This is a genomic window from Aquitalea aquatilis, from assembly GCF_005155025.1.
GTDB lineage: Bacteria > Pseudomonadota > Gammaproteobacteria > Burkholderiales > Chromobacteriaceae > Aquitalea > Aquitalea aquatilis.
In genome coordinates, this window is record NZ_CP039731.1 from 57,672 (window position 1) to 285,980 (window position 228,309).

Annotated in this window: 216 protein-coding genes and 2 pseudogenes (2 of these 218 running past the window's edge); 91 read left to right on the forward strand and 127 right to left on the reverse strand. The window is 61.3% G+C overall.

The window, feature by feature from the left end; genetic code table 11:
- The 5 genes from FAZ30_RS00280 to FAZ30_RS00300 all read left to right on the forward strand — a co-directional run.
- Positions 1–146, forward strand: partial view of a phosphatase PAP2 family protein gene (locus FAZ30_RS00280; protein ID WP_233578597.1) — the 3' end only. It extends 538 nt beyond the left edge of the window; 146 of the gene's 684 nt are visible here — the last part of the coding sequence; the start codon falls outside the window, past its left edge; the stop codon is at positions 144–146.
- A gap of 76 nt (positions 147–222) precedes the next feature.
- The gene (locus FAZ30_RS00285; protein WP_246043387.1) at positions 223–1,227 is read left to right on the forward strand and encodes a chorismate transformation FkbO/Hyg5 family protein; all 1,005 of its coding nucleotides are present in this window, start codon (positions 223–225) and stop codon (positions 1,225–1,227) included.
- Between the two features lie 236 nt (positions 1,228–1,463).
- Positions 1,464–2,522 (forward strand): cobalt transporter CbiM, encoded by a 1,059-nt coding sequence (gene cbiM, locus FAZ30_RS00290; protein ID WP_137008258.1) that lies wholly within the window; start codon positions 1,464–1,466, stop codon positions 2,520–2,522.
- Between the two features lie 28 nt (positions 2,523–2,550).
- Positions 2,551–3,402 carry a cobalt ECF transporter T component CbiQ gene (gene cbiQ / locus FAZ30_RS00295; RefSeq protein ID WP_137008260.1) on the forward strand — a complete coding sequence of 284 codons (852 nt, stop codon included), beginning with the start codon at positions 2,551–2,553 and terminating at the stop codon, positions 3,400–3,402.
- Positions 3,399–4,262 (forward strand): energy-coupling factor ABC transporter ATP-binding protein, encoded by an 864-nt coding sequence (locus tag FAZ30_RS00300; RefSeq protein WP_124644858.1) that lies wholly within the window; start codon positions 3,399–3,401, stop codon positions 4,260–4,262. Before cbiQ ends, FAZ30_RS00300 begins: the two co-directional genes overlap by 4 nt.
- A gap of 4 nt (positions 4,263–4,266) precedes the next feature.
- Here FAZ30_RS00300 and nikR read toward each other — a convergent pair whose 3' ends face one another.
- Complete coding sequence (gene nikR, locus FAZ30_RS00305; RefSeq protein WP_124644857.1) at positions 4,267–4,713, reverse strand: nickel-responsive transcriptional regulator NikR; 447 nt, start codon at positions 4,711–4,713, stop codon at positions 4,267–4,269.
- Between the two features lie 270 nt (positions 4,714–4,983).
- Between nikR and FAZ30_RS00310 the strand changes: the two genes are divergently transcribed.
- Genes FAZ30_RS00310 through FAZ30_RS00320 form a run of 3 tightly spaced genes read left to right on the forward strand, consistent with a single transcriptional unit; the run spans position 4,984 to position 9,715 of the window.
- Positions 4,984–6,141: an FIST signal transduction protein gene (locus FAZ30_RS00310; protein WP_124644856.1), complete on the forward strand. Its 1,158-nt coding sequence runs from the start codon at positions 4,984–4,986 to the stop codon at positions 6,139–6,141.
- A gap of 31 nt (positions 6,142–6,172) precedes the next feature.
- Entirely contained in the window at positions 6,173–9,271 is a 3,099-nt protein-coding gene (locus FAZ30_RS00315) for a response regulator (RefSeq protein ID WP_137008262.1), read from the forward strand.
- 21 nt (positions 9,272–9,292) lie between these two features.
- A complete protein-coding gene (locus FAZ30_RS00320; protein WP_168190794.1) occupies positions 9,293–9,715 on the forward strand; it encodes a BLUF domain-containing protein in 423 nt (140 codons plus the stop codon).
- Between the two features lie 14 nt (positions 9,716–9,729).
- Here FAZ30_RS00320 and FAZ30_RS00325 read toward each other — a convergent pair whose 3' ends face one another.
- The 14 genes and pseudogenes from FAZ30_RS00325 to FAZ30_RS00380 form a co-directional block, all read right to left on the reverse strand.
- Positions 9,730–10,527: a phosphate/phosphite/phosphonate ABC transporter substrate-binding protein gene (locus tag FAZ30_RS00325; protein WP_168190795.1), complete on the reverse strand. Its 798-nt coding sequence runs from the start codon at positions 10,525–10,527 to the stop codon at positions 9,730–9,732.
- Between the two features lie 4 nt (positions 10,528–10,531).
- Positions 10,532–11,278, reverse strand: coding sequence for an ABC transporter permease (locus tag FAZ30_RS00330; protein WP_137008268.1), 747 nt, complete (start codon positions 11,276–11,278; stop codon positions 10,532–10,534).
- Positions 11,275–12,213: an ABC transporter ATP-binding protein gene (locus tag FAZ30_RS00335; RefSeq protein ID WP_281279257.1), complete on the reverse strand. Its 939-nt coding sequence runs from the start codon at positions 12,211–12,213 to the stop codon at positions 11,275–11,277. Before FAZ30_RS00335 ends, FAZ30_RS00330 begins: the two co-directional genes overlap by 4 nt.
- Positions 12,200–13,360, reverse strand: a complete 1,161-nt coding sequence (locus FAZ30_RS00340; protein WP_137008272.1) for an ABC transporter permease — start codon at positions 13,358–13,360, stop codon at positions 12,200–12,202. The genes FAZ30_RS00335 and FAZ30_RS00340 overlap by 14 nt, the downstream gene beginning before the upstream one ends.
- A gap of 30 nt (positions 13,361–13,390) precedes the next feature.
- Positions 13,391–14,317, reverse strand: a complete 927-nt coding sequence (gene osmF / locus FAZ30_RS00345; protein ID WP_124644849.1) for a glycine betaine ABC transporter substrate-binding protein OsmF — start codon at positions 14,315–14,317, stop codon at positions 13,391–13,393.
- A 32-nt stretch (positions 14,318–14,349) separates the two neighbouring features.
- The gene (locus tag FAZ30_RS20535; protein WP_205676630.1) at positions 14,350–14,826 is read right to left on the reverse strand and encodes a fatty acid desaturase; all 477 of its coding nucleotides are present in this window, start codon (positions 14,824–14,826) and stop codon (positions 14,350–14,352) included.
- On the reverse strand, positions 14,771–15,298 hold the full coding sequence (locus tag FAZ30_RS20540; protein ID WP_205676631.1) for a fatty acid desaturase: 528 nt from the start codon (positions 15,296–15,298) through the stop codon (positions 14,771–14,773). The genes FAZ30_RS20535 and FAZ30_RS20540 overlap by 56 nt, the downstream gene beginning before the upstream one ends.
- A gap of 313 nt (positions 15,299–15,611) precedes the next feature.
- Positions 15,612–16,550 (reverse strand): ABC transporter substrate-binding protein, encoded by a 939-nt coding sequence (locus FAZ30_RS00355; protein ID WP_124644847.1) that lies wholly within the window; start codon positions 16,548–16,550, stop codon positions 15,612–15,614.
- Positions 16,551–16,606: 56 nt separating this feature from the next.
- Positions 16,607–17,356 carry an amino acid ABC transporter ATP-binding protein gene (locus FAZ30_RS20545; protein ID WP_233578609.1) on the reverse strand — a complete coding sequence of 250 codons (750 nt, stop codon included), beginning with the start codon at positions 17,354–17,356 and terminating at the stop codon, positions 16,607–16,609.
- Between the two features lie 150 nt (positions 17,357–17,506).
- A pseudogene (locus tag FAZ30_RS20675) lies at positions 17,507–18,409 on the reverse strand (amino acid ABC transporter permease); the annotation flags it as partial.
- A gap of 58 nt (positions 18,410–18,467) precedes the next feature.
- Complete coding sequence (locus tag FAZ30_RS00365) at positions 18,468–19,010, reverse strand: GNAT family N-acetyltransferase (protein ID WP_137008274.1); 543 nt, start codon at positions 19,008–19,010, stop codon at positions 18,468–18,470.
- On the reverse strand, positions 19,003–20,262 hold the full coding sequence (locus FAZ30_RS00370) for a M20 aminoacylase family protein (RefSeq protein ID WP_137008276.1): 1,260 nt from the start codon (positions 20,260–20,262) through the stop codon (positions 19,003–19,005). Before FAZ30_RS00370 ends, FAZ30_RS00365 begins: the two co-directional genes overlap by 8 nt.
- Positions 20,262–21,599, reverse strand: a complete 1,338-nt coding sequence (locus tag FAZ30_RS00375) for an LLM class flavin-dependent oxidoreductase (protein WP_137008278.1) — start codon at positions 21,597–21,599, stop codon at positions 20,262–20,264. Before FAZ30_RS00375 ends, FAZ30_RS00370 begins: the two co-directional genes overlap by 1 nt.
- A 30-nt stretch (positions 21,600–21,629) precedes the next feature.
- Positions 21,630–22,631 (reverse strand): LLM class flavin-dependent oxidoreductase, encoded by a 1,002-nt coding sequence (locus FAZ30_RS00380; protein WP_137008280.1) that lies wholly within the window; start codon positions 22,629–22,631, stop codon positions 21,630–21,632.
- Between the two features lie 413 nt (positions 22,632–23,044).
- Here FAZ30_RS00380 and FAZ30_RS00385 point away from each other — a divergent pair, with 413 nt between their 5' ends.
- The 3 genes from FAZ30_RS00385 to FAZ30_RS00395 are packed head-to-tail and all read left to right on the forward strand — an operon-like array spanning position 23,045 to position 25,103.
- Positions 23,045–24,169, forward strand: coding sequence for a porin (locus tag FAZ30_RS00385; RefSeq protein ID WP_124644841.1), 1,125 nt, complete (start codon positions 23,045–23,047; stop codon positions 24,167–24,169).
- A 55-nt stretch (positions 24,170–24,224) separates the two neighbouring features.
- Entirely contained in the window at positions 24,225–24,569 is a 345-nt protein-coding gene (locus FAZ30_RS00390; RefSeq protein WP_124644840.1) for a DUF3088 domain-containing protein, read from the forward strand.
- A gap of 27 nt (positions 24,570–24,596) precedes the next feature.
- Entirely contained in the window at positions 24,597–25,103 is a 507-nt protein-coding gene (locus FAZ30_RS00395) for a VOC family protein (RefSeq protein ID WP_124644839.1), read from the forward strand.
- Positions 25,104–25,166: 63 nt separating this feature from the next.
- Here the strand turns inward: FAZ30_RS00395 and FAZ30_RS00400 are convergent, their stop codons facing one another.
- Genes FAZ30_RS00400 through FAZ30_RS00410 form a run of 3 tightly spaced genes read right to left on the reverse strand, consistent with a single transcriptional unit; the run spans position 25,167 to position 28,496 of the window.
- Positions 25,167–26,648, reverse strand: coding sequence for an aldehyde dehydrogenase family protein (locus FAZ30_RS00400; RefSeq protein WP_124644838.1), 1,482 nt, complete (start codon positions 26,646–26,648; stop codon positions 25,167–25,169).
- Between the two features lie 50 nt (positions 26,649–26,698).
- Positions 26,699–27,052: a cupin domain-containing protein gene (locus tag FAZ30_RS00405; RefSeq protein WP_137008282.1), complete on the reverse strand. Its 354-nt coding sequence runs from the start codon at positions 27,050–27,052 to the stop codon at positions 26,699–26,701.
- A gap of 40 nt (positions 27,053–27,092) precedes the next feature.
- The gene (locus FAZ30_RS00410) at positions 27,093–28,496 is read right to left on the reverse strand and encodes an NAD(P)/FAD-dependent oxidoreductase (protein WP_137008284.1); all 1,404 of its coding nucleotides are present in this window, start codon (positions 28,494–28,496) and stop codon (positions 27,093–27,095) included.
- Between the two features lie 315 nt (positions 28,497–28,811).
- Here FAZ30_RS00410 and FAZ30_RS00415 point away from each other — a divergent pair, with 315 nt between their 5' ends.
- Positions 28,812–29,732: a LysR family transcriptional regulator gene (locus FAZ30_RS00415; protein ID WP_137008287.1), complete on the forward strand. Its 921-nt coding sequence runs from the start codon at positions 28,812–28,814 to the stop codon at positions 29,730–29,732.
- 90 nt (positions 29,733–29,822) lie between these two features.
- Here FAZ30_RS00415 and FAZ30_RS00420 read toward each other — a convergent pair whose 3' ends face one another.
- The 11 genes from FAZ30_RS00420 to FAZ30_RS00470 form a co-directional block, all read right to left on the reverse strand.
- Positions 29,823–30,488, reverse strand: a complete 666-nt coding sequence (locus FAZ30_RS00420; RefSeq protein WP_124644834.1) for a YiaD family glycine zipper/OmpA-like lipoprotein — start codon at positions 30,486–30,488, stop codon at positions 29,823–29,825.
- Positions 30,489–30,883: 395 nt separating this feature from the next.
- Positions 30,884–32,284, reverse strand: coding sequence for a GABA permease (gene gabP, locus FAZ30_RS00425; RefSeq protein WP_124644833.1), 1,401 nt, complete (start codon positions 32,282–32,284; stop codon positions 30,884–30,886).
- An 88-nt stretch (positions 32,285–32,372) separates the two neighbouring features.
- Positions 32,373–32,750, reverse strand: a complete 378-nt coding sequence (locus FAZ30_RS00430; protein WP_137008289.1) for a hypothetical protein — start codon at positions 32,748–32,750, stop codon at positions 32,373–32,375.
- Positions 32,751–32,846: 96 nt separating this feature from the next.
- Positions 32,847–33,794, reverse strand: a complete 948-nt coding sequence (locus FAZ30_RS00435) for an ABC transporter substrate-binding protein (RefSeq protein WP_137008291.1) — start codon at positions 33,792–33,794, stop codon at positions 32,847–32,849.
- Positions 33,791–35,806 carry a Fe(3+)-hydroxamate ABC transporter permease FhuB gene (gene fhuB / locus FAZ30_RS00440; protein ID WP_137008293.1) on the reverse strand — a complete coding sequence of 672 codons (2,016 nt, stop codon included), beginning with the start codon at positions 35,804–35,806 and terminating at the stop codon, positions 33,791–33,793. The genes FAZ30_RS00435 and fhuB overlap by 4 nt, the downstream gene beginning before the upstream one ends.
- Before the next feature lie 13 nt (positions 35,807–35,819).
- Entirely contained in the window at positions 35,820–36,587 is a 768-nt protein-coding gene (locus FAZ30_RS00445; protein WP_137008295.1) for an ABC transporter ATP-binding protein, read from the reverse strand.
- Positions 36,571–37,353 carry a siderophore ferric iron reductase gene (locus tag FAZ30_RS00450; protein WP_137008297.1) on the reverse strand — a complete coding sequence of 261 codons (783 nt, stop codon included), beginning with the start codon at positions 37,351–37,353 and terminating at the stop codon, positions 36,571–36,573. The genes FAZ30_RS00445 and FAZ30_RS00450 overlap by 17 nt, the downstream gene beginning before the upstream one ends.
- A complete protein-coding gene (locus FAZ30_RS00455; protein ID WP_137008299.1) occupies positions 37,343–39,151 on the reverse strand; it encodes an IucA/IucC family protein in 1,809 nt (602 codons plus the stop codon). Before FAZ30_RS00455 ends, FAZ30_RS00450 begins: the two co-directional genes overlap by 11 nt.
- Positions 39,152–39,210: 59 nt before the next feature.
- Positions 39,211–39,807 carry a GNAT family N-acetyltransferase gene (locus tag FAZ30_RS00460; protein WP_137008301.1) on the reverse strand — a complete coding sequence of 199 codons (597 nt, stop codon included), beginning with the start codon at positions 39,805–39,807 and terminating at the stop codon, positions 39,211–39,213.
- Positions 39,804–40,982: an MFS transporter gene (locus tag FAZ30_RS00465; protein ID WP_137008303.1), complete on the reverse strand. Its 1,179-nt coding sequence runs from the start codon at positions 40,980–40,982 to the stop codon at positions 39,804–39,806. The genes FAZ30_RS00460 and FAZ30_RS00465 overlap by 4 nt, the downstream gene beginning before the upstream one ends.
- On the reverse strand, positions 40,979–42,298 hold the full coding sequence (locus FAZ30_RS00470) for a lysine N(6)-hydroxylase/L-ornithine N(5)-oxygenase family protein (RefSeq protein WP_137008305.1): 1,320 nt from the start codon (positions 42,296–42,298) through the stop codon (positions 40,979–40,981). Before FAZ30_RS00470 ends, FAZ30_RS00465 begins: the two co-directional genes overlap by 4 nt.
- Positions 42,299–42,706: 408 nt before the next feature.
- Here FAZ30_RS00470 and FAZ30_RS00475 point away from each other — a divergent pair, with 408 nt between their 5' ends.
- A complete protein-coding gene (locus FAZ30_RS00475) occupies positions 42,707–44,860 on the forward strand; it encodes a TonB-dependent siderophore receptor (protein ID WP_137008307.1) in 2,154 nt (717 codons plus the stop codon).
- A gap of 75 nt (positions 44,861–44,935) precedes the next feature.
- Here the strand turns inward: FAZ30_RS00475 and FAZ30_RS00480 are convergent, their stop codons facing one another.
- Positions 44,936–48,238 carry an EAL domain-containing protein gene (locus tag FAZ30_RS00480; protein WP_246043388.1) on the reverse strand — a complete coding sequence of 1,101 codons (3,303 nt, stop codon included), beginning with the start codon at positions 48,236–48,238 and terminating at the stop codon, positions 44,936–44,938.
- 291 nt (positions 48,239–48,529) lie between these two features.
- Between FAZ30_RS00480 and yiaY the strand changes: the two genes are divergently transcribed.
- On the forward strand, positions 48,530–49,681 hold the full coding sequence (gene yiaY / locus FAZ30_RS00485) for an L-threonine dehydrogenase (RefSeq protein WP_137008311.1): 1,152 nt from the start codon (positions 48,530–48,532) through the stop codon (positions 49,679–49,681).
- Between the two features lie 222 nt (positions 49,682–49,903).
- On the opposite strand, the gene FAZ30_RS00490 is transcribed toward yiaY, so the two are convergent.
- On the reverse strand, positions 49,904–50,533 hold the full coding sequence (locus tag FAZ30_RS00490) for a TetR/AcrR family transcriptional regulator (protein ID WP_137008313.1): 630 nt from the start codon (positions 50,531–50,533) through the stop codon (positions 49,904–49,906).
- A 120-nt stretch (positions 50,534–50,653) separates the two neighbouring features.
- On the opposite strand from FAZ30_RS00490, the gene FAZ30_RS00495 reads away from it, so the two are divergent.
- The 10 genes from FAZ30_RS00495 to FAZ30_RS00540 all read left to right on the forward strand — a co-directional run bounded on the left by FAZ30_RS00495 (position 50,654) and on the right by FAZ30_RS00540 (position 59,513).
- Positions 50,654–51,940, forward strand: coding sequence for an NAD(P)/FAD-dependent oxidoreductase (locus FAZ30_RS00495; RefSeq protein WP_137008315.1), 1,287 nt, complete (start codon positions 50,654–50,656; stop codon positions 51,938–51,940).
- The gene (locus FAZ30_RS00500) at positions 51,937–52,731 is read left to right on the forward strand and encodes a DUF1365 domain-containing protein (protein WP_124644819.1); all 795 of its coding nucleotides are present in this window, start codon (positions 51,937–51,939) and stop codon (positions 52,729–52,731) included. The genes FAZ30_RS00495 and FAZ30_RS00500 overlap by 4 nt, the downstream gene beginning before the upstream one ends.
- The gene (locus FAZ30_RS00505; protein WP_137008317.1) at positions 52,728–53,936 is read left to right on the forward strand and encodes an SAM-dependent methyltransferase; all 1,209 of its coding nucleotides are present in this window, start codon (positions 52,728–52,730) and stop codon (positions 53,934–53,936) included. Before FAZ30_RS00500 ends, FAZ30_RS00505 begins: the two co-directional genes overlap by 4 nt.
- A 77-nt stretch (positions 53,937–54,013) precedes the next feature.
- Complete coding sequence (locus FAZ30_RS00510; protein ID WP_246043389.1) at positions 54,014–54,799, forward strand: SDR family NAD(P)-dependent oxidoreductase; 786 nt, start codon at positions 54,014–54,016, stop codon at positions 54,797–54,799.
- On the forward strand, positions 54,727–55,233 hold the full coding sequence (locus FAZ30_RS00515) for a nuclear transport factor 2 family protein (RefSeq protein WP_137008319.1): 507 nt from the start codon (positions 54,727–54,729) through the stop codon (positions 55,231–55,233). The genes FAZ30_RS00510 and FAZ30_RS00515 overlap by 73 nt, the downstream gene beginning before the upstream one ends.
- Complete coding sequence (locus FAZ30_RS00520; RefSeq protein WP_137008321.1) at positions 55,230–55,376, forward strand: DUF2256 domain-containing protein; 147 nt, start codon at positions 55,230–55,232, stop codon at positions 55,374–55,376. Before FAZ30_RS00515 ends, FAZ30_RS00520 begins: the two co-directional genes overlap by 4 nt.
- Before the next feature lie 88 nt (positions 55,377–55,464).
- A complete protein-coding gene (locus tag FAZ30_RS00525; RefSeq protein ID WP_137008323.1) occupies positions 55,465–56,994 on the forward strand; it encodes a cryptochrome/photolyase family protein in 1,530 nt (509 codons plus the stop codon).
- 26 nt (positions 56,995–57,020) lie between these two features.
- Positions 57,021–57,563 carry a lipocalin family protein gene (locus FAZ30_RS00530; RefSeq protein WP_137008325.1) on the forward strand — a complete coding sequence of 181 codons (543 nt, stop codon included), beginning with the start codon at positions 57,021–57,023 and terminating at the stop codon, positions 57,561–57,563.
- Positions 57,564–57,700: 137 nt separating this feature from the next.
- Positions 57,701–57,925: a TIGR02450 family Trp-rich protein gene (locus tag FAZ30_RS00535; protein WP_124644813.1), complete on the forward strand. Its 225-nt coding sequence runs from the start codon at positions 57,701–57,703 to the stop codon at positions 57,923–57,925.
- Positions 57,926–57,965: 40 nt separating this feature from the next.
- Positions 57,966–59,513, forward strand: coding sequence for an FAD-binding domain-containing protein (locus FAZ30_RS00540; RefSeq protein WP_137008327.1), 1,548 nt, complete (start codon positions 57,966–57,968; stop codon positions 59,511–59,513).
- A gap of 14 nt (positions 59,514–59,527) precedes the next feature.
- Here FAZ30_RS00540 and FAZ30_RS00545 read toward each other — a convergent pair whose 3' ends face one another.
- Positions 59,528–60,481 (reverse strand): LysR substrate-binding domain-containing protein, encoded by a 954-nt coding sequence (locus FAZ30_RS00545; RefSeq protein WP_137008330.1) that lies wholly within the window; start codon positions 60,479–60,481, stop codon positions 59,528–59,530.
- Positions 60,482–60,688: 207 nt separating this feature from the next.
- Here FAZ30_RS00545 and FAZ30_RS00550 point away from each other — a divergent pair, with 207 nt between their 5' ends.
- Complete coding sequence (locus FAZ30_RS00550; RefSeq protein ID WP_137008331.1) at positions 60,689–62,980, forward strand: NADP-dependent malic enzyme; 2,292 nt, start codon at positions 60,689–60,691, stop codon at positions 62,978–62,980.
- A 229-nt stretch (positions 62,981–63,209) separates the two neighbouring features.
- A complete protein-coding gene (locus FAZ30_RS00555) occupies positions 63,210–63,395 on the forward strand; it encodes an OsmC family protein (protein ID WP_137008333.1) in 186 nt (61 codons plus the stop codon).
- 49 nt (positions 63,396–63,444) lie between these two features.
- Here the strand turns inward: FAZ30_RS00555 and FAZ30_RS00560 are convergent, their stop codons facing one another.
- Positions 63,445–64,362, reverse strand: coding sequence for a LysO family transporter (locus FAZ30_RS00560; protein ID WP_137008335.1), 918 nt, complete (start codon positions 64,360–64,362; stop codon positions 63,445–63,447).
- A gap of 211 nt (positions 64,363–64,573) precedes the next feature.
- Between FAZ30_RS00560 and FAZ30_RS00565 the strand changes: the two genes are divergently transcribed.
- The 5 genes from FAZ30_RS00565 to FAZ30_RS00585 all read left to right on the forward strand — a co-directional run bounded on the left by FAZ30_RS00565 (position 64,574) and on the right by FAZ30_RS00585 (position 68,933).
- Positions 64,574–65,491 (forward strand): LysR family transcriptional regulator, encoded by a 918-nt coding sequence (locus FAZ30_RS00565; RefSeq protein WP_233578589.1) that lies wholly within the window; start codon positions 64,574–64,576, stop codon positions 65,489–65,491.
- Positions 65,492–65,596: 105 nt separating this feature from the next.
- Positions 65,597–66,220 (forward strand): TetR/AcrR family transcriptional regulator, encoded by a 624-nt coding sequence (locus FAZ30_RS00570; RefSeq protein ID WP_124644807.1) that lies wholly within the window; start codon positions 65,597–65,599, stop codon positions 66,218–66,220.
- Positions 66,221–66,315: 95 nt separating this feature from the next.
- Positions 66,316–67,056, forward strand: coding sequence for an NADPH-dependent oxidoreductase (locus FAZ30_RS00575; RefSeq protein ID WP_124644806.1), 741 nt, complete (start codon positions 66,316–66,318; stop codon positions 67,054–67,056).
- Between the two features lie 31 nt (positions 67,057–67,087).
- Positions 67,088–68,188, forward strand: a complete 1,101-nt coding sequence (nemA, locus tag FAZ30_RS00580) for an N-ethylmaleimide reductase (RefSeq protein ID WP_124644805.1) — start codon at positions 67,088–67,090, stop codon at positions 68,186–68,188.
- A gap of 67 nt (positions 68,189–68,255) precedes the next feature.
- Positions 68,256–68,933: a type 1 glutamine amidotransferase domain-containing protein gene (locus tag FAZ30_RS00585; protein ID WP_137008337.1), complete on the forward strand. Its 678-nt coding sequence runs from the start codon at positions 68,256–68,258 to the stop codon at positions 68,931–68,933.
- A 128-nt stretch (positions 68,934–69,061) separates the two neighbouring features.
- On the opposite strand, the gene FAZ30_RS00590 is transcribed toward FAZ30_RS00585, so the two are convergent.
- Complete coding sequence (locus FAZ30_RS00590) at positions 69,062–70,000, reverse strand: diacylglycerol/lipid kinase family protein (protein WP_137008340.1); 939 nt, start codon at positions 69,998–70,000, stop codon at positions 69,062–69,064.
- A 295-nt stretch (positions 70,001–70,295) separates the two neighbouring features.
- Here FAZ30_RS00590 and queC point away from each other — a divergent pair, with 295 nt between their 5' ends.
- The 11 genes from queC (at position 70,296) to FAZ30_RS00645 (ending at position 78,283) form a co-directional block, all read left to right on the forward strand.
- Complete coding sequence (gene queC / locus FAZ30_RS00595; protein ID WP_124644802.1) at positions 70,296–71,000, forward strand: 7-cyano-7-deazaguanine synthase QueC; 705 nt, start codon at positions 70,296–70,298, stop codon at positions 70,998–71,000.
- A gap of 1 nt (position 71,001) precedes the next feature.
- Positions 71,002–72,033, forward strand: coding sequence for a 6-carboxytetrahydropterin synthase (locus FAZ30_RS20970; protein WP_137008342.1), 1,032 nt, complete (start codon positions 71,002–71,004; stop codon positions 72,031–72,033).
- A gap of 2 nt (positions 72,034–72,035) precedes the next feature.
- The gene (queE, locus tag FAZ30_RS00605; RefSeq protein ID WP_137008344.1) at positions 72,036–72,665 is read left to right on the forward strand and encodes a 7-carboxy-7-deazaguanine synthase; all 630 of its coding nucleotides are present in this window, start codon (positions 72,036–72,038) and stop codon (positions 72,663–72,665) included.
- 264 nt (positions 72,666–72,929) lie between these two features.
- Positions 72,930–73,196, forward strand: a complete 267-nt coding sequence (locus tag FAZ30_RS00610) for a BufA1 family periplasmic bufferin-type metallophore (protein ID WP_124644799.1) — start codon at positions 72,930–72,932, stop codon at positions 73,194–73,196.
- 99 nt (positions 73,197–73,295) lie between these two features.
- The gene (locus tag FAZ30_RS00615; protein ID WP_124644798.1) at positions 73,296–73,550 is read left to right on the forward strand and encodes a BufA1 family periplasmic bufferin-type metallophore; all 255 of its coding nucleotides are present in this window, start codon (positions 73,296–73,298) and stop codon (positions 73,548–73,550) included.
- Between the two features lie 69 nt (positions 73,551–73,619).
- Entirely contained in the window at positions 73,620–74,450 is an 831-nt protein-coding gene (gene bufB, locus FAZ30_RS00620) for an MNIO family bufferin maturase (protein ID WP_137008346.1), read from the forward strand.
- Complete coding sequence (locus FAZ30_RS00625; RefSeq protein ID WP_168190796.1) at positions 74,440–75,189, forward strand: HvfC/BufC N-terminal domain-containing protein; 750 nt, start codon at positions 74,440–74,442, stop codon at positions 75,187–75,189. Before bufB ends, FAZ30_RS00625 begins: the two co-directional genes overlap by 11 nt.
- A gap of 70 nt (positions 75,190–75,259) precedes the next feature.
- Positions 75,260–75,727, forward strand: coding sequence for a DoxX family protein (locus tag FAZ30_RS00630; protein WP_124644795.1), 468 nt, complete (start codon positions 75,260–75,262; stop codon positions 75,725–75,727).
- A gap of 138 nt (positions 75,728–75,865) precedes the next feature.
- Complete coding sequence (gene serB, locus FAZ30_RS00635) at positions 75,866–76,708, forward strand: phosphoserine phosphatase SerB (RefSeq protein ID WP_137008350.1); 843 nt, start codon at positions 75,866–75,868, stop codon at positions 76,706–76,708.
- 23 nt (positions 76,709–76,731) lie between these two features.
- Positions 76,732–77,244, forward strand: coding sequence for a hypothetical protein (locus FAZ30_RS00640; RefSeq protein ID WP_124644793.1), 513 nt, complete (start codon positions 76,732–76,734; stop codon positions 77,242–77,244).
- Between the two features lie 103 nt (positions 77,245–77,347).
- Entirely contained in the window at positions 77,348–78,283 is a 936-nt protein-coding gene (locus FAZ30_RS00645; RefSeq protein WP_137008352.1) for a GGDEF domain-containing protein, read from the forward strand.
- Positions 78,284–78,289: 6 nt separating this feature from the next.
- On the opposite strand, the gene FAZ30_RS00650 is transcribed toward FAZ30_RS00645, so the two are convergent.
- Together FAZ30_RS00650 and mpl are read right to left on the reverse strand one after the other, a co-directional pair.
- On the reverse strand, positions 78,290–78,922 hold the full coding sequence (locus FAZ30_RS00650) for a LysE family translocator (RefSeq protein WP_137008354.1): 633 nt from the start codon (positions 78,920–78,922) through the stop codon (positions 78,290–78,292).
- Positions 78,923–78,949: 27 nt separating this feature from the next.
- Complete coding sequence (gene mpl, locus FAZ30_RS00655) at positions 78,950–80,335, reverse strand: UDP-N-acetylmuramate:L-alanyl-gamma-D-glutamyl-meso-diaminopimelate ligase (protein ID WP_137008356.1); 1,386 nt, start codon at positions 80,333–80,335, stop codon at positions 78,950–78,952.
- 145 nt (positions 80,336–80,480) lie between these two features.
- Between mpl and ypfH the strand changes: the two genes are divergently transcribed.
- Entirely contained in the window at positions 80,481–81,167 is a 687-nt protein-coding gene (gene ypfH / locus FAZ30_RS00660; protein ID WP_137008358.1) for an esterase, read from the forward strand.
- 66 nt (positions 81,168–81,233) lie between these two features.
- On the opposite strand, the gene FAZ30_RS00665 is transcribed toward ypfH, so the two are convergent.
- From FAZ30_RS00665 to FAZ30_RS00725, 13 genes are all read right to left on the reverse strand, one after another.
- The gene (locus tag FAZ30_RS00665) at positions 81,234–82,637 is read right to left on the reverse strand and encodes a sodium:proton antiporter (RefSeq protein WP_246043390.1); all 1,404 of its coding nucleotides are present in this window, start codon (positions 82,635–82,637) and stop codon (positions 81,234–81,236) included.
- A gap of 121 nt (positions 82,638–82,758) precedes the next feature.
- On the reverse strand, positions 82,759–83,148 hold the full coding sequence (gene gloA / locus FAZ30_RS00670) for a lactoylglutathione lyase (protein ID WP_124644788.1): 390 nt from the start codon (positions 83,146–83,148) through the stop codon (positions 82,759–82,761).
- Between the two features lie 52 nt (positions 83,149–83,200).
- Positions 83,201–83,911: a M48 family metallopeptidase gene (locus FAZ30_RS00675; RefSeq protein ID WP_137008360.1), complete on the reverse strand. Its 711-nt coding sequence runs from the start codon at positions 83,909–83,911 to the stop codon at positions 83,201–83,203.
- Entirely contained in the window at positions 83,871–84,641 is a 771-nt protein-coding gene (locus tag FAZ30_RS00680) for a lysophospholipid acyltransferase family protein (RefSeq protein ID WP_124644786.1), read from the reverse strand. Before FAZ30_RS00680 ends, FAZ30_RS00675 begins: the two co-directional genes overlap by 41 nt.
- A gap of 29 nt (positions 84,642–84,670) precedes the next feature.
- Positions 84,671–85,207, reverse strand: a complete 537-nt coding sequence (gene gmhB, locus FAZ30_RS00685; protein ID WP_124644785.1) for a D-glycero-beta-D-manno-heptose 1,7-bisphosphate 7-phosphatase — start codon at positions 85,205–85,207, stop codon at positions 84,671–84,673.
- Positions 85,208–85,314: 107 nt separating this feature from the next.
- Entirely contained in the window at positions 85,315–87,375 is a 2,061-nt protein-coding gene (gene glyS, locus FAZ30_RS00690; RefSeq protein WP_137008362.1) for a glycine--tRNA ligase subunit beta, read from the reverse strand.
- A 3-nt stretch (positions 87,376–87,378) separates the two neighbouring features.
- On the reverse strand, positions 87,379–87,813 hold the full coding sequence (locus tag FAZ30_RS00695; protein WP_137008364.1) for a surface-adhesin E family protein: 435 nt from the start codon (positions 87,811–87,813) through the stop codon (positions 87,379–87,381).
- Between the two features lie 6 nt (positions 87,814–87,819).
- Complete coding sequence (gene glyQ, locus FAZ30_RS00700) at positions 87,820–88,710, reverse strand: glycine--tRNA ligase subunit alpha (protein WP_124644782.1); 891 nt, start codon at positions 88,708–88,710, stop codon at positions 87,820–87,822.
- Positions 88,711–88,836: 126 nt separating this feature from the next.
- Positions 88,837–90,153, reverse strand: a complete 1,317-nt coding sequence (gene hemG / locus FAZ30_RS00705) for a protoporphyrinogen oxidase (RefSeq protein WP_137008366.1) — start codon at positions 90,151–90,153, stop codon at positions 88,837–88,839.
- Positions 90,154–90,337: 184 nt separating this feature from the next.
- A complete protein-coding gene (tdh, locus tag FAZ30_RS00710) occupies positions 90,338–91,363 on the reverse strand; it encodes an L-threonine 3-dehydrogenase (protein WP_103523333.1) in 1,026 nt (341 codons plus the stop codon).
- 69 nt (positions 91,364–91,432) lie between these two features.
- Positions 91,433–92,632 carry a glycine C-acetyltransferase gene (locus FAZ30_RS00715; RefSeq protein ID WP_137008368.1) on the reverse strand — a complete coding sequence of 400 codons (1,200 nt, stop codon included), beginning with the start codon at positions 92,630–92,632 and terminating at the stop codon, positions 91,433–91,435.
- Between the two features lie 159 nt (positions 92,633–92,791).
- Positions 92,792–93,025 (reverse strand): LysR substrate-binding domain-containing protein, encoded by a 234-nt coding sequence (locus FAZ30_RS20975; RefSeq protein ID WP_425456382.1) that lies wholly within the window; start codon positions 93,023–93,025, stop codon positions 92,792–92,794.
- Entirely contained in the window at positions 92,919–93,731 is an 813-nt protein-coding gene (locus tag FAZ30_RS00725) for a LysR family transcriptional regulator (RefSeq protein ID WP_137008372.1), read from the reverse strand. The genes FAZ30_RS20975 and FAZ30_RS00725 overlap by 107 nt, the downstream gene beginning before the upstream one ends.
- Before the next feature lie 129 nt (positions 93,732–93,860).
- On the opposite strand from FAZ30_RS00725, the gene xapA reads away from it, so the two are divergent.
- Both xapA and tsgA read left to right on the forward strand, forming a co-directional pair.
- The gene (gene xapA, locus FAZ30_RS00730; protein ID WP_137008374.1) at positions 93,861–94,706 is read left to right on the forward strand and encodes a xanthosine phosphorylase; all 846 of its coding nucleotides are present in this window, start codon (positions 93,861–93,863) and stop codon (positions 94,704–94,706) included.
- 25 nt (positions 94,707–94,731) lie between these two features.
- Positions 94,732–95,961, forward strand: a complete 1,230-nt coding sequence (gene tsgA, locus FAZ30_RS00735; RefSeq protein ID WP_137008376.1) for an MFS transporter TsgA — start codon at positions 94,732–94,734, stop codon at positions 95,959–95,961.
- A 43-nt stretch (positions 95,962–96,004) separates the two neighbouring features.
- Here tsgA and FAZ30_RS00740 read toward each other — a convergent pair whose 3' ends face one another.
- The 6 genes from FAZ30_RS00740 to FAZ30_RS00765 form a co-directional block, all read right to left on the reverse strand.
- The gene (locus FAZ30_RS00740) at positions 96,005–96,970 is read right to left on the reverse strand and encodes a PDR/VanB family oxidoreductase (protein WP_124644776.1); all 966 of its coding nucleotides are present in this window, start codon (positions 96,968–96,970) and stop codon (positions 96,005–96,007) included.
- Positions 96,971–97,014: 44 nt separating this feature from the next.
- Positions 97,015–98,463 (reverse strand): NAD-dependent succinate-semialdehyde dehydrogenase, encoded by a 1,449-nt coding sequence (locus FAZ30_RS00745; protein ID WP_124644775.1) that lies wholly within the window; start codon positions 98,461–98,463, stop codon positions 97,015–97,017.
- 54 nt (positions 98,464–98,517) lie between these two features.
- Entirely contained in the window at positions 98,518–99,636 is a 1,119-nt protein-coding gene (locus tag FAZ30_RS00750) for an aromatic ring-hydroxylating oxygenase subunit alpha (protein ID WP_137008378.1), read from the reverse strand.
- Positions 99,637–99,775: 139 nt separating this feature from the next.
- Positions 99,776–100,729 (reverse strand): alpha/beta hydrolase, encoded by a 954-nt coding sequence (locus tag FAZ30_RS00755; protein ID WP_199731063.1) that lies wholly within the window; start codon positions 100,727–100,729, stop codon positions 99,776–99,778.
- An 8-nt stretch (positions 100,730–100,737) separates the two neighbouring features.
- Entirely contained in the window at positions 100,738–102,312 is a 1,575-nt protein-coding gene (locus FAZ30_RS00760; protein ID WP_137008380.1) for a BCCT family transporter, read from the reverse strand.
- A gap of 94 nt (positions 102,313–102,406) precedes the next feature.
- Positions 102,407–103,510, reverse strand: coding sequence for a tartrate dehydrogenase (locus FAZ30_RS00765; protein ID WP_124644772.1), 1,104 nt, complete (start codon positions 103,508–103,510; stop codon positions 102,407–102,409).
- 110 nt (positions 103,511–103,620) lie between these two features.
- On the opposite strand from FAZ30_RS00765, the gene FAZ30_RS00770 reads away from it, so the two are divergent.
- Positions 103,621–104,526 carry a LysR family transcriptional regulator gene (locus tag FAZ30_RS00770; RefSeq protein ID WP_124644771.1) on the forward strand — a complete coding sequence of 302 codons (906 nt, stop codon included), beginning with the start codon at positions 103,621–103,623 and terminating at the stop codon, positions 104,524–104,526.
- A gap of 37 nt (positions 104,527–104,563) precedes the next feature.
- Here FAZ30_RS00770 and FAZ30_RS00775 read toward each other — a convergent pair whose 3' ends face one another.
- Positions 104,564–104,779, reverse strand: a complete 216-nt coding sequence (locus FAZ30_RS00775; protein WP_124644770.1) for a hypothetical protein — start codon at positions 104,777–104,779, stop codon at positions 104,564–104,566.
- A 62-nt stretch (positions 104,780–104,841) separates the two neighbouring features.
- Complete coding sequence (gene hemB / locus FAZ30_RS00780; protein ID WP_137008382.1) at positions 104,842–105,846, reverse strand: porphobilinogen synthase; 1,005 nt, start codon at positions 105,844–105,846, stop codon at positions 104,842–104,844.
- Between the two features lie 600 nt (positions 105,847–106,446).
- On the opposite strand from hemB, the gene FAZ30_RS00785 reads away from it, so the two are divergent.
- Positions 106,447–107,553, forward strand: a complete 1,107-nt coding sequence (locus FAZ30_RS00785) for a porin (protein ID WP_158613626.1) — start codon at positions 106,447–106,449, stop codon at positions 107,551–107,553.
- A gap of 161 nt (positions 107,554–107,714) precedes the next feature.
- Here FAZ30_RS00785 and dnaJ read toward each other — a convergent pair whose 3' ends face one another.
- From dnaJ to grpE, 3 genes are all read right to left on the reverse strand, one after another.
- Complete coding sequence (dnaJ, locus tag FAZ30_RS00790) at positions 107,715–108,845, reverse strand: molecular chaperone DnaJ (RefSeq protein ID WP_124644767.1); 1,131 nt, start codon at positions 108,843–108,845, stop codon at positions 107,715–107,717.
- Positions 108,846–108,974: 129 nt separating this feature from the next.
- Entirely contained in the window at positions 108,975–110,894 is a 1,920-nt protein-coding gene (dnaK, locus tag FAZ30_RS00795; RefSeq protein WP_124644766.1) for a molecular chaperone DnaK, read from the reverse strand.
- 132 nt (positions 110,895–111,026) lie between these two features.
- A complete protein-coding gene (gene grpE / locus FAZ30_RS00800) occupies positions 111,027–111,572 on the reverse strand; it encodes a nucleotide exchange factor GrpE (protein ID WP_124644765.1) in 546 nt (181 codons plus the stop codon).
- A gap of 453 nt (positions 111,573–112,025) precedes the next feature.
- Here grpE and aceA point away from each other — a divergent pair, with 453 nt between their 5' ends.
- Positions 112,026–113,324 (forward strand): isocitrate lyase, encoded by a 1,299-nt coding sequence (gene aceA, locus FAZ30_RS00805; RefSeq protein WP_124644764.1) that lies wholly within the window; start codon positions 112,026–112,028, stop codon positions 113,322–113,324.
- Between the two features lie 225 nt (positions 113,325–113,549).
- Positions 113,550–114,104 carry a flavodoxin family protein gene (locus tag FAZ30_RS00810; RefSeq protein WP_137008384.1) on the forward strand — a complete coding sequence of 185 codons (555 nt, stop codon included), beginning with the start codon at positions 113,550–113,552 and terminating at the stop codon, positions 114,102–114,104.
- A 64-nt stretch (positions 114,105–114,168) separates the two neighbouring features.
- Here FAZ30_RS00810 and bcaP read toward each other — a convergent pair whose 3' ends face one another.
- Together bcaP and FAZ30_RS00820 are read right to left on the reverse strand one after the other, a co-directional pair.
- Positions 114,169–115,566: a branched-chain amino acid transporter BcaP gene (gene bcaP, locus FAZ30_RS00815; RefSeq protein ID WP_124644762.1), complete on the reverse strand. Its 1,398-nt coding sequence runs from the start codon at positions 115,564–115,566 to the stop codon at positions 114,169–114,171.
- Positions 115,567–116,092: 526 nt separating this feature from the next.
- Positions 116,093–116,989, reverse strand: a complete 897-nt coding sequence (locus FAZ30_RS00820; protein ID WP_124644761.1) for a LysR family transcriptional regulator — start codon at positions 116,987–116,989, stop codon at positions 116,093–116,095.
- Positions 116,990–117,138: 149 nt separating this feature from the next.
- Here FAZ30_RS00820 and aceB point away from each other — a divergent pair, with 149 nt between their 5' ends.
- From aceB to FAZ30_RS00850, 6 genes are all read left to right on the forward strand, one after another.
- Positions 117,139–118,734 carry a malate synthase A gene (aceB, locus tag FAZ30_RS00825; protein ID WP_124644760.1) on the forward strand — a complete coding sequence of 532 codons (1,596 nt, stop codon included), beginning with the start codon at positions 117,139–117,141 and terminating at the stop codon, positions 118,732–118,734.
- A gap of 225 nt (positions 118,735–118,959) precedes the next feature.
- Positions 118,960–119,919 (forward strand): ABC transporter substrate-binding protein, encoded by a 960-nt coding sequence (locus FAZ30_RS00830; RefSeq protein WP_137008386.1) that lies wholly within the window; start codon positions 118,960–118,962, stop codon positions 119,917–119,919.
- Positions 119,920–120,051: 132 nt separating this feature from the next.
- Positions 120,052–120,954: an ABC transporter permease gene (locus FAZ30_RS00835; RefSeq protein WP_103523356.1), complete on the forward strand. Its 903-nt coding sequence runs from the start codon at positions 120,052–120,054 to the stop codon at positions 120,952–120,954.
- Entirely contained in the window at positions 120,951–121,745 is a 795-nt protein-coding gene (locus FAZ30_RS00840; RefSeq protein ID WP_137008388.1) for an ABC transporter ATP-binding protein, read from the forward strand. Before FAZ30_RS00835 ends, FAZ30_RS00840 begins: the two co-directional genes overlap by 4 nt.
- Positions 121,746–122,026: 281 nt before the next feature.
- Positions 122,027–122,722, forward strand: a complete 696-nt coding sequence (locus FAZ30_RS00845; protein ID WP_124644757.1) for an SIMPL domain-containing protein — start codon at positions 122,027–122,029, stop codon at positions 122,720–122,722.
- A gap of 93 nt (positions 122,723–122,815) precedes the next feature.
- Positions 122,816–123,427 carry a glutathione S-transferase gene (locus tag FAZ30_RS00850; RefSeq protein ID WP_137008390.1) on the forward strand — a complete coding sequence of 204 codons (612 nt, stop codon included), beginning with the start codon at positions 122,816–122,818 and terminating at the stop codon, positions 123,425–123,427.
- A gap of 58 nt (positions 123,428–123,485) precedes the next feature.
- Here FAZ30_RS00850 and FAZ30_RS00855 read toward each other — a convergent pair whose 3' ends face one another.
- Both FAZ30_RS00855 and FAZ30_RS00860 read right to left on the reverse strand, forming a co-directional pair.
- Positions 123,486–123,818: a YnfA family protein gene (locus FAZ30_RS00855; RefSeq protein ID WP_137008393.1), complete on the reverse strand. Its 333-nt coding sequence runs from the start codon at positions 123,816–123,818 to the stop codon at positions 123,486–123,488.
- 44 nt (positions 123,819–123,862) lie between these two features.
- Positions 123,863–124,762, reverse strand: a complete 900-nt coding sequence (locus FAZ30_RS00860; protein ID WP_137008395.1) for a LysR substrate-binding domain-containing protein — start codon at positions 124,760–124,762, stop codon at positions 123,863–123,865.
- A gap of 94 nt (positions 124,763–124,856) precedes the next feature.
- Here FAZ30_RS00860 and FAZ30_RS00865 point away from each other — a divergent pair, with 94 nt between their 5' ends.
- Together FAZ30_RS00865 and FAZ30_RS00870 are read left to right on the forward strand one after the other, a co-directional pair.
- Positions 124,857–125,126, forward strand: coding sequence for a DUF2917 domain-containing protein (locus FAZ30_RS00865; RefSeq protein WP_158613625.1), 270 nt, complete (start codon positions 124,857–124,859; stop codon positions 125,124–125,126).
- 16 nt (positions 125,127–125,142) lie between these two features.
- Positions 125,143–125,748: a glutathione S-transferase family protein gene (locus FAZ30_RS00870; protein WP_137008397.1), complete on the forward strand. Its 606-nt coding sequence runs from the start codon at positions 125,143–125,145 to the stop codon at positions 125,746–125,748.
- 1 nt (position 125,749) lies between these two features.
- Here FAZ30_RS00870 and FAZ30_RS00875 read toward each other — a convergent pair whose 3' ends face one another.
- The 10 genes from FAZ30_RS00875 to FAZ30_RS00920 form a co-directional block, all read right to left on the reverse strand.
- Positions 125,750–125,971 carry a TfoX/Sxy family DNA transformation protein gene (locus FAZ30_RS00875; protein WP_137008399.1) on the reverse strand — a complete coding sequence of 74 codons (222 nt, stop codon included), beginning with the start codon at positions 125,969–125,971 and terminating at the stop codon, positions 125,750–125,752.
- Between the two features lie 110 nt (positions 125,972–126,081).
- Positions 126,082–127,983 (reverse strand): molecular chaperone HtpG, encoded by a 1,902-nt coding sequence (htpG, locus tag FAZ30_RS00880; RefSeq protein WP_137008401.1) that lies wholly within the window; start codon positions 127,981–127,983, stop codon positions 126,082–126,084.
- Between the two features lie 72 nt (positions 127,984–128,055).
- Positions 128,056–129,018 (reverse strand): xanthine dehydrogenase accessory protein XdhC, encoded by a 963-nt coding sequence (gene xdhC, locus FAZ30_RS00885; RefSeq protein ID WP_137008403.1) that lies wholly within the window; start codon positions 129,016–129,018, stop codon positions 128,056–128,058.
- A gap of 83 nt (positions 129,019–129,101) precedes the next feature.
- Positions 129,102–130,457, reverse strand: a complete 1,356-nt coding sequence (locus tag FAZ30_RS00890; protein WP_137008405.1) for a nucleobase:cation symporter-2 family protein — start codon at positions 130,455–130,457, stop codon at positions 129,102–129,104.
- Positions 130,458–130,596: 139 nt separating this feature from the next.
- A complete protein-coding gene (locus FAZ30_RS00895) occupies positions 130,597–131,100 on the reverse strand; it encodes an ureidoglycolate lyase (protein ID WP_137008407.1) in 504 nt (167 codons plus the stop codon).
- Positions 131,101–131,139: 39 nt separating this feature from the next.
- Positions 131,140–132,180, reverse strand: a complete 1,041-nt coding sequence (gene alc, locus FAZ30_RS00900; RefSeq protein ID WP_137008409.1) for an allantoicase — start codon at positions 132,178–132,180, stop codon at positions 131,140–131,142.
- A 57-nt stretch (positions 132,181–132,237) separates the two neighbouring features.
- Complete coding sequence (locus tag FAZ30_RS00905) at positions 132,238–132,861, reverse strand: LysE family translocator (protein WP_124644745.1); 624 nt, start codon at positions 132,859–132,861, stop codon at positions 132,238–132,240.
- On the reverse strand, positions 132,858–133,388 hold the full coding sequence (gene uraD, locus FAZ30_RS00910) for a 2-oxo-4-hydroxy-4-carboxy-5-ureidoimidazoline decarboxylase (RefSeq protein ID WP_124644744.1): 531 nt from the start codon (positions 133,386–133,388) through the stop codon (positions 132,858–132,860). The genes FAZ30_RS00905 and uraD overlap by 4 nt, the downstream gene beginning before the upstream one ends.
- A complete protein-coding gene (gene puuE, locus FAZ30_RS00915; protein WP_124644743.1) occupies positions 133,385–134,323 on the reverse strand; it encodes an allantoinase PuuE in 939 nt (312 codons plus the stop codon). The genes uraD and puuE overlap by 4 nt, the downstream gene beginning before the upstream one ends.
- A 26-nt stretch (positions 134,324–134,349) precedes the next feature.
- Positions 134,350–135,105 carry a GntR family transcriptional regulator gene (locus FAZ30_RS00920; protein ID WP_124644742.1) on the reverse strand — a complete coding sequence of 252 codons (756 nt, stop codon included), beginning with the start codon at positions 135,103–135,105 and terminating at the stop codon, positions 134,350–134,352.
- A gap of 159 nt (positions 135,106–135,264) precedes the next feature.
- Here FAZ30_RS00920 and uraH point away from each other — a divergent pair, with 159 nt between their 5' ends.
- On the forward strand, positions 135,265–135,618 hold the full coding sequence (uraH, locus tag FAZ30_RS00925) for a hydroxyisourate hydrolase (protein ID WP_124644934.1): 354 nt from the start codon (positions 135,265–135,267) through the stop codon (positions 135,616–135,618).
- A gap of 28 nt (positions 135,619–135,646) precedes the next feature.
- Positions 135,647–136,912 carry a urate hydroxylase PuuD gene (locus tag FAZ30_RS00930; RefSeq protein WP_124644741.1) on the forward strand — a complete coding sequence of 422 codons (1,266 nt, stop codon included), beginning with the start codon at positions 135,647–135,649 and terminating at the stop codon, positions 136,910–136,912.
- 152 nt (positions 136,913–137,064) lie between these two features.
- Here FAZ30_RS00930 and FAZ30_RS00935 read toward each other — a convergent pair whose 3' ends face one another.
- The 3 genes from FAZ30_RS00935 to gcl are packed head-to-tail and all read right to left on the reverse strand — an operon-like array spanning position 137,065 to position 140,525.
- A complete protein-coding gene (locus tag FAZ30_RS00935; RefSeq protein WP_124644740.1) occupies positions 137,065–137,949 on the reverse strand; it encodes a 2-hydroxy-3-oxopropionate reductase in 885 nt (294 codons plus the stop codon).
- 20 nt (positions 137,950–137,969) lie between these two features.
- A complete protein-coding gene (hyi, locus tag FAZ30_RS00940; RefSeq protein WP_124644739.1) occupies positions 137,970–138,749 on the reverse strand; it encodes a hydroxypyruvate isomerase in 780 nt (259 codons plus the stop codon).
- 30 nt (positions 138,750–138,779) lie between these two features.
- Positions 138,780–140,525, reverse strand: coding sequence for a glyoxylate carboligase (gene gcl, locus FAZ30_RS00945; protein WP_124644738.1), 1,746 nt, complete (start codon positions 140,523–140,525; stop codon positions 138,780–138,782).
- Positions 140,526–140,812: 287 nt separating this feature from the next.
- On the opposite strand from gcl, the gene iclR reads away from it, so the two are divergent.
- Complete coding sequence (iclR, locus tag FAZ30_RS00950) at positions 140,813–141,655, forward strand: glyoxylate bypass operon transcriptional repressor IclR (RefSeq protein ID WP_124644737.1); 843 nt, start codon at positions 140,813–140,815, stop codon at positions 141,653–141,655.
- Between the two features lie 71 nt (positions 141,656–141,726).
- On the opposite strand, the gene ispH is transcribed toward iclR, so the two are convergent.
- The 8 genes from ispH to FAZ30_RS00990 form a co-directional block, all read right to left on the reverse strand.
- Positions 141,727–142,659, reverse strand: a complete 933-nt coding sequence (ispH, locus tag FAZ30_RS00955) for a 4-hydroxy-3-methylbut-2-enyl diphosphate reductase (RefSeq protein WP_124644736.1) — start codon at positions 142,657–142,659, stop codon at positions 141,727–141,729.
- A gap of 53 nt (positions 142,660–142,712) precedes the next feature.
- Complete coding sequence (lspA, locus tag FAZ30_RS00960) at positions 142,713–143,204, reverse strand: signal peptidase II (RefSeq protein ID WP_233578583.1); 492 nt, start codon at positions 143,202–143,204, stop codon at positions 142,713–142,715.
- 76 nt (positions 143,205–143,280) lie between these two features.
- Positions 143,281–146,067 carry an isoleucine--tRNA ligase gene (ileS, locus tag FAZ30_RS00965; protein ID WP_124644734.1) on the reverse strand — a complete coding sequence of 929 codons (2,787 nt, stop codon included), beginning with the start codon at positions 146,065–146,067 and terminating at the stop codon, positions 143,281–143,283.
- Positions 146,064–146,999: a bifunctional riboflavin kinase/FAD synthetase gene (locus tag FAZ30_RS00970; protein WP_124644733.1), complete on the reverse strand. Its 936-nt coding sequence runs from the start codon at positions 146,997–146,999 to the stop codon at positions 146,064–146,066. The genes ileS and FAZ30_RS00970 overlap by 4 nt, the downstream gene beginning before the upstream one ends.
- Before the next feature lie 127 nt (positions 147,000–147,126).
- Complete coding sequence (locus FAZ30_RS00975) at positions 147,127–147,804, reverse strand: OmpA family protein (protein WP_124644732.1); 678 nt, start codon at positions 147,802–147,804, stop codon at positions 147,127–147,129.
- 238 nt (positions 147,805–148,042) lie between these two features.
- A complete protein-coding gene (locus tag FAZ30_RS00980) occupies positions 148,043–148,555 on the reverse strand; it encodes a DUF934 domain-containing protein (RefSeq protein WP_124644731.1) in 513 nt (170 codons plus the stop codon).
- Entirely contained in the window at positions 148,539–150,197 is a 1,659-nt protein-coding gene (locus FAZ30_RS00985; RefSeq protein ID WP_124644730.1) for a nitrite/sulfite reductase, read from the reverse strand. Before FAZ30_RS00985 ends, FAZ30_RS00980 begins: the two co-directional genes overlap by 17 nt.
- A 46-nt stretch (positions 150,198–150,243) precedes the next feature.
- A complete protein-coding gene (locus tag FAZ30_RS00990) occupies positions 150,244–150,948 on the reverse strand; it encodes a phosphoadenylyl-sulfate reductase (protein ID WP_137008411.1) in 705 nt (234 codons plus the stop codon).
- Between the two features lie 120 nt (positions 150,949–151,068).
- Here FAZ30_RS00990 and cysB point away from each other — a divergent pair, with 120 nt between their 5' ends.
- Positions 151,069–152,013, forward strand: a complete 945-nt coding sequence (gene cysB, locus FAZ30_RS00995; RefSeq protein ID WP_124644728.1) for an HTH-type transcriptional regulator CysB — start codon at positions 151,069–151,071, stop codon at positions 152,011–152,013.
- Between the two features lie 65 nt (positions 152,014–152,078).
- Here cysB and fabG read toward each other — a convergent pair whose 3' ends face one another.
- Both fabG and FAZ30_RS01005 read right to left on the reverse strand, forming a co-directional pair.
- Complete coding sequence (fabG, locus tag FAZ30_RS01000) at positions 152,079–152,819, reverse strand: 3-oxoacyl-ACP reductase FabG (RefSeq protein WP_103523387.1); 741 nt, start codon at positions 152,817–152,819, stop codon at positions 152,079–152,081.
- A 272-nt stretch (positions 152,820–153,091) separates the two neighbouring features.
- A complete protein-coding gene (locus FAZ30_RS01005; protein WP_124644727.1) occupies positions 153,092–154,723 on the reverse strand; it encodes an ABC-F family ATPase in 1,632 nt (543 codons plus the stop codon).
- A gap of 174 nt (positions 154,724–154,897) precedes the next feature.
- On the opposite strand from FAZ30_RS01005, the gene dapA reads away from it, so the two are divergent.
- From dapA to FAZ30_RS20550, 3 genes are all read left to right on the forward strand, one after another.
- On the forward strand, positions 154,898–155,773 hold the full coding sequence (gene dapA, locus FAZ30_RS01010; protein WP_124644726.1) for a 4-hydroxy-tetrahydrodipicolinate synthase: 876 nt from the start codon (positions 154,898–154,900) through the stop codon (positions 155,771–155,773).
- A gap of 24 nt (positions 155,774–155,797) precedes the next feature.
- Complete coding sequence (bamC, locus tag FAZ30_RS01015; RefSeq protein WP_124644725.1) at positions 155,798–156,958, forward strand: outer membrane protein assembly factor BamC; 1,161 nt, start codon at positions 155,798–155,800, stop codon at positions 156,956–156,958.
- 83 nt (positions 156,959–157,041) lie between these two features.
- Positions 157,042–157,503: a hypothetical protein gene (locus FAZ30_RS20550; RefSeq protein WP_158613624.1), complete on the forward strand. Its 462-nt coding sequence runs from the start codon at positions 157,042–157,044 to the stop codon at positions 157,501–157,503.
- A 66-nt stretch (positions 157,504–157,569) separates the two neighbouring features.
- Here the strand turns inward: FAZ30_RS20550 and FAZ30_RS01025 are convergent, their stop codons facing one another.
- On the reverse strand, positions 157,570–158,703 hold the full coding sequence (locus tag FAZ30_RS01025; protein WP_124644724.1) for a ribosomal protein uL16 3-hydroxylase: 1,134 nt from the start codon (positions 158,701–158,703) through the stop codon (positions 157,570–157,572).
- Positions 158,704–158,843: 140 nt separating this feature from the next.
- Between FAZ30_RS01025 and FAZ30_RS01030 the strand changes: the two genes are divergently transcribed.
- A complete protein-coding gene (locus tag FAZ30_RS01030) occupies positions 158,844–159,323 on the forward strand; it encodes an FKBP-type peptidyl-prolyl cis-trans isomerase (RefSeq protein ID WP_059287093.1) in 480 nt (159 codons plus the stop codon).
- Positions 159,324–159,485: 162 nt separating this feature from the next.
- Here FAZ30_RS01030 and FAZ30_RS01035 read toward each other — a convergent pair whose 3' ends face one another.
- The 6 genes from FAZ30_RS01035 to FAZ30_RS01060 form a co-directional block, all read right to left on the reverse strand.
- On the reverse strand, positions 159,486–159,692 hold the full coding sequence (locus tag FAZ30_RS01035) for a hypothetical protein (RefSeq protein WP_137008413.1): 207 nt from the start codon (positions 159,690–159,692) through the stop codon (positions 159,486–159,488).
- 37 nt (positions 159,693–159,729) lie between these two features.
- Positions 159,730–160,551, reverse strand: coding sequence for a peptide chain release factor N(5)-glutamine methyltransferase (gene prmC / locus FAZ30_RS01040; RefSeq protein ID WP_199731060.1), 822 nt, complete (start codon positions 160,549–160,551; stop codon positions 159,730–159,732).
- 2 nt (positions 160,552–160,553) lie between these two features.
- Positions 160,554–161,954 (reverse strand): magnesium transporter, encoded by a 1,401-nt coding sequence (gene mgtE, locus FAZ30_RS01045; RefSeq protein ID WP_124644723.1) that lies wholly within the window; start codon positions 161,952–161,954, stop codon positions 160,554–160,556.
- A gap of 216 nt (positions 161,955–162,170) precedes the next feature.
- Positions 162,171–162,854 (reverse strand): monofunctional biosynthetic peptidoglycan transglycosylase, encoded by a 684-nt coding sequence (gene mtgA, locus FAZ30_RS01050; protein ID WP_124644722.1) that lies wholly within the window; start codon positions 162,852–162,854, stop codon positions 162,171–162,173.
- 4 nt (positions 162,855–162,858) lie between these two features.
- Positions 162,859–163,680, reverse strand: a complete 822-nt coding sequence (gene aroE, locus FAZ30_RS01055; protein WP_124644721.1) for a shikimate dehydrogenase — start codon at positions 163,678–163,680, stop codon at positions 162,859–162,861.
- A gap of 126 nt (positions 163,681–163,806) precedes the next feature.
- Complete coding sequence (locus tag FAZ30_RS01060; protein ID WP_124644720.1) at positions 163,807–164,259, reverse strand: rhodanese-like domain-containing protein; 453 nt, start codon at positions 164,257–164,259, stop codon at positions 163,807–163,809.
- Between the two features lie 266 nt (positions 164,260–164,525).
- Between FAZ30_RS01060 and glnA the strand changes: the two genes are divergently transcribed.
- The 4 genes from glnA to ntrC all read left to right on the forward strand — a co-directional run bounded on the left by glnA (position 164,526) and on the right by ntrC (position 169,336).
- Positions 164,526–165,944 carry a type I glutamate--ammonia ligase gene (glnA, locus tag FAZ30_RS01065; RefSeq protein WP_124644719.1) on the forward strand — a complete coding sequence of 473 codons (1,419 nt, stop codon included), beginning with the start codon at positions 164,526–164,528 and terminating at the stop codon, positions 165,942–165,944.
- Between the two features lie 274 nt (positions 165,945–166,218).
- Positions 166,219–166,704 carry a DUF4124 domain-containing protein gene (locus FAZ30_RS01070; RefSeq protein ID WP_124644718.1) on the forward strand — a complete coding sequence of 162 codons (486 nt, stop codon included), beginning with the start codon at positions 166,219–166,221 and terminating at the stop codon, positions 166,702–166,704.
- A gap of 100 nt (positions 166,705–166,804) precedes the next feature.
- The gene (glnL, locus tag FAZ30_RS01075; RefSeq protein WP_124644717.1) at positions 166,805–167,860 is read left to right on the forward strand and encodes a nitrogen regulation protein NR(II); all 1,056 of its coding nucleotides are present in this window, start codon (positions 166,805–166,807) and stop codon (positions 167,858–167,860) included.
- Between the two features lie 27 nt (positions 167,861–167,887).
- On the forward strand, positions 167,888–169,336 hold the full coding sequence (gene ntrC, locus FAZ30_RS01080) for a nitrogen regulation protein NR(I) (protein WP_124644716.1): 1,449 nt from the start codon (positions 167,888–167,890) through the stop codon (positions 169,334–169,336).
- A 16-nt stretch (positions 169,337–169,352) separates the two neighbouring features.
- On the opposite strand, the gene FAZ30_RS01085 is transcribed toward ntrC, so the two are convergent.
- On the reverse strand, positions 169,353–170,270 hold the full coding sequence (locus tag FAZ30_RS01085) for a LysR family transcriptional regulator (protein ID WP_124644715.1): 918 nt from the start codon (positions 170,268–170,270) through the stop codon (positions 169,353–169,355).
- Between the two features lie 115 nt (positions 170,271–170,385).
- On the opposite strand from FAZ30_RS01085, the gene metE reads away from it, so the two are divergent.
- Positions 170,386–172,671, forward strand: a complete 2,286-nt coding sequence (gene metE / locus FAZ30_RS01090; protein ID WP_124644714.1) for a 5-methyltetrahydropteroyltriglutamate--homocysteine S-methyltransferase — start codon at positions 170,386–170,388, stop codon at positions 172,669–172,671.
- A gap of 419 nt (positions 172,672–173,090) precedes the next feature.
- On the opposite strand, the gene FAZ30_RS01095 is transcribed toward metE, so the two are convergent.
- From FAZ30_RS01095 to FAZ30_RS01105, 3 genes are all read right to left on the reverse strand, one after another.
- Positions 173,091–173,549: a SixA phosphatase family protein gene (locus tag FAZ30_RS01095; RefSeq protein ID WP_124644713.1), complete on the reverse strand. Its 459-nt coding sequence runs from the start codon at positions 173,547–173,549 to the stop codon at positions 173,091–173,093.
- Between the two features lie 214 nt (positions 173,550–173,763).
- Entirely contained in the window at positions 173,764–174,477 is a 714-nt protein-coding gene (locus FAZ30_RS01100) for an LrgB family protein (RefSeq protein ID WP_124644712.1), read from the reverse strand.
- Positions 174,474–174,830, reverse strand: a complete 357-nt coding sequence (locus tag FAZ30_RS01105) for a CidA/LrgA family protein (RefSeq protein ID WP_124644711.1) — start codon at positions 174,828–174,830, stop codon at positions 174,474–174,476. Before FAZ30_RS01105 ends, FAZ30_RS01100 begins: the two co-directional genes overlap by 4 nt.
- Positions 174,831–174,991: 161 nt before the next feature.
- Between FAZ30_RS01105 and FAZ30_RS01110 the strand changes: the two genes are divergently transcribed.
- On the forward strand, positions 174,992–175,522 hold the full coding sequence (locus FAZ30_RS01110) for a chorismate--pyruvate lyase family protein (RefSeq protein WP_124644710.1): 531 nt from the start codon (positions 174,992–174,994) through the stop codon (positions 175,520–175,522).
- Positions 175,519–176,391 (forward strand): 4-hydroxybenzoate octaprenyltransferase, encoded by an 873-nt coding sequence (ubiA, locus tag FAZ30_RS01115; protein ID WP_124644709.1) that lies wholly within the window; start codon positions 175,519–175,521, stop codon positions 176,389–176,391. The genes FAZ30_RS01110 and ubiA overlap by 4 nt, the downstream gene beginning before the upstream one ends.
- Before the next feature lie 573 nt (positions 176,392–176,964).
- On the opposite strand, the pseudogene FAZ30_RS01120 reads toward ubiA, so the two are convergent.
- The 7 genes and pseudogenes from FAZ30_RS01120 to hda form a co-directional block, all read right to left on the reverse strand.
- Positions 176,965–178,034 (reverse strand): annotated as a pseudogene (locus tag FAZ30_RS01120) (IS30 family transposase).
- Positions 178,035–178,637: 603 nt separating this feature from the next.
- Entirely contained in the window at positions 178,638–179,072 is a 435-nt protein-coding gene (locus tag FAZ30_RS01125) for a hypothetical protein (protein WP_124644708.1), read from the reverse strand.
- Positions 179,063–180,010 (reverse strand): Nudix family hydrolase, encoded by a 948-nt coding sequence (locus tag FAZ30_RS01130; RefSeq protein ID WP_124644707.1) that lies wholly within the window; start codon positions 180,008–180,010, stop codon positions 179,063–179,065. The genes FAZ30_RS01125 and FAZ30_RS01130 overlap by 10 nt, the downstream gene beginning before the upstream one ends.
- A gap of 34 nt (positions 180,011–180,044) precedes the next feature.
- Positions 180,045–180,923, reverse strand: a complete 879-nt coding sequence (locus FAZ30_RS01135) for a DMT family transporter (RefSeq protein ID WP_124644706.1) — start codon at positions 180,921–180,923, stop codon at positions 180,045–180,047.
- The gene (locus FAZ30_RS01140; RefSeq protein WP_137008415.1) at positions 180,920–181,798 is read right to left on the reverse strand and encodes an ATP-binding protein; all 879 of its coding nucleotides are present in this window, start codon (positions 181,796–181,798) and stop codon (positions 180,920–180,922) included. Before FAZ30_RS01140 ends, FAZ30_RS01135 begins: the two co-directional genes overlap by 4 nt.
- A 67-nt stretch (positions 181,799–181,865) precedes the next feature.
- Positions 181,866–182,552, reverse strand: coding sequence for a histidinol-phosphatase (locus FAZ30_RS01145; RefSeq protein WP_137008417.1), 687 nt, complete (start codon positions 182,550–182,552; stop codon positions 181,866–181,868).
- A complete protein-coding gene (hda, locus tag FAZ30_RS01150) occupies positions 182,549–183,226 on the reverse strand; it encodes a DnaA regulatory inactivator Hda (RefSeq protein WP_103524711.1) in 678 nt (225 codons plus the stop codon). Before hda ends, FAZ30_RS01145 begins: the two co-directional genes overlap by 4 nt.
- 303 nt (positions 183,227–183,529) lie before the next feature.
- Between hda and purM the strand changes: the two genes are divergently transcribed.
- The 10 genes from purM to FAZ30_RS01200 all read left to right on the forward strand — a co-directional run bounded on the left by purM (position 183,530) and on the right by FAZ30_RS01200 (position 193,567).
- A complete protein-coding gene (purM, locus tag FAZ30_RS01155; RefSeq protein WP_124644703.1) occupies positions 183,530–184,567 on the forward strand; it encodes a phosphoribosylformylglycinamidine cyclo-ligase in 1,038 nt (345 codons plus the stop codon).
- 88 nt (positions 184,568–184,655) lie between these two features.
- Positions 184,656–185,285 carry a phosphoribosylglycinamide formyltransferase gene (purN, locus tag FAZ30_RS01160; protein ID WP_137008419.1) on the forward strand — a complete coding sequence of 210 codons (630 nt, stop codon included), beginning with the start codon at positions 184,656–184,658 and terminating at the stop codon, positions 185,283–185,285.
- Positions 185,286–185,300: 15 nt separating this feature from the next.
- Entirely contained in the window at positions 185,301–186,467 is a 1,167-nt protein-coding gene (locus tag FAZ30_RS01165) for a DUF3108 domain-containing protein (protein ID WP_137008421.1), read from the forward strand.
- Positions 186,468–186,472: 5 nt separating this feature from the next.
- Positions 186,473–187,726 carry an RsmB/NOP family class I SAM-dependent RNA methyltransferase gene (locus FAZ30_RS01170; RefSeq protein ID WP_205676660.1) on the forward strand — a complete coding sequence of 418 codons (1,254 nt, stop codon included), beginning with the start codon at positions 186,473–186,475 and terminating at the stop codon, positions 187,724–187,726.
- Positions 187,727–187,832: 106 nt separating this feature from the next.
- Positions 187,833–189,191 (forward strand): chloride channel protein, encoded by a 1,359-nt coding sequence (locus tag FAZ30_RS01175; protein ID WP_124644699.1) that lies wholly within the window; start codon positions 187,833–187,835, stop codon positions 189,189–189,191.
- A 93-nt stretch (positions 189,192–189,284) separates the two neighbouring features.
- Positions 189,285–189,596 carry a Grx4 family monothiol glutaredoxin gene (gene grxD, locus FAZ30_RS01180; RefSeq protein WP_103524717.1) on the forward strand — a complete coding sequence of 104 codons (312 nt, stop codon included), beginning with the start codon at positions 189,285–189,287 and terminating at the stop codon, positions 189,594–189,596.
- Between the two features lie 355 nt (positions 189,597–189,951).
- The gene (locus FAZ30_RS01185; protein WP_124644698.1) at positions 189,952–190,782 is read left to right on the forward strand and encodes an EAL domain-containing protein; all 831 of its coding nucleotides are present in this window, start codon (positions 189,952–189,954) and stop codon (positions 190,780–190,782) included.
- A 129-nt stretch (positions 190,783–190,911) separates the two neighbouring features.
- Complete coding sequence (upp, locus tag FAZ30_RS01190; protein ID WP_124644697.1) at positions 190,912–191,544, forward strand: uracil phosphoribosyltransferase; 633 nt, start codon at positions 190,912–190,914, stop codon at positions 191,542–191,544.
- 90 nt (positions 191,545–191,634) lie between these two features.
- On the forward strand, positions 191,635–192,273 hold the full coding sequence (locus tag FAZ30_RS01195; RefSeq protein ID WP_124644696.1) for a hypothetical protein: 639 nt from the start codon (positions 191,635–191,637) through the stop codon (positions 192,271–192,273).
- A gap of 49 nt (positions 192,274–192,322) precedes the next feature.
- Entirely contained in the window at positions 192,323–193,567 is a 1,245-nt protein-coding gene (locus tag FAZ30_RS01200; RefSeq protein WP_124644695.1) for a uracil-xanthine permease family protein, read from the forward strand.
- 291 nt (positions 193,568–193,858) lie between these two features.
- On the opposite strand, the gene FAZ30_RS01205 is transcribed toward FAZ30_RS01200, so the two are convergent.
- The 3 genes from FAZ30_RS01205 to FAZ30_RS01215 all read right to left on the reverse strand — a co-directional run bounded on the left by FAZ30_RS01205 (position 193,859) and on the right by FAZ30_RS01215 (position 197,862).
- Positions 193,859–194,377 carry a GNAT family N-acetyltransferase gene (locus FAZ30_RS01205; protein WP_137008427.1) on the reverse strand — a complete coding sequence of 173 codons (519 nt, stop codon included), beginning with the start codon at positions 194,375–194,377 and terminating at the stop codon, positions 193,859–193,861.
- Positions 194,374–194,886 (reverse strand): GNAT family N-acetyltransferase, encoded by a 513-nt coding sequence (locus FAZ30_RS01210; protein WP_124644693.1) that lies wholly within the window; start codon positions 194,884–194,886, stop codon positions 194,374–194,376. Before FAZ30_RS01210 ends, FAZ30_RS01205 begins: the two co-directional genes overlap by 4 nt.
- A 147-nt stretch (positions 194,887–195,033) precedes the next feature.
- Positions 195,034–197,862: an FAD-binding and (Fe-S)-binding domain-containing protein gene (locus FAZ30_RS01215; RefSeq protein WP_124644692.1), complete on the reverse strand. Its 2,829-nt coding sequence runs from the start codon at positions 197,860–197,862 to the stop codon at positions 195,034–195,036.
- 319 nt (positions 197,863–198,181) lie between these two features.
- On the opposite strand from FAZ30_RS01215, the gene FAZ30_RS01220 reads away from it, so the two are divergent.
- A complete protein-coding gene (locus FAZ30_RS01220; RefSeq protein WP_124644691.1) occupies positions 198,182–198,736 on the forward strand; it encodes a hydrolase in 555 nt (184 codons plus the stop codon).
- Positions 198,737–199,137: 401 nt separating this feature from the next.
- Positions 199,138–199,470, forward strand: a complete 333-nt coding sequence (locus FAZ30_RS01225; RefSeq protein ID WP_124644690.1) for a DUF2322 family protein — start codon at positions 199,138–199,140, stop codon at positions 199,468–199,470.
- Between the two features lie 53 nt (positions 199,471–199,523).
- Here the strand turns inward: FAZ30_RS01225 and FAZ30_RS01230 are convergent, their stop codons facing one another.
- The 12 genes from FAZ30_RS01230 to FAZ30_RS01285 form a co-directional block, all read right to left on the reverse strand.
- On the reverse strand, positions 199,524–200,771 hold the full coding sequence (locus tag FAZ30_RS01230; protein ID WP_137008429.1) for an aromatic amino acid transport family protein: 1,248 nt from the start codon (positions 200,769–200,771) through the stop codon (positions 199,524–199,526).
- A 72-nt stretch (positions 200,772–200,843) separates the two neighbouring features.
- Positions 200,844–201,215: a nuclear transport factor 2 family protein gene (locus tag FAZ30_RS01235; RefSeq protein WP_137008431.1), complete on the reverse strand. Its 372-nt coding sequence runs from the start codon at positions 201,213–201,215 to the stop codon at positions 200,844–200,846.
- A gap of 19 nt (positions 201,216–201,234) precedes the next feature.
- Positions 201,235–202,674 (reverse strand): FAD-dependent oxidoreductase, encoded by a 1,440-nt coding sequence (locus tag FAZ30_RS01240; RefSeq protein ID WP_137008433.1) that lies wholly within the window; start codon positions 202,672–202,674, stop codon positions 201,235–201,237.
- A gap of 307 nt (positions 202,675–202,981) precedes the next feature.
- Positions 202,982–203,431: a 50S ribosomal protein L9 gene (gene rplI, locus FAZ30_RS01245; RefSeq protein ID WP_089085558.1), complete on the reverse strand. Its 450-nt coding sequence runs from the start codon at positions 203,429–203,431 to the stop codon at positions 202,982–202,984.
- A gap of 18 nt (positions 203,432–203,449) precedes the next feature.
- Positions 203,450–203,677, reverse strand: a complete 228-nt coding sequence (gene rpsR / locus FAZ30_RS01250; RefSeq protein WP_028535202.1) for a 30S ribosomal protein S18 — start codon at positions 203,675–203,677, stop codon at positions 203,450–203,452.
- Between the two features lie 5 nt (positions 203,678–203,682).
- Entirely contained in the window at positions 203,683–203,982 is a 300-nt protein-coding gene (priB, locus tag FAZ30_RS01255) for a primosomal replication protein N (protein ID WP_059287688.1), read from the reverse strand.
- Positions 203,983–204,000: 18 nt separating this feature from the next.
- Positions 204,001–204,378, reverse strand: coding sequence for a 30S ribosomal protein S6 (gene rpsF / locus FAZ30_RS01260; RefSeq protein WP_124644686.1), 378 nt, complete (start codon positions 204,376–204,378; stop codon positions 204,001–204,003).
- Between the two features lie 192 nt (positions 204,379–204,570).
- Positions 204,571–204,846 carry a hypothetical protein gene (locus FAZ30_RS01265; RefSeq protein WP_137008435.1) on the reverse strand — a complete coding sequence of 92 codons (276 nt, stop codon included), beginning with the start codon at positions 204,844–204,846 and terminating at the stop codon, positions 204,571–204,573.
- An 82-nt stretch (positions 204,847–204,928) separates the two neighbouring features.
- On the reverse strand, positions 204,929–205,255 hold the full coding sequence (locus FAZ30_RS01270; RefSeq protein ID WP_137008438.1) for a metal-sensitive transcriptional regulator: 327 nt from the start codon (positions 205,253–205,255) through the stop codon (positions 204,929–204,931).
- Positions 205,256–205,331: 76 nt separating this feature from the next.
- Complete coding sequence (locus FAZ30_RS01275) at positions 205,332–206,834, reverse strand: multicopper oxidase family protein (protein ID WP_137008441.1); 1,503 nt, start codon at positions 206,832–206,834, stop codon at positions 205,332–205,334.
- Between the two features lie 214 nt (positions 206,835–207,048).
- Positions 207,049–207,804, reverse strand: coding sequence for a 23S rRNA (guanosine(2251)-2'-O)-methyltransferase RlmB (rlmB, locus tag FAZ30_RS01280; protein WP_137008443.1), 756 nt, complete (start codon positions 207,802–207,804; stop codon positions 207,049–207,051).
- Between the two features lie 84 nt (positions 207,805–207,888).
- On the reverse strand, positions 207,889–211,155 hold the full coding sequence (locus tag FAZ30_RS01285; protein ID WP_124644681.1) for a sensor domain-containing protein: 3,267 nt from the start codon (positions 211,153–211,155) through the stop codon (positions 207,889–207,891).
- Between the two features lie 204 nt (positions 211,156–211,359).
- Between FAZ30_RS01285 and mfd the strand changes: the two genes are divergently transcribed.
- The 5 genes from mfd to FAZ30_RS01310 all read left to right on the forward strand — a co-directional run bounded on the left by mfd (position 211,360) and on the right by FAZ30_RS01310 (position 218,012).
- Entirely contained in the window at positions 211,360–214,764 is a 3,405-nt protein-coding gene (gene mfd, locus FAZ30_RS01290) for a transcription-repair coupling factor (protein WP_124644680.1), read from the forward strand.
- Positions 214,765–214,958: 194 nt separating this feature from the next.
- A complete protein-coding gene (locus FAZ30_RS01295; RefSeq protein WP_124644679.1) occupies positions 214,959–215,675 on the forward strand; it encodes a Clp protease ClpP in 717 nt (238 codons plus the stop codon).
- 74 nt (positions 215,676–215,749) lie between these two features.
- Positions 215,750–216,001 (forward strand): hypothetical protein, encoded by a 252-nt coding sequence (locus FAZ30_RS01300; protein ID WP_124644678.1) that lies wholly within the window; start codon positions 215,750–215,752, stop codon positions 215,999–216,001.
- 115 nt (positions 216,002–216,116) lie between these two features.
- Positions 216,117–216,608 carry a hypothetical protein gene (locus FAZ30_RS01305; RefSeq protein ID WP_124644677.1) on the forward strand — a complete coding sequence of 164 codons (492 nt, stop codon included), beginning with the start codon at positions 216,117–216,119 and terminating at the stop codon, positions 216,606–216,608.
- Between the two features lie 9 nt (positions 216,609–216,617).
- Positions 216,618–218,012: an alkaline phosphatase family protein gene (locus tag FAZ30_RS01310; protein WP_205676633.1), complete on the forward strand. Its 1,395-nt coding sequence runs from the start codon at positions 216,618–216,620 to the stop codon at positions 218,010–218,012.
- Positions 218,013–218,021: 9 nt separating this feature from the next.
- Here FAZ30_RS01310 and FAZ30_RS01315 read toward each other — a convergent pair whose 3' ends face one another.
- The 7 genes from FAZ30_RS01315 to FAZ30_RS01345 form a co-directional block, all read right to left on the reverse strand.
- Entirely contained in the window at positions 218,022–218,351 is a 330-nt protein-coding gene (locus tag FAZ30_RS01315) for a DHCW motif cupin fold protein (RefSeq protein WP_137008445.1), read from the reverse strand.
- A gap of 97 nt (positions 218,352–218,448) precedes the next feature.
- Positions 218,449–219,369: a DMT family transporter gene (locus FAZ30_RS01320; RefSeq protein WP_137008447.1), complete on the reverse strand. Its 921-nt coding sequence runs from the start codon at positions 219,367–219,369 to the stop codon at positions 218,449–218,451.
- Positions 219,370–219,614: 245 nt separating this feature from the next.
- Positions 219,615–220,418, reverse strand: coding sequence for an AraC family transcriptional regulator (locus FAZ30_RS01325; protein ID WP_137008450.1), 804 nt, complete (start codon positions 220,416–220,418; stop codon positions 219,615–219,617).
- A 338-nt stretch (positions 220,419–220,756) separates the two neighbouring features.
- Complete coding sequence (adhE, locus tag FAZ30_RS01330) at positions 220,757–223,432, reverse strand: bifunctional acetaldehyde-CoA/alcohol dehydrogenase (RefSeq protein ID WP_137008452.1); 2,676 nt, start codon at positions 223,430–223,432, stop codon at positions 220,757–220,759.
- Between the two features lie 426 nt (positions 223,433–223,858).
- The gene (locus FAZ30_RS01335; protein WP_246043391.1) at positions 223,859–224,938 is read right to left on the reverse strand and encodes a carbonic anhydrase; all 1,080 of its coding nucleotides are present in this window, start codon (positions 224,936–224,938) and stop codon (positions 223,859–223,861) included.
- Positions 224,939–225,108: 170 nt separating this feature from the next.
- Positions 225,109–225,987: a DMT family transporter gene (locus FAZ30_RS01340; RefSeq protein ID WP_137008454.1), complete on the reverse strand. Its 879-nt coding sequence runs from the start codon at positions 225,985–225,987 to the stop codon at positions 225,109–225,111.
- Between the two features lie 70 nt (positions 225,988–226,057).
- Positions 226,058–226,669, reverse strand: a complete 612-nt coding sequence (locus FAZ30_RS01345; protein WP_168190797.1) for a short chain dehydrogenase — start codon at positions 226,667–226,669, stop codon at positions 226,058–226,060.
- Between the two features lie 258 nt (positions 226,670–226,927).
- Between FAZ30_RS01345 and FAZ30_RS01350 the strand changes: the two genes are divergently transcribed.
- Together FAZ30_RS01350 and FAZ30_RS01355 are read left to right on the forward strand one after the other, a co-directional pair.
- Entirely contained in the window at positions 226,928–227,866 is a 939-nt protein-coding gene (locus FAZ30_RS01350) for a LysR family transcriptional regulator (RefSeq protein ID WP_124644670.1), read from the forward strand.
- Between the two features lie 123 nt (positions 227,867–227,989).
- Positions 227,990–228,309, forward strand: partial view of an FAD-dependent monooxygenase gene (locus FAZ30_RS01355; RefSeq protein ID WP_137008459.1) — the beginning only. 862 nt of this gene lie beyond the right edge of the window; 320 of the gene's 1,182 nt are visible here — the first part of the coding sequence; the start codon lies at positions 227,990–227,992; the stop codon falls past the right edge of the window.

Genomic DNA, 228,309 nt, shown 5'->3' on the forward strand with positions numbered 1-228,309 from the left:
GCCTGGCCATTGCCTACTCCACCATGGCGGTCAAACAACATGTCGCGCTCGACGTGCTGGGCGGCACTCTGCTGGGCCTGATCTCGGCCTGGGCCTGCGGGCTGCGCGCGCATGCCAGCCGCCACTGGCCGGCCGACAAAACATAACACGGCAATGGCACCGCCCGATGCGCGGCCTGCTTGCCCTTCCATCATTCCGCCCTTACCGCGACAAGCTTGCACCATGCGCCCAGAAACCCGCCTGCAGTTTTACTCTTCCGACTCGTCCTCCCCGTCGCCAGCTGCCGCCCATGTGCTGGGCGTCAGCCTGCTTGGCCAGCGCGGCAGCCACACCCAGCCCTGGCCGGCGCTGCAGGTATTGATGCCACTGCTGGCCAACCCGGCCCAACAGCTGCAGGAATACTGGCATAGCAGCCAAGCGGTACGCCACGGGCAGTTTCACGATGTCCGCTTTGGCAGCGATGGTCACTTGCTGTATGGGGCGATCAGCCTGGATGAAGCACTATTTGCCGACAATCGCGGCAGTGCCCTGCAGCATGCGGCGGAACAGGCTTACCGGCAGTTGTTCTCCCTGCTGGAGGCAGAGGACTGTCGCCACCTGTGGCGGGTCTGGAACTATATTCCGCGCATCAATGCCGTGGAGCATGGCATGGAACGCTATCGGCAATTCAATATCGGCCGCCACCAGGCTTTTGCCGACTTTGACCGCCCGGTGGACAGCAGCCCGGCCGCCTGCGCCCTGGGCGTGGCCGACGGCCCCTTGAGCATTGCCTTTCTGGCGGCACGGCAAGCGACGCAACGCATCGAAAACCCGCGCCAGGTCAGCGCCTTTGCCTACCCGCAGCAGTACGGCCCGCGCAGCCCCACCTTCAGCCGCGCGGCACTGGCGGACAATGGCGACAACATCATCCTGTTCATTTCCGGCACGGCCAGCATTGTCGGCCACCGCACCGTACACCCTGGGGATGCGGCAGCCCAAACCCGCGAGACCATTGCCAATATCGCAGTGCTGCTTGAGCAGGCCAATCGCCAGCATCAGGGGCAACCCTATACCCTGGCGACACTGGATTATCGCGTTTACATCCGCCACGCCACCGACTACCCCGCTGTGCAGCAGACACTGCAACAACTGATCGGCCCAGCCATGCGCGTGGTGTTCATGCAGGCGGACATCTGCCGCGACGACCTGCTGGTGGAAATAGAAGCCCAGGCTTTCGCCGCCCGCTAGCACACCACCGGATCAGCGCAGCTGCACATGCGCTATCCACTTGCGCAGACCACCTGTACAGCACATTGCCACCCCTTATCGTCATGCTGGCGGCCACATGGCCAGCCCGGCCACGCAGCAAGCATCCATGACAAGTGGCACGCATCTTGCTAAAATTTCATACATTTTAAAAAATATTCATACATCACAAACCGGCAGGGCGGTGTGGTCCGGCTGGTTTTGGGAAGGATAACTGCATGCATATTCCCGACGGCTATCTCAGCCCCGCGACCTGCGCACTGGCCTATGCGGTGGCGCTACCGTTCTGGCTGCTGGCCTACCGCCATGCCAAGCGCCTGCTGCATACCCGCATGGTGCCGCTGTTTGCGGTGTTTTCTGCCTTCAGCTTCGTCATCATGATGTTCAACCTGCCGCTGCCCGGCGGCACCAGCGGCCACGCAGTGGGCATGGGCATCATCAGCATCGTCTTGGGGCCGTGGGCGTCCATTGTGGCCATTTCGGTGGCCCTGCTGATTCAGGCGCTGTTCTTTGGCGACGGCGGCATTACCAGCTTCGGGGCCAATAGCCTGAACATGGCCATCGTCGGCTCGCTGGTGGCCTGGGCCAGCTATCAGCTGCTGGCGGCCGGTGCCGCGCTGCAATCGCGCCGCCGCGTGCTGGCCGCTGCCGTGGCCGGCTATCTGGCCATCAATGCCGCAGCCTTGCTGGCCGCCATCGAATTCGGCCTGCAACCGTTGTTGTTCCATGATGCCGCCGGCACGCCGCTGTACGCGCCCTATCCGCTATCGGTGGCGGTTCCCGCCATGATGCTCGGCCATCTGAGCTTTGCCGGGCTGGCCGAGCTGCTGATCACCGGCGGGCTGGTGGCTTATCTGCAGCGCGCACATCCCGAGCTGCTGTCGCTGCAAGCAAGCCGGATCAGTGTACCGACCGCAGCGCTGCGTACCACGCGCAAGCTGTGGTACGGCCTGGCGGCGCTGATGATTCTGTCGCCGCTGGGTTTGCTGGCCGCCGGCACGGCCTGGGGCGAATGGGGCGTGGAAGATTTCGCCAATGCCGACAGCCGCCAGCAGATGGCGCTGGCATCCGGCCAGATGGCACCGCCGGTGGCTGCGCCGGAGGGCCTGGCACGGCTGGCCAGCCTGTGGTCAGCCCCCTTCCCCGACTATGCGCCGGCCTTCGTGCATAGCCCCAACTTTGGCTATGTCTTGTCCGCGCTGTTTGGTGCCGGGCTGATTCTGCTGGCCCTGCTGCTGTTGTCGCGGCTAGGCGGCAAGCCAGGCCAGCCGGAATGAGGCGGCCACCGCAGCGGCCGGGTGCGGCATGAGCGAGCAATCCTTCATCGCCGGCGGCCATCGCCATGGCGGCCATTTTGCCGAGCGGCTAGTCCATGGCTTGCAGCAGGCGCTGGAACACTCGCTGGATGCCGAAGCCATCAGCAAGCAGCGCGGCCTGCTGCAGGGGCTGGACCCGCGCATCAAGCTGCTGGCGCTGCTCAGCCTGATGATCAGCGGCATCCTGGCCGGCCAGCTCAGCACCCTGCTGCTGCTGTTTTGCCTGGCGGTGGTGCTGGCCTTGTTGTCGCAAGTGTCCTTGCGGCGGCTGTACCGCCAGGCCTGGCTCAGCGTCTTGCTGTTCAGCGGGGCGATTGCCCTGCCAGCCCTCTTCCTGGTGCCCGGCGACATCCTGTTTCGGCTGCCGCTGCTGCACTGGGGCATCAGCCTGCAAGGCTTGCGCAGCGCGGCCTTTTTGCTGGGGCGGGCGGAAACCTCAGCCAGCTTCGCCTTGCTGCTGATGCTGACCACGCCGTGGATGCATGTGCTCAAGGCCATGCGCAGCCTGGGGGTGCCGGTGCTGCTGGTGGCCCTGCTGGGCATGACCCATCGTTATATCTTCGTGCTACTGCAAACCGCCAGCCAGATGTTCGAAGCCCGCCGCAGCCGCATGCTGGCACCGCCCAGCGGCTGGCTGGCGCGCCAGGTGGTGGCAGCCAGTAGCGGCGTGCTGCTCAGCAAGGCTTTTCAGTTGAGCAGCGAAGTGCACCTGGCCATGGTGTCGCGCGGCTACCGTGGCGACATCTACCTGCTGCACAGCTTTCATACCCGCCCACGCGACTGGTGCGCCCTGCTGCCGGCGCTGTGCGTGCCGCTGCTGATCTTATGGAAACACGCATGACACCGCCGGTATTCGAGCTGCACAACCTCAGCTATCACTATCAGCAGCAACAGGCGCTGGACAGCCTGTCGCTGCGTATCGAAGCCGGCTGCCGGGTGGCCTTGCTCGGGGCCAATGGCTCGGGCAAATCCACCTTGCTGCGCTTGCTGAACGGCCTGTACTTTGCCCAGCAGGGCAGGCTGCTGGCCTTTGGCGAGGAACTGAGCGAGGCGGCACTGGCCGAGGATGAGCGCCACTATGCCTTTCGCCGCCGCGTCGGACTGGTGTTCCAGAATCCCGATGTGCAGCTGTTCAACCCCACGGTGTTCGACGAACTGGCTTTCGGTCCGCTGCAACTGGGCTGGCCACCGGCCACCATCCGCAGCGCCATTGCCGACATGCTGCAACGCTTCGGCATCAGCCAGCTGCAGGACCGCGCCCCGCATCGCCTGTCCGGTGGCGAGCGCAAACGGGTGGCGCTGGCCTCGGTACTGATCATGCAGCCGGAAGTATTGCTGCTGGACGAACCCACCGCCGCACTGGACCCGCACAGCCAGGGCGAGGTCATCCGCTTTTTGCTGGACAGCAAGGACAGTGGCCGCACCATCATCACCGCCACGCATGATCTGGACAGCGTGGCCGATATTGCCGACCACGTATTCGTGCTGGCGGCAGGGCAGCTGGTGGCCAGCGGCAGCCCGGCAGAAATCCTGGCCGATCACGCGCTGCTGGAGCGCACCCATCTGCTACACGCCCATCCACACCGCCATGCCGACGGCGTGGTGCACAGCCACCCGCACCAGCATGGCCACGGCCATCAGCATGCCGGCCCGGTCAATGGCTATCGCTATTACCCGGTGCGGCGCAAGCCATCTGGCTGATGCTTCAGCGCTTGGCCGGCCGGCGGTAGGCCAAGCCAGCCCCGCTGGCTGCCGCCGTGGGAATCAGCTGCACCTGACCGTGGCGCACGCCGGTTTCGGCAATGACCGAGCGGGCAAAACTTTCCACCTCGGCGCTGTCGCCACGCAGAATCACCGTTTCGATGCAGTCATCGTGGTTGATATGGGCATGCATGGTGGCGATGGCCATGTCGTGGTGATCGTGCTGCAGGCCGGTGAGGCGCGAGGACAGCTGGCGCTCGTGGTGATCGAACACATAGCTGAGCACCGCCACACAGGGGCCGCCCGCACCGCGCCCCAGATCTTCCTCGCCCAGTTCGCGCCGCAACATGTCGCGCACCGCCTCCGAACGGCTGCTGTAGCCACGCCGCGCCATCAGTTCGTCAAAAGCCTGTGCCAGCTCGTCGCTGAGCGAAATCGTCACTCTTTGCATGTCTGCCTCCTGAAAACAGAGGCCGAGCATAGCAGAGCGCCGCCGCCGCTGGCGCATTTGCCCCGGTGCATTTGCCCCGGCTCAGCCCGGCATGCGGCGGGCAAAGCACCGCGGGCATGACTGATGTCATATTGTGGTGCAGGGAAAAATGCGATATTGCGCCAGCAACGGCACAATGCAGCATTCTGCTGCCCGTACGGCGCGCCGATTAACTAAGATGACAAGGTTCACCTGCCAGTTTCATGGCGGTAACCACCAGGGACACCACTCATGCGCATCCGCCAGCTCTGCCTGCCTGACAGCCGCCCCGATGCAGAAGGCTTGCAGCCGCTGCGCGCCATCGATCCCCAGTTGCTGCTGGTATTTGCCACGCTGGATTTTTTTGCCGACGGGCAGGCGCTGGCCACGCTGCAGGCGGCGTTTCCCGACAGCCTGCTGCTGGGCTGCTCCACCGCAGGCGAAATTTCCAGTCATGGTGTGGATGACCACTCCACGGTGCTGACCGCCATCCATTTTTCCCATACCCGCGTCCAGCCTGCCGTCACGCCCCTGCATGACATGGCCGACTCTGCTGCGGCCGGTGCCCGGCTGGCACGGCAGCTGGCAGCGGACGATCTGCAAATGGTGCTGGTGCTGGGCCAGGGCGTGGCCATCAATGGCAGTGCCCTGTTGCAAGGCATCAGCAGCGTGCTGGGAACACGGCTGCCGGTGGTGGGCGGTCTGGCTGGCGACAACGCAGCCTTCAGCCGCACCTTTACCCTGAACGAACACGGCAGCTCGGATCACCAGCTGGTGGCGGTCGGCCTGTATGGCCGGCAGTTGCGCCTGGGCCATGGCAGCTATGGCGGCTGGACCACCTTCGGCCCGGCACGCCAGGTGACACGCTGTCAGCAAAACGTGCTGTACGAGCTGGATGGTGCACCGGCGCTGGAAGTGTACAAGCGCTATCTGGGCGAATATGCGGCCGACCTGCCCGGCTCCGGCCTGCTGTTTCCCTTCTCCATGCTGGGAGAGAACCAGCAGGATGCCGGGGTGATCCGCACCATTCTGGCCGTGGATGAAGCCACAGGCAGCCTGACCCTGGCCGGCGAAGTGCACACCGGCTGTTATCTCAAGCTGATGCACGCCAGCACCGACAATCTGGTGCATGGTGCGGAACAGGCCGCCAGCGCGGCCCGCCTGGCGCAGCCGGTGGACGGCGACAGCCTGGCCCTGCTGGTGTCCTGCGTTGGCCGCAAGCTGGTGATGGGCGACCGGGTCGATGAAGAAATCGAAGCGGTAGCCGACGAACTGGGCAGCCATACCGTGCTGGCCGGCTTCTATTCCAATGGCGAAATCAGCCCCTTCGCCCCAGGCCAGCCCTGCCGCCTGCACAACCAGACCATGACCATTACCACGCTTGCCGAAACGGCAAGCACCCACGACTGATGCGAGCGCAGCAGACGCCAGCGGGGACTTCATGCAAAACATTCTGATGCGCCAGTTGCGGCGCATGATGGGCATCGCCGATGACGAGCAGCTGCAACAGGTGCTGGCCGAGCTGGCCGGCCTGGCAGACAGCGCCGCCGTCTCGCCACAGGCCGCCAGTGCGCTGCAGGGGCTGGGCGGACTGCTGGAGCGGGTCAATGGCACGTATGCCCAGCAAGAGCGTGACATCAGCCTGCGCACCCGCAGCCTGGAGCTGAGTTCCGACGAGTTGAGCAGCGCCAACCAGCGCCTGCAACAGGAACTGGCCGGCCGCGAACACGCCATCAGCCGCCTGCGCGAAACCGTGCGCCTGTTGCAGAACGAAGCCGGCATGGCCGACAACGCCGCCCAGGCTGGCGACCTGGAAGCCCTGATCAGCGTGGTGGCCGAGCTGGTGCAATACCGCCAGCGCGGGCAGCAGGCCATTCGCCAGGCACAGCTGGCGCTGGAAAACCAGAAATTCGCCCTCGACCAGCATGCCATCGTCAGCATTACCGACCGGCACGGCATCATTACCTATGCCAACGACAAATTCTGCCAGATCAGCGGCTACACCTTCGACGAGTTGCAAGGGCAGCGCCACAACCTGGTCAATTCCGGCCTGCATCCCGCCGGCTTTTTTGCCGAGATGTGGCACTGCATCAGTTCCGGCAAGGTGTGGACCGGCGAAATCCGCAACCGCGCCAAGGACGGCAGCCTGTACTGGGTGGCCGCCACCATCGTGCCGTTTCTGGATGACGACGGCCGCCCCTACCAGTACGTGGCCATCCGCACCGACATCACCGCGCGCCACCAGGCCAGCGACCGCCTGCAGGAACAATTGCACTTCGTCGAAGAGCTGGTCGAAGCCATGCCGCTGCCGGTGTATGTGAAGGACCCCGAACGCAAATACCGGCTGATGAACCGGGCATTCGAAGAATACTTCGCCATTTCGCGGCAGGAATTCATCGGCAAGACCTCGTTCGAGCTGATGAACAGCGAACTGGCCAGCTACCACCAGCAGCGCGACAACGAACTGCTGCAGGAAGTATCGCGCCACAGCTACGAATCCCGCGTGCAGCGACCCGACGGCGAAGTACGCGACGGCATTTTCCACAAGGCCACGCTGACGCGGCCGGATGGCTCCATCGCCGGCCTGATCGGCACCATTTCCGACATTACCGAACTGAAAATCCTCGAACGCGAATCGCGCCACGCCCGCGAAGTAGCCGAAGCGGCCAACCGCGCCAAGAGCGAATTCCTGGCCAATATGAGCCACGAAATCCGCACGCCGATGAACGGCATCCTCGGCATGACCGAACTGACGCTGGACACCGCACTGAACCGCGAACAGCGCGAATACATGACGGTGGTGAAATCCTCCACCGAAGCCCTGCTCACCGTCATCAACGACATCCTCGACTTCTCCAAGCTGGAAGCCGGCAAGATGACCATAGAAGAAACCGCCTTCGAACTGGAGGCGGTGCTGGGCAGCACCATGAAGAACATGGCGATGCGGGCGGAGGGCAAGGGGCTGGAACTGGCCTGCCGCATCGCCCCGGACATCCCGCCGGTGCTGCTGGGCGACCCCGGCCGCCTGCGGCAAATCCTGCTCAACCTGCTGTCCAATGCCATCAAGTTCACCAGCATGGGCGAGGTGCTGATCCGCGCCTCGCTGCTGGAGCAGGATGGCCGCGAAGTGCTGGTGAAATTCTCGGTTTGCGATACCGGCATCGGCATTGCCCGCGACAAGCAGGAAAGCATTTTCGAAGCCTTCGTGCAGGAAGACAGCTCCACCACGCGCAAATACGGCGGTACCGGGCTGGGACTGTCCATCTGCAAGCGCCTGGTATCGATGATGCATGGCCAGATGTGGCTGGAAAGCCGGCCAGGCCAGGGCAGCACCTTCCACTTCACCGTGCGTTTCGCCAGTGTCGACCCGGCCAGCCTGCCACGCCCGCTCAGCCCGGACGGCCTGCATGGCCGCCGTGCGCTGATCATCGACGACAACCGCATCAACCGCGACATCCTGCAGGAAACCCTGGGCAACTGGGGCGTGCAGGCCGAACAGGCCGACAGCGGTGCCGCCGGCCTGGCCATGCTGACCAGCGCCTCGCCCGCCTACTCCTTCGTACTGCTGGACGGCATGATGCCGGAGATGGACGGCTTCGAAACCGCCAGCCGCATCCACGCGCTGCAACTGCCCGCGCCGCCGGTGCTGATCATGCTGTCTTCCGCCGGCAGCCAGTCCGCCGAGCTGTATCGCGCCAGCGGCATCACCTGCCACGTAGCCAAGCCGGTGTTGCAATCGGAATTGCACCAGGCCATTTTGCAGGCGCTGGGTAGCGCACCGCATCAGCCACCGCCCAGCGGCAGTCAGCCCGGCCTGCCGGCAGCGCACGGCAGCCTGCGCATACTGGTGGTGGAAGACAATCAGGTGAACCAGCAACTGGCCATCAGCCTGCTCAGCCGCTGGGGCCACCAGGCGACGCTGGCCGAAGATGGCCAGCAGGCACTGGACGCGCTGGCGCGCCAGTCCTACGACGTGGTGTTGATGGACGTGCAGATGCCGGTGATGGGCGGGCTGGAAGCCACCCGCCACTACCGCCGGCTGGAGGCCGCCGGCCAGCATCTGCCCATCATTGCCATGACCGCCAATGCCCTGCCGGGCGACCGCGAACACTGTCTGGCCGCCGGCATGGACGACTATCTGTGCAAACCGGTACGCGCTGCCGACCTGCAGCAGCTATTGCAACGCTACGCGCCTGCCGGCAGCCCGGCTTTCGACTACCACGCCAGCCTGCGCCAGCAAGACCCTGAAGTCATCGACATCGTCACGGCCAGTTTTCTTGCGTCCTTCCCGCAGGAATTGGCCCAGCTGCAGCAGGCACTGCAGCAGCCCGACCCGGTGGCAGTGAAGCGGCTGGCGCATACCATCAAGGGTAATGCCGCGCTGTTTGGTGCCACGCCGATGGTGACAGCCGCCGCACAACTGGAGAAAATCGCCAGTCAGGCCGAGCTGCCCGCCCAGCAGCAACTGCTCAGCACGCTGGAACAGCAATTCGGCCTGCTGCGCGCCGCCCTGCTCGCCTGGCCACCCGCGCAGGACTGATCATTAACAGGAATGAACACCATGCTGATCCAGCTGATTTACTCCAGTACCGCCAGCGCCGATTTCAGCCCGGCAGAGCTGACCGCCATCCTGGAGCAATCCGTCGCCAACAACCAGGCGAATGAGGTCACCGGCCTGCTGCTGTACACCAAGGGCAGCTTTCTGCAATTACTGGAAGGCAGCCCGGCCGCCGTGGATGCCACCTATGCCCGCATCGCACGCGACCCGCGTCATCACTCTATCGAACCGCATCTGCGCACCCCCATCCACCAGCGCGAATTCAGCCAGTGGCATATGGGCATGCGCCAGCTGGATGCGGCCACGGCCAGCGCCCTGCCCCAGTTTGCCCCGGTGTTCGAACAGGGTTTCGACCCGCAGCGGCTGACCGCCGCCCCGGACGAGGGGCTGGCCATCCTGCGCGCCATCGCCGGGCTGGACAGCTAAACCGGCCAACGGCCTTACCACTCCGCCATCCCCGCGCCGCGCCAGTATTCAGCGCTGCTGGCGATGCCGGCGTAATCCGCCAGATCCAGTGGGCTGAAACCACCAATCGCCGTCGCCTGCAAAAAGGGCTGCAAGTCGGCCGCGCGCAGGCTGTCGCGAATGGCCTGACGTAGCCGCGCCACCGTCGCCGCAGGCGTGGACGCTGCGGTAATCAGCGGCAGGCCGGGCTGCAGCCGGGTATGGCCGATGCAGGCCAGCTGCTCGAACAGTTGCGGCTGTTGCCGTGCCAGCAGCGCATGGCTGACACAATCGAGGGCGGCAATATCCGCCTCGCCCGCCGCCAGCATGCCGGCCGAGGCCCGATGCGAACCGGAAAACCTGACCTGGGCAAAAAAGGGCTGCACCCCGGCCAGCGCCGCCACCTCGGCGCGCAAGGCGTGATAGCCCGACTGCGAATGCCGCTCGTTGCACACGGCGCGCTGTCCACGAAAGTCTGCCAGCGTGCTGCCGGCATCGCTCTTGCGCACCAGCAGCGCACTGCTGTAACGCCAGTCGGCGCAGCCGGGCAGTTGATAATGAAAGGCCCCCAGCACCTGTACCTGTGCCTGCAATAGCGTGGAGACCGGATAGCCACAGCTCTGGCTGAGCAGCATGCCTGGCTCACGCCAGTGCGCCAGATAATCCTCTGGCCAGCTCAGGCTGGCGGGCAGCTGTGGCTCGCCCAGCTGCTGCAGATGCTGGCGCAGCCACTGCCAGTAGTGTTCGGTCAGCGGCTGCGGCCACGGGTACATGGGCAGGCTGGCCCAGGCCATGGCCTCAGTGCTCCACACCGACATGCGGCGACAGGCGATGGGCCAGCCAGTCGAAGCACTGGTCGGCCACGATGGCCAGCAAGGCCACCAGCAACGCCCCTTGCAGCACATAGGCGGTATTGAAGCCGCTCAGCCCGACGATGATGGGCAGGCCCAGCGTGCGCGCCCCCACGGTAGAGGCGATGGCCGCCGTGCCGATATTGATCACCACCGAAGTACGCACCCCGGCCAGCAACACCGGGGCGGCCAGCGGCAGTTCCACCTGCCACAGGATGCGCCAGCGCCCCATGCCCAGGCCACGCGCCACTTCCAGCACGCTGTCCGGCACCGAGGCCAGCCCGGCCAGCGTGCCTTGCGTCACCGGCAACAGGCCGTACAACACCAGTGCAATCAGCGCCGGCCATTCGCCAAAGCCGATCAGTGGCGCGGCAATCGCCAACACCGCCACCGGCGGCAGCGCCTGGCTGATGGCCAGCACGCTGTCCAGCAAGGGGCGGAATTCACGCCCGGCCGGCCGGCTGGCCAACAGGCCGGCAGCCACCCCGCCCAGCACGGCAATCAGGCTGGAAGCCAGCACCAGCAGCAGATGCGCCAGCACCAGGCTGGCAAAGCTGTCCTGGGTATAGAGCGGGCGTTCCACTTCGGGAAACAGCCAAGCAAACAAGCCGGCACTGTGCGGCAACAGATACCACAAGGCCAGCAACAGGCCAGTGCTGAGCCACAAGGCGGCAGGCAGGCGGGCCGGCTTCATGCGGCCACCGGCAGCAGGTCGGCAAAATGCAGCACGCCAGCCGGCTGACCCTGTGCATCGATCACCGGCAGGCTGCTGACCCGGCGTGCGACAAAGGCCGACAGCGCCTCGCGCAGCGTGGCCGAGGCGGCAATCGGCTCGCCGCCGACTTGCTGCAGCGGCCGCATGCGGCTGGCCACCGTGTCCAGCCCCAGCAGGCGCACGCCGACATCGCTCTGGCCAACGAAGTCGCGCACGAAATCACTGGCTGGATGCAGCAGGAAATCCTGGGCACTGCCCTGCTGCACCACCCGTCCCTTGTCCATCAGCACGATACGCTGGCCCAGCAGCAGGGCTTCGTCGATATCGTGCGTTACCAGCACGATGGTCTTGCCGGACAGCGCCTGGATGCGCAGCAGCTCCTGCTGCAGCGTGCCACGGGTGACCGGGTCCAGCGCGCCGAAAGGCTCGTCCATCAGCAACACTTCCGGGTCGGCCGCCAAGGCGCGCGCCACACCGACCCGCTGCTGCTGGCCACCCGACAACTGGTGCGGGTAGCGCGCCAAAAACTGCGCAGCAGGCAGGTGCAACAACTCCAGCAGCTCGACCACCCGCTCGCGGATACGGGCTTTTGGCCATTTGAGCAGGGACGGTACGGCGGCGATGTTCTGTTCCACCGTCCAATGTGGAAACAGACCCACCGACTGGATGGCATAGCCGATACGGCGGCGCAGCACCTCGGGTGGCTGGCTGCGGATATCCTCGCCGGCCAGCCGTATGCTGCCGCCATCCGGCTCGATCAGCCGGTTGATCATCTTCAGCGTGGTGGACTTGCCCGAGCCGGAAGTACCGATCAGCACCGCCAGCTCGCCGGCGGCCACCTGCAAGTCGACATCGGCCACGGCCTGCCAGCCATTGAAAAACTTGTTTACTGCCTTGAGTTCAAGCATGGTCATCAGCCCCTTTCAGCCGGGAAATCAGCAGGCGAAACGCCACGTCCACCAGCAAGGCCAGCAGCAGCACCGGCAACACCCCCAGCAATACCTGGTCGAGCGCACTGGCCGACAGCCCCTGGAACATGATGGCGCCAAAGCCACCCGCCCCGATCAGCGCCGCCACCGCCGCCAGCCCCACCGCCTGCACGGTGGTGATGCGCAAGCCGCTGAGAAACACCGGCAGCGCCAGCGGGGTTTCCACCTGCAGCATGATCTGCCACGGCGTCATGCCCATGCCGCGAGCCGCCTCGCGCACGGTGGGTGGCACCTGCTGCAGCCCGGCCAGCGTGCCACGCACCACCGGCAACAGCGCGTACAGGCTGAGCGCCAGCAGCGCCGGTGCCAGCCCCACGCCGGCAATGCCAAGCCCCGGCAACTGCCGGCCCAGCCAGGCCAGCGGGCCGATCAACAAGCCGAACAGCGCAATCGACGGAATGGTCTGCAATACATTGAGCACGGGAAACAGCAGCCGGGCAAAGCGGGCCGAGCGATAGGCCGCCACCCCCAGCGCGCCGCCCAGCAGCAATGCCGGCAGCACGGAAAACAGCACCAGCTGCACGTGACGCAGCAGGGCATCATCAAACGCATCCTGGTTATTGTGGTATTCACGCAGCAGGGACAGGCTGTCCAGCCTGCCGCTCAGCAACAGCAATAACAGCGGCAGCTGGGCCAGCGCCAACAGCAACACGCGGCGCGGCAGACCGGCAGCCAATACTTGCAGCGCCTCGGCCAGCTGCAGCAACAACAACAGCTGCAACAGCCAGAAGCCGCCGCCAAACGACACCCGCGCCAGCGCATCCTCGTCACCAGCGCGCAGCATGGCCTCGCTGCCGGCCAGCCACCACAGGGCAGCCCCCAGCCACAGCGCCGCCAGATACACCGCCCGCTCCCGCAACACACCCGGCCGCCACCACGGGGCCAGCAACAAGGGCAAGGCCGGCAGCAGCACCAACCAGCGCAGGCCGGAGCCCGCTTGCAGCCAGGCGAGCAGAGCGATGCCCTGCCCGGTCAACAGGCGGTTGGGCGCATAGGTGAGCAGCGGCAGGCCCAGCGCCGCCGCCAGCGACAGCAACACCAGCAGCAGGCGCACCCGGCTATACAGACGCATGCGTCACCCCGGCAGGCAGCAGCAACCTGATCACTTGATAAAGCCCTTTTTCTTCAGGTAATCCTGCGCCACCTTGCGCGCATCGCGGCCTTCGATGGCGATGCTGGCGTTGAGTTTTTGCAGCGTGGGGCCAGTGAGCGACAGGAACACCGGCTTCAGCACCGCGGCGATTTTGGGCTGTTTGGCCAGCACCTCGCTGCGGATAATCGGTGCTGGCGCGTATATCGGCTGCACGCCCTTCACATCATCCAGCGTCACCAGCCCCAGCGCCGCCACCGGGCCATCGGTGCCATAGGCCATGGCGGCATTGACGCCGGAAGTCTGCTCGGCTGCCGCCTTGATGGTGACCGAGGTATCGCCGCCAGCCAGGGTCAGCAGCTGGTCCTGCTTCAGCTTGAAGCCATAGGCGTTCTGGAAGGCCGGTAGTGCGTCGGCGCGTTCGATGAACTCGGCCGATGCCGCCAGCTTGAAGCGCCCGCCCTTGTTGATCCAGTTGCCCAGGTCAGTCAGCGTTTTCAGCTTGTTGGCCGCCGCCACATCCTTGCGGATGGCAATGGCCCAGGTATTGTTGGCCGGCGATGGCGTCAGCCAGCTGATGCGGTTTTTTTCCTGGTCCAGTTTTTTCACCAGCTGATAGCCCGCCTCGGCATTCTTCCAGGCCGGATTGCTTTCATCGGCAAAGAAAAACGCACCATTGCCGGTGTATTCCGGGTAGATGTCGATTTCGCCGGCGGTAATGGCACCACGCACCACCTTGGTATTGCCCAGCGACACCTTGCTGACGGTCTTGATGCCATTGGCTTCCAGTACCTGCTGGATGATATTGCCCAGCAAGGCGCCTTCGGTATCGATCTTGGAGCCCACCCGTACCGCATCAGCCGCCACGGCCTGCCAGGACAAGGTGCTCAACGCCAGTGCCGCCAACAGCCGACGACGGGAAAATTTTGCTTGGGTCATGGTATTCCTCTTGATGGATGAACAGCGTGCCTTCAGGCAAAGGGGTGCAGCGTATCGATCACCGGCCGGCGACGATGCCGCCACAGCAGCGGCAGATAACCCTGCTCGACAAAACCGCCGCTGAGTTGCTGGTAATGCTGGCGTTCGGCCAGATAGGCCTGACGCAGACGATACCAGGGCAGGCCCGGATGCAGGTGATGCACCAGATGGTAATTCAGGTTGAGAAACAACAGCCGCCACGGCCAGGCGGCTTCGTTCAGCACCGAGCGGGCTGCCGCATCCGGCACCGCCCGGTGCTCGTAAAAGGAACGTACCATGGCCAGCGCCAGTGCGGGATAGGCAATGCACAACAGGTAATACCCCGGCGCGATACCGTGCTGGCGCAGCCACAGCAGCAACAGGCCCAGCAAGAGCAGATGGCTGCTCCACACCAGCAGCTGTTGCCGCTGGCCGCTACGTACCGCAGCGCGCAGCGTGGCCAGCCAGCCCAGGGCCGGCCCCAGCAGCAAGCGCCCCCGCCGGCAAGGTGGCGTGGTAGTAGGTTTCCGGGTCCACCCCCGGCAGAGTCAGGCTTTCATCATGGTGATGGGCCAGATGGCTGTCACGATAGACCGCATAGGGATACCACACTGCCAGCGGCAGCAGGCCGAACCAGGCATTGAGCCAGCCATGGCGGGTGGGATGACCGTGAATCAGCTCGTGCTGCAGCGACATATACCAACTGGTAAAGACAATCAGCAGCGGCGTGGCCAGCCATGGCCCCAGCTGTCGCCACAGCGCCGCCGTGCCGAACCAGCCGCCATAGATGACGGCGATGAGCAGCCAGGTGGGCAGCTCCAGCCGCGCCAGCCAGGCCCGCGCCCCGGACTGCCCGGCAGGTACAGACGGCGCAGTGTCCCCATCCCGCAGGTCGGGAATGGCAGAACCTTCGCGATAGAGGCGGCCGGAATGCAAACCGGCATGTTGCAATGAGCAATACATGAGGCGGCTCCTTGAATGAGCCGACCACTATAGTGTTGCGCCCGCCGCCGCCAAACCAAGAAAAAATGACAAGCATTGCAGAAAAACGCCAGCAGTCAGCGGGGCGGGGATGGCGGGCTGACCCGCCCACGCGACTGCTGCGCGGAAGGGGCAGCCGCCTACCGCCGCCGCAGAGCTTGTTCACGATTTAGCGAACGAAGGGTCAGACAAGGCGAAAGGGCGTGAAAAAGCACAATGGACAGGGAGTCCATGCGCATCTTGAACGACATTTCAATGCAGGATCACCCGAGTATCGCAGATCGTGAACCCGCTCTCAGCTCTTGGGCAGGCCGGGCGGATTGGTGCGCGAGGTACTGATGGCCTCGGCCCCCAGGCCCCAGCGGTTGAGCACCTTGGCGTAATTGCCGTTGGCGATCTGGGCATTGATGATCTGGGTAATCACCGGTGCCAGCCCGGAGCCCTTGCGGGTGGTGACGGCGATATCGGCAGTCAGCGGCCAGCCGCCGGAAAAGGTGCCGGACAGCTTGACCTTGCCATCGCGGGCAGCCTCAAAGGCATAGAAGGCATTCGGCCCCAGATAGGCATCGGCCCGTCCGGACTGGATGGCCAGCCGCTCCACCGCGTCATCGTCGTAATACTGCACATCCACCGGCTTGAGGCCGGCCGCCACGTTCTGCTTGTTCCATTGCAGCAGGATCTGTTCCTGGTTGGTGCTGGCACCGACCACCACTCTCAGCCCGGCCACGTCCTTGGGTTCACGGATTTTCAAGGGGCTGCCGGCCTTGACGTAGATGCCGAGCAAATCCTTGCGATAGGTGGAGAAATCAAATTTCTCCTTGCGCGCCTCGGTGACCGTGACATTGGAAATCACCGCATCGTATTTGCCGGACTGCAAACCCAGCGGCCAGTCGGCCCAGGCGACATTGACGATTTCCAGCTTGCGCCCCAGGCCGTCGGCCACCAGCTGGGCGATATCCGGGTCGGCACCGATCAGGGTTTTGGTGTCGTTGGCAAAGCCGCCCAGCGGCAGGCGGGCGCTGGCCAGCGCCACCACGAAGGTTTTCTCCTTGGCAAAGCGGGCATCCTTGGGCAGTTGCTGGATGGCCGCCGGCAGCGGTTTGGCACGCGGCCGCGCCTTTTGCTCGGCGCTCAGGTCAACCTGCACGGCGGCTTGGGCCAGCCACGGGGCCAGCAAGACCAGGCCCAGGCCGGTCAACAGGGTGCGGCGTGTCCAGTAAGGGGAATGGCTCATGATGATTTCCTCAGGGTGGTGATGGTGTGTGGGTATAAGGGTTTGCGTTGGCCGGGCTACAGCACCCGGGCCAGAAATTCACGGGTGCGCTGCTGGCGCGGCTGGCGCAGCAGCTGCTCGGGATGGCCGCTCTCCACGATGCGACCCTGCTCCATGAACACCACGGTGTCGGCCACTTCGCGGGCAAAGCCGATTTCATGGGTGACGATGATCAGCGTGGTGCCGGAACGGGCCAGCTCCTTGATCACGTCCAGCACTTCCTGCACCAGCTCCGGGTCCAGGGCCGAGGTCGGCTCGTCAAACAACAGCACCTTGGGCCGCAGCGCCAGCGCACGGGCAATGGCCACCCGCTGCTGCTGGCCACCGGACAGCTGGCGCGGCCAGGCATCGGCCTTGTCGGCCAGACCGACACGCTGCAACAGCTGGCGCGCCTGCTGTTCGGCCTGCGCCCGGCTCAGGCCGCGCACGGCCAGCGGTGCTTCGATCAGGTTTTGCAAGACGGTGAGATGGGGAAACAGATTGAAGTTCTGGAACACCATGCCCACCTCGATGCGGCGTTGCAGGATGTCCTTTTCCTTCAGTTCATGCAGGGTGCTGCCCTGCTGGCGATAGCCAATCAGCTCGCCGTCGATGGCGATGAAACCGCTGTCCACGCGCTCCAGATGGTTGATGCTGCGCAGCAGGGTGGACTTGCCGGAGCCGGAAGGCCCGATGATGACCGTGACGCTGCCGGCGGCAACATCCAGCGATACCTCGTCCAGCACGGTCAGGCTGCCAAAGCGCTTGCTCACGCCATGGATGGCCACCGCACCACCGGCTGCCGCGGCCAGACTGGCACCATCTGCACTCGCCGCGACGGCAGCAGGGACGGTGGCCGCAGCCGGCGGCTGGCCACGCCAGCGCTGCCACAGCGACTGCGGCTGCTGACGCAGCGCACCACGGGCATAGCGTCGCTCCACCTGCACCTGCACCACCGACAGCACGGTGAGGATGATCAGGTACCACACGGTAGCCACCATCAACAGCGGAATCACTTCCAGATTGCGGTGGTAGATTACCTGGATGGTGTAGAACAATTCCGGCAGCGCCAGGATGTAGACATTGGCCGTGCCCTTGGCCAGACCGATGATGTCGTTGAAAGCGGTAGGCAGGATGGTACGCATGGCTTGCGGCAGCACGATGCCGAAAATCTGCCGCCGGCGCGGCAGGCCCAGTGCGGCGGCCGCCTCCAGCTGCCCCTGGTCCACCGACAGGATGCCGCCGCGAATGATTTCCGCCGAAAACGCCGCCTGGTTCAGGCTCAGGCCCAGCACGGCCGCCGTGAAGGGGCTGATCAGTTCGGTGGTGGCATAGCTGAACCAGTTGATGCCGGTGTAGGGCACACCGATATTGATGGTTTCGTACAGATAACCCAGGTTGTTGAGGATCAGCAGCAGCACGATCAGCGGTATCGAGCGGAACAGCCAGATATAGCTCCACGACAGGCTGGACAGCAGCGGCGAGCGCGATACCCGCGCCAGCGCCAGCACCGTGCCCAGCAGCGAACCCAGCACGGTGCCAACCGCCGTCAGCCACAAGGTGCGTCCCAGCCCTTCCAGTACCGGCGCAGCCAGAAACCATTCGGCGAACACGCCCCAGCCCCAGCGCGGATTGCTTGCCACCGAGCCGATGATGGCAGCCAGCAGCAGCAAGGCGACGATGCTGCCGGCCATGCGGGCCGGATAGCGGGCCGGCACGATGCGCAGCCCGGCATAGCGGTTGCTGCCGCTCGCCTCCGCTGCGGCATGGTCGCTGGCCTGCCGTGGCAGCGGGTGGGGGTGACTGAAGGCGATGTCGCCGACTTCGGTGATTTCACTCATGATGTCTTATCCTGTGCAATAGCCGTGGTGGGTGGTCGGCAAGCCAGTTAAACGGGGTTCAGACGGCGATGCCGGCCAGTTGCGTCCAATGCGCGGCGGGTACTGCCGCACTGGCCAGCCGTGGCAAAGCCTTGGTAAACGGCAAGGTGCGCAGGGCTTCCAGATCGCCATCCTGGTCAAACTGCGCCTGATAGCCATGGCGCAGATACAGCCCCACCGCCTCCGGCTGACGGCAGCCGGTGGTGAGGTAGATGTGGCGATAGCCCTGACGCTGGCTTTGCGCTTCCAGCTCCTGCAACACCAGCCCGGCCAGCCCCTGCCGGCGGTACTGGCTGTGGGTCCAGATGCGCTTGAACTCGGCGGTGTGCTCATCCAGCCGCTTGAAGGCCCCGCCGGCAATTGCCTGGCCCTGGCGCAGCAGCAGCAAGAAGTTGCCATGCGGCGGGGCAAAGGTTGCCGGCGGGTAGCGCCGCATTTCCGCCGCTGCACCGCCCGGATCAAACAGGTCGCCGTAGCGCGCGTCGTATTCCTGCGTCAGCTCGGCCAGCATCACGCTGGCACGTGGATCGGTGGTGGTGGTGTAAACAAAGTAGTCACGCATGCTGTGCATCCCGGTCATGCGGTGCGGCAAGGGCAGGCGCGTAGCCTGGTGCGGACAACACCGGCAGGTAGTGCTCGGCCAGCCCGGCCCAGTAGGCGGCCGCCACGGGCAGGATTTCGTCATTGAAGTCGTAACGCGGGCTGTGCAGCGAGGCCGTGTCGCCATTGCCGAAAAACAGGAAGCTGCCCGGCCGTGCCTGCAACATGAAGGCAAAATCCTCGCTGGCGGTGCGCGGGCGAAAGTCTGCCGCCACCCGCTGGCTGCCCAGCGTGGCATGGGCCACCGCGCTGGCGAAGGCGGTTTCGCGGGCGTGGTTGCATACCGGTGGGAAACCCAGCCGGTAATCCACCTCGGCCACGGCACCAAAGCTGGCGGCCTGCGCCTGCACCAGTGCCGGCACCCGCTGCTGCAGCAGGCTGCGCACTTCCGGGCGGAAGGTGCGGGCCGTCAGCTTCAGCTCCACGCTGTCCGGTATCACATTGGAGGCATGGCCGCCGTGGATGCTGCCCACGGTGAGCACGCCCATGTCCAGCGGGTCGACATTGCGCGCCACGATGCTTTGCAAGGCGGTGATGACATGGGCGCTCACCAGCACCGGGTCTACCGTGGTATGCGGCTCGGCCCCATGCCCACCCTTGCCATGCACCGTGATATGCGCCTGATCGACCGAGGCCATGGCCGGGCCTTCGATGCAGCCGATATGGCCGCAACTGACACCGGGCCAGTTGTGCAGGCCAAACACGGCATCGCAGGGAAAGCGCTCGAACAGCCCCTCCTCTATCATGCGGCGTGCGCCGGAGCCGGTTTCTTCCGCCGGCTGGAAAATCAGCTGCAAGGTGCCGTCAAACTGCCCTTCCAGCGCCAGAAAGCGGGCAGCGGCCAGCAGGATGGCGGTGTGGCCATCGTGCCCGCAGGCATGCATCACCCCGGCGTTCTGGCTGGCATAGGGCAAGCCGGTGGCCTCCTGGATGGGCAGCGCATCCATGTCGGCACGCAGCCCCAGCGACTTGCCCCCGGTGCCGCGCCGCAGCGTGCCCACCACCCCGGTGCCGGCAATGCCGGTGCTCACCTGATAGCCCCATGCGCGCAGCAGGTCCGCCACCTTGCCGGCGGTGCGGAATTCGGCAAAAGCCAGTTCCGGGTGCTGGTGCAGCTCGTGACGCAGCGCCACGAACTGCGGGTTGGCCAGGGCGATGGCGGCGTGAATCTGTTCGCTGCGCGCCGTCAGCTGCGATGACAAGGAACTGGACATCAGGCGACCTGCTGTTCGGTCTGGCCTGCCACTGGCTGGTAGCGGCTGGGCTTGCGTGGCAAGCCCAGGTGATCGCGCAGGGTGTGGCCCTGCAGCTCGCGCTGGAAGCGCCCGCTGGCTTCCAGCACCGGCAGTACATGGGTGATGAAGTCGTCCAGCCCCTCGGCCACCACCGGGAAGCCCAGGATGAAACCGTCGGCCGCGCCTTCGTCCACCCAGCGGATGATTTCCGCTGCCACTTTTTCGCCACTGCCGACAAAATTGCTGCGCGGCGTGGCCACTTCCAGCGCGACCTGGCGCAGGGTCAGGCCATGCTCGCGGGCGCGCGCCTTGATCTGGTCGGTGGTGGAACGGAAGCTGTTGCGGCCAATGTCACCCAGCTCCGGGAAGGCCTCGTCCAGCGGGTACTGGCTAAAGTCGTGGTGGTCGAAGAAGCGGCCCAGATAAGCCAGCGCATCGTCGATGGTGAGCAGTTGCTGGATGAGGCGGAACTTGGCTTCAGCCTCGGCATCGGTGGCGGCCACGACCGGCGCGATGCCGGGGAAGATCTTCACCGCCTCGGCCGGACGGGCATGCAACACGGCGCTGGTTTTCACCTTGCGCAGGAAATCGCGGGTTTCTTCGATGGACGGCGCATGGGTGAACACCGCGTCGGCATACTTGCCGGCCAGGCCGATGCCGGCATCAGACGAGCCGGCCTGGAAAATCACCGGCTGGCCTTGCGGCGAGCGGCTGATATTCAGCGGCCCGGCCACCTGGAAGAAACGACCCTTGTGGTTGAGGGTGTGCAGCTTGTCCTTGGAGAAGAACTGGCCGGTTGCACGGTTACGCGGCAGCGCGTCGTCGTCCCAGCTATCCCACAAGCCCTGGGTCACTTGCAGGTATTCGTCGGCGATTTCATAGCGCAGCGCATGTTCCGGATGCGGGCGGCTGTAATTGAGCGCCGTACCCTCCAGCGGCGTGGTCACCACATTCCAGCCGGCGCGGCCGCCGCTGATCAGGTCGAGCGAGGCAAACTGGCGCGCCACAGTAAACGGGTCGCTGTACGAGGTGGACACGGTGCCGGCCAGGCCGATCTTGCGGGTCACGCTGGCCAGCGCCGACAGAATGGAGATCGGCTCGAAACGGTTGAGAAAATGCGGAATCGACTGCTCGTTGATGTAGAGGCCGTCGGCGACAAAGGCAAAGGCGATGCCGTTATGTTCGGCCTTCTGCACGGTATCGATATAGAACTGCAGGTTGACGCTGGCATCTGCCGGGCCACTGGGGTGTTTCCAGGCGTGCATGTGGCCGCCCGCACCGTGCAGCATGATGCCAAATGTAATGGGTTTGCTCATGTTCAACTCCAACAATGTCGGTAAGGAAGATCAGGCCGCCAGCGGCTCGCGCGCCTCGGCCAGCAGGGAGATCGAAGCGCGGCGCAGGGCAAACTGCGCCACCGGGATGTCGATGATGAATTCGCGGATGCCGTAGCTCTGGTGCAGCGAGTCCAGCTCGGCGCGCACATCGCCGGCGGTACCGGCAATCACGTGCGGCTGTTTTTCTTCCAGCCGGTACTGGCTGACGCCAGCCTGCCGGGCATATTCCTCGGCGGCTTCGCGACTGGGCACATTGACGCTGCGGCCATCTTCCAGTGTCAGCTTGAACAGCTTCAGCTCGCCCACCAGGGCCTGCGCCTGTTCGCGGGTTTCCGCCACAAAGGCATACAGCGCCAGGGCCGGCACCTTGCCGGTCCACTGCCGGTATACGGCAATGGATTGCTGGATATTGAGCGGGTCGCCATTGAAATGACCGGCATAGGCAAACTCCCAGCCCAGCCGGGCTGCCAGCCGGGCACTGTCCGGGCTGCCGCCCAGCAGGAAGCGGCCGGCGGCGACCGGGGCTTGCGGCGTGGCCTGTGCGCCGGCCAGCGGGTGGCCGACAGGCTGGCCACCGCTCAGGAAGGCGTCCAGCTCGGCCAGTTGCGTGGAGAAATCCGGTTTGCGGGCGGCATCGTGATAGTGCTGCAGGGCGAGCGTGCTGTAAGGCAGGCCACCAGGGGCCTTGCCCACGCCCAGATCCACCCGGCCCGGTGCCAGCGCCGCCAGCAGATTGAAGGTTTCCGCCACCTTGTAGGGGCTGTAGTGCTGCAGCATCACGCCGCCACTGCCCACGCGGATGCGGCTGGTATGCGCCAGGATGTGGGAGATCAGCACTTCCGGTGCCGAGCTGGCCAGCAGCGGCGTGCTGTGGTGTTCGGCTACCCAGAAGCGGTGGTAGCCCAATTGTTCGGCCAGTTTGGCCAGCGCCACGGTATGGGCCAGCGCTTCGGCCGCACTAGCGCCGGGGGGAATGGGGCTTTTATCCAGAATCGACAGTGAATAAGACATTTGTGTGCACCACTTGATTGACGCCACAAAATCTATTCCCGCCGCCATTTAATATCAATAGCAAAGCCATAAGTTAAAAAGATAAGCTTATTAATCGACCCCGTATATTTATCTTAATAAAAAAACCAGCTACTGCATGCTGAAAAAATGCTTATACCGATAATAGCAAGAACCAGCATAAATATTGCTAAGCCCTGAAACACAAAGCCGCACCATCACCACCAACCCGTCGCATTTATTACCCAGACAATATCCTTCACTCGCTGGCAATTACACAGCAGCTGATTAACTAATAATATTTTCTTGATTAATAAAACGGGAACATTGCGGAACAATAGCCATCAGCCACCGACAACGCATCCTGCACCGGCGGCCTGTGATGTTCTCTTTTCCAACTTAATCGCGACTTGATCATGAAAATAAAACTGCTCGCCCTGACCATGGCCGCACTGCCGCTGCTGGCCCATGCCGATGATGGCGTCACCGTATACGGCAAAATCGCTGGCAACCTGTCCAATGTGAAAAGCTATTCAGCCACCACCAATAACGGCCAGCCCTTCAGCAGCTGGCGGGTAGATGACAACACCTCGCGCATCGGTTTCAAGGGCAGCGAGAATCTGGGCAATGGCGTCACCGCCATCTGGCAAGTGGAAAACCGCATTCACGTCGATGGCAGCGGTACGGATACCTTCGCCAGCCGCGACTCCTTCGTCGGCCTGCAAAGCGAGCTGGGCAAGATTCGCCTGGGTCGCCTGTCCGACTACGCCAACCTGGACATGGAGTACATCGATCCGGGCTCCTACAGCAGCGTGGCCGGCCAGATTTACTCCACCCGGCTGGACGGACGCATCAATAACGCCATCCGCTACGACAGCCCCAATCTGGCCGGTTTCAGCTTTACCACCACCTGGGGTGCCGATGAAAAACGCGCCAGCGACAGCAGCGGCAACCCGACCAACAACCAGGTATTCAACCTGGGCCTGAGCTACGAGCAGGCCGGTTACTTCGCCAAGTTCAGCTATGAGAACAAGGGTGATGCCAAGCAGGTGAACAGCGCGGCGCAGACCGGTGCCGTGAAAAACTGGTGGCGGGTGGAAGCTGGCTATATCAGCGACCCCATTTATCTGGCGCTGGGCTTCCAGACCGTGAATGGCTACCTGGGGGTGAGCAGCGGCAAGTTCGTCGACAGCCCGGGGGTGGTTTACAACGTCAATGTGCTGAATGCCCGTCTGGCGGCCAGCGGCCTGAGCGCCAGCGCGGCGGCCTCCAGCCAGCAAGTGAAGGCGCGTGAAGCGGTGCTCACCTTCGGCTACAACATCGGCCCGTGGCTGCCCTATGTCTCGCTGACCAAGGGCTATGACCTGAGCGTGGGCGGCAGTGACATCGACAAGACCGGCTACACCCAGTATGTGGTCGGCACCACCTATGCCCTGTCCAAGCAGACCAAGGCCTATGCCTCGTATGGCCGTGCCAACTGGGGCGGCAACGGTGTGGCCAGTGAAAGCGCCATCAGCCTGAGCCTAGCCAAGTTCTTCTAAGCAGCACGGCCCCGCCGCCTGGCGGGGCTATCCAACCGCCACCGAAAGCCATTGCATGAGCCGCGACCTGTTATTGCTGCTGGAACCCGGTTTTACCCGCCCGGACCACCCTGCCGAACAACGCTTTGTCTGCCCGCACAGCACGCTGCTGGAAGGCCTGCTGGCCACCCAGCCGGCGCTGGCCAGCCGCATCGAGGTGCGCCGTCTGCCCTTTCCCCGTCCACGCCAGGCGGTGATCGAGCTGGTGGGCGAAGACAATCAGGGCCTGCCACTGCTGCTACTGGCCGCCGACAGCCCGGTTCCGCCGCAGGCGGCACAGCATCAGGGCCGCTATTTCCTGCAGGACGCCCGGCAGATCGCCGCCTATCTGGCCGAGCAGCATGCGGCCTATCATCTCTGAACCGTTCACCCTTAGCGAAAGCGCATCATGGGAATCAAACGCCTGAACCACGCCGTGCTCTATGTCAGTGATGTGCCGCGCAGCACACGCTTTTACCAGGATGTTCTGGGTTTCCGTCCCAAGCCGGGCAGCCAGCCGGACCGGGCGGTGTTTACCCAGGCCGCCGATTCTGACAACGATCATGATCTGGCACTGTTTGCCCGCAATCTGGGGCAGCAGCGCGCCGGGGTATTCAGCCCGCGCGGCGAGGTGCCGGCCGCCAGCGAGCCGCCAGCCGGGCTGTATCACCTGGCCTGGGAAGTCGACAGCCTGGCCGAGCTCAAGCGCATCCGCGACCAGTTGCAGGCACTGGGCCGCCTGGGGCTGGAAGAGGATCACGGCGTGCACAAGAGCGTGTACGGCCATGACCCGGATGGCCTGCTGTTTGAAGTCACCTGGTTTGTCCCGCAGGAGGCCTTGCAGGATGCAGACCGCCAGAGCCGCAGCGACCCCTTGCTGTGGGAGCGCGAACTGGCGCGTTTCGCCAAGCTGTAAAACACCACGGGGGTGGTCGAGCCATGCTCGCCACCCCCTTAGTCTATCCATCCCGGCCTGTGGTTAATGCTGATACCAGCCCACCGGCCCTGGCTGCAGATTGATGTTCACCTGCTTCACCTGCTGGTATTCCAGCAGACCGTTCACCCCCAGGTCACGGCCATAGCCGCTCATCTTGTAGCCGCCCCACGGCGCTTCATTGAAGGTGGGGTTGTAACAGTTGATCCAGGTGACGCCAGCGCGGATTTCCTTCACCACCCGCAGCGCACGCGCGCCATCGGTGGTGAACACGCCACCAGCCAGCCCATAAGGGGTGTCATTGGCCATGGCGATGGCCTCGGCTTCACTGGTGAAGGTCTGGATCGCCACCACCGGGCCGAATACCTCTTCACGTACGATGTCCATGTCGCGGGTGCAATTGTCGAAGATGGTGGGCTGCACAAAATAGCCCTTGGCACATTCGCCCTCGGTATGGCGCACACCGCCGCACACCAGCGTGGCACCCTGCTGTTTGGCGCGTTCGATATGGCCCAGCACCTTTTCCAGCTGGGCGGCCGACACGATGGCACCCATGTCCGGGTCTTTCATGCCGGGGCCAATGCTCATGGCGCGGGCGCGTTCGGCCAGGCGGGCGACAAAGCGGTCCTTGATGCTCGCTTCAATCAGGATGCGCGAACCGGCCGAACAGACTTCGCCCTGGTTGAAGAACACGCCGATCATCGCCCACTCCACCGCACCTTCCAGATCGGCATCGGCAAAAATCACATTGGGCGACTTGCCACCCAGCTCCAGCCCCACTTTTTTCAGGTTGCCCACCGCAGCGGTGGCAATGGTCTGACCAGTACGGGTGCTGCCGGTAAAAGTGATCATGTCCACATCATGGCTGGCGGCCAGCTCCTGACCAGCGGCCGGGCCGGTTCCCAACACCAGGTTGGCGGTGCCGGCCGGCAGGCCCACCTGATGGAAAATCTCAAACAGCGCCACGGCCGACAGCGGGGTGACCTCGCTGGGCTTGAACACCACGCAATTACCCGCCGCCAGTGCCGGGGCCAGCTTCCACGCCGCCATCAGCAGCGGGTAGTTCCACGGCGTGATCAGCGCACACACGCCGATCGGTTCGTGCATGGAATAGGCATGCATGGGGCCGAAGCCATCGCTCACCTCGTACACCCCGCCCTGCGGCTTGGTGATCAGGCCGGCGTAGTAACGGAAACAGGCGGCGGCATCATCCACATCACAGCGCGCTTCGCGTAGCGGCTTGCCATTGTCCAGCGTGTCCATCACCGCCAGTTCGTCGGCCCGGGCGGCGATGGCATCGGCAATGCGCAGCAGCAGGTCGGCGCGCTTGGGGCCGGCCATGCGCCGCCATGCGCCGCTCTGGTAAAACGCGGCCTTGGCGGCGGCAATGGCCTGCTTGCTGTCTTCAGCCACGCTGTCGGTGACCAGGGCAATCACTTCGCCATTGCCCGGATTGATGATCTCGCGCGTGCCACCGCTGACCGAAGCCTGCCATTGGCCATTGATATAGTTGTTGCGGATATCCATATTTCCCTCCTCCTGCTTGTTATGGTCGCTCTGTCTCCTTGGCGGAGTGCTCAGGCGATATAGATCTTGCGCAGCGTTTCGCTCACCGTCCAGGTGGTGGCCGTACCCGCTGCCAGGTGGCCGACGCTACCTGCCCTGAGCTGCAAGGACGGGCTGCCATCGGCAAAGCTCACCGTGGCGGCACCTGCCAGCACCACGAAAAATTCGTCCACCTCAACATCGGTGGTAACACTGGGCGACATTTCCCACACGCCTATGCTGCAGCCATGCAGGCTACCCAGTTCGGCCGTGCCGACACGGGCCGGGCCGGAAATAAGCTGATCGGCCGCTACATCGCGATATTCCAGTTCAACACGCGTAGCGTCCACGCAGTGATTGGCCAGCAGGGCAAAGGGATTGGACATGGTCGCTTCCTTGGATTCTCAAAAAAAGTGGCAAACAGATTCAGGAGTCGAACCCCAGACCCAGGGCATCCATGGTGCGCAGCATCAGGTTGCGCTTGCCGTGGTTGTGGTCGGCCCGGTTCAGTGACCAGCGCGTGGCCTGGACTGCCACATAAGCCAGCGGCTCCGGCGGGAAAGGCGGCGGAATCTCGCGCACCATGCGCAGCCGGGTGCGTTCGCTATCCAGCCCGTCCAGCTTGTCCAGCAGCACATTGCCGGCAAAGCGGGTGGCCCCTACGCCCAGGCCGGTGAAGCCGGCGGCATAAGCCACCTTGCCACCGCGTGCCAGCGCGAAAAAGGCACAAAAACGGGTGGAGGTGTCGATGGCACCGCCCCAGCGATGGCTGAAACGCAGCCCGGCCAGTTGCGGGAAAGTGGTGAAGAAATGGCTGGCCAGCCGCGCAAATGATTCCGGGCGGTCGTCATGCTGGTCGCTCACCTTGCCGCCGAAGTTGTACACCGCGTCGTAGCCGCCAAACAGGATGCGGTTGTCGCGGGTAATGCGGTAGTAGTGAAACTGGTTGGCCATGTCGGCAATGCCCTGGCGGTGCTGCCAGCCGATGGACGCCAGTTGCTCCGGTGTCAGCGGCTCGGTCATCAGCACGTAGTCGTACACCGGAATGGTGTGCCAGCGGTAGCGCTTGAGCAGCGAGGGAAAGGCATTGGTGGCCAGCACCACGCGCGCGGCGCTCAACTGGCCCTGCGCCGTATGCAAGGTCACTCTGGCCCCGGCGGATTGCAGCTTGAGCACTGCGGACTGTTCGAAAATCTGCACCCCCAGTTCGCTGGCCACCCGTGCCAGCTCCAGCGCCAGCTTGCCGGGGTGGATCATCGCCGTGCTGTCCTTTTCCCAGAAGCCGGACAGGAAGGTGGGCGAATTCAGTTCGGCGCGGATTGCCGCCGCGCTCATATAGCCTTCGCCGCGCAGTTGCTCGTCCTGGTAGGGCTCCACCGCCACCACCAGCACGCCGGTGCGCTCGAAATCGCAGTCGATGCCATAGCGCTGGATGGTGGCTTCGATCTCGTCCAGATTGCGCAGGCCCTGCGCCTCCAGCTCGGCCATTTCCTCTGGCCAGCGCTTGTGGCCGTTTTCTTCGCCATGCGTAAGGCTGGCTTCGCAAAAGCCGCCGTTGCGGCCGGATGCCGCCCAGCCTACACGCTGCGCTTCCAGCAAGACCACGCTGCGCGCCGGATCGCGCTCCTTGGCCAGAATGGCAGTCCATAGTCCGAGAAAACCACCGCCGACAATGGCCAGCGCGGTATCGGCGCTGCCCTGAAACTGGGGAAAGGCACGGCGGCGAGCGGCCACGTCGTCGCCCCAGAACGGGCGGTTGACGCTGTCGGCCAGTGCGCTGTGGATCAGCGCGGTTGCGGGAGCCTGACGTTCGAAAACGATTTGCGGCATAAACCTGTCATTCCTTGTGCGAATTGCACGCTGTTTGAGATTGGGCACGACGACCGGCGGCGGACACTCGGCAGCTTGCCCGCGCTGGCGAAGGTTTGCTGGCCTTGCCGGCGCGGTGCCAGACCAGACCAGACCAGACCAGACCAGACCAGACCAGTGTAGCCTGCATGCTGCGCCGCTGCCGTGCGACTGGCGTGGCCAGCCCGGATGATGGCCCGGACTGTGGCCAGTTTGCGGCTTGGCATAGCTTGTATCAGGTGATATGTTGAGATAAATCCATAATTTCTTAACTTCAGTTTTAATTTTACTCACCTGATGAGCAAAAAAACCTCCCTAAGCCAGGTCAGCGATTTTGATATCCGCCTGCTGCGCCTGTTCAAGACCGTAGTGGAATGTGGCAGTTTTTCCGCCGCCGAGAGCGTGCTGGGCATCAGCCGCTCGGCCATCAGCCTGCATATGGGGGACCTGGAAAAGCGGCTGGGCGTTTGCCTGTGCCAACGCGGCCGCGCCGGTTTCGCGCTCACCGACGAGGGGCGCGCAGTGCTGCACGCCAGCCAGACCATGCTGGCGGCCATCGAGGAATTCCGCACCGAGGTCAACCAGCTGCATCATCAGCTACGCGGCGAGCTGAACATCGGCATCATTAATAATCTGGTCACCCAGTCGCACATGCACCTGACGCGGGCGCTGAAATCGCTGAGCGCACGCGGGCCGGGAGTGCGCATCAATATCTCCATGACCACCCCCAGCGAAATCGAACTCGGGGTGCAGGACGGCCATCTGCATGTTGGCGTGGTGCCGCTGATCAACCCGCTGTCCGGGCTGGATTACATCCAGCTGTATGAAGAACATTCGCTGCTGTACTGCAGCCGCGAACACCCCTTCTTTACCCGTGCCGACGCCGACATCAGTAAAGACGAACTATGCCGTGCCGAGGCGGTGGCACCCAATTACCGCCTGACCGCCGAGGCCATGGAGCGCCATCACGCGCTCAATTGCAGTGCCACCGCATCCGACCGCGAAGGCATTGCCTTCCTCATCCTCACCGGCGGCTATATCGGCTTTCTGCCCGACCACTTTGCCGCCGGCTGGGTCGCGCAAGGGGTGATGCGGCCCTTGCATCCGGCCCGCTTCTGCTACGACATCCCGCTCAATGTGGCCATGCGCAAGGGGCGACGCCCCAACCGGGTACTGGAATGTTTTCTGCAGGCACTGGAAGACAGCCGCAAGGCCTGAATCCCCCTGCCCGAGGGGATGTATTCGGTAAAACGTAAAAAAGCACCCTTGCGGGTGCTTTTGGCTGGCGTGGGCAACAAGCCAGGTGGCTTATTTGCCGGCCTCACCGACAAAGATTTCCACGCGGCGGTTGGTGGCACGGCCGGCCACCGTGCTGTTGTCAGCCACCGGCTGGCGCGAACCCATGCCGTCAATGGCGATGCGGCTGCCTGATACACCACGGTTGACCAGGTAGTCACGGGTAGCCTTGGCACGGTTGACTGACAGCGGATTATTGATGGCATCGCTGCCGGTGTTGTCGGTATGACCGACGATGCGGACAGTCGTCACCGGATTCTGCTGCAAGGTGGTGGCAAAGCGATCCAGTACCGGGCGCAGATTGGGCTTGATGTCGTAGCGGCCGGAATCAAAAGACACGTCGCTGGGGATATTCAGCTTGAGCTGGTTGTCGGCAGTCTGGCTCACGCTGACGCCAGTACCTTGCGAGGCCTGCTCCATCGCCTCTTTCTGTTTCTGCATGTGCTGCGACCACAGGTAACCACCACCCGCGCCCAGCGCCGCGCCTACTGCCGCACCGGTAGCGGCGCTGCGACCGGTATGGCCGCCGGCAGTCAGTGCGCCCAGCACGGCACCCACGCCAGCGCCAACAGCAGCCCCGGTGCCGGTGGTGCGCTGGGTATCATTCATGTTGGCGCAGCCGCTCAGGCTGGCCACTGCCATGGTAAGGACCAACAGCGAAGTGACTTGTTTTTTCATCGTAGACTCCTCGTTACGGGATGCATGCTGCATGCCCGATACAGATACCGTCCGTGCCAACCGCAAGCGGTGCACGAGGGCGGCCTTCATGGTTAGGCAGCGCCGCAGGCCGGACTGGCCCTCAGAATAAGGCGCTACAAGCACTGCATATGGCAGGGACAAGCGGCTCAAGTTCACTCGCCAGGCTTGCGCGGCAGCCATTATTTTAAATAACAACAAGCAACTGTTTACATTTTAGTCTGCCTGTCAGCCACCGTGTGTAAGCAATCGTGTGTCTTGTGTAAGGAAAAGTACAGCCAGCCCCGGCCCGCCGCAGACAAAAAAAAAGCCCCCTTGCGGGGGGCTCAAGTGATGCTAAGGGTCGTCAGGAAAAGAAAAACCGGGCCAGCAAGCGCTCAGGACTGCGTGGCCACCTTGGCTGGGCGTGACTCCATCCACGGCGTGCCGTACAGGCGGGAGCGAATCCAGCCTACCGCCAGCAATACCACGGCCAGCGCGCCGGTGCTGATCACTTCGATCTGGTGCTCGGGACGGATGGCCATCAGCACCACCACGGCGCAGATGAACACGATGACGATCCAGGTCAGTGTCGGGAACATCCACATGCGGAAGGCCGGGGTTTCGCCATTGGCTTCCATGCGCTGACGCATGCGCAACTGGGAAATGGCAATCACCAGGTACACCAGCAGCGCGATGGTGCCGGAAGTAGCCAGCAGGATGTCGAACACTTCCTTGGGCATCAGGTAGTTGGCAATCACGGTGATGAAACCCACCACCATGGAACCCAGTACCGCTTTTTGCGGCGTGCCATTGGGGGCGATATCGCCAAACATCTTGATGGCGTCGCCACGGCTGGACAGCGAGTACAGCATGCGCGAGGCGGTATACAGCGCCGAGTTCAGACAGCTGGCTACCGATACCAGTACCACCACGTCAACGATGGCCTTGGCATTGGGGATGCCAATCAGCTGCAGGGTACGCTGGTAGGAACCCAGGGCAGCCAGTTGCGGATCGTTCCAGGCCACCAGCGCGGTCACCACAAAAATGGAACCCAGGTAGAACAGGCTGATCCGCCATACCACCGAATTGGTGGCCTTGGTGATCTGCTGCTGCGGGTTGTCCGATTCGGCCGCCGCGATGGTGACGATCTCGGTGCCCAGGAAGGTGAACATGGTGGTCAGCATGGCCCCCAGCACCGCGCCGAAGCCATTGGGCATGAAGCCGCCATGGTCGAACAGGCGGGCAGTGCCACTGACCTGGCTGCCCGGAATCAGGCCCAGCATGGCCGCACCGGCCACGGCCAGGAAGGCGACAATGGCCACCACCTTGACCAGGGCAAACCAGAATTCGAACTCACCATAGTTTTTGACGCTGAACAGATTGGTCATGGTCAGCAGCATGGTGATGCCCAGGGCAAAGGCCCACATCGGCACGCCAGCAAACCAGGCATGCAGGATGGTGGCGGCGGCATTGGCCTCCAGCGGAATCACCAATACCCAGAACCACCAGTACAGCCAGCCGATGATATAGCCGGCCCAGTGGCCAATGGCACGGTCGGCATAGGTGGAAAACGAACCGGTATCCGGCGCGGCCACCGCCATTTCGCCCAGCATGCGCATGACCAGCACCACCAGCAGGCCGGCCATGGCATAGGCGATCAGCACGGCAGGGCCGGCTTCGGCAATGGCGTGACCAGAGCCGACGAACAGGCCGGCACCGATGACACCGGCAATGGACAGCATGGTGACGTGACGCTGCTTGAGCCCGTGGCTCAAACCTTGAGATGAAGCACTCATGAAAGAATCTCCCAAACCGGTGGCCCGCGTGGGCAGGTCCTCCGGCTCATTACATTTTTTGTTTTTGTAGCGGTGAAAGTGACCCACATTACTGCTTGCCTGCTGCCTGCCAGAGCATGGCCAGCCTTGGCATCGGGCGCAGCCCATGCGGGCCGGTGCCGGATGCTGCGGCAGGTCTCTGCATGACAGCTGTTGATGCTGCCACTTCGTAAAAAAATGGCATTTTTTTAAACAGCAAGCCATTGACTACAATATTCAAAGTAGTCAAATCCTTGTATAGAATGAACTTTCCAAGACTTGCAGGCGCAACAATTCTAATCACGCGTTTAAAAAAACACCACAATGAATAATATTTTAAACAGCAAATTACCCCGCCAAATGGCTGAAAAGCTGCAGACAAGTCTTTGAAAGAAATGGCTTTGCCAGGAAAAATGCACAGCGGGTGAAAAACAGGAAAAAACGCCATATCAGACAGAAAAATGCACTGGATGCCACACTTTCCAACTTATTCAAGTGCCAGCTGGCAGCCACGGCAGGCGGCGGCAAACACCGCCATGCCGCGCTAGCGCAAAGACGGCCTGCTGGCCGCCGTCGCGATGGGCAAGTGCAGCAGGGCGTCAGTCATGCCCTGTGCCAGATAAAACAGCGAGGCCGCACCACCGTAGCTCCAGGCTGGGGCCACCGCGGCAAAGCGCTGCTGCCGCACAAAGGGCAGGCCCTGCCACAAGGGGCTGGCAAACAGCTGCGGTGCGGCAGCAAAGGGCTGCTGATACAGCACGATGTCCTGCTGCAATGCCACCAGCTGGCCCACCCGCTGCTGACTGACGCCCCATACCGAGGGCGCTGGCTGCGCCGTGGTGCGCAGGCCCAGCCGGCGCAAGGCCAGTACCGGCATGGCATTGCTGCCGTAGACATAAACCATGGACGGATTGGCAAAGCGAATGACCTGCACCGTGGGCCAAGTAGCGGCACCACGCGCCTGCAATTGACGGCGCAGGCCGGCAAAGCCCTGCTCCAGCTGCTGCAGCCGCTGCTGCGCCTGCCGCTCCCGCCCCAACACCCGCCCCAGCTGCAGCAGGATGCGCTCGGCCGCCTGCGCATGGTCCTGCCCTGGCTGGTAGGCGTCGATATTCAATACCGGCGCAATGCGCTGCAGGCTGGCGCGCATGGACAGCAAGCTGGGGCTGATGATGATCAGCTGCGGTTTGAGGCTGGCCAGCAGCTCCAGATTGGGCTCCAGCCGGCTACCGGCCGACGGCACCTGCGCCGGCAGGCGTGGGCGCACCACCCATTGCCGGTAGTCGTCGGCATCGGCCACTGCCAACGGGGTCATGCCCAGCTCCAGCAGGTTCTCTGCGGCCTCCCAGCTCAGGGCGACAATGCGCTGTGGCGGCGGCCGCGATGGCTGGCGGCTGGCCTGTTCCAGTTCATCCATGCCGCCCGCCATGACCGGCAGCACGCTGCCGGCCAGCCAGACAGCAACACAACAAAGCAGTATACGCACGCTCATCGTCCACCCCCACGGCGCAGCCGTTGCCAGCACAGCAGCAAGATGAAATAGGCCCCGCACAGCACCGAGGCCAGCATGCCCAGCGGCAGCTGCCGTGGATAGATCAGCACTCGCCCCAGCCAGTCGGCCAGCAACAGCAGCGCTGCTCCCAGCAAGGCCGCCAGCAGCAATTGCGCCAGCGGCCGGCGTGCCCCCAGTAGCGCAGCAATATGCGGGGCCAGCAAGCCCAGAAAGGCCACCGGCCCCAGCACCGCTGTCACCACCGCCGTCAGCAAGGCCACCAGCAGCAGCAAGCCCAGCCGCACTCGTTCCAGCACCAGCCCGCGTCCCTGTGCCACGCCATCGCCGGTGGACAGCAAGGCCAGCACCCGTTGCGCCGCCAGCGTCAGCATGCCCAGCACCAGCACGGCCAGGCTCAGCCACAGCGCCTGTGTGCCACTGACCCGGTAACTGGACCCGGCCAGCCAGCCCAGCACGGCAAAGCTGTCCGCCGTCCCCTTGGCCAGCACTGCCTGCACCAGTGCATCCAGCAAGGCCGCCAGTGCAATGCCGCTCAGCGCCATCATGCCGGGGGCGTAACCCTGTTTGCGCCCCAGCCACAACAGCAGCCCCAGTACCAGCAAGGTGCCGGCCAGCGCCAGCAGCGGCCCACCCTGCAACAAGGGCTGCCCCAGCCAGCTGGCCGCCAGCAACAGCGCCAGGCTGCCACCGGCCGACAAGCCAAGCAGATCGGGGCTGGCCAGAGGATTGCGCAATAACCGTTGCAACAGCACCCCGGCTATGGCCAGCCCGGCCCCGGCGCTCAGCGCCACCAGGCTGCGCGGCCAGCGCAAGGACCAGAGCAGCGCTTCCGGCCAGCCCAGCACCCAGCGCAGTTGCCCGCCAGCGGGCATCGGGGCCAGACAAACACTCAGCAGGGTCAACAGCAGTAACAGCGCCACCGCCAGCAGCCAGCCTCCCCTGCCCCAGCGCCGCTGGCCCGCCACCACACTGGGCGGTGCAGCCGCCTGCTGCGCCGGACGCAGATTGCGCCGGGCCAGCCACAACAAGGCCGGCGCGCCCAACAAGGCAGTAACGGCACCGCTGGGCAGGCTGTCGCCCGCCCACTGACTGAAGGCCAGCGCCAGACAATCGCTACCCAGCAGGCACAGCGCCCCCAGCAAGGCGCTGGCAGCCAGCTGCACCCGAGGCTGACGTGCGCCCAGCAGGCTGGCCAGATTGGGTGCGACCAGGCCGATGAAGCCGATCAGCCCCACCGCCGCCACCGACACCGCACTCAGCCACAATGCCGCCAGCAGCAAGAGCAAAATGGTGCTGACGACCACGCCACGGCCACGCGCAGCAGCCAGCCCCAGCACCAGCAGGGACAGCGGGCGCGGAGCCAGCCACAGCAACAGCAGGGCCGGGCTCAGCCGTGGCAGCAGCCATAGCGTCCACTGCCAGTCGATCTGTGCCAGATCGCCAGCCCCCCAGACAAACAGATTGCGCGCGTACTGGTCGTGCAACAGCACCAGCGCCGTGGCCAACGCGCCCAGCAGCAGGTTGACCGCCATGCCGCCCAGCACCAGTGGCAAGCCATTCAGCCCTTGCGGCCCGGCCAGCAGCAAGACCAGCCCCAGTGCAAGCATGGCTCCGCCCAGCGCCGGCCAGGCCGGATGCAGTGCCAGCATGCCGGGCAGACAGATGCTGGCCAGCACCACGCCCAGCCATGCCCCGGCGGACAGGCCCAGCGTCATGGGAGATACCAGCCGGTTGCCGGTCAGCTGCTGCAGCACACTGCCGGACAAGCCCAGCGCCGCCCCCACCAGCAGGGCCATTGCCGCACGCGGCAAGGCCGCATAGTGAAATTGCAGGCCGCTGAAATCGACCGGCTCCTGCCACAACTGCACCCACTGCGCAGCCGGGTTCAGCCCGCCATCCAGCCACAGATGTAAGGACAACAAGCCCAGCAGGCCGCACAGCGCCAGCGGATAGCGCCAGCCACGCCCGGCGGCAGGTAATAACAAGGTCATGACTGCTTGCATCTCAGGCCACCACCGCTACCGGACAGGGCTGGCCGGCTTGCGGCAGCAACTGGATATCCACCCCGTACAGCCCGGACAGGCGCGGCGAGTGCAGCAGCTCCAGCGGTGAGCCATCGAAATACAGCCGTCCTTGCTGCAAGGCCACGATGCGGTCGGCATGGCGTGCCGCCAGATTGATGTCGTGCAGCACCACCACCACGCCACGACCGCTGTCGCGGTTAAGCTGCCGCAGCAGGCCCATCAGCTGGTATTGGTGCGCCAGGTCCAGCGCCGAAGTCGGTTCGTCCAGCAGCAACAGCGGCGACTGCTGCGCCAGCAGCATGGCGATCCAGGCGCGCTGGCGTTCGCCGCCGGACAATAGCTCGGCCTCATGTGCGGCATGCTGCGTCACGTCGGCAGCGCGCATGGCCTCGGCCACGATGGCACTGTCTGCTGCGCTCCAGCGGCCAAAAGCGCCCTGCCAGGGATAGCGCCCCAGCCCCACCAGCTCGGCCACGGTCAGGCCAGCCACCTCTGGCAGGCGCTGCGGCAAATAAGCCACGGCACGGGCAAACTGCCGCGCCGACAGCCGGTTCAGCGGCTGGCCGTCCAGTTGCAACTGTCCCTGGTCCGGCTGCAACTGGCGCGCCAGCAGATTCATCAAGGTGGATTTGCCCGAGCCGTTATGCCCCAGGATGACGGTGAAAGCCTGGCCATCCAGCTGCAAGGCCGGCAGTTGCAATACGGTACGGCCTTGCCGCTCCACACGGATATCACGCAGGGTCAGCATGCTGCGCCCACTCCTTTCTCAGCAGCGCCACACGCGCTGCTGCTTGCAATTTCGGGCAGCTGCTGCACAGCGCACCATCGCAGCGGCGGAAATGCTGGCAGCAGGCACGCCGCGCCAGTGCCAGCCGCTCGCCGCCGTTTTCCAGTGTTACCGGCCACACACCGCTAGCCTGTGGCAAATCCAGTGCGGCCAGCCATTGCCCGGTCAATTGTTTGATGGCCGCGTTGTCGCGCGCCGGTTGCAGCCGCTGCACCAGCAGCAAGGCCGCCACCACGCAATCGGCCAGCAGGCGGCCAGCCAGCTTGGCATGCAAGGGCTGTTGCGCAGCCAGCTGTGGCAGCACGCTAGCGGCGATGACGCTCAGTTGCGCGGCCGCCGGCTGGCGCAAACTGGCGGCCGAGCCATGGCGCAGCGGCTGCGCCGGCAGGGAAAAACCGGCCACCATGCCGGGCAGCAGGCCTTGCTGCATGGCCGTCCAGTCCGGCAGGGCTGCCGCCAGTTCCACCCCCAGCACCGTGGCATAGGTGGGCTGCCACAACAGCAGGCTCCAGCTACGGCAACCCCAGTAATGCGGGCCGGCTTCCGGATGCCGGCTGCGCAAATGCTGCAGCAGCTGGCCAATCGCCGGGCCGGCCGCCGCTAGGGCAAACTCGTCGGCAGCGGCCTCGCCTATGCGGCCATCCAGACCGGGCAGCGCCTGGGCCAGCTGCGCTAGCAGCTGCTCCAGCGCACTGCCCTCGCCTGCGGCGGTAGCATCAAACGGCATGGCCGGCCAGTGGATTGCGCAGGGTGCCGGCAAACTTCAGATTGCCAGCCGGATTGGCCAGATCCAGCATCTGCTGGTTATTGCCCAGCTGCAGGCGATTCAGGCATGAGCGGGCAAACTCCGGCACGAACAGGTCGTAGCGGGCAAAGCGCTCGGCCAATTGCGGGAATTGCTGTTGATAGCCCTGTATGCACCCGGCCACCTCCTGCCAGAACGCCTGCTCCGGCAAGCCGCAGTGTTCGTCCAGAATGGCCGCCAGATAGCGGAAGAAGCCATCGAACACATCGGTAAACAGCGCCAGCAGCTTCATCTCTTCCGGCACCTTCACCGCCAGCCGCGCCACGGCGGGTGGCAGCGCGGCATCCGGGTTCAGGATGGCGGCTTCCTCGGCGATGTCCTTCATGATGGCGCGCTGCGGGATATTGTTTTCCAGCTGCAGAATGAGGTTTTCCCCATGCGGCATGAACACCAGTTCGTGGGCATAGAAGCAGTGCAGCAGCGGGGCCAGATAGGCTTGCAGATAGCGGGCCACCCAGCTGCGCGCATCCAGGCCGGAGCTGTGGATCAACGCCGCCAGCAAGGATTCTCCGGCGGCATCGATGTGCAGCAGCGAGGCCATGGTCATCAGCCGCTTGCCCGGCCCCAGCAGCGAGGCCGGGCTTTCGCGCCACAGCGCCGACAACATCTTCTTGTACGGCGAATCCTTGCTGATGCCGCCATCGAAATAGGGATTGCGAAAACCGATGGAAGCCACTTCGCGCAGGATGGCAAAGCCCCGCTGTTGCAGGTAGGCGTCGCTGTCCACCAGTTGGCGGATCCAGTCGTTGATCGCCGGGGTAGCCAGCATGTAATAAGGCGACAGCCCGCGCATGAAGCCCATATTGAGAATGGACAGCGCGGTTTTCACATAGCGGCGCTCCGGGCGGCTGATGTTGTAGAAAGTGCGGATGGACTGCTGCGCCAGATAGGCATCCTCGCCATAGCCCAGGCACACGATGTGGCGCTCTGCCACTTCCGGCGCAAAAGACATGGCCAGCTTGTTAAACCACTGCCAGGGGTGGGCCGGCATCAGCAGGTAGTCATCCATATCCAGTTGCTGTGCGGCCAGCTGCCGGGTAAAGCCGGCCAGTGCTTCGCTGCCCAGCTCTTCTTGCAACAGGCGCTGGTAGTCCAGGTCGGCCGCGCACGAGAAGGTGGCGCGCGACTTGTGCACCGCCAGCCAGATCAGCCGCTGTGGCGCGGCCGCTTCCGGCGCATGGCGCGGATAGTCCACCGCATCAAAACCGATGCGGCCATTATTGGCGACAAAGCCGGGGTGGCCCTCCATCATGCTGGTTTCCACCGACTGGAAATCGGCGCGGGTCAGCTCGTCGGCCGTCAGCCCGCCAGCGGCATGCTTGTAGGCACTGCCATACAGGGTGCTGCTGATCTCTTCCAGATACACCGGCATCATGTCGTCGCCAATGCCCAGCGGAACTTTGAATTCGATGATGAAGGCCAGCGCATCCAGCGCGGCCGGCGCACCGTGCAGGCTGCGATTGAGCGAGTCGGCATCGATCAGCCAGTGCTCCAGTGCCAGCAGCCGGGCGCGGAAGCGGTACTCGCCGCTGCCATCCGGGATGGGCAGGCGGTATTCGCCCCAGTCGCCCTGCTGCTGTTGCAACTGGGGTGCCAGCAACAGCTCGTGGGAGAACTCGGCAATGGCCTTGCGCAGCAGCAGGCGGTTGACCTTGGCCCAGATGGCCGGCTGCAGATGTTGAACCAGTTGTTGCGGGTGTTGATGGCTAGGCGTTTGCATGGTGTTCCTTGCGTGACGGCCGCGCAGCCCGCAGGCGCGGCGGCCGGAATAATGGGCGATCAGACGGCACAAGCGGGCTGGGCGGCCGCGCAGGCCGCCGCAAACTGCGCCCGGCTGCAAAAAGCCAGCGCAGCGCGCTTGTGCGGCAGCTGGATCTCGCCCTGATAGATAAAGCCGGCATGGCGGTTGAGGCGGTGGATCTTGTCATTGCGCACATCCGGCTCCACCACCACCCGCGCCACGACCGGATCGGCAAACAGCGCAGCCAGCACGGTGTGCATCACCGCCCGGCTGAAACCGCTGCGCGGCTGCAAAGGTGGCGCCAGCAGCAGATGCATGCCGATATCGCCGGGCTGCACCGGGTAGTGCTGGCCCAGCACGTCGTGCGCCGGGTCGTAACGCTCCATCAGGAAGGCCGGCACACCGTCCAGCTGGCCCAGCAATGCTTGGGCATGGCCGCTGGCCTGCAACTGGGCATAGGCGGCACTCACCGCAGCCAGATCGCACTGCTGCATGCCCCAGTAACGGGCGTAATCACGGCGCACCCAGTCGTGCAGCAGGGCCATGTCCTGCGGCACCCGCAGCGGATAAAGGCTGAACTCACCCATGCCGGCAAGCTGATGGGAAAACAGCGGAGCAAGGTCAAGCGTGCTCATGAGCAAACTCCTTGGGAAAGTGGTGGCCGTACGCCGGGCAATAACAGCGGATAGGCCAGCAGGCAGAGCAGCAGCCCCAGCGCCGCCGCCACAAAGGGCGCGGCCAGGCCATAGCTGGCCACCAGCGCGCCGGCAGCACTGGACGACAGCAGCACGCCCAGGTTCTGGCACAGATTGATGCGGCTGTAGTCACGGGCGTAATGCGCCGGGGTGCTCAGGCGGAACAGCTGCAAATCCAGCCGCACCGTCAGCTGGAACAAAGCCCAACCGAACAGGCAGCGCCCCAGCAACAGCAGCGGCAGCTGTGGCAGCGCTTGCAGCAGCAAGCCGCCCACCCCCAACAGCAGCAGGCTGCTGGTACTGCCAGCCGGTGGCTGGGCGCGCCGCTGCCGGCGCTGGTTGTGCCACAGGCCCAGCAAGGCCAGCAGCGCCGGCAAGGCAAACACCGCCGCTGCCAGCGTGCTGTTGTCCAGCCCGCTCTGCTGCTGCCAGTACAGGGCAAAGAAGCCGCGCACCAGATAGGCGCTGCAATAAAACAGCAGCATCAGCACACCCAGCCGCCACAGACCGCCAGCCGCCACGGGCTGGTGCTCGCCCGCGCTGCTGGCTGGCGCAGCAGCCGGTGGCAAGGCGGGTAGCGGTGTGCGCAACAGCCACAGGCACAAACCCATCTGCGCCAGATCAGCCAGCGCCATCAGCAAGAAGGCATGGCGGGCCGGCAACAGGCCGAGCAAGACGCCGCCCAGCAAGGCACCGGCGATGCCGCCAAAATGCACGATCACCGACAGCAGGCCGATCAGCCCGGCATGCTCCTGCGGCGCGGCCTGGCTCATCAGCCGCGGGTAGATCAGCAGATAGCTGGATTTGCAGCCCACCATGGCCAGCGAAGCCAGCCAGAACAGCAGCATGCTGTCGGCGGCATAGCAGGCTACACACAGCAGCGCCGCCGCCAGCTGGGTAAACGGCAGCAGCCGCAGCAACTCCACCCGCCGCGCCAGCCGCGCCCACAGCGGCAGCGCCAGCATCACCACCAGGCACAGCGCGGCCAGATAGTTGCCCACCAGCCGCGCATCCTCCACGCCAAAGCGGCTGGCGAAGTACTGCGGGTAGAACGGCAGCAATACCGCATCCCCCACCACCGCCAGCGTGCTGAGCGTCAGCAAGGCCCGCCTCATGCGCTGAGTCTTGCCGGATCAGGCAGGCTGTCCGGCGCGGTGAATTGCTGGAAGGCGATGCGCTGCTCCACCGGGTAATGCTCCACCCCGCTGATGCTGCGGATCAGCCGCGCATTGCGATAGCAAGCCATGCCCAGATCCGGTGACGACAGGCCGTGGGTGTGCAGCTCGGCGTTTTGCACGAACAGGCGATGCTCGGCATCGATGCTGTAATCGCGCGCTACCGCAAAGCGGCCACGTTCGTCACGGCGGATACGCCCGGCAATGGGCGCGAGGAAAGACGGCTGGCGGTAGCCATAGCCGGTCGCCAACACCAGCCCGGCCGTTTGCAGACTGAAGCTCTTTTGCTGCTCCAGCTGCTGCAGCTCCAGCTGGAAATGCCCTTGTACCTTGTCGTAGCGGCAGTCGGTGAGTGCGGTATTGGCCAGCAGCAGGGTGGACGGTGCGCCGTTCAGGTGCTTGCGGTACAGCAACTCGTGGATGTCGTTGATCAGGCTGGCATTGATGCCCTTGAACAGGCCTTTTTGCTGCTGCAACAAGGTATCGCGCTGCGGCAGCGGCAACTGGTGGAAATAGTCCACGTACTCGGGCGAAGTCAGCTCCAGCGTCAGCCGGGTGTACTCCAGCGGGAAGAAACGCGGCGAGCGGGTCAGCCAGTTCAGCTGGTAGCCGTAGCGGTCGATGTCCTGCAGCAGGTCGTAGTAAATCTCTGCCGCGCTCTGGCCGCTGCCGATGATGGTGATGGACGACTGGCGCTGCAGTGCCGCCTTGTCGGCCAGATAGCTGGCCGAGTGGCTGGCTTGCCGCGCTACCGACTGGCAGCACTCCGGCCACAAGGGCAGGCTGCCGGTACCCAGCACCAGGTGGCGGGCGCGATACAGCTCCAGCTCGCCACTGGCCAGGTTCTGGCAATACACCTGGTAGAGGCTGTTGATCTCGTCGTACTCCACCCGCTCTACCTGGCGCTGCCAGCGCAGGCTGTCCAGCTGGGCACACACCCACTGGCAGTACTGGTTGTACTCCTGACGCAGCATGAAGAAATCTTCGCGAATGTAAAAAGCGTAAATCCGCCCGCTGCTTTTCAGGTAGTTGAGAAAACTGAAACGGCTGGTGGGATCGGCCAGTGTCACCAGATCTGCCAGAAACGGCGTTTGCAGGGTGGCGTTTTCCAGCAACATGCCCGGATGCCAGTCAAAACCGGTCGCCTGGTCGAGAAACACACCGTCCAGCCCATCCAGCGGCTGGGTCAGGCAGGCCAGGCCCAGATTGAAGGGGCCGATGCCGATGGCCACGAAGTCATGGATCTTGCCGTTCATCGGTCCATCCTCCGCCGCGTGGCGTTACTTGCTGCTTGCAGGACAAAAGTAAGGTTCATTCGGGTCGCTCTCCGTTTGCTGGTCATGCCAGCGGGTGGGAGGCCGGCCACGGCCGCACTGCATGGAGGCCGCTTGCCGGTCAGGGCTGGCGCAGCGGGCAACACAGGCCCGTGACGCCGCTACAGGACAGACCACGCCCGTCACGGCTGACGACTCGCTGGTGCTTGCTCATGAATCCCACTCCCGAATCAGAATTTTCACAATCATATTGCGAATGATAACGATTATCAATAGCATTATTGCATCAGCCTGCCATCCTGCCCAAGCACGAGGCATGGCCGATGCCGCCATGACACAAGCCCGGCAGGGGCCGGGCGCGGCAAGCAAGAAAATCAAGGACGATGCGTGATGACAAGCAGCAACAGACGCCAGCAAGCAGGCCGCCAGCTGGGGAGAACCCTGTGTGTGGCCACACTGGCACTGGCCGTACAGCAGGCTTATGCCGCCGATAGCAGCACACTGGAAACGGTAACGGTCAGCGCAGAACAGCGCGCCGATGCACTGGCCCCCACCCAGGGCTACCAGGTGGGCAGCAGCAAGAGCGCCAGCAAGACCGACACCCCGCTGGCACAGATTCCGCAAGCTGTATCGGTCATCACCCGCCAGCAGATCGAAGACCAGAAACCGCGCACCATCAGCGAGGCGCTCAACTACACGCCAGGGGTGTTCAGCGGCGCAGTGGGCTCCACCACCCGCTACGACTACATCGTGCTGCGCGGCTTCAGCGACCATCCCACGGCCAATGAATTCCTCGACGGCTTGCGGCTGTTTGGCGACCCGGATGGCTACAACACCCTGCAGATCGATCCCTATGCGGTGGAAAGGCTGGATGCGGTACGCGGGCCGGCCTCGGCCAGCTATGGCCAGGCCTCGCCCGGCGGCGTGGTGGCCATCACCAGCAAGCGACCCTTGCAAGAGGACTACCACGAGCTGTCGCTGACCGTGGGCAACCGTCAGCAACGCAGTCTGGGGCTGGATTTTGGCGGGGCCGTGGCCGGCCGCGACGACCTGTCCTACCGCCTGGTGGCCAAGGGCAGCGCCGCCGACCAGCAACAAAACGGTGCCAGTACCGAGCGCTATGTGCTGGCGCCCTCGCTCAACTGGAAAATCAGCGACAGCACCAATCTGCTGCTGCAGGCCTATTTGCAGAAAGACCCCAGCACCGGCTACCACGGCACCCTGCCCTATTACGGCACTGTGGTACCGCATAACGGCAAGACCATCTCCCCCAGCTTCAACGAAGGCTCCAGTGGCGACGGCATGAGCCGCGAGCAGCAATACTATGGCTATCAGCTGGAGCACCGTTTCAACGACGCGCTGACCTTCCGCCAGCAATACCGCCTGCAACTGAGCAAGACCGATCTGAGCCAGTATTCCGATGTCGGCTGGGTATCTGATACCTCGGACCTGCTCAACCGCACTTATGCCCGCTCCAGCGAGCGCTCCACCGCCCACATCATCGACAACAGCCTGGAAGCCCGCTTCAATGCACTGGGGATGAAGCACACCGTGCTGGCCGGGCTGGACTACCAGACCAGCCGCAACAAGGGCGACAACTCCTATACCTATACCGGCACCACCATCAATCCCTTCAACACCGTGTACGACGACAGCAGCCACCCGCTGTCCTACAAAAACTTCGACCGCAAGCGCGACCAGACCGGTGTCTACCTGCAGGAGCAGATGGCACTGGGTGGCTGGAAACTGACCGCCGGCCTGCGCCGCGATCAGGCCAAGGTATCGGAAACCAATACCGGCACCGGCAGCCGCACCAGCTGGGAAGGCGGCAAAACCACCGGCCGACTGGGTCTGGTGTATGAGGCAGAAAACGGCCTGGCTCCCTACCTGAGCTATAGCGAAGGCTTCGATCCCAGCCAGGCTTACGCCACCGATAGCAGCGGCAATGTGCTCAAGCCGATGCAGAGCAAGCAGAGCGAGGCCGGCTTACGCTACCAGCCCAATAGCGACATCCAACTGTCCGCCGCGGTGTATGAGCTGCAGCAAAGCAATGTCGCCCAGTACAACGCCACCACCTTCAGCTACGACCCCATCGGCAAGGTGCGCTCACGCGGCGTGGAGCTGGAAGCCAATGCCAAACTAAGCAAACAGCTGTCCTTGCTGGCTGGCTACACCTATACCGACATGCAGGTCACCGAGGGTAGCAACCAGGGCAAGACGCCCTACCTGGCCCCGGCGCACAAGGCCACCGCCTGGCTGGATTACGCCTTTGATGGCGGCATCAATCTGGGCGGCGGGGTACGCCGTACCTCATGGATGTGGGCCGACAGCGCCAACACCCTGACCATTCCGGGTGTCACCCTGTACGACCTGCGCCTGCGTCTGCAACTGGGGCAGTTCAGCCCGTCGCTGAAAGGCAGCACACTGCAGATCAACGCCAACAACCTCAGCAACAAGACTTACATTGCCTCGTGCTACAGCAGCTATGCCTGCTACTACGGCGAGAAGCGCAATATCAGCGCCACCCTCAGCTACAAGTGGTAAACAGCTGTCAGCCAATGCAAAACGCCTGCGCAATGCAGGCGTTTTTGTCACTGGGCACACAAGCAGCGCAGAGCTTCACTCCCGCGCCAGCTGCGTCACGGCAAAGCCGGCCACCCACGGCATAAAGCTGGCCGCCGGCATCGGCCGGGCAATGTAGTAGCCCTGGGCCACATCACAACCCAGAGCGAGCAGCTGTTCCCAGTCGGCGCGGGTCTCCACCCCTTCGGCCACGGTTTTGCGGCCCAGATCGTGCACCAGGTCAATGGTGGAGCGCACGATGGCGGCCGAGTCCTTGCTGCTGGACAGATTGCAGATGAAAGACTGGTCTATCTTGATGTACTCCACCGGCAGGCGCTGCAGGTAGCTGAGCGAGGAATAGCCGGTGCCAAAGTCATCGATATACAGCGGGATGCCGTCGTCGCGCCATTGTTGCAAGGTGTGCAGGCAGCTGGCGGCATCGTCCATCAAGGTACTTTCGGTGATTTCCAGTTCCAGCAGCCCGGCTTGCAGCTGGCGTTGCTGCTGCCAGCAGCGAATCTTGTCACCCAGCGCTTCGTCACGCAGATTATGTGCCGACAGATTGACGGCAACCGGCAGCGCACAGCCCTGCTGTTGCCAGTCCTGCAACAGGTCGAGCACGCTGTTGATCATCCACTCGGTCAGCGGTTTGATCAGCCCGGTGCGTTCGGCCAAACCAATAAACAAGGCCGGAGACAGCAGCCCCTGCCCGGCATGCTGCCAGCGCACCAGTGCCTCAGCGCCACACACCCGGCCGCTGGCCATTTCCACCTTGGGTTGCAGATAGACCCGCAGCTCGCCCTCCTCGATAGCCCGGCGCAGCTCGCCCGCCATGTTCAGTTGTGGCGACTGGTCGCTGTATTCCTGTGGATTGAACAGCCAGTGGCTAACCCCCTTGCGGCGGGCTGCATGCACGGCGATATCGGTCTGGCGCAATAGCTCGTGCACCGTGCCGGCGTAATCGGGAAACAAGGAGATACCGGTTTTGGCGCTGACATCCAGCCGGATGTCAGCCACCAGGAAAGGCTGGGCCAGACACTGCTCCAGCTGCTGGGCCACGGTCTGGGCGGCGGCGGCGGCATGCTCCGGCAGCAGCACGGCGAATTCGTCGCCGCGCAAGCGCGCCACGACGGCGCTGGCAGGGGCACACAGCACCAGCCGCCTGCCGAATTCACGCAGGATATGGTCGCCATGGCTGAAGCCCAGGGCATCGTTGATTTCACTCAGTCTTTCGATATTCAGCTGCAACAGCGCCAGTGGCGTTTGCTGGCCAGCCGCCATCATGACGGCCAGTGTCTCCACCAGCTGGGTTTCGTTGGCCAGGCCGGTGAGCGCGTCATGGTGGGTGAGGTAGTGCATGGCGGCCTGCGCGCGCGTCTGCTCGGCCCGCCCGCGCAACATGCCGATGCCGAAAGCCAGATCGTCGGCAAACTCGCTGAGCAAGGCGATTTCGTCGCTGTCAAAACAAGCGGTGCCCCCGGTGTGGATGAGCAGCGCGCCGATGATGCGGCCATCAACCCACAATGGACAGGACAAGCCCTGTACCGCGTCAGCGCTGGCAATAGCCAGGTCGAGTGGTACTTGCAGCAAGCTGGGCCGCTCGCTGAAAGTGATGGCCGACAGCATGCTGCCCGCCATGTCGGCCAGGCGCTCCAGCCCGCCCGGAAAACCGTGCTGCGCCGCCGGGAACAAGCGCTCGCCATCGGCGGCATTCAGCCACACCACGGCGCTGGCATAGCCGGCCACGCTGACGATAAGCTGGCACATCGCCTGCAGCAGGCCGGGCTCATCGCTGGCGCGCAGCATGGCGTGATTGCCGGCACTAAGCGTACGCAAGGCGCGGCTGACGCCCTCCAGCTCGGCCACGCGTCCGGCCAGTTCCAGATTGAGCGCCTGTATTCTTTCTTCGTCGTGCTTGCGCCCGGTAATGTCATTGCCCAGCACGTAATAGCCCTCTATCACACCGCTGCTATCGCGCTTGGGCACATAACGGATGGCCTGCCAGACTCCGGCAAATGGCTGCCAGTCGTATTCCTGCAGCTCGCCCTGCAACACCTTGTCTATCATCGGTGCGACCCGCTGATAGCGTTCCGGCCCCAGGATGTCGCTCACCAGGCAAGCCGTGATGTCTGCATGGTCGGGAGCAAAGCGCTGACGGTATTGTTCGTTGACATAGACATAGCGCTGCTCGCTGCTGACAAAGGCGATATAGGCCGGCAGCGCGCTGATGATGCCTTGCAGATGGGCCATGCTGTCCGCCCACTGCCGGGTTCGCTCGTCCACCCGCAGTTCCAGCTGGGCATTCTGCTGCAGGATGGCGCGCTCGATACTGCGTTCGTGGCTGACATCGCGAAACACCAGCACCACGCCACGGATCTGCCCGCTGCCATCGGTAATGGGGGCGGCACTGTCGGCAATCGGGTATTCGCGGCCATCGCGGGCCAGCAGGCAGGTGTGATTGGCCAGCGCCTGCACCTTGCCGGTAGCCAGTACGCTGTCCACCGGTATCAGCGCTGGCGCGCGGCTCTGCTCATGGATGATGTGAAATACCTCGGCCACCGGCTTGCCGGCTGCCTCGGCCAGCGTCCAGCCGGTGAGTTGCTCGGCCAGTGGGTTCATGCGGGTAATGCGGCCGGCCGCATCGGTAGCCAGTACCGCGTCCCCGATGGAGTGCAGGGTAATGGACAGACTTTCCTCGCTGTCGGCCAGTTGCTGCCGGCTGGCTTCCACTACACGCAGCTGGCTGCGGATCAGCCGATAGGTAGCCGCCAGCAAGAGCAGCAACAATACGGCGGTGACGCTGCCCAGCTGCAGCAAGCGCTGCCTGGTTGCCTGATACTCCGCCTGATGCAGTTCCAGGCTACCGCGCTCCAGCGCATCCATTTCATCCAGCAGGCGGTACACCTCCACCCGGGTCTGCAACAAGGGCGACTGGCTGGCAAAGCGGGTGGCCGCGGCGGCGCCCTGGGTCTTGCGTACCTGCTCCACCTGGCGGGCGATACGCAGCCGCTGGTCGAGCACCCGGCGCAGGCTGTGCCAGCGCTGTTGCAGATCGGTGCTGGCTGCGGTCAGGCGGCGGATCTGCCCCAGCAGCAATTCGCGGTTGGCAATGCCCTGATCCCGCTCCTGCAATTTGCTCACATCGCCAGTCAGGCGGAAATTCTGGCTGCTCAGCTCGATTTGCAGGGTATCGCCGCGTATCCGCGCCAGTCCATTGAGCACCTCGTGCGAATGGGCCACGTTTTCACCGGCACGACTTGCCTCATCAACCACCGACCAGGTCATCGCCGTCAGCACGACAACAGCGATCGCTGCGCTGACAAAAGCGGTAATGACTCGTGAATCAAAGCTGAAGCGCATGGCAACATCGTCCCCGGCGGTGCAGGCAGGTGGAGTGCAGATTTGCACAAAACAACAGATCACCATGGCGCCTACCAATCATGACTTTAGCATTAGCCACGTCCCGCTGCCCCCCAATCCGCCACAAATCGCCGCCCCGGCCATTGCATGGCACTAAAGTCGAATGGGACAACATCACCACAGACCTTAGGCTGTTGCCATGACGCTTGGTCATTCAGGCAGTACCGCAACAGCATGCCGTCCAGGCCGGCCTTCCAGGCAGACCGGCCACCCACATAAGGAGATAACACCGTGACTACAACGACTTTCTTCATTCCGCCAGTCAATGTAATGGGCGCTGGTTGCCTCAAGGAGGCAGTCAATGCCATCCAGGCCTATGGCTTCAGACATGCGCTGATCGTGACTGACAAGGTGCTGGCAGAAATTGGCGTGGCCGCCAATGTGCAGGCCCTGCTGGCCGAGCGCGACATCCAGGCCAGCATTTTCGCCGGTGCCAAGCCCAACCCCACCATAGGCAATGTGGAAGCCGGCTTGCAGGTGTTGCAGGAGAAAAAGTGTGATTTCGTGATTTCGCTGGGTGGCGGTTCGCCGCATGACTGTGCCAAGGGCATTGCGCTGGTGGCGACCAATGGCGGGCAGATCGCCGACTACGAAGGGGTGGACCGCTCGAAAAAACCGCAGCTGCCGCTGGTGGCCATCAATACCACCGCTGGCACGGCCAGCGAGATGACCCGTTTTTGCATCATTACCGATGAAGCGCGCCATATCAAAATGGCCATCGTCGATCGCAATGTCACGCCCATCCTGTCGGTCAACGACCCCGACCTGATGCTGGCCAAACCCAAGGGCCTGACCGCGGCCACCGGCATGGATGCGCTGACTCACGCCATTGAAGCCTATGTGTCGACGGCAGCCACGCCGATTACCGATGCCTGCGCGCTCAAGGCGGTGGAGCTGATTTCCCGCCACCTGCGCACGGCGGTGGACAACGGCAAGAATCTGGAAGCACGCGAACAGATGGCCTATGCCGAATTCCTGGCTGGCATGGCCTTCAACAATGCCTCGCTAGGCTATGTGCACGCCATGGCACACCAGCTGGGCGGGGTCTACGACCTGCCGCACGGCGTGTGCAATGCCTTGCTGCTGCCGCATGTGGAAGCCTTCAATGCCCAGACCTCGGCCGCACGCTTGGCGGACGTGGCCGCCGCCATGGGCGTGGACACCAAAGGGCTGACCGCCGAGGCCGGTGCCAAGGCCTGCCTGGTCGCCATCCGCAAGCTGGCGGCCGATATCGGCATCCCCGCCAGCCTGGCCGAGCTGGGCGTCAAGCATGAGGACATTCCCCTGCTGGCCAGCAACGCGCTGAAAGACGCCTGCGGCCTGACCAACCCGCGCCAGGCCACGCAGCAAGAGATCGAGCAGATCTTCGCCGGCGCCATGTAAGCAGCCAGGGGCCGGTGCCACAGGCCGGCCCTATTCAGACCCGCTCATCCTCTCCCCACACCTGCTCCACGCCTCCTTGCCGTACTACATATTCGGTTCCGCCAATTCAGGCAGTCAGCAAAGTTTTGTCAGCCGCGTTCTTGGCCTAGTGGCGAGGCTGGGTAGCGACAATCACCAACGCTGACCGGGAAACACGGGGCCAGCCAGGGCCGGGCAGCCCTGTCAGTTATTGTCGGTGCTGCCGGAACCGGCCATGCCGTCGAAAACCATGGCCAGCATGTGCGCCACGATCTCGTCCGTACTGTAACGCCCATACAGCTGCATGTAGTCTACCGCCGGGTCACAGGTGCGTGAGTAATAGGCATACAGCAGCACATCTGTCGGCAGATCAGCCCGCAGCTCACCCGCCAGCTTGGCCGCATCGACAATGCCGGCCAGCAGCTTGTGCAATTTGTACACCCGGCTGACGTAGCGCAGGCTTTTGGTCAGCATTTCCCTCACCTGCGGGCTGGACGAAGGCAGGAAGGGCAGCCCTCCCTCCAGCCTCACCCGCAAGGCCCATTCCAGCAATCCCGCCAGCCTTGACCTGGCGCTCAGCGCGCCATCCTGCTCTTCCAGAAATGCCAGCGCACCATCCAGCAGCCGGATCATCACCTCGGTGGCCAACTCTTCCTTGGACTTGAAATGCTTGTACAGGCTGGGCTTGGAGATGCCCGCCTCGCCGGCGACATCGTCCATGGTCATCAGGTCGAAACCCTTGCTGGCCAGCAACTTGGTGGTTGCGTCCAGCACCGCCTGTTCGCGCAGCTTGAAGGCTTGATCCTTGAAGCTGAGCTTGCTGAAAATACTCATGAGTACGACCTTTTACTAATTGGTAGCTTTTTTTCCAAAGCAGTTATATTCTGAATATAAGCACTACGGCACGGCGTGCCAAGCAGTTTTCTTTATTCCGAATTGTCGACGGGAGACCCGGTGAACCAACCCAGCCCCAAGCGCCAGCGCATCGCCATCATCGGTGCCGGCATCTCCGGCCTTGCCAGCGCATGGCTGACCGCAGGCCACCATGAGGTGACGCTGTTCGAAGCGGGTGATTACGCCGGCGGTCACACCAATACCGTGGACATCGAGCTGGAAGGCCAGCGCTGTGCAGTGGATACCGGCTTCCTGGTATTCAACGAAGCCACCTATCCCAATCTAATTGCGCTGTTCCAGCAGCTGGAGCTGCCTTGCAGCAGCAGCGACATGTCGTTCAGTGTCTCGGTAGACCAGGGGCGGGATGAGTGGGCCGGCAGCAGCCTGTCCAGTGTATTTGCCCAGCGCAGCAAGCTGCTGTCCCCGTCGTTTTACGGCATGTTGAGCGATATCCTGCGCTTCAACGCGGCGGCCCAGTCCAATCTGCAGCTGGCGGCCGAGTTGGGGCTGACACTGGGCGACTTGCTGGAACAGGGCAGCTACGGCAACCGCTTTCGCGATCACTACCTGGTGCCAATGGCTGCGGCCATCTGGTCCAGCCCGGCCAGCCAGATTCTGGCCTTCCCGGCCGAAACCTTTCTGCGCTTTTGCATGAATCACGGCTTGCTGCAGATTCGCCACCGGCCGCGCTGGTTTACCGTGCCGGGTGGCGCACGCCAGTATGTACAGAAAATGCTGGCCAGCCTGGACGATGTGCGCCTGTCCAGCCCGGTCAGCCGGGTTGAACGTCGCGAACGCGGTGTGATGGTAAGCAGCCGCCACGGCGAGGAGCACTTTGACAGTGTGATTTTCGCCACCCATGCACCGCAAACCCTGCGCCTGCTGGCGGATGCCACGGCAGAAGAGCGTGCCGTGCTGGGCGCGGTGCAGTACCAGAGCAATATCGCCGTACTGCATACCGATACCAGCTTGCTGCCACGGCGGCGCAAGGTCTGGTCGGCCTGGAATTTCCTGTCGGAAAGCAACAGCGGCGGCCAGCGCGCAGTCTGTGTCAGCTATCTGCTGAACAAATTGCAGCCGCTGCCCATCAGCACGCCGCTGATGGTGACGCTCAATCCGCTGCAACAACCAGAACCATCGCTGGAACTGGCGCGCTTCCTGTACGAGCACCCGCTGCTGGATGCGGCGGCCATCGAGGCCCAGCGCCGGCTGCCCGCCATCCAGGGCCGCCGTCATTGCTGGTTTGCCGGTGCCTGGACTGGTTACGGCTTTCATGAAGACGGGCTGAAATCCGCACTGCGCGTGGCTGCCGATTTCGCCCCGCTACCCCACTGGGCCAAGCTGTGAGCGGGCCAGCTGGCTATCTGCTGAGCGGCAGCGTCATCCACCAGCGGCTGCGCCCGGTCCACCACCGCTTCCGCTACCCGGTATTCGCCCTGCGGCTAAGGCTGTCCGCGCTGGAGCACATCGGCAAGGGCTGGCTGGGCGTCTGGCTGGGAGTGGATCGCTGGCGGCCGCTCACGCTATACCGCCGCGACCACGGCCCCGGCGATGGCAGCCCGCTGCTGCCGTGGATACGCCAGCACCTGGCGGCAGCCGGCCTGCCCTGCGATGGCGAGGTATGGCTGCAATGCTTCCCGCGCCTGTTCGGCTATGCCTTCAACCCGGTCAGCTTCTGGTATTGCCATAACAGCGCAGGCGAACTGATCGCCGTGCTGGCCGAGGTGAACAACACCTTTGGCGAGCGCCATTGCTATCTGCTGGCCAAGCGGGATGGCAGCCCCATCCGCAACGGCAGCACCCTGCTCTGCCGCAAGCACTTGCATGTGTCGCCGTTCTGCCAGGTGGCCGGACATTACCGCTTCCGGCTGGCGGAACTGCCCGAACGCATGCTGATGCGCATCGACTACCACGATGATGCCGGCGAACTGATCAACACCAGTATTTCCGGCCAACTGCAGGTGCTGACACCGCTGGTGGTGGCCAAATCCCTGCTGCGCCAGCCCTTGCTGACCTTCGGCGTCATCTGGCGCATTCACTGGCAGGCTCTGCAGCTGTGGCGGAAAAAACTGCCCCTCTACCGCAAACCGCTCGCCCCCGCGCAAGCACTCAGCCATGGACAGGAGCCGCAAGCATGAGCCTCAGCCATACCCTGGACAAACTGCCGCCCTCCCTGCCACTCAGCGCCCGCCTGCTGTTGTCGCGACTGCAACAGTTGCAGAGCGGGGGCTTGCACCTGCGGACCCCGACAGGCCACGCGCTGTGGTTCGGCCAGCCGCAGCACAATGCCAATGCCGAACTGCATATCCACGACTGGGCCGGCTGCCGCAAGCTGCTGACAGCCGGCGACATCGGCTTTGCCGAAGCCTATCGCGATGGTCTGCTGGACAGCCCGGAGCTGACCGCGCTGCTGCGGCTGGCCCTGCGCAACGAACACGCCGTCCCGCCGGCGCTGTCCGGCAGTCTGCCAGCCCGCTGGTGGTATCGGCTGAAACACCTGCTGCGGCGCAATAGCCGGCGCGGCAGCCGGCGCAACATCCACGCCCACTATGATTTGGGCAACGATTTTTACCGCCTGTGGCTGGACCCGTCCTGGACCTACTCCAGCGCCTGGTTCAACGGCGACTACACACAGTCGCTGCAACAGGCACAACACGCCAAGTACCAGCGCATCTGCGACACGCTGGGTTTGCAGCCGGGCATGCGGGTACTGGAGATAGGCTGCGGCTGGGGTGGTTTTGCCGAACACGCCAGCCGCGTCGGCATCGCGGTGCATGGCGTCACCATTTCACCAGCCCAACTGGAACTGGCACGCCAGCGCCTGGCCGGCCAGCCGCTGGCCCAGCTGGAGTTGCGTGACTACCGCGACCTGGACGGCCAGTACGACGCCGTAGTGTCCATCGAGATGTTCGAGGCGGTGGGCGAAGCCTACTGGCCGGAGTATTTCCGCACGGTGCGCCGGCTGCTGCGCCCGGGCGGGCGGGCGCTGATCCAGAGCATCACCATCGCCGATGCATATTTCGAACGCTACCGCGCCAAGAGCGACTTCATCCAGCAGTTCATTTTTCCTGGCGGCATGCTGCCCAGCCCCGCCCGCTTCAGCCAGAGCGCCAGTGCCGCCGACCTGCACACCAGCCAGCGGCTAGACTTTGGCCCGGACTATGCCGAAACCCTGCGCCGCTGGCGTCACGCCTTCGAGGCTGCGCTGGACAGCGTGCGCCAGCAAGGCTTTGACGAAGCCTTCATCCGCCTGTGGCGCTTGTACCTGTGTTATTGCGAGGCTGGTTTCGACGAGGGACGCATCGGGGTCAGCCAGTTTCTGCTGCAAGACAAGCCGGCATGAACCAACAGGCCAGCACCGACCAGCACGCCACCCTGCCACCGGCAGCCGGTGCCACGCGCTGTCATCAGGAGTAAGCCATGATGCTGCTGCCTCCACCCAACCCTCCCATCGCCAGCTGGCAGCAGCGGCGGGTGTGGATTATTGGCGCGTCCAGCGGCATTGGTGCGGCGGTAGCCAGCCAGCTGCTGCAGCAGGGTGCACAGGTCATCCTGTCGGCGCGCAACCTGGCGGCCCTGCAGGAAGTTGCCGCCGCCCATGCTTCAGCCATCGTCCTGCCGCTGGATGTCAGCCAGCCGGCAGCCTGGCAACAGGCCTGGGCCGAGCTGGAAGCCCGCCAGGCTCTGCCTGATCTGGTGGTGTTCTGCGCGGCGGACTATCGCCCGGAGCATAGCTGGGACATCCATGCCGCTACGGTCAGCCATACCCTGGCTACCAATCTGGCAGGAGTTTACTTCGGGCTGGAAACCATTCTGCCGGCGCTGATGGCCCGCCACGGTGGCGGCATCGCACTGGTGGCTAGCGTGGCCGGCTATGTCGGTTTGCCCGGTGCCTGTGTCTATGGACCGGGCAAGGCGGCGCTGATCAATCTGGCCGAACTGTTACACGCGGAACTGCGCCAGCATGGCATTGCCGTTTACCTGATCAACCCCGGCTTTGTCGCCACCCGGCTGACGGCCCGCAACGACTTCGCCATGCCGGCCTTGCTGAACACCAGCCAGGCGGCCGCGCATATCGTGCGCGGGCTGGAACGCGGCTGCTTTGAGATCCACTTTCCTTTCAGGTTCACCACATGGATAAAACTGCTCAGACTGCTGCCTTACCGCCTGAGGCTGCCGCTGTTGCGCCGGCTGGCACGGCGCTGAGAGCGCGCCTGTCCTCACTGGTGGTGTGGTATAGCCAGCTCACCCCGCACAGCCTGGAACAGCTGCCGCTGTATTACGCCGCCACGGTCAGCTTCAAGGACCCCTTCAATACGGTGCACAGCCGCGAGGGGGTCAGGCTGATCTTCGCCCATATGTTCCGCAAGCTGGAGCAGCCGCGCTTCGTGGTGCTGGAGCAATTGCTGGATGGCCAGCAGGCTTTTCTCAGCTGGGACTTTCATTTCCGCCTGCGCGGCAAGGATTACTGCCTGCACGGCGGCAGCCATCTGCGTTTCAATGAAGATGGCCTGCTGATTCTGCACCGCGATTACTGGGATTCGGCCGAAGAACTGCTGCACAAGCTGCCCTTGATCGGCGCACCGCTGCGGCTGCTGCGCCGGCTGCTGTCGGTACGCGACGAGGACCGTACAACATGAATACCGGCTTCAAGGGCAACAAGCAGGCACTGCCCTCCAAGCCCTGCCGTGGCTGTGGCAGGGCGATGAGCTGGCGGCGCAAATGGGCGCGCTGCTGGGAACAAGTGCAATTCTGCTCCGAACGCTGCCGCCGGCAGCATTGAACAAGCGCCAGCCACACCATGCCGCCATGTCACTCACTCTTGCTTACATTCCCCGACACCCAGTGCAGCCAGCCCGGCGGAGCCGCCGATGACTGAGCTGCGACTGATCCTGGGCGACCAGCTCAACCCCCGGCACAGCTGGTTTTCCCGCGTGGATGACCATGTGGTCTACCTGCTGCTGGAGCTGCGCCAGGAAACCGACTACGTGCGCCATCATGCGCAAAAGCTGCTGGCGGTGCTGGCCGCCATGCGCGACTTCGCCGCCCGTCTGAAAGCCGCCGGCCACCGCGTGCGCTATGTCACGCTCGACCACCCGTCCAATCGCGGCACGCTGGAAGCCAATCTGGATGCCCTGGTACAGCACTACGCCGCCAGCCATTTCAGCTGGCAGTTGCCGGATGAGTGGCGGCTGGACCAGCAACTGCAAGCCTGGGCGGCCCGTCAGCCTCTGATTTGCCAGGCGGTGGACAGCGAGCACTTCCTGGCCGCACGCCAGGCCGCCAGCCAGCTGTTTGCCGGCAAGGCCAGCTGGCGCATGGAAACCTTCTACCGCCACATGCGCAAGCAATATGGCGTGCTGCTGGATGAGCGTGGCGGCCCGGCCGGCGGCAAATGGAATTTCGACCAGGACAACCGCAAACCATGGCGCGGCACACCCGCGCCGCTGGCCGATGCACGCCCCAGCCACGATCACAGCGCACTGTGGCAGATGCTGCAGGACGCCGGCGTGGCCGCACTGGGCCAGCCCAGTGCCGCGCAGCTGCGCTGGCCGCTGCACCGCGAGGAAGCACTGGCCTTGCTGCAGCATTTTATCCAGCATGGCCTGCCCTGCTTCGGCGACTACCAGGACGCCATGCACAGCGCGCAGCCCCGGCTGTTTCATTCGCTGCTGTCCTTTGCTCTCAACACCAAGATGCTGTCGCCGCTGGAAGTGGTCCACGCCGCCGCAGCCGCCTGGCAAGACGGCAAGGTGCCGCTGGCGGCGGCGGAAGGCTTCATCCGCCAGATTCTGGGCTGGCGTGAATATGTGCGGGGCGTGTACTGGGCGTGCATGCCGGGCTACGCCCACAGCAATCACTTCGGCCACCAGCAGCCGCTGCCGCACTGGTTCTGGAGCGGGGACACCGGCATGCACTGTCTGGCCCAGGCCATCGGCCAGTCGCTGCGCGATGCCTACGCCCACCACATCCAGCGGCTGATGGTCATCGGCAACTTCTCCCTGCTGGCCGGGCTGTCACCACAGGCCCTGCATGAATGGTATCTGGGCATTTACATCGATGCCTTCGAGTGGGTGGAACTGCCCAACACCCTGGGCATGAGCCAGTTTGCCGATGGCGGCCTGCTGGCCAGCAAGCCTTATGTCTCCGGCAGTGCCTATATACAGCGCATGAGCAATTATTGCGGCGACTGCCGCTACCGGCGCGAACAGCGTCACGGCGATGACGCCTGCCCCTTCAACGCCCTGTACTGGGATTTTTTCCAGCGCAATGCCGCCACCCTGGGTAGCAATCCCAGGCTGGCGCTGGTCTACCGCCAGTTGCAGCAGATGGACGCGGCGGAAAGTACCGCCATTGCCGACACCGCCCACGCCATCCGCCAGCGGCTGGAAACCCTGTAAACCCGATAGCAAAAGGAAGCCACACCATGAAGCGACACGCCATCTCCCTACTCTTGCTGCTGACCAGCACCCTGCTACTGAGCGCCTGCTCCACCCTGCCGCCAGCGGGCATCCAGCCGGTAAGCGGCTTCGAGCTGGCCCGCTACAGCGGCCAGTGGCATGAAATTGCCCGGCTGGACAACCGCTTCGAGCGCGGCTTGAGCGAGGTCAGCGCCAATTACGCCCTCAATGACGATGGCAGCATCAAGGTCATCAATCGCGGCTACGACCCGGCCACCACCCGCTGGAAACAGGCCCAAGGACGGGCTCTGTTCAATGGCGACCAGCATGTGGCGTCCTTGAAAGTGTCCTTCTTCGGCCCCTTCTACGGCGGCTACCATGTGGTGGCGCTGGACCCGGACTATCAATGGGCCATGGTAGCGGGCAATGACCGCGACTATCTGTGGATACTGGCGCGCGACAAGCAGCTGCCACAGGCTGTCACCCAGCCCCTGCTGCGTCAGGCTGCCAGCCTGGGCTTCGATACCGGCAAGCTGATCTGGGTGAAGCAAAGCGCAGCCGGCCAGTAAGACCCGATAACAAAACCCCCGCTCCAGCGTTACGCCGCCTTGCCGTACGCCATGTACTGTCTGCGGCGGCGCGCCTTGGCCCGGGTTCTCTGCGAGGTTTTGTTAACGGTTCTAAGGACAATCAAGGTAAACAGCTCATGACGGTACGACTGAACCCGCGCAAGCTGCTGCTCAGCAAATGGACGGCACTGCAGCCGCGCAACAAGGAAAAACACTTCATCGTGGTGCGGCTGATCGAGCCGGAAGACCCGGCCCAAGGCATCAGCGAGGTGGAGCTGGAGGCGGTATACAGCCGGCACAGCCGCATCATCCACTGGAAAACGCTGACCGATGTCACCGTCTGGCGGCAGGGCTGGCATTGAGCCGCTTGCGTCAGCCCACGGCGAGCCGGGACGCCCTGCCATGAGTTACGGTGTGGTCTGGTTCAAGCGCGACCTGCGCCTGCACGACCATGCCGCCCTGTGTGCTGCCAGCGCACAGGGTCCGCTGCTGTGCCTGTACATCATCGAGCCGCAGCTGTGGCAGCAAGCCGACCTGTCCAGCCAGCATTACCGCTTTTTGCTGGAGTGCCTGCACGACCTGCGCCAATCGCTGCAGCAGCGCGGCATGACGTTGCTGGTGAAAGTGGGCGAGGCCTGCACCGTGCTGGAACAGCTGTATCAGGCCAGCCCCTTCCGGGCGCTGTATGCGCATGAGGAAACCGGCAACCACTTCACCTTTCAGCGCGATCTGGCGGTAGCCCGCTGGTGCCGGACACACGGCCTGCCCTGGCAGGAATACCGGCAAAGCGGTGTCATCCGTCGTCTCGCTTCGCGCGACGGCTGGGCGGCACGCTGGGAGCAGTTGGTCAGCGCCCCCTGCCTGCCGGTGCCGCCGATGCAAGCCTGGCCGGCTCCGCTAGCCAGCGATACCACGCCATCGCCCGAGCAACTGGGCATCTACCCTTTCGACCCGCCACAACGCCAGCGTGGCGGTCGCCGCCGCGCCATAGCCGTGCTGCAGGATTTTCTCGCCACGCGCAGCGCCCATTACCGAGGCGGCATCTCCTCGCCGCTGTCTGCGCCCAGCGCCTGCTCGCGGCTGTCGCCCTATCTGGCCATGGGCTGCCTCAGCCTGCGTGAAATCGTGCAAAGCACGCGCCGCCGGCTGACGCAATTACCGGCAGAAAACACGCGCCAGCGCAAAGGGCTGCAAGCCTTCATCAGCCGCCTGCACTGGCACTGCCATTTCATGCAGAAGCTGGAATCGGAACCCGCCATCGAATGGCGCAATCTGCACCCGGGCTACGATGGACTGCGCGAGGAAGAAATCGACGCCGCACGCCTGCAGGCACTGATGGACGGCCGCACCGGCTGGCCGCTGGTGGATGCCTGCGTGGCCATGCTCCAGCACACCGGCTGGCTGAATTTCCGCATGCGCGCCATGCTGGTTTCGGTGGCGGCCTACCCGCTCTGGCTGCACTGGCGGCCAGTGGGGCTATGGCTGGCACGCTGTTTTCTCGATTACGAGCCGGGCATTCACTGGAGCCAGCTGCAAATGCAGGCCGGCACCACCGGCATCAATACCACCCGCGTCTACAACCCGGTAAAGCAGGCCATGGACCACGACCCGCAAGGGCGCTTTGTGCGGCAATGGCTGCCCGCCATGCGCCGGGTGCCGGACAGCTGGCTGTTCCAGCCGTGGAAAATGCCGGATGATCTGTGCCGGCAGCACGGGCTGGAAGGCGAATACGCGCTGGTGCAACCGCTGGTGGAGCTGGAAAGCGCGACCCGGCTGGCCCGCCAGCGCCTGCATGCCCGCCGCAATGAACAGGGGGTACGGGCCGGCAAGCAGGCCATCCTGCACAAGCATGGCTCACGCAAGCAACTACCTCGTGCCGGCGGTACGGCCAAAGCAGTGACTACGGTGCAACTGGCGCTGCCGCTGGAGGCGGAGCCCGCGCCGGACTGAGCGGCGTTCTAGGCTCAACCCTCCTGACACAAGCCGCGCAAGGCTGCACAGAACAGCGCCACGGTATGCCGCGCACCACCGGCGCGGGTAAACATGGCAATCGGCGGCAGCGTCCAGTCGAATGAGTAGGGCACGATAGACAGGCCGGCCGTGCGCACCAGCTCTTCGGCAATATCCGCCGGCACAATGGACACCGCCCGCTCGCTGGCGACAATCATCTCGCCGATCAGCTTGGACGAATAACTCTCCACAATGGGCACTGGCGGGGCGACGCCGGCTGCCAGGAAGATATCCGTCACCTGCTCGCGCATCGGCGTATGCGGTGCCCCCAGAATCCAGTCCAGCTCCACCAGCCCACCCCAGTCCAGCCGCACCCGTCCCAGCTGTGCCGCCAGCCGGCGACTGGCAATCAGCCGTGGCTGTTGCCGGTACAGCACTTCGAACTCTACTTGTTGCAGATCCACCGCCGACGAGGCACGACCAATGACGATGTCCAGGCTGTGATCCTGCAGGCGCGGCAACAGCTGGTCGCTGGTGCCTTCGTGCAAGGTCACCGTCATGCCGCCCTGGCCTTCCGGCAAGGTGCGGGCGATGGCGGCCGACAGCAGCCGTCCCGGAATGAAGGGAATGACGCCAACGTGCAGATGGGCGCTATAACCGGCAGCCGCGGTGGCCATGTCGCGCACCAGGTGGTCCAGATCATGCAGCATGGCCTGGGCGCGGGCCAGCACCAGCTTGCCCAGCGCGGTGGGGGCCATGCCGCGTGTCGAGCGGTCAAACAAGCTGCCACCAAACATGCCCTCCAGCTCGGACAGAGCATTGGTGATGGCGGGCTGGCTGCTGGCCATCTGCTCGGCCACCCGGGTCAGCGAGCCATGCTGCTGGATGTTCAGCAACAGAATCAGGTGACGCATTTTCAGCCTGGCAGACAGGCGGCGCAGGATCTCATCGGCATTGATTTCGGCCATGGCGGCTCAGATCATCAGGTAAATAGTATGGCTTGATAGTAAATCAAAATATTTACCTTATGTTATTTCGCTAGACTTGCCGCTAATCCAGTCATCAGCCCCCTTGCAGGTGGCCTGACTGGAGACAAAGCGGCTGCCCTGCCCGGCAGCCGAACGGCATAGCGATGGCCTTGGCACTGCGACCAAGCCCACATCAGGAGCGACACCATGGATACGACCGACCGTCAGGCAGCACTGGACTACCACGAATTTCCCACCCCGGGCAAAATCGCCGTCAATGCCAGCAAGCCGCTGGTGACCCAGCGCGATCTGGCACTGGCCTACACGCCGGGCGTGGCCGCTGCCTGTGAAGAAATCGTGGCCGATCCGCTCAATGCCAGCCGCTTTACCGCCCGCTCCAATCTGGTGGGCGTCATCACCAATGGCACCGCCGTACTGGGCCTGGGCAATATCGGCGCACTGGCCTCCAAGCCGGTGATGGAAGGCAAGGCCGTGCTGTTCAAGAAATTTGCCGGTGTCGATGTGTTTGACATCGAAATCAACGAAACCGACCCGGACAAGCTGGTGGACATCATCGCCAGCCTGGAAGCCACTTTTGGCGGCATCAATCTGGAAGACATCAAGGCCCCGGAATGCTTCGAGGTGGAGCGCAAGCTGCGCGAGCGGATGAAGATTCCGGTCTTCCATGACGACCAGCACGGTACGGCCATCACCGTGGCTGCGGCCTTCATCAACGGCCTCAAGGTCGTTGGCAAGGACATCACCCAGGTTAAGGTGGTGACTTCTGGCGCTGGCGCTGCCGCCCTCACCTGCCTGGACCTGATGGTGCATCTGGGCCTGCCGCTGGAAAATATCTGGGTTACTGATATCGAAGGCGTGGTCTACCAAGGCCGCACCACTCTGATGGACCCGGCCAAGGCGCGCTTTGCCCAGCCTACCGACGCCCGCACCCTGCGCGAAGTGATTGACGGTGCCGACGTGTTCCTCGGCCTGTCCGCCGGCGGCGTGCTCAAGGGCGAAATGGTGGCGCAGATGGCCACCCGCCCGCTGATTCTGGCGCTGGCCAACCCGGCCCCGGAAATCCTGCCGGAAGTCGCCCACGCGGTGCGCGACGACGTGGTGATGGCCACCGGTCGTTCCGACTACCCCAACCAGGTCAACAACGTCCTGTGCTTCCCCTACATCTTCCGTGGCGCGCTGGATGTGGGTGCCACCACCATTACCCGTGAAATGGAAGTGGCGGCGGTGTACGCCATTGCCGGCCTGGCCGAAGAAGAACAGAACGAAGTGGTGGCCGCCGCCTATGGCAGCTACGACCTGTCCTTCGGCCCGCAATACCTGATTCCCAAGCCCTTCGACCCGCGCCTGATCGTGCGCATCGCCCCGGCCGTGGCCAAGGCGGCGATGGACAGCGGCGTAGCCACCCGGCCGATTGCCAACCTCGACGCCTACACCGAGCAGCTGCAACAGTTTGTCTACCACTCCGGCAGCTTCATGAAGCCCTTGTTTGCCGCCGCCAAGAAACAGGTACGCGAAGGCGGCAAGACCCGCATCGTGTTTACCGAAGGTGAAGACGAGCGCGTGCTGCGCGCGGTACAGGTGATCGTGGATGAAAAACTGGCCCGTCCCATCCTGGTGGGCCGCCCGGAAGTGCTGCTGGCGCGCATCGAAAAATTCGGCCTGCGCCTGCGCCTGGGCGAGGACGTGGAAGTCACCAACCCGGAATACGACGAACGCTTCCACCAGTACTGGACCAGCTACTGGGAACTGATGTGCCGTGATGGCGTGACCAAGGAAATGGCCCGCGTGGAAATGCGCCGCCGCCTGACCTTGATCGGCGCGATGATGGTACGCCTGGGCGACGCCGACGGCATGATCTGCGGCACGGTGGGCAGCTATCACGACCACCTGCGCTATATCGACCAGGTGATCGGCAAGAAAGCCGGCTCGGATACCTACGCCGCCATGAACATCCTGCTGCTGGAGAAACAAACGGTGGCGCTGGTGGATACCCACGTCAACGACGACCCCACCGCCGAGCAGATTGCCGAATTCACCATCGCCGCCGCCGAGGAAATGGCCCTGCTGCACATGAAGCCCAAGGCTGCACTGCTGTCGCGCTCCAACTTCGGTTCCGGCAGCTCGGCCTCCGGCAGCAAGATGCGCCGCGTGCTGCAGTTGGTACGCGAGCAAGCGCCGGAGCTGGAAATCGATGGCGAAATGCACGGCGACTGCGCGCTGGACGAAGCCTTGCGCATGGACATCCTGCCGATGTCGCAGCTGAAGGGCGCGGCCAATCTGCTGGTCTGCCCCAATGTTGACGCTGGCAACATTGCCTACAACCTGCTGAAGACCGCTGCTGGCAGCAATGTCGCCGTCGGCCCCTTCCTGCTGGGCGTCAATGCGCCGGTGAACATCCTGACATCCAGCTCCACGGTACGCCGCATCATCAATATGGCGGCGCTGACGGTGATGGAAGCGAACCGCCAGCAGCACTAAGACCCGATAACAAAACCCCCGCTCCAGCGTTGCACCGCCTCGCCGTACTCTATGTACTGTCTGCGGCGGCGCGCCTTGGCCCGGGTTCTCTACGAGGTTTTGTTAGCGGTTCTAAACAGTACCCGCTCCAAGCTCCATCCACGCCCCGGCCCGCCGGGGCGTTTTGTTGTGTGGCTGGCAGCGACAGATTTGCGTCAATCAATACTATTGATCAAATTTTCAGGATTTCATGCGACAAAAAGTACCAAAACAAGGCGCGATTGCCAGCGGTTTTAGCATTGAAGTCGAACTGCAGATCAGCCTGCCGGGCCTGCCGCGTGAACAGGCGCAAGCACTGGTAGAGCAAGCCCACATCGTCTGCCCCTATTCCAATGCCACCCGCAACAATATCGACGTGACACTGACCCTGATCTGAAGCAGCAGCAAGCGCCGCCGCCCGGTAAACGGCAGCGGCGCGGCCCTGTTCAGCCAGTGGCAGACAGGCAAACCATGATCAGCAGCGGGCTGAGCAGGGTCAGCACAAACCCGCTGATCAGCGCCAGCGAAACATGCTGGCTGCCACACTGCTGCCGAATCAGCGGCAAGGTGGCATCCAGTGCGGTGGCACCACAGATGCCAATGGCCTCGCAGCTGAAGCGCGCCCCCACCAGATACAGCATGGCAATGGCAATCAGCTCGCGAAACAGGTCAACCAGCAAGGCGATGGCGCCATAGACACTGCCCAGCTTGCTGCCCACCAGAATGCTGGACAGGGTGACCCAGCCAAAACCGCTGGACAGGGCCAGGCCAGTCCATAGCGCCTGCCCGGTAAACAGCGCCGCCAGCAAACCACCAGCCAGTGAACCCGCCACCACCAGCAAGGGCAGCGCCATCACCGCCGGGGCACGCCAGGCGCCACCGAGTTTTACCCCCACCAGATCGATACCCACCAGCACGATCAGCACATAAAGCAATTGCGTGGTGGTGACACCCGCCAGCCAGGGCAGCGGGTAGCGACTTGCCAGCACACCAGCCGCCACCATGCCCAGGGCCAGCAGGCAATCCCGCAGCGCCTGCCATAGCTGCTGCATGGACGCGCCGCTGCCCTGCACCGCCACCTTGCTCCGGCGCGGCTGTGGCAGACAGTACAGGATCAGCCCCCACGGCAGCAGCGTCGTCAGCAGGGCAAACACCAGCGCCGTGCCCAAGGTCTGGCCCAGCCCGGCTGCCGCAGTCAGCACATGGCCGAATTCCTTGCCGCAAAAGAACAGCAGCAGCCAGATCAGCGGGGTCAGCAGCCGGCTGGCGTGGCGGGTGTGCTGGCGCGGCAAGGCCCGCCCCACGCCATAGCCGGCCAGCAAGGCCAGCAGAATGGGAATGATGGCCGCCAGAATCAGCTGCATGGCCGACCTGCCCTGCTGCTGCCACCGGCGGCATCCCGCCGCACCAGCGGCCTTGTTGTGTGGTACTGCATGAAATTCTCCTGTGGCAGCGACGGCAGCCGCTGTTCAAGCCGCCAGTATTCAGCAGGCGGGCAATCACAGGAATGAACAAGATTTGCTTTCAGAATTCCACAATACGGAATAATCTGCCGACAGACCGACACAGGAGCCCATGATGCTGAACCGGCTGGAAATGCTGCGCATCTTCTGTTGCGCCGCCGAAGCGCGCAATTTCAAGGAAGCGGCCCAGCAGTTGGGCATCTCGCCGCAGGCGGTTACCCGCGCCATCCAGCAACTGGAAAGCCAGCTGGGCGAATTGCTGTTTCACCGCAATACCCGGCAGTGCCGGGTCACCCGCAGCGGCGAGCGTCTGGCTGCGCAGGCCAGGCTGGGCGTGGAGGGCATAGACAGCCTGTTCCGCCAGGCCGAAGACAGCGCAAGCCAGCCGGTGGAAGGCCATGTACGGCTGACTGCGCCAGAAGCCATCGGTCAGGCCAGCCTGGTAGACAGCCTGGCGCGCTTGCGCCAACAGCACCCTGGCCTGCGCTTCGAACTGCATCTGGAAGACGATGAAACCAATGTGGTGGACGAGCAGATCGACATCGGCATCCGCCACGGCCTGATCCGCGACAGCCGCTTTGTCGCCCGGCAGGTGGCAGAAGTGCGCTTCTTCATGGTGGCCTCCCCCGCCCTGCTGCAACAGACGGGCAGCCCACAGACACTGGCCGAGCTGCAAGCCCTGCCGGTGGTCAGCACCATAGACCAGCGCACCGGCCGTCCCTGGCCCTGGCTGTTCCGGCAGGACGCGCAATGGATCCCGCGTGAACCGGCCTTGCTCAGCAACAGCACCCAAGCCGAATGCGCCGCCGCCCTGGCTGGCCTGGGTTTTGCCCAGCTACCCGGTTTCATTGCCATCCCGCATCTGCGCCAGGGCACGCTGCGCGAGGTGCTGCCAGCCCTCGCCCCCATGCCGTGGGCGCTGAGTGTGTACCGGCCGCAGCGCAGCCCGGTGCCGCCACGCATCCGCGCTGTGTACGACTGGCTGGTCAACGATTTTTCCAATCCCGACTTCTTCCCGGCCAGCCCCTGAGCCCGTGGGCTAGCGATACGCCGGCAGCCCATCCGGCAGGGCCGAATCCACCATTTTGATAAAATATCTTGCAAACTAGACGACTGGTCTAGTACTATTCAGCCCATGTCACGTCCCAGCCAGTTTTCCGATACCCGCGAACACCTGCTTGCCACCGGAGAGTCCATCATCCTCGGCAAGGGGTTTTCTGCTGTTGGCCTGGCCGAAATTCTCGGCTGCGCCGGCGTGCCCAAGGGCTCGTTCTACCATTACTTCCGCTCCAAGGAAGGCTTTGGCGTGGAGATGCTGCAGCGTTACTTCGAACATTACGATGCGCGCCTGCTGGAAGCACTGGATGAGAGTCAGGGCAATGCCCGCGACTGTCTGCTGGGCTATTTTTCCGGCTGGCTGGACCGTCACCAGCAATGCGAAGAAGGCAATCAGAGCTGTCTGGCCATCAAGCTGGCGGCCGAGGTGTCCGATCTGTCCGAGCCGATGCGCGAAGCGCTGGCCGAAGGCATGGGCCGGGTGATCGTCCGCCTGGCAGACTGCATCCGCCGTGGCCAGCAGGAAGGCAGCCTGTGTACCCGGCTGTCGGCCACCGACACCGCTGGCAGCCTGTATAGCTTGTGGGTGGGTTCCGCCCTGCTGTTCAAGGTGCAGCACACCCAGCAGCCCATGCTGCAGGCGCTGGCGCTGACCACTACCCTGCTGAAGCAGGACGACTGTACGCTGCCAGCCAGTTCCTGAAGCCTGGCATGGCTTGAAGTCCCCGCCCGTGTGGCGGGTATTTTTGACACAACGACTAGACGACCGGTCTATTTACAGCTTTAAAGGAAAACGCCTTGAACAGCACGCTGGAATTGATGCAACAACATCGCAGTGTCCGCAGCTATCAGGACAAGCCCATCCCTGCTGCAGTGCTGGATGCGGTACTGGATGCCGCCTGGAAAGGCCCCACCTCCATCAACGGCCAGCAGGTGTCGCTGGTGGTGGTGCAGGACGCCACACGCCGCCAGCAGATTGCCGAGATTGCCGGTGGCCAGCCGTGGATTGCCCAGGCCCCGGTATTTGTCACCCTGGTGGTGGATTTCCACAAAACCCGGCTGGGCGTGGAAGCCGCCGGTGCCGAGCAGGTGATTCAGGACAGTGTGGAAGGCTTTGCCGTGGGTGCGGTGGATGCCGGCATTGCCCTGGGCAACCTGATGACCGCCGCCCACGCCGCCGGCCTTGGCGTGGTACCGATTGGCGGCATCCGCCGCAATCCGCAAGCCATGATCGATCTGCTGCAATTGCCGGAATACACCTTCCCCATTGCCGGCGTGGTCATCGGCTATACCGATCAGGACAGCAGCATCAAGCCGCGCCTGCCGCGTGCCAGCTTTGTCCATCACGAGCACTACCAGGCTGCGCAGCTGCCGGAACAGATCCGCCAGTACGACCAGACGCTGGCCAGCTACTGGCAGCAAATCGGCCGTGCCGACGGCCTGCCGTGGAGCGCCAATACCGCCCAGTACTACCAGAATGTCTATTTCCCTGAAGTCGCCCCGGTTGCCCGCAAGCAGGGCTTTGGTTTTGATCGTTAATCATTTCATCTGCACAGGAAAGGTCTGATTCATGAGCCTGGATAAACTGTTTACCCCGCTGCAAGTTGGCACCGTTACCCTGAACAACCGCGTGGCCATGGCCCCGCTCACCCGCCTGCGCAATACCGAGCCGGGCGACGTCCCCACCGAGCTGTCGGTGCAGTACTACACCCAGCGCGCCAGCGCCGGCCTGATCATTGCCGAAGGCACCCATATCTCGCGCACCGCCAAGGGCTATGCCGGTGCACCGGGCATCTATAGCGAAGAACAGGTGGCCGCCTGGGGCAAGGTGAATGCCTCGGTACACGCCGCTGGCGGCAAGACCGCGCTGCAGCTGTGGCATACCGGCCGTATCTCGCACCGCTCCTTGCAGCCGGATGGCGAGGCCCCGGTAGCCCCGTCGGCCATTCGCGCCGACAGCAATACTAATATCCGCCAGCCGGATGGCAGCCTGGCCCGCGTACCGTGCGACGAGCCGCGTGCACTGGAAGTGTCCGAGCTGGCCGACATTCTGGAAGACTACCGCCGCGCCACCGACAACGCCCGCCGCGCCGGCTTTGACCTGGTGGAAATCCACGGCGCGCATGGCTATCTGCTGGACCAGTTCCTGTCACCCGAGGCCAATGTGCGTACCGATGCCTACGGCGGCAGCGTGGAAAACCGCGCCCGCTTCCTGCTGGAAGTGGTAGATGCCGTGGTCGCCGAATGGGATGCCGCCCACGTGGGCATCCGCATTTCGCCGCTGGGCATTTTCAATGGCGTATCCAATGTCGAGCAGCAAGACATCGCCCTCTACGTGATCGAAGAGCTGGCCAAGCGCAAACTGGCTTTCCTGCATATTTCCGAACCGGACTGGGCCGGCGGCCCGGCGCTGAGCGAAGCCTTCCGTCAGGAAATCCGCAAGCGCTACCCGGGGGTGATCATCGCCGCCGGTGGCTATAGCGCGGAAAAAGCCGAAAAGCTGATTGGCGAAGGCTATATCGATGCCGTGGCCTTTGGCCGCAGCTATATCGCCAACCCGGATCTGGTGGAACGCCTGCAAGCCGGTGCCGCACTGAATACACCGGATGGCGCTACCTTCTACGGTGGCGGCGCAGCCGGCTATACCGACTACCCGACGCTGCAGCACTAAGCCAAGCAATAAACACTAAAGTCCGGGCCGGCAATACGGCCCGGCACACACCACACGAGAGCACACCATGAAAAAAGTCCTGTTTGTCCTGACCAGCCATGATGAGTTGGGCAACACCGGCCACAAAACCGGTTTCTGGATCGAAGAATTCGCCGCGCCCTACTACGCGCTGGCTGACAAAGGGGTAGCCATCACCCTGGCCTCGCCCAAGGGCGGCCAGCCGCCCATCGACCCCAAGAGCGCCGACCCATCCTTCAGCACCCCGGCCACCGAACGTTTTAACCAGGACGCCGCCCTGCAAGCCGTGCTGGCCAATACCGTGGCGCTGGACAGCGTTGAGGCCAGTGACTTTGACGCAGTGTTCTACCCCGGCGGCCACGGCCCGCTGTGGGATCTGGTCGACAACGCCGCCTCCATTGCACTGATTGAAGCTTTTATTGCCGCCAGCAAGCCGGTAGCGGCCGTGTGCCATGCCTCTGCAGTGCTGGTGAATGCACGTGATACCGCAGGCCAGCCGCTGGTAGCCGGGCGCAAGGTCACCGGTTTTTCCAATAGCGAAGAAGATGCGGTGCAACTGACTGACATCGTGCCGCTGCTGGTGGAAGACGCCCTGCAAGCCAAGGGTGGCCTCTACGAAAAAGGCCCGGATTGGGGCGTATTTGCCGTAGAAGACGGCTTGCTGATTACCGGCCAGAACCCGGCCTCGTCAGAACGGGTGGCAGAAAAGCTGCTGGCACGGCTGTAATACCCCGCCTGCGCAGCGTGCAAGGGCTTGGAGCGGCTAACAAAACAGCAGCGCGTCCCTGATACAAGGCGCGCCGACGCAAACAGTACGAGGTGACGACGCAGCAGCAGGTTTTTTGTTAGCTGCTGTTAATGCTCCACACTCTGTGGCCCCAGGGCAGACAGACAGCGCAGGGCCTGCGGCACCACTTCGATACGGGCTGGCGCATGGCCGGCCAGTTCGCCATCCACCTCCAGCGGACAGGCCTGGCCCTCTATGCTCAGGCTGCGCACGCTCAGATAGCGCACCCGCTCATCCAGCACCGGCTGCGCCTTGCGCAAGGTCGGCAGGAAACGGACAAAATCCCAGCTGCCGGCATTGGCGATCATCACCACCTCCAGCAGACCGTCATCCAGCCGTGCCATCGGCGCAATGCCCAGGCCGCTGCCGAAATAGCGACCGTTGGCCACGCACAGGCTGATGAAATCACCACTGATCACCTCGCCGTTTTCCAGCAGCAGCCGCATGCGGCGTGGCCGGTAGCGCAACAGGGTCAGCAGGATGGACCAGTAAAAAGCCACACTGGCCGGCAGCCAGCGCGGCAGGCGCTTCACCTGCTCCACGATGGCCGAACTGATGCCCAGCGAAGCGATATTGCCAAACCACACCACCCGCTCGCCCTCCTGCCCGACCGCTAGCGTCAGCCGGCCCAGATCGATACGGCGTACCTGGCCGGCACGGATCAGCCCGTCCAGCTGCTCTACCGAATCACTCACCCCCAGCGAACGGACAAAATCATTGCCCGTGCCAAAGGGCAGCGCGCCCACCGCCACCCGCTCACGCGCGGCGGCCGGGGCACGCATCACGCCATTGATCACTTCGTGGATGGTGCCATCGCCACCCACGGCTATCAGGAAATCACAGCCCTGGCACACCGCCGCCAGGGCCATTTCCTCGGCACTGACGGCCGAGGTGGTAATGTGAATGTCCACCTGGAAGCGTTGGCCAAACTTTTCCAGCAGACGGTTGGGCAGTGAGCGCGGGCAACGCTGGCCGTGCAGGATGAAAACCAGTCGGGTCTGATCCATAACATAAAGAGACTTAAGCTGAAGCGCTGGATTATCAGACAGATGTCATGCTTTTGAAACATTCAGCCGACTCCGACCGGCAAGGCCGACTGGATAGGGACAAAACAGCAAAATCAAGGGCATAAACCCGGCGCAAACTGGCCGGGCAAGCAGTTTTCTGGTAGATTTGGCGGTTTTGCTGCGCCGTTTAAAGGCTGCCGCCGCCTGCCGGGTGAGACCGATCCCGTGTGTGCGACGCGACAGCACCGGCCACAGCCAGCAAGGCCACCTCGACTGTTTATCGATGGATCACACTATGAACCCCCATTCCACACCGACTGCGGAAAAAGCCCTGGTGGTGCTTTCCGGCGGTCAGGACTCCACCACCTGCCTGTATTGGGCGCTGCAAAAATTCGGCGCCGGCAATGTGGAAGCCGTCACCTTTGATTATGGCCAGCGCCACCGCGTGGAGCTGGACTGCGCCCGCAAGATCGCCGCCATGGCAGGGGTACGCCAGACCGTGCTGCCCATCGACACCTTTGCCGCCATCGGTGGCAATGCACTGACCGACGACAGCATCCAGCCGGAAGAAGGCAGCCGCGACGACGACGCCCTGCCCAATACCTTCGTGCCGGGCCGCAACCTGATTTTCCTGACCTTTGCCGCCGCTTTTGGCTACACCCGTGGCGCACGGCATATCGTTACCGGCGTGGCACAGACCGACTACTCCGGCTACCCGGACTGCCGCGAAAACACCCTGCAGGCGCTGCAACTGGCGGTGCGACTGGGCATGGACAGCCGGGTGGAACTGCACACCCCGCTGATGTATTTGAGCAAGGCCGAAACCGTCACCCTGGCGCAGCAAGTGGGCGCGATGGAAGCGCTGGCCTGGAGCCACACCTGCTATAACGGCGCGGTGCCGCCCTGCGGCCATTGCGCCTCGTGCGAGCTGCGCGCCAAGGGCTTTGCCGAAGCCGGCGTGGCCGACCCGCTGGTCGAACGCTGCGCCAAGGAGGCCTGACATGCATGCATCCTGCCTGCTGGCCGGTGGCCGTTTCGAAGCAGCCCGCCGCGTCCCCGGAGATGAAGATCGCCTGAACGGCCTGCACGGCCACAGCTTTCGCGCCCTGGCCCGTGCCGATGTCACCCACATCGAACAAAACGAACTCCACGCCGCACTGCACCGGGTACTGGCACCGCTCGACTATGCCGACCTCAACCAGCAACTGGCACAGTGCGACGACCTGAGCCTGGCGCAGCACATCAAGGACGCCCTGCCCTGCCCGGCAGCGCTGCTGCTGCAAAGCACGCCGCAGCGCGGGGTGATGCTGGAAAACGGCACCGCCCTGTACTGGATTGCGGCCCGTTTCGAAGCAGCCCACCATCTGCCGCATGTTCCGGCCGGCCACAAATGCGGCCGCCTGCACGGCCACGGCTTTGGCGTACGCATCGTGGCCAATGCGCAGCACTGCAGCCAGCGCCAGCTGGAAGCCGCCTGGGCACCGCTGTTTTTGCGGCTGCACCAACGCTATCTGAACGATATTCCGGGGTTGGAAAACCCCACCAGCGAGGTGATTGCCGCCTGGCTGTATGGCGAACTGCAAGCCGCCGGCCTGCAAGGACTGGCCTGGGTGGAAGTGCGCGAAACCTATACCGCCGGCAGCCAGTTTGACGGCAAGCGCTTCCGCATCTGGAAGGAACAGCGTTTTGAAAGCGCCGTGCCATTCGACAGCGATGGCAACTACAGCGGCCACAGCTATCTGGTGCGGCTGATGCTCACCGGCAGCCTGGACCGCACCATGGGCTGGCTACTGGACTTTGGCGACGTCAAGGACCGCTTCAAACCGCTGTATCGCCAGCTGGACCACAATCCGCTGGACAAGCTGGCCGGCGTGCGCGACGGCCACAGCCAGTCGGTAGCCGAGTGGATTCACGCCCATCTGTCGCCCCTGGTGCCGGAGCTGGCGCGCATCGACCTGATGGACGATGAGCACAGCGGTGTGTCGCTGCTGTTCCATGACGATATGCGCTGGCCGCTGCTGCAGGGGGAATGAGCATGTATACGGTAAAGGAAATCTTCTACACCCTGCAGGGCGAAGGCCGTCAGGCCGGCCGCGCCGCCGTGTTTTGCCGCTTTAGCGGCTGCAATCTGTGGTCTGGCCGCGAGGAAGACCGCAGCAAGGCAGTCTGCCAGTTCTGCGATACCGATTTTGTCGGCACCGGCCCGGACGGCGGCAAATTCGCCACGGCAGCCGCGCTGGCTGCGCGCATTGCCAGCCAGTGGCCGGCAGGCAGCGGCGGCACGCCCTATGTGGTGTGCACCGGTGGCGAGCCGCTATTGCAGCTGGATACAGAGCTGATCGCCGCGCTGCATGCCGAGGGCTTTGAAATCGCGGTGGAAACCAATGGCACCATCGCCGCCCCCGCCGGCATCGACTGGATCTGCGTCAGCCCCAAGGCCGGCGCTCCCTTGCTGCAAACCAGCGGCAACGAACTGAAGCTGGTGTATCCGCAAGCCACCCAGCTGCCGGAAACCGTGGCCCATTTACAGTTCGATACCTTCTATCTGCAGCCGATGGATGGCCCCGAGCTGGCCGCCAATACCCGCGCCGCCATTGCCTACTGCATGGCACACCCGCGCTGGCGCTTGTCAGTACAAACCCACAAGGTGGTGAATATCCGCTAAGAGCCGCTCTGAACAATCGGGTGCACAGTCGCCCGATTTTTTTTGCCTGTCTTTGTAAGAAGCCATCCATGTTGCCGACTCATGCTGCAGAGACAGTCACGCAGCAAGTCAGCGAAAAGTATTGAAATATTTACAAAAGCAGCCAATGGCAACCAAATGCAAATAATTTCAAAATATTTTCCACTGCGCTGTAAGAAAGCCCCGGCCCACGCGACTGACTCCTGAAACCCGGCACTTGCCGCTTACCCCCGACAGGAGATTGACATGAACGCTTCCAAGACTTTGCTTGCTTCCGCCCTCGGCGCTGTAGTTAGCCTGGCCGCCCTCACCGCCGCGCCGGCCCAGGCCGCAGAACAGGAAAAATGCTATGGCGTGGCCATGGCCGGCATGAACGACTGCGCCTCCGCCACCGGTGCCCATGGCTGTAAAGGCCAGGCCGCCATGGACAAGGACCCGGGTGACTGGAAGCTGGTGGCCAAAGGTAGCTGCCAACAGATGGGTGGCAATACCATGGCACCAATGAAACAATAAACGGTCTATCGTTAACATCACGCCGGCCGGGCTGCCCGATCCGGCGCAGATTGCTCACCATCACACCTGCTTGAACCTGCCCCCACAAGGAGAAACACCATGAATGCATCCAAAGCCCTGCTCGCCTCCGCCCTCGGTGCCGTTGTTGCCATGGGCGCACTCAGCGCCACCCCGGCCGCTGCGGCAGAAAAGGAAAAATGCTTCGGCATCGCCCAGGCCGGCAAGAACGACTGCGCCGCCGCCAATGGCAGCCACTCCTGCGCCGGTCAGGCCACCAAGGACAAGGACCCGGGCGACTGGAAATACGTCGCCAAGGGCAGCTGTGAAAAAATGGGCGGCATGCTGGCCAAGTAATCCGCTCCGGCAGGGTTGCCGGCCACCGCCGGCAGCCACCTCCCCACGTCCCTTCCGGTATCCCTGCTCATGACTCCGTCTTCCCTTCCCGCTGTCGCCGGCATTGGCCTGCGTGCGCCCCACTATCGTCAGGTACTGGATACCCTGCCGCCGCTAGGCTGGGTGGAAGTCCACAGCGAAAACTTTTTCGATGGCGGCATGCCACTGGCCATGCTGCAGCGGGTGGCCAGCCACTATCCGCTGTCGCTGCACGGCGTGGGACTGGGCCTGGGTTCGCTGGTGCGTCCGGACGGAGAACATCTGGCTGCTCTCAAGCGACTGGTGGATGCCATCAACCCGCCAGCGGTATCGGAGCACCTGTCGTTCAACCACAGCGCCCAGCGCTATGTGAACGACCTGCTGCCCATCCCCTATACCATGGCCGCGCTGGCCGTCATCGCCAGCCATGTGGAGGAAACCCAGCAGGCGCTGGGCCGGCGCATCCTGCTGGAAAACCTGTCCAGCTATGTGGAGTTTCCCGGCAACGAGATGAACGAAGGCGAGTTTCTGGCCGAACTGGTGGCGCGCACCGGCTGCGGCCTGCTGCTGGACGTCAACAATCTCTACGTCAACGGCATCAATCTGGGCACGGACGTGCAGGCCGTGCTGGCGGCATTGCCCGCCGCTGCGATTGGCGAAATCCATCTGGCCGGCTATAGCGAGGGCGAAGGCATGCTGGTGGATACCCACAGCCAGCCGGTCCATCCCGGCGTGTGGCAGCTATACGCCCAGGTCATCGCCAGCATTGGCCCACGCCCGACGCTGATCGAATGGGATCTGGACATTCCGCCACTGGACACGCTGCAGGCCGAAGCAGCCAAGGCCGATGCCATCCTGCAAGGAGCACGCCATGACGCCTGAAGCACGCTGGCAGGCAGAGCTGCTGGAGCTGATTGCCGATACCGAGCAGCAGCCGCATGCCGCACTGGGCCTGAGCCCGGCCGGACTGGCGGTCTACCGCAACAACTACCGCGTCGGCCTGATCGAAACCCTGAATCTGATCTACCCGGTAACCCGGCAGATCGTCGGGGAAGAATTCATGACCGGACTGGCGCGTGAATACAGCAAGCGCTATGCCTCGCACTCGGGCAATCTGCACCGCTATGGCGGCAGCTTTGGTGATTTCCTGCAAGACTTCCCACCGGCGCAGGCGCTGCCTTACCTGGCCGATGTCGCCCGGCTGGAATGGGCGGTACACCGCAGCTATTACGCTATCGACCAGACCCCGCTGGTGGCATCGGCACTGAGCGGCATCAACCCGGAACAATTCGGCCAGCTGCGCTTTGGCGTGAGCGACAGCAGCCGGGCGCTGTCGTCCCCCTGGCCGGTGGTCTCCATCTGGCAGGGACACCAGACTGGCCAGCAACTGAATGTTGACATGGCATCCGGCGGCGAGCAGGCACTGGTCAGCCGCCACGCCGGCAAGGTCAGCGTACAGGCGCAAACAGCCGGCATGGCGGCCTTGCTACTGACCCTGCAGGATGGACAGTCACTGGGCGAGGCTGCCGGGCAGGCCTTGTCGGCACAGGATGATTTCGACCTGCAAGCCGGCTTGGCGCAGTTATTCGCCGACGGCCTGCTCAGCCACTACCAACTCTAAGACCAGGCTTGTCCACCATCCGCCACCACGGCGGAGGGGCGCGGCTTGCCCACTTCACGGGAGACCGACCATGCAAGTTCTCAGACAAAAACTGCTGCCGCTGCAGCGGCTGTTCGACCAGGCCAGTCACTCTGCCCGCCCGCTGGTGCTGCTGCTGTTCCGGCTGTGGGTGGCAAATGTATTTTTCAAGTCCGGCCTCACCAAGCTGGACGACTGGGACACCACGGTCTTGCTGTTTACCGAGGAATACCACGTCCCGCTACTGCCGCCGGTACTGGCGGCGCTGATGGGCACTTTTGGCGAAACGGTGTTCTCCAGCCTGCTGGTCGCCGGCCTGTTTGGCCGCTTTGCCGCCGCCGGGCTATTCGTGGTCAACCTGATGGCCGTCATCAGCTACCCCGGTCTCACCGACATCACCCGCCAGTTCCACTACTACTGGGGCATGTTGCTGCTGGCACTGTTCGCCTTCGGCCCCGGCTGCCTGTCGCTGGATGCGGCCTGGCGAAGCTGGCGCGGCAAGGGTCGCCAATTGGGCTGAAAACTGACGGCCTGAAAACTGACGACATTGGCGACGCTGTGCAGACAGCGCCCCGGCCGGCTCGGGCGCACGGACATTCCGACAGACTGCCCGGCAGTGGCATAATGGCGTATTGCCCAACTCCACATCCGCCCGCCCATGTCTCTTACCCTCGTCATCCAGTCCCCCCGTCTCGACAGCAAGGAACTGCAGGAACTGGCCGCACTGGCCGGTGCCAGCAGCGTCAGCCAGCCCACGCTGGAATCTGCCCGGATGGAACAGGCCGACCCGGCCAGCCGTGACGCCATCAGCGCCTGCTGCCAGGCACTGGGCTACGACTTCGCCTTTGTCGACGGCAAGCTGCAACTGGCTGACTTTGGCCTGTTGGTGTCCGATATGGACTCCACCCTGATCACCATCGAGTGCATCGACGAAATCGCCGACATGCAGGGCATCAAGCCACAGGTGGCAGCCATTACCGAGCGCTCGATGCGCGGCGAGCTGGACTTCTCCGCCTCGCTGCGCGAACGGGTGAGCCTGCTGGCAGGCCTGCCGGAAAGCGCGCTGGAAAAGGTCTATCAAGAACGCCTGCAACTGAGCCCCGGCGCCGAGCAGCTGCTGGCCAGCTGCAAGCAGCATGGCATCCGCTTCATGCTGGTTTCCGGCGGTTTCACCTTCTTTACCGAAAGACTCAAGCAGCAACTGGGGCTGGACTATGCCTATGCCAACCAGCTGGAAGTGGTGGATGGCAAGCTGACCGGCCGCGTGGTGGGCGAGATTGTCGATGCCGCCGCCAAGCAGCGCCTGCTGATCGAAAAACGCGAACAACTGGGCTTGCGCCCGGACCAGGTCATCGCCATGGGCGATGGTGCCAACGACCTGCTGATGCTGGGTGAAGCCGGCGTCGGCATTGCCTACCGTGCCAAACCGGTGGTACAGGCCCAGGCCAATGTCGCCATCAATGTCATGGGGCTGGACGGCGTCAGCAGACTGTTCGCCTGATTGCCCATTCCGAGGAGAGCGTCATGAGCCCGCTGCCACAGCTGGACAGTGCCAGTTTCGATGCCATGTTGCCGCTGAGCGTGCACTTGCTCAGCGAAGAGCAGTGCTCGCCGGCGCGCCAGCGCGAAACCCGGCTGGCGCTGCGGGTGCTGGCCGCCCCCAGCGAAACACCGGAAGAACCCGATCCGATGCTGGTACGGCTGGAAGCCAAGCTGGATCTGGCGCTGGAAATCTCGCTGCTTGGGCATCACCCGGACCGCCCGCCGCTGACCCGCTGCCGGCTGGGGCTGGACAGCATTGCCTGGCTATCCGACCACCCGTGGCGGGTGGGCGACACGGTGCAGATTGCGCTGTCGCCCAATGCGGATTCGGCGCTGATGCTGTTCATGGCCGCGCGTATCGAAGCCCAGTGCCCGACGCCGGACGAGGCCTATGCCATTACCGCCCGCCTGCAACCACCGCCGGACGAGCAAACCGGCCCGCTGTGGGAGCGCTGGGTTTTCCGCCGCCACCGCCGCGCCATCCTGGAGCGCTGATACCCGGCCGGCCCCGGCTGCCGTCTTCAGGTGAAATCCTCCGCCCGCTGGCTTAGACTGAAAACATCAGGCATTCAACTGCCTTTCAGCCCAGGTATGCCCCATGGCCAGCTTCCCCTCTTTCCAGTCGCTGATCGACACCGTGCAAGGTGCCCTGCTGTTGGCACAGCCTGCCAGCGGCCGCATCATCAGCGCCAATCAGCTGGCGGCCATCCTGCTGGCCACCCCGCATGACGAGTTACTGGGCCGCGATTTCGTCCAGTATCTGCAACACCCGGCCGATGCCGCCGAGCTCAAGTCCCTGCTGGCCAGCAACAGCATGGTCTATAACCGGCGACTGCAAATGAAAACCGCCACCGGCCGGCATTTCGAGGTGCAGCTATCGCTGCGTGAAGTGATGCTGGATGACAGCGCCACGCTGGTGATCAGCTTCAGTGACCGTACCGAAAGTCAGCTGATGAGCCAATTGCTCAATTTCGAACACCAACTGGTGGAACGCTCGCTCAATCTGGTGAAAAGCATGAAGCACGAACAGCAAACCAGCCACGATGACGACCAGCTCACCGGCGTGGTGGGCATGCCGCAACTGCTTAGCGGAGCGCATGCCGAAACCGGGCGCATCCGCCGCTATGGCGGCGACCTGTCAGGTATGGCCGTGCAGCTGATCAATATCCCACAGCTGATTCCGCAGCAGGACAATGGCTCGGCACGCCGTCATCTGCTGCGGCTGGCCGGCAGCCTGTGCGTACAGAGCACGCGCGACAGCGATCTGGTGGCACGCCAGGAAGATGATGTTTTTCTGGTACTGATGCCCAATACCAGTCTGGAAGGCGCCCACGAGCTGGGCCGCCGGCTGCTGCACTCGCTGGGGCAGCTCACCTATATTCATCTGGGACAGGAAGAAAAGGCCCAGGCCTGCATCGGCATCAGTGCGTTGCGGCTGGAAGAAAACTCGCCCAATGCCATGCTGGATCGTCTGCAGGGCGCGCTGAGCCTGGCGCGGATCGCCGGAGCCAACCAGATCCATCGCCAGGCCTGAACAGGCTCAGCTACGACCCTGGCGGGCCAGATGCACGGCCATCACCGCCAGCACGCCGCCCATCAGCCAGCGCTGCAAGCGCAAAAACAGCGGGCGACCGCCAAGAAAGCGCGCCATGCCGCCGGCCAGCAACACCAGCACCGCATTGACCAGCAGGCTGATGGCAATCTGGGTAAAGCCCAGCCACAGCGACTGCCCCAGCACGCTACCCTGCGCGGTATCGATGAACTGCGGCAGCAGCGACAGATACATCACCGCCACCTTGGGGTTCAGCAGATTGGTCAGCATGCCCATGGCAAACAGCTTGCGCGGGCTGTCTGCAGCCAGCTGGCGTACTTCGAAAGGCGAGCGGCCACCCGGCCGGAGCGCCTGCCAGGCCAGATACAGCAGATAGCCCGCCCCGGCCAGCCGCAGCGCATCGTAAGCCAGCGGTACCGCCAGCAACAGCGCGCTGATGCCCAAAGCGGCGCACAGCATGTAGCAGAGAAAACCCGCAGCGACACCCGCCAGCGAAATCAGGCCGGCGCGCCGCCCCTGACAGATGGAGCGCGACAACAGATAGGCCATATTAGGGCCTGGTGTCAGCACCATACCCAGCGCCAGCAGGGCAAAGGTCAACCAGTGTAGGGACTGTGGCATGGCGGGCTTTCCTGAGTGAACGGACTTTCAGTCTGCCTGAGCAGCAGCCAACCCATCCAGCAGTTTCTGATGAATGCCACCGAAACCGCCATTACTCATCACCAGAATATGGTCACCCGCGCGGGCTTCCTGCAGGATGGCGGCAATCAGCCCATCCATTTGATCGAAAGTAACGGCCTTGTCGCCCATGCCCTGTAGCGCCTCGGCCGGGCTCCAGTTCAGGCCCGCCGCCGAGCAGAACACCCGGTCGGCCAGTGCCAGCGAGCCGGGCAAGGCGTCTTTCATCGTGCCCAGCTTCATGGTGTTGGAACGTGGTTCCAGTACCGCCAGAATGCGTGCGCTGCCCACATGGCGGCGCAAGCCCTCCAGCGTGGTGGCGATGGCGGTGGGATGGTGGGCAAAGTCGTCATACACGGTGACGCCGGCCACCTTGCCGCGCACTTCCATGCGCCGTTTTACATTGTCAAAGCGCGCCAGGGCAGCGATGGCATCGCGCACCGCCACACCGGCATGGCGAGCGGCGGCAATGGCGGCCACGGCATTGAGCCGGTTGTGCTCGCCCATCAGCGCCCACTCCACCCGACCCTGCGACTGGCCATTCAGCAGGACATCGAAATGACCGGCCGCATCCGGCTCGCCGGCCTGCCAGCCACTGGCGACGCCAAACGGCTCCACCGGGGTCCAGCAGCCACGCTCCAGCACCCGCGTGAGACTGGCTTCGCGGCCATTGCTGACAATCAGCCCCTGCGCCGGAATGGTGCGCACCAAGTGGTGGAACTGGGTTTCGATGGCCGCCAGATCAGGGAAAATATCGGCGTGGTCGTATTCCAGATTGTTCAGGATGGCGGTACGCGGGCGGTAATGGACGAACTTGGAACGCTTGTCGAAGAATGCCGTGTCGTATTCATCGGCCTCGATCACGAAGAAGGGGCTGATGCTGGCGGCGTCCTGCACCGGCCGGCCTGGCAGGCGGGCAGATACGCCAAAGTTCTGCGGAATGCCGCCAATCAGGAAACCCGGCGCCAGGCCGGCGTCTTCCAGAATCCACGCCAGCATGGAGCTGGTGGTGGTCTTGCCATGGGTGCCAGCCACTGCCAGCACCCACTTGTCCTGCAATACATTCTCGGCCAGCCACTGCGGCCCGGAAATATAAGGCAGGCCGCGATTGAGGATGGCCTCCATCAATTCTTTGCCACGCGTCACCACATTGCCTATCACATACACATCGGCCCCCAGCTCCAGCTGCTCGGCACCAAAACCCTGGGTCAGGGTAATGCCCATGGCCTCCAGCTGGGTGCTCATCGGGGGATAGACGTTGGCATCACAACCGGTAACGGTGTGACCGGCCTGCTTGGCAATGGCAGCAATGCCGCCCATGAAGGTGCCGCAAATGCCCAGGATATGAATGTGCATGACAGTAAATGCTGTGTTGACCGCGAGGGGGCTATTATAACGCCGCCTTGGCCGCATAATTCACTTGTTCGCACGCGGCAGACACCGCGGCACACTGCACTCAATCACCGTGAGCAGCTAGCGCTGCCCCATCAGGAGAATCACCATGACCCACGATATCGTCATCCAGCGCCCCGACCAGCCACAGCAACTGATGCTGTTGTTTCATGGCGTGGGGGCAACGCCGGACAGCATGCAGCAAGTGGGCCAGTATCTGGCCAAGGGCTTTCCGCAGGCGCTGATTGTCAGCGTGGCCGGCAGCCACGCCAGTGATCTGGGCCAGGGTTTTCAGTGGTTTTCGGTACAGGGCATCACCGAAGAAAATCGCCTGGAACGGGTAGCCGCAGCCCTGCCCGACTTTTTCGCTGCGGTAACACGCTGGCAACAGGACAGCGGCCTGGGCCATGCAGCCACCGCACTGGTGGGTTTCAGCCAGGGTGCCATCATGGCGCTGGAAGCCGCAGCAGCCAAGCCGGAACTGGCCGGCCGCGTGCTGGCTTTCAGCGGGCGCTTTGCCAGCCTGCCGACGGCACCCCTGGCACAAACCACGGTGCACCTGTTCCACGGCAAGGCCGATCCGGTGATTCCCTACCAGCACAGTATTCAGGCGGCCGAGCATCTGATCGCGCTGGGCAGCGATGTCACCGCCGAGATCGAACCCTTTGTCGGCCACCACATCCATGAAGACTTGCTGGAGAAGGCGCTGGAATATCTGCAATCACATATTCCCCGCCATGTCTGGGACGAGGCCATGAGCGCCAGCCCGGAGCAGGCGGCCATCAAGCCCAAGTAAGCAAGCAAACCCACGCAATATGACAGCAGCGGCGCGCCCCCGGAACGGAGGCGCGCCGTTTTTGCATCAGAAGAACACCCAGGTCAGCAAAGCAAACAGGGGCAGCAGCACACTGATGGACCACAGCATATAGGCAAAGAAACTGGGCATGGCCACGCCACGCTGCTCGGCAATGGCCTTCACCATGAAGTTGGGGGCATTACCGATATAGGTATTGGCACCCATGAATACCGCACCCATGGAAATAGCCAACAGCGTCTGCGCCAACGGCCCCATCAGCGTGCTGGCATCGCCATCGGCCAGATTGAAAAACACCAGATAGGTTGGCGCATTGTCCAGAAAACTGGACAGCAGGCCGGTCATCCAGAAATACATGGCATTCACCGGCTGGCCATCGGCACCCGATACCGTATGCACCAGTGCGGCCAGTTGGCCTGCGGTGCCCGCACGCAAGATGGCAATGGCCGGCGCGATGGTGACAAAGATGCCGGCAAACAGCTTGCCCACTTCCAGAATCGGGCCCCAGTTGAATTCATTGCCCGCCCGCACCTGCTTGGGCGTGATCCACAGGGAGACGATGGTCAGTAGCAGCAACAGGCCGTCGCGCACCAGATTCTGCAATTCGGCGTGTACGCCAGCCAGCTCGAAATGCACAGCGGGCTGCCAGAAACCGGACAACAATACCGCGCCCACCACACCGGCCAGCAGCAGGAAATTGACCTTGCCGAACAAGCGCAGGGGCTGATCGCGATGCGGCTTCAATTCCTCGTCCTCACGGCGGTAGAAATAGCTGTCCACCACATAGAACACCAGCAGCAACAAGGCTGCCAGCAGCGCCACCGGCAGCAGCATGTGCTGGAAGGTCCAGCCGAAGGTCACCCCTTTGAGAAAGCCCAGAAACAGCGGCGGGTCGCCCAGCGGCGTCAGGCCACCGCCGACATTGGCCACCAGAAAGATGAAGAACACCACCACATGCACCCGGTGCTGGCGGTTGTCGTTGGCCTTGAGCAAGGGCCGGATCAGCAGCATGGCCGCCCCGGTGGTGCCCATGATGGAGGCCAGCGCCGTGCCGATGGCCAGAATACTGGTATTGACCTTGGGTGAGCCATGCAGGCTGCCCTCCACCAGAATGCCGCCAGACACGGTATACAGCGCCAGCAGCAGCATGATGAAGGGGATGTATTCGGTAATCAGCGCGTGCACGATCAGGCTGAGCGTGCTGCCGGCCCCGAAGCTGAAGGTAAACGGCAGCAGGAACAGCACCGTCCACAGCGCGGTGATCTTGCCGAAATGATGATGCCAGAATGCCGGTGCAAAAATCGGAAACAAGGCAATGGACAGCAGGATGCCGGCAAAGGGAATGATCCAGGCCAGGCTCAGGCTTGCTCCGTCCAGGTCGGCCGCCTGTGCCAGCGCAGGCAGGAACAGACAGCCGAGCATGGCCGCCAGCTTGCACAGTGTGGTGCGCATTGATTCTCCTGGTAAGGCGTCAGCCTGATGGCGACGCCGGCATGAAAAAAGGCTGGCAGTCTGGCTGCCAGCCTCTGCAGTGTTGCACCGCCGCTTGCTGAGGGCCGGTGCGCGGGCTCGCTTACAGGCTGCCCTTCTGAATGAACTCGATCTTATAGCCGTCCGGGTCTTCCACGAAAGCGATCACGGTAGTGCCATGTTTCATCGGACCAGCCTCGCGTACCACCTTGCCACCCTTGGCACGTACGGCATCACAAGCCTGATAGGCATCGGCCACACCAATGGCGATATGGCCATAGGCATTGCCCAGTTCGTAACTTTCGGTATCCCAGTTGTGCGTCAGCTCCAGCACGGTATGGTCGGCTTCATCACCGTAGCCGACAAAAGCCAGGGTAAAACGGCCTTCCGGATAATCCTGGCGGCGCAGCAGGCGCATGCCCAGTACTTCCTGATAAAAGGCCAGCGAACGTTCCAGATTGCCGACGCGCAGCATGGTGTGCAGAAATTGCATGGTATGACTCCTGTATCGGGTAAACCGCCTGCGCTCAAAAGCGGGCAGGCGACTAGCCGAAACGAAACAGGCTACTCCCCTGTTGTTTCAACCAGTGTCGGGCATTTTTCCAGTCGGGAAACAGCCGGGCGGTTTCCGCCCAGAAGGCGGAAGAATGGTTCATGTGCAGCAAATGGGCCAGCTCGTGGGCCAGCACATAATCGATGATGGGCAGCGGCGCCTGTATCAGCCGCCAGTTGAGGCGGATATCGCCCCGGGCGGTACAGCTGCCCCAGCGGGTGCGGGCCGATGACAGCGCCAGCTTGCCCGGCTGACGCGGGCAATGCGCGGCAAACCGGCCCAGCCGCTGGGCAAAGCATAACTGGGCCTGACGCTTGAGCCAGGCAGTCACCACAGCCTGCAGGCCAGCCGTGTCACCCGCAGCGATACCGCACACCTGCAGCACATCGCCCTCCAGCCGCGCCGTGCGGCGCAGGCCACCCGCCAGCTGGATGGGCAGCTCGCGTCCCAGATAGGACAAAACCGTCAGATCGGCCAGTTGCTGCTTTTGTTCCCGCTGCGACACCACATGACGGGCAATCCAGTCCTGCCGCGCCAGCAACACCTCGCGCAAACGGGCCTGGCTGATGCGTGGATGGGCAATCAGCTCCACCCTGCCATCGGCAATGCGGATGCCTATGCTTTTGCGCACCCGCCGTACCAGGTGCACCTCTACCGCGCCCTCAGGCAGCGGCAGGATGGTCCAGGCGGCGGCGCTTGTCATCAGGATGGGCAAAGGGGCCAACGCCGCCGATCTCGCGCTGGCGCGCCTCGATCCACTGCTGTGCCTGCTGGGTCATGGCCTCCGGGCCAACCCCGTCCTGCGGCCGGATGGCCGGGCCGATCACCACGGTAATCTCGCCCGGATATTTCAGAAAGGCATTGCGCGGCCAGAATTCGCCGGCATTGTGGGCCACCGGCACCAGCGGCATGTCCAGCTGCCGCGCCATGCGCGCCGCGCCATGCTTGTACTTGCCAGCCACGCCCGGCTTGGTGCGGGTACCTTCGGGAAACACGGTAATCCAGAAGCCGTGTTTCTTGCGCTCCAGCCCCTGCTGCAACATGCGGTCATTGGCACGGGAGCGGTCGGAACGGTTGATGGCAATGGGGTTCATCAAGGCCAGGCCCCAGCCAAAGAAGGGCAGCCACAGCAGTTCGCGCTTGGCGACATAAATCTGTGAAGGAAAGATTTTCTGCAAGGCCAGGGTTTCCCAGCCGGACTGGTGCTTGGAACAGATAATGGACGGTTCGTCCGGGATGTTTTCCGCCCCGATCACCCGGTATTTCAGCCCGACCACATGCACCAGCAGCCACAGCATGATCTTGGCCCAGCTCTCGCCAAACACATGGCGGGTACGACGTGGCAGCGGCGCGGCAATGAACAGGCCCAGAAAGCACAGCGGCGTGACGATCAGCAGCAACAGCCAGTAAATCAGATTACGAATCCAGATCATGGGTTATATCAGCCTTGGGCTTAGCCAGTTCACAGATTGATCAAGTGCTCGGCGGCGTCGAACAGGTCGTCGAACACCAGCGTGCCTTCGGGCAGGCCGCCCTTTTCCAGGGTTTTCAGCCCCTTGCCAGTACGCACCAGAATGGGCTGGCCACCCACGGCGGCCACCGATTCCAGATCGCGCAGGCTGTCGCCGATCAAGGGCAGGCCCTGCAGCTTGACATTGAAGCGCTCGGCCAGCTCCAGCACCATGCCCGGCAGCGGCTTGCGGCATTCGCAGCCATGATCCGGCCCGTGCGGACAGTAGGCGATGGCATCAATGCGTCCACCAGCCTGCCCTGCCAGCCGGTGCATCTTTTCATGCATGGCATTGAGCGCGTGCACATCAAACAGGCCGCGCGCTAGGCCGGACTGATTGGTAGCCACCACCACATGCCAGCCGGCCTGGGTCAGGTTGGCGATGGCCTCCAGACTGTGCGGCAGCGGCACCCACTCCATGGTGTTCTTGACGAAATCATCGCGGTCTTCGTTGATGACGCCGTCGCGATCCAGGATGACGAGTTTCATGTTGAGAGAGCACTTCCTGAGTAGGGTTCGGGGAGTGGTGAGTGGTGAGTAGTGGAGCCCGGCTTGTTGCCCACTCCTGACTCCCCTCTCTCCACTCCCCTCCCGGGTTAATCTGCCAGCAGCGAGATATCCGCCACACGGTTGAACAGGGCAGCCAGACGGGCCAGCAAGGCAATGCGGTTGGCACGCACGGCCAGATCATCGGCCATCACCATCACGCCATCAAAGAAGGCATCCACCGGTGCCTTCAGGCTGGACAGCTGGGCCAGTGCGCCGGCAAAGTCGTGCGCGGCAAACTTGGCATCCACCTGCGGGGCCAGTTCGGTCACCGCGGCGTACAGCGCCTGCTCGGCGGCTTCGCTCAGCAGGGCCGGATTGACCTCGCCCACTTCGCCTTCGGTTTTCTTCAGGATGTTCTTCACCCGCTTGTTGGCGGCGGCCAGGGTGGTGGCTTCCGGCAGCGCCTTGAAGGCAGCCACGGCAGCCAGCACCGCCGGCACTTCGTTCAGGACCGAAGGTGCCAGTGCCAGCACGGCATCGACTTCGTCGCCCTGATAGTCTGCTGCCAGATAGTTTTTCAGGCGGTCCATCATGAAGGCAAACACTTCGTCTGCGGTAGTGGCGGACAGCTTGCCGGCCGGGAAGGCGGCAGCCACCAGCGCCAGCAGGGCCTTCAGGTCCAGCTTGGCTTCCAGCACCATGCGCAGCACGCCGAGGGCGGCGCGGCGCAGTGCGTACGGGTCTTTGTCGCCAGTGGGGATCAGGCCGATGCCCCAGATACCGACAATGGCTTCCAGCTTATCGGCCAGCGCCACGGCCGTGGCGATGTCACCCTGCGGCAGGCTGTCACCGGCAAAGCGCGGGTGGTAATGGCCTTCGATGGCGGCGGCAACCACGTCGCTTTCGCCGTCGTGCTGGGCGTAGTACATGCCCATCACGCCTTGCAGCTCGGGGAATTCACCCACCATGTCGGTGACCAGGTCAGCCTTGGCCAGGAAGGCTGCGCGCTCGGCCACGGCCTGGTCGGCCCCCAGCTGCGCGGCGATCTGGCCGGCGATGGACTGCAGGCGCGCTACCCGCTCCAGCTGGCTGCCGATCTTGTTGTGGTAAACCACCTCGGCCAGCTTGGCCAGACGGGTATCCAGCCGGGCTTTCTGGTCTTGCTCGAAGAAGAACTTGGCATCGGACAGACGGGCGCGCAGCACGCGCTCATTACCCTGGATGATGTGGCTGGGGTCGGCGGTTTCCAGGTTGGAGACCAGCAGGAAGCGGTTCATCAGCTTGCCCTTGCCATCCAGCAGCGGGAAGTATTTCTGGTTCTGCTGCATGGTGAGAATCAGGCATTCCTGCGGCACCTTGAGGAATTCGGCCTCAAAGCCGGCTTCCAGCACCACCGGCCATTCCACCAGCGCGCTCACTTCGTCCAGCAGGGCCTCGTCGGCAGCGATGGTCGCGCCATGCACGGCGGCGGCATCAGCCAGGCGCTTGCGGATCAGCTCGCGGCGGGCATTGAAGCTGGCCAGCACCTTGCCTTGCTCGAACAGCACGCGAGCGTAGTCATCGGCCTTTTCCACCATGATATCGCCCGAGGACAGGAAGCGGTGACCACGGGTGGCATTGCGGCTGGTCAGACCCAGCACGCCACCTTCGATCACGGTTTCGCCCCACAGCATGATCAGGCCATGCACCGGACGCACAAACTGGTAGTCCAGATCGCCCCAATGCATCAGCTTGGGAATGGGCAATTTTTTCAGCGCCAGCGCCACGATATCGGTGAGCACGGCGGCCAGCGCTTCGCCAGTCTTGGTGCTCTCGTAGGCAAACACGTCCTGCTTGCCATCGCTCATGGTGCTGAGGGCGGAGACTTCCACGCCGCAGGAACGGGCAAAACCAGCCAGCGCCGGAGTGGGCTGGCCATCTTTCATGCCGGCAGCGACGGCCGGGCCCTTGCGCACGATTTTCTGATCGGGCTGCACGGCCAGCACGGCCGGCACCTGCACCGCCAGACGGCGCGGCGAAGCGAAGGCAATGGCCTCGACATCGGCAGCGACGAATTGCAGTTTCTTCAGTTCTTCGGAAATGGTCTGGGCAAAGCTGAGCGACAGCTTTTCCAGCGCCTTGGGCGGCAGCTCTTCGGTGAGCAACTCGATAAGCAGGGTGGCGTTCATGGTTTATTCAGATTTCTTGTGCGGAGCGGTTTTGGCGAGATAGCACACGACTTGCAGCATGGTGTCGGCCACCGAGTTCTGGTACACCGGCTGCCAGTTCCAGGCAAAGCGCTGCACCGGGAACATGCTGGAATACAGATGGCGATTGTTCTTGCCAGCGTATTCCAGCCCGATCAGCGCGTATTGCTGTTTGGCGCAATTGGCATAGCCCGTGGTGCGCCGAATGTAATACTGGATGTCGGTGGCCTTGTCGTACTGGCGCTCGCTGAACCGTTCCTGATTCACAAAATGGACCAGCCCGTCTTTCTCCACCCAGATGGAATTGCGGTCCATGGCCAGTTCCAGGGCAGAGCCCTGCTGGTAGACGCCCCAATCGGCGGTTTCGGCCAGCGCCGGCGCGGCGGCCAGGGCAAGCAACAGGCTGATCCAGAGTTTCATTGGCAATCAGGCCTTGGGACACATGGGAAAGCCCAGCGCCTCACGCGAGGCGTAATAGGCTTGCGCCACGCCACGCGACAAGGTGCGTACCCGGCCGATATAGGTGGCACGCTCGGTCACCGAGATGGCACCGCGCGCATCCAGCAGGTTGAAGCTGTGGCCAGCCTTGAGCACCATTTCATAGGCCGGCAGCGCCAGCGGAATTTCCAGCAGGCGTTTGGCTTCGGATTCGTAGTAGCTGAACAGTTCGAACAGCTTGGGCACATTGGCGTGTTCGAAGTTGTAGGTGGACTGTTCCACTTCGTTCTGGTGGTACACATCGCCGTAGGTGACGCGCTGGCCGTTGGGGTAGACGGTCCACAGCAGGTCGTAGACGTTTTCCACACCTTGCAGATACATGGCCAGACGCTCGATGCCGTAGGTGATTTCACCCAGCACCGGCTTGCAGTCCAGGCCGCCCACTTGCTGGAAGTAGGTAAACTGGGTCACTTCCATGCCGTTCAGCCACACTTCCCAGCCCAGCCCCCAGGCACCCAGTGTCGGGTTTTCCCAGTCATCTTCCACAAAACGGATGTCGTGCACGGTGGGGTCGATGCCCAGCACCTTGAGCGAACCCAGGTACAGTTCCTGAATATTGGCCGGCGACGGCTTCAGGGCTACCTGGAACTGGTAGTAATGCTGCAGGCGGTTCGGGTTTTCACCGTAGCGGCCGTCCTTGGGACGACGCGAGGGCTGCACATAGGCTGCATTCCACGGCTCCGGGCCGATGGCACGCAGACAGGTGGCCGGATGCGAGGTACCGGCGCCCACCTCCATGTCGAAGGGTTGCATGATGACGCACCCTTGCTCGTTCCAATAATTCTGGAGGGTAAGGATGATTTCCTGGAAGGTAAGCATAGACGTGGGGTAGCTAGTGAAAAGTCAAAGGACGATTCTACCGCCTAGCGCCCCCGGCGAAAAGCAAGGCGACGACCAGAACGCACGCCGCGTTGTGCATTGCACGAAAGAATGGCCGTTTCCGCCCTAGCGTTCGCCCTGTTCCGCCAGTTGGCACGCCAGCCGCCGTCCCTTGGCCAGACAATCCGGCAGCGATACGCCATCCAGCCAGTTGGCACAGACATGCAGCCCCTGCCCCTGCAGCCGCTGCATGGCCTGGCGGGCCGGCTCGATGGCTGCCGTGCCCTGCGGCAGGGCTTGCGGCCAGCGGATGATGGTTTGTTGCAAGGGGGCCGATTCCAGGCCAAACAACTGCTGTAGTTCCCGGTTCAAGCCCTGCAGCAAGGGCGCATCGGCCAGGGCGGCCTGCTGCTGGTAATGGCGGCCCCCGACAAAGCTGGTGATCAGCAATTGGCCGGGCGCACAGCGCTGCGGGTACAGCAGGCTGCTCATCAAATGGCCGGCAGCAAAAGCCTGCTCGCCGGGCGCATGCAGCCCGCCAAAGCCATGCAATGGCCGGCGCACTGTAGCAGCATCCAACACGCTGGCCACCACCGTCATCGGCGCATGCACAATCTGCCGCAAGGCCTGCGCCGCCATTGCATCGTAGTCTTGCAGCAGGCTGGCCGCCTGCGCTGCCGGCAAGGCCAGCACCAGCTGCCGCGCCATGCAGGGGCCGCTGGCGGTTTCCAGCAACCAGCCATCACCCTGACGCCGAATGGCCTGCACCGGGCAATTGAGCCTGACCTCGACATCCTGCGCCAGCCGCTGCGGCAGGCTGGCCAGGCCCCCTTCCAGCGAGACTGCCTGCTTGCGTGCCACCTTGCCGCGCAGTAGCTGCGACAGCACACCACGGCTGATCGAGCCCGCGGCAGCCTCCAGCCGGGCCAGTTGCGGCAGGGTCTCGCACATCAGCAATTCTTCGGGATCGCCAGCAAACACCCCAGCAATAAATGGTGCCACGGCCTTGGCCAGCACTTCCTCGCCCAGACAGCGGCGGAAAAAATCTGCCACGGTTTCGCCGGCAGCTACTGGCTGGCCACGTCGCCACACATCGCCCAGCAAGCGCCATTTGGCCTGCCGGCTAAAGAAATCGCCGCACAACAAATCCAGCGGACCCGCCGGCAACGGGTGATAACGGCCCTGCCACAGCACATGGCGCTGGCGACCGATTGCCGCCGGCAACAGCGGCGTCAGACCCAGTTGCCGCAGCCAGTCCAGCAAGGCGGCATCGGCATACAGGGTATTGGGGCCGCCCTCGATCTGAGCCAGCCCGGTGTGCCGGCTGCACACCTTGCCGCCCACCCGCTCACCCGCCTCGAAGACCCGTACCGCCATACCCTGCTCACGCAGCCACCAGGCGCAGGACAAGCCGGATACGCCGGCACCGATGACGGCGATCATCACAAGCACGCCACGAAATTTTTCATGGCCACAGTGTGCCGCAGCCAGCGCCGCTGAGGCTTGACCCCCATCAACGGCAGTGCCAAAGCAAAACCCGGCTTGCGCCGGGTTTTGAGCTACTAACTAAAGGATCTGCTGCGGCGTTGCGTCCTGGCCGTAGCCTTGCGCGGAGGGACGTGGGCTATCAGCTCCAGTCCAGAATCACCTTGCCGCTCTGGCCGGACAGCATGGTGGCAAAACCCTGCTCGAAATCATCCACCTTGAAGTGGTGGGTAATGATGGGGCGGATGTCCAGACCAGACTGGATCAGCGCCACCATCTTGTACCAGGTTTCAAACATTTCCCGGCCATAGATGCCCTTGATTTCCAGGCCCTTGAAGATGACCTGGTTCCAGTCGATGGCGGTATTGGAGGGCGGAATACCCAGCAGCGCCACCTTGCCACCATGGTTCATGGTTTCCAGCATCTGGCGGAAAGCCTGCGGGTTGCCGGACATTTCCAGCCCCACGTCGAAGCCTTCACACATGTGCAGCTCGCTCATCACCTGCTTCAGGTCTTCGCGGGCCACGTTGACGGCGCGGCTGGCACCCATCTGGCGCGCCAGATCCAAGCGGTAGTCGTTGACATCGGTAATGACGATATGGCGCGCGCCCACGTGCTTGGCGATGGCCACCGCCATGATGCCGATGGGGCCGGCACCGGTGATCAGCACGTCTTCGCCCACCAGATTGAAGGACAAGGCGGTATGCACGGCATTGCCGAAGGGGTCGAAAATGGCGGCCAGATCATCGGAGATGTCGTCCGGAATCGGGAAGGCATTGAAAGCCGGAATCACCAGATATTCGGCAAATGCACCTTCACGGTTGACGCCCACGCCCACAGTGTTGCGGCACAGGTGGCGACGGCCGGCACGACAGTTGCGGCAGTGGCCGCAAGTGATGTGGCCTTCGCCGGACACGCGCTGGCCGATTTCAAAGCCACGCACTTCGGAGCCCATGGCAGCGACCACACCAACGTATTCATGGCCCACATGCATCGGCACAGGAATGGTTTTCTGCGCCCATTCATCCCAGTTCCAGATATGGATGTCGGTGCCGCAGATGGCGGTTTTGCTGATCTTGATCAGCAGGTCGTTATGGCCGATTTCCGGCTGGGCCACATCGTTCATCCACAAACCGGGTGCGGACTTGAGTTTGGATAATGCTTTCATGCTGTTTGCCTGCCTGTAAGTTGCGCGCCCGTCGGCCACCTGGCCCACGGGCAGAAGTCTGGATGCCGCTCAGTCGATCACTTTCAGCTCGCGGCCCACCTTGATGAAGGCAGCTACCGCACGCTGGACCTGCTCCACCGTGTGGCCGGCCGACATCTGGGTACGAATGCGTGCCTTGCCCTTGGGCACCACCGGGAAGGAGAAGCCGACCACGTACACTCCTTCCTGCAACAGGCGGGCGGCCATTTCACCGGCCAGACGGGCATCGCCCAGCATCACCGGGATGATGGGATGCTGGCCCGGCACCAGGGTGAAGCCGGCAGCGGACATTTCATTGCGGAACAGCTCGGCATTGCGCTTGAGCTGGGCGCGCAGCTGCTGGCCTTCACTCTTGATCAGCTTCAGCACTTCCAGGCTGGCGGCAGTAATGACCGGGGCCAGGCTGTTGGAGAACAGATAGGGGCGCGAACGCTGGCGCAGCAGGTCGACAATGGGCTGGCGCGCCGATACATAACCGCCGGAAGCCCCGCCCAGCGCCTTGCCCAGCGTGCCGGTGTAGATGTCCACCTTGTCGGCCACGCCGCACAATTCCGGCGTACCGGCACCATTTTCGCCGATGAAACCGACCGCGTGCGAGTCATCCACCATCACCAGCGCGCCATGGCGGCCCGCCACTTCGCACAGGGTTTTCAGGTCGGCGATGATGCCGTCCATGGAGAACACGCCATCGGTGACGATCAGCTTGAAGCGCGCGCCAGCAGCTTCGGCGGCAATCAGCTGGGCTTCCAGATCGGCCATGTCGTTGTTTTTGTAGCGGAAGCGCTTGGCCTTGCACAGGCGCACACCGTCGATGATGGAGGCGTGGTTCAGCTCGTCGGAAATCACCGCGTCTTCTTCACCCAGCAGGGTTTCGAATACCCCGCCGTTGGCGTCGAAACAGCTGGAATACAGAATGGTGTCGTCGGTGCCGAGGAAGCCGGAAATGGCTTGTTCCAGATCCTTGTGCACCTGCTGGGTGCCACAGATGAAGCGCACCGAGGCGCAGCCATAGCCATAATCATCCAGCCCGCGCTTGGCCGCTTCGATCAGGCGGGCATCATCGGCCAGGCCCAGGTAGTTGTTGGCACAGAAGTTGAGCACGTGTGCACCATCAGCCAGGGCGATGTCGGAGCGCTGCGGCGTGGCAATCACCCGTTCCGGCTTTTCAAAACCATCGGCGCGGATTTGTGCCAGTGTCGCTTCAAGGTGGGCAAGATAGGTATGGTTCATGGCAGGGATGTCCTTATAGGCCAATCGTGGGGCGCCGGGGTTCGAGCAGCTGCGGGATCACCGCGCGCCTGGAAACTGTCATCCATTCTAGCCCAGCGTATCCGGCTTTATCAGTGACAGTTGTCAAGGATTTCGCACGGCAGCTGTCACCACCAATGATCAAGCAGTGACATGACTGTCACCATTCATTTCACCTTGCCTCCACTGCAAAAAAGCCTGAGCCACCGGCGACAGCTTGTCCCTGCGGTAAACGGCATACAGATCAGCAGACAAGGGGCTGGCCAGCTCAACAAAGCAGACGCCCGGCCAAGCAATACGGGCATAACACGCAGGTAACAGGCTGACACCATAAGCCTGTGCCACCACGGCCAGTATCGACTGTGGTTCGGCCAATTGCAGCCGTAAACGCGGCACAAAACCATGACGACAACAGGCTGCATAGAGATATGCGTCCCAGGCCACCATCCACCTGTGTCAGCAAGACAAAATCCTCGGCGGCCAGTTCTGCCCATTCGACAGCCTGCCGGGCCGCCAGCGCATGCTTATCCGGCACCGCCAGCACGATGTTTTCATGTTCAAACAAGCTGTAATGCAAACCCGGCAAGGGATGGGCGGGTGCTTCGCGCCAGAAGGCCAGATCGATGCGTTGCTGCTGCAGTGCCAGTTGCTGCGCGGCGGGTGCCAGCTCCAGCATGCCCCACGTCACTGCCGGACACACAGCGGCATAACGCGACAGCGCATCCAGCAGCCCACCCCATAGTGCGGTGCCGACCACCCCCAGTTGCAGCTGCCCGGCCTGCCCTCTGCCCATTTGCTGAATCTGCTGCACAGTCGACAGCAACTGCCCTTCCATGGCTCGCACTTCGGCCAGTAGCTCATGGCCGGCCGCCGTCAGTTGCACAGAGCGAGTGGAGCGTTGCAGCAGGCGGATGCCCAGGCGATCTTCCAGTTCCTTGATATGCAGACTGAGCGGTGGCTGTGACATATGCAGCCGTTGCGCCGCCTTGCTAAAGCTCAATTCCTCGGCAACAGCCAGGAAATAATGCAGCAGGCGGCAATGCAACAGACCCAACTGGGCCACGCGCTGAACAGATGTCATCAGACGACTCCCCCGCAGAGACAGAGCACCATTTATACACAGCCGCTATCAATCGCAATGTCCAACAGTATTGGACCCTGTCGGGTGGCTCGGACAGCATGGACCCACACCCCAAAACAGGACATTGCCATGACCGACTCCGACCTCCACGCCAAGCCTGCTGTCAGCGCCCGACTGATACGCCAGCGCTGTCCGGATTTTCAGCCCAGAGCCGCCCTGATACTGGGCTCCGGGCTGGGTGGGCTGGCAGATGCCATCACTAATGGCCAGTGTTTTTCCTACGCCGAGCTACCTGGTTTTCCCGTCAGCAGCGTATCCGGACATGCCGGTGAATTGATTGCCGGTTGGCTGGATGGCTTGCCAGTGCTCTGTCTGAAAGGACGGGGACACTTCTATGAGGGACAGGGCATGGAGGTGATGCGCGACGCCGTCCGCTGCTGTCGCTTGCTGGGCTGTGAACTGCTGCTGGTCACCAATGCCGCCGGCTCCATGCGACGCGAGGTAGGGCCGGGACAATTGGTCGCCTTGAGCGACCATATCAACTTCATGCCGCAATCACCCTTGGTTGGCCGTAATGACGAAGCCTTTGGCCCGCGTTTTTTCAGTCTGGCCAATGCTTACGATCAGGATTTGCGCCAACGGCTGCAACAAATCGCTGCACGCTGCGAGATTCCGTTGGCCGAAGGTGTGTTTGCCGCGTATACCGGCCCCAACTTCGAGACACCGGCCGAAATCCGCATGATGCAGCTGCTGGGCTGCGATGTAGTGGGCATGTCGGTGGTGCCTGAAGTGATCGCCGCCCGCCACTGCGGTTTGAAGGTGCTGGCAGTGTCCGCCATCACCAATCATGCAGAAGGCTTGTCCGACACGCCGCTGTCACACGAGCAAACACTGCGTTGCGCGGCGCAGGCTTCACGCGACTTCATCCGCCTGTTACACGCCTTCTGTGCCGATCTGGCTGGCGATGCGACCTGACACTTTTTGCGCCAAGGAGTCTGCAATGGAAAAAAACACCAAGCGTTTGCGTATGAATATGGTGGCCTGGCTCAGTTATTTCTTTACCGGTGCCCTGGTGTCCACCCTGGGGCTGGTCATTGGTCCGGTGTCGACGGCATTTGGCAAGGACCCAGGCTTTATCGGCCAGATTTTTACCCTGATGAATCTGGGGCTGTTTCTGCCCATTCTGCTCAGTGGCATACTGATGCGCCGTTTTGGGCTGGGCCGACTGCTCATTGCCGGCTCCATCATCACCTTGCTCACCTGTGCCGCCCTCTTTCTGCAACCGACACTGCTGATGTTCAGCATTGGCGTCACCATGATCGGCGCCACCGCCGGCATCATGATGGCCATCGGCAGCTATCTGGTCGTGCGTATCAACGAAGACCCCAAGCTACGCTCGGCCAACCTCATTTTTACCGACCTGTTCTTCGCCCTGGCTGGCGTCACGCTGTCAGTGGTACTGGGCTATCTGTTCCGCCTGGGCGCCAACTGGCTGACCATGTACGCCATCATGGGCATGCTGGCCATGCTGATGATTCTGCTCTGCCTGGGGCAGCCCTTTCCCAGCATGCCCAAGCAGGACGCACCGCTAGCAAGCACCGCAGAAAATCCGCGCTGGGGCGCTGCAGCATGGCTGCTCTGCTGTGCGCTGTTCGCCTTTTTATTGGCCGAGCCCATTTTCACCATGTGGCTGCCCAGTTGGCTCAAGCAGCAGTTTGCCCTGGGTGAATTGAACGCAGCGTATTACATCACCACCTACTGGACGGTGAAATCCATTGGCCTGTTCATTAACCAGTTCACCGTACGCTTTGTGCAATTGCGTACTTATCTGCTGCTCTCGACCTTGGGTGGCATGATCAGCCTGGGCATCGCCTGCAATAGCCAGAGCCCTGGGCTGATTCTGCTGTGTGCCGGCCTGTTCGGCTTCTGCAATTCAGGCTTGTTCTCCGGCCTGATGAGCTATGGCAGCCTGCAAGTCAAGAACTCGCCGCCCACCCTGACCTCGGCCTTGCTGACCATAGGCACGATGGGAACCCTGCGGTTCTCCTCCGTGTCATCTTTTGCTTACAGTCGCTTCGGCCTGTACTGGGCGCTGAACAGTTCCACCCTGGCCTATGGACTGCTGCTAGTGCTGCTGATGCTGGCCAGCCTACTCAGCCGTGCAGAACGGTTGCATCTGGTGCCACGACAAGAGGACATGCCTGCCACACCACGCAGCAGCCACTCCTAAGTGGCGCAGGCCAGATGGCGGACTGCATCTGGCCTGACTGGCATCACAAATCCAGCACAATGCGCTCGCCGCGGGCGCGCGATACACAGATCAGCAGGCTTTGCTGGGCGGCCTTTTCTTCTTCACTCAGGTATTGGTCGCGGTGCTCGGCCTCACCTTGCACAATGGCCACTTCACAGGTGCCGCACACGCCCTCGCGGCACAGGCAATCCACGGCGGCCGAACCATCCTGCTCAATGGCTTGCAGAATGGTTTGCGCTGCCTCCACCCGGATTTCCCGCCCGGAGCGGGCCAGCACCACGGTAAATGCCTCTCCGCTTTGCGTACTGGCGGCAAACTGCTCCCAATGCAGGCGAGCTGGCGCTATGCCCTGCGCTGCTCCTGCCGCCTTCACGGCCTCAATCAGCGATACCGGTCCGCAGACATAGATATGATCCTGCTCGGCCAGTTGTGCCAGCAAGCTGGCGACATTGCACTGCTCGCCTCGGGCAGCATCATGGAAATGACAGTGAGCGCCGTAACGCGCCGCCAGTTCATCGACAAAGGCCGCTTGCTCGCGACTACGAAAAGCGTAATGCAGTTCAAATGCAGCGCCGCTGGTCTGCAGTTCCTCCATCTGCGACATGAAGGGCGTAATGCCGATGCCGCCGGCAATCAGGATGTGACGCCCCGATATGGCATGCAGCGGGAATAAATTGTTGGGCGGAGATATCTGCAAGATGTCCCCCACCGCCACATGCTCGTGCATGAAAGCCGAGCCGCCACGCGAGGCCTCTTCCCGCCGCACGGCAATCTGGTACTGCTGCAGCTGAAAAGGCGAGCTGAGCAGCGAATAGGCATTATGGATAAGGCCGCTGGCGGTGGGCATTCGTACAATGATGTGGCTGCCACCACTAAAGGACGGCAGTTGACCGCCATCCTGCGCCTGCAAGGTGAAGCGTTTGATCAAGGGGCTGGCTTGCTCGATCCGCACCACGCGGACGGCAATATTCGGGGTCTGTAGGCTCATGTCGCTTCATGCTCGAGGTTGACTGGAGAAACAGGCAGCGGCGCTCAGCACGCCATGCACAGATATTTGGACTCAAGATAGTCATCAATGCCGTAGCGGGAGCCCTCACGCCCCAGGCCGGACTGTTTGATGCCGCCAAAGGGGGCCACCTCATTGGACACCATGCCGGTATTGATGCCGACAATGCCGTACTCCAGCTGCCGCGCCACGCGCCACACCCTGGCAATATCCCGGCTGTAGAAGTAGGCGGCCAGGCCATAGATGGTGGCATTGGCCAGCGCGACGACCTCCTCGTCGCTAGCAAACGGCATGACCGGTGCCAGCGGACCGAAAATTTCCTCCTCGAGCAGACGCATGCCCGGCTTTACATCGGCAATGACGGTAGGAGGAAAATACTGCGGACCGGCAGCCAGGCTGCGCCCGCCGGTCAGCAAGCGGGCTCCACCCTGTAGCGCGTCGTCCAGCAGGGATTGCACCTTGCTGACGGCTCGGGCAGAAATCAATGGGCCGACCTCGGTTGCCTCGGCAAAACCATTCCCTACCCGTAACTCGGCGACGCGGGCGCAGAAGCGCTCCAGAAAGCTGGCATACACGGACTGGTGAACATAAAAGCGGTTGACGCAGACACAGGTCTGGCCTGCGTTGCGGTATTTGGCCTGGATGGCCCCTTCCACCGCAGCATCCAGATCGGCATCGTCAAACACGATGAACGGCGCATTGCCACCCAGCTCCAGCGAGACTTTCTTGATGGTGCCGGCACACTGCTCCATCAGCAGCCTGCCTATCGGCGTGGAGCCGGTGAAACTGAGCTTGCGCACCAGCGGGTGAGTGCTGAGTTGCCAGCCGATGGCCTGGGCATCCCCGGTAACGATATTGAACACACCGGGCGGAATACCGGCGCGGTCGGCCAGTTCCGCCAGCGCCAGTGCCGACAACGGGGTTTCATTGGCCGGTTTGATGACGATGGTACAGCCGGCAGCCAAGGCTGGCGCCGCCTTGCGGGTAATCATGGCGGCGGGGAAATTCCACGGTGTGATGGCAGCGCATACGCCGATCGGCTCGCGCATCACCAGTAGTTCCTGGTCCTTGCGGGGCGAGGGAATCACGTCGCCATACAAGCGCTTGGCTTCTTCGGCAAACCATTCGACAAATGAAGCGGCGTAGCGGATTTCACCCCGCGACTCCGCCAACGGTTTGCCCTGCTCCCAGGTCATCAGCCGGGCCAGGTCTTCCTCGTGCTGCTCCAGCAGGAAAAACCACTGGCGCAGCAGCCGGGCACGTTCTTTTGCGGTCAGGTCGCGCCAGGCCGGCAGGGCCGCATTGGCAGCCTCAATGGCACGGATGGTTTCCTGCTCGGCCATCAGCGGCACCGTGGCGATGGCAATATTGCTTGCGGGGTCGAGCACAGTCAGCGTGGCGGCAGAGTCCGCCCTGCACCACTGGCCATTGATATACGCTTGCTGTCGGAACAGCAGGGGGTCTTGCAATTTCATCGGATACTCCGCAAAAGCGGCAGCTACCGGTAACCGGCAGCGCCGCAGGTGGAATCAGTCCTGGTGCTGGCGTGCCACCAACTGGTGGAAATGGGCAATGCCGTGCTCACTGATGCCGCTGCGCTGGCGGTCTGTCATGATGCGGCCCTGACCACGGTAACCACGGGACTTCAGTCCGCACTGCACGCTTTCCACCAGCCGCAGGTCTTCCGGCCGGAACACGGTGCGATACCACTCCACCAGTGCCTGCTGCTCAGCAGTCAGTTCCTTGTTGCGGAAATAGATGTCGTAGTGCTGCAAGGTGGTCTCGGCATCCACCGGGTATTCATAGATAACCGTCATGAAGTCGGCACCGGGCGGTACGTTGAACATGGTGCAAGGCCAGGCCCAGTAGCCGCTGAAGCTGGGGTCCTTGACCGAGGGGTCGATCTTGAAAGATTTTTCGGAGGATCTGGCAAGACCAAACTGCAGTGTCCAGTTGCCCTGCAGGGTATGCGTGTATTTGTCTACCTGTACCGAGTCGGCAAAGCCCGGGTGGGCTGGCGCACAGTGGTAACACTCCAGATAGTTGTCGACGATGATTTTCCAGTTGGCTGGCGTGGCAGTCACAAAGCGTGCAGCCAGATGCAGCTGGTCGATCACCGGACATGCCGCGCGCAAGCTCTCGGCCAGACCGGGTAGTTGCGCCTCCACCGGGCCGGCAGCCAGATTCATATTGATGAACACAAAGCCGGCATACTCCTCCACCTTGAGCGCCGACAGGCTTGCCTTGTCCGGGTCGAAATCGACCACGTTTTCACAATTGCGGGCATGCCCCAGCTGGCCGTCCAGCTTGAAGGTCCAGGCATGGTAGGGACAGGTAATCACGTTCTTGGCGCGACCACTGCCTTGCAGCAGCTGGTGACCACGATGGGGGCAGACATTGTAAAAGCTGCGCAATACGCCATCCCGGCCACGCACCACAATGATGCTTTCACCGGCAACATCACGCGTGATGTAGTCGTTGGATTCGGCCAGTTCACTGCCATGCGCTACGCAAATCCAGCTATGGGCGAAAATCTTCTCCTTCTCAAACTGATAGACCCTATCCGAGGTGTAATACTCGGCCGGCAAGGTCCAGGCACGCTCGTGATCGGCACAGAAATCCGGGCTCAATCTGGTGTAGTCATTCATGGGGTTCTCCTCTGCTTGGGGTCGTCACAGGGCTGCGAATGCCTGCCCTTTTCTTGTTCGGTCATGCCTGACGAATAAGGATGGCAAGGCCGGGGGAAAATCGCGCAGCGCCACATACCATGCCGGTGCGCAACAGATGTCATGTCTGGCCAGCCAACATGCGACAAATGGCCGCGACCAGCGCACGGTACATGCGGGCTGTCTCCATGCCCTGCGGCCAAAAGCGCAGGCATCCATGCAGCAACCCACGACCGACATGGCATTCAGCTGCAACGCCATTCGCCTGCAGGCGCTGGGCATAGCACAGGCCATCGTCACGAAGCGGGTCGTACTCCGCCACTGCGACAAAGGCCGGCGGCAAACCTTGCAGATTGGCCGCCACCAACGGTGCCAGGCGCTCATCGGCATGCATGGCCGGATCCGGCGCGTACTGCGCAAGGTAATAGGCCATGTCCTTGCGACTGAGCAGCGGGGCATCGGCATGTTCGCTGGCCGCTGGCTCTGTCGGTACTGCCGCCAGTGCGGGGTAGATCAGCGCCTGCCCGCACAAAGGTGGGCCTGGCTTGCCACGTGCAGCCAGGCAGAGTGCGGCAGCCAGATTGCCACCCGCGCTGTCACCGGCGACCACGACACGGGCGGGGTTGATACCCAGTGTCAGGCCAGCCATGCGCAGCATGTCCCACACCGCCAGGCAATCCTCGAAAGCGGCAGGAAAGACATGCTCCGGAGCCAGGCGGTAATCGACCACCAGTACGGCTGCAGCACATTCCTGCGCCAGCGGTGCCGCGATAAAGGCATGTGAATCCAGACCACCCAGCATCCAGCCGCCACCATGCAAATACAGTACACAGGGCCAACCGGCTGGCGGCATGGCCGCAGCTGGGCGGTACAAGCGCAGCGGGATATGTCGTCCGGCCACCGGCAGAACATGGTCCTCAAGCTGCAGCCCATCCGGCAGCGGCGGGGTGAAGTAACGACACAGGGCATCGTAGGCCACACGCATTTCGGACAGGCTGTCATCAGCGGGTAGAAACAAGGCGCTCTGATTGACAAAAGACTGCATTTCCGCAGAAAGCTGATAAGCACTCGCCATGGCCGAACTCATGAGCTGGACTGGTTGCTGGTCACCACCGCGGGCGGCTGCTCGCCAACCTGATGTGCAGGAACATCGCCATAATCTTCACGCAGCCACTTGAGCAGGCCGTACACCATGACCAGGGTGATCAGGGCAAAGGGAATGGCCGTCACAATCACCGTGGTCTTCATGGTATTGAGTGGTGCCTTGGCAAAAATCATCGCCAGCGGCACCAGCGTCAGCATCACGCACCAGAACAGGCGATCGGCAGGAGAGGGGTCTTCACCTTCGGCCAGATTGCGGGTGCAGGTAGCCGATACCGCATAGCCCACGGCATCCATGTGAGCGGCCAGAAATATCGCCATGACCGCCAGGAAAAATGCGATGACCCAACGCCCGGCCGGCAGCAAATCCAGCAACTGGCCAATCGCCACCTCACCGCCCTGCTCGCTCAGCACTTGCGGCACATTGATCAGACCGCTGATAAAACTGTGCACGCTGTAGCTTTCCAGTACGCCGTAGACACACCAGATGCCGGCACAGCCTCCTACCACCATGGCCACCAGCACTTCACGGATGGTGCGGCCACGCGAAATACGGGTGACAAACAGTGCCACCCCTGGGGCATAGGAAATCCACCATAGCCAGTAGAACACCGTCCATTCGCGAGTGAACTTGCCATCGCCCATCGGATCGGTGAACAGACTCATGTCGACAAAGCTGCTCAACATCAGTCCCAGGCTGGATAGCGCATTGCTGGTAATAAACTGCGTGGGGCCCAGCAAATAGATGTAGCCAGCCAGCACCACCACACCCCAGCACACCATCTGGCTCAGACGCTTCATGCCGCCATCCATGCCCACCCAGGAAGACAAGGTAAACAGCACGGATACCGCCAGAATGATGATCAGCTGCGTGGTGAAGCTATCGGGAATGCCTGTCAGGATCGACAGCAATCGGGCAAAGGTAATGGCCGTAAGCACCAGCGAGATAGTCAGTGCCCCGAACATGCACAGCATGAACAGCAGATCCACCAATCGCCCCAAGGCTCCATCAGGCTTGCGGCCGGTGATGGCACCGATAATCGCCGCCAGACTCAGACCCTTGTTCTTGCGTACGTGAAAGTGATAGCACATGGCCACCGCCCCCAGCGCATACATGGCCCAGGCGCTCAGGCCGGAATGAAAGAACGAGTAGGCCACACTGTATTTCAGTGCCTGCGGCGAGGATGGCGGCAAATTGAGACCTGGCGTCTGGTAGTAATACGCCCAGTCCAGAAAACCCCAATACAGCGTGGACGAGCCCAGCCCGGACATGATGAACATGAAAATCCATGTTGACGTTGAGTAGTCCGGCCCGCCCTCCCCCAGCCGAATCTGACCGTACTTGCTCAGGCCCAGCCAGATGACAAACAACACGGCAAAAAAGGCAAACAACAAAATGGGCGAGGCAAATACTGTGGTACACCAGTACATCAGCTGGTTGGCCATCGCGACCGATGCCTTGGGCATCGCGATCATGACAAAGACCAGCGCAAACACAATCAACAGGCTGACCACTGCCAGCGGAATATCACGCCGGCCTTGCTTGGAGGTTTGCATGTTTTCTCCTTGTATCCTTGGCCCAGCAGCTGCCGGGGAATAGCTGCTGGCAGCCGCCGCAATGTAGCGGACCGGTCTGCCAGCAGTCTCTGGACTAAGCCGTCACCGCCAACGGCGCATGTGCGACCACCGCCGCAATGGCTTGGCCCAGCTCGGTGGTCGTGGCCTTGCCGCCAAGATCGGCGGTCAGCGGCCCGGTAAGCAGTACAGACTCGATGGCCTGCATGATGGCATCGTGCGCAGCGCGACAAGGCCCCTGGCTGTGGCCAAGAAAATCCAGCATCAGTGCGCCAGACCAGATCATGGCAATGGGGTTGGCGATGTTTTTGCCGAAAATGTCCGGGGCGGAACCATGCACCGGTTCAAACAGGGAGGGGAAACGACGCTCGGGGTTGAGATTGGCCGACGCCGCCAGGCCAATGGTGCCGGTGCAAGCCGGGCCCAGGTCGGAAAGGATGTCGCCAAACAGATTGGACGCCACCACCACATCGAAACGGTCCGGCTGCAATACAAAGCGTGCCGCCAGAATATCCACATGCTGCCGTTCCCATTGCACGTCCGGGTAGTGCTGTGCCACCGCGGCCACGCGCTCATCCCAATACGGCATGCTCACGGCGATTCCATTGGACTTGGTCGCAGCAGTCAGCTTTTTGCGTGGCCGGCTTTGTGCCAGGGTAAAAGCGTGATGCAGGATGCGATCGACACCATGGCGGGTAAAGATCGATTGCTGCAGCACCAGCTCGCGCTCTGTCCCTTCGAACATGCGGCCACCAACAGCCGAGTACTCACCCTCGGTATTCTCCCGCACCACCAGAAAATCGATATCACCCGGCTGGCGATTGGCCAGCGGGCAGGAAACGCCAGGCAGCAAACGCACGGGCCGCAGATTGACGTATTGGTCGAACTCGCGGCGGAACTTCAACAGCGAGCCCCACAGCGACACATGATCGGCCACTTTGTCCGGCATGCCGACAGCCCCGAAATAGATGGCATCAAAACCCTGCAGGGTGTCGAACCAGTTGTCCGGCATCATCTGGCCGTGCTGCAGGTAGTAGTCACAGCTGGCCCAGTCAAACCGGGTAACCGACAAATCGATATCAAAGCGCCTGGCAGCCGCCTCCAGCACCCGCAAGCCTTCCGGTAGCACTTCCTGCCCGATGCCATCGCCCGCGATGGCCGCAATCCTGTAAGCCCGCATCCTGCCCTCCTCTGTTCTTTCGTCATAATGACCTTGTACTTCGAGGCCTAGCATGGCGGAAAACAAAGCCCGGATAATGGGCTGGTCCGTGCATACAGAAGACACGAAACATGAAGGATCTGCTGCAGCTCGAAGATTTGCGGGTATTTTGCCTGGTCGTCCGCAAGGGAGGATTTGCCGTGGCCGCCGAAGCCATGGCGGCATCCCCGGCCTATGTCAGCAAACGTATTCGTGTACTGGAGCAATACCTGGGCTGTCGCCTGCTGGACCGCACCACCCGGCGCATTGCCATGACCGAGCGCGGAGAGCGCATCTACGCCTGGGCAGGAAAAATACTGCAGGATGTGGAACAAATGAGCGTGGAGATCGGTACCGCACGCGAACAAGCACGCGGCATCATCCGCATCAGCAGCAGCTTTGGCTTTGGCAGGGTGCATCTGGCACCGGTACTGGGCAAACTGGCACAGCATTACCCGGAACTGAGCATCCGCTTCGAGGTAGCCGACTGTCTGGTTGACCTGGCACAAGAGGGAATCGACCTGGATATCCGGGTGGGAAACGAGATTGCCCCACAGCTGCTGGCGCGCAAGCTGGCAGATAACCGGCGCATCCTGTGCGCCTCACCGGCCTATCTGGCACAACATGGTTCTCCTGCCACGCTCAATGCCCTCAGCCAGCACAATTGCCTGGTCATCAAGGAAAGAGATCACCCTTTCGGGGTGTGGCGTCTGGCCGGCCCCCAGGGAGAGTGCAGCATCCGGGTGCAGGGGGCGCTGGCCGCCAACCATGGCGAGGTGGTGCACCAGTGGGCCTTGCAGGGCCATGGCATCATGCTGCGTTCGCTATGGGATGTGGCGCGCGAACTGGAGAAAGGGGAACTGGTACAGGTTCTGCCAGACTACTACCTGCCGGCAGATATCTGGGCGGTGTATCCGGAAAAGCTGGCCAATTCGGCCAAACTGCGTGTCTGTGTGGAATTCATCCAGCAATATTTCCGGCACGGCGGGCTGGCGTAATGCTCGCCAGCACCGCCATCGCAAAGCATGAAACAACTTATTTTGGCTTGCGCAAACTGGCCGGGGTATGGCCGGCCGGGCTGTCTGGCCCATCTTCGTCGTCATCATCATCAGCCGCATAGGGCTGCGGCTTGACGCCGGGCAGGTCGACTGGTGGCGGGGCCTTGGACAGTCTGGCCAGCGAACCGATGGTGGACATCACCAGCGCGACGATGACAAACAGCCAGAACCAGGTGGAGTGCAGAAAATCCATGGCCTACTCCTCTTTCAGGACAATGCGCCGCCCAGGATTGCAAGGCGGCGCAGTGCGGGTCATCAGCCGCGACGCAGCAGGCGCGCCGCATCCAGCGCAAAGTAGGTCAGGATGCCGTCGGCACCGGCGCGCTTGAAGGCCATCAGGCTTTCCATCATGCACTTTTCTTCGTTCAGCCAGCCATTCTGGAAGGCGGCCTTGAGCATGGCGTACTCACCGGACACCTGATAGGCATAGGTCGGCACGCGGAAGGTGTCTTTCACCCGGCGAATCACATCCAGATAAGGCATGCCCGGCTTGATCATGACCATGTCGGCGCCCTCTTCCAGATCCATTGCCACTTCCTGGATGGCTTCATCCAGATTGGCCGGGTCCATCTGATAGTTGTATTTGTCAGCCTTGCCCAGATTGCCGGCCGAACCAACCGCATCACGGAAGGGGCCATAAAAGGCAGAAGCGTACTTGGCCGAATAAGCCAGAATCTTGGTATGAATGAAGCCCGCCTCTTCGAAAGCATCGCGCAGCGCACCGATACGGCCATCCATCATGTCGGACGGGCCGAACACATCCACGCCGGCTTCGGCATGGCACAGACCCTGGCGAATCAGCACTTCGGTGGTTTCGTCATTCAGCACATAGCCGCTGTCATCGATCAGGCCGTCCTGGCCATGCACGGTATACGGGTCCAGTGCGCCATCGGTCATCACGCCCAGTTCGGGAAAGCGCTGCTTGAGTGCACGCACCACGGTAGGCACCAGACCGTCCGGGTTATAGGCTTCCTGCGCGGCATTGTCCTTGCCGGTTTCAATCACCGGAAACAGCGACAGCATGGGAATACCCAGCTCCAGGGCTTGTTCGGCGGTATACAGCAATTTGTCCAGGCTCTGGCGCACCACGCCCGGCATGGAGGCGACTTCCTGCTCGCGATTCTCACCTTCCAGCACAAACACCGGATAGATCAGGTCATTGGTGGTCAATACGTTCTCGCGCATCAGGCGGCGGGAAAAATCATCCTTGCGCATGCGGCGCATGCGCGTGGCAGGGAAATAGCGGTTGGCAAAAATCATGGGGTTTCCATCACAGGTGACAATAGCAATGCTGGGAATTGTACGCCTGTTGCTGCCGGCTGGCAGTGTCATTCCCCTTGCTGGCCGGCGAGCGGCAGCATGCCCTGCAACAAGCGCGTGCGAGCGGCTGCAGCCGGCGGCAACACCACGCCAATGCATCAGTAAAAATCATACCTAGCATTCTTGCAGCTCATAGCAATTGACGATAAGTGTTGTGTAAAAACAGCATTTTTATCAGACAAAACGTCTAATTTACCAAAATGCAACAGTTGAAATACTTAGAAAAACGATCGTTTACACGGAAAAACTACAATAAAAAACAATATTCAGCACATGGGGATTGAACTTTACAAAAACCATAACTTTTTGTTTTTAAATAAATATATCGAATTAATTACAAAAAAATCATCGACACTCATACCTGGAAAAAGCTTTTTCCCATGGCAATTTGTTAATAAATGTTCATTGACGGTTACAAACGTGTTTCGCACACTCAGCCCGGTTGGTGAAATCAAGTTTTTACATGGCTTGCTTTACACCGCGCCCAGCCTGCCAACAGATCAGGCAGGCCTAGAAAAAACTACTAAAGGATTTAGAGGAATGAAAAAACTCGTACTCGTTGCTGCCATCGCAGCAGCCATGCCGGTGCTGGCCCAAGCCGACGTCACCATCTACGGCTCCATCCGTGCTGGCCTCGACAGCATGAAAAGCAGCGACACCAACTTCAAATCGAACACCGGTGTTGACGACTTTGCCAGCCGTATCGGCTTCAAGGGTAGCGAAGATCTGGGCAATGGCCTGAAAGCCATCTGGCAAGTGGAAACCGGTATGAACGTGGATGGCGTAACCACCAGCGGCACCGGTGCAGGCACCTTCGCCAACCGTACCAGCTTTGTCGGCGTAGAAGGCAACTTCGGTAAGGTTCGTCTGGGTTACCTCGATGATGTACTGGGCGAAACCGAGTCCACCGACAACCTGTATGGCCCGCGTCGCGACAACACTGGCATGGCATTCCCGCTGTATGAAGGCAGCGACGTATTTGGTGCCTACGGCGATAGCCGCGTCAAGAATGGCGTACGCTACGACAGCCCGGACCTGAACGGCTTCAATGCCATGGTTCACCTGGGTTCCGGTGAAGCACAGGCTGCTGGCGGCAAGAAAACCGGCAACACCCTGGGTACCCGTCTGGCCTACTCCAACGCCGGCTTCTTCGGTGCCTACGCCTACATGGCCAAGTACAATACCGTCGCCGATCACAACAGCGGTGTACATCGTGTTGAATTCGGTTACGACGCCAACAACCTCTACCTGGCTGCCACCTTGCAGAAAGCCACCCTGTGGGGCGATGCCTGGGCCAAGAACACCGATGGCAGCTATGCCGTTTCCGGTATTGCTGGCACTACCGTTGCCAATACTGGCGCCAACAAGCTGAGCAGCCGCTCCTGGGCCATCAATGCTGCCTACACCATTGGCGCATTCAAGCCGTCCATCGTCTACTCCAAGCGCAGCAGCGTGAAGGTTGACGGTCAGTCGCAAGACTGGGGTGCCACGCAATGGGCCGCCGCAGTGGACTACAGCCTGAGCAAGCGCACCATGCTGCAAGCCGGCTACGGCCAAGTGAAGGAAGACAAGGGTGCACAGGCTGCACTGGGTTGGGCACAGGACAAGGCATCCATTACCTGGGTGATGCTGAAGCACAACTTCTAAGCCGGCTGCCTGGCTGGTTCCTTTGAAAAAGTCATTTGCCACCGCCTTGCCGCGGTGGCTTTTTTCATTCTGCCGCCATCAACACGCGTGAAAAACAAAACCCCCGGCGGACCGGGGGTTGATCGACGACCTGCAAGCAGGCACAAGCCCTGTATTGCGGCTTATTCGAAGAAATCGCGCAGCTTGTCCATGAAGGACTTGGAACGCGGATTATGCATGGCAACGTCGCCCTGGCTGATGGCTTCGAATTCACGCAGCAGCTCGCGCTGACGCTCGGTCAGCTTGACCGGAGTTTCCACCACTACATGACAATGCAGATCGCCATAGTCGGTGCCGCGCACTGCCTTCACGCCCTTGCCGCGCAGGCGATACACCCGGCCGCTCTGGGTTTCTGCGGCGATCTTCACCTTGGCCATGCCGTCCAGCGTGGGAATTTCCACCTCGCCGCCCAGCGCAGCCGTGGCAAAGGAAATCGGCATTTCGCAATGCAGGTCCATGCCGTCACGCTGGAACACCGCGTGCTGCTTGATATGGGTCACCACATACAGGTCGCCGGATGGGCCGCCATTCTGCCCTGGCTCACCTTCGCCGGACAGGCGGATGCGGTCGCCCTCGTCCACCCCGGCCGGAATCTTCACGTTCAGCGTCTTGTTGGTCTTTTTCTGACCGGCACCATGGCAGCTGGTGCAAGGATCGCTGATCTGCTTGCCGGTACCGTGGCAGGTCGGGCAGGTTTGCTGGATGGAGAAGAAGCCCTGGCTCATGCGCACCTGACCATGGCCACCGCAGGTGGAGCAGGTCTTGGGCTGGGTGCCTGGCTTGGCACCGGTGCCATGGCAGACATCGCAATCTTCATGCGAGGGAATGCGAATCTGCTTTTCGCAGCCACGCGCCGCTTCTTCCAGTGCAATATCCAGGTTGTAGCGCAGGTCGGCACCGCGATAGACATTGGAACGACCACCACCGCCAGCACCGCCCCGGCCACCGCCGAAGATGTCGCTGAAGATGTCGGCGAAATCGCCAAAGCCACCAAAACCGGCACCACCGCCGCCGCCACCGGCTTGCGGGTCTACCCCGGCATGGCCGAACTGGTCGTAGGCACTGCGCTTCTGGCTGTCAGAGAGGATTTCATAGGCCTCTTTGACTTCCTTGAATTTTTCTTCGGCTTCCTTGCTGTCCGGATTACGGTCCGGGTGATATTTCATCGCCAGCTTGCGGTATGCCTTTTTGATGTCGTCCTCGGAAGCATCGCGATTGATGCCGAGCACATCATAAAAATCTCTTTTGGACATGGTGTTTCACTCTCTGGCCGCGACCAGCCGGTCCGGCAGGCAATGATCTTCTTGATACGGCAAAGGCACAGAGGCCGGTGGAGAGCCCTCCGCCATTCCCTGTGCCTCGTTCAGTCAGCAAGCGGATGCTTACTTCTTGTCTTTCACTTCTTCGAACTCGGCATCCACCACATCGCCTTCGTCCTTGGCCTTGCCGGCATCGGCCGCACCCTGACCTGCTTCAGCCTGCTGCGCCTGGGCATACATGATTTCGCCCAGCTTCTGGCTGGCCTTGGCCAATTCTTCGGTCTTGGCTTCGATGACCGCCTTGTCTTCGCTCTTCACCACTTCTTCAGCGGCCTTGACGGCGTCTTCGATCTTGGCCTTTTCGGCGGCATCGATCTTGTCGCCATGCTCAGCCAGCGACTTCTTCACGCTGTGGATCAGACCTTCGGCCTGGTTACGGGCAGTCACCAGCTCGTGCAGCTTCTTGTCTTCCTCGGCATTGGCTTCGGCATCCTTCACCATGCGCTGGATTTCATCTTCCGACAGACCGGAAGACGCCTGGATGGTGATGTTGGCCTGCTTGCCGCTGGCCTTGTCCTTGGCGGACACATGCAGGATACCGTTGGCATCGATGTTGAATTCCACTTCGATCTGCGGAATGCCACGCGGTGCAGGCGGAATATCACCCAGATTGAACTGACCCAGGCTCTTGTTGGCGGCCGCCTTTTCACGCTCGCCTTGCAGTACGTGGATGGTCACCGCAGTCTGGTTGTCATCAGCCGTCGAGAAGGTTTGCGAAGCCTTGGTCGGGATGGTGGTGTTCTTCTGGATCAGCTTGGTCATCACACCGCCCAGGGTTTCGATACCCAGCGACAGCGGGGTTACGTCCAGCAGCAGCACGTCTTTACGCTCGCCGGACAGTACCGAACCCTGAATCGCAGCACCTACAGCCACGGCTTCGTCCGGGTTCACGTCCTTGCGCGGTTCCTTGCCGAAGAATTCCTTCACCGCTTCCTGTACCTTGGGCATGCGGGACTGACCGCCGACCAGGATCACGTCGGTGATGTCGGACAGCGATACACCGGCGTCCTTCAGGGCAACACGGCACGGCTCGATGGAACGGGTGATCAGGTCGTCAACCAGGCTTTCGAACTTGGCGCGGGTAATCTTCATCGCCAGGTGCTTCGGACCGGTAGCATCCATGGTGATGTACGGCAGGTTCACTTCGGTCTGGGTAGCGCTGGACAACTCGATCTTGGCCTTTTCAGCAGCTTCCTTCAGACGTTGCAGGGCCATTACGTCGTTCTTCAGGTTCACGCCCTGTTCGCGCTGGAACTCGGTCACGATGTAATCGATGATGCGCTGGTCGAAGTCTTCACCGCCCAGGAAGGTGTCACCGTTGGTGGACAGCACTTCGAACTGGTGCTCGCCGTCTACGTCGGCGATTTCAATGATGGAGACGTCGAAAGTACCACCACCCAGGTCATAAACGGCAATCTTGCGGTCGCCTTCCTGCTTGGCCAGGCCAAACGCCAGGGCGGCAGCTGTCGGTTCATTGATGATGCGCTTCACTTCCAGACCAGCAATGCGGCCGGCATCCTTGGTAGCCTGACGCTGGCTGTCGTTAAAGTAGGCCGGAACGGTAATCACCGCTTCGGTCACTTCTTCGCCCAGGTAGTCTTCGGCAGCCTTTTTCATCTTGCGCAGCACTTCTGCGGAGATTTGCGGCGGAGCCAGTTCCTGGTCGCGTACCTTGACCCAGGCATCGCCATTGGGAGCCTTCATGATCTGGAAAGGCATCAGGTCGATGTCTTTTTGTACTTCCTTGTCTTCGAAGCGGCGGCCAATCAGGCGCTTGGCTGCGTAGAGGGTGTTTTTCGGGTTGGTCACAGCCTGACGCTTGGCCGGTGCGCCAACCAGGATTTCGCCATCTTCCATATAAGCAATGATGGACGGGGTGGTGCGTGCGCCTTCGGCGTTTTCAATCACCTTGGGGTTACCACCCTCAACGACGGCTACGCAGGAGTTAGTGGTGCCCAGGTCGATACCAATGATTTTGCCCATATTCAGTATTCCTTTATCTCAATTCGTTGCGACTGCGGCCGAAAGCTGATAGCCGTGGCCTGTTGTCTTCATAGGTATTGGCTATGCTGTCTTTTTCAAGTGGCTGCCAAGAACCTTTTTATGATTTTCGGGTCAGGCACGCGCCTTGGCCACGATCACCATGGCCGGACGCAGCGTGCGCTCAGCCAGCTGATAACCTTTCTGTAGCACCCGTAACACCGTATTGGCTTCGGCATCGGACTCTTCCGCGCTCATGGCCTGATGCTGGTGCGGGTCAAGCTTGTCGCCCACAGCCGGGGAAATTTCCTTGATCTGCGCCTTGTCAAAGGCGGCCACCAGTTGTTTCAGCGTCATGTCCACACCCATTTTCAGGGTGTCGATCTGACCGCTCTTGTCCAGCAGGGCCATTTCCAGGTAGTCCTTTACCGGTACCAGCTCCTGGGCAAACTTGTTGATGGCGTACTTCTGGGTGTTAAGCAGCTCTTCAGCATTGCGACGACGCTGGTTTTCCTGATCTGCACGACTGCGCAGCAACTGATCCTGCAGTTCGGCAACCTGTGCCTCCAGTGCGGCGATGCGCTGTTCGGCGGTTTGCTCGACAGTCTGTTCGCTGGCTGCAGCGTTGATGGTTTCGTCGACCGCGGCTTCGTTGGTCGCGTTGTTCTGGTTTTCCTGCATGGCAAGACCTCAAGTGAATCAGCTTTTAACGATGTCCTGATGCCAGATAAGGTCTCTCTACGGGAATTCAAGTCCCAGGTCTTGCCAAGGGTTCACAACCGCTGTGACCAGCGCTCACCTCGCGGTGCGTTTTCTGACTTTTCTTTTCGCAACTGCAACAAAAACTGGGCGATCAATTATTCATTTTTCGCCACAATTGTTACCTTCTGAACATCGTGGTTTTTTCGGTGTTGCACCGCACACAAGCTATTTTTTTTGTGCTTATAATGGGCCACACACGCTGAATGACCCACCAAGCAAAGCCGTTATCCGCGGGCTTTTGGTGGTCAGAACGGGCAACAGGCAAAAACCGTTGTCAACAAAATCACTCCGGAAAAACCGGAATGTCATTTGGCCAGAGGATTGCCGGAATTCACCGGTCTGCAGAGAAAACTATTCGAGAAGGGTTTGAACATGACTACTCGCGAACAACGTATCGCCGCCATTCAACATGACTGGGACACCAACCCGCGCTGGAAGGGTATCAAGCGTGGTTACACCGCCGCCGACGTAGAGCGTCTGCGTGGTTCGGTGCAAGTGGAACACACCCTGGCCCGCCAAGGCGCCGAGAAACTGTGGAACCTGGTCAACAACGAACCCTACATCAACTGTCTGGGCGCACTGACCGGTGGTCAGGCCATGCAGCAGGTCAAGGCTGGCATCAAGGCCATCTATCTGTCGGGCTGGCAGGTCGCTGCTGACAACAACGAATACTCCGCCATGTACCCGGACCAGTCCTTGTATCCGGTGGACTCGGTGCCGAAGGTGGTAGAGCGCATCAACAACGCGTTCAGCCGCGCCGACGAAATCCAGCACTCCAAGGGTGTTGAAAAGGGTGCCGCCGGTTTTGTTGACTACTACGCTCCCATCGTGGCCGACGCCGAAGCCGGTTTCGGTGGCGTACTGAACGCCTACGAACTGATGAAGGCCATGATCCGCGCTGGCGCGGGTGGCGTTCACTTTGAAGACCAACTGGCCTCGGTGAAGAAATGTGGCCACATGGGCGGCAAGGTACTGGTACCGACCCAGGAAGCCATCCAGAAGCTGATCGCTGCCCGTATGGCTGCCGACGTTTACGGCGTGCCCACCCTGGTGATTGCCCGTACCGATGCTGAAGCTGCTGATCTGATCACCAGCGACTACGATGCCAACGACAAGCCCTTCCTGACCGGCGAGCGCACTGCCGAAGGCTTCTACAAGACCAAGAAGGGTCTGGAACAAGCCATCAGCCGCGCCGTCGCCTACGCTGACTACGCCGACCTGGTATGGTGCGAAACCGGCACGCCGGATCTGGAATTTGCGCGCAAGTTTGCCGAAGCGGTACACGCCAAGCATCCGGGCAAGCTGCTGGCCTACAACTGCTCGCCGTCCTTCAACTGGAAAAAGAACCTGGACGATGCCACCATCGCCAAGTTCCAGCGCGAACTGGGTGCCATGGGCTACAAATACCAGTTCATCACTTTGGCTGGTATCCACAGCATGTGGTACAACATGTACGACCTGGCACAAGACTATGTTGCACGCGGCATGTCGGCCTACGTCGAGAAGGTACAAGAGCCGGAATTCGCAGCACGCGACCGTGGCTACACCTTCGTATCGCACCAGCAGGAAGTGGGCACCGGCTACTTCGACGATGTCACCACTGTGATCCAGGGCGGCCAGTCCAGCGTGACCGCGCTGACCGGCTCCACCGAAGAAGAGCAGTTCCACTAAGCGCCAACGAGGGCTGCCTGTCAGCCCTTGTTAGCACGCCCGCCGGCACCCTGCCTGCGGGCGTTTTGCATTTTGGCCGCTGTTTATTAAATCTGGCTAAACAATCAATTCATCCAGAATGACTGGTCCTGACACGAACAATCACTATACTGGACGCTGCTATTGCTTTCGGCGCGCCATTCACGGCACGCCCTTCCCGATTCATCTCCAGCAAAGGTATTCCCCATGACCAAGGTTGTCGTTGTCTATCACTCCGGCTACGGCCATACCCAACGTGTTGCCCAGCAAGTGGCAGCAGGTGCCAATGCAGAACTCATCGCCATTGATGCCGAAGGCAATGTGCCGGATAGCGCCTGGGATACCCTGGCGGCGGCTGACGCCATCATCTTTGGCTCCCCCACCTATATGGGCAGCCCGAGCTGGCAGTTCAAGAAATTTGCCGATGCCAGCTCCAAGGCCTGGTTTACCCGTGCCTGGCAGGACAAGGTGTTTGGCGGCTTCACCAATAGCGCCAGCCTGAACGGCGACAAGCAGGTTGCGCTGATCAACCTGCAAACCCTGGCCTCGCAACACGGTGGCATCTGGGTCAGCCTGGGCCTGCTGCCGAGCAACAGCAAGGCAGCCGCCCGTACCGATGTCAACAATCTGGGCGGCTCGGTCGGCCTGCTGGTGCAGTCCCCGTCGGATGCCAGCGTGGATGAAATCCCGCAAGGCGATCTGGACACCGCCAAACAATACGGTGAACGCGTAGCCGCCATCGCCGCCAAGCTACGCGGCTGATTCAGCTCGCTGCAGATGCAAAAAAAGCCACCTTGCAAGGTGGCTTTTCTTTGGCAAGCGCCGGTCAGGCTTGCTTGTGCAGGTGTGAATTCTTGCGCGAATAACCGAAGTACACCACCAGACCAATCACCAGCCATACCACGAAACACAGCCAGGTGAGTGCGGACAGCTGGGTCATCAGGAAGACACAGAAGATCACCGCCAGCGCCGGCACATAGGGCACGCCCGGGCACAGGAACTTGCGCGGCAGGTTGGGTTCGGTCTTGCGCAGCTTGATGATGGCAATGGCAATCAGCGAGAAGGCAGCCAGGGTACCGATGTTCACCAGCTCGGCCAGAGTGTGCAGCGGGATGAAGCCGGCAATCAGCGCGATGATGGTGCCGATCAGCCAGGTGGCCTTGTACGGCGTGCCGTATTTCGGGTTCACCTCGGAGAAAATCTTCGGCAGCAGGCCGTCGCGGCTCATGGCGAACAGGATGCGGGTCTGACCATAGGTCATCACCAGAATCACCGTCAGCATGCCCAGAATGGCACCCAGATCGACAAAGCCGGCAAACCAGTCCAGCTTGGCCACTTGCAACGCCAGCGATACCGGATGATCGATACCGGCAAATTGGGCATAAGGCACGATGCCGGTCATGATGGCCGACACGATGACGTACAGGATGGAACAGATGGCCAGCGACCAGATCACGCCCTTGGGAATGTCACGCGCCGGGTCTTTCACTTCTTCGGCCGCACAGGTCACTGCGTCAAAACCCAGGAAGCTGAAGAACACGATGGCCGCGCCGTGGAACACGCCGTTCATGCCATAAGGCAGGGCCGGGCTCCAGTTGACCGGCTTGACGTGCCAGATGCCAATGGCGATGAACACCAGTACCACGGCCACCTTGATCAGTACCACGATATTGTTGACGCGCTTGGACTCCTTGATGCCAAAGGCCAGCAAGGCAGTAATCAGCATGGCGATGGTAAAGGCCGGCAGATTGAACAGCGTCTCCTTGCCCGGCACCGCTCCGGCAGCAGCCGTCAGCGCCACCGGCAGATGAATGCCGAAACCGCCCAGCAGGCTCTGGAAGTAACCGGACCAGCCGACGGATACCGCCGAGGAGGCCAACAGGTATTCCAGCATCAGATCCCAGCCGATGATCCAGGCGACCAGTTCACCCAGCGTGGCATAGGCATACGTGTAGGTGGAGCCGGAAATCGGCAGCATGGCGGCAAATTCGGCATAGCACAGCGCGGCAAAACCGCAGGCCATGGCACCGATGATGAAGGACAAGACCAGACCCGGGCCGGCGACGGTGGCGCCGGTACCGGTCAGCACGAAAATACCGGTGCCGATGATGGCGCCGATCCCCAGCATGGTCAGGTCGAAAGCCGTCAGCTCCTTGCGAAGCCCTTTGGCGGTCTGGGCAAATTCCAGCATGCCCTGAACGCTCTTCTTGCGCATCAAACTCATGTTCAGACTATCCTGTGTGCACCGCTTCCCCTTGCCATGTTTGGGCGACGGGGTAGCCAGCGTTGATGATCATACTCAGCCCTTCCGCGGCTGCCCCGTCTGTTGCCGGTTCGTGACCGACACCTCCACGCAGGGCACTGCAGCGGAAAACGCGCGATCTTACAGGAAGGGGGGAACAGTTCAAGCCATAAAATCGGACAAAGTGTATCCATTATCCATTCCACGGCCGTTCTGGCAGCAGGATTTGCCTCAAAGCCGTCATAAGCCTGCAAGACCAGGCAGTTAATAGCGCTAGACAGCCAACAATCCGGTAGAAATTGCCATAAAAACGCAATGCCATGCCTATTTGACAGCAGTTTGCCCGACTGCAAGCCTGGCTCTCCCTGATTCAACAAAATGCGACAAGGCACCATGACATCGGTCTGAATGACCGGCAGGTCGGGACTATCGCCATGGCCGAGCAAGCGCGACCATTACCGGCGAAACAAGGGCGATTGCACACCGTGGGCAGCGTCGCGCTGGCTCATTAATCCCAATAGCCCGGTGCGGTGTAAATCTGCCGCAAATGCTCGATGAAATGCCGTACTCGCGCCGGCAGAAAGCGCCGCTGCGGCACCACGGCATACACCGGATAGTCTGGTGCGGCAAACTGGTCGAGCACCGTGACCAGCCGCCCTTCCGACACATCGTCCTTCACCTCCCACAACGAGCGCCAGGCCAGGCCCAGACCCTGCAAGGCCCAGTCATGCAGCACTGCGCCGTCATTGCACTCCTGGCGCCCGGCTACGCGCAGATTGATCAGCTCGCCATCGCGCTCGAAACTCCAGCCGCGGCTCTGGCTTTCGCCCAAGGACAAACAGTTGTGGCTGGCCAGCTCTTCCAGCGTACGCGGAATGCCATGGCGCGACAGATAGGCGGGCGAGGCCACCACCACACGGCGGTTTTCTGCCAGCCGCATCGCCACCAGCGAGGAGTCGGCCAGATCGGAAATACGGATGGCGCAGTCGATGCGTTCGCGCTGCAAATCGATCAGGCGGTCGGACAAATCCAGCGTGACCCGGATATCCGGCTGCGCCAGCTGGAAGGCCGCAATATGCGGCGCCACATGACGCCGGCCAAAACCGGCCGGAGCGGACACCCGCAAATGGCCGCGCGCCCGGCCACTGCCAGAGGCAACCGCCGCCTCGGCCTCGGACAGCTCGGACAGAATGCGCAAACAATCTTCAAAAAACGCCGCGCCCTCCTGCGTGAGGGTTACGCTGCGAGTGGTGCGCACCAGCAATTTCACCCCCAGCCGCTCCTCCAGCGCATCCAGCCTGCGCCCGATCATGGCCGGCACCACACCCTGCTGGCGTGCAGCTGCCGACAGGCTGCCATGATTCACCACCGCAACAAAGGTTTCCAGCTGCTTGAATTCACTCATTACATACTTAAAAGTAAAAGATGTTATGCCTATTTATGCATTTTTTTTTACTGTTTGGCTAGATACACTGACTGTCATCGCAATGCAGCATTTTGATCAATCAGGACGGCAAGTTCGCCGCCCACGGCAATTCAATCAGGAGCAAGCACATGGCTATCACCCTTCCGCAAGGCGTGGAAATCCTCGCCCCGCTGACCCCGGCGTTTGAAGAAATCCTCACCACCGAGGCGCTGGCCTTTGTCGCCAAACTGCACCGCCAGTTTGAAGCGCGCCGCCGCGAACTGATCGCCGCCCGCGTGGTACGCCAGGCCGAACTGGATGCCGGCAAGCTGCCTGACTTCCTGCCGGAAACCGCCGCCATCCGCGCCGGCGACTGGAAAATTGCCCCGCTGCCGCAGGATCTGCTGGACCGCCGCGTGGAAATCACCGGGCCGGTTGACCGCAAGATGATGATCAACGCGCTGAACTCCGGCGCCAAGAGCTTCATGGCCGACTTCGAGGACTCCAACTGTCCGAGCTGGGAAAACCAGATCAGCGGCCAGATCAATGTGCGCGATGCCTATCGCAAGACCATTTCCTTTGCCAATCCGGACGGCAAGCAATACCGCCTGAACGACAGCGTGGCCACGCTGATCCTGCGTCCGCGCGGCTGGCACCTGATGGAAAAGCACGTCACCGTAGATGGCGAGATTGTCTCGGGCTCACTGTTCGACTTTGCCCTGTCCTTCTTCCACAACATCGCCTATCTGCAAAGCGTGGGCAGTGCTACCTACTACTACCTGCCCAAGATGGAAGGCCATCTGGAAGCACGGCTGTGGAACGATGTATTCGTGTTTGCGCAAACGGAACTGGGCATCGCACAAGGCAGCATCAAGGCCACCGTGCTGATCGAAACCATTCTCGCGGCTTTCGAAATGGACGAAATCCTCTACGAACTGCGCGAACACAGCTCCGGCCTGAATGCCGGCCGCTGGGACTACATCTTCAGCTGCATCAAGAAGTTCAAGCAGAATCGCGACTTCTGCCTGGCCAACCGCGCACAGATCACCATGACTGTCCCCTTCATGCGTGCCTATGCCCTGCTGCTGCTCAAGACCTGCCACCAGCGCAACGCCCCGGCTATCGGCGGCATGGCGGCACTGATTCCGATCAAGAATGATCCGGTGGCCAATGAAAAAGCACTGGGCGGTGTGAAGGCCGACAAGGACCGCGATGCCACCGACGGCTACGATGGCGGCTGGGTGGCTCACCCGGGCCTGGTACCGATTGCCAACGAAGCCTTCACCCGTGTACTGGGCGATGCGCCCAACCAGATTGCCAAGCAGCGCCCGGATGTGAATGTGAGCGCGGCCGATCTGCTGAACTTCCAGCCGGAAGCGCCGATCACCGAGGCCGGCCTGTCGATGAACATCAATGTGGGCATCCAGTACCTGGGTTCCTGGATTTCCGGCAACGGCTGCGTGCCGATCCACAATCTGATGGAAGATGCCGCCACCGCAGAAATCTCCCGCTCGCAGATCTGGCAGTGGATTCGCAGCCCCAAAGGGGTGCTGGATGATGGCCGCAAGGTCACGGTAGAACTGTTCCGCGAACTGCAAGCGGCTGAAGTCGCCAAGCTGAAGGCCGAATATGGCAGCCGCTGGAGCAAGCAATACGAAGACGCGGCCGGCATGTTCGACCTGCTGACCACCTCGGACGACTTTGTCGAGTTCCTGACCCTGCCAGGCTACGACTACATCGATTAAACGATCGACCCTATAGCTGGCAATTTGCCAGCTTACACTCATGCGGCCCGTGATCCGGGCCGCTTTTTTTATGCCTGCCACCCGAATGGGCAACTTCCTGTCTCCAATATCCAATTTCAGCCATTTTATTGCGCATCGCAACAAGAAAAATCTTTGGCATTGGAATAAAATTGCGCGAAATAAACATTTTCCAAAAAAATCTATCCTGACTCACAAGGAATCGCCATGTCCCTACGCCATCGCCAACTGCTGGCTGCTGCCGCCGCCGTGCTGTCCCTGTCTGCCGCCGCTGCAGAAATGCAATCGGTCGCCATTACCGCCATCGTCGATCACCCGGCACTGGATGCCGCACGCAAGGGTGTGACCGATGAACTGAAAGCCGCCGGCTACGGTGAGGACAAGGTCAAGGTGCAGTACCAGAGCGCCCAGGGCAACCCGGCCACCGCCGGCCAGATCGCCCGCAAATTCGTGGGTGACAAGCCGACTGTCGCGGTAGCCATCGCCACCCCGTCGGCCCAGGCGCTGGTCGCTGCCAGCAAGACCCTGCCCATCGTGTTCACCGCCGTGACCGACCCGGTTGCCGCCAAGCTGGTCAGCAACTGGAAAGCCAGCGGCACCAATGTAACCGGCGTCTCCGACATGCTGCCGCTGGGTCCGCAGGTTGATCTGATCCTGAAAGTGAAACCGACTGCCAAGCGTATCGGCATGGTCTACAGCCCGGGTGAAGTGAACTCCACCATCGTGGCCAAAGAGCTGAAAGCCGAGCTGGCCAAGCGTGGCATGACCCTGGTGGAAGCACCGGCCGCGCGTACCGTAGACGTGGCCCCGGCAGCCAAAAGCCTGATCGGCAAGGTTGATGCCATCTATACCAGCACCGACAACAATGTGGTGTCCACTTACGAATCGCTGGTTGCCGTGGCCAACCAGGCCAAGCTGCCGCTGATCGCCTCGGATACCGATTCAGTCAAGCGCGGTGCCATCGCTGCGTTGGGCATGAACTACTACGATATGGGCCGCCAGACCGGCAAGATCGTGGTGCGCCTGCTCAAGGGTGAAAAAGCCGGCACCATCGCGCCGGAAGTGGGCAGCAAGCTGAGCCTGACCGTTAACCCGGCCGCTGCCATCAAGCAAGGTGCCCCGCTGTCGGCCACCCTGCTCAAGGAAGCCCAGAACACCGTCAAGTAAGCAATACCTGCGCAGCGCTGCCCTGATGGCCTCGCGGCCGTCGGGGCTTTGTCCGTCACCATCGCCCTGCCTGCCAAGGCAGGGTCTGCCGGCTCCTCCTATCCGGGCGGCCGGTTTGTCGTAGAGGTTTTCATGTCTCTGATTTCACTGATGGGCGCGCTGGAAATCGGCCTGATCTTTGCGCTGGTCGCACTGGGTGTGCTGATTTCCTTTCGCCTGCTCAACTTCCCCGATCTGACCGCCGACGGCAGTTTCCCGCTGGGCGGCGCGGTCGCCGCCGTATTGATTGCTGGTGGTCATGATCCCTGGCTGGCCTGTGGCCTGGCGGCCATCGCCGGTGCCGCAGCTGGCTGGCTGACCGCCTGGCTGAACGTGCGCCTGGGCATCCTGCAATTGCTGGCCAGCATTCTGGTGATGATTGCGCTGTACTCGATCAACCTGCGCATCATGGGCGCGCCCAATATTGCCCTGATCGGCCTGCCCACCGTATTCACCCCCTTCATCAGCACCGTCAATGACAATGCCTGGCTGATCCAGCCTGCCGTACTGGCCGTCATCGTGGTGCTGGCCAAGCTGCTACTGGATGCCTTTTTTGCCTCCGAAGCCGGGCTGGCGCTACGCGCCACCGGAGCCAATCCGCGCATGGCTCGCGCCCAAGGCATCTCCACCGACCGCATGACGCTGGCCGGCATGGCGCTGTCCAATGCGCTGATTGCCCTGGCTGGCGCACTTTATGTGCAAACCCAGGGTGGAGCAGACATTTCCATGGGTATCGGCACCATCGTTGTGGGCTTGGCTGCCGTGATCATTGGCGAAACCCTGCTGCCACCGCGCAGCCTGTGGCTGGTGACGCTGGCCACCGTGCTGGGAGCCCTGCTGTATCGCCTGCTGATTGCACTGGCGCTTAACGCCGACTTCATCGGCCTGCAAGCGCAGGACCTGAACCTCATTACCGCCGTATTGGTGGGCCTGGCCCTGGTACTACCCAAGATCAAGGCCAAACTGCGCAACAAGCAAGGAGGACGCACCGCATGATGCGCGCCGACAATCTGTTCAAGACCTTCAACCCCGGTACGCCGCTGGAAAACCCGGTGCTGCGCGGCCTGTCGCTCACCATCGAATCCGGCCAGTTTGTCACCGTGATCGGCAGCAACGGGGCCGGCAAATCCACCTTTCTGAATGCCATCAGCGGCGACATCAGCCCGGATAGCGGCAGCCTCAGCATTGATGGCCAAGATGTGACACGCCAGACAGCCTGGCAACGCGCCGGACTGGTCGCTCGCGTATTCCAGGACCCGCTGGCCGGCACCTGCGAAGGCCTGTCCATCGAGGAAAACCTGGCGCTGGCCATGCAGCGTGGCCAGGGCCGTGGCCTGTCGCGGGCAGTCAAAGCCAGCTATCGCGAGCAATTCCGCGCCAAGCTGGCCACCCTGCAACTCGGGTTGGAAAACCGGCTGGGTGACCGCATGGGCTTGCTGTCCGGTGGCCAGCGCCAGGCCGTGAGCCTGCTGATGGCGTCCTTGCAGCCTTCACGCCTGTTGCTGCTGGACGAGCACACCGCCGCGCTCGACCCCAAAACTGCCGCCTTCGTGCTGGAACTGACCGACCGCATCGTCAGCGAAAACAAGCTGACCGCGCTGATGGTGACCCACTCGATGCGCCAGGCACTGGACCATGGCCACCGCACCGTCATGCTGCACCAAGGCCGCGTGGTACTGGATGTCAGCGGCGACGAACGCAGCCGCATGGATGTGCCTGACCTGCTCGCCATGTTCGAGCGCACACGTGGCGAAAAGCTGGACGACGACGCCCTGCTGCTGGGCTAAGAGCAGCTAACAAAATAGCATCGCGTCCCTGACGCAAGGCGCGCCGACACAGACAGTACAAGGGTACGGCCAGGAGGCGCAACGCAGCAGCAGGGGTTTTGTTAACGGCTCTAAAGCAAACAGTAGCTGCGCCACCTGACCGGCCGCCATCAAGCGTGGCAGCCGGTCAGACGCCATACTCCCCGCGACCATGCTCGCTGCCATTTCTCCATTTTGTATGCGAACCTTCTGCCTCGTTCATGTTCAAAAGTTTGTTTGAAAAACATACGCAGGGAGATTGCATGGAAAATATTCGGATTCCCGTCCTGGTTTGGGCTGGTTTGTTAAGCGTTTCCACCTTTGCCGTGGCAGCTGACGGCATCGAACTGCGGCTGTCCGGCTCTGCCCAGCAAGAAGTGGCCAATGACCAGATTCAGGCCACGCTCTACCTGCAGGACAAGAGTGATCAGCCTGCCGTGCTGGCAGACCGCCTCAACAAAGGCATCTCCCGTGGCATGGCAAACGGCAAGTCCTACCCGCAGGTAGAGCTGAGCAGCGGCAGCTACAATAGCTGGCCCAGCTATGACAAGAGCGGCAAGATCATCGGCTGGCAAGGCCGGGCGGAAATCCGTCTGAAAAGCCGCAACATGACGCAGGCGGCTGAACTGGTGGCCCAACTGCAGAAAACCATGCTGCTGGAGGGTGTACAGTTCAGTGTTTCCGACAGCGCACGCCGCGCAGCAGAAAAAGCCATGATTCCGGTCGCGCTGGCAGAGATGCAGGAACAAGCGGACATCACCGCCAAAACACTGGGAAAAAGCCGCTTCACCATCAAGGAGCTGGAATTCGGCAATGCCGCCCCCTCCTATCGCCCTCCCATGATGATGCGCGCTGCAGCGGCCCCCATGGCCAAGGAGATGGACGTCGCCCAGCCAGACTGGCAGCCGGGACAAAGCCAGCTGCAACTGCAGATTACCGGCAAGATCGAACTCAACTAGGGCTTTATGCATGGGCAGCCATGCGCTAAAGTAAGCACATAACGGGCTGAGTTCATCAGCCCGCTTTTATGACCCGCCGAGCACCCTACCACCATGAAACTGATTGCCTCCCTCACCAGCCCGTATGCCCGCAAGGTACGCATTGTGCTGGCCGACAAGAAGATTGATTGCCCGCTGGAAGAGGACATGCCATGGAATCCGGACAGCCAGGTCCCGCACTACAATCCGCTGGGCAAGGTCCCTGTACTGGAATTGGATGACGGCAGCACCCTGTTCGACTCGCGGGTCATCGTGGAATACCTGGACAATATCTCGCCGGTAGCTCGCCTGCTGCCACAGGAAAACCGCCGCCTGATCAATACCCGCCGCTGGGAAGCACTGGCCGATGGCATCACCGATGCTGCCGTGGCCATCGTGCTGGAACAGCGCCGCCCGGCGGACAAGCAGATGCCGGAATGGATCGCCCGCCAGCAGGAGAAAGTGGACCGCGGTCTGGCCGCCCTGTCGGCCGATCTGGGAGAGCGCCAGTGGTGCAATGGCGAGAGCTACAGCCTGGCGGATATCGCTGTCGGCTGCTGCCTGGCCTATCTGAGCTTCCGCTTCCCCAACATCGACTGGCGCACAGACTACCCCAACCTCGCCACCCTGCTGGAGCGCTTGTCTACCCGCCAATCCTTCATTGATACCCAGCCACCAGCAGGCTGAGCAAAGCACATAAAAAAACCGGGCCCGTCCCGGTTTTTTGTTTCAGTCCGCACCACGCTCATGACTGCCGCGGTGCCAGCATGATGACGCCCATCCCCAGCAGCGCCAGCAAGGCCCCGAGCAAGTCCCACATACCCGGCCTTACACCATCGACCAGCCATAACCACAGCAAGGCCACCACCACGTAAACACCGCCATAAGCGGCATAGACACGCCCCGCGGCTGCCGGATGCAGGGTCAGCAACCAGACAAACAGCAGTAGCGAAAAGGCAGCCGGTAGCAGCAGCCAGATAGAGCCCTGCTGCTTCAGCCACAACCAGGGTAGATAGCAGCCGGTAATCTCTGCCAGCGCTGTCAGGCCAAACAAAAGCAATAACTTAAACAATGCCACCGCGGTTTCCCTTTAAATCCGTTTAGCTGCAATGCGTGGCAATATCAGCCGGCAGCCTGCGCCAATTCCTGCTGATACGCTGCGACCTCTTCGGCCATCCAGCCGGCAAAGTCACGCTGTTTGCGCTGCGAGCTTTCACGTGCTGGCCACACCAGCCAGTGCGGGTAGGGATAAGGCACCACAATATTACTCACCTGCACCAGCGTGCCGGCCTGCAAGGCCGCCTGTACCAGGCTGCGCCGCTCCAGCGCCACCCCCAGCCCCTGCTGCACCGCCTGCAATACCAGATTGGAATCATTGATCCACAAACCGGCCTGGGCCGGTTCGGCCACACCGGCAGCCTGACACCAGCCCATCCAGCTCTCCACCGTGCGTACCACCGGCCCTGCCACAATCTCGGCAGGCGTGCGCGGCAACTGTCCTTGACGGAAGGTCGGCGCAGCGACCACCACCAGTTCGTCGTCAAACAGATGCTGCTGTTGCAGCCCCTCCCAATCGCCCTGTCCCATGCGGATACCAATGTCGACCAGACCCTGACGCAAATCCTGGATATCCAGGCTGGCACGCAGACTGATACGGTATTGCGGAAAGCGGGCCTGAAAGCGTGGCAGGCGCGGCAGCAGCCAGTGCGCGCCAAACGATGGCAATACCGCCAGCACCAGCTCGCCGTCACGCGGCCGCGCCTGTACCAATCGTGTAGCTTCGGTTAATTCTGCCAGGCCTATTCTCACCTGCAGCGCATACAGCCGGCCATCTTCAGTCAGCCGTAAACCCCGTCCTTCACGCAGGAACAGCACCACGCCCAGCAGCTCTTCCAGCAGCTTGATTTGCTGACTGATGGCGGAATGGGTCACATGCAGTTCGCTGGCGGCCTGGGTCACGCTGCCCAGGCGGGCCAGTGCTTCAAAACTGCGCAGGGCAGATAGCGGTGGCAAAGGTCTCATGTAAGTAAAACTAACATTAATCCCGAATAAATATCAATTTTCAGCAGCCAGGCTGCCGCTTATAGTGAAGTCACCCCCACGAAAGGAGATGACCATGCCCCATTCATTAAGGCTGGAACTGGCAGATGGCGAGCTACTGGTGATACAGCTTTCCCGGCGCTGCCAGCTGTTTGCCCGCAGCGGTTCGCACTGGCTGACGATTGATGGCCGGGACATTTGCCTGCGCGATGGAGAATCTGCCGATCTGCCCGCTGGCAAGTTATTGCTGGAAGGCCGTGGCCAACTGGAAGTACGGCTCTGCGCCAACCAGGCCGAAACGCAACATGCCTGGTTCAGGCTGGGCAGCCACTACCAAACCGTTTGATCAGCAAAGGACAATCATGCAACTGATAGGCATGCTGGACTCTCCTTATGTACGCCGTGTCGCCATCAGCCTGCGACTGATGGACATTCCCTTCAGTCACCGCGCGGTATCGGTATTCCGCCATCTGGCCGAGTTTCAGGCTATCAATCCGGTGGTGAAGGCGCCAACCCTGATTCTGGACGATGGCAGCACGCTGATGGATTCCACCCTGATCCTGGACTATCTGGATGCCTGCCAGCCACAACGCAGCCTGATGCCGCAAGCCCTGCCACAACGCCAGCGTGCGCTGCGCTTGCTGGGACTGGCGCTGGCTGCCATGGAAAAAAGCGTGCAGCTGATTTACGAACTGCAACTCCGTCCGGAAGACCGGCGTCACCAGCCATGGCAAGAGCGGGTGTCTGCCCAACTGCTAGCGGCCTACACCCTGCTGGAGCAGGAATTGACCCGGCAAGCGCTGGACATCACAGCACTGGATCAGGCTGGTATCAGCATCGCGGTCGCCTGGCGCTTCAGCCGTGAGCTACTGCCACAGCAACTGAACTGGGTGGACTTCCCGCAACTACAGCTATGGAGCACGCAAGCCGAAGCCCTGCCCGCCTTTGTAGCCACACCCTTTGAGTAGGCTATTCTCCGGGCGGCTCTTGCTGTTCCAGTTGCAATAGCAGCGACAGCCGCTGCTCACGCGCCACCTGTTGCCACGGCTGGTCATCCAGCGCGCCTTGCAGCGCCCACAACAAGTTGAGGCTTGCCTGGGGATAGTGTTGTTTCACCAAACGGTAGCAGGCGACCGCACCGTACTGGGCCAGCTGTGCGAACGTGACAATGCCGGCCCCAGGTTGCGCCAAGGTTTACTCATGGCCACTCCTTTGCCACGGGATAAATGAAAATCGCCCCAGACACGCGGCAAGCCGGTGATCTGAGGCGGTTTCGGTGTACTACTAGAGCAGTGGCAGGCTTAGGCCGACAGCTCCAGCAGCAGCTTGTTGATGCGCTTGACGAAGGTGGCCGGGTCTTCCAGCTTGCCGCCTTCTGCCAGCAAGGCCTGGTCGTACAGCACCTGGGCCAGATCAGCCGCACGGCCGGCATCGGACTCTTCAGCCAGACGCTTCACCAGTACATGCTCCGGATTGATTTCCAGCGTAGGCTTGCTGACTTCCACCTTCTGGCCGGCTGCTTTCAGCATACGTTCCAGATGCGCACTCATATCGTGCTCACCGGCAACCAGGCAGGCCGGGCTATCGGTCAGGCGCACGGTAGCGCGCACTTCCTTCACCTTGTCACCCAGCGCGCTCTGCACTTTTTCCACCAGCGGCTTGGCAGCTTCTTCAGCCTGCTTTTGTGCTTGTTTGTCGGCTTCGTCTTCCAGCGCGCCCAAATCCAGAGTGCCCTTGGCCACCGACTGCAGCGACTTGCCATCAAACTCGAACAGCGAACCCACCACCCACTCATCCACGCGGTCGGTCAGCAACAACACTTCCACACCCTTCTTCTTGAACACTTCCAGGTGCGGGCTATTGCGGGCAGCGGCCAGGGTATCGGCGGTAATGAAGTAGATCTTGTCCTGACCTTCCTTCATGCGGCCGATATAGTCGCTCAGGCTGACTGTCGGTTCGTCTCCGTCCACTGCGGTGGAGGCAAAGCGCAGCAGCTTGGCAATGCGTTCCTTGTTGGCGTGGTCTTCGCCCACGCCCTCTTTCAGCACCTGGCCAAACTCTTTCCAGAAGGCGGCATATTTTTCGGTCTGGTTGGCTGCGAGGTCTTCCAGCAAACCGAGCACCTTCTTCACGCAACCGGCGCGAATGGCATCGATATCCTTGCTTTGCTGCAGGATTTCCCGCGATACGTTCAGCGGCAGATCGTTGCTGTCGATCACCCCGCGCACAAAACGCAGGTATTGCGGCATCAGCTTGTCGCTGTCTTCCATGATGAACACGCGACGCACATACAGCTTGATGCCCTGCTTGCGTTCGCGGTCCCACATGTCAAACGGCGCACGCGCCGGGATGTACAGCAGCTCGGTGTATTCCTGACGGCCTTCGACACGGGCATGGCTCCAGGCCAGCGGGTCGGTGAAGTCATGCGCCACGTGCTTGTAGAATTCGGTGTACTGCTCGTCGCTGATCTCGTTCTTGCTACGAGTCCACAGCGCAGAGGCCGCATTGACGGCTTCCAGCTCGTCGCTTTCAATCACCTCGCCGTTTTCGCCGTAGCTGCTGCCCTTCTTCATCAGAATGGGGATGGAGATATGGTCGGAATAGGTACGTACGATGCGCTTGAGCGCCCAGTCGGCCAGCAGTTCGTCTTCGCCTTCCTTCAGGTGCAGCACGATGTCGGTACCTCGACCGGCTTTTTCCACCTGTTCCAGCGTGTATTCACCCTCGCCTTGCGATTCCCAGCGGATGCCTTCAGCCGTATTGCTGCCGGCACGACGGGTGGTGAGGCTGACCTTGTCAGCCACGATAAAGGCCGAGTAAAAACCAACGCCGAACTGGCCGATCAGGTTGGCATCTTTCTTGGAGTCACCGGACAGCTGCTCGAAGAAGGCCTTGGTACCGGATTTGGCAATAGTGCCGATATTGGCGATCACCTCGTCACGGCTCATGCCGATGCCGTTGTCGGAGATGGTGATGGTGCGGGCTTCCTTGTCGAAGCTGACCGTGATTTTCAGCTCGGCATCATTCTCGAACAACTCGGGCTTGGCCAGACCTTCAAAACGCAATTTGTCGGCAGCATCCGATGCATTGGAGATGAGTTCTCGCAGGAAGATCTCCTTGTTGGAATACAAGGAGTGGATCATCAGGTGAAGGAGTTGCTTGACTTCGGTCTGAAAGCCCAGGGTTTCTTTCTGTGCGCTCATGGTCTCTATTCATCAGTAGTTGGGTAATGGTGAGCTGACAGATAGGGGCAGTGCTGACCGATTTCAATACCCTTACCCAGAATGCGGTCGCGGCGGGGCACTGCCGGGCAGCTGCAGCAGTTGTGCCACCACGGCAATGGCGACAGCCGCAGGTTGGCGGCTGTCGATACCGGCGATACCAAGTGGACAGCGTATCGAAGCAATCTGCCCCAGTGGCGAACTGCCCATCAGGCGCAGATTAAAGCTGGCCAGCTTGCTGTGGCTGCCCAGCAAACCGACAAAGCGCGCGTCACCACGCTGCAGTATCTGTTCGACCCAGCAAAAATCCAGCACATCGCTGTGCGTCATCACCAGCCAGCAGGCATCTGCCGGCAAGCGGCTGATCAGTTCCACGCCGCCCTGCAGTGTCGTGATATGGTCCGGGCAATCCGCAGGAAACATAGCCGGCCGGCTATCCAGCCAGAGCAGCCGGACGGGCAGCTCGCCCAGCAGGCGGCTCACCGCGCGTCCGACATGGCCGGCACCGCACAGCACCACGGTCAACTCGGGAGCAGCCAGATCGTCCTGCAACAGCATCGGCTCGGCCAGCCAGCGCACGCCTTCACCTTTACCGGCAGGCCAACTGCAACTGATGGGCAAAGCAGAATTCAGCCGCAGCGTGCGCCGCAATACCCGGCCCTGGCTTCTGGCCTGCCAGGCTAGCTCCAGCCAGCCCTCATCCTGCTTGCCCAGTTTTTCAAACAACAGCCACACCTGACCGGCGCAACAATAATCACCAGCCGGCCCCAGGTGAAAACACTCGCAATGCCGTACCGCTTGTGGCTCAGCCAGCAGTCGACGGGCATGCATGCAGGCCTGCTGTTCCAGCCAGCCCCCGCCCAGCGAGTCGGCCTGCCAGTCGTCAGCCAGCGCCAGCCGGGCACCGGTTTCACGCGGCACCTGCCCCTGGCTACGCACCACAGTCACCAACATGGCCTGGCCTTGTTGCGGCAGTTGCCGCCGTAATACGGTCAGCCAATCGCCATCGAGCAGCATCGCCCCTTCCTTTTCATGGCGGCCCGTCAAGCAGGTAATGGACCCGCTGGCAGGCGGGTCGGTTGGTTCAGTATCCCGACGGCTCAGTGTCCCGGCATCGACATCACTTCGGTTGCACTCGCCTCGGACAGATCCTCCTTACCCAAACCATTGAAAAAAGCATTCAGCACCACCGCAGTCAGACTGGCTAGCAGAATGCCGCTGTGCAATAGCGGTGCCATGCCCGCCGGCATCTGGCCAAAAAAGTCTTTGGCGACGGTGGGAATCATGCCCATGCCCAGGCTGATGGCGACGATGTACAAATTGTAGCGGTTATGGAAATCCACCCGCGACAACACCTTGATACCGGTGGCTAGCACCATGCCGAACATCACGATACCGGCCCCGCCCAGCACGAAGGGGGGAATGGAGGCCACCACGATGGACATCTTGGGTACCAGGCCGAAGGCGATCAGGATAAAGCCTGCCATCACGCACACCCAGCGGCTGCTGACCCCGGTAATGCTGACCAGGCCAATGTTTTGCGAGAATGAGGTATGCGGGAAGGTATTGAACATGCCGCCCACCATCGTCCCCAGCGCATCCACTCGTAGGCCGCGGACCAGATCATCCCGCTTGACCGGACGATCGATGATTTCACCCAGCGCCAGGAACATGCCCATCGACTCGATGAACACGATCAGCATCACCACGGTGAGGGTAACGATGGACCACAGCTCGAAACGCGGCGCACCAAACTTGAAGGGGGTAATCAGGGCAAACCAGCTGGCATCCTGCAAACCGTTGAAATCCACTTTCCCCAACAGCAGTGCAATGCAGAAACCCAGCACCAGCCCCAGCAAGATGGAGATATTGGCCAGGAAACCACGGGCAAAACGGATGATCAGCAAAATGAAGATCAACACGCTGAGCGAGATGCCCAGATAGAGCGGGCTGCCATAATCAGGCGAGCCCAGCCCGCCAGCAGACCAATTGATACCGACACCGATGATGGACAAGCCGATGGAGGTAATCACCACCCCCGTAACCAGCGGTGGAAAAAAGCGGATCAGCCGGCCGATCAGCGGCACCAGCAGCAATGACAGCAGCCCGGAGGCCATGGTGGCACCAAAGATGCCGGGTAGGCCCAGAGCCGGATTCTGGCCGATGGCGATCATCGGCCCCACCGTGGCAAAAGTCACCGCCATGATGACCGGCATGCGGATACCAAAACCCTTGCAGCCCAGGCATTGCAACAGCGTGACCAGACCGCAGCAGAACAGGTCGGCACTGACCAGAAAGGCGATTTGCTCCTTGGGCAAGCCAACCGCACCACCGACAATCAGTGGCACTGCGACCGCCCCGGCATACATCACCAGCACGTGTTGCAAGCCCAGCGTGAACAGCTGCACCAGCGGCAGCTTTTCGTCTACCGGATGAACATTTTGCGTCGAGCTCATCGAGTCTCTCCTTCGCATGAGTCTTCCGCCAGCGCAAAAGACGCTGCACGGGCGGGTGGCTCGCCAGGCGACAGGCGTGACGGAGCCACCCTGTTGCATCAACAACAAGGACTACAGCAGGAACCATCAGGGCTTAAGGCTAGCCGACTGCCTCAATGCGGTAGCTTGTGGACAAGGCCACCTCATCGCAGTTGTGCCCGCTACCAACACGGTCAACCACGATGAAATCACCTTCCCGCCCCAGGCTGATCAAGGGGTGATGCCAACAACCACGGCGATAGTTGACCCCCTGATCGGAATAGGCATGAAAGGCACGCAGCCCGCTTTCATCCGGCAGGCCATCCGGCAGGCTGGGAGCTACCACCACGATGAAAGGCACACCGTTGCAGGGGATGAAGGATTGGCTGCCCAGCGGGTGGCGCTCGAGCATGCTGATGCTCAAAGGGAAATCAAAGGCGGCACCACGTGCCATGCTGATGGCGGGAAGTCCGCCCTCGCCGAGCACCTCCACCATGCCCAGCTTGTGATAGCGCTGGGTGCTGCCGTTATTAATGGGAAACCAGTCGCTGCCTTCAATCTCAATGACATCACCAAAAGGGGCGAACGCTTCTTTGCTTAGCGCTTCCAGGACAAGCAGGGCCATGGTGTTTCTCCTCTGTAGAATCGGGTTGTCCTATGGCTGCTAATCAAGCAGACGGCCCCAGATGCGCAAGCGGCTCACGCCACCGTCAGGGAAGATGTTCAGCCGCACGTGATTGACCGGCCCCAGCGGGCGGATCTGCTCCCGGTCATAAAAGTGCTGCTTGTCCATGGCGGTTTTCTGCTCGGGCAACAAGCTGTCCCAGAACATGGCCTGGGTCACAATGGACTGATCGGTACCCTGCGTCACCAGCGCAGCCTGAATGGACACGCTGTCCGGATAATTACCCTTGAAGTGAGCGGTATCCACCTCGATACGCTCGACAATGGCCATCCGCCCCAGTTGGACGATGCACCAGTCGTTACCCGGCTCGCGCCGGCGGCGGGTTTCCCAGCCATCCCCCATATTGATGCCACGACCGGGCATGATCAGGCGAAAGGGCACGCCGAAATGGGCATCGTTATAGGCAACAATGCGACCGCCATGCTGCAGCGCAGACACTTCATGCAGGGCTGACCGGTCCTTGCCCTCCCAGTCGCTGGCGGGTTGGCCATACACCCGCAAGCGTGCCACGCCGCCATCCGGATAGATGTGCAGCCGCAGATGCGTCCACACCCGTGCGTCATCAATGGCAAAAAAGTGATGCGCACTGCTGCCCAACGCTGCTGCCGGCAGGATTTCGGTCCATACCGTGTGCTCATCAGGTGAACCCGCGAGATGACAAGCTTCCACCGAAGCAGCCGGCGGGAAATTGCCGGTAAAGTGGCTGGTATCAATATCCAGCCCCTTGATCACACCTGGCAGGCCCAACTGGATGACCGCATGATCATGCCCGCCATTGCGGCGACGGCGCGTCTCCCAGCCATCCATCCATTTGCCGTGATCGTCAAACTTGCCCACCACGAATACCGGTGACGATGACTGCAGCATGCGCTCTGCCGGCGCAAACCACTCATCCGAGCAGGACAGCACACAAGCGCCGAAATCAGGATCCGCCAGATTGGCATGGCGACGGGCAAATTCCGGTAACTCAACCGGCGACGCAGGTAAAACAGTCGCCGTGGGATGCAATGCAATATTCATGATGTCTCTCCTTTATTTTTGCTTTACCACCAACAAGATTTGCTACTGACTACTCCTTCACAAGACAACGCTGGCCAAGGTCTGCCCCAGCAGCACGCCGCCCATCACCACAAAACAGATTGCCGAAGCCATCAGGAACAAGCGACGCAACGTGGCCATACTGGCCAACAATCGGCTGGCCAGCAGGCCATAAGCGAGCTTGCACAACAGATCAACCACCATCCAGCCCAGCACCATCCACAGCAGCTGTGGCAACAATGGCCTGGACGGCGTCATGAATTGCGGCAGCAAAGCCAGAAAAAAAGCGATGTCCTTGGGATTGCTGATACCCAGCAGAAAGGCTTTGGAAAAAAGGTGGGCCCGGCCCTGGCGACTATCAGCCGCACTCGCCGCAACACCACGCCCCTGCCAGGTACGGATGCCCAGATAAAACAGATAGCAGGCACCGATGGCTTGCAGCAGCAGGAAGCTGCGCGGCGATGCCAGCAACAATGAGCCGATACCCAGCGCCGACAGTAGCAGTAGGCTGACCGAAGCCAGTACGCCACCAACAAAACCGGGCCAGCTTTTCCAGACGCCAAACTGCAGGGCGTTGCCCACCATGAATAGCGACAATGGTCCAGGGACGGCGATGACCACCGCGATGGCCAATAGATAGAAGCCCAGAGTTTCCGGACTCATACGCAGACGCTTTCCGGCAGCAATGCTTCCAGACGCAAACGCCCGATACGATAGATCTGCTCCAGGCACTCGCGCCGTTCCTCCTCCACACCCAGTTGCAAACGGCGTTCGAATTCGCGGATGATGCCCGCCCGGTCATACCCCCGTACCGCCAGGATGAAAGGAAACCCGAACTTGCTGTGGTAGGCACGGTTCAGTTCGGTCAGGTGGGCAAACTCCTCCGGACTGCATTGATCAAGCCCGGCCCCCGCTTGCTCGGTGGTCGACTCTACAGTCAGTTCGCCGCGTATCGCCGCCTTGCCGGCCAGCTCCGGGTGAGCCCGGATCAGCGTCATCTGCGCACCATAGCCGGCTTTTTCCACTTCGCCGGCCATGACGGCGGCCAGCTCCGCCACCGAATGGAAAGGACGCAAGGCAGCCGTACGCTCCGCCACCCATGGCGAGTGTTCAAAGATACCGCCCAGAACAGCGACAAAAGCATCAAATGGCAGCTGGTTCAACAATGACAGGGTGAGAGGCTGGCTCATCGGCAGGACTCCAGGTCGGGGTGGGGATGATGACGCAGCCAGTGATGGGCGATATCGACACGACGGCATACCCATACCCATTCATGCTGCTGCACATAATCAAGAAAACGCTGTAATGCGGCAAAACGCCCAGGGCGACCAATCAGCCGGCAGTGCAGGCCGATGGACAGCATGGCCGGGGTGGTTTCGCCCTCGGCATACAGCACGTCGAAGCTATCCTTCAGATACTGGAAAAAGTGCTCACCGGTGTTGAAGCCCTGCGCTGAGGCAAAGCGCATATCGTTGGCATCCAGGGTATAGGGCACCACCAGGTGAGGCTTGCGCTGGCCATTGGCCAAGTGCACTTCAGTCCAGAAGGGCAGCTCGTCGCCATAGTGGTCTGCGTCGTAGAGAAATCCGCCCTCCTCCACCACCAGCCGTCGGGTATTCGGGCTGTCGCGTCCGGTGTACCAGCCAGCCGGATGCGATCCGGTCAGCCGGCTGACGATTTCCACGCAGCGCTGCATGTGCTCGCGCTCCAGGCTGACATCGGCATTTTGATAATGCAGCCAACGATAGCCATGACAGGCCAGCTCATGCCCCAGCTCCACGAAGGCGGCCGCCGCTTCCGGATTGCGTTCCAGCGCCATGCCCACGGCAAACACTGTCAGCGGCAGCTCACGCTTTTCGAACTCACGCAAAATGCGCCATACCCCCACCCGCGAGCCGTACTCATACAGGCTTTCCATCGACATGTGCCGTGCAGGGTAGGCCGCTGCGCCAACGATTTCGGAGAGAAACTGTTCGGATAGCGCATCGCCGTGCAGCACATTGCTTTCCCCTCCTTCCTCGTAGTTGAGGACAAACTGCACGGCCACCCTGGCCTGGCCTGGCCAGTTCACCTTGGGCCGCTGGCGGCCATAGCCGATCATGTCTCGCGGATACGCCTGTTGCATGCGTTCAACTCCTTGGTCTTGGGCACCTAAAGCTGGCGATGAAACATCGTCCATGGGTCAGGTATATTTCTGTCGGCAAAATGCATGCGCTGCTCACAATCCTGCAAATGCTGCCGCATGGCTTGCTGCGCGCCTTGCCGGTCTCCCTGCGACAGCCGCTGCAGAATCTGCTCATGCTCATCGAATGAGCAGGCACTGCATCCCGGCTTGTCGTACAGGGCAATGATGAGCGAGGTGCGCGAACACAAGCTGTTCATCAATTCGGTCAGTACCTCGTTTTCCGCCAGCCGAACCATCTGCACATGAAAGGCATTGGACAGACGTATCCAGCTGACCCGGTCCTGCCGTTCGAATGCAGCCCGCTCCTGTCGCACCATTTGCCACAACTGCTGCAGACGCTCTGGCAAATCGGGCAGGCTCAGCAATTTATCCAGAATGGCTGCTTCCACCATGCGTCTGGCCTCAAACACATCGCGGGTTTCCTTGATATCCGGCTGGGCCACAAATGCGCCGCGATTAGGCTGCAGCTCGACAATCTTGTCATGTTGCAACTGGGCCAATGCGGCACGTACCGTGCCACGCGAACAGGCAAAAACATCACACAACACGGCCTCGGTCAGCTTGACGCCTGGCCGCAAACGCTGGTCGATCACCGCATCGAATATTTCCAGATACAGCCGCTCTACTTCGCCTGGGGACTGATTTTCGTCCCGCAGGCTGGAAGCCGGCGGAGCAGAAATCTCCCCCTCACTCTCCGGTACAGGTCGTTGATGATTGTTCATTTTTTCAATTTCCACAATACGGTAATCACTTCCAAAATATTGTTGACAATTATCGACAGGATAAAACAATATCGTCAACTCCAATCGCCCATGCTTTGCACAACAACAACAGCCCGCCATTCAAAAACTGCGCAGGGCTGGTACACAGGAGACAAACAGATGGGAAAACTTTCCACACACGTGCTGGACACCATGCATGGCCGCCCGGCTGCCCAGGTGCGGTGCGAGCTGTACCGGATACAAGGAGATGGGCGCACGCTACTGCGCCATTTCGACACCAATGAGGATGGCCGCAGCAACGAGCCGCTGCTGTCCGGTGACACGATGCAGGCCGGGGTATACGAACTGGTTTTTCATGCAGGCGACTACTTTGCAAGCCAGGGAGTGCATTTGGCAAAACCCTGCTTTGTCGATCAGGTGGTGCTGCGCTTCGGCATTGCCAACCCGGCTGAAAACTATCATGTCCCGCTTGTCGTCACGCCCTGGACCTACTCGACCTATCGCGGTAGTTGACCCCTACTTTCTATCAGGAACTTCACTCATGGAAAGCTACCTCCTCGAGTTCGGCAACCTGCTGCTACGCTGGTTGCACGTGATCGCCGCCATTGCCTGGATTGGCGAGTCCATCTACTTCGTCATGCTGGACAACAGCCTCAGTACACCCAAAGGAGAGCAAGACCCGCGCTATGACCTGCTGGGTGAGATGTCGTCAGTACACGGCGGCGGCTTTTACCATAACCAGAAATATCTGACCCGCCCGCCCTTCCCGCTCGACAACAAATTGCACTGGTCATTCTGGAAGTCCTATACCACCTGGCTATCCGGATTCGCCTTGTTCAGTCTGCTGTATCTGAGCAACCCGGCAGTTTATCTGGCCAACCCGTCCAGCCCCTGGGCCTGGGCAGCGGTACTCACGCCAGCGGAGGTAAACGTTGCGGCCATTGCCCTGCTCATTGTCGGCTGGCTGGTTTACGACGAACTATGCCGGCGCATCAGCCCGGAAATGCAGCGTGATGGCCTGCTGAGCGTGGCGGTTGCCCTCATGATGGCCGGCGTGGCCTACTTCAGCTCCCATGTATTTCAGGGACGCGCTGCTTTTCTGCTGACCGGTGCGGTCATGGCCACCTGCATGTCGGCCAATGTGCTGTTCTGGATCATCCCTGGGCAGCGCCGCATGGTGGCCGCACTACAGGCCGGGGAAGCACCCAACCCGCTGGACGGCAAGCGAGGCAAGCAAAGATCGGTGCATAACACCTACTTCACCCTGCCGGTAGTGTTCCTGATGATCAGCAACCACTATGCCTTTGCCTATAGCAATGACACGGCCTGGTTCATCATGGTGTTGTTCATTTTGGCCGGAGCCTTGATCAGACAATATTTTGTGTTGCGTCATCGCGGTCAGAACGTACTGACCCTGCCGGCAGCCAGTGCCATCATGCTGCTGGTCGTTGGCATGATTGCCGCACCTTCCAGCACACCGAGCGACAGCGCTAATTCCAACCCGGTCACGGCCAGGAGCAATACGGCCCCTTCTGCCAGCACGACGGCGAGCGACAAGGGCAAGGACAGCGGGATGCAAAACGTTGCCGGTGTGCTGCAAGAACGCTGTATCGCCTGCCATGCCGCCAAGCCAACCCAGCCTGGCTTTGCCGCGCCGCCGGCGGGTATCAGGCTGGATAATGAGCGCGACATCCGCTTGCATTACCTCAAGATCAAACAGGCTGTCGCCAGTAAATACATGCCGCTCGCCAATACCACCAAGATGAGCGATGAGGAGCGCCAGCTGATTGCCCAGTGGCAGCCATAAAACCCACAGGCAACAAGCTGTCGGGCAGATTAGCTGAATGAAGCGGTGTAATCCTGCCTAACGTGATAAGCAGCCTTGTCAGCAAGAAAAAGGGGCGGATTTCTCCGCCCCTTTTCTACATCTGCTCTGCCTGATGGTTTGCCACTACCCCGTTACTGGGCAGGGATGGCAAAGTCCGACAATTGTTCCAGTGCCCTGACCATGGCGCTGTGATCCCATGCAGCCCCCCCTTGTGCCACACAACTATTGAATAGTTGCTGCGCCAGCGCCGTTGCCGGCAAAGCCAGTGCCATTTTCTGGGCACTGGACAAGGCCAGATTCAAGTCCTTCTGATGCAGGGATATCCGGAAGCCAGGATCAAAAGCCCGTTTGACCATGCGCTCGCCATGCACTTCGAGAATCCTGGACGAAGCAAAGCCACCCAGCAATGCCTGGCGCACTCTGGCCGGATCAGCACCGGCACGTGCCGCAAACAGCAGGGCCTCGCCCACAGCCTCTATCGTGAGCGCCACAATCATCTGATTGGCTACCTTGGCTGTCTGGCCATCACCATTTTCACCGACACGGGTGATGTTCTTGCCCATCAATTGCAGCACAGGCAGCAACTGCTCGAACACGGCCTGTGGCCCACCCACCATGATGGACAGGGTTGCCGCCTTGGCTCCCACCTCGCCACCGGATACCGGTGCGTCCAGATAGTGGCCACCCAATTGTTCGATACGGCGGGCGTACTGCTTGGTGTCCAATGGAGAAATCGAAGACATATCCACGATAACCTTGCCGGTCAGCTCGGCCTCTGCCACACCGCCGGCGCCAAACAATACCTCGCCGACATCCGGGGTGTCCGGCAACATCAAGATGATGACTTCTGCCTGCTGGGCCACCTGCCTGGCAGTTTCACACAAGGTCAGGGGCTGGGCCGCCAGGGACGACGGCAGGCCGCTGCGCGAACTGACAAACAAGGCATGGCCGGCTTGTACCAGATGCCCAACCATGGGTGCGCCCATGATGCCCAGTCCGATGAATCCTATCTTCATTGCCATCTCCTTCTCTCTGTTCAGGAAAGATACTGCTCGGCCCAGGCAAGACCGGCCTGGGTGCCATTGCGCGGTTTGTACTCGCAGCCAACCCAACCCTGATAGCCGATTTCATCCAGCAAGCTGAACAGGTAGGGATAGTTTATTTCGCCAGTTCCGGGTTCGTGCCGCCCCGGGTTGTCCGCCAGTTGGATATGAGCAATATGCGCCAGCTGCGACTGCAAGGTTTGCGCCAGCTCTCCTTCCATGCGCTGCATGTGATAGATGTCGTACTGGACAAACAGATTATCGCTACCAATATCCCGTATCAGGTCCAGAACCTGGCGAGTACGGGATAGCGCAAATCCCGGGATATCAAAGGTATTGATGGCCTCAACCAGCAATTTGATACCCTCAGCGCGCAACGCACTGGCAGCAAACCGCAAATTGTTGTGTTGGGTCTCCTCCACCATGTCGGCATCAACCCCTGCCGGACGAATGCCCGCCAGAACATTCAGTTGGCGACATCCCAAAGCCTTGGCATAAGCGATAGCCTCGCCCACGCCATCCTGAAACTCGCCGACACGATCAGGCAGGCAGGCAATGCCGCGCTCTCCTGCCTCCCAATTTCCGGCAGGAAGGTTATGCAGCACCTGTACCAGTTGATGTTTGTCCAGCAGTTCGGCCAACTGCTGCTTGTCGTAGGCATAGGGAAACAGGTACTCCACGCCACCAAAGCCGGCATGGGCTGCCGCCTGAAAGCGCGACAGGAAATCGACCTCGCCAAACAACATCGTCAGATTGGCAGCAAATCTTGGCATAAGACTCTCCGGATAAAGATGGCGCTCACATCAGACCGGCAGGTCGATGATGTCTTCGAACTCGTTGATGGCATTGATTTCTGCCCCCATGGCGATATTGGTTACTCGTTCCAGAATCACCTCCACCACGACCGGCACCGCATGCTGCTCCATCAGTCGCTGCGCCTCGGCCAAGCCCGCCGCCAGTTGCTCGGGATCACGGACACGCACGGCCTTGCAGCCCAGCCCTTCAACCACACGAACGTGATCGACACCATAGCTGCCCAGCTCTGGGGCATTGATGTTTTCAAAACTCAGCTGTACGCAGTAGTCGATATCAAACTGGCGCTGTGCCTGACGGATCAAACCCAGGTAGCTGTTGTTCACCAAAACATGGATGTAAGGGACGCGGAACTGTGCGCCAACGGCCAGTTCCTCCAGCATGAACTGGAAATCGTAGTCGCCGGAAATGGCTACCACCGCGGTGGATGGATCCGCCACCTTGGCACCAATGGCGGCCGGAATGGTCCAGCCCAGCGGGCCGGCCTGGCCGCAATTGATCCAGTTGCGCGGGTGATAGACATGCAGGAATTGCGCAGCCGCAATTTGCGACAGGCCGATGGTGCTGACATAGCGGGTGTTCTTGCCAAAAAAGCGGTTCATTTCTTCATACACCCGCATCGGCTTGATCGGCCTATCCGTATGGTTACTGCGTCGCAGCATGCTGCTCTTGCGGCGCTGGCAGTCATCCAGCCACTGCGGGCGCGTCGGCAAGCGCCCTTGTTCCTGCCATTCGCGGGCAATGTCGATCAGCAACGCCAGCGCGCTGGCGGCATCGGACACAATGCCGAAATCGGGCGCAAACACCCGGCCAATCTGGGTGGGTTCGATATCGATATGTACGAACTTGCGTCCGGCGGTATAGACATCGACCGAACCGGTATGGCGATTGGCCCAGCGATTGCCGATACCCAAGACAAAATCCGCCGCCAGCAGGGTGGCGTTGCCGTAGCGGTGGGCGGTTTGCAGACCAGCCATCCCGGCCATCAGCGAATGGTCGTCCGGTATGCAGCCCCAGCCCATCAAGGTGGGAATCACCGGCACCTGCACGATCTCAGCAAAGGTGGTCAGTAGTGCCGCAGCATTGGCATTGATGATGCCGCCTCCTGCCACGATCAGCGGGCGCTCCGATTCGACCAGCATGGCCAATGCCTTTTCCAGCTGGGCGCGACTGGCGGCAGGCTTAAACACTCCCAGCGGCTGATAGGTATCCGGATCAAAATCGATCTCGGCCATCTGCACATCGAAAGGCAGATCAAGCAACACCGGGCCGGGGCGTCCGGAACGCATCAGATGAAATGCCTGCTGCAAGGCACCCGGCAGTTGGGCAGGCTCCATCACGGTTGTCGCCCATTTGGCGACCGGGCGCGCGATCTCCTTGATGTCGACTGCCTGGAAATCTTCCTTATGCAAGCGCGAACGCGGTGCCTGACCGGTGATGCACAGGATGGGAATGGAGTCGGCCGCAGCAGAATACAGGCCAGTAATCATATCGGTGCCCGCCGGACCGGACGTGCCGATACAGACACCAATATTGCCGGCACGGGCACGGGTATAGCCCTCGGCCATGTGCGATGCACCTTCCACATGACGCGCCAGCAAATGCCGGATACCGCCGATTTTTTTCATGGCGGCATACAGCGGATTGATGGCGGCTCCCGGCACGCCAAAGGCCGTGTCCACCCCCTCCTTGATCAAGATATGTACGGCTGCTTCGATTGCTCGCATTTTGGCCATGGATTGCTCCTGAATTAGGCAGGCCTTACCACCTTGGTCATGGCCCGGCATGGCTTCAACTATCCCGCAGCACGGAAACATAGTCAACAAATAATGGAAATCGTTTCCGTTATTTTTATTTTTTATATTTTACTCATTAAAATCATGCAATTACTAAAATTAAAATAAAGAAAACAAATACCAAAAAATCAAAAAAATCGCCACGTCGTCAGTAATTGCTACACCCAACTGTACCTAAGGCGTAAAATCGCAGCCAACTTCCCCATCCGCCCACGCCAAGAGGATATATGGCCAAAGCCGACAGCACCCCGCGTACTCCCACCCGTAAACGCGCAGAAGGCGGAAGCGCTAGCACAGGCCAGGTTCAGTCACTGACCCGGGGCTTGGTATTGCTGGAGCGGATTGCCGAAGCGCCTGCCGGCATCATGCTGACTGACCTCTCCATGCAAGTGGGCCTGCCCAACTCCACCACCCATCGCTTGCTCAGCACCATGCAGCAAATGGGTTTTGTACAACAAACCGGCGATCTGGGACTGTGGAGCATAGGCGTGCGCGCCTTTACCGTAGGCAGCGGCTTTCTGGGTAGCCGCGATCTGTCCACCCTCGCCATGCCGGTATTGCGCCGAACCATGGAGGCTGCAGGTGAAACCAGCAATCTGGTGGTATTCGATACCGATGCCTGGCAAAGCGTGGTGGTCGGCCAAGTGCAATGCCGCGAACTGATGCGCATGCTGGCCCCGATTGGCGGCCGTCTGCCGCTACACGCCTCTGCTGCTGGCAAGGCTTTTCTGGCCGCCCAGGATGCAGAACACCTGAACCGTATCTTGCAAAAAACCGGCTTGCCGCATTACACCGAGCACACCATCACCACCCCCGCCCTGCTAAAAGAACAGCTACTGCGGGTTCAGCAACAGGGCTTCGCTTTTGACGATGGCGAACATGCACTTGGGCTGCGTTGCGTAGCCAGCTGCATCTACGACGAAAGCGGTCAGGCATTCGCCGCCATCTCGGTATCCGGCCCCAAATCGCGCATCCCGGACGAGCGCATCACCCACCTGGGATCGCTGATCATGCAGGCGGCCAGCGAAATCACCCAGCGCTATGGTGGCAAACCCAGAAAAAGCAGCTGAACTCCGCCGGCCAGCAATAAAAAAAGCTCTGCAATCAATTGCAGAGCTTTTTTCTGATATTGCCACAACCGTTATTTGTCGCGCAGCCCCGCCGGCAGGGCGAACACGGTCGACTCTTCCACGCCATCCAGTTCAGTAATCTCTCCTGCACCATACTGGCGGATCTGATCGATGACAGCCTGCACCAGCACTTCCGGCGCACTGGCCCCGGCAGTCACGCCCACACGCTGCTTGCCAGCAAACCAGGCTTCCTGCAGCAGGCTGGCATTATCGACCATATACGCCTCAACCCCCTTCAGCGCGGCGACTTCACGCAGGCGATTGGAGTTGGAGCTGTTGGGCGACCCCACCACAATCACAATATCGCACTCGTTGGCCAGCACCTTGACCGCATCCTGACGATTCTGCGTGGCATAGCAGATATCGTCCTTCTTCGGACTGGTAATGCCAGGGAAACGCGCTTTCAGGGCGACAATGATGTCGCGGGTTTCATCCACTGACAGCGTGGTCTGGCTGACATAGGACAGTGCTTGCGGATTGCGCACCTGCAAGTTGGCGACATCGGCAACGTTCTCCACCAGATACATGCCTCCCTCCACCTGCCCCATGGTGCCCTCGACCTCAGGATGACCGGCATGACCAATCATCACGATTTCCATCGCCGCCTGGTGCATGCGCTTCACCTCGACATGCACCTTGGTCACCAGCGGACAGGTGGCATCGAATACTTGCAGCCCCAGCGCTTCGGCCTCGGCCCGCACCGACAAGGGCACACCATGTGCCGAATAGACCAGGGTGCTGCCTGCCGGTACATCTTTCAGCTCTTCAATGAACACCGCGCCCTTGGCACGCAGGTTTTCCACCACGAAGCGGTTGTGCACCACCTCGTGGCGCACATAAATGGGAGCCCCAAACTTCTCGATGGCACGCTCGACGATGGCGATGGCCCGGTCTACCCCGGCACAAAAGCCACGGGGATTGGCCAGCATGATGGTCTTCGTCATCAGCAATCCTTACAGAAAGACCGCCGCCAACGGCGACGGTGCGAAAACAGGTATCAGGCAGATTTGGGCTGTTTCATGCTGTCCAGCACCATCAAGACGGCACCGACACAGATGAAAGAGTCAGCCAGATTGAAGGCCGGGTAGTACCAGCTGTTGTGGTAATGCACCAGGATGAAATCCACCACATGGCCATAAGCCAGGCGGTCGATCACATTGCCGATGGCACCACCGATGATAAAGCTGGCGGCGACATTCATCAGGCTGGTAAAACGCCCCTTGATGATGTTCCAGCCCAGATAGCCGGACACGCCCAGCGCCAGCAGAGTGAACAGATATTTCTGCCAACCGCCAGCATCTCGCAGAAAGCTGAAGGCGGCTCCCGGATTGTAGATCAGGGTAAAGCTGAAATAGCCGGGAATGACATCCCGCATTTCACCAAACTGGTACTGACTGTTGAAATAGATCTTGGACAACTGGTCCAGCACGATGACCAGCAGCGCCAGCCCCATCCACTTGGGCCAGCTTTTGGCGTGAGGCGCACTCATTACGGATTCCATTGCATTACATCCCTTGCCGCTAGGACGCTCCCGGGCCCAGACCCGGGAGCTCACTCAGGCGAGGTCAGGCGTGAGCCCGGCTTTCGCCCTTGCCATCGATATTGTCCACGCAGCGTCCACACACCGCGCCATGACCAGCATGTGACCCGACATCGGCACGATAGTGCCAGCAGCGCTCACATTTCTGATAAGTGGACGGCGTAACCGTAATGCGGGTTTCATCCGCTTCCTTGACCCGTGCGGCCGACACGATCAGCACAAACTTCAGATCATCGCCAAGGCTGGCCAGTTGCTGATACAGATCGCCCGCGGCTTCGATATCCAGCTCGGCCTGCAGCGAAGAGCCCAGTTGATCAGCACTGCGCAACTCTTCAATCTGCTTGTTGGCCTGGGCGCGCAGGCTGCGAATGGCATCCCACTTCTGCTGCAAGGCTTGCTCGCTGGCGCTGCTCAGGGCCGGGAACTCGTGCCAGGTATGGAAGAGCGTGGACTCTTCCTCGCTCTTGGTCAGCACTTCCCACGCTTCGTCAGCGGTAAAGCACAGCACCGGCGCGATCAGCAGCAGCAGGCTGCGGCTGAGATGGTACAAGGCAGTCTGGGCGCTGCGGCGGGCACGGCTGTCGGCCTGGGTGGTGTAAAGACGATCCTTGATGATGTCGAGGTAGAACGCGCCCAGATCCTCCGAGCAATAGTTCACCACGTCCTGCATCGCATGATGGAAGGCATAACGGGTGTACAGCTCGCCCGCTACGCGCTCTTGCACCTGGCGCGCCATCAGCAAGGCGTACTGATCCAGCTCCAGCATTTCGCCAAACGGCACGGCATTGTCCAGCGGATCGAAATCCGACAGATTGGCCAGCAGGAAACGCAGGGTATTGCGCAGGCGGCGGTAGCTCTCGGTCACCCGCTTGAGGATTTCATCGGAAATCGCCAGCTCACCGGAATAATCGGTAGAAGCCACCCACAGGCGCAGGATGTCAGCACCCAGGCTGTCGTTCACCTTTTGCGGTGCCACCACATTGCCCTTGGACTTGGACATCTTCAGGCCCTTGCCATCCACCACGAAGCCGTGGGTCAGCAATTGCTTGTAGGGCGCGCGGCCAATGGTGGCGCAGCCGGTGAGCAAGGAGGACTGGAACCAGCCGCGATGCTGGTCGCTGCCTTCCAGGTACAGGTCGGCCGGCCACGCCAGCTCGGCACGCTGCTTGAGCACGGCAAAGTGGGTAGAGCCGGAATCAAACCATACGTCCAGCGTGTCGGAAAGCTTGCGGTATTCCTCGGCCTCGTCGCCCAGCAGTTCGCGCGCATCCAGGCTGAACCAGGCTTCAATACCCTGCTGTTCGATGCGCAGCGCCACTTCTTCCAGCAAAGCCAGCGAACGCGGATGCAGCTCACCGCTTTCCTTGTGCACGAAGAAGGTCATCGGCACGCCCCAGTTACGCTGGCGCGATACGCACCAGTCAGGACGATTGCCAATCATGGCTTCCAGACGGGCACGCCCCCAGGCCGGGAAGAATTCGGTGGCATCGACGGCGCTCTTGGCACGCTCACGCAGTGCCACACCATCCTCGCCAGCCTTGTCCATGCCGATGAACCATTGGGCTGTCGCACGGAAAATGATGGGGGTCTTGTGACGCCAGCAGTGCGGGTAGCTATGCAGCAGGCGCGCCTGATGAATCAGGGTGCCATGTTGCTCCAGGGTTTCGATGACCTTGGGGTTGGCTTCCCAGACCGTCAGGCCGGCAAACAGTTCGGTGGTGGACTTGTAGCGGCCATCGTCGGCAACCGGGTTGTCGATCGGCAAGCCATACTGCTGCCCCACCTGGAAGTCTTCCAGACCGTGCGCCGGCGCGGTATGCACCAGACCGGTACCGGCATCAGTAGTGACGTGGTCGCCACAAATCAGCGGCACGCTGCGTGCATAGAACGGGTGTTGCAACTGAATCATGTCCAGTTGCGCACCGGTGGTTTCGCCCAAGACGACGGTTTCGGAGAAGCCGTAGCGCTGCAGGGCCGACTCTGCCAGCTCCTTGACCAGGATCAGCTTGCCCTTGGGGGTGGCGATCAACTGGTAAGTCAGCGTGGCACTCACCGCCACCGCCTGGTTGGCCGGCAGGGTCCATGGCGTGGTGGTCCAGATAACCGCTTGGGCATCGCTCACCTGCTCTTCGGTCAAGCCAAACGCTACTGCCAGCTTGTCGCTGTCCAGTACCTTGAAACCAACATCAATGGCCGGAGAATTCTTGTCTTCGTATTCGACTTCAGCCTCGGCCAGTGCCGAGCCGCACTCGATACACCAGTGCACCGGCTTCTCGCCCTTGAACAGATAGCCATTGCTGCAGATCGTACCCAGCGTGCGCACGATGTCGGCCTCGGTCTTGAAGTCCATGGTGAGATAGGGATTATCCCAATCACCCAGCACGCCCAGACGGATGAAGTCCTTTTTCTGGCGGGCAATCTGCTCCTTGGCATACTCGCGACACAGTTCGCGGAATTTTGCCGCCGGAATCGCTTTGCCATGCAGCTTTTCCACCATCAGCTCGATGGGCAGGCCATGACAATCCCAGCCCGGCACATAGGGGGCATCAAAGCCGGCCAGCGTCTTGGAGCGGACGATAATATCCTTCAGCACCTTGTTGACGGCATGGCCGATATGGATGTCGCCGTTAGCATAGGGCGGGCCATCGTGCAGAATGAATTTGGGACGGCCAGCTGACAGTTTGCGTACCTTGTCGTAGCGCTTCTGTTCCTGCCAGCGCTTGACCCAGGCAGGTTCGCGCTTGGCCAGATCCCCTCGCATAGCGAACGGGGTATCCAGCAGGTTGACGGTTTTACGGTAATCGATGCTCATGCCTGCTCTCGCTGCAAACTGGTCAAATAGGTATGGGCACTGGCAGCATCGCGTTCGATCTGCGCCACCAATGCCGGCAAATTGTCATAGCGCTCTTCATCGCGCAGTTTCTTCAGGAAGCGCACCGTGACGCGCTGGCCATACAGATCGCCAGAGAAATCAAACAGATGTGCTTCCAGCTTGTAGTCGCTACTGGTGCTGACCGTGGGGTTCAGCCCCAGACTGGCCACACCACCCTTGCGACCAAGGGGAGTCTCTACTTCTACCACAAACACGCCCTGCAAGGCCGGCTTCAAATGTGGAAGATGGACATTGATGGTGGGAAAACCGATAGTTCTCCCCAGTTTCTTCCCATGCATCACCTTGCCGGATATCTGATAGCAACGTCCCAACAAGGCATTGGCTGCATCCAGGTCACCCAGTGCCAGCCGCTCCCGCACCAGCGTGCTGGAGGCGCGCTCTCCCTGGACCAGTACCGACGGCATGGCCTCGGTAACAAAATCCGGACAGGCAGATAGCAAGTCGAAATTACCCTTGCGGGCAGCACCAAACTGGAAATCATCACCGATCAGCAAATAGCGGGTTTTCAGATCGCGCACCAGCACATCACGGATGAAAGCGTCTGCGCTCATCCCGGAAAAACGCTGGTTGAAACGAAAGACAAACACATAATCCAGCAAGCCCAGTTCGCGCAGAAAGGCAAACTTGTCGCGCAAGGTGGACAGCCTGGCCGGCGGATTGCTACGGGTGAAAAACTCGCGCGGGTGTGGTTCGAACGTCAGTAGCGCAGTGGGCAAGGAACGGGCCTTGGCCTCTTCCTTGAGTCGCTGCAGCATGTGCTGGTGGCCCAGATGCACACCATCGAAATTACCGATGGTCAATGCGCAGCCAGCGAGCCCAAAGCGTCGCGGGTCTCCTAGAAATACCTGCATGTGCTGCCTAGTCCTGAAAACCTACGATTGTAGCCGTGGGCACCGCGCAGCGTCCAGCCAAGTGCAAAAGACGAGCAAAACAAAAAAGCCCCACGTCTGTGGGGCTTTTCAGGTCTACCGGAGCAGATTACTGCTGGGTGGTAACCTTAACAGCGTCGATGACTACGTCAACACGACGATCCGGCTCGATGCAGGCCTTGATTTCAGCATTTTGCTTCTTGTTCTTGGCATACTTCGGGAACTTGGACTTGCACTCGTCGCTCATCTTGGCATCAGCTTTGCCCTTGCCAACTGCAGCAACCTTCTCAGCCGGTACGCCGGCATTTACGAAGTATTCCTTAACAGCATCAGCACGCTTCTGGGACAGAGCGTTGTTGTACTTGTCGCTACCCATGAAGTCGGTGTAGCCGTCAATTTCAACACCGTTCAGAACGCCTTGACCAGCGTGAGCCTTCAGCTTGGCAACCAGCGGATCCAGTTCGTTCTTGGCATCAGCACGCAGGGTAGCCTTGTCGAAGTTGAACAGAACCTTGGCGGACAGGGTTACATGTTCCTTCACGGAAACCGGAGCAGCCTTCGGAGCTTGCGCTACCGGGGCAGCCGGCTTAGCAGCTTCGCGATCGCCACACTCAACCAGGCCATCCTTGGCCTTGTCGAAGTAGGTGGTGTGCCAGCATTCGCCGTAGTTGTTACGGGAAACGGCATCAGTGGTTTGATCTACGGTGTAGCCCGGCTTAGCTGCGAACGCGCTAGCAGAAACCAGCAGAGCAGCAACCAGGGCGCTCAGTTTCAGCTGTTTAGTCATATTATTCCCTCTTTTATCTATGAATCGGTATTGATGCGGTTGACGCAAACACCACGCGGACAATTCTACTGCAAACAACAGGGTAAGCGCCAAACTGTGTTTATGCAGTTAACGGGCACTATAGAAATGCGTCCACCCGGTGTCAACACAGCGCGACGGCTGTCACTGCCAAAATGTTGCAAAAAAGCATCAGAATTCAGGCCGAGCTCAGCACTTCTGTATCATTCACACGACACTATCACAACGATGTTACACGACGACGAAACAAGGGAACCGGTTCTCGATGGGTAGACTGGTAGCGTTCCGTGAAGGTGTCATATCCGGACAGTGCAGTATCAATCGCTTTGCCATCCTTGATTTCAAAGGCATTGAAGCCAACCTGCCAGAGATAGTGCAGCAAATCCACCCACACGTCGCCCAGAGCTCTTAACTCACCGGCATAGCTGTATCGTTCGCGCAACAGTCGTCCCAGACTGTATCCGCGACCATCGGTAAATGCCGGGAAATCCACCGCTACCAGCGGCAATGCAGCCAAGTCCGCAGCCAGCAGCTGCGGATCATCCGCCGGAGCCAGCCAGACAGCAGTTTTACCTGGACGAGCTTGCCAGACAGCCTTGTCAGCCAGCCATTGCGACAGTGGAACAATCACGTCGACGTCGGCTGCCACTGCCGGGTACTGCCCTTCGGCATCCGCTCGCAGGATTTGCCAGCCATCCTGAACAATCTGGCCGTCTTTAATGATGCTTTGCATAAACGCGTTCCTTGAAGGGGTCGAGGCCAATGCGGCGTACGGTTTCGATAAAGCGCTCGCCGACTGCGCGCTGCTCCAGATACACGGTCATGATTTTTTCGAAGGCCAAGGGCACATCCGCCTGGGCAAACGAAGGGCCAATCACCTTACCGATGGTGGTGTGACTACCCTGGCTGCCGCCGAGGGTGATCTGGTACCACTCCTCGCCGTTCTTGTCGACGCCCAGAATGCCGATATTGCCAATGTGATGATGACCACAGGCATTCATGCAACCGGAGAAGTTGCAGTCGATTTCACCCAGATCGAACAGGTAATCCAGGTCCTCGAAACGTGTCTGGATGGCTTCCGCGACGGGAATGGAGCGTGCATTGGCCAGGCTGCAGAAGTCACCACCGGGGCAGCAGATGATATCGGTAAGAAGGCCGATGTTCGGTGTGGCAAATCCCTGGCTCTTGGCCAGTTGCCAGACTTCGTACAGATCGCGCTCACGCACATCCGGCAGAATCAGGTTTTGTTCATGTGCCACGCGCAGTTCGCCATAAGCGAAGCGGTCTGCCCAGTCGGCGGCGGCGTCCATTTGCTCGGCACTGATATCACCCGGAGGCACGCCGGTTTTTTTCAGTGACAGTACCACCGAGCGATAACCGGCACGCTTGTGCAGGCGCGTATTGCGCTCAACCCAGCGGGCAAAGGCCGGCTCTGCGGCTAGCTTGCTGCTGAACTCGGGCGGATTGGCTTGCAGTTGCTCATAAGCAGGATCGATGAAAAAGCTGGCGTAGTGCGCAACATCACTGTCACGCAGGGTCGATGGGCCATCTTTGAGGTGGAGCCACTCATCTTCCACCTTGGCAGCAAAAGCTTCGACGGTCATGGCCTTGACCAGGATTTTGATGCGCGCCTTGTATTTGTTGTCGCGCCGGCCAAAGCGGTTGTACACGCGCAGCACGGCATCCAGATAGGTCAGCAAGTGGCGGGTGGGCAGGAAGGACTTGACCACTTCGCCGACTATCGGCGTACGCCCCAGACCACCGCCGACAATCACTTTGAAGCCGACTTCGCCAGCCTCGTTGCGCACGACATGCAGGCCGATATCGTGCACCTGGGTGGCCGCACGGTCTTCCTCGCTGCCAGAAACGGCAATCTTGAACTTGCGTGGCAGGAAAGCGAATTCCGGATGCAAGGTGCTCCACTGGCGGATGATTTCGCAATAGGCACGCGGATCGAGCAATTCGTCCTGAGCCACGCCGGCGAAGGCATCGGTGGTGGTATTGCGCACGCAGTTGCCGGAGGTCTGGATGGCATGCATTTCCACTTCGGCCAGTTCGGCCAGAATATCCGGTACCTGCGCCAGTTCCGGCCAGTTGAACTGGATGTTCTGCCGCGTGGTCAGGTGGGCATAGCTTTTGTCGTACTGGCGGGCAATGTGCGCCAGCTTGCGCAATTGGCGGCTCGCCAGATGTCCATAGGGAATGGCCACCCGCAGCATGGGGGCGTGGCGCTGTACATAAAGGCCATTCATCAGCCGCAGCGGGCGGAATTCATCTTCGGACAACTGACCCGCCAGAAAGCGCTGAGTCTGATCACGAAACTGCTCGACACGCTCGCGCACAATGCGGTGGTCGACTTCATCATAACGGTACATGGTTGGATGTCCTTGGGTAAGGTTGGCCTGTGCTGGCCGGCCAGCCTTATGCTGGGCGCTTGAGCGGGCTTGCCTTGATGTGCAGGCCACACTCCTTGGATTCCGGGTTTTCCCACCACCAGCGGCCAGCACGCACGTCCTCACCGACCGTGATCGAACGGGTACAGGGTGCACAGCCAATGGAGGGGTAACGCTGATCGTGCAGGGCGTTATAAGGAACATCGTTACTGCGGATGTATTCCCATACTTCGGCCTCGGTCCACTCGATCAGCGGATTGAATTTCATCAGGCCATTGTCGGCATCGAATTCCTGATTGCCCAGGTCCTGGCGCGTCGGCGACTGTTCGCGACGCAGGCCGGTAATCCAGGCTGACTTGCCCGCCAGCGCACGTTTCAGCGGCTCGATCTTGCGAATCTGGCAACAGGATTTACGCAGTTCCACACTCTGATAGAAACCATTGATGCCATGGGTATTGACGTAGGCTTCAGTCGCATCGGTCTGCGGGAAGTACACCTTGACCGGTACGGCGGGATAGTACTCGGCGACCTGCTGCATCAGGGTATAGGTTTCCACCGGCAGGCGTCCGGTGTCCAGGCTGAACACCTGCAGCGGCAGGGCCAGGCGGGCGATCAGATCGGTCAGCACCATGTCTTCGGCGCCATAGCTGTTGGCCAGCACCGCATCCGGGTGCTTGGCGGCAATATCCGTCAGCAAGGCTTGGGTTGCGGCAAGTTTCACATCCAGGCTCATCGAGCGCTCCACATAGGTATAGTCTGGCTAGGGCATCATCCTACCCAAGCCCCATATAAACCTAAAAGAATATTGTGTTAGTATTTAATGCCTACAGGTTTTATGGAATATGCCCGTCTTATGAAACTGCAACAGCTGCGCTATCTGGTCGAAGTGGCCAAACAGGGCCTGAATGTCTCCGAAGCAGCGGAAAAGCTGCATACTTCTCAGCCCGGCATTTCCAAACAGATTCGCCTGCTGGAAGACGAGCTGGGCATTCAGGTATTCATCCGCAACGGCAAGCGCGTGGTGTCGGTTTCCGAGCCAGGCAAGGAAGTGCTGCGCATTTCCGAGCGCATTCTACGTGAAGCACAGAACCTGAAACGGGTAGGTGACGAATTTTCGCGTGAATCGGAAGGTGCGCTGACCATCGCCACCACCCATACCCAGGCCCGCTACGCCTTGCCGCCCACGATTGCGGCCTTTGTGCAACGCTATCCCAAGGTCAGGCTCTCCATCAAACAAGGCAGCCCGACCCAGATCTGCGAAATGGTGGTGTCCGGTGAGGCCGATCTGGCGGTAGCAACCGAAGGCATTGCGCTCTACAAAGAGCTCGCGATGCTACCCTGCTACGAATGGAACCGCTCGATTGTGGTGCCGCAGGATCACCCGCTATTGCAGCTGGAACGCCCCATTACGCTGGCCGATATCGCCAGTTATCCGATTGTCACTTACGACTTTGCCTTTGCTGGCCGCTCCAAAATCAACAAGGCATTTGCTGATCAGGGGCTGAGTCCGAATGTGGTGCTCACGGCTATCGATACCGATGTGATCAAGACCTATGTTTCGCTCGGTCTGGGTATCGGCATCATCGCCAGCATGGCCTTCGAGCCGAACCGCGATGCCGGTTTGCGCATCATCGATGCCGGTCACCTGTTCGAGCCGTCCACCACCAAGATCGGTATTCGCAAGGATGCCTATCTGCGTGGCTTTGCCTACACTTTTGTCGAACTGTTTGCTCCCCACCTGCACCGACGCGAAGTGGATGCGGCCTTGCTGGCCCACGACAGCGATCTGGACGACTGAGACAAGGCAGCAGACAGACAAACGCCCCGGCATGCCGGGGCGTTTGTACTGATGACAGACCGCAATTACAGCGTCAGGCCACCGGTCACTTCGATCGCCGCGCCATTGATGTAGCTGGCTTCGTCGGATGCCAGGAAGGCATAGACATTGGCGATTTCGGCCGGATCGGCCATGCGCTTCATCGGTACCTTGTCTTCCATGGCCTGGATCACTTTTTCCGGCATGGATTTCAGGATAGGCGTAGCCACAAAGCCCGGGCATACGGCGTTGGCACGGATACCCTTCTTGCCCAATTCCTTGGCCCAGGTCTTGACGAAGCCGATCACGCCGAACTTGGTGGCGGCGTAGTTGGTCTGACCAAAGTTGCCATACACACCGACTACCGAAGATGCGTTCAGGATGACGCCGCTACCCTGCTCCACCATGGTATCCACCACGGCACGGGCACAGTTGTATACGCCCTTCAGGTTGATGTCGATCACCTTGTCGAACTGATCGTCGGTCATCTTGATCAGCTGGGCGTCCATCACGATGCCCGCATTGTTCACCAGTACGTCGATGCGGCCAAAGCGTGCTTTCAGATCACCAACCATATCGGCGATCTGCGCCTTGTCCGTCACGTTGACCTGGTAGCCGACAGCCTCCCCGCCCAGAGCCTTCAGTTCTTCCACCACCGCATTGACAACGTCAAGGTTCAGGTCACAGACGGCAACGATAGCGCCTTCCTTGACGAACTTTTCCGCAGTAGCCTTGCCGATGCCGCTGGCACCGCCAGTGATGATGGAGACTTTCCCTTTCAATCGCATGGTTCTTCCTTCATTAACTTGAGGTTGCAGGCAACCCGATCACGGGTCGACTTTCGGGCTCCACCATCGACCCATTCGAGATCAGGTTCCTGTTCTTGTCTTGTAATTATTATGTGGGCACTACGTAAAAACGGGAGCATCGTGCGCTGTCGTTATTGCAGCGCAACACAATGTCGCACTGCAATATAGCGCACCTGCTCCCGTCGGTAAAGCAATCGCTCTAGCCGGTCTGCCCCGATGACAAAGGCAAGGCCGGCAGCGTGTCTTCCGGCTTACTCCAGGCCCTTGCTGGCCAGATAATCCTCGTAATTGCCGGTGTAGTAGTCATAGCCACCCTTGCCATCCAGTTCCAGCACATGAGTTGCCAGCGAGCTGACGAACTGACGGTCGTGCGACACGAAAATCAGTGTTCCCTTGTACTTTTCCAGCGCCATGTTCAGCGCCTCGATGGATTCCATATCCATGTGGTTGGTCGGTTCGTCCATGATCATCACGTTCGGCTTTTGCAGCAGCAGCTTGCCGTACAACATGCGACCCTTCTCACCACCGGACAGTACGCGCACCGGCTTGGTCACCTCGTCGCCACCAAACAACAGCCGCCCCAGCGTGCCACGGATAACCTGCTCGTCATCGCCTTCCTGGCCCCACTCGCGCATCCATTCGGTCAGCGTCATGTCGCTGTCGAACTCGGCTTCGTGGTCCTGGGCAAAATAGCCAATCTGCGCCTTTTCCGCCCACTTGATATTGCCGTAGTCGGCAGTCAGGCCTTCGGCGAGACGTGCTTCAAAGGCGCCAGCGAGCAACTTGACCAGCGAGGTCTTACCGGCACCGTTCGGGCCGATCACCGCCAGGCGGGCACCAGCCTCCAGGATGAAACTCATATCCTTGAACAGCACTTTGTTGTCGTAGGCCTTGTTCAGGCTTTCCACTTCTACTGCCTGACGATGCAGCTTGAAGCGGTCGTCGGTTTCAAAGCGGATAAACGGGCTCTGGCGGCTGGAGGGCTTCACATCCACCATCTCGGACTTCAGCTTGTCCACCTGCTTCAGTCGGGAAGTAGCCTGCCGCGCCTTGGACTTGTTGGCCGAGAAACGCGCCACGAACTCCTGCAGCTCCTGGATACGTTCCTTGGCCTTGCTGTTGGACGACAACTGGCGTTCGCGCGCCTGGGTCGAGGCGATCATGTAATCGTCATAGTTACCCGGATAAATGCGAATGGTGTTGTAGTCCAGATCCGCCATATGAGTACACACGGAGTTCAGGAAGTGACGGTCATGCGAAATGATGATCATGGTGGAATTGCGCTCGTTCAGCACATTTTCCAGCCAGCGAATGGTGTTGATGTCCAGGTTGTTGGTCGGTTCGTCCAGCAACAGGATGTCCGGGTTGGAGAACAGCGCCTGTGCCAGCAAAACACGCAGCTTCCAGCCCGGTGCCACTTCGCTCATCGGGCCAAAATGCTGTTCGACCGGAATGCCCACACCCATCAACAGCTCGCCAGCGCGAGCCTCGGCGGTATAGCCATCGTACTCGGCGAACTTGGCTTCCAGTTCAGCCGCGTGCATGTAGTCATCTTCAGTGGCTTCGAGATTGGCATAAATGGCGTCGCGTTCGCTCATTGCCGACCACATTTCAGTGTGGCCCATCAGCACGACATCAATGACGCGCTGCTCTTCGTAGCCAAACTGATCCTGACGCAGCTTACCCAGGCGCAGACCGTTTTCAATGGCTACTTCGCCACTGGTCTGCTCCAGGTCACCGCCCAGAATTTTCATGAATGTCGATTTGCCGGAACCGTTGGCACCAATCAGGCCATAACGGTTGCCTTCGCCAAACTTGACGGAAACCTTTTCAAACAAAGGCTTCACGCCAAACTGCATGGTAATGTTGCTAGTGGTAATCACGCTTGAGATCCTTCAGCCAGTCCAGCCGTAAGTATCGGAAAAACCGTGGATTCTATCACATCAGCTGGACAATCCGGCGCTCGACGCCAAATGCGATGACATGCTTTTGACCCGTAGGGGAATTCCGCTACAATCGAAGACTTTGAATCTTCATCCCTAGATATAGGCAGAACTATGCTTACCGGTAGCTTGGTTGCCCTGGTCACCCCGATGACCACAGATGGTCGGGTCGACTTCGAATCGCTCTCCCGCCTCGTTGATTTCCACATCGATAACGGAACCAGCGGCATTGTCGCTGTCGGCACCACTGGCGAATCCGCCACGCTGGCCGTTGCTGAACACATGCAGGTAGTCGAAGCCGTCATCAAACAAGCCAAGGGACGCGTCAAGGTGATCGCCGGCACCGGGGCGAACTCCACCGCCGAAGCCATCGAACTGGCCGCACATGCCAAACAGGCCGGCGCCGACATGACCCTGTCGGTTGTGCCCTACTACAATAAGCCGACCCAGGAAGGCATGTACCGCCACTTCCGCGCCATTGCAGAAAGTGTCGACATTCCGGTGATCCTGTATAACGTACCGGGACGTACCGTTGCCGACATGAATAACGACACGGTGCTGCGCCTGACCCAGGTGCCCGGCATCATCGGCCTCAAAGACGCGACTGGCGATATCGGCCGCGCTTGCGACCTGATCAGCCGCGTACCAGCCAACTTCGCGCTGTACTCCGGCGATGACGCCACCGGCATGGCTTTCATGCTGTGCGGCGGCAATGGTGTGATTTCGGTTACTTCTAATGTCGCACCGAAACTGATGAGCCAGATGTGTGCTGCCGCCATCGCCGGTAACGCTGCCCTGGCTCGCGAACTGAATGACAAGTTGCAGGGTCTGCACAAGCAGCTGTTTGCTGAACCCAATCCGATTCCGGCCAAATGGGTGCTGCAAGAGCTGGGCCTGATCCCTGACGGCATCCGCCTGCCCCTTCATGTGATGTCGGAAAGCCTGCGTCCGCAGCTGACCGCCGCCATGAAGCAGGCTGAACTCATCTAACCCCCTGACAACAAGGGAGTCCGCATGAAACGAAGCGCGCCCGCCGCGATTCTGCTGGCAACCGGCATCCTCGCCGGTTGCAGCACCTCCAATCCGCTGGAAAAGAAACTGGACTACAAGTCCGCTGAGCCGCCGAAACTGGGCAACTCGCTGGAAGTACCGCCAGACCTGACCGCACCGCAAATCCAGAACAAATACGTGATCCCGGCCACTGGTAGCGCATCGGCGCTGGCCAGTAGCAACAATGCAGCCGCGGCACAGCAAGCAGCCGCACAGCCCGTAACGACTGAAACGGTTGCCATCAAGAGTATCGACAACATCAGCATGGAGCGCGCTGGCACCCAGCGCTGGCTCGCCGTGAAGGGCAAGTCACCTGCGGAACTGTGGCCGGTACTGAAAGCCTTCTGGCAGGAAAACGGTTTTGTCATCAAGACTGAAGAGCCTGACCTCGGCATCATGGAAACCGACTGGGCCGAAAATCGCGCCAAGCTGCCAGCTGACGGCATTCGCAAGCTGATGGAAACCGTTGGACTGGGCGGCGCAATGTCGACTCCGGAACGCGACAAATTCCGCATCCGCCTGGAAAAAACTGCCAACGGTACCGAAATCTACTTCTCGCACCGCGGCATGTACGAAACCTTCATCAATGAAGGCAAATCGGACACCATGTGGCAACCCCGTCCGGTAGACCCGAACCTGGAAGCCGAATTGCTGGGTCGCTTCATGATCCGCATGGGCATTACCGAAGAGAAGGCCAAGGAAGCGCTCAAGCAAACGCAGACAGTCGCAGACAAGCCTAAAGAAACCATTGTGGATGGCAAGCTGAACATCAACGACAGCTTCGACCGCGCCTGGCGTCGCGTAGGCCTGGCTCTGGATCGTATCGGCCTGGTCGTCAACGACCGCGACCGCTCGCAAGGCATTTACTATGTGAAGCCTGCCAAGGGCGAACTGGACAAGAACGACAACACCTCCAGTGGTGGTGGTTTCTGGTCCAGCCTGGCCTTCTGGAAGAGCAAGGATGCCGAAGACAAGACCAGCCCCACCGGGCCGGAATACCGCATCCTGGTCAAGGATGTCGGCAATGGCCTGAGCACCCTTGCGGTACAGGACAAACAAGGCAAGCAGCTGTCCGACAGCTTTGCCAAATCCGTTCTGTCCAAGCTTCAGACCGAACTACAGTAAGGCCAGCACCTTCCTAGGCAAAAAGCCCGCACAAGCGGGCTTTTTTCTTGCCAGCACCGGAACAGATACAAGACTTCCGGAGCATGGACGTAAAAAAACCGGCCGAAGCCGGTTTTTGGTGCTTTCGCGCTGAATTACTGAGCAGCGGAAGCAGCCGGAGCGGAAGCAGCAGCAGCGGAAGCGTCAGCAGCCGGAGCGGAAGCGTCAGCAGCCGGAGCGGAAGCATCAGCAGCCGGAGCGGAAGCTTCAACAGCAGGAGCGGAAGCTTCAGCCGGAGCATCAGCTTTCTTACCGCAAGCGGACAGAGCAACGGCCAGCAGGGCAGCAACGAGGAGCGACTGTTTCATTTTTTCTTGACCTTTAAAGATAAGTTAACAAGACGTCAATTTAATCGCCCAAGCTGTTTTGGATATGACTGGGCGACTGAAAATCTTTCAGTGCGCAAATTGTATCACGAAAAAAATTGCTGTGTAGGGGGGCAAGCCAGCAAAAACGCCACCAACCCTACTGCAACCTCCCGCAATGCAGCATTCCCGGCAAAATAGGCGTTTGAACGCCAATCCATGCAGGGTAGCAGCCTTGCTATGTGTACATTTGAACATCTGATGTGGTTATTTTGCTACAGACTGCGGAAAATGCCAATAACCAGTTAGATATCCTTGGTACAGCTGATCCAATAACGACGGCCTGATGTCCGTAGCCGACAAGCGGCGCTGGTTGGCAAACTGTTGCCACACAGCAACATCATCCGGTTCGATTTCGAGAAGCTCACCATTGCAATAGAACATTTCATTGCGGAACAGGATAAGGCTCTTGCGATCCAGTTCAATGCCAGCCTTGGCCAATTCAGTGGCAAATTCCTCTTCGTCCAGTTCATCGTCAGGCGCATCGTAGAATACATGCGGCTTGGGCTCGGTAAGGTAATGACCGAGAAAGTCGCTGACAATCTGTTTGTCCCAGCTAATCTGGCTCAGCATCTGGCTGACCTTGTCCACCATCTCGTCGCTGATGCGCGCCGGATCCGGTTGGCGTTGCAATTCCGGGTCGGCGTAACGCCCTTCCAGGCAGATGCGATCCTGCATATATACCAGGAACTGGGTGGCCAGTTCCTGTGTCGGCGCTGCACGGAAGCCGATGGAATAAGTCATGCCCGGCTCCAGCGCCACGCCGTAGTGTGCGCACTTGGGCGGCAGATAGAGCATATCGCCATGCTCCAGCACGAACTCCTCTTCCACACGGAAATCCTGCAATACCCTGATGGGCGCATCCGGAATGAAATCATCATCGGCCTGCGAAGAAATCTGCCAGCGCTTGCGCCCTCCCACTTGCAGCAGGAAAACATCGTAGGAGTCGAAATGCGGACCAACCGTGCCACCCGGCGGGGCATAGCTGATCATCAGGTCGTCCAGCCTGGAGAAGGGGATGAAATCGAATTGCCACAGGATGTTGTCGATATGCGGCAAGTGGTGATTGACGTTCTGCACCAGAATGGTCCAGTCAGTTTCACCGAGCTTGCGGAAGCGGGCGGGACGGAAGGGGCCACGCTCCAGATGCCATTTACCGTTACGATTTTCGATCAGGCGGGATTCAACATCCTCCTGCATCGCCAGTTCGGACAGGCATTTGAAATCAACATGCGGCCCCACATCGGTCAGTGCACCGCGAATCAGCAAAGGTTTTTTTTGCCAGTAATCTTGAAGAAACTCTTCAGGGGTGAGTCCACCCAGCAATGTCATCGGTTTCATGGCAGTTTCACGGGCTTGCAGGCCCTTCTATGGTTTACAATACGTTCAAGCGGCTGTTCCGCACCATTCCTTGCAGGAGAATGGAAGACTCGCGCTCCCTGCCCTGTCAAGATTTTTCATTTCATCCCGGACAATTTCTGATGCAAATCGCCAAAGATACCGTCGTTACCCTCCACTACGAGATGTTCGACGCGGAGAATACTCTCCTCGACAAAACCGAAGAACCGATTGCCTACCTGCACGGTGGCTATGATGGCATCTTCCCGCTGGTGGAAGAGGCTCTGCACGGCAAGGCAGTTGGCGACTCCGTGGACGTCAAGCTGACCCCGGACGATGCCTTCGGCGACCCGGAAGAAGAGCTGGTCCGCGTCGAAGATCTGGACGTATTCCCGGCCGACGTTGAAGTTGGCATGATGTTCGAAGCCGACGATCCGGAAACCGGCGACGTGCTGCTGTTCCGTGTCACCGACATCGCTGACGGCAAGGCCATTGTTGATGCCAACCACCCGCTGGCTGGCCAGACCATCCGTTTTGTTGCCAAGGTAACCGAAGTACGCGCAGCCACCGCTGAAGAACTCAGCCACGGCCACGTACACGGTGCCCACGGCCACCACCACTAAGCCGTGACGACCGGCCTATGCCGGTCTGATCTGTGCTCGAAATAGGCGCAGTCTGAGTCCTCTTGCGGGACAAGGGCTACGCCTGTTTTCATTTCAGGCCTACGGCGACCATGGCAGCTTAAGCGGACATGTGTGCCCGGCACACCATCCCCGTCACTACACTCAGTCAAAGACCGCAACACACCCTGCTCTGCCCGCCTCACCATCAGCCTCCGGCATGATCAGCAGGCCAGACAATTCAGCGATCACCATCGGAATAATCCGCCAAGGATACGGCAGGTGCCAGCATGCCGTTGTAATCAAACCATCCCTTTGATGCAAGGCAAGCAAGTGCGATTGATTCGCCAGCGGGCAGCCGATCAGCCGCACGCGAGGGCAATGCAGCCTATAACAAGCAAGCCCCTGCTTATATGCCAGCCATCTGCCCTATGCTTACCCGGTCCAGCCCGGCAAGGTCGGGTAGCGTCGCCACATTCTGCAAGCCGGCAGACTGCAGCAACTGCCGCACGGCGTCTCCCTGATCGAAACCATGCTCCAGCATCAGCCAGCCTCCCGCCTTCAAACGCGCCGGTGCGCCCGCAATAATCTCGCGCAGGCAACTCAAACCGTCATCCTCGTCGGTCAGGGCCATGCGTGGCTCGAAGCGCACATCGCCTTCGGCCAGATGGTGGTCGTGCTGTTCGATATACGGCGGATTGGAAATAATCAGGTCAAAGCCAGCAGACTCGCCCAGCGGCTGATACCAGCTGCCCTGATGAAAACGGATGCTTGCTCCCAGCTGCTGCGCATTGCCCATGGCTACTTGCAAGGCAGCGGCCGACAGATCCACTGCCGACACCTGCCAGTTGGCCGCTTCCAGCGTCAGGGTAATGGCAATGGCACCGCTGCCACAGCCCAGATCAACCACTTGCGCCGGAGCCTGTCCCAGCCTCGCCAATGCAGCTTCGACCAGATGTTCGGTTTCCGGGCGCGGAATCAGCACCGCAGGGCTGACATTGAAATTGCGGCCATAGAATTCGCGCTCGCCCAGCAGATAAGCCATCGGCTCACCCTGTAGCCGGCGCAGGGCCAGTTGCTCGAACTGGCTGGCCTCCACCTCGCTCAGCGGCAGATCGGGATCGGCAATCAGCCGGGCATGGGTCAGGCCGGGACGCACATGCTGCAATAGCATGCGTGCTTCCAGCCGGGGCAAGGGATGACGCCGCAGCGCCTGTTGCAGTGTCAGCATGTCTAGAGCAGGAAAAGAGTGGCCAGGCCGAGAAAGATGAAGAAACCACCGGAGTCGGTACAAGCGGTGATCAGCACGCTGGAGCCCAGCGCCGGGTCGCGCCCCAGCTTTTGCATCAGCGAGGGAATCAGCACGCCCATGGTCGCTGCCAGCATCAGGTTGAGTGTCATGGCGGCCAGCATGACCAGTCCCAGCGATAGCCGTCCGTACAGGGCCCAGGCAACCAGGCCGATGGCACCACCCCATACCAGACCATTGATGATGCTGACCCCCAGCTCTTTGCGCCACAGCCGCCAAGCCTGACCGACCTGCATCTGCCCTATGGCCAGCGCTCGCACAATCATGGTGATGGTCTGATTGCCCGCGTTGCCGCCGATACCCGCCACAATCGGCATAAGCGCAGCCAGTGCCACCAACTGGTTGATGGAATGCTCGAAAGCACCAATCACCCGCGAGGCGACAAAAGCGGTACACAGATTGATGGCCAGCCATGCCCAGCGGTTCTTTACCGAATCAACCACCGGAGCGAACAGGTCTTCTTCTTCTTTCAAACCTGCCAGATTCAGCACTTCGCTGTCCGACTCCTCACGCATGACGTCGACCATCTCATCCACGGTGAGCCGGCCAATTAGCGCACCACGCTCGTCGACCACCGGTGCCGATACCAGATCGTAGCGCTCGAAAGCCAGCGCGGCATCGCGTGCCTCGTCTTCCGGCCGGAAGGACACGACCTCGGTCGCCATCACCTCGGACACCATTTGCTCCGGGTCCGCCACCAGCAGGCTACGCAAGGGCAGTACACCACACAGCACTTCTTCGGCATCCAATACGAAAATCTTGTCGGTCTGGTGTGGCAGCTCATCGAAGCGCCGCAAGTAGCGCAATACCACTTCGCAGCTGACATCGGCACGGATTTTCACCAGTTCGAAGTCCATCAGCGCACCGATAGAGCCTTCCGGGTAGGACAGCGCAGATTGCAATTGCTCGCGTTCGGCTTCGTCCAGTTCGCCCATCACTTCGTAGACAACCTGCCGTGGCAAGTCGCCAGCCAGTTCGGCCAGCTCGTCGGTATCCAATTGGCGCACAGCGGCAACCAGCTCGTCCGGCTCCATGGATTCGATCAGCGTTTCGCGCACCGCATCGGAAACTTCCAGCAGGATGTCGCCATCCTGCTGAGACTTGACGCGCTCCCACACCAGCAAGCGCTCGTCCAGCGGCAAAGCCTCCAGGATGTAGGCAATGTCCGCCGGGTGCAGGCTTTGCAGTCTTTGCTCCAGCTCTTGCAGGACATGGGGGGCCGGCAGGCGCTCATCGCGCTCGTGATGCAGCTCAATCAGCCTTTGCACCTCGGCAAGGCTTTCACTCAATCGTTCAGCAGTTTGTTTTTTTTCGACAACCGTCAAGCACAACTCCTTCCGCCGGGGCGACAGAAGCTGGACAGCACAGTCGGAACGGCGGGAATCAACTACGGGAAAGGGGGTAGCCAGCGGCTATGGGGTAACTGGGTAAGTCCATGTGCAATACCGCGCTTTACAGCGCGGCAGAACGGATAAACAAGGCGGGAATTGTAACACGAGCACTCCCCGGCCTTCCAGCCGGGGGATGTACGGTGCAATGGCTTAAGGCAGGTCGGCGTACTGCATGCGCCGCTGGATGATGCGGGTCTTGCGTGCCAGGCCGGGCGCACCACGATGCTCGTCGTAGTAGCGCGGATTAGGGACCATGGCCGCCAGCTTTGCGGCCTGGCCGGCAGACAGGCGCGCGGCACTGGTGTGGAAGTAATAACGGGCCGCTGCTTCGGCACCGAATACACCATTACCCCACTCGATCACATTCAGATAGATCTCGAAGATGCGCCGCTTGTCGAGCACGTTCTCCAGCATCACGGTGATCACGGCCTCTTCCAGCTTGCGCCACGGGGTTTTCTTGCTGGACAGGAACAGGTTCTTCGCCAATTGCTGGCTGATGGTGGAACCGCCCGCCACGATATGGCCCTGCTTCAGGTTTTTCTCGAAAGCCGCCTCGATGCCATCCCAGTCGAACCCTTCGTGATCGGCAAACTTGGCGTCCTCGGCAGCAATCAGCGCCCGTTTGAGATTGGCAGAAATCTGGCTGTAGGGCACCCACTTCTGCCGCAACTCGGCATTGGGGTCGTCTTCCTGCAGCTTGGCCAGTTGCTCGTTCATGAAGGCACTGGCTGCGGGATTATGGTTTCGCCAGTACACCACGTGCGCCAGAATCCACAGGTTGTACAACACAATGGCGGCCACCAGGACCGCCATGATTTTCAGAAAGAGACGCATCGGATCAGGCCAGCACTTCCCTCAGCATATTGGTGACCTTGCGGGTGTCCGGCTGCACACCGCGCCAGATATGGAAGGACTCGGCAGCCTGCTCTACCAGCATGCCCAGGCCATCGGCCAGCATGCCGGCGTTTTCGCTCTGGGCACGCTTGAGGAAGGGGGTCAGACCCTTGCTGTACACCATGTCGTATGCCAGGGTGCGGGCGGTAAAAATATTGGCCGGCAAGGGCGGAATCTCATTGTGCAGGCTGGTCGAGGTGCCATTGATGATGATGTCGAAGGTTTTGCCTTCCAGCGCCTCGTAGCCACTGGCCACCACCTCGCCCCAAGGGGAGAAATGATGGGCAATGGATTCGGCCTTGATCAGGGTACGATTGGCGATGGTCACCTTGGCCGGCTTCTGCTCCAGAATCGGTTCCAGCACACCGCGCACGGCACCGCCGGCACCCAGGATCAGGATGCTCTTGCCCGCCATGGGGAAATCCAGATTGTCCACGATGTCGCGCACCAGTCCAACGCCATCGGTATTGTCGCCAAACACCTTGCCATCACGGAAAGTCAGGGTATTCACCGCTTCGGCAGCGCGGGCGCGCTCGGTGACCTCCTGGGCAAAGCGGAAGGCATCCCCCTTGAACGGCAGGGTGACATTCAGCCCCAGGCCGCCGGCCCGGACAAATTCACTGACTACTTCGTTGAACTTGCCCAGCTCGGCAAACAGCTTTTCGTACTGGATGGACTCACCGGTGGCACTGGCGAATTCATTGTGGATAAACGGCGACTGGCTATGGGAAACGGGGTTACCGATGACGGCGTAACGGTTGATCATGATCAGCTTTCTTGGATTCCTGTGGTGCTTCCGCGTCGTGCGGTTCATCTGCTGAGGTAGCACTTTGCCGTGTAACGTCATAAACATCAACCGGTCAATACCCCTGTCCCAACAATAAGGTCGTGCTCAGCCCTGCACCCAGGGCAGGCCATGCGCCTTCCAGCCTGTCAGCAGGCCACGATGCTCATGCTCGTCCTTGTCACCCTCGAAACCCTCCAGCACGTTGTAAACCCGGGTATAACCAGCTGCACGGGCTTGCGTGGCGGCCTCGTGTGAGCGCACGCCGCTGCGGCACATCAGCAACAGCACAGCCTGCTTGTCGACTGCACCTTGCAGCTGCTCGACAAACTGCACATTGACTTGCATGCCGGGGAAGCTGCGCAGCTCGATACGCAAGGCACCGGGCACCACGCCGACAAACTGCCATTCGGCCGCACTGCGCACATCCACCAGTACCGCGCCGGGCAGATGCTGAGCCAGATAATGCGCTTCGGGTGGAGTGAGCGCGCCCTGATAGGGCAGTTGCTGGGCAGCTGCACGCTCGGCAGCCGTTTGCAGGATCAAATCGGTCTGGTCCATTGCTTTCCTCTCTTTGTAATAGGGGCATGCCACGATGCCGTCAGGGCATCTACCATCACCCGCCGGCGTTATGCACAGATATAGTGCACTCGCACCACGGAATGCATTATTTTGGTGCATTCATAAGCGCTAGCCGTGTACCAAGCCCTGTGACACAATGATTACATTAGTGTTCGTACCCTGGCACGCTTCATGCTTCCAGTGAGGCGTACCATCTTTATCAAGCAATATTGCTTTCGATGCACGTTGCCTTTAGGAGAACATTCATGGCGGTTGCAGACGTAGTCAAGCTGATTCAAGAAAACGACGTCAAGTTCGTAGACCTGCGCTTTACTGATACCCGTGGTAAAGAACAACACGTTACCATCCCGGCACACGTTCTGCTGGAAGATGCTGATGAATGGTTCGAGCACGGCCACGCCTTCGACGGCTCCTCCATCGCAGGCTGGAAAGGCATTCAGGCCTCCGACATGCTGCTGATGGCTGACCCGGCTACCGCCAAGATTGACCCCTTCTTCGACGAAGCGACCGTATTCATGTCGTGTGACGTGATCGACCCGGCCGACGGCAAGGGTTACGACCGCGATCCGCGCTCCATCGCCAAGCGCGCCGAAGCCTACCTGAAGGCATCCGGCATGGGCGACACCGCCTACTTTGGCCCGGAACCGGAATTCTTCGTCTTCGACAGCATCACCTGGGGCACCGACATGTCCGGCTGCTTCGTGAAGATCAAGTCCGAAGAAGCTGCCTGGGCCTCCGCTGAAGAATTCGAAGGTGGCAACACCGGTCACCGTCCGGGTGTCAAGGGTGGTTACTTCCCGGTTCCGCCGGTTGACTCCGCGCAAGACCTGCGTTCCGCCATGGTTCTGCTGCTGGAAGAACTGGGTGTGCCGGTTGAAGTGCATCACCACGAAGTGGCCACCGCCGGCCAGATGGAAATCGGTACCAAGTTCAGCACCCTGACCCAGCGTGCCGACTGGACCCAGATCCTGAAATACGTGGTACAGAACGTGGCACACAGCTACGGCAAGACCGCTACCTTCATGCCCAAGCCCATCGTTGGCGACAACGGTTCCGGCATGCACGTACACCAGTCCATCTGGAAAGACGGCAAGAACCTGTTTGCCGGTGACGGCTACGCTGGCCTGTCCGAAACCGCCCTGTACTATATCGGCGGTATCATCAAGCACGCCAAGGCACTGAACGCCATCACCAACCCGGGCACCAACTCCTACAAGCGTCTGGTACCGCATTACGAAGCCCCGGTAAAACTGGCTTACTCCGCCAAGAACCGTTCCGCTTCCATCCGTATCCCGCACGTAGCCAATCCGAAGGGCCGTCGTATCGAAGCCCGCTTCCCGGATCCGCTGGCTAACCCGTACCTGTGCTTCTCCGCTCTGCTGATGGCCGGTCTGGATGGTATCCAGAACAAGATCCACCCGGGCGATGCTGCTGACAAGAACCTGTACGACCTGCCGCCGGAAGAAGACAAGCTGATCCCGACCGTATGCGCCAGCCTGGACGAAGCCCTGGCCGCGCTGGACGCAGACCGCGACTTCCTGACCCGTGGCGGTGTGTTCTCCAACGAGTGGATCGACGCCTACATCGAACTGAAGATGCAGGAAGTGAACCTGACTCGCATGACGACCCACCCGGTCGAATTCGCGATGTACTACTCGCTGTAATGGCAAGCCGCCGCCGGAGCATTCCGGCGGCTATGGCAAAACCCGCATGGCTCATGGCCATGCGGGTTTTTTCATGTCATCCGGCCAAGCACAAGCCGAGCGAGGCCGACCGGCAGCCTTTCCTGATCATGTAGCACCAGACGGCAGAACAAGAAGGCAGGGGACCAACGCACCCTTGCCCCCAGCCAAACGACAGGCCGATGTGACGCGGGCCGGGCTTTTGCTTATCATATCGCCACTACCATCCTGTATTTCCTTGCTGATGCGGACTCCCATGAAAACGCTTGCCTTTTGTCTGCTGCTCAGTTGCAGCCTCGCCCAGGCCGAGGTGTACAAATACATAGACGCCAACGGCAATGTCACCTTCACCAATGTGCCGATCAAGGGTGCCAAGCCCATGCATCTGGCACCACTGTCCACCTATGGCAACAGCAGCAAGAGCAAGCCGGCGGCTAATGCAGGCAGCAAATCGGCCTCCACCCCGGATGGCTACCCCAATGTCGACAATGGCACCCAGAACAAGCGCGACCAAGGCCGACGCAAGATTCTGGAAAACGAGCTGGCCAATGAGCAGAAAGCGCTGGCTGACGCCCAGAAGGCTTACACCGACGGTGCCGCCACCCGTAATGGCGATGAAACCCGCAACTACCAGAAATACCTCGACCGGGTGCAGAAGCTGAAAGACGCGGTGACCGAGCGGCAGAAGAATGTTGATGCACTGCGCCGCGAATTGGGGCAGGCCACATCCTCTGCACAATAATGGTGCATAATTAACTCCGTAATCGTGCATTCGCTGTGCTCTGGCTTGGCGTGCTTATTGCTAACAGCACCAGGCACAGCCCTCTTCGATCCGGAGCACCATGAACTCTCCCAGCTTTGCCGGCCTGGAATTACTCGACACCCCGGTTCTGATCACCAGAGCCGACGGCGTACTGGAATTCGCCAATCCCGCGTGTGAAAACCTGTTGGCCATCGGCCGGCGCGAGCTGTTGCGCCACACCCTGTTCGAGCTGTTTCAGGACAGCCCGGCCCTGCGCCAGGCACTGAGCACCGCCCTGCAGCACAACGCTGGCTACATCGAGCACGATCTGGAGCTGCGCACCCCGCATGGCGAGCAGCCGCTGCATATCGCCCTGTCGGTGACGCCGGTGGATGCCGAAAGCCGGCTGGCGCTGGTGGAATTGCGGCCACTCGACCAGCAGCTGAAAATCGCCAACGAAGAGCGCCTGTTGCTGCAACAGCAGGCCAATCGCGAGCTAATCCGCAATCTGGCCCATGAAATCAAGAATCCGCTGGGCGGTATTCGCGGTGCGGCACAGCTGCTGGAACACGAGCTGTCCGACCGGCCGGAGCTGAAGGAATACACCGAAGTCATCCAGGAAGAAGCGCTGCGCCTGCAGTCGCTGGTTGACCGCCTGCTGGCCCCGCATCGCCGCCATGTCCGCAGCGAAATCAATATCCACGAAGTGCTGGAACGGGTGCGCAGCATTGCCCTGGCCGAGTATCCACAAGGCCTGTCCATCCGTCGCGACTACGACACCAGCCTGCCGCACATGGTGGCGGACAAGGAGCAGCTGATCCAGGTGGTGTTGAATATCGTCAAGAACGCCATCCAGGCCATGAAGGCCAGCGGCGAGGTGATTTTGCGCACCCGCGTGGCCCGTCAGGTGACGCTGGCGCGCAAGCGTCACGGGCTGGCATTAAAATTGCAGATTGTCGACAACGGCCCCGGCATTCCGGAGGAAATCAGGGATCACATTTTCTATCCGCTGGTGACCGGACGCGCCGAAGGCACCGGTCTGGGGCTGACACTGGCCCAGGCCTATGTGCACCAGCATGGCGGCAGCATCGAATTCGAATCCCGCCCCGGCCAGACCTGCTTTACCGTAATGCTGCCTTTCAGCAATACGGATTGAACCCAAATAACAGAAACGAGGGCTGCTATGAATAACCCGGTGTGGATCATCGATGACGACAAGGCCATCCGCTGGGTACTGGAAAAGGCACTCGGCCGCAGCGGCATCGGCTTTGACAGCTTTTCCAGTGCAGACGACGCACTCAATGCCCTGTATGACAACACCCCGCGCGTCATCATTTCCGATATCCGCATGCCCGGCACGGATGGTCTGAAGTTCCTGTCGCGGGTCAAGGCCGACCACCCGCAGCTGCCGGTCATCATCATGACCGCGCACTCCGACCTGGATTCGGCCGTGGCCGCCTTTCAGGGCGGGGCCTTCGAATACCTGCCCAAGCCCTTTGATGTCGACCAGGCAGTACAGCTGATCGAACGCGCGCTGGCTGAGAGCAATAGCCAGATCGAAGCCAGCGGCGGCGTGGAAGCCATGCCGGTGCTGCTAGGCCAGGCCCCGGCCATGCAAGACGTATTCCGCGCCATCGGCCGGCTGTCGCAATCACATGTCACCGTGCTGATTACCGGTGAATCCGGTACCGGCAAGGAAAGAGTGGCCGAGGCGCTGCACCGTCACTCGGTACGGGCGAGCAAGCCCTTCATCGCCCTGAACACCGCCGCCATCCCGAAAGACCTGCTGGAATCGGAGCTGTTCGGCCATGAGAAAGGCGCGTTTACCGGCGCACTGGCCACCCGTCGTGGCCGCTTCGAAGAAGCCGAAGGCGGCACACTGTTTCTGGATGAAATCGGCGACATGCCCACCGAGCTGCAAACCCGCCTGCTGCGCGTGCTGTCCGATGGTCATTTCTACCGCGTGGGCGGCCATGTGCCGATCAAGGCCAATGTGCGGGTGATTGCCGCCACCCATCAGCATCTGGAAGACCGGGTCAAGCGCGGCCTGTTTCGCGAAGACCTGTTCCACCGCCTGAACGTGATCCGTCTGCGTCTGCCACCGCTGCGCGAACGCCGCGAAGACATTCCGCTACTGACCCGCCATTTCCTGGCCAAGAGTGCCAGCAGCCTGGGCGTGGAGCCGAAACGGCTGACCGATGCCGCGATGGAGGTGATCAAGTTCCACAGTTTCACCGGCAATGTGCGCGAGCTGGAAAACCTGTGCCAATGGATCACTGTGATGGCACCGGGCCAGCAAGTAGAGGTGGGCGACCTGCCGGCTGAACTGCGCGAACCGGAAGCCGCCAGCCCGGTAACGGACGGCGAAGGCAGCCCGGTGGCCAGCAGCAGCGTGCATGTGGTCGACTGGACGCTGGGCCTGGCCGAAGAAGTGGCACGCCGCCTGCGTGCCGGCGAGGTGGGCATCATCGACGACCTGTGCCGGCGCTTTGAGGAAAGCTGCATCCGCACCGGCCTGGCCCACACTGGCGGACGCAAGGTGGAAGCCGCGCATCTGCTGGGCTGGGGCCGCAACACCCTCACCCGCAAGATTCAGGAACTGGGCATGGAAGCCCATGACGAGCAGGCCTGAAGCCCACAATCGTGCGTCAGCCCTCCAGCACGGTCAGCCCGGGGAGCGTGGCAAAGCTGCGCTCCCGCACCGTGCTGAGAAAATCCTGCATATAGGCTAGCCCGGCATCCTCGCTGCGTAAGGCAGCGTACAGCTCGCTGCTCAGCCCCTGCTCGCCAATCCGCCGCGCCACCACATAGCCGCGCTCCAGATAGGGCTTGACCGCCCAGAACGGCAGCGCCGCCACGCCGCGCCGGCTGGCCACCAGCTGGATAATGGCCACCGTCAGCTCGCTGGTACGGCGCAATGGGCTGACCCCGGCGGGCAGCAGCACCTTGCGCCATAAATCCAGCATCTCGTCCGGTACCGGATAGTGGATCAGCGTTTCATTGGCAAAGTCCTGCGCCTGCCACACCTTCTTTTCCGCCAGCGGATGATCACGCGCCACAATCCCCACCATCTCATAGGCAAACAAGGGCTGGTGGACGATGCCGGCCTGCGGCTCGGCTTCCGACACGATGGCCAAATCGGCGCGCCGAGTCAGCAACAGCCCCACCGGATCGGCATGAAAACCGGAAACAATGTCCAGCTCCACCGCCGGCCAGTGCTGGCGAAAGCTGTCCATCGCCGGCATCAGCCAGTCGAAACAGGTGTGGCACTCCACCGCCACCCGTAGCTCCCCCGCCTCGCCCTGGCGGATGCGCGCCACCTCACGCTCGGCAGATGCCACCTTGTCCAGTACCTCACGTGCCAGCGCCAGCAGGCGCTCGCCCGCCAGGGTAAAGCGCAGCGGCTGGCTTTTACGCTCGAACAGCGGCTGCTGGTAATAAGCCTCCAGCTGCTTGAGCTGATGCGACAGGGCCGACTGGGTGAGAAACACCCGCTCAGCCGCCAGCGACACACTGCCGGTTTCCTGCAGGGCAATCAGCGTGCGCAGATGACGTAGTTCCAGCATGGCATGGGCTTTCCGATAATCATGAATTAAATTAATTCAAAACAACAAAAAAATGAGTTTGAATCATACAGCAGATTCACCGATGCTGGGGACACTGACAGACAAGGACCCCACCATGACCACACTGCACCTGGCCGGCTTTCCCCGCATCGGCGCCAAACGCGAACTCAAACTCCTGCTGGAAAACTTCTGGCAAGGCCAGATTGACGAACAAGCCCTGCGCCAGGGCGCACGCTCACTGCGCCAGCGCCATTGGCTGCTACAAAAGGGCGCGGGCATCCAGCTGTCGCCCGTGGGCGATTTCTCACTGTACGACCACGTGCTGGACGCACAGATTCTGGTTGGCGCCATTCCGACCCGCTTCGGCTTTGACCCGGCCCGGCTGGACAGCGCGCAATACTTCCAGCTGGCACGCGGCAATAGCCGCCAGCCGGCACTGGAAATGACCAAATGGTTCGATACCAACTACCACTATCTGGTGCCGGAATGGCAGGCCGATACCAGCTTCAGCGCCAACCCGGCACCGCTGCTGGCCCAACTGGCCGAAGCACGCGCGCTGGGCATCCAGGCCAAACCGGTGCTGATCGGCCCCCTCACCCTGCTGTGGCTGGGCAAATGCAAGGGCGGCGAGTTTGACCGTCTGCAATTGCTGCCAGCCTTGCTGAACTGCTACCAGAGCCTGCTGCAGGCGCTACAACAGCAGGGCGTGTCCTGGGTACAGCTGGATGAACCCATTCTGGCGCTGGACCTGCCCGCCGACTGGCTGGCCGCCTTCGCCCCGGCCTATCAGCAACTGGCGGCCAGCAGCCCGCTCAAGCTATTGCTGGCCACTTACTTTGGTAGCGTTGCCCAGCATGCCCCGCTATTGCACAGCCTGCCGCTAGCCGGCCTGCATCTGGACCTGGTCCGCGCACCGGAACAGCTGGCCAGCTTCCTGCAGCACTGGCCGGATGACAGGGTGCTGTCTGCCGGGGTGGTGGATGGGCGCAATGTCTGGCGCAGCGATCTGAGCACCGTGCTGGCACAACTGGAGCCGGTGGCGGCACAACTGGGCGAGCGGCTGTGGCTGGCACCCAGCTGCTCGCTGCTGCACAGCCCCTTCGATGTGGCCGCCGAAACCGAAATGGACGCCGATATCCGCAGCTGGCTGGCCTTTGCCGTGCAAAGACTGAACGAACTGAAGCTGCTGCAGCGCGGGCTGGAGCAGGGCCGTGCCAGCATCAGCAACGAACTGCAGTCCAGCGACCATGTGCAGGCGCAGCGCCGCAGCAGCCCGCTGATTCACCGGCCTGCCGTGCAGCAGCGTCTGGCGGCACTGCCAGCAGGTGCCGATCAGCGCCCCCTACCCTTTGCCCAGCGCATTGCCCGGCAACAGGCCTGGCTCAAGCTGCCCCTGCTACCCACCACCACCATCGGCTCTTTCCCGCAAACCGCCAGCATCCGCAGCGCACGGGCAGCCTTCAAGCGCGGCGAACTGGATGCGGCCAGTTACGAGCAGGCCATGCAGGAAGAAATCGCGCTGGCCATACGCCGTCAGGAAGAACTGGGGCTGGATGTACTGGTACACGGCGAAGCCGAACGCAACGACATGGTGGAATACTTCGGCGAACAGCTGGATGGCTTTGCGTTTACCCGGCTGGGCTGGGTGCAGAGCTATGGCAGCCGCTGCGTCAAGCCGCCCATCATCGTCGGCGACGTGGCCCGGCCGCAGCCGATGACCGTGCGCTGGGCTGTCTATGCGCAAAGCCTGAGCAGCAAACCGGTGAAAGGCATGCTCACCGGCCCGGTCACCATGCTGCAGTGGAGCTTTGTCCGCAACGATCTGCCGCGCAGCACGGTCTGCCGGCAGATTGCCTTGGCACTGAACGAAGAAGTGCTGGATCTGGAAAACGCCGGCATCCGCATCATCCAGATCGACGAACCGGCCATCCGCGAAGGCCTGCCCCTGCAGCAGGCACAGCAACAGACTTACCTGCAGTGGGCCGGCGAGGCCTTCCGCCTGTGCAACTGGCGCATTGATGACAGCACCCAGATTCACACCCATATGTGCTATTCGGAATTTGGCGACATCCTGCCGCAGATCGCCGCGCTGGACGCCGATGTGATCACCATCGAAACCTCGCGCTCCGACATGGCCCTGCTGCAAGACTTTGCCCAGTTCCGCTACCCCAATGACATCGGCCCCGGCGTCTATGACATCCACAGCCCGCGCGTCCCCGCCGCCAGCGAGATGGCAGCCTTGCTGGACAAGGCCTTGCAGGTGATTCCGGCCGAGCGCTTGTGGGTCAACCCCGATTGCGGACTGAAAACCCGTAGCTGGCCGGAGGTAGAAGCCGCGCTGGGCAATATGGTGAGTGTGGCGAAAAGGCTGCGCCAGCAGCTGACGGCACGGCTTAGCTAACCGTCATTCATTGCATTTATTGAAAAGTATTTTTAATATTTATTTACCAAGACTCTCTCTCAGGGCCTTCGCGGCCCGCTTGGTACCCGCTGATCAAGGGCTCCTTCGGGAGCCCTCTTTTTTTGTCCTGGCAAGCACCTGCCGGCACTCGCCCGACAATCGGCAACAGCGAACGGCTACCGTCGAAACAGGCCAAAGCCTGCAGTAAACCACGCTGCAGAATACACACTGGCGGCGCTGTCGCGGGCATTCAAGGCACAGTGCGGGCTAAGCCCCCGAGAGTGGCGGCAGCTGCGCGAGCAGGATTCAGCCCGCTAAAGCCACCACGCCGGCCGGGCGGTGAGGCAGCACTGGCCATGCGATCAGACAGCAAAAAGCCCCTCGCAAGGGGCTAGCACTGACAGACACATCCCTGACACTCAAGGCTTGAGCATGCTGGGGGTCATCATCACTTTCAGGCGCACCTGTTCCAGATCGTGACGCACCCGGTGATTCAGCCACCACACCGAGCCTTTTTTCACGCTCCACAGCAGCGGCTGCTCGCCCAGCAACAGGGCCGACAGGCGGCCGATATACGGCTGATGGCCTACCAGCACGATGGTCTTGCCCGCTTCCGGCCAGTTGACTGCTTTCAATACCTGCTCGATGGATGCATCCGGATTCAGCTCCGGCAACACGGTAAAACGCTTGCTCAGCAGCGCAGCCGTCTGCTGCGAACGTTTGGCTTCCGATGCCAGCAGGAGAAAATCCTCCGGCAGGCGGTCGCGCAGCCACTGGGCCATCTGGCTGGCTTGTTGCTGGCCATTGCGGGTCAGCGCCCGCGCCAGATCATCAGAACCGTCTTCTGCTTCGGCATGACGCCACAGGATCAGATCCATTTTTCACCTCCGTTATTGTTGTTGGCGCTTGTTCGCGCAGCGGCGAGCGACAGGGTCACAAGCCATGGCGCGATCAAACGCAGTGTACTGCGCCTGCCGCCGCGTGCGGCACGCTTTTCGTGCGACACCCACCTGCGGCAAGACTAAGCGCGCAGCCTACACCAGGCTTGTGTCAGCCACATGTCGGACAAACACTTATACCGCCACCTTGGCGCTAATGCAGCAGCGGTGCCAGCAAGGGCACCAGAATGGCGGTGACCACGCCATTCAGCCCCATTGCCAGTCCGGCGAAAGCACCGGCAGTCTCGGACAACTGAAAGACCCGTGCTGTTCCGATACCGTGCGCCGAAATACCGGTGGCCGTGCCCAGCACCATGTCGTCGCCCATGCCCAGCAAGGAAAACAGCGGCTTGACGATGACCGCGCCGAAAATACCAGACAGGATGACGAACATGGCCGACAGCTCGGGAATACCACCCACGCCCTGCGATACGCTCATGGCAATGGGCGTGGTCACCGCGCGCGTGGTCAGCGACAGCAATACCTGCTGCGGCAATTGCAGCAGCCAGCCTATGCCCACCGCACTGATAATACCAAGCAGACCGCCAAATACGATGGTGATGGCCAAGGGGCCGGCCGCACGCTTCAGCCGCGACAGATTGCCGTACAGCGGCACCGCCAGCGCCACGGTAGCCGGGCCCAGCAGCATCTGCACCATCACCCCGCCCTTCATGTAATCACGGTAGCTGGTGCCGGTGGCCAGCAGCCAGCCCAGCAACAGCAACACGCCGATCAGCACCGGGTTGGACAGCGGATGTCCCTTGCAACGGCGGTTGAACAATACGGCCAGCTTGTAGGCCAGCAAGGTGACAAATACGCCGCTCAAGGGCGAAGTACGCATGACCTCCACGGCCGCCATGAGATTCATGCCTCCTCCTTGTGCCGGTGGCGCGCCAGCAGCAACTTCAGCAACAGGCCGGGCAGCAACAGCGTCAAGGTCGTGGAAGCAGCCAGCACCACCAGCAATTGCCAGCCGAAACCAGCCAGCAAATCACGATAGGCCAGCACGGCAGCACCGGCAGGAATGAACAGCAGCGACAGATGGGACAGAAAGCGCGGCACATTCAGCTTCATGCTGTCCGGCACCGATTTGCGCGCCGCCAGCGTGCAAAACAGCAGCAGCATGCCCAGCACCGGGCCGGGCAAGGGCAGGGAAAAGCTGCGGCTGATCAGCTCGCCAGCCAGCTGGTAACCCACCAGCCACAACAGGGTTTCTATCATGATCATCATTCCGCCTGTGGCAGCACGCCGCCACAAGCCAGGCCATCGGCCAAAATCGGGCTTTCATCATACCTGTGGCTGCTGCAGTGCGGTATAAACAGACAAGGCCATTGTCGTATTACTGTCAACAAACAGGACAAGCCTTAGCCGGCTTTGGCATAATGCGCGCCATGATTCAGGATACGCACTGGCTGCCGCAGCCCCCCGACCTTGCCCCCGCCCTGCTGGCTTGCGTCACCGAAGCCGGCTCGCTCACCGAGCGACTAATGGCCACCAGCCACCGCTTCGGTGTGCAGGTATTATCCCAAGGCGCAAGCAAGGCCCACCCGGACGAGATCGCCCTGCTTTCCCTGCCGGCAGACAGCATGCTGTATGCCCGCCATGTGCTGCTGACCCTGGACGACACCCCGGTGGTCTACGCCCGCAGCATCGCCCGGCTGGACTGCCCGGTATGGCAGCCCATCCTGGACCGTGGCAGCCGCTCGCTCGGACTCACCTTGTTTGGCGGCCTGCCGCAGCTGCAACGCGGCCCGCTGCACTATCAGCAACTGGATTCGGCCCACCCCTTGCACCAGGCCTGCCACAGCATGGCGGCCCACCTGCCGGCGCGCCGTTGCCGCTTTGCACTGGAACAGGCCCCGCTGGTGGTATGCGAGCTATTCCTGCCCGCCCTGGAGGATTTCATCCGATGAACACCGCCCTGCTCAAGGACCGCTACACCGTCTACAAGCAACTGATGCGCATGGACAAGCCCATCGGCACCCTGCTCTTGCTCTGGCCCACGCTGTGGGGGCTGTGGATTGCCGGTGACGGCAAGCCTGATCCCATGGTGGTGCTGATTTTCGTACTGGGTACTTTCCTGATGCGTTCGGCCGGCTGCGTCATCAACGACTATGCCGACCGCCACTACGACATGCACGTGGCACGCACCAGCCAACGCCCGTTTGCCCGTGGCGCGGTGACCGAGCGCGAAGCGCTGTGGCTGGCGCTGGCACTGGCCATCATCTCTTTCCTGCTGATCCTGCCGCTCAACAGCCTGACCTGGCTGATGAGTGTACCGGCAGTATTCGTGGCCGCCAGCTACCCCTTCACCAAACGCTTCTTCCCCATGCCGCAGGCCTATCTGGGCATCGCCTTCTCCTTCGGCATTCCCATGGCCTTTGCCGCGCTCACCAATCAGGTGCCGCTGCTGGCCTGGCTGCTGCTGCTGGCCAATGCCTTCTGGACCGTGGCCTACGACACCGCCTACGCAATGGCGGACAAGCCGGACGATCTGAAGATCGGCATCAAGACCTCGGCCATCACTTTTGGCGAGCACGACGTCACCGGCATCATGCTGTGCCACACGGTATTCGTGCTGATGATGGGCGGCATCGGCTGGCAGCTGGCACTGGGCTGGCCTTTCTTTGCCGCACTGGCCATCTGCCTGCTGCTGATCGGCAAACAGTACCGGGAAATCCGCACCCGCGACCGTGGCCTGTGTTTCAAGGCCTTTCTGGACAACAACCAAGTGGGTGCCGTGCTGATGGGCGGCATCGTGTTGAGTTATCTGTTGAAGTGATGGTGTAGCCGCCAGCCTACTTTTCCCGGCGCAGTGGCATCCGCTCCCGCGGATGATGGTTTGCATTGCCGCTTCCGTGCGGCGAACGGGAAAGAGGGCTTGCCTGGCCAAGCCCTCTTTCACCTCCAAGGCCACCCCACAAGCATGGCCTGCGGCTGCCCTCCGGGGCCTGACACTGCTGCGGCACGGCTGGAACTCGCGATTGGCTAACGTCCAATCGCTCAAACAGCCAGCCGCTTAAAACCGCAGCAGCGTCATCCGTCGGCATGCTTGACAGGGCCCATGGGTGGCGTCGGTGCTGTGGGAATATTTCGACAAAATGGAAGGCCGGATTTGCCATGAAAGGTGGTGGGGCTGAATTCACATCTGCTTGAGCGATAGCCCTAACAAATTCGGCGAGACCGAATCCCGTCAGCGCGAGCCGACGCAGACGTGCCGCACAGGGTGTTAAGCGGTCGGCTGTCCGCAGCGGCGCGACGTTAGCGCGCCGCAAGTTCCGGCCGCGCCCTGGGCGGGATGGCTGTGGCGGGATTTCGAAGCGCTGCGGGTCGCCTTTTCTTTGGGTCGGCGGTTTCAAACACCAAGTGCAACGGTGGTTGGAATCCTGATATCCAGATTGAAGCAACATTCCCAGAATGCTTCGCTTGGTTTCTTAAACCCGAGTGATTTGCGCGGCCGGTTATTCAGGCTCCAAGCGATCTGATCCAGTTCCTGTTGGGTAAACTGGCTTAAATCGGCTCCCTTGGGCAGGTACTCCCGCAACAGACCGTTGGTATTCTCATTGATCCCACGTTGCCAAGGACTGTGAGGATCGGCGAAGTAAATCTTCAATCCCGTCCGCTCTTCCAGCCTTTGGTGGTATGCCATCTCTTTACCCTGATCGTACGTCAGGGTCTTGCATAGCTCTTCATCGAATGGCGCGAAAGCGCGGGCAAAGCCCTCCAAGGCAGCCGCTGCAGTACAGCCCTCCATCTTCGCCAGTACAACCAGTAAGGTTTTGCGGCACACCAGGGTACCTACCGCGGAGCGGTTCCCAGCTCCCACCAGGAAATCACCTTCCCAGTGGCCAGGCAACAAGCGCTCATTAGCCTCCGGAGGTCGAACATGAATGCTGGCTACGTCCTGAAGCTGACCACGCCGATCTGTACCTCGCGTACGAGGCCGGCGAGCTCCTCGTCCCTGGCGCAAGAGCGCAACGAGTTCTCGACGCAAAGCCCCTTTGGGGGCAGCATAGATCGCGGATAAATGGTTTCGTGCGAGGCGTGCAAAGTCTGTTGTCCTGGGTAGTCCTGTTTTAGTCTGCCAGCGATTTGCTCGGGCGACCACCGATCCTCCAGCAGTGCACGAACCTTGGTCCATAACGGTCCCGCCGGATCCAGCTTTTTCACGCGTCGAACTTTGTATTTCAAGCGGCGAGCACGCTTTCCCGCTCGTAGTGCATCGTACCCGCCAGCTACGCGAGGGCGTCCGATTGGACCGATCTCATACGGTGGCTTATATCCATTACGACGCAGTTCTCGACAAATTGTGCTGGGTGCCCGGTGCAATGCCTTTGCAATAGCCCTGGCACTCTCTCCCTGCTGCTTCATTGCCATGATGAACCCGCGTTCTTCGGCACTTAGGTGCTCATAAGTTCTTTGCATGCAACAACTTAACCTTTAATCGGTTCGTGTTGCACTTAGCCCTTGAAACCGCCGTACTTTCTTTTTGGCGAAGCAAAAGAAAGTACCTCGCCAGCGGGGCGAGACCCGCGAAGTTGTTTTTTGTTTTGATCTTGGCAGCGATAACCCAGTGTGGGAATCCGCTCCCGCGGATGATGATTTGCATTGCCGCGTCCGTGCGACGTACGGGAAAGGGGCCTTTGTGTGGCCAAAGGCCCCTTTCATCCCCAAAGACCACCCCACAAGCATGGCCTGCGGCTGCCCGACAGGTCCCGACCGGTGCGAGGCACGCCTGAACTCGCGATTGTCTAACGTCCAATCGCTCAAACAGCCAGCCGCTTAAAACCGCAGCAGCGTCACCCGTCGGCATGCTTGACGGGGCCCATGGGTGGCCTTGGTTCGGTGGAGAAGAATGGATATTTGGCTGGGTCGTTGCGGTGGAAATTAATCGCCATCTGGTGCAGCCCATCACTGGGCACATATTCAGCAATTCATTTCCAGCATTGCTACCAAAACAGCCCCATCCACACACGGTCAACAAAAAAGGCCCCTTCCGGAGCCTTGTTGCGTTGACCAGCAACCGCGCTACTGCGTCTGGAAGGGCAGGCTGTAAGCCTTGTCACCCAGATGCAGGGTGGCCGTCCAGTGGCGGCTACCGGTGGCACAGACCGGCAGGGTGATGCGCGCCTGCCAGTCCGAGCCATCGGCCACAAAGCGATAGCGGTTGAAACCCATGTCCATGTCAGCCATGGCGAATTCCACCGCGGGCTGCTCTACCTGTACCCCTTCCAGCCGTAGCGTAAAGGGCTTGCCGTTTTCCGGCGGGCTGACAAAGTACAAGCTGCCGCCATCCGGCAGCGCGCAGCGCCCCTGGCCAATATTGCAGGCCAGCAGTTGCGGCACCACGGGCTGATTCTTGTGCTGCACATACCACCACACCAGCCCGCCCTTGATGGCAGCCAGCAGCAGCAGGGCGCTGCCGATCAGCAGCAGTTTTTTCTGTTGGGCGTTCATTTGCATTGCCAGGCTCCCCGCATCAGTGCCACTCCATGCGCACCATGCTGACGCGCGGTTTCAATCACCCCGGCCTGCAAGCCGCCCAGCGCATAGACCGGCAGCGGAATGCCACCAGCCAGTACGCTGGCAAAGCCGTCCCAGCCCAGCGGCGTGACGCCAGGGTGGCTGGCCGTCGGCTGAACATGCCCCAGCAGGGCGTAATCCAGCGCCAGTTCTCCGGCGCGGTGCAATTCGGCAGCCGTGTGCACCGAGGCACCCACCCAGGCAAAATCGGGCCGTTGTGTCAGATGAGCCAGCCGGCCGGCATTCAGGTGCACGCCGTCCACCGGCCAGCCCTGCAGCCAGTCCGGGTCGGCATTCACCACTACCTTGCCACCACGCTCATGCACGATGGCGGCCACTTCGCTGGCAAACGCCTGCAGTTGCTGGCGGTCCATGTCCGGCTCACGCACCTGTACCAGACCATGGGCCGGGCCGCTGGCCAGTGCTTGCAACTGGGCGGCCACACCCAGTTCATGGGCGCAAGTGATGGCATAGACGGCAGGCAGTTGCAGGGATTTGAGAATGGGGCCATTGGCCGGCAGCATGGGCGCTACGCTGGTCTGGCCCGGCTGCTGCCAGGCAAACTGCTGGCTCTCTTGCGGCTGTGGCTCGCCCTGCCAGTCCCATACGCGGAAAAAGCGCAAATGTACCGAGGCATGCTCGTAGTGATGCACCCGTGTCAGCCAGGGTGTGGCCTGGGTCACGGTGATGGCCATTTCCTCCTGCAGCTCGCGCACCAGCGCCTCTACCGCGTTTTCGCCCGGTTCTACCTTGCCGCCGGGGAACTCCCAGTAGCCGGCATAAGGCTTGCCCTGCGGCCGGCTGCCCAGCATGAAACTGCCATCCGGGCGCATCAGCACGCCGGCCACCACTTCGATGATCTTGTTATCAGAATGCATGATTTGTCTTGTCAGCCATTGTCCTAGTCGGCCTTTAGTGCTTCGCCCTGGCCACCACCACACCGCTGGCGATAATCAAGGCCCCGCCCAGCCAGGTGCTCATACCCGGCATTTCGGCAAAGAAAAAATACCCCAGCGCCGCCGCCCACAGCAGGATGCTGTACTCCAGCGGTGCCACCGCCGATAGCGGCACATCGCGCAGCGACAGGGCATTGACGAAGTTGGCCAGACCACCGCTCAAGCCCAGCAACAGCAGTACCAGCCAGTCGGCCAGCCCCGGCCACTGCCAGTCACCGCCCATACTCATGCCGCTGAACAACAGCATGATCAGCGTACCCAGCATGGCAATGGTGGCCGGGCTGTCGGTGGCCGACAGCTGACGGGTCAGCAGCGTAGCCAGGGCATAGGACAAAGCCGATGCCACCGCCAGCAGGCTGTAGGCATTGAACTGCAGGCCGGACAGGCCACACACCACCATCACCCCGATCAGCCCCAGGCCTACCGCCAGCCATTGCTGCCGCCCCACCTGCTCACCCAGCCAGAACAAGCCCAGCAGCAGCATGAATATCGGGTTGGCCAGGGTAATCACCGTCACCGTAGCCAGCGGCAAATGGCGCAAGGCCATGAAGAAAGTCACGATGGTCACCATCACCACCACCCCGCGCAGCAGGTGCCGCCACGGGTGGGCGGTAGCCAGCAGGCGCGCTGGCGCACTGCTGTGGCGCAGCCCCAGCACCAGCAAAATGGGCAGGGCAAACAACGAGCGGAAAAAGATGATCTCCCCCACCGGATAGCCATGGGTCAACCACTTGGCACTGGCATCCATTACCGCCAGCAGAAAAATGGCCAGGCTGTACAGCAGGATGCCGCGTGTCCGGTGCGGCGGCGTGGCCGCCACGCTGGCTACACTCACTTGCCCAGCTCCGCCTTGCGCTCGCGCGCGCTGCGGCCGGCCCAGTCATTGGCAAACTGCCAGGCCACCCGGCCAGAACGGCTGGCACGCAGCTGGCTCCATTGCAGGGCGGCACGTTCGGTCTCTTTATCCATGGGCAGGGCAAAGTGCTCCAGCCAGGTTTTGACGGCGGCGAGGTAAGCGTCCTGATCAAAGGGATAAAACGATAGCCACAGGCCGAAGCGGTCGGACAGCGACACCTTTTCCTCGATGGCTTCACCCGGATGGATTTCGCCATCGCTGACCCAGCCTTCGCGGTTTTCGCTGTGTTTTTCCGGCATCAGGTGGCGGCGGTTGGAGGTGGCATACACCAGCATGTTTTCCGCCCGGCGCGCCAGGCCGCCATCCAGCGCCGTTTTCAGTGCCTTGTAGGCATCATCACCATCCTCGAAGGACAGATCATCGCAAAACAGGATGTAGCGTTCCTTGCGCCCGGCCACCAGTGTCATGATCTGGGCCAGATCGGACAGATGATCCTTGTCCACCTCGATGATGCGCAGGCCCTTGTCGGCGAACTCCGGCAGCAATGCCTTCACCAGCGAAGACTTGCCGGTGCCGCGCGCGCCGGTCAGCAGCACATTGTTGGCAGGCTTGCCCTTGACGAACTGGCGGGTATTGCGCACCAGCAGCTTGAGCTGATTGTCGATATGAGTCAGCCGGGCCAGCGGCAGGGTGTGCGGCTCGTTGACGCCCTCCAGCCAGCCGGCCATGCCCTGACGCCGCCAGCGATAGGCCGGCGCGCTCCAGTCCGGCTCGGGCCGGGCCGGCGGCAACAAGGGTTCGAGACGGGCCAGCAGGGCTTCGGCGCGGGCAAGAAAGGCTTCCAGTTGCTGCATGTCGTTCTCCGGGCAAAAAAACAGGCTGGCACTGCGGCCAACCTGTGCGGACGGGATGATGGCAGGCTCAGCCGCGCAGGCTGATCACCGGCCAGCCCTGCTCTTTGGCATGCTGGCGCAGGGTGTCGTCCGGGTCTACCGCCACTGGATTGCTGACGATGGACAACAGCGGCAGGTCGTTGTGCGAATCGCTGTAGAAAAAGCTGCGAGCAAAGCTGGCCATGGACAGGCCACGCTCGGCCAGCCACATTTCCAGCCGGGTGATCTTGCCGGCCTGGAAGCTGGGTACGCCGGTGTGCTTGCCGGTGTAGCGGCCATCGGCAGTCTGTTCCAGCTCAATGGCAATCAGGTGTTCCGCATCAACGCCCAGCTCGGCCGCGATGGGGCCGGTAATGAAGCGGTTGGTGGCGGTGATGATCAGGACTTCATCGCCCTGGGCACGGTGCAGGTTGAGCAGGTCGCGCGCCGCCTGCGGGATGATGGGGCGGATGTGCTCATCCATATAAGCGGCATGCAGCGCGGCCAGCTCGGCACCGTCGTAACGGGTCAGCGGTTCCAGCGCGAATTCCAGGTATTCGCCGATATTCAGCGTGCCGGACTTGTACTGTTCATAAAAATGATTGTTGCGGTGGTCGTAGTAGGCCTGGTCGACAATGCCGCGCTTGATCAGGAAACGCGGCCATTCGAAATCGGAGTCGCCGATCAGCAGGGTATTGTCCAGATCAAACAGGGCCAGATTGGGTGCTTGGGTCATGTGTCGGAAGAACTCGCGGTTTGCAAAACGTTTTTCACCAGCGGCACGGTGATGGGGCGGCGCAGCGCCAGCGAATAGCGGTCCAGCATGTCCAGCATGCCGATCAGGCTGGACAGGTCGCGCCGCCAGTGGGTAAGCAGGTAACGGAAGACATCGTCGGCAATCGCCAGCTGGCGGTTGGCGGCATGGGTGCGCAGCGCGGCCAGCTTGTCGTCGTCGGACAGGGCTTTTACTTCCAGCACCAGTCCCCAGCCCAGCCGGGTACGCAGATCGTCGCGCACGGCAGCGGCCATCGGCGGCTTGCGCCCGGCCATCAGCAGCCGGCCCTCGCCACTTTCCTTCAGCGAGTTATAAAAGGAGAACAGGGTGATCTGGTCGTCCGGGGCCAGGTCGTCGACATGGTCCACCGCGATGAAGCTGGCTTCACGGGCAAAATCGGGCAGATGCTCGTTCTGGCCATCCAGATAGATGGAGGCGCGCCCCAGCCGCTCGGCGTGGGCGATCCAGGCTTGCAACAGGTGGGTTTTGCCGCTGCCCGGCTCGCCCCACAGATAGATGAAGCGCTCGCCATCCTCCGCCGTGAGGGCGGTAATCACCTCGCGGTTGCGCTGGGCCAGAAAATTGTCGAAGGCCGGCAGCGGAGTGGGGGTCAGGTCTAGTACTAGCTGGTCCAAGAGTAAGGTCGTGTGGGCCGATTGAAGTCAGAGCGTGATTTTACGCCGAGATGGCCTGTTGGCGAAACCGCTGCATGCCATTAGTTTGCCGATTCCAGGCGGATAAAAGCGTGTCACAGCAGCCCGGCACAGCATGGCGGGCCCTGCACCGGGGCAGGCCTGGGCAGCCGCCACGGCGCTTTCTGCTGCGGCATTGCAAATTAAGCGCGGCTTTCTGGCAGAAATTCAGTTAAAATACAGTGCTTTCGCATCAGCGAAAGCTTGACGTGAAAATACTTCAAGTTAGCAGAAAGCGAGTTTACCTTGAGCACCCAGTCCCTCAGTTACCGTGATGCAGGCGTGGATATCGACGCCGGCGACGCGCTCGTCGAAAACATCAAGCCCTATGCCAAGCGCACCATGCGCCCGGAAGTTCTCGGTGGTATCGGCGGTTTCGGCGCACTGGTGGAAATTTCCAAAAAGTACAAAGAGCCCGTCCTGGTATCCGGCACCGATGGCGTGGGCACCAAGCTGAAACTCGCCTTTGACTGGAATCGCCACGACACCGTCGGTATCGATCTGGTGGCCATGAGCGTGAACGACATCCTGGTTCAGGGTGCCGAGCCGCTGTTCTTTCTGGATTACTTCGCCTGCGGCAAGCTGGACGTACCGCAAGCCACCGACGTCATCAAGGGCATTGCCGCTGGCTGCGAACAAGCCGGTTGTGCACTGATCGGCGGCGAAACCGCCGAAATGCCGGGCATGTACCCGGTGGGCGAATATGATCTGGCCGGCTTTGCTGTCGGCGTGGTGGAAAAGAGCCAGGTGATCACCGGCCGTACCATCGTCCCGGGCGACGTGGTGCTGGGTCTGGGTTCCAACGGTGTGCATTCCAACGGTTACAGCCTGGTACGCAAGATCATCGACCGTGCCCAGCCGGATCTGGACGCTGCCTTTGATGGCGACAAGAGCCTGCGCGATGCGGTGATTGCCCCCACCCGCATCTACGTGAAGCCACTGCTCAAGCTGATGCAGACCCTGCCGGTAAAAGGCATGGCCCACATCACCGGCGGCGGCATCACCGAAAACACCCCGCGCGTGCTGCCGGACAATGTCGTGGCCCAACTGGACGCAGGCAGCTGGGAGCTGCCCAAGCTGTTCCAGTGGCTGCAAAAAGAAGGCAATGTCGACAGCCAGGAAATGTACCGTACGTTTAACTGCGGCATCGGCATGGTGGTAATCGTGGCCGAAGAGCACGTGGCTGCGGCCACCGCCCTGCTGCAACAGGAAGGCGAAACCGTACACCGCCTGGGCAGCGTACGCGCCCGCAACGGTGACGAACACCAGACCCAGATTTCCTGAGTCAGGCAGTGACACCGAACGGCGCCGCTAGCATTGCTGGCGGCGCTTGTTTTTTTACCGGCGACATCCCGCAGCCAATAGTGCAACCATGAAAAATATCGTCATCCTGATTTCCGGTCGTGGCTCCAATATGCAGGCCATTGTCGAGGCCAATATTCCGGCCGCGCGCATCGCCGCAGTGGTAGCGAACCGCCCCGACGCCGCCGGCCTCGCCTGGGCGGCAGAGCGTGGCATCGCCACCGCCGTGGTGGATCACAAGCAGTTTGCCAGCCGCGAAGCATTTGATGCACAGCTGGCGCAAGTGATAGACGGCTATCAGCCCGATCTGGTGGTGCTGGCCGGCTTCATGCGCATCCTGACGGCAGACTTCACCCGCCGCTACGAAGGGCGCATGTTGAATATCCACCCCTCGCTCTTGCCCGCCTTTCCCGGTTTGCATACCCATGCACGGGCACTGGAGATGGGCTGCAAGGTCGCGGGCTGCACCGTGCACTTCGTCACCGCCGAGCTGGACCACGGCCCCATCGTGGCGCAAGGCGTGGTGACACTGCAGGACAACGACACCCCGGACAGCGTGGCCGGCCGGGTATTGCAGCTGGAACACCAGCTCTACCCGAATGCCGTGCGCCGCTTCGTGGCTGGCGAGCTGAAGATTGTCGATGGCAAGGTGGCATCGCCCGCCCAGCCGGCTGCCAGCCTGCTGGCACCTGCGCCCTGAGTTGTCGGTCACGGCATGAAATCATCGCTGCGGATATTCATCCTGGCCCTGCTGGCTTCCCTGCTGCTGCATGTGGCCATGCTGGGTTCCGGCCTGCTGCCGGAAACAGCGATTGAATTGCCGCCCGATCAGGCCCTGCGCAAGATCGATGTAAAAATGCAGGCGCTGCAACTGGAGCAAGCCGCGCCGCCAGCCACACCAACTGCCAGACTGCTGCCCAGCGGGCCGGCAACAGCGGCGGCAGCGCACAAGACAAAACGCAAACGTGATGCCTCGGCTGCCCACGCCAAAGCCAAGCAACATCCGCCAGCCGCGGCAGAGCAAGCGGCCGAGACGGAAGACGCCAGCCAGCCGGTGGCAGAACAGGCCAATCATCACCAGCCAGTGGCTGCCAGTGAGCCGGCAGCGGCCCATGCCGAGAAGATGGACAAGGCTGAACAGCATGAACGCGCAGTCGAAGCCAGCGCGCCGGCCGCCAACGTAGCAGACAGGCCGGCTGGTTACCTGTCGCCGGCAACCGCCCTGCACCGCTTCCCGGCGCAGGCCAAGCTGGGTTACCAAACCTTCTATAACGGAGCGATAGTCGGCACCGGAAGCCTGAACTGGCAACATGGCCCGAACAGTTATACGCTGGAGATTCGCTTCAACCCGGTTATCGGCGGGAATCGGCGCTATCTTTCACAAGGGCAGTTAAACCAGCACGGCCTGCAGCCCGATAGCCTGCAAGCCTGGGTAGGTCAGGAAGCCAAGGAGTCCGCCCGCTTTGACTGGGCAGGCGGCACACTGCACTTTGGTGATCAGGGCGACAAGGAAATCGCCCTGCGCGCCGGTGCACAAGATGTATTCAGCCTGGCTTTCCAGCTGGGGCTGAAGGGCGGCCAGCTTGGCTCCGCCCCGTTACAGATCACCACCGGGAAAAAGGTCTACGACTATCCGATGACCCCCAGTGGAGAAACCGATTACGACACCGGCTCCGGCAAGATCCGGGTGATAGTGTTCCGCGCCAAGGGCGAGGATGACATCACCGAATTCTGGCTGGCTCCGGATTTCGCCAACCTGCCGGTGCGCATTTCGCGCACCGACAAGAGCAAACGGGTAGAACTGCGCGCCGTGCTGATCAATATTGACGGCACCGAGCAATGGCGCCTGCCCGCTCGCCCCATGACCCGGAATAATCATTAATGAATATCAGCCATAGCCAACTGAAACATATCGAAAACGTCATCGGCCAGATGATCCGCTTTGACCGCCCGGCCGACGCCGTGCTGTCGGCCTACTTCCGTGAAAACGTGAAGCTGGGTTCCAACGACCGCCACCTGATCGCCGAAACTGCCTTTGGCTGCCTGCGCCGCCTGATCCAGTTCCGCGCGCTGATCGCCCCGGAAAAGGCCAGCCCGCGCCGGCTGGCCATGGTGGCACTGATGCGCCTGCAAAAACTCAATATCAAGGAACTGGCCGACTCCACCAGCGCCGGTGAGCGCGAATGGCTGGGCAGCGTCAAGGGCAAGCAACTGGACGACAACCTGTCCATCGCCGCCGAACTGCCGGAATGGGTGATCGAACGTCTGGCAGAACAAGACCCCAAGGACGTACTGGCACTGGGCCTGGGCCTGATGGAGCCGGCCCCGCTGGATCTGCGCGTCAACACCATGAAGATGAAGCGCGACGAAGTGATGGACCGCCTGCGCGCCGACGGCATGCCCTGCGAACCGACGCCCTACTCACCCATCGGCATCCGCCTGCAAGACAAACCGGCACTGTCCAAGTATGAGCTGTTCAAATCCGGCGTCATCGAAGTACAGGACGAAGGCAGCCAGCTGCTGGGCCTGATTACCGGTGCCCGCCGTGGTGAAATGGTGGTGGATTTCTGCGCTGGAGCCGGTGGCAAGACCCTGCTGCTGGGCAACCAGATGGCCTCCAGCGGCCGTCTGTACGCCTTCGACGTATCGGAAAAGCGCCTGGCCAACCTCAAGCCGCGCCTGGCCCGCTCCGGCCTGTCCAATGTGCACCCGCAACTGCTGGCTCATGAGAACGACAGCAAGGTAAAACGCCTGGCTGGCAAGGCCGACCGCGTGTTGGTGGATGCCCCCTGCTCCGGCCTGGGCACCCTGCGCCGCAACCCCGACCTGAAATTCCGCCAGAGCCCGGAAAGCGTGGCCGAACTGAACGTGAAGCAGACGGCCATTCTCGCTTCCGCAGCCCGGCTGGTGAAAGTGGGCGGCCGCCTGGTGTACGCCACTTGCAGCCTGCTGCCGCAGGAAAACCGCGACATCGTCGAAGCCTTCCTGACCGCCCACCCGGATTTTGTCCTGATGCCGATGGATGAAGCGCTGGCCGAACAGAAGATTCCGCTGCAAATTGGCGACTATCTGGAATTGAAGCCGCACCTGCATAATTCCGATGGTTTCTTCGCTGCGGTTCTGGTCAGGAAAGGTAATTGACCTTATCATCGAGTATTAGCAAAATCGAAAATACCGTTTCATCTCGAATGATTCGCAACACGGCTTTGCTGCTCTCTCGATAAACCGCCACGGAGTTTCCTCCCCCATGCCCGACTCCCGAGTCGCCCGGCGCCTGGGCCAGCACGGCCTGCGCGCCAGCCGCCGCCTGAGATATCTGTACTTGTCCATGGCACTGTGGCGACGTCGGGCTCCGATCTGGATTGCCGCCATTCTGATCGGTCTGGTGGCGGCGGTGTTTGCCAATGGCAGCCATCTGTCACACGAGCTGTTCTACCAGATATACGACCAGTCGCCCTTGTGGGCGCTGCTGATCACCCCGGCCGGGCTGGGCTTGTCGGTATGGCTGCTGCGCACCTTCTTCGATGGTGCCGGTGGGGGTGGCATTCCGCAAACCATCATCGCCATGCAGCCGGGCATGCACGCCTTGCGCGCGCGCATTCTCACCATGCGTGCAGCCGTGGGCAAGATGATCTTGACGCTGATCGGCGTGGGCTGCGGCTCGACCATGGGCTACGAGGGCCCCATCGTGCAGGTGGGGGCGGCCATCAAGTATTCGCTCAATCGCGAAGCCGCCTTGCGCCATGAGGGCGTGGCGCGCAGCTTTATCCTGGCGGGTGCGGCGGCCGGCGTGGCGGCGGCCTTCAATACGCCGCTGGCCGGCATTGTATTCGCCATCGAGGAAATGGGCCGCACCTTCGACCAGCGCGCCAGCTCCACCATCCTGCTGTCGGTCATCCTGGCCGGTATTACCGCCATTGCGGTACTGGGCGATTACAACTATTTCGGCGTGGTGTCGGTAGCACTGGAGCTGCGCTCGGGCTGGATGGCCATTCCGGTGTGCGGCATCATCGGCGGCATCATTGGCGGGCTGACCTCGCGCGCCATTCTGGCCCTGGCCCAGCAACTACCCGGCCCGCTACACGGCTGGCGCATCAATTACCCCATTCTGTTCGCCGTCGCCTGTGGCCTGCTGCTGGCAGTCATCGGCATCGCCAGCGATGGCATCACCTTTGGCACCGGTTATTTCCGCGCCAAGGAAATCATCGAGGGCGGCGGAGCCAGCATGCAGGAATACGGCATTCTCAAGCTGGTTTCGCTGATCATCACCTATATCAGCGGCGCGCCCGGCGGCATGTTCGCCCCCTCGCTGGCCGTGGGTGCCGGCTTTGGCCTGAACATGTCCTTGCTGCTGCCGTTTCTGCCACAGGCAGCCATGGTGCTGCTTGGCATGGTGGCCTTTTTCTCCGGCATGACTCGCGCCCCGATGACCGGATTTGTCATCGTGATGGAAATGACATCCTCTTCTTCCACCATGATCATTCCGCTGATGGCCACCGCACTGATGGCGGCCAATGTGTCGCGCTTCATGAACCGCCATGCCCTGTACGACGGGCAGGCCGAAATATTCCTGCGCCAGCTGCGCGCACGCAATCAGGCAAATTGACCGGCGCAGCCGGCTTACGTACAATAACCCATCGTTTCAGTCAAGTATTGAGGGCAAACCCGCTGTTTGCCCGTTCACCGCAAGGAATTCCTCATGGATACCCAGGACATCATCAAGCAGACCGTTACCGAAAACCCGGTTGTGCTGTTCATGAAAGGCTCGGCCCAGTTCCCGCAGTGCGGCTTCTCCTCGCGCGCGGTCCAGATTCTGAAAGCCTGTGGCGTAGAAACCATCAAGACCGTTGACGTGCTGCAGGATGCCGAAATCCGCCAGGGCATCAAGGAATTCTCCAACTGGCCGACCATTCCGCAGCTGTATGTAAAAGGCGAATTCATCGGCGGCTCGGACATCATGTACGAAATGTACCAGTCCGGCGAACTGCAGGAAGTGCTGCAAGGGCTGTAAGCCACGCCCGTCCCACCCGCCATGCAAAAGAGAGCAAACCCGGCCCCGGCCGGGTTTTTCTTTGCCGGCATGGTGAATGGATGCCATTGCACAGGATGCGACACAAAGCCTGGCGCGCCTTGCCTGCAACAGACTGCACAGCCGGCCCGCTAGCACCCTTCTCCAGCACCACCCCTGTCCTGACTCTGCAAGCTGAGCGCACATCATCACGCCAGCAGCGGGCAGCGGCCTGGCTATCCATCCGTTTTTTTAACAACACCACGACAAGTTAATATCCACTGCCGCCTGCCTGTCTTACAATTCAGCAACAGCATACTGCCGGCAGCCCTCTGCCCTATCCCTACCGGATACCGCCATGACACCTTCACAAGCTCAAACCGAGCACGCCACCAGCCCAGCCACGGCTGACAATGGCGGTGCCATGCCCATCGATGAAATCTGGAAAGCGCTGGTAAACGACCAACTGGTGCCGTATTTCCAGCCCATCGTCGACATCCGCAATCGTCGCGTGCTCGGTGCCGAGGCCCTGGCGCGCTGGCGCCATCCGGCACTGGGCGTCTTGTCGCCCATCACCTTCGTGCCGGTAATGGAAGAGCGCGGCATGATTCGCGAGCTGACCGAGCTGATTCTGGAAAAATCGCTATATGCCTGCCGCGACTGGCTGGACCAGGGACAGGAATTGCAAGTATCGATCAACCTGTCCGCCCAATTGCTGGCCGACCCGCAACTGGCCAACCACCTGGCCCAGAAAACCAGGCTGGCCGGCCTGAGCCCGGCCAACCTGAGCCTGGAGTTTTCCGAGAGCACCCTGCGCCAGCACTGGGCCATGGCCGACACGCAGCTGCAAGCGCTACGCCAGGCAGGCTTTGGCGTGATGGTGGATGAATTCGGCATTGGCACCGGCCTGACCGACAAACTGCTGAGCAGCCATTTCAGCGGCCTGAAGATCGACCGCGCCTTTGTGCATGGTGCCGGTGACAACCAGCACCTGCGCGCCATTCTGGCTGAGGCGCTGGCCCTGGCCCAGGCCGGAGGTCTGAGCACGGTCGGCATGGGGGTGGAGGATGCCGCTGACCTGTCGGTACTGAGCGAACTGGGCTGCCATGCGGTACAGGGTTATATCTGTGCGGCACCATTGCCCGCTTCAGGGTTAATCCCGTGGATTTCCCAGTGGGAAAAGCGGTAGAATATCGCCCCATACCTCATTCAAAGACCGGCCATGGCAACAAGGCCGGTTTCGCATATCTGAAACAAGCTGCCTCTGCGCTCCACAAGATCGCAATCGGCAGCTTTTTCGCAAGGTTTGGGACCAAGCATGAATATCCACGTAGTCAACCATCCGCTGGTACAGCACAAACTCGGCCTGTTGCGCGAGGGCGATATCAGCACCATGAAATTCCGCCAGCTCACTCAGGAACTGGCGCGTCTGCTGGCTTATGAAGCCACCCGCGATTTTGAACTGGAAGCCACCACCATCGACGGCTGGTGCGGCAAGATCGACATCCAGCAGATCAAGGGCAAAAAAGTCACCGTGGTGCCCATTCTGCGCGCCGGCATCGGCATGCTGGACGGCGTGCTCGACCTGGTGCCCTCGGCCAAGATCAGCGTAGTGGGCCTGGCCCGCAACGAAGAAACGCTGGAGCCGGTGTCCTATTTCGAAAAATTCGTCGACAGCCTGGACGAGCGCATCGCCATCATCATCGACCCGATGCTGGCCACTGGCGGCTCCATGGTAGCCACCATCGAACTGCTCAAGCGCAAAGGCTGCAAGCAGATCAAGGCGGTGGTGATGGTTGCAGCACCGGAAGGCGTAAAAATTGTCAACGATGCCCACCCGGACGTGCAGCTGTATGCCGCCTCGCTGGACAGCCACCTGAACGAAAACGGCTACATCATTCCTGGTCTGGGTGATGCCGGTGACAAGATCTTCGGCACCAAGCACGCCTGAGTTTGCCGAATACCCTGTCAGCACGCCGCTCATCCGTACCGGAAGGGCGGCGTTTTTGCAGCCCGCGGCCAAAAGAAAAAAGGGAAAGAGATGAACGCCCATCAACAGATCGATAACGACTTTCTGCTGCGCTTTCCCGATGGCCTGCAGGATGCCGCGTGGCAGGCACTGGCAAAGAAACACCGCAGCGTGGATAGCGTCATCCTGCTGTGCCAGCAAGGGCTGACGGCGGAGCGGCTGCAGCAGGCCATCGCCAGCCAGCGCTATGCCGACATCACCGAAACCTGCCGCCAGATCATTGGCCGCAGCACTACGGTGAGCACCTTCGAAAAGATGGCCTTTCGCAATTACCTGGGCTTTCGCGATGTGCATGCGGCTTTTGTGCAGGCGCTCTATCGCTTGCTGCACCAGTTTGGCCCGGACAGTTTTGCCGATTTTGTCGAAGTGCTGCAGCTGTGTCGCAACGATGGCAATGCCAACCCGGCCAAGTGGCCGGTGGTGAGCTGTTTTCTGGCCTATAGCGACCCCGAGCGCCATGTCTGCCTCAAGCCCACCACCATCAAGAAAGTGGCGGCGCGGCTGGACGTGGACATTGCTTATCGGCCGCTGCCCAACTTTGACACCTATCAGCGGGTGCAGGCCATGGTGCAGGACTTCCGCCAGCACAGCCTGCTGGCTCGTCAGCAGAACAACATCATTGCCCAGGCCATCATGTATTGCACGGTCTGAGTCAGCGTCAGGCCGTATTTGCTTTTAACAAAAACAGGGAAACCCCATTATGTTCCAACACGTGAAGGTGGCCATCTCCGGCGCCCAGATCCTGTTCGTCGCTTTCGGCGCACTGGTTCTGGTTCCGCTCTTGACCGGCCTCAACCCCGCCATGGCCCTGCTCGGTGCCGGCATCGGCACCCTGCTGTTCCAGCTGTGTACCGGCCGCCAGGTGCCCATTTTCCTGGGCAGCTCGTTTGCCTTTATCGGCCCCATCATCTACTCCATGCATACCTGGGGTCAGGCCGCCACCATGTTCGGCCTGTTTGCCGCCGGTTTCATGTACTTCGTGTTTGCCGCCATCGTGCGCTGGCGCGGCATGGCGCTGGTCAACAAGCTGCTGCCACCGGTGGTGATCGGCCCGGTGATCATGATCATCGGCCTGTCCGTGGCCACGGCGGCTTCCGGCATGGCCATGGGCCAGGCGGGTGGCAAGCAGATCATGCCCTATGAAACCTCGATGCTGCTGGCGGCCATTTCGCTGGCAACCACGGTCATCGTTTCCATCTACGCCCGTGGCATGTTCAAGCTGGTGCCGATTCTGGCCGGTGTGACCGTTGGCTACATCGCGGCGGCTTTCCTGGGCGTGGTGGACTTTGCCAAGCTGGCCAATGCGCCGTGGTTTGCCGCTCCGGTATTCCACAGCCCGGAAGTGAACTGGTCTGCCGCGTTGTTCATGCTGCCGGTGGCCATTGCCCCGTCCATCGAGCATATCGGTGGCGTGATGGCTATCGGTGGCGTGACCGGCAAGGACTTCACCAAGACTCCCGGTCTGCACCGCACCCTGATGGGTGATGGCCTGGGCGTGTGCGTGGCCGGCCTGATCGGCGGCCCACCGGTCACCACCTATGCCGAAGTAACCGGCGCGGTGATGATCACCCGCAACTTCAACCCGGTCACCATGACCTGGGCGGCGGTGTTTGCCATCTGCATGGCCTTCTTTGGCAAGTTCAACGCCTTGCTGCAATCCATCCCCATGCCGGTGATGGGCGGCATCATGGTGCTGCTGTTCGGCACCATTGCTTCCATCGGCCTGAAAACCCTGATTGAAGCCAAGGTTGACCTGATGCAGCCGCGTAATCTGGTGATCATTTCGGTGGTCCTGACCGCCGGTATTGGCGGCCTGACGCTGAAACTGGGCGGTCTGGAACTGGCCGGCGTTGGCCTGTGCTCCATCCTGGCCATGGCGCTGAACCTGATCCTGCCGAAATCCGCGCCGCATCACGATGGCATCGTCGAAGGCCAGGATATCTAGCACCAAGCCTGCTTGCTCCTGCTTGATCCAGTTGACTGGAAATAGAAAAAGCGCGGTTCAACCGCGCTTTTTCTTTATATAAATCAGCAAGGTCGCATTATTACCATTGGATGTCCGGATCATGAACGACCGCTGGCCGGCCATATTGGATAATGTCGACACTTTGTTGAAGTTTTTTCAGGGCTTGTTGTGCATCATCAGGCCTCTGCCGTCAGGGCAGACAGCAAACTCCTTTGTTGTGTTGTGATTGAAAACGCCATCTTGCGATGGCGTTATTTTTTTGCCCTCAGTTCAAGCCGCCCCAGCAGGCGGACAGGCCCGCAGCCTGGCCATCTTCAACACATCCTCATAGCGACCATGCCGCAGCGCATAAGCACGCAGACGGGCTTCTTCGACAAAACCGTATTTGCGGTACAGCGCCAGCGCCGCCGCATTATCGTCAAACACCGTCAGTTCCACCCGATGCAGCCCCAGCCAGTTGTCCGCCAGCTCAAGCAGAGCCTGCAGCAGGGCTGAACCCACGCCCCGCCCCTGCCATTCGCGCTGCACAGCCATGCCGAGGCTGGCACCATGCGCCAACCGTGGTGAACTTTCCCGCCACAGCGAACCATGGGCAATCACCTGACCGTCGGCCGTTTCCAGCAACAGGTGGTGTTGCAGCGGCTCATTGCGCTCCAGCCGCTGTTGCCACAGCTGCAGCGAGGGATAAGGTAGCTGCAAGGTATTGCCATAGCAGAGCGGATCGCTCATCAGCGCCTGCAGCGCCCCTGCGTCAGCCGGCCCGGGTTTACGAATGTGATACCGGTTCATGCCTGTCCTCCCGCCGGCCAGTGCAGCCGCGCCATCACCACGCTGTCCACATAGCGGCCATCCTGCAGGATGTCCTGCCGCACCACGCCCTCATGCTGGAAGCCAAAGCGTTCGTAGAGCGCGATGGCACGCTGGTTGTCCTGCTGCGCCATCAGCTCCAGCCGGATCAGCCCCAGCCAGTTGTCGGATAGCTCCAGCAGTGCTTGCAGCAATGCCCGGCCCACACCCTTGCCCTGCCATTCATCACGCACCACCAGGAAAATGTCCGCCACGTGGCGACAGCGCGCCTGCGGCAGGATGTTGAGCCCGGCGCTGGCCATGACCTCGCCATCTGCGCTACAGGCCACCAGCCAGTGACTGTCTGATGGCAGCTGCTGTAGCCGGTGCTGCCAGTCGGCTACCGACTGGTAAGGCTGTTGCGAGGTATGGCGCACCACACCCGGAGCGGATTGCAGCCGCGCCATGGCGGCGGCGTCGTCCGGCTCGATGCGGCGAATATGAAATGACATGCGGCAATGCTCCTGTAAGCAGGTCCCGACCGGATAGCATGACATCATTACAAATAGAATGGCTGTTTAACAAGCGGATTCGCCAGACAACAGCCCCGTTTCATCGCTGAAAACGGGGCTGGTGCTGTTGATACCGCCTGGTTGCGCTTAGCGGCTGCGGCAGGCGCGGTCCACCAGGTACATCAGGTTCTGGTAAGGAATACCGGCGTTGGCCGACAGGCCGATCTCGCAAGTGACACTATTGGAGAAGCCACTACCGCAATCCTTGACCTGGGCTTTCAGGCCGGTCAAGGCACTGGTATTCAGCTCAGGATGGCTGAAGCCCTTGTCACCGGCAAAACCACAGCAGGTAATGCCTTGCGGCTCGATCACCGTGCTGGCGCAGCGCTTGGCCAGCGCATTGAGCATGACCGCCTGGCCGGTCTTGCGCATGGAGCACACCACATGCAAGGCCACGGACTCTGGCTGCGGCGTGAAGGCCAGATGATCGGCGGCGACTTCCTGCACAAAACGGGTGACGTCATACACCTGCAGCCGCTGGTCCTGCAGCCCTTCCAGCATGCTGGCGGTACACACGCCATTGTCCACGATCACCGGCCAGCGGCCGTTGTCACTGGCGGCCAGCAAGGCGGCTTCCAGCTCGGCCAGCTTGCTGGCGGCGGCATCCACCGCGCCCTTGGACTTGAACGGTGTACCGCAGCACAGGCCATCCATCTGCTGCGGATAGATCAGCTGGTAACCCGCCTTGCCCAGTACCGAGGCGACAACCTCGTTGAGCGGACGCTGGTCGGGCAGTGCTGCTGCCGGGGCAAAGGTGCGGGTGAGACAGGATGGCAGATACACCACCTTGCGCGCGCTGCCCCTGCCTTCATCCAGCCGCAGTTTGCTGGCCGCACGCGGGAAATACGGTGTCCAGTAGGGAATGCGCCGCCCCACCACCCGGCGCAGGCTGCGCATCAACAGGCCGGTGGCGGCATTACCGGCCACGCTCTGTACCGTTTGCAGGGCACGCAAGCCCAGCCGTGCGCCGGCGGTCGCCGTACCGTAGTGGCCGGCCAGGGTGTTGGCCAGGGCCTGGCCGCTATCGCTCAGCTGCTGCTGACGCAGCTGGCTGGTGAGGGCTCCGGTATTGATGCCCACCGGACAGGCGCTCTCGCACAGGCCACAGGTGGTACAGGTTTCGTCACCGGCATACTGGTAGCGGGCGCGCAAATCTTCCAGCCGCGCCGCGTCCTGGCCGCTCTGGCTGAGGGCAGCCATTTCCCGATTGGCCACAATGCGCTGGCGCGGGCTCAGGGTAATGGCACGACTGGGGCACATCACCTCGCAGAAGCCGCACTCGATGCACTTGTCGATCAGCGTATTGGCCGTAGGAATCGGCTTCAGGTTGCGGATGTGCAGCAGCTTGTCGTGGGTGATGATCACATCCGGATTGAGAATCCCGGCCGGATCAAACAGCGCCTTGATCTCCTGCATGATACGATAAGCCGCCGGGCCCCACTCCATTTCCACAAACGGCGCCATATTACGGCCGGTACCATGCTCGGCCTTGACTGCACCTTCGTACTCAACGGCCACCAGCCGGCACACGTCCTCGATAAAGGCTTCGTAACGCTTGATCTCGGCTTCGCCGGAGAAGTTGGGCGTGAACACGAAGTGCAGGTTCCCTTCCAGCGCATGGCCGAAGATGATGGCTTCGTCGTAGTGGTATTGGCGGAACAGTGCCTGCAGCTTGAGCGTGCCTTCGGCAAGGTGCTCGATGGGGAAGACCACGTCTTCGATGATGACGGTGGTTTCCGCCGCCCGCATCGCGCCCACGCTGGGGAACATGCCCTTGCGGATATTCCACAAGCGGGTGTACTGCTCGGCCACATCGGTGAAATGGATGCCGGACAGATTGGGAATGGCGGCGATATAGCCGCAGATGGCATGGATCTGCCCGGTCAACGCCACGGCATCACGGGCACGGGTTTCGATCAGGATGGCGGCCGCTGCATCGCCCAGGGTTTTCAGCTCGGCCGGCACCCCGGCCTTGTTCTCCACAGAACGCAGGCTGGCACGGTCCAGCAGCTCGGCCGAGGACACCACATCCTTGTGCTGCGCCAACAGCTGGATGGCATCGCAAGCGTCCTTGATGGTGGGAAACAGTACCAGTGCCGAAGCCTTGTGCGGCAGCTCTTCCACCGTGTGGTAGGTCACTTCCGACACAAAAGCCAGCGTGCCCTCACTCCCCACGATCAGGTGCAGCAGCATGTCTAGCGGATCAGCAAAATCCACCAGCGCATTCAGGCTGTAGCCGGTGGTGTTCTTCATCTTGTATTTGCGACGGATGCGCGCTTCCAGCTCGCCATCAGCCCGAATGCGCGCTGCCAATGCGGCAATGCCGTCCAGCAGGCTGGCATGCGACTGGCGGAAGGCCGCCACACTGGCCGCATCAGCGGTATCCAGCACCGCGCCGTCGGCCAGCACCAGCCGCAGGCTCTTGATGGTCTGGTAGGTATTCTGCGCGGTACCGCAGCACATGCCACTGGAGTTATTGCTGACGATGCCGCCAATCATGGCGGAATTGATGGTGGCCGGATCGGGGCCGATCTTGCGGCCGAACGACAGCAGGGCGGCATTGGCCGTGGCACCGATCACCCCCGGCTGCAGCCGGATGGCCAGGCCATCGTCCAGTACTTGTAGCGCTTTCCAGCCATGGCTGGCCACCACCAGGATGGAATCGCTCACCGCCTGGCCGGACAAGGAAGTACCAGCGGCGCGGAAGGTCACTGGCAGGCTATGCGCAGCAGCCTGGGCCAGCACCACCTGCACCTCGGCTTCGTCATGGGTCTGGATAACGATCTTCGGCACCAGCCGGTAACAGGAAGCATCCGTCCCGTAAGCCAGGGTGGATAGCGGATCAGTGAACACCCGTTTGGCGTCAATCACTTCGACAATGGCTTGATGAAACAGCCGGTAAGCACCTTGCAGCATGAAGTCTCTCCACGGCGCAGACAGCGGTTCTGTGTCGGCTTGCCACGCCAGTTGCACCATCCCTGCCTGCGCTGAACTGCAGCACAGCCCGGATGGTCCCAAGAATGTTGAAGCGGCATAGTGCCACATCTGGCTTTTTCGCCCATCAAGGGATTACCCTGTCAGCCAGACAATTTATGCATAGTGAGAGCCACTAACACCTGGAGCAGTATTGCGCCTGCTGGCCGTACACCTTGTACTGTCTGCGCCGGCGAACCTTGCCCCAGCGACGCTACGCTATTTTGTTGGCGGTTCTCAATAACAGAGAGGGGACACAGACATGCTGATGCAGATCGATCAGGCCACCCTGCTGGTGGTGGATATCCAGGACAAACTGCTACCGGCAGTAGACCAGGCCGACGCCATGCTGGCTGCCAGCCTGTGGCTGGTGGGGGTGGCCCACGATACCGGCCTGCCGGTGGTGTTTTCCGAACAATACCCGCGCGGACTGGGTCATACCGAGGCCAGCCTGCTGGCCACCGCGCCACAGGCCACCGTGGTGGAGAAGCTGCACTTTTCCTGCGTGGCGGCAGAATGTCTGCCCGACAGCCTGCTGGCGCGCAAGCAGGTGATTGTCTGCGGCATGGAAACCCATGTCTGCGTACTGCAGACCGTGCTGCAACTGCTGGCCCTGGGCAAGCAGGTGTTCGTGGTAGCCGATGCCGTAGCCAGCCGCCGCAACAGCGACAAGCAACTGGGGCTGCAACGTATGCAGGCAGCCGGGGCGGTATTGGTCAGCCGGGAGATGGTGCTGTTCGAAATGCTGGGAGTGGCCGGCAGCGAACTGTTCAAGGCCATGAGCAGGAAATACCTGATGGGGGTGCAGCCCGCCTGATGGGGCGGCACAAGGTTGGTCGTCTGGCCGAAGGGTGGTCCCTTCGGCCAGACCGGCCGGTGGCGGCTATGCCGCTCTGTTTTCTCCTTTGCAGACTGGCGCAGGACGGTGATGGAGGGTCGAAACAGCCATCACCCGTCGCCAGCTACTGCCATCCCTATAGCAAACAGCGTGCCATATTTCCTAAAGCACTGATATGGCAGACATTAGCTGACACCCATTCCGCACATCTTCGGTTAGCGATGACTGGCAGCAGGGAAAATGCACCAATACAGTGCCTTATTGCACCAGCAACATCCCACTCATGGACAATGCGCAAGCACAGGCCGCAGCATCACTCCTGTGCTAGCATCTGCGGCTATCCTCCACCTTTTGCCAGCACCACGCAGGAACACAAACCCATGACCACACCCACCTTCAAGGACATTCTGGACACCCTCCCCGCTACTACCGGCATTGCCGCCATCGTGCTGCTGGACGCTGCGGGTGAGCCGGTCACCCGCCTGGAAAACCAGCCGGGCACCGCCGGCTCGGTACGGGTCTATCACGCCCTGATCAAGCAGCACGGCCATCTCGACCGTGCCGCGGCACAGGAAGGCCTGGCGCTTTATGCCGAACATACGGCCGATGCCCGTCAGCATCCGGGCAAGCACCCCAATATCGACCGCCTGCTGGCCATTGCCGAAGCAGATGCGCCCGGTTTGCGTGCCCGCATCGTGTTGCAGGACGACTAAACGGCACTCAGCGCGAGCCGGCCCTGCACTTGGCCGGCTATCGCCCCCCAGCCTTACCAGCTCTCCGGCAACACGCCAAACAGTGATACCACCGCATACACCCCGCTGAGAAAAAAGGTGGCCATGATCAGCCACTGCACACTGCGGTGGGCATACCAGCCACAGACAAACTCACTGCTGACATCGCCCCGCTGCCGCGCCGCATTCAGCAGCAAGACCGGGATGATGCCCATCAGCACGCCACCGAAAGTCCCGGCGAAATACAGCGCATTGACGAAGCTGGCAATGCCCGAGTACGCCAGCAGGAAGGGCGGCAGTGCCACCACCGCCAGTACTATCAGCCGTTTTGACTTCTGGGTTTCGCTACCCAGGCGGAAGTGGTCGAAAATATTGGTGAACAGACAGCCACCCAGCCCCCAGTAGGAAGTCAGCATGGCCAGCAGGGCAAAAATGTTAGCGGTGTAATAAGCCCACTGCCCCAGTGCCCTGCCCCAGCTCAGCGTGGCCACCTGGGTGAGGTTGTCGCTGCCCACCAGCGCAATGACCGAAGCAGGAATCAGCGCCACAAAGACAAAGGTCAGCGCCATGCCACTCATGATCAGCCGGGGCAGTTTACGCGGGGCGGACAGATTGCCGCGCACCAGCTCGGGTACCAGAAACTGGGCACCAAACACAAATACCGCCAGATTGAACACCGGCACCACATACTGCCAACGGCTGAGCCACAGATTGCTCAGGCGCGCATCCTGACTGGCGATGGAGGCCAGAATCAGCGCCAGGATAATGACAATCATGCTGATGCTGATCACCTTGTTACCCGCGCCCAGCACCTTCAAGCCCAGATACAGCACGGCCACCGACGGCACGATGAACAGGATGCTGCCCAGCTCCTTGCTCATGCCATAGCCACCCAGTAAATCCAGCAAGATGCTGCCACTACCCGCCATATAGGCGGTCAGTGCGCCAAAGCTGTTGGCCGCCACCGCCAAAAACAGCAGCCAGCCCCCCAAGCCGCCCAGATAGCGGCTCGCCAGGCCGCTAAGCTGACGGTTGCCACGGGTACGCAGCGCCACCTCGGTCAGGTAGAGCATGGTAATGGTGCACAGCACACAGGTAATGGCCAGACAGAGCAAAAGCGGGATATAGCCGGTCTTGCGTGCGGCAAAGGCCATGCCCAGCACGCCAGCCCCGATATTGGTACCAAAAATGATGCCTATGGTTTCCAGCCCGCTGATGGGCAGGACCTGCAGGCCGGAGTCTTCATGAGACGGTGCCGCTGGCGCAACTTCGCTTGAATGCATTGGAGTACTCCGGAAATTGGACAACAAGACTGGAGCAGCCGACCGGCGCAGCGGCACGGATGGCTACAGATTTCACTGCGGATGCGAGTACAGCTTGAAAGCGATGCGCCAGCGCCCCTGGCGCTTGAACAGCGAGACATAATCGGTAAATACCCGCCCAGCCAGTGGCGTTTGCAATTCGGCCATGGCGGCATTGCCGCAGAGACGGATCTCACCTATCTGCAATCCGTAGGGTGCACCCTGAGCATGCGGCGAGGGCCGGCTTTGCAGCAGGCTGCGGTATTGCGCCTGATCCAACCGTGTCTCGGCCCCTTCGACATCACCCAGCAGCAGGGCATCGGGGCGGAAAGCTTCTTCCAGTTTTTCCGGTCGGCCGTAATACAGAGCCTCGTAATAGGCAGTCAGTGCCTGGCGGATCTGTTCCAGGTCGGATGAGCAGGACATGCAGTTCTCCAGATGGGGTCTAGCGGGAATGGGCAGCAGTAGTCTTGGTGGGCGACAGGCCAGAAGGAGCCAGCTTGCACAACTGCTGCATCAGCCAGGACGGCTGGCGGTTTTCATCGGCAGCCAGGTCGACCTGCCCTACCGCATGGCGTACCAGCCGGCCACCCAGATAGCGGAAGGGTTCGGGCGGAAAATCACGCTGCAGGCCATGTACCAGACCACAGCGCGCCCATTCGTTGTCCAGCTGCAAGGCCAGTGTGGCCAGAATCTTGCCGCCCAGCATGGAGGGGCCGACGCCATTGCCGGAGTAGCCGATGGCATAGAAAACATTGGTCTGACCGGGCAAGGCGCCAAAATGCGGCAGGCCGTTACGGGTACGATCGATCGGCCCGGTCCAGTTGCTGACGATGTCCGCTGTCTGCACGCCCGGATAGGCGCAACGCAAATGGGCAGCCACTGTGGCGGCGATGCCGGATGCGCCATCCAGCTTGTCGGCCAGCCTGGCGCCGTACACCAGTTGCTCACTGCCACCGCCCTTGCCGAAGACGATGCGGCCATCCGGTGTGGTGCGGTAGTAGTGCACTAGCATGCGGCTATCGGAAATGGTCATGCCATTTGTCCAGCCGATAGACTGCAACAAGTCAGGCAAGGGCCGTGTCATCACCACATCACTGGACACCACCACAAAGGCCTTGCGGATGTCGGCAAACTGCGCGGCCCAGGCATTCATCGCCAGAATCACCTTGTCGGCACGCACGCTGCCATGGGTACATTGCACCCGCGCCGGTACGCCACCGTCCAGCCGCTCCATTGGTGAAGACTCGTATACCTTGACCCCAAGCCGACGGGCATGGCGCAACAGACCACGCGCCAGCATGGCGGGCTGAATGGAGGCCGATACCGGCTCGAACACCCCGTCCAGATGCAGGCTGGAACCACTCAGCTGCGCCGCCTGCCCTGCTGCCAGCCGCTGGTAGGGATGCTGGCCCAGCTGCTCCAGCCGGCTGACCGTACTGTCCCAGGTGCCAAGCTGGGCCGTAGTCGTGGCTGCCCACAGCCAGCCATCCAGCCGCAGCTGGGCATCGATGTCATGTTGCTGGCAGAAAGCCTGCAGATCGACAATGGCCTGCGAAGATGCCCGGCACAGGCGCAGGGCTTCGGCTTCGCCGCACATCTTGGCCAGCGACTGAAACTTGGCCCACAGGCTGAGCACAAAGCCGCCATTGCGGCCGCTTGCCCCGCTGCCGCACAGTTTGGCCTCGACGATGACGACCTCGGTATCGGGGTTGGCCTGCTTGATTTCGATGGCACTCCACAAGCCGGTAAACCCGCCCCCCACAATGCAGACATCAGCGCGGATATCCTGCCGCAGTGGCTCGGGGGAAACCGGCCCCTCCGCTGCCAGCGCCTCGGCAAGCCAGTGACTGAAAGCACTACAGTGGGATGCGGTGGAGGACATGCCGTACTACTCCTTGTGTCAAGACAGGCAGCTACCGTTGCCAGGAAGCCACTAACAACAGGGGCTGCCTTCAGTGCAGGGCGAAGCTGTTGGAAAGATCAGCAGGGAGCTTATTTGAATTGGCCGGGCAGAATGATGGGAAAGAACTGAAACAGCAGCATGAAAGGAGTTGAGCCTTGCCAGTAAAATCCATGGCAGGAATCAGGCAGGAGAATGCAGGGAAACGCAGCGAAATACCGGGAGAGCAAGACATGAAAAAAGCCCGCCGAAGCGGGCTTTTCCTTGAAGCAGAATTCCGGAAAGGGAATTAGGCTTGACCGACCACAACAACCTTGATCGGAGCAACCACGTCGTGGTGCAGGGCGATTTCGATGTCGTACTCACCGATGGCCTTGAACGGGCCGTTCGGCAGGCGAACTTCGAAACGCTTGATTTCCACGCCGAATGCGGTCACGGCTTCAGCCACGTCCACATTGGTCACGGAACCGAACAGACGGCCATCCACACCGGCTTTTTGCGCGATGGTGATAACAGCGTCAACCAGCTTTTCAGCACGAACCTTGGCATCGGCCAGGATTTCAGCTTGCTTGGCTTCCAGTTCGGCGCGACGAGCTTCGAACTCTTTCAGGTTGACTTCGGTAGCACGCTTGGCTTTGCCTTGCGGGATCAGGAAGTTACGGGCGTAGCCGTTCTTGACCTTAACCACGTCACCCAGTTGACCCAGGTTGGCAACTTTTTCGAGCAGAATGATTTGCATCTTAAGTCCTTTCCCGGCTTAGTGTTGGTCGGTGTAAGGCAGGAATGCCAGGAAGCGAGCACGCTTGATAGCAGTGGTCAGCTGACGCTGGTAGCGAGCCTTGGTACCGGTAATGCGAGCCGGGATGATTTTGCCGTTTTCGGCGATGAAGTCTTTCAGCAGATCAACGGATTTGTAGTCGATATCCTTGATGCCTTCTGCCGTGAAGCGGCAGAACTTCTTGCGCTTGAAGAGTTGACGAGCCATTTTGACTAACCTTTTACAAATTCAACATATTCGATATTGAGTACCAACCGCGGATTTTTCAGACTGCGCTGGGATAGGAATCCGGTGAATGTCACCGCGTTTCCTGCCAGTTTCCCGGCATGTTTCCGGGCGTCTTCTCCAATCAGCACGGCCTGGATTTCACAGGCCACATCGCGTTCGAACCCGCCGGCAGTCTGTCTAGACTGGTGCCTGATCCACATTTCCACCACCGGAATACCGGCAGGGGTGTAACGCAGGGCTTCTTCGCGTTCGACCGTCGCGGTCAATACCAGACGGTTCTGCAAGTCCTTGTCTCCTGCCAATTAGGCAGCAGCTTCGGCCTCGGCTGCCGGCTGCTGGGAATCCAGCAGGTTCTTGGCCTTTTCGTCCTTCATCATCGGGGATGCGTCGGTAACGGCGCGATCCAGCTTGATGGTGAGGTGACGCAGAACAGCGTCGTTGAACTTGAAGGCGTGCTCGATCTCGGCCAGGGTTTCGGACTGGCACTCAACGTTCATCAGAACGTAGTGGGCTTTGTGCAGCTTCTGGATCGGGTAAGCCAGTTGACGACGGCCCCAATCTTCCAGACGGTGAATCTTGCCTTCAGCGGCCAGAACCATGCCCTTGTAGCGCTCGATCATGGCCGGAACCTGTTCGCTCTGGTCCGGATGGACGATGAACACGATTTCGTAATGACGCATGTTAACTCCTTATGGCTGTTTAGCTTTTTGCCATGCGGTTGCAAAAAGCAAGGTAGTGAAACCGCAGCATTCTACGCACTTAATCCTGCTGCGGCAAACAAAATCGGCCAGAGGCTGCGGCACAGCGCCGCCGGCGTGGCAAAAGCAGCAAAGCGGCTGGCGGCTGGCGGCTGGCGGCTGGCGGCTGGCGGCTTACAGTCGTTTGTCGCGGCGGATGTCGCTGACCAGGCCATTGTGCAGAATCACCAGCGTGGTGTAGGGCAGATCGGCATCGCCCAGCCAGAACAACTGCCGGTCGCCGTTGGCGGCGGGATCGGCACGCACATAATCCGGCTTGCCGGCCGCTTGCAGCAGCTCGGCTTCGCTCATGTCGCGGTGCAGGTGCATGAACTGCTCGAAAGGCAGCGGGTCGGCCAGCGACCACGACGACAACAGCAGGCCGGCCAGCACGGACAATACGGTTTTCATCTCGGAGGTTTCCTGAAAAGGGAGGGCAACAGAATGCGGCAAAGAATGTTGTTATTCAGACCCGCTAAAGCGCTATTAATGGTTAACGGACTTTCTTCACCACCTCGATCAGTTCGGTCACCATGCCGGTGGCGTCGCCCTCCAGCAGGGCCTTGCTGACACAGCCTTTCATGTGGCTTTCCAGCAACTGCATGGATACCGCATCCAGCGCCGATTTCACCGCGGCCACCTGGGTCAGCACATCCACGCAGTAGCGGTCGGCTTCCACCATGCCGCTGATGCCACGTACCTGCCCCTCGATGCGCGCCAGCCGCTTGAGCAGGGCCGACTTGTTCGGCTGCACCACGCTCTTGCCGGCAACATCGGGCGGCGTGTGACAGCAGGCATCGGTTTTCGGGGCAAGGCTCATGCACACTCCGCTATCAAATAAAAATCAGGCCTGCCAGTGTAACACCGGCAGTCCCTGGCTTGCGCGGCAGCACCACTCAGGCTTGCACATCCAGCGTGGCCATCATGCCGGCGTCTTCATGTTCCAGAATGTGGCAGTGGAACATGCGCAAGCCGGGCAAGCGCTGGACAAAGCGCAGCCGCACCGTTTCGCCTGCCGGAATGTTGACGACATCACGCCAGGCCAGGAAGGGTTCGTCCTGCCACACAACATCGTCAGTGCGGGCGATCACCTGGAACTGGGTGCCGTGAATATGGAAGGGATGATCCATATGCGCCTGGCTGACGATATCCCACTCTTCGACCTGGCCCACCTTGCCGGTGAAATCCACCCGGTCCATGTCGAACTTCTTGCCATTGATCAGGAACATGGCCGCCGGATCAGCCATGTTTTCGCTAAAGTTCACCACCCGTTTGACGGCAGGCGCACCCAACGGCGCAATCGGGCGCAGCGTTGTCGGCAGCTCGGCCGTGGCCTTGCTGCCGCTACGACTGATCGTAGCCAGGGTGAGGGTTGTGCTCTGCTCCGGCCCCATGGCCTTGCCACGGTTGTAGGGTAGAGCCTGCAAGGCAGATGCTTGACCAGCGGCAAAGCGCCCGGTGATGACGATCTCCGCCCGCTCACCGGGTGACAGCAGCAGCGTCTCGATGCGCCGTGGCGCAGCGATCAGCCCGCCATCCGTCCCCACCAGCTGTATGTCGTGTGCGGGCAAGGCCAGCTTGAGGATGCGCGCGCTGCTGGCATTCCAGATACGCCAGCGCTGCCGTTCACCTTCGGCCAAAGCAATCACCGGCTGCCAGCCGCCATTCACCAGCACGAACTGGCCTTCGCGGCCATCATGCTGGTCTGCCGCGCTATTGGCAGCGATCTGGCCGTGGGCATCCAGCTTGAGATCAGACAGCACCAGCCATTGCTCGGGCAAATGCGCCAGCGGGTCGTGACGGCTTTTCACCACGAATACCCCGGCCAGCCCCATATAAGCCTGCTGGCCGGTATAGCCATGCGGATGCGGGTGATACCAGTAGCTGGCGGCACTATCTGCCGGTAGCCGGAACGGGTAGTCACGCGTCTGGCCGGGTAATACCGGATCATGCGGATTGCCATCCTGCGCTGCCGGTACCGGCATGCCGTGCCAATGAATGGTGCTGGGCTGACTTAACTGGTTGGTAAACCGCAGGCGGACTTCATCGCCCTCCCAGGCGACGATGGCCGGGCCGGGAATCTGGCCGTTATAAGCCCAGCAGGTGCTAGCCGGCTTGCCCGGCAGCAGGGGCAGTTTAACCGGTGCGGCGGCAAGCTGCCCCACCAGGTGGCCGGCTGCGCCGTGGTTTTCCAGCCGGGACAGCGACGGCAATGGCAGGCCACGCGGCAAGCCGAGGCTGTCGGCGGCAGGCATGCTGGCCGCACCGGCAAGGCCATGCCCCATGGCAGCGTGATCAATGCCCGGCATGTCAGTCATGCTTTCAGCCCAGGCCTGGCGTAGCAGCAAGGGGGTCAAGGCCAGCGCGCTGCTCCACTGCAGAAAATGTCTTCTGTCCATGTATTGGCTCCGTCAATTAGAGAGAGGCGGTGAACACGGTGCGGCCTGGCAAGGCAGCCAGCACCTCCACATACCCCCCAAGGGTATAAGCACCATAGAGCAAAGTATAGCCAGCAAGGTTCCGCAATGGATCAGCGAGATTGTAAAAAGCTGTCCTGCATCAAAAAACCCCATGCCGGGGCATGGGGTTGGCAGGGAGCGGCGATGCGCTGGCTCAGCTGGCTTTTCCGGCGGCCAGCACCCGCTGGCGGCGGCTTTCGGCCAGCACCATGCCGGAGGAGACCGACACATTGAGGCTTTCCACCGTGCCGAACATGGGAATGGACACCAGCACGTCGCAGTGTTCGCGGGTCAGGCGGCGCATGCCCTCGCCTTCCGATCCCATCACCCAGGCCAGGGCGCCGGCGGCATCGACATGGAAGAGATCGGTATCGGCCTCCATGGTGGTACCGGCAATCCACACTCCGGCGTCTTTCAGGTCGCGCAGGGTGCGCGCCAGATTGGTCACCGTGATATAGGGCACTACTTCGGCGGCGCCGCAGGCTACCTTGGATACGGTGGCATTCAGCCCGGCCGAGCGGTCTTTGGGGGCAATCACGGCATGTGCGCCCATGGCATCGGCCACGCGCAGACAGGCACCCAGATTATGCGGGTCGGTAACACCATCCAGAATCAGCAGCAGCGGCGGTTCGGCCAGGTTTTCCAGCACGTCGTCCAGATCGACATGGTTGCGGCTGGCATCAATCATGGCCACCACACCCTGATGGCGGGCATTGCCGCTCATGCTGTCCAGCCGCGCCTTGTCGACGATGTGCAGCTTGATGCTTTCTTCGCCGGCCTTTTCCAGTACCGCTTTGGCCCGTTCGTCCTGGCGGCCGCCGGCCAGCCAGATTTCGAGCAGGCTCTTCGGGTTCTGCCACAAGCGGGCGTTGATGGCATGAAAGCCGTGAATGAGTCGCTTGTTGCTCATGCGCTTGAAGCCTTGTAAACGGGGAATGGCCGCTATTGTAGCCGCAAAGCCGGGCCGGCTGCTGCCAAACTGCGCGCCACCCCGCTACAGACCGCCCTGCCAGTCGGCCATGATGGCCAGCCGCGCCGATTGGCTGAGCTGCGCGGCCAGCGCAGGAAATTCGGCAGCCGGCACCGGCTTGCCAAAGTGATAGCCCTGCAACAGCGTGCAGCCTTTGAGTTCGAGGAAATCCGCCTGGGCGGCATTTTCCACCCCTTCGGCCACCACGCTGAACTTGAGCTTCTTGGCCATGGCCAGAATGGCTTCGGCAATGGCGACACTGTCCTCATCGCCGGGCAGGCCATCGACAAAGGAGCGGTCGATCTTCAGCGTATCCAGCGGGAAGCGCTTCAGATGCGACAGCGAGGAATAGCCGGTGCCGAAGTCATCGATGGACAGCCAGACACCCAGCGCTTTCAGTTCGCCCAACTGGTGCACGGTTTCCACCGGGTTCTGCATGATCATGCTTTCGGTGATTTCCAGCTCCAGCCGGCCGGCTTCCAGCCCTGCGGTCTGCAAGGCGCGCGCCACATTGTCCACCAGCGTGCTCTGTTCGAACTGGCGGGCCGACAGATTGACCGCCACCCGTGGCACATGCAGGCCGGCCAGATCCCAGGCCTTCAACTGGCGGCAGGCTTCCTGCAACACCCAGTCGCCAATCGGCTTGATCAGGCCGGTTTCCTCGGCCAGCGGGATAAAGCGCAAGGGCGGGATCAAACCCAGCTGCGGGTGACGCCAGCGGATCAACACCTCGACCCCGGACATGTCGCGGCTGGCGGCATTGAGCTGCGGCTGGTAGTGCAGTTCGAACTCGCCCCGCTCCAGCGCCTGACGCATGCCGTTTTCCAGCAGCAGGCGCTCGAAGGTCTGGGTGTTCATCTCGGCGTCAAAAAACTGATAGGTGTTCTTGCCGGCATCCTTGGCGCGATACATGGCGACATCGGCATTTTTCAGCAGGCTACGCGCATCGGTGCCGTCATTGGGAAACACGCTGATGCCGATGCTGCCGGTGACACACACCTCGTGCTCTTCCAGCCGCAGGCCGCGGCCGAGCACGGCGAGGATTTCCTCGGCCAGACCGGCCAGTTCCGACTGATCGGCAAATTCGGTCAGCAGCAGGGTGAATTCGTCGCCGCCCTGCCGCGCCAGCAGGCCGCGTTCGCCCACCGAATTGGACAGGCGGATGGCAATTTCGCGCAGCAGCTCATCGCCGGATTGATGGCCAAAGGAGTCGTTGATCAGCTTGAAGCGGTCCAGATCGATGAACATCACCGCCAGCGGGCCGGGTTCGCCACTCATCTCGACAATGGCTTGTTCCAGCCGGCTGATCAGGCTGCTGCGATTGGGCAGGCGGGTGAGCGGGTCGTGATTGGCCAGAAACTGCAGCCGCTCTTCGGCCTGCTTGCGCACGGTGATGTCGGAAAACACCGCCACGTAATTGCTGTGACAACCAGCGTCATCGCGCACCAGCGAGATCGACAGCTCGGCCGGGTACCAGTCGCCATTCTTGCGCCGGTCGCGCATTTCACCCTGCCACTGGCCGTGCAGGGTCAGCGCCTGTTGCATCTGCAGGCTGGTCACATCGTCGCTATCGACAAAAATGCGCGACAACTTGCCCAGCGCTTCGCCTTCCTCGTAACCGGTAATGCGGGTAAAGGCATGATTGACGGCGATGATGTGGGCGTCGGCATCCAGGATCAGGATGCCCTCGGCCGAATTCTCGAATACCTTGGCGGCCAGCTTGAGGTTAGTATCTGCCGCGATACGGTCTGAAATATCCACCACCACGCCGATCAAGGCCGGCTTGCCATCGTATTCCACCAGCCGGCTGTGCACTTCCAGGTCGACCAGATGGCCGTCGCGGCTGATGGCGCGGGTGGTGTAGTGCATGATCTGGATATTTTCGCGCAGCCGGCGCTTGATCTGCAGCCGGATGCGGCCAGCTTCGCTGGCGGGCAGCAGCCGCTCCAGCGCCATATTCTGCATCTCCTGCGGCGGATAGCCGACGATGTCGGCCAGCTTGGGATTCACATACACCAGCTTTTCGTCCTGCATGATGTAAATGCCCACCAGGGTCTGCTCCACCAGCGCCCAGTATTTGTCTTCGGCCTCTTTCTTGGCTTGTTGCTCTTCGCGGCTGCGGGTGATGTCGGTGTCCACGCTGCCCACCCCGGCCGGCCGGCCCTGGCTGTCGAACAGCGGAAACTTGCTGACCAGCATGGTGAAATCGCTGCCCCCTACACTGAAGCTTTCCTCGAACTGGCGCGGCTCCAGGCAACTGAGCACCACCGCGTCCTGTTGCTTGATGCGGCTGGCGTCATCCTCGGTGAAATAGTCTTCCAGCACACTGCCCACCATGGCGTGCTCGCACACCCCCAGCATGCGGCTGTAAGCACGATTGGCCAGCAGAAAGCGGCCATCCAGCCCCTTGAGCGACATCATATTGGGGCTGTTGTTGACCAGTGATTCCACCCGCGAACGGAATTCGTTGAGCTCGTCTTCCTTGCGCCGCTGCACATCGCTGAGCGTGGCCACCAGCACGGCTGCCACAATGAAAGTAAGGCAGAGCACGGTGTCGTTCATCAGCTCGGCCACGCCGGCATGCAGATACAGGCCGGGCATGAAGCTGGGCAGCGACAACAGCAGGCACAGCAGCGAACCGGACAGGCAGGCCCCCAGCAGCCGGCCACGGAAGGCGGCCCAGATCAGCAGCGGGAAGAACAATACCGGGCGGGGAAAGGGCAGGCTTTGCGCACTGCTGACCATCGAAGCCCACACCACCAGCATGACCAGCAGAATCAGCAGCAACTCCAGCAGGCGGCGCTGCTCGGGCCAGCCAGGCATGCGCAAGAGTGGCAGCCAGCAGGTCATGGCCAGCATGGCGCAGCCGGCAGCCAGTGCGGTCCATTGCATGACCTGTGGCATGGCGCCATACCACAGCGAAAACACGCCGAGCATGGCCACCGGCGGGGCCAGCAAATAGGCAGAGACTTCCAGCAGCCGCCATAGCAACTGGGAAATGGCCGAGCCATCTTCCACGCCGGAGTCTCTCTGCAGCAGGCGTGCGCCGGGCAGCATCAGCAGCAGCGATGCAGAAAGGGCCAGCGCCCATGGCCAGGCCAGCCACTGCATGCTGATCAGCCATGCCGCCACCGGCCAGCGCCAGGCCACGCCTGCGCCACGCCAGAGTAGCCAGCCGGCAAACAGGCCGTGCGGCAGAAAACCATATAAAGGAATTTCACCCAGCGCCTGTCTGGGCCATAGCAACAAGCTGGCAGCGAACAGCACAAACGCCCCCCAGCTTGCAAACATCCCCTTTGTATTCACTCTCCCAGTCCTTTGCAGCCATGCATTGACCCTGCCCGCTCTTGCTCGGGGGCAGTGATTATTCGAAGTGTGGTTCAGATGCCTGGCGGATTGCGGGCCTTGTGGCCTCTTGTAAATGGATGGCAAACACACCTTTGGTATGAAATGCCCGCTGGTATAATACCCGCAGATCCACGAATGTGAAGAAGAATGTTGGACACTCTGCCCCGCATTGCCCCGGCCGGTCAAAAGACCCGCTGCCCCGCCCTGCCGGATGGTCTGGACGCGGCCGTACTGGCCGGTCTGGCCCAGGCTGGCCATACCCTGCTCATTCTCACTGCCGATGCCCAGGCCGCCCAGCGGCTGAAGGCCGAGCTGCCGTGGTTTGCGCCCGACATCAAGGCCGCCCTGCTGCCCGACTGGGAAACCCTGCCCTACGACCACTTTTCGCCACACGGCGAACTGGTGAGCGAGCGGCTGGCCACGCTGTGGCAGATCCATCGCGGCGAATGCCAGGTGGTGATTGCCCCGGTCAGCACCGCCATGACGCGGCTGGCCCCGGTCAGCTATCTGCTGGGCCGCACCTTTTTGTTGCAAAGCAAGCAGCAACTGGATGTGGAGCAATTGCGCGCCGACATGGTGACGGCCGGCTACAACCACGTCACCCAGGTGATGGCACCGGGCGAGTTTTCCATTCGTGGCGGCCTCGTGGACCTGTTCCCCATGGGCAGCACCCTGCCCTACCGCATCGACCTGTTCGACAAGGAAATCGACAGCCTGCGCACCTTCGACCCGGACAGCCAGCGCACGCTGTACCCGGTGCCGGAAATCCGCATGCTGCCGGCGCGGGAATACCCGGCCGACGAAACCGGCGTCACCGCCTTCCGCCAGCACTACCGCGAGCGCGTCGAGGGTGATCCGTCCAAAAGCCGCATTTATAAAGAGGTGTCGGCCAATCTGTTCCCGGCCGGCATCGAGTACTACCTGCCGCTGTTCTTCGACGAAACCGCCACCCTGTTCGACTACGTGGGTGAATCAGCGCTGGTGGTACTACACCGCGACGTGGCCGGTGCTGCCGACACCTTCTGGAAAGACGTGCAGAACCGCTACCACATGGCACAGGGCGACCCGGAACGTCCGGTACTGCCGCCGGCCGATGTGTTCTTGCGCCAGGACGAGTTCCTCGGCCGCATCAAGCCCTATTCGCGCATTGAAATCCCCGCCAGTGGCGAGCCGGATGCCGTCAGCCTGGCCCTTCCCGATCTGGCGGTGGAGCGCCGCGCCGACAACCCGCTGCACAAGCTGGCGCACTACCTGCAAAGCAGCGGCCAGCGCGTACTGCTGACGGCAGAAAGCCTGGGCCGGCGCGAAACCATGGTGCAGTTCCTGCAGGAACACGGCATCAAGCCGCAGCTGATCGACAACTGGCAGGAATTTGCCGACGGCAGCATGCCGCTGGCACTGGTGGTGGCCCCGCTGTATTCCGGCTTTGCCCAGCAGCAGCCCGCGCGCTCCATCATTACGGAAAGCGAGCTGTACCAGCACATCGCGCGCAGCCATACCCGCCGCCGCCATGTGAAGATGAGTTCGGACTCCATGCTGCGCGACCTGGCCGAGGTCAAATCCGGCGACCCGGTGGTACACGAACAGCACGGTATCGGCCGCTATATCGGCCTGGTGTCGATGGACCTGGGCGAAGGCGAAACCGAGCTGATGCAGCTGGAATACGCCGACAATGCCACGCTCTACGTGCCGGTGAGCCAGCTGCACCTGATTTCGCGCTATGCCGGCGGCCCGTCCGAGCAGGCTCCCTTGCACAAGCTGGGCAACCCGGCCTGGGAAAAGGCCAAGAAGCGCGCCGCCGAAAAAGCCCGCGACACCGCCGCCGAACTGCTCAATCTGTATGCCCAGCGTGCTGCGCGCGAAGGCCACAGCTTTACCCTGTCCCACCACGATTACGATGCCTTCGCCGCCGGTTTCGGCTTCGAGGAAACCATCGATCAGGCCAATGCCATCGAAGCGGTCATCCACGATATGTGCAGCGGCAAGCCGATGGACCGGCTGGTCTGCGGCGATGTGGGCTTTGGCAAGACCGAAGTCGCGCTACGGGCGGCTTTTGTGGCGGTCATGGGGGGCAAGCAGGTGGCGCTGCTGGTGCCCACCACCCTGCTGGCCGAGCAGCATTTCCAGAATTTCTCCGACCGCTTCAACGACTGGCCGATCAAGATTGCCGAACTGTCGCGCTTTCGCAGCGCCAAGGAAAGCAAGGCCGCGATGGCGGGCCTCGCCGAGGGCACGGTGGACATCGTCATCGGCACCCACAAGCTGGTGCAGCCGGACGTACAGTTCAAGAACCTGGGGCTGGTGATCATCGACGAGGAGCACCGCTTTGGCGTGCGCCAGAAGGAACAGCTCAAGCGCCTGCGCGCCAATGTCGACGTGCTCACCCTCACCGCCACACCGATTCCGCGCACGCTGTCGATGGCACTGGAAGGCCTGCGTGACTTCTCCGTCATCGCCACCGCCCCCAACCGCCGGCTGGCGGTGAAAACCTTCATCAGCCCGGCCAGCAATGGCGTAATCCGCGAAGCCGTGCTGCGCGAACTCAAGCGTGGCGGCCAGGTGTTCTTCCTGCATAACGAAGTGGATACCATCGAGAACATGCGCGAAAAACTGGCCGAACTGGTGCCGGAAGCGCGCATCGCCGTGGCCCATGGTCAGTTGCGCGAACGCGAGCTGGAACAGGTGATGCGCGACTTTCTGCAGCAGCGCTTCAATGTGCTGCTGTGCTCCACCATCATCGAAACCGGCATCGACATTCCCAATGCCAACACCATCCTGATCAACCGCGCCGACAAGTTCGGCCTGGCCCAGCTGCACCAGTTGCGTGGCCGGGTGGGCCGCAGCCATCACCAGGCTTATGCCTATCTGCTGACACCGGACGGCATGACCAAGGACGCCGGCAAGCGGCTGGAAGCCATCCAGCTGTCGGGCGAGCTGGGGGCCGGCTTCTATCTGGCCATGCACGATATGGAAATCCGTGGTGCGGGCGAAGTGCTGGGCGAGGGCCAGTCGGGCGAGATGCAGGAAGTGGGCTTCTCGCTGTTTACCGAGATGCTGAAACAGGCGGTGCGCGACCTGAAAAAAGGCCGCGAGCCGGATCTGGACGCACCGCTGGGTGTCACCACCGAAATCAATATGCACAGCCCGGCGCTGCTGCCGGATGCCTACTGCCCGGACGTGCATGAACGGCTGGTGCTGTACAAGCGCCTGGCCACCTGCGACACCGAGCAGGACATCGACGACATCCACGAGGAGCTGATCGACCGCTTCGGCCTGCCGCCGCAAACGGTGAAAACGCTGATCGAAAGCCACCGCCTGCGCCTGCTGGCCAAGCCGCTGGGCGTAGCCAAGCTGGATGCCAGCGAAGTGGCCATCCAGCTGCAGTTCATCAAGAACCCGCCGATCGATCCGATGAAGATCATCCAGCTGATTCAGAGCAAGAAGAACTACAAGCTGGCCGGGCAGGACAAACTGCGCGTGGAAACAAAAATAGAAGAAGTGGGCCTGCGCCTGGTACGGGTGAAGGAGCTGCTGAAGGAGCTGAGCCAATGAAGGAGCTGAGCTAAGCCCCACCCCATGCTGATTCCACAACGCCTGCCGCCCTGTGCCGCAGGCGTTTTTTCTGCCTGCCGTCTTGCCACATCGCAAAACGCGGGGGAAACAGGCTGGCCGCCGCTGCGGTGGCAGGACTACACTGCAAGAGCAACACGCAGTCTTCCTCATCCTTACAACAACAGGAAAATGCGATGACCCACTCTCTCTACCCTGCCCCGCTGCAAGGCCGCAGCAATGACGACGACGAAGACGAGGATGTGAAACTGCCCGCCTTCCGCCGCTACGAATCACAAGGCGTGATCCGGCAGATTTCCTACTATCTGTCCGGCGAAATCGTCGACCCCATCCAGTACACCGACCTGCTGTACACCCTGCGCACCGCCAGCGCCACCGACCTGATCTTCCTGCATCTGAACACCCCCGGCGGCAATTTCGATACCGGGCTGCAGATCATCAACAACATCGCGGCCAGCGACGCCCATGTCATCACCATTCTGGAGGCCCGCGCCTATTCGATGGGCGCGCTGATTTTCCTGGCCGGTGACGAACTGATCGTGCACGACACTTGCCAGCTGATGTTCCACAACTACTCCTCTGCCTCCATTGGCAAAGGTAACGAACAGGCGGCGCAGGTCATGGCCAGCCGCAAGTGGTTCGACAAGGTGATGCGCAACGTCTGCCGCCCCTTCCTCAGCGATCAGGAGCTGGAGCGCATCAGCAAGGGCGAGGATATCTGGCTGGACACCGACGACATCCGCCGCCGCCTGTTGCATATCCAGAAGGGCGAACCAGCAGTCAAACCCAAAGCGGCCAGCGCCAAGGTGAAACCGGTGGCGCTGAGCGAGGGTGAAGCCGCCAGCGTGGCCAAACCGGCCAGCAAACCACGCAAGAGCAGCAAGCCGGCCTGAGCTAGGCAGCAGGTAGCCCGCTTACAGCTGGAACTTGGCCACGCTTTGTTGCAGGGTCTGCGAGGTGGCCAGCCATGCGGCTGGCCGCTCCGGCCACCGGGCCAATGGCGGCAGCATTCTGTTCCGACATCTGGGCAATGGCCTCCACACTGCGCGACAGGCTGCTGGCCGCCATCGCTATCGGCAACGGCAACGGTAACCGCATCACCAGCCACCATCATCAGGATGGTCGCTTGCTCGTAACCATTCCGGGCATGACATCAGGCTTGCCGGTGACTTGCAATCAGCCATATCCACCATATACTACAAACTGTTTAAATCAATAATATTGCTTCCCATCCTGCCACCCGGCAGCATGGTGCAGCGGGCAATACATAGCGTATCGGGGGCATTTGCGTGTCTGGGCAATTTGCCGAGCCACGGTTCTACCTGGAGAGTGCCATGTGCTTGCTACCCACCCTACCGCGTCCCATCCATCGGCCTGCCGTATTGTTCGGCCTGCTACCCGCCTTTGCCCTGGCCGACAACAACAGCAATGCCGCTTTGCCGGACATGCTGACCAATACCCTCATGATCGGTACCACCATCCTGCTCGTGACGAGTCTGCTCTTGGTGGTCAAAACCCTGAAGAAACAGAACTGGAGCCTGGCCCAGGCTCTGGCAGAGGAGTCTACGCTGCCAGAGGGCAGCCCCACTCCCGCCGCGGGTGATCTGCCGCCGCTGATTGCCAGCTCCTCCCGGCTGATTGCCCTGTTAGGCAGCATTATTTTGGGGAGTTTTTTCGTGGCAACCGGCTATTTCGTCCTCTGGCGCTTGTGTCATGGACAGTCGATCAGCCAGGCCAATGATGCCTGGAGCTTTTTCCTGGCCGGGGCGTCCTTGTACCTACCTTACGGTGCCAACAAGATCGCTTCCATTTTCAAGACCGGTTAGGAGCCCGCCATGTCAGCCATCGACAAGATACGCAAGCTGTTTGTCCTGATGCTGGAAAACCGCTCCTACGACAATATTCTTGGCTGGTCCGACCTGCGTGGCTGGACGCCCGATGGGCAGCCCACCCATGCCGACGGCTTGATCGGCAAGCCACCGTTCAGCAATGTGGATGGCAATGGCACCCTGCATACGGTGGCAGCCGGGGCCAGCTTCCGCCTCAACAGCGACCCTGGCCACGAATTTTCCGATGTACTGCTGCAGTTATGCGGCAGCCAGGCCGGCATTACGGCAGAACAATGCCTCAACGATAGCGCCAGCCTGCCCGGCAATGGCAGCTACCCCGCGCTGGCCGCCACGGCCCAGCAGGCGGGCTTTGCCCGTTGCCTGTCGGCACACCAGCAAGATGTTGCCAGTGCCATGCGCGGTTTCAGTCCGGAACAACTGCCGGTGCTGAATTTTCTGGCACACCAGTTTGCCGTATGTGATCGCTGGTTCTCCAGTGTGCCTGGCCCCACCTGGCCCAACCGCTTCTTTGCCCTGGCTGCTACCTCCTGGGGACTGGATCACTCTCCCTCCACCAACCGCATTCTGGCCTCGGATATTTTTGACGGCGAAAAATTCGGCACCGGCAGCGACTCCCTGCTAACCCGGCTGAATCCGGCAGAATGGCTGGTGGCCTTCGGCGACCCGCCACCACAGGCCTGGGCCTTGAAAGGTGTGAATGAAGACGCGCGCAAATGGCGTTTCATCGAACACGACACCCTGTTGCAACGGCTGCAGGACGGCAAGCTGGATGATGAACGCTTCATCTTCATCGAGCCGCGCTACGATGCCCTGGGCAATTTCCGCAATGGGGAATCGATGCATCCGGTGGGCGATGTCCGCAACGGCGAGGCCCTGGTCAAGCGCATCTACGAGGCAATCAAGTCCTCCCGCTACTGGAATGAATCAGCCCTGCTCATCGTTTTTGACGAGCATGGCGGTTTCTTCGATCACGTGCTGCCAGATCCCCGCAGTGTGAACGGCCTGCCCACACTGCAAGCCCAGCCCCCCGGTCCGCTTAATATGCACAACTTCCGCTTCGACCAGTTTGGTCTGCGGGTACCGGCCATCATCGTGTCGCCCTATATCCGCCAGGCGACCATCGACCATGACTGCTACGATCATGCCGCCATTGCCCGTACCCTGGCGCAGATTGCCCGGCCCGGCAGCAGTCAACCGCTGCTGGACACGCCGCGCTATGCCGTGGCCAACAGTTTTGCCCGCGTCTTCACGCTCAGCCAGCCACGTGCATCCAGCGACATTCCGCCCTGCCCCGAGCCCTTGCCCTGCAGTAACGGCTACAGCACAGGCGGCAGCCGGACGGCCCAGGCCTTCAACAATCTCAATTGGCCGGGGCAGTAGGCAAACCATTCAATCCACGATGAACAGCCGCGCTCCGGTCTGGGTGGACGAGCGGTGCGGCTCGCCCTCGTCTTCCACCTGATAGCTCAGGCCCGGCGTCAGCATGAAGCGGCGGCCATCGGCCAGCTCGGTCAGCAATTCGCCTTCCAGACACAGCAGGATATGGCCCTTGCGACACCAGTGGTCCGCCAGATAACCGGCGCTGTACTCCACCATGCGCACGCGGATGTTGCCGAACTGACAGGTGCGCCACAGCGCCATGCCGCTTGCGCCGGGGTGCTCGGTAGGGGCGATGGCCGACCAGTCGGTCACGCCAAAGGGAAAGTCGCTCATCTGCATGATCTGCTCCTCAGTTGAAGGAAGATTATGTATGACAGATTACTTGACCTTTTAGCAAGCTTGCTCGGCACGATAATGTCCCTCCTCAGTACAAAACTCACTTTTCCCCCACTATCTCGGCGGAGCTGGGTCGGTGCAGCGCAGGCAAGAGCTGCAATAACAAGGCCGCGAGCACACAGGCCATGCCGGCCAGCTGTGACAGGCGGATCTCCTCCTGTAGTAAAGCGGCGGCAAACAATAGCGCCGACACCGGCAACACCGCAGTGAACAAGGCCGCCTCGCCCGCCGCCACCCGCGCGGCACCGGCATACCACAGCACAAAACCCACTACGGTTGGCACCACCGCGTAATAAGCCAGGCCAAGCAGCGCAACTGCTGACACATGCCAGTTGCCCTGCCACTCCAGCGCCGCTGGCGGCAAGGCCAGCAGCAAACCCAGCGCACACAGGTAGCAGGACAAGGCCAGCGGCGGCAAAGGCGTATGCAAACGGCGGTTAAGCAGGATGAACAGCGCCTCGCAGGCCACCGCCAGCAGGATCAGCCCGTTGCCGGCCAGCTCGCCGGCCGTGCTAAACGACAATGCCGCACCGCTGCGCAAGGACACCGTCAGCGCCCCCGCGCTGCACAGCAGCAGCGCCAACCCTTGCCGCCAGTGCATGCTTTCGCGAAACAACAGCCAGGCCAGCAGGCTGGACACGGCCGGTAGCGTACCCATCATCACACCGGCACTGGCGGCGGTGGTCAAACGTATTCCGGCCAGCAACAACACGGTATAGCCGACGCTGCCAGCGCCCGCCTGCATGGTGAGGATGAGCCAGTCATGCCGGCAGAGCCGGGGCCAGTCAGCACGCCGCCAGCACATCAGCAACACAAACAGCGGCAAGGCCATGCCGAAACGGATGGCGGTGGCGGTAAAGGGCGGCAGGCTGGCGGACACCAGCTTGCTGACCACCACGGTACTACCCGCGCCCAGCATGGCCAGCAGCAGGTAAAGATAGGCAATCCAGCGGGATGGCATCGGCAGCTCCAGTTACAGGCTAGAAAACCGCTAGCTAAACCGATGCCGGCCTGTCCCGGCTTGGACGTTATTGCAGCAGCCTATGAACAGCTCTTAGAAGGTATTCACGATCCAGGGGGGGACGAAGGGGGGGATCAGACAAGGCGGAAGGGCGTGAAAAAGCACAATGAACAGGGAGTCCATGCGCATTTTGAACGACGTTTCAACGCAGGATCACCCGAGTATCCCAGATCGTGCACAGCGTCTTAGCGCAGCGCCCGGGCATAGCAACCCGGGGTAATCCCCAGCCGCTGCAGGAACACCCGGTTCATATGGCTCTGGTCAGCAAAGCCGCTACTCGCCGCCACATCGGCCAGCGGCCTGCCCTGCGCGATCAGGCCACGCGCCAGGTTAAGGCGACGCTGCTGCTGGTAGTCATGCGGGCTGCAACCCAGTTGCTGGCTAAAGCTGCGCAGTAAGCGAAAACGGCTGATGCCGGCCAGCTCTGCCAGCGTGGACAGGCTGTGTGGCTGAGCGGGCTCATCATCCAGCAGCGCCCGCACGCGGGCGATGTCGGCAGAGCAGGCCGATGACGGTGGGCGATAGCCATGCGCGGGCAACAGCCGCGACAGCAGTTGCAGCATGGCCTGTTCTGCCTGCCGCCCGGTAGTCGTCTCCCCACACAACAAGGCAAAGGCCTGGACAAACTGCTGCCGCAGGCAGACATCACTCAGCTGTGGCAACAACAGCGGCTGTGGGCGGCCATCCTGTTCGGCCAGTTCCGCAGCCAGCTGCTGCCACAGTGTGGGCTGGATATACAGCATGCGCCAGGCGCGGCCACCATCCAGCAAGGGCTGGCCATCGTGCACTTCGCCGGGATTGACCATGATGAGGTCGCCCGGCCCGGCCTGCACCATGCCACGACCACTGAAGGAACGCTGTGCTCCGCGCATGATCAGCCCGATGCCGTATTCATCGTGGCTATGGCGGGCAAAGCTCCGGCTGCTATCGGCCTGCATGGCATGAATGCCGTGCAGGGTGCTGCGGTAATATGCGATGCGCTCGGTCATTCGCCCTCCTCCTGATGCGGCAAACCAGTGTGCATGCTACTGCGCTAGCCGGCACGGCGACCAGCACCCGAAGCGGTGTCGGACGCAAAAAGCCCGGAGCGTGCTCCGGGCCACAGATGATTGACAACCTCTCTCGCTTTCTAAAGGAAAGCGAGGCTCGCTGCTTCAATTGGCAGGGCAAGGGCGGGGGGATGGGGAATAGATGGTAAGGCTGCGGAAGCAATCAGTGAGTCGAAAGGCTCGGCTTTGCCGGGTCCAGTGCCATCGCACCAAATCACTTTGTCAGCAGCCTGAAGCCCGGAGCGTGCTCCGGGCCTGTGCTGCGATGCGCTGAAGGGTTACACCGCTTTGAGCTTGCCCTTGGCCTTTGCACTCACGGCGGGGGCGACAGGGGCAGTGGCGGCCTCACGCAGATGGGCTTCGCACCAGGCGTGGCCGTAGTAGCTGTCCAGCAGCAGTTGCTTCAGTTCGCTGATCAGCGGATAGCGCGGGTTGGCGCCGGTGCACTGGTCATCGAAAGCCGCCTCGGCCAGCTTGTCCACCTTGGCGAGGAAGTCCGCCTCGCCCACCCCGGCGGCCTGAATCGACATGGGGATGTTCAGCGTCTGCTTCAGCTCGTCCACCCACTGCACCAGTTTTTCCACCCGCTCGTGATCGCGGCTGGCTTCCAGCCCCAGATAACGGGCGATTTCAGCATAGCGGGCCACGCTCTTGGGCCGGTCGTACTGGCTGAAGGCGGTTTGCTTGGTCGGGATGTCGGCGGCGTTGTAGCGGATGACATTGCTGATCAGCAAGGCATTGGCCAGACCGTGTGCCAGGCCGAATTCCGCGCCCAGCTTGTGCGCCATGGAGTGGCACACGCCAAGGAAGGCATTGGCAAAGGCGATGCCGGCAATGGTGGCGGCGTTATGCACCTGCTCGCGCGCCTTGGGGTCGCCAGCGCCCTTGGCATAGGCCGATGGCAGGTAGTCCTTCAGCAGCTTCAGCGCCTGCAGGGCTTGTGGGTCGGAATATTCATTGGCCATCACCGAGACATAGGCTTCCAGCGCGTGCGTCACGGCATCGATACCGCCAAAAGCAGTGAGCGACTTGGGCATATCCATCACCAGATTGGCATCGATGATGGCCATATGCGGGGTCAGTTCGTAGTCGGCAATCGGGTATTTCACCCCGGTCACTTCGTCGGTCACCACGGCAAACGGGGTGACTTCCGAGCCAGTGCCGGAAGTGGTGGGCACGGCCACCAGCATGGCTTTGCCACCCAGCTTGGGGAACTGGTAAATGCGTTTGCGAATATCCATGAAGCGCAGCGCCAGGTCGGCAAAATGCACTTCCGGGTGTTCGTACATCACCCACATGATTTTGGCAGCGTCCATCGGCGAGCCGCCACCCAGCGCCATGATCACGTCCGGCTGGAAGGCATGGGCCAGATCAGCGCCCTTGCGCACAATGGCCAGCGTGGGATCGGCCGGCACTTCGAAGAACACTTCCACTTCCAGCCCCATCTTTTTCAACAGGCGGATGGGCTCGTCGACAAAGCCGTGTTCGAACAGGTATTGCCCGGTCACGATCAGGCAGCGTTTCTTGCCGGCCAGGTCTTCCAGTGCCACCGGCAGGCAGCCGCGACGGAAATAAATGGACTTGGGCAGTTTGTGCCACAGCATGTTTTCCGCCCTCTTGGCCACGGTTTTCTTGTTGATCAAGTGCTTGGGACCGACGTTTTCCGAGATGGAATTGCCGCCCCAGGAGCCGCAGCCCAGGGTCAGCGACGGGGCCAGGCTGAAGTTGTACAAGTCGCCGATGCCACCATGCGAGGACGGGGTGTTGATCAGGATGCGTGCGGTTTTCATCTTGTCGCCAAAGTAGCGGATGCGCTCGCCCTGCAAGTCCTGATCGGTATACAGCGCCGAGGTGTGACCAATACCGCCCAGCGTCACCAGCGCGGCAGCCTTGTCGCAGGCATCGACAAAATCACGGGCGCGGTACATGGCCAGGGTGGGCGACAGCTTTTCGTGGGCGAAGGCTTCGTCATTCGACAGATCGCTCACTTCGCCAATCAGCACCTTGGTATCGGCCGGTACGCTGATGCCGGCCATGGCGGCAATCTTCACCGCACTCTGGCCAACGATGGCGGCATTCAGATTGCCACGGTTGAGGATGACGCCAGCCACGGCAGCGGTTTCCTGCGCGCTGAGGATGTAACCGCCATGGCGCGAAAAGCGCTCGCGCACGGCCTCATAAATGCTGTCCACCACGATGACCGATTGCTCGGAGGCGCATACCACGCCGTTGTCGAAGGTCTTGGACATCAGGATGGAGGCCACTGCGCGCTTGATGTCGGCGGTTTCATCGATCACCGCCGGGGTATTGCCCGCGCCCACGCCAATGGCTGGCTTGCCGGAGGAATACGCTGCCTTCACCATGCCGGGGCCGCCAGTGGCCAGGATCAGGTTGATGTCCGGGTGCTGCATCAGCGCATTGGATAGCTCCACGCTCGGTTCGTCGATCCAGCCGATGATGTCCTTGGGAGCGCCGGCGGCCACGGCAGCTTCCAGCACCAGTCGTGCCGCTTCGCAAGTGGAGCGGCGGGCACGCGGGTGCGGCGAGAAGATGATGGCGTTGCGGGTTTTCAGGGCGATCAACGCCTTGAAGATGGCGGTGGAGGTGGGGTTGGTGGTGGGCACGATGCCGCACAGGATGCCAATGGGCTCGGCAATGGTGATGGTGCCGAAGCTATCGTCTTCCGACAACACGCCGCAGGTCTTTTCATCCTTGTACTTGTTGTAGATGTACTCGGAGGCAAAGTGATTCTTGATCACCTTGTCTTCCATCACCCCCATGCCGGTTTCTTCCACCGCCATGCGTGCCAGCGGAATGCGGGCATCGGCGGCCGCCAGCGCGGCACTGCGGAAGATGGCATCGACCTGCTGCTGGGAAAACTCGGCAAAAACCGCCTGGGCCTGTTTGACACGCGCTACCAGCGCATCGAGTTGTTCAAGAGTGGAAACCGACATGATGCTACTCCAATAAGGAAAGAAATCTGTCAGAGCGGATAAATGGCCAGCCGATTATTCCATTTACATGAATATATAATCACGGCATCTGTTTATCCGGCTCACCGCGCCATTTTTGTAATTAACCCACTACAAAAACGTCCATTAATCTGTACGGTAAAATTGTCAGACAGCCTTTGTTTTCAAGGCGTCTTCTTAATTAAAGCCAGATTACTCCCTTTATTTAGCCAGCGTTTTGCGCCAGGCCAAATCTGCGCGGCGATTTCATCGTTCAATTGAATAAATTGCACGCCCGCATGAAACAGCAATAGCCAGGGTTTGTAGCGGCCTGCTTACAGCAAGGCTCGGCCACCTGCCGCCAAAACAAAAACCGCCACGGCGCAATCGCGCGGTGGCGGTGGACGGGACAAAGCCGCTGGCGGGTGTTCAGGGCATGAAGCTGTACTTGAAATACTGGCCTTGCTTCATCAGCTCGCGAATCCTGGCCGGCTCGGTTTCGCCGTTCAGATTGGTGATGATCAGCTTGCCAGCCCCCTGGCGCAGGTCGTTGCGAAAGTCGTAGAAGGCGCCCAGTACCGCCAGATGTCCTTGTTCCACCTCGCCGGAGAACTTGAGAATGGCGCTTTCCACCTGGTTGTTGACGTTCAGCAGCGCGCCATCGGTGGGGTCGATACCTTGCGGAATATTGATGGTGGCCAGTTCCTTGCGGATGGCCGGTTCCAGCTTGCCGTAATCGCTGGATGCCGCCTTGATCGCCCCGCAGGCAGCATGGCCAACGAAAATCAGCAAGGGCGTATGCAGGTGACGCACGCCATATTCGACCGAACCTTCCGCTGTCGCCAGCTGATTGCCGATATCGCGCACCATGAACAGGTCGTTGACCGCGTTCTTGTCCATCACCTCGCTTTGTACCCGCGAATCGGAGCAGGTGACCACGGTGGCACGCGGGCTCTGATGCTCGGCAAAGGTTTTGAAATAGGCGGCACTGTGGTGCGCCATGTAATCGCTGTTGTCATGCAGGATGGTCGTTACCGCTGCACGCACCTGCTGGACTTCCGAGCCATGGCCGTGCTCGTCGTGGCTGCTTTCCTCCGGCTTGCGCGGCACCGCCTTGGGTTTGGCGACACGGCGCGGCTTGACCGTGCGTTTCACCTCATGCGCCGCCACCCCAGGTGCGTGTACTTCCGGGCTGGGTCCCAGCGGGGCCTTGATCTGCGGTGCAGCAGACTGCTTCACCTCGGGCTGCAGGGTTTCCGGTTCCTTGGGCTTGGCGCGTGCCGCGGCCATGGATGCCGCCAGCTTGCCAGGCAGGATGATGGTTTTTCCAGCGACGGCACCCGCCGCGGGTGACGAAGCAGCCTGCTTGCCGGGCAAGACAATGGGCTTGCCTGGCGCCGCCGGCTCGGCGGCTTTTTCCTCCGCCACCGCGCTGCTGGCCAGCACGCCCAAACCCAAGCACATCATGACTGCCTTGTAGACCGTGGAGGTCTGCCACATCTTGTTCATCACGCCATCCATCCTGTTGTTATCCGTTCTGCGGCGACTGCACGCACCGGGCCTGTCCGGCCGCATCCTGCCCTGTTTTGCCGGCCTTAGCAAAATACAATGCTGCCGGTATACAGACAATAAAGACAGTATCGGTCAGATTTGCCAAAACTGTATGGCGCACCAGCCAATCAGGCAGACGAGGGCGAAGGCTTGTGCTGCCCCAGCACGACCCCGCCCAGCACCAGCAGGCAGGCCAGCCACTGGCTGCCCACCAGCGTTTCGTCCAGCAACAGCCAGGCCAGCAGCACGGTAAACAAGGGAATCAGATTGATAAAGGCCGAGGCGTGCGCCACCGGCATCTTGCTGACCGCCCAGGTATACAGGCCGTAAGCCCCCAGGGTGACGCAGGCCCCCAGATAGAGCACCAGCAGGCTGGGCAACAGCGGGAAGTGTACCGGCCACTGCACCCACGGGGTGAGCAAGGCTGAGCCGAACCAGATGCTGCCCAGCACGGTCTGCATGCCAGTGATGGCCAGGGCCGAATAGCGGCGCGACAGCCGCTTGGCAATCAGCACATAGCAGGTGGCGCACAGCATGGCGCAGAACTCCAGCAGATTGCCCAGCGCCGGGTGCGGGGCCTGGGCCGACGCCTGGCCGTCCAGCGTCAGCCACAGCACACCGGCAAACGACACCGCCAGCCCCAGCCAGCTGCGTGACGTCATTTTTTCGCGCAGGAACAACATGGCTCCCACGCCACTGAGCAGCGGCAGCGTGGCAGTAATCACCGAGGCCTGCGAGGCCGAGGTATTCACCAGCGCCTGTGCCTCGAACAGAAAATACAGACAGGGTTCGGCCAGGCCCATGGCCAGCATCCAGCGCCAGTCACCGCGCTGATAACGCCAGCGTTCGCCACGCTGCCACAACATGGGCAACAGGCAACAGCTGGCGATGATCATGCGGGCAAACAGCACCGCCAGCGGGTCGAATACGGCAAACACGATCTTGAGCGCAATAAAGGCGCTGGCCCACAACAACATGGCAGTACTAAGCGCAAAGGCGGGCAACATGGGTTATCCATCACAAAAGAAAAACCGCCGGCGGCAATCGCCAGCGGCGGTCATTTTCCCATATCCCATCCTAGCGCGTGACTTCGGCAAAAACTTCCAGCACCTTGCCGGTCAGCGGCTGGCTCAGGGCGCGCAGATAATTCTGGGCAATCTGTTCGCTGCTGATCGGCATGAAACCGGCAAAAGCCTCGGCTCCGCGTTCATCTCCCGCCACCGGGCCGGGGCTGACCAGATTCACCCGCGCCTGACCCCACAACTCCTGTGCCGCCGAGCGCACAAAGGCCGACAGCGCACCATTGACCAGGCTGGCGCAACTGCCACCGCTGATATGTTCGCGCTCCAGCAGGCCGGAAGTCAGCACGAACACCGCACCGGGTTTCAGGTGGCGCGCGCCAATCTGCACCAGCCGCACCTGCCCCATCAGCTTGTGATTCAGCCCCCCCTGCCAGTCGGCCTCGCTCAACTGCTGCAGCGGCTTGAACGGCACATGGCCGGCCGTCACCACCACCGCATCCAGATCAGGGTGTGCCTGATACATGGCCTCGATGTTGGCCGGGTCCGTCATGTCCACCTGCACATCGCCGCCGCTGCGCCCCCCCACCAGCACCTGATGCTGTGCCGACAGCAACGCCACCACGGCGCTACCGATCACTCCGCGTCCACCAATGACCAGTACTTTCATTGTCTTGCCTTTCATGATTTGTCTATCGTTCTAAAAAACATGCCAATCAATCATACACAGGACAAATTTGCAGATTAACCCCAATAAAAAATCTTCAATGTTCAATAAAAAGAACAATAAAGATATGAACTACTACGCAACCGCGCAGCCCACACCCTCGGAAAATTCTTACTACTGTTCAAAAAACAGGACTATTCCTATGCTAATATCCTGTCAAAAGCGCGCAAACCCGCCGGCTCACCCACCCACTGTTCTGCCATGAAAACAAGCCCGATTCCCTCGCCCGATGCCTTGCTGGCCTTTGATGCCCTGGCCCGCAAAGGCAGTTTTACCGCCGCAGCCGATGATATCGGCTGCGCCAAAAGCCGCATCAGCCAGCTGGTAAAAGAGCTGGAACAAGGTTTGGGTACGGTGCTGGTGCTGCGCAATACCCGCCGTGTGGCGCTGACCGAAACCGGCCGCCGCCTGGCCGAGCATGCCCGCCAGCTGCGTGAAATGCTGGAACAGGTGGGGCCGGACATCGAACAGGCCCAGGGCTTGATCGAAGGGCCGCTGCGCATCAGCGCCACCGCCTCGTTTGCCCAGTATCTGCTGGCCCCCATGCTGTCCGAGCTGGCAGCCTGCCATCCGGATCTGGAGCTGGAACTGCGCGCCGAAAACCGCTTGCAAGACCCGATCAACGACGGCGTGGACTTCTGCATCCGCTCGCGCAATGTGCACGACGACCGGCTGGTGGCCAAGCCACTGGGCTTTGTCTGGGAAGCGCCCTACGCCTCGCCCGACTACCTGGCCAAGGCCCCGCCGCTGAACAGCCCGGATGATCTGTGCCGGCACCGCATCCTGCTCAACAGCCACCATGTCTACGGACGGGAATGGCGGCTGGAAAAAGACGGCGAGCTCAAAAGCATCACCACCCGCCCCATGCTGGTCTGCGACCAGTACGCCTCGCTGATTTCCGGGCTGATCGCCGGCCACGGCGTCGCCCTGCTGCCGCACTATGTGGCCAGCCACTACCTGGACAGCGGCCATCTGGTGCGCGTATTGCCCGGCTGGCAGGGTGGCAGCTGGCCGGTGTATCTGGTGTTTCCCTACCGCCAGCCGCTGCCGAAAAAATACGAGGCCTTCATCCAGCACGTCACCCCGCGCCTGCGCGCCGTCCTGGAAGAACGACCGCTGTATTCGGGCGAAAAACCCTGAAGCAGGCCACGCCGGCTGGCATAGCCTTGATCCAGACCAAAGCGGCCGGCGACGGGCTTTGTCACAATCGCGCGTCATCAGTGCAACGAGAATCAGGCGCAAGCGCGCCCAATGAGGCTGGCAATGGAATACGTGGATATTTTGATCGTGGGTGGCGGCATGGTGGGCAGCGCCCTGGCCTCCGCCCTCAGTGGCAAGGGCCTGAGCATCACCGTGCTGGAACAGGCTGCACCGCAGCCATTCGATCCGGCACAAGCCCCGGACCTGCGGGTTTCGGCCATCAGCCCGGCTTCGGCCAGCCTGCTGGACGGGCTGGGTGCCTGGCAACGCATCCTCGCCATGCGCGCCGCGCCTTACCGCCGCATGCAGGTGTGGGAAGACCAGGAAAGCAACGGCACCCTGTTTGATGCCGCCGAAGCGGGCGTGGACGCACTGGGCCACAT

Excerpts from the sequence above, each read along its gene's own strand:
- FAZ30_RS00515 (WP_137008319.1), top strand. The coding sequence starts at position 54,727 with ATGGATAAAACTGCTCAGACTGCTGCCTTACCGCCTGAGGCTGCCGCT.
- metE (WP_124644714.1), top strand. The coding sequence starts at position 170,386 with ATGACCACACTGCACCTGGCCGGCTTTCCCCGCATCGGCGCCAAACGC.
- FAZ30_RS01305 (WP_124644677.1), top strand. The coding sequence starts at position 216,117 with ATGTGCTTGCTACCCACCCTACCGCGTCCCATCCATCGGCCTGCCGTA.
- FAZ30_RS00475 (WP_137008307.1), top strand. The coding sequence starts at position 42,707 with ATGACAAGCAGCAACAGACGCCAGCAAGCAGGCCGCCAGCTGGGGAGA.
- grpE (WP_124644765.1), bottom strand. The coding sequence starts at position 111,572 with ATGCAGGAAAACCAGAACAACGCGACCAACGAAGCCGCGGTCGACGAA.
- FAZ30_RS00835 (WP_103523356.1), top strand. The coding sequence starts at position 120,052 with ATGTCTCTGATTTCACTGATGGGCGCGCTGGAAATCGGCCTGATCTTT.
- lspA (WP_233578583.1), bottom strand. The coding sequence starts at position 143,204 with ATGAGTGCGCCTCACGCCAAAAGCTGGCCCAAGTGGATGGGGCTGGCG.
- FAZ30_RS01225 (WP_124644690.1), top strand. The coding sequence starts at position 199,138 with ATGACCACACCCACCTTCAAGGACATTCTGGACACCCTCCCCGCTACT.
- hyi (WP_124644739.1), bottom strand. The coding sequence starts at position 138,749 with ATGCCAAGATTTGCTGCCAATCTGACGATGTTGTTTGGCGAGGTCGAT.
- FAZ30_RS00775 (WP_124644770.1), bottom strand. The coding sequence starts at position 104,779 with ATGGATTTTCTGCACTCCACCTGGTTCTGGCTGTTTGTCATCGTCGCG.
- FAZ30_RS01205 (WP_137008427.1), bottom strand. The coding sequence starts at position 194,377 with ATGAACCGGTATCACATTCGTAAACCCGGGCCGGCTGACGCAGGGGCG.
- mtgA (WP_124644722.1), bottom strand. The coding sequence starts at position 162,854 with ATGCGTCTCTTTCTGAAAATCATGGCGGTCCTGGTGGCCGCCATTGTG.
- FAZ30_RS00310 (WP_124644856.1), top strand. The coding sequence starts at position 4,984 with ATGCGCATCCGCCAGCTCTGCCTGCCTGACAGCCGCCCCGATGCAGAA.
- FAZ30_RS20970 (WP_137008342.1), top strand. The coding sequence starts at position 71,002 with ATGCATGCATCCTGCCTGCTGGCCGGTGGCCGTTTCGAAGCAGCCCGC.
- FAZ30_RS00385 (WP_124644841.1), top strand. The coding sequence starts at position 23,045 with ATGAAAATAAAACTGCTCGCCCTGACCATGGCCGCACTGCCGCTGCTG.
- FAZ30_RS01195 (WP_124644696.1), top strand. The coding sequence starts at position 191,635 with ATGAACGCCCATCAACAGATCGATAACGACTTTCTGCTGCGCTTTCCC.
- aroE (WP_124644721.1), bottom strand. The coding sequence starts at position 163,680 with ATGATCAACCGTTACGCCGTCATCGGTAACCCCGTTTCCCATAGCCAG.
- FAZ30_RS00745 (WP_124644775.1), bottom strand. The coding sequence starts at position 98,463 with ATGAAATTGCAAGACCCCCTGCTGTTCCGACAGCAAGCGTATATCAAT.
- ileS (WP_124644734.1), bottom strand. The coding sequence starts at position 146,067 with ATGAGCATCGATTACCGTAAAACCGTCAACCTGCTGGATACCCCGTTC.
- FAZ30_RS01235 (WP_137008431.1), bottom strand. The coding sequence starts at position 201,215 with ATGTCCTGCTCATCCGACCTGGAACAGATCCGCCAGGCACTGACTGCC.
- FAZ30_RS00970 (WP_124644733.1), bottom strand. The coding sequence starts at position 146,999 with ATGCAGGTATTTCTAGGAGACCCGCGACGCTTTGGGCTCGCTGGCTGC.
- FAZ30_RS00450 (WP_137008297.1), bottom strand. The coding sequence starts at position 37,353 with ATGCCGTTTGATGCTACCGCCGCAGGCGAGGGCAGTGCGCTGGAGCAG.
- FAZ30_RS00610 (WP_124644799.1), top strand. The coding sequence starts at position 72,930 with ATGAACGCTTCCAAGACTTTGCTTGCTTCCGCCCTCGGCGCTGTAGTT.
- FAZ30_RS00510 (WP_246043389.1), top strand. The coding sequence starts at position 54,014 with ATGATGCTGCTGCCTCCACCCAACCCTCCCATCGCCAGCTGGCAGCAG.
- queC (WP_124644802.1), top strand. The coding sequence starts at position 70,296 with ATGAACCCCCATTCCACACCGACTGCGGAAAAAGCCCTGGTGGTGCTT.
- fhuB (WP_137008293.1), bottom strand. The coding sequence starts at position 35,806 with ATGACCTTGTTATTACCTGCCGCCGGGCGTGGCTGGCGCTATCCGCTG.
- FAZ30_RS00830 (WP_137008386.1), top strand. The coding sequence starts at position 118,960 with ATGTCCCTACGCCATCGCCAACTGCTGGCTGCTGCCGCCGCCGTGCTG.
- FAZ30_RS00850 (WP_137008390.1), top strand. The coding sequence starts at position 122,816 with ATGAAACTGATTGCCTCCCTCACCAGCCCGTATGCCCGCAAGGTACGC.
- FAZ30_RS00585 (WP_137008337.1), top strand. The coding sequence starts at position 68,256 with ATGAAAAAAGTCCTGTTTGTCCTGACCAGCCATGATGAGTTGGGCAAC.
- FAZ30_RS01295 (WP_124644679.1), top strand. The coding sequence starts at position 214,959 with ATGACCCACTCTCTCTACCCTGCCCCGCTGCAAGGCCGCAGCAATGAC.
- FAZ30_RS00680 (WP_124644786.1), bottom strand. The coding sequence starts at position 84,641 with ATGATCTGGATTCGTAATCTGATTTACTGGCTGTTGCTGCTGATCGTC.
- FAZ30_RS01145 (WP_137008417.1), bottom strand. The coding sequence starts at position 182,552 with ATGACCCAAGCACCCAATCTGGCCCTGTTTGATCTGGACAATACCCTG.
- FAZ30_RS00675 (WP_137008360.1), bottom strand. The coding sequence starts at position 83,911 with ATGACAAGCGCCGCCGCCTGGACCATCCTGCCGCTGCCTGAGGGCGCG.
- ntrC (WP_124644716.1), top strand. The coding sequence starts at position 167,888 with ATGAATAACCCGGTGTGGATCATCGATGACGACAAGGCCATCCGCTGG.
- FAZ30_RS01060 (WP_124644720.1), bottom strand. The coding sequence starts at position 164,259 with ATGGACCAGACCGATTTGATCCTGCAAACGGCTGCCGAGCGTGCAGCT.
- FAZ30_RS00860 (WP_137008395.1), bottom strand. The coding sequence starts at position 124,762 with ATGAGACCTTTGCCACCGCTATCTGCCCTGCGCAGTTTTGAAGCACTG.
- FAZ30_RS00430 (WP_137008289.1), bottom strand. The coding sequence starts at position 32,750 with ATGGCGTTTTTTCCTGTTTTTCACCCGCTGTGCATTTTTCCTGGCAAA.
- FAZ30_RS01320 (WP_137008447.1), bottom strand. The coding sequence starts at position 219,369 with ATGCCATCCCGCTGGATTGCCTATCTTTACCTGCTGCTGGCCATGCTG.
- FAZ30_RS00320 (WP_168190794.1), top strand. The coding sequence starts at position 9,293 with ATGCTGATCCAGCTGATTTACTCCAGTACCGCCAGCGCCGATTTCAGC.
- grxD (WP_103524717.1), top strand. The coding sequence starts at position 189,285 with ATGGATACCCAGGACATCATCAAGCAGACCGTTACCGAAAACCCGGTT.
- FAZ30_RS00695 (WP_137008364.1), bottom strand. The coding sequence starts at position 87,813 with ATGAAACTCTGGATCAGCCTGTTGCTTGCCCTGGCCGCCGCGCCGGCG.
- gabP (WP_124644833.1), bottom strand. The coding sequence starts at position 32,284 with ATGAGTGCTTCATCTCAAGGTTTGAGCCACGGGCTCAAGCAGCGTCAC.
- FAZ30_RS00755 (WP_199731063.1), bottom strand. The coding sequence starts at position 100,729 with ATGGCGAGTGCTTATCAGCTTTCTGCGGAAATGCAGTCTTTTGTCAAT.
- FAZ30_RS00540 (WP_137008327.1), top strand. The coding sequence starts at position 57,966 with ATGAGTTACGGTGTGGTCTGGTTCAAGCGCGACCTGCGCCTGCACGAC.
- FAZ30_RS00520 (WP_137008321.1), top strand. The coding sequence starts at position 55,230 with ATGAATACCGGCTTCAAGGGCAACAAGCAGGCACTGCCCTCCAAGCCC.
- cysB (WP_124644728.1), top strand. The coding sequence starts at position 151,069 with ATGAAACTGCAACAGCTGCGCTATCTGGTCGAAGTGGCCAAACAGGGC.
- FAZ30_RS01105 (WP_124644711.1), bottom strand. The coding sequence starts at position 174,830 with ATGATAGAAACCCTGTTGTGGCTGGTGGGTTACCAGCTGGCTGGCGAG.
- FAZ30_RS00455 (WP_137008299.1), bottom strand. The coding sequence starts at position 39,151 with ATGCAAACGCCTAGCCATCAACACCCGCAACAACTGGTTCAACATCTG.
- FAZ30_RS00980 (WP_124644731.1), bottom strand. The coding sequence starts at position 148,555 with ATGCAAAGCATCATTAAAGACGGCCAGATTGTTCAGGATGGCTGGCAA.
- FAZ30_RS00490 (WP_137008313.1), bottom strand. The coding sequence starts at position 50,533 with ATGAGTATTTTCAGCAAGCTCAGCTTCAAGGATCAAGCCTTCAAGCTG.
- FAZ30_RS00990 (WP_137008411.1), bottom strand. The coding sequence starts at position 150,948 with ATGAGCCTGGATGTGAAACTTGCCGCAACCCAAGCCTTGCTGACGGAT.
- FAZ30_RS00975 (WP_124644732.1), bottom strand. The coding sequence starts at position 147,804 with ATGACTAAACAGCTGAAACTGAGCGCCCTGGTTGCTGCTCTGCTGGTT.
- FAZ30_RS01210 (WP_124644693.1), bottom strand. The coding sequence starts at position 194,886 with ATGTCATTTCATATTCGCCGCATCGAGCCGGACGACGCCGCCGCCATG.
- tsgA (WP_137008376.1), top strand. The coding sequence starts at position 94,732 with ATGGAAAAAAACACCAAGCGTTTGCGTATGAATATGGTGGCCTGGCTC.
- nemA (WP_124644805.1), top strand. The coding sequence starts at position 67,088 with ATGAGCCTGGATAAACTGTTTACCCCGCTGCAAGTTGGCACCGTTACC.
- FAZ30_RS00355 (WP_124644847.1), bottom strand. The coding sequence starts at position 16,550 with ATGAGCCATTCCCCTTACTGGACACGCCGCACCCTGTTGACCGGCCTG.
- FAZ30_RS00665 (WP_246043390.1), bottom strand. The coding sequence starts at position 82,637 with ATGCGCACCACACTGTGCAAGCTGGCGGCCATGCTCGGCTGTCTGTTC.
- puuE (WP_124644743.1), bottom strand. The coding sequence starts at position 134,323 with ATGCAACAGGCGTATCCGCGAGACATGATCGGCTATGGCCGCCAGCGG.
- uraH (WP_124644934.1), top strand. The coding sequence starts at position 135,265 with ATGGGAAAACTTTCCACACACGTGCTGGACACCATGCATGGCCGCCCG.
- adhE (WP_137008452.1), bottom strand. The coding sequence starts at position 223,432 with ATGTCGGTTTCCACTCTTGAACAACTCGATGCGCTGGTAGCGCGTGTC.
- FAZ30_RS00870 (WP_137008397.1), top strand. The coding sequence starts at position 125,143 with ATGCAACTGATAGGCATGCTGGACTCTCCTTATGTACGCCGTGTCGCC.
- FAZ30_RS01215 (WP_124644692.1), bottom strand. The coding sequence starts at position 197,862 with ATGCTGCAAGGTGCTTACCGGCTGTTTCATCAAGCCATTGTCGAAGTG.
- FAZ30_RS00325 (WP_168190795.1), bottom strand. The coding sequence starts at position 10,527 with ATGGCCTGGGCCAGCCTGCCCATGTACCCGTGGCCGCAGCCGCTGACC.
- FAZ30_RS00535 (WP_124644813.1), top strand. The coding sequence starts at position 57,701 with ATGACGGTACGACTGAACCCGCGCAAGCTGCTGCTCAGCAAATGGACG.
- FAZ30_RS01070 (WP_124644718.1), top strand. The coding sequence starts at position 166,219 with ATGAAAACGCTTGCCTTTTGTCTGCTGCTCAGTTGCAGCCTCGCCCAG.
- cbiM (WP_137008258.1), top strand. The coding sequence starts at position 1,464 with ATGCATATTCCCGACGGCTATCTCAGCCCCGCGACCTGCGCACTGGCC.
- FAZ30_RS20550 (WP_158613624.1), top strand. The coding sequence starts at position 157,042 with ATGGACGTAAAAAAACCGGCCGAAGCCGGTTTTTGGTGCTTTCGCGCT.
- FAZ30_RS01140 (WP_137008415.1), bottom strand. The coding sequence starts at position 181,798 with ATGCAGCAACTGGAAGCCTTTCTTGCCCGCGCCGAAGCCCTGCTGGCC.
- FAZ30_RS00340 (WP_137008272.1), bottom strand. The coding sequence starts at position 13,360 with ATGCGTCTGTATAGCCGGGTGCGCCTGCTGCTGGTGTTGCTGTCGCTG.
- FAZ30_RS01095 (WP_124644713.1), bottom strand. The coding sequence starts at position 173,549 with ATGGATCTGATCCTGTGGCGTCATGCCGAAGCAGAAGACGGTTCTGAT.
- FAZ30_RS00640 (WP_124644793.1), top strand. The coding sequence starts at position 76,732 with ATGAGCCCGCTGCCACAGCTGGACAGTGCCAGTTTCGATGCCATGTTG.
- FAZ30_RS00480 (WP_246043388.1), bottom strand. The coding sequence starts at position 48,238 with ATGCGCTTCAGCTTTGATTCACGAGTCATTACCGCTTTTGTCAGCGCA.
- tdh (WP_103523333.1), bottom strand. The coding sequence starts at position 91,363 with ATGAAAGCATTATCCAAACTCAAGTCCGCACCCGGTTTGTGGATGAAC.
- cbiQ (WP_137008260.1), top strand. The coding sequence starts at position 2,551 with ATGAGCGAGCAATCCTTCATCGCCGGCGGCCATCGCCATGGCGGCCAT.
- alc (WP_137008409.1), bottom strand. The coding sequence starts at position 132,180 with ATGAATATTGCATTGCATCCCACGGCGACTGTTTTACCTGCGTCGCCG.
- bamC (WP_124644725.1), top strand. The coding sequence starts at position 155,798 with ATGAAACGAAGCGCGCCCGCCGCGATTCTGCTGGCAACCGGCATCCTC.
- FAZ30_RS00565 (WP_233578589.1), top strand. The coding sequence starts at position 64,574 with ATGATGCTGAACCGGCTGGAAATGCTGCGCATCTTCTGTTGCGCCGCC.
- FAZ30_RS00410 (WP_137008284.1), bottom strand. The coding sequence starts at position 28,496 with ATGCCGCAAATCGTTTTCGAACGTCAGGCTCCCGCAACCGCGCTGATC.
- FAZ30_RS00750 (WP_137008378.1), bottom strand. The coding sequence starts at position 99,636 with ATGAATGACTACACCAGATTGAGCCCGGATTTCTGTGCCGATCACGAG.
- FAZ30_RS01185 (WP_124644698.1), top strand. The coding sequence starts at position 189,952 with ATGACACCTTCACAAGCTCAAACCGAGCACGCCACCAGCCCAGCCACG.
- dapA (WP_124644726.1), top strand. The coding sequence starts at position 154,898 with ATGCTTACCGGTAGCTTGGTTGCCCTGGTCACCCCGATGACCACAGAT.
- xapA (WP_137008374.1), top strand. The coding sequence starts at position 93,861 with ATGACCGACTCCGACCTCCACGCCAAGCCTGCTGTCAGCGCCCGACTG.
- FAZ30_RS00740 (WP_124644776.1), bottom strand. The coding sequence starts at position 96,970 with ATGAGCCTACAGACCCCGAATATTGCCGTCCGCGTGGTGCGGATCGAG.
- FAZ30_RS01110 (WP_124644710.1), top strand. The coding sequence starts at position 174,992 with ATGCGCGCCATGATTCAGGATACGCACTGGCTGCCGCAGCCCCCCGAC.
- FAZ30_RS00365 (WP_137008274.1), bottom strand. The coding sequence starts at position 19,010 with ATGCGTGACTACTTTGTTTACACCACCACCACCGATCCACGTGCCAGC.
- glyS (WP_137008362.1), bottom strand. The coding sequence starts at position 87,375 with ATGAACGCCACCCTGCTTATCGAGTTGCTCACCGAAGAGCTGCCGCCC.
- FAZ30_RS00285 (WP_246043387.1), top strand. The coding sequence starts at position 223 with ATGCGCCCAGAAACCCGCCTGCAGTTTTACTCTTCCGACTCGTCCTCC.
- FAZ30_RS00590 (WP_137008340.1), bottom strand. The coding sequence starts at position 70,000 with ATGGATCAGACCCGACTGGTTTTCATCCTGCACGGCCAGCGTTGCCCG.
- rlmB (WP_137008443.1), bottom strand. The coding sequence starts at position 207,804 with ATGAGCAACAAGCGACTCATTCACGGCTTTCATGCCATCAACGCCCGC.
- FAZ30_RS00820 (WP_124644761.1), bottom strand. The coding sequence starts at position 116,989 with ATGAGTGAATTCAAGCAGCTGGAAACCTTTGTTGCGGTGGTGAATCAT.
- FAZ30_RS01285 (WP_124644681.1), bottom strand. The coding sequence starts at position 211,155 with ATGTTTGCAAGCTGGGGGGCGTTTGTGCTGTTCGCTGCCAGCTTGTTG.
- iclR (WP_124644737.1), top strand. The coding sequence starts at position 140,813 with ATGGCCAAAGCCGACAGCACCCCGCGTACTCCCACCCGTAAACGCGCA.
- FAZ30_RS00570 (WP_124644807.1), top strand. The coding sequence starts at position 65,597 with ATGTCACGTCCCAGCCAGTTTTCCGATACCCGCGAACACCTGCTTGCC.
- FAZ30_RS01175 (WP_124644699.1), top strand. The coding sequence starts at position 187,833 with ATGCCCGACTCCCGAGTCGCCCGGCGCCTGGGCCAGCACGGCCTGCGC.
- uraD (WP_124644744.1), bottom strand. The coding sequence starts at position 133,388 with ATGAGCCAGCCTCTCACCCTGTCATTGTTGAACCAGCTGCCATTTGAT.
- FAZ30_RS01340 (WP_137008454.1), bottom strand. The coding sequence starts at position 225,987 with ATGTTGCCCGCCTTTGCGCTTAGTACTGCCATGTTGTTGTGGGCCAGC.
- FAZ30_RS01220 (WP_124644691.1), top strand. The coding sequence starts at position 198,182 with ATGCTGATGCAGATCGATCAGGCCACCCTGCTGGTGGTGGATATCCAG.
- FAZ30_RS00470 (WP_137008305.1), bottom strand. The coding sequence starts at position 42,298 with ATGAACGGCAAGATCCATGACTTCGTGGCCATCGGCATCGGCCCCTTC.
- FAZ30_RS01350 (WP_124644670.1), top strand. The coding sequence starts at position 226,928 with ATGAAAACAAGCCCGATTCCCTCGCCCGATGCCTTGCTGGCCTTTGAT.
- ubiA (WP_124644709.1), top strand. The coding sequence starts at position 175,519 with ATGAACACCGCCCTGCTCAAGGACCGCTACACCGTCTACAAGCAACTG.
- FAZ30_RS00400 (WP_124644838.1), bottom strand. The coding sequence starts at position 26,648 with ATGGATATCCGCAACAACTATATCAATGGCCAATGGCAGGCTTCGGTC.
- FAZ30_RS00445 (WP_137008295.1), bottom strand. The coding sequence starts at position 36,587 with ATGCTGACCCTGCGTGATATCCGTGTGGAGCGGCAAGGCCGTACCGTA.
- FAZ30_RS00405 (WP_137008282.1), bottom strand. The coding sequence starts at position 27,052 with ATGTCCAATCCCTTTGCCCTGCTGGCCAATCACTGCGTGGACGCTACG.
- hemB (WP_137008382.1), bottom strand. The coding sequence starts at position 105,846 with ATGATTTTTGCCAACCGCTATTTCCCTGCCACGCGCATGCGCCGCATG.
- serB (WP_137008350.1), top strand. The coding sequence starts at position 75,866 with ATGTCTCTTACCCTCGTCATCCAGTCCCCCCGTCTCGACAGCAAGGAA.
- gcl (WP_124644738.1), bottom strand. The coding sequence starts at position 140,525 with ATGGCCAAAATGCGAGCAATCGAAGCAGCCGTACATATCTTGATCAAG.
- FAZ30_RS01310 (WP_205676633.1), top strand. The coding sequence starts at position 216,618 with ATGTCAGCCATCGACAAGATACGCAAGCTGTTTGTCCTGATGCTGGAA.
- FAZ30_RS01240 (WP_137008433.1), bottom strand. The coding sequence starts at position 202,674 with ATGTCCTCCACCGCATCCCACTGTAGTGCTTTCAGTCACTGGCTTGCC.
- rpsR (WP_028535202.1), bottom strand. The coding sequence starts at position 203,677 with ATGGCTCGTCAACTCTTCAAGCGCAAGAAGTTCTGCCGCTTCACGGCA.
- htpG (WP_137008401.1), bottom strand. The coding sequence starts at position 127,983 with ATGAGCGCACAGAAAGAAACCCTGGGCTTTCAGACCGAAGTCAAGCAA.
- FAZ30_RS01270 (WP_137008438.1), bottom strand. The coding sequence starts at position 205,255 with ATGAGCCTTGCCCCGAAAACCGATGCCTGCTGTCACACGCCGCCCGAT.
- glyQ (WP_124644782.1), bottom strand. The coding sequence starts at position 88,710 with ATGCTTACCTTCCAGGAAATCATCCTTACCCTCCAGAATTATTGGAAC.
- FAZ30_RS01030 (WP_059287093.1), top strand. The coding sequence starts at position 158,844 with ATGCAAATCGCCAAAGATACCGTCGTTACCCTCCACTACGAGATGTTC.
- FAZ30_RS00545 (WP_137008330.1), bottom strand. The coding sequence starts at position 60,481 with ATGGCCGAAATCAATGCCGATGAGATCCTGCGCCGCCTGTCTGCCAGG.
- FAZ30_RS00625 (WP_168190796.1), top strand. The coding sequence starts at position 74,440 with ATGACGCCTGAAGCACGCTGGCAGGCAGAGCTGCTGGAGCTGATTGCC.
- FAZ30_RS00890 (WP_137008405.1), bottom strand. The coding sequence starts at position 130,457 with ATGAGCTCGACGCAAAATGTTCATCCGGTAGACGAAAAGCTGCCGCTG.
- dnaK (WP_124644766.1), bottom strand. The coding sequence starts at position 110,894 with ATGGGCAAAATCATTGGTATCGACCTGGGCACCACTAACTCCTGCGTA.
- FAZ30_RS01325 (WP_137008450.1), bottom strand. The coding sequence starts at position 220,418 with ATGACCGAGCGCATCGCATATTACCGCAGCACCCTGCACGGCATTCAT.
- FAZ30_RS00935 (WP_124644740.1), bottom strand. The coding sequence starts at position 137,949 with ATGAAGATAGGATTCATCGGACTGGGCATCATGGGCGCACCCATGGTT.
- bcaP (WP_124644762.1), bottom strand. The coding sequence starts at position 115,566 with ATGAGTTTGATGCGCAAGAAGAGCGTTCAGGGCATGCTGGAATTTGCC.
- FAZ30_RS00335 (WP_281279257.1), bottom strand. The coding sequence starts at position 12,213 with ATGACCATGCTTGAACTCAAGGCAGTAAACAAGTTTTTCAATGGCTGG.
- FAZ30_RS00650 (WP_137008354.1), bottom strand. The coding sequence starts at position 78,922 with ATGCCACAGTCCCTACACTGGTTGACCTTTGCCCTGCTGGCGCTGGGT.
- FAZ30_RS00505 (WP_137008317.1), top strand. The coding sequence starts at position 52,728 with ATGAGCCTCAGCCATACCCTGGACAAACTGCCGCCCTCCCTGCCACTC.
- glnA (WP_124644719.1), top strand. The coding sequence starts at position 164,526 with ATGGCGGTTGCAGACGTAGTCAAGCTGATTCAAGAAAACGACGTCAAG.
- FAZ30_RS00530 (WP_137008325.1), top strand. The coding sequence starts at position 57,021 with ATGAAGCGACACGCCATCTCCCTACTCTTGCTGCTGACCAGCACCCTG.
- FAZ30_RS00865 (WP_158613625.1), top strand. The coding sequence starts at position 124,857 with ATGCCCCATTCATTAAGGCTGGAACTGGCAGATGGCGAGCTACTGGTG.
- upp (WP_124644697.1), top strand. The coding sequence starts at position 190,912 with ATGAATATCCACGTAGTCAACCATCCGCTGGTACAGCACAAACTCGGC.
- gmhB (WP_124644785.1), bottom strand. The coding sequence starts at position 85,207 with ATGAAACTCGTCATCCTGGATCGCGACGGCGTCATCAACGAAGACCGC.
- FAZ30_RS00845 (WP_124644757.1), top strand. The coding sequence starts at position 122,027 with ATGGAAAATATTCGGATTCCCGTCCTGGTTTGGGCTGGTTTGTTAAGC.
- FAZ30_RS00615 (WP_124644798.1), top strand. The coding sequence starts at position 73,296 with ATGAATGCATCCAAAGCCCTGCTCGCCTCCGCCCTCGGTGCCGTTGTT.
- queE (WP_137008344.1), top strand. The coding sequence starts at position 72,036 with ATGTATACGGTAAAGGAAATCTTCTACACCCTGCAGGGCGAAGGCCGT.
- aceA (WP_124644764.1), top strand. The coding sequence starts at position 112,026 with ATGACTACTCGCGAACAACGTATCGCCGCCATTCAACATGACTGGGAC.
- FAZ30_RS00840 (WP_137008388.1), top strand. The coding sequence starts at position 120,951 with ATGATGCGCGCCGACAATCTGTTCAAGACCTTCAACCCCGGTACGCCG.
- FAZ30_RS01265 (WP_137008435.1), bottom strand. The coding sequence starts at position 204,846 with ATGAAAACCGTATTGTCCGTGCTGGCCGGCCTGCTGTTGTCGTCGTGG.
- FAZ30_RS00435 (WP_137008291.1), bottom strand. The coding sequence starts at position 33,794 with ATGAGCGTGCGTATACTGCTTTGTTGTGTTGCTGTCTGGCTGGCCGGC.
- purN (WP_137008419.1), top strand. The coding sequence starts at position 184,656 with ATGAAAAATATCGTCATCCTGATTTCCGGTCGTGGCTCCAATATGCAG.
- mpl (WP_137008356.1), bottom strand. The coding sequence starts at position 80,335 with ATGCACATTCATATCCTGGGCATTTGCGGCACCTTCATGGGCGGCATT.
- FAZ30_RS00985 (WP_124644730.1), bottom strand. The coding sequence starts at position 150,197 with ATGTACCGTTATGATGAAGTCGACCACCGCATTGTGCGCGAGCGTGTC.
- FAZ30_RS01130 (WP_124644707.1), bottom strand. The coding sequence starts at position 180,010 with ATGCATTCTGATAACAAGATCATCGAAGTGGTGGCCGGCGTGCTGATG.
- FAZ30_RS00370 (WP_137008276.1), bottom strand. The coding sequence starts at position 20,262 with ATGTCCAGTTCCTTGTCATCGCAGCTGACGGCGCGCAGCGAACAGATT.
- FAZ30_RS00525 (WP_137008323.1), top strand. The coding sequence starts at position 55,465 with ATGACTGAGCTGCGACTGATCCTGGGCGACCAGCTCAACCCCCGGCAC.
- FAZ30_RS01335 (WP_246043391.1), bottom strand. The coding sequence starts at position 224,938 with ATGAACAAGATGTGGCAGACCTCCACGGTCTACAAGGCAGTCATGATG.
- FAZ30_RS01200 (WP_124644695.1), top strand. The coding sequence starts at position 192,323 with ATGTTCCAACACGTGAAGGTGGCCATCTCCGGCGCCCAGATCCTGTTC.
- FAZ30_RS00920 (WP_124644742.1), bottom strand. The coding sequence starts at position 135,105 with ATGAACAATCATCAACGACCTGTACCGGAGAGTGAGGGGGAGATTTCT.
- FAZ30_RS00645 (WP_137008352.1), top strand. The coding sequence starts at position 77,348 with ATGGCCAGCTTCCCCTCTTTCCAGTCGCTGATCGACACCGTGCAAGGT.
- fabG (WP_103523387.1), bottom strand. The coding sequence starts at position 152,819 with ATGCGATTGAAAGGGAAAGTCTCCATCATCACTGGCGGTGCCAGCGGC.
- FAZ30_RS01300 (WP_124644678.1), top strand. The coding sequence starts at position 215,750 with ATGCGGCTGGCCGCTCCGGCCACCGGGCCAATGGCGGCAGCATTCTGT.
- FAZ30_RS00460 (WP_137008301.1), bottom strand. The coding sequence starts at position 39,807 with ATGAGCACGCTTGACCTTGCTCCGCTGTTTTCCCATCAGCTTGCCGGC.
- FAZ30_RS00550 (WP_137008331.1), top strand. The coding sequence starts at position 60,689 with ATGGATACGACCGACCGTCAGGCAGCACTGGACTACCACGAATTTCCC.
- FAZ30_RS00895 (WP_137008407.1), bottom strand. The coding sequence starts at position 131,100 with ATGGCCCTGCTTGTCCTGGAAGCGCTAAGCAAAGAAGCGTTCGCCCCT.
- glnL (WP_124644717.1), top strand. The coding sequence starts at position 166,805 with ATGAACTCTCCCAGCTTTGCCGGCCTGGAATTACTCGACACCCCGGTT.
- FAZ30_RS00555 (WP_137008333.1), top strand. The coding sequence starts at position 63,210 with ATGCGACAAAAAGTACCAAAACAAGGCGCGATTGCCAGCGGTTTTAGC.
- FAZ30_RS01100 (WP_124644712.1), bottom strand. The coding sequence starts at position 174,477 with ATGAATCTCATGGCGGCCGTGGAGGTCATGCGTACTTCGCCCTTGAGC.
- FAZ30_RS00465 (WP_137008303.1), bottom strand. The coding sequence starts at position 40,982 with ATGAGGCGGGCCTTGCTGACGCTCAGCACGCTGGCGGTGGTGGGGGAT.
- FAZ30_RS01165 (WP_137008421.1), top strand. The coding sequence starts at position 185,301 with ATGAAATCATCGCTGCGGATATTCATCCTGGCCCTGCTGGCTTCCCTG.
- FAZ30_RS01345 (WP_168190797.1), bottom strand. The coding sequence starts at position 226,669 with ATGAAAGTACTGGTCATTGGTGGACGCGGAGTGATCGGTAGCGCCGTG.
- rpsF (WP_124644686.1), bottom strand. The coding sequence starts at position 204,378 with ATGCGTCATTACGAAATCGTGTTCATCGTCCATCCGGACCAGAGCGAA.
- hemG (WP_137008366.1), bottom strand. The coding sequence starts at position 90,153 with ATGATCGCCGTCATCGGTGCCGGCGTATCCGGCTTGTCCTGCGCCTGG.
- FAZ30_RS00300 (WP_124644858.1), top strand. The coding sequence starts at position 3,399 with ATGACACCGCCGGTATTCGAGCTGCACAACCTCAGCTATCACTATCAG.
- ispH (WP_124644736.1), bottom strand. The coding sequence starts at position 142,659 with ATGACGAAGACCATCATGCTGGCCAATCCCCGTGGCTTTTGTGCCGGG.
- prmC (WP_199731060.1), bottom strand. The coding sequence starts at position 160,551 with ATGCTGACACTGCAACAGGCGCTGCGGCGTCATCCCTTGCCCCGGCTG.
- FAZ30_RS00330 (WP_137008268.1), bottom strand. The coding sequence starts at position 11,278 with ATGAAGCCGGCCCGCCTGCCTGCCGCCTTGTGGCTCAGCACTGGCCTG.
- FAZ30_RS00810 (WP_137008384.1), top strand. The coding sequence starts at position 113,550 with ATGACCAAGGTTGTCGTTGTCTATCACTCCGGCTACGGCCATACCCAA.
- ypfH (WP_137008358.1), top strand. The coding sequence starts at position 80,481 with ATGACCCACGATATCGTCATCCAGCGCCCCGACCAGCCACAGCAACTG.
- FAZ30_RS00395 (WP_124644839.1), top strand. The coding sequence starts at position 24,597 with ATGGGAATCAAACGCCTGAACCACGCCGTGCTCTATGTCAGTGATGTG.
- FAZ30_RS00765 (WP_124644772.1), bottom strand. The coding sequence starts at position 103,510 with ATGCGGGCTTACAGGATTGCGGCCATCGCGGGCGATGGCATCGGGCAG.
- bufB (WP_137008346.1), top strand. The coding sequence starts at position 73,620 with ATGACTCCGTCTTCCCTTCCCGCTGTCGCCGGCATTGGCCTGCGTGCG.
- FAZ30_RS00770 (WP_124644771.1), top strand. The coding sequence starts at position 103,621 with ATGAAGGATCTGCTGCAGCTCGAAGATTTGCGGGTATTTTGCCTGGTC.
- FAZ30_RS00375 (WP_137008278.1), bottom strand. The coding sequence starts at position 21,599 with ATGAGCAAACCCATTACATTTGGCATCATGCTGCACGGTGCGGGCGGC.
- FAZ30_RS01085 (WP_124644715.1), bottom strand. The coding sequence starts at position 170,270 with ATGCTGGAACTACGTCATCTGCGCACGCTGATTGCCCTGCAGGAAACC.
- FAZ30_RS00315 (WP_137008262.1), top strand. The coding sequence starts at position 6,173 with ATGCAAAACATTCTGATGCGCCAGTTGCGGCGCATGATGGGCATCGCC.
- FAZ30_RS01275 (WP_137008441.1), bottom strand. The coding sequence starts at position 206,834 with ATGGACAGAAGACATTTTCTGCAGTGGAGCAGCGCGCTGGCCTTGACC.
- FAZ30_RS20540 (WP_205676631.1), bottom strand. The coding sequence starts at position 15,298 with ATGTATTGCTCATTGCAACATGCCGGTTTGCATTCCGGCCGCCTCTAT.
- FAZ30_RS00380 (WP_137008280.1), bottom strand. The coding sequence starts at position 22,631 with ATGTCTTATTCACTGTCGATTCTGGATAAAAGCCCCATTCCCCCCGGC.
- FAZ30_RS01315 (WP_137008445.1), bottom strand. The coding sequence starts at position 218,351 with ATGCAGATGAGCGACTTTCCCTTTGGCGTGACCGACTGGTCGGCCATC.
- FAZ30_RS00930 (WP_124644741.1), top strand. The coding sequence starts at position 135,647 with ATGGAAAGCTACCTCCTCGAGTTCGGCAACCTGCTGCTACGCTGGTTG.
- xdhC (WP_137008403.1), bottom strand. The coding sequence starts at position 129,018 with ATGCTGCTCGATGGCGATTGGCTGACCGTATTACGGCGGCAACTGCCG.
- FAZ30_RS01125 (WP_124644708.1), bottom strand. The coding sequence starts at position 179,072 with ATGCAAATGAACGCCCAACAGAAAAAACTGCTGCTGATCGGCAGCGCC.
- dnaJ (WP_124644767.1), bottom strand. The coding sequence starts at position 108,845 with ATGTCCAAAAGAGATTTTTATGATGTGCTCGGCATCAATCGCGATGCT.
- FAZ30_RS01025 (WP_124644724.1), bottom strand. The coding sequence starts at position 158,703 with ATGAAACCGATGACATTGCTGGGTGGACTCACCCCTGAAGAGTTTCTT.
- FAZ30_RS00715 (WP_137008368.1), bottom strand. The coding sequence starts at position 92,632 with ATGAACCATACCTATCTTGCCCACCTTGAAGCGACACTGGCACAAATC.
- FAZ30_RS00725 (WP_137008372.1), bottom strand. The coding sequence starts at position 93,731 with ATGACATCTGTTCAGCGCGTGGCCCAGTTGGGTCTGTTGCATTGCCGC.
- rplI (WP_089085558.1), bottom strand. The coding sequence starts at position 203,431 with ATGCAAATCATTCTGCTCGAAAAAGTTGCCAACCTGGGTCAACTGGGT.
- osmF (WP_124644849.1), bottom strand. The coding sequence starts at position 14,317 with ATGACCCAAGCAAAATTTTCCCGTCGTCGGCTGTTGGCGGCACTGGCG.
- FAZ30_RS00785 (WP_158613626.1), top strand. The coding sequence starts at position 106,447 with ATGAAAAAACTCGTACTCGTTGCTGCCATCGCAGCAGCCATGCCGGTG.
- mfd (WP_124644680.1), top strand. The coding sequence starts at position 211,360 with ATGTTGGACACTCTGCCCCGCATTGCCCCGGCCGGTCAAAAGACCCGC.
- nikR (WP_124644857.1), bottom strand. The coding sequence starts at position 4,713 with ATGCAAAGAGTGACGATTTCGCTCAGCGACGAGCTGGCACAGGCTTTT.
- FAZ30_RS00630 (WP_124644795.1), top strand. The coding sequence starts at position 75,260 with ATGCAAGTTCTCAGACAAAAACTGCTGCCGCTGCAGCGGCTGTTCGAC.
- FAZ30_RS00560 (WP_137008335.1), bottom strand. The coding sequence starts at position 64,362 with ATGCAGCTGATTCTGGCGGCCATCATTCCCATTCTGCTGGCCTTGCTG.
- FAZ30_RS00390 (WP_124644840.1), top strand. The coding sequence starts at position 24,225 with ATGAGCCGCGACCTGTTATTGCTGCTGGAACCCGGTTTTACCCGCCCG.
- gloA (WP_124644788.1), bottom strand. The coding sequence starts at position 83,148 with ATGCAATTTCTGCACACCATGCTGCGCGTCGGCAATCTGGAACGTTCG.
- FAZ30_RS00415 (WP_137008287.1), top strand. The coding sequence starts at position 28,812 with ATGAGCAAAAAAACCTCCCTAAGCCAGGTCAGCGATTTTGATATCCGC.
- FAZ30_RS00905 (WP_124644745.1), bottom strand. The coding sequence starts at position 132,861 with ATGAGTCCGGAAACTCTGGGCTTCTATCTATTGGCCATCGCGGTGGTC.
- FAZ30_RS01230 (WP_137008429.1), bottom strand. The coding sequence starts at position 200,771 with ATGCATTCAAGCGAAGTTGCGCCAGCGGCACCGTCTCATGAAGACTCC.
- FAZ30_RS00420 (WP_124644834.1), bottom strand. The coding sequence starts at position 30,488 with ATGAAAAAACAAGTCACTTCGCTGTTGGTCCTTACCATGGCAGTGGCC.
- aceB (WP_124644760.1), top strand. The coding sequence starts at position 117,139 with ATGGCTATCACCCTTCCGCAAGGCGTGGAAATCCTCGCCCCGCTGACC.
- FAZ30_RS00760 (WP_137008380.1), bottom strand. The coding sequence starts at position 102,312 with ATGCAAACCTCCAAGCAAGGCCGGCGTGATATTCCGCTGGCAGTGGTC.